The 228530-nt window shown below is 72.2% G+C and carries 186 protein-coding genes and 6 pseudogenes (1 of these 192 running past the window's edge); 88 read left to right on the forward strand and 104 right to left on the reverse strand.

What is annotated here, in order from left to right:
- From treS to ACFY1J_RS22195, 6 genes are all read left to right on the forward strand, one after another.
- On the forward strand, nucleotides 1–1494 hold a 1494-nt coding region (treS, locus tag ACFY1J_RS22170), incomplete at its 5' end, for a maltose alpha-D-glucosyltransferase (RefSeq protein WP_390731733.1).
- 31 nt (nucleotides 1495–1525) lie between these two features.
- The gene (locus tag ACFY1J_RS22175) at nucleotides 1526–2890 is read left to right on the forward strand and encodes a maltokinase (protein WP_390731734.1); all 1365 of its coding nucleotides are present in this window, start codon (nucleotides 1526–1528) and stop codon (nucleotides 2888–2890) included.
- Nucleotides 2891–2894: 4 nt separating this feature from the next.
- Nucleotides 2895–5105, forward strand: a complete 2211-nt coding sequence (gene glgB / locus ACFY1J_RS22180) for a 1,4-alpha-glucan branching enzyme (RefSeq protein WP_390731735.1) — start codon at nucleotides 2895–2897, stop codon at nucleotides 5103–5105.
- Between the two features lie 81 nt (nucleotides 5106–5186).
- Nucleotides 5187–5393, forward strand: a complete 207-nt coding sequence (locus tag ACFY1J_RS22185; RefSeq protein ID WP_390731736.1) for a hypothetical protein — start codon at nucleotides 5187–5189, stop codon at nucleotides 5391–5393.
- A gap of 171 nt (nucleotides 5394–5564) precedes the next feature.
- Entirely contained in the window at nucleotides 5565–7469 is a 1905-nt protein-coding gene (locus ACFY1J_RS22190; RefSeq protein ID WP_390731737.1) for an AMP-dependent synthetase/ligase, read from the forward strand.
- 84 nt (nucleotides 7470–7553) lie between these two features.
- Nucleotides 7554–7988: an ATP-binding protein gene (locus tag ACFY1J_RS22195; protein ID WP_390731738.1), complete on the forward strand. Its 435-nt coding sequence runs from the start codon at nucleotides 7554–7556 to the stop codon at nucleotides 7986–7988.
- A gap of 49 nt (nucleotides 7989–8037) precedes the next feature.
- On the opposite strand, the gene ACFY1J_RS22200 is transcribed toward ACFY1J_RS22195, so the two are convergent.
- A complete protein-coding gene (locus tag ACFY1J_RS22200; protein WP_390731739.1) occupies nucleotides 8038–8859 on the reverse strand; it encodes a methyltransferase domain-containing protein in 822 nt (273 codons plus the stop codon).
- A 315-nt stretch (nucleotides 8860–9174) separates the two neighbouring features.
- Between ACFY1J_RS22200 and ACFY1J_RS22205 the strand changes: the two genes are divergently transcribed.
- The 4 genes from ACFY1J_RS22205 (at nucleotide 9175) to ACFY1J_RS22220 (ending at nucleotide 14007) form a co-directional block, all read left to right on the forward strand.
- Nucleotides 9175–10554: an NAD(P)/FAD-dependent oxidoreductase gene (locus ACFY1J_RS22205; protein ID WP_390731740.1), complete on the forward strand. Its 1380-nt coding sequence runs from the start codon at nucleotides 9175–9177 to the stop codon at nucleotides 10552–10554.
- Nucleotides 10555–10679: 125 nt separating this feature from the next.
- Nucleotides 10680–12932, forward strand: coding sequence for an FUSC family protein (locus ACFY1J_RS22210; protein ID WP_390710810.1), 2253 nt, complete (start codon nucleotides 10680–10682; stop codon nucleotides 12930–12932).
- A 122-nt stretch (nucleotides 12933–13054) separates the two neighbouring features.
- Nucleotides 13055–13279 (forward strand): hypothetical protein, encoded by a 225-nt coding sequence (locus ACFY1J_RS22215; protein ID WP_390710809.1) that lies wholly within the window; start codon nucleotides 13055–13057, stop codon nucleotides 13277–13279.
- 272 nt (nucleotides 13280–13551) lie between these two features.
- Complete coding sequence (locus ACFY1J_RS22220) at nucleotides 13552–14007, forward strand: cyclic nucleotide-binding domain-containing protein (RefSeq protein WP_390710808.1); 456 nt, start codon at nucleotides 13552–13554, stop codon at nucleotides 14005–14007.
- Between the two features lie 4 nt (nucleotides 14008–14011).
- Here the strand turns inward: ACFY1J_RS22220 and ACFY1J_RS22225 are convergent, their stop codons facing one another.
- Nucleotides 14012–15319, reverse strand: coding sequence for an MFS transporter (locus ACFY1J_RS22225; RefSeq protein WP_390710807.1), 1308 nt, complete (start codon nucleotides 15317–15319; stop codon nucleotides 14012–14014).
- 123 nt (nucleotides 15320–15442) lie between these two features.
- Nucleotides 15443–16057, reverse strand: a complete 615-nt coding sequence (locus tag ACFY1J_RS22230) for a LysE/ArgO family amino acid transporter (RefSeq protein ID WP_390710806.1) — start codon at nucleotides 16055–16057, stop codon at nucleotides 15443–15445.
- A 90-nt stretch (nucleotides 16058–16147) separates the two neighbouring features.
- Between ACFY1J_RS22230 and ACFY1J_RS22235 the strand changes: the two genes are divergently transcribed.
- Nucleotides 16148–17047: a LysR family transcriptional regulator ArgP gene (locus ACFY1J_RS22235; protein WP_390710805.1), complete on the forward strand. Its 900-nt coding sequence runs from the start codon at nucleotides 16148–16150 to the stop codon at nucleotides 17045–17047.
- Between the two features lie 28 nt (nucleotides 17048–17075).
- Here the strand turns inward: ACFY1J_RS22235 and ACFY1J_RS22240 are convergent, their stop codons facing one another.
- Complete coding sequence (locus ACFY1J_RS22240) at nucleotides 17076–17810, reverse strand: TetR/AcrR family transcriptional regulator (protein ID WP_390710804.1); 735 nt, start codon at nucleotides 17808–17810, stop codon at nucleotides 17076–17078.
- A 136-nt stretch (nucleotides 17811–17946) separates the two neighbouring features.
- On the opposite strand from ACFY1J_RS22240, the gene ACFY1J_RS22245 reads away from it, so the two are divergent.
- Together ACFY1J_RS22245 and ACFY1J_RS22250 are read left to right on the forward strand one after the other, a co-directional pair.
- Nucleotides 17947–19167, forward strand: coding sequence for a saccharopine dehydrogenase family protein (locus ACFY1J_RS22245; protein ID WP_390731741.1), 1221 nt, complete (start codon nucleotides 17947–17949; stop codon nucleotides 19165–19167).
- A 117-nt stretch (nucleotides 19168–19284) separates the two neighbouring features.
- Nucleotides 19285–19533, forward strand: coding sequence for a WhiB family transcriptional regulator (locus tag ACFY1J_RS22250; protein ID WP_390710802.1), 249 nt, complete (start codon nucleotides 19285–19287; stop codon nucleotides 19531–19533).
- A 17-nt stretch (nucleotides 19534–19550) separates the two neighbouring features.
- Here the strand turns inward: ACFY1J_RS22250 and ACFY1J_RS22255 are convergent, their stop codons facing one another.
- The 4 genes from ACFY1J_RS22255 to ACFY1J_RS22270 all read right to left on the reverse strand — a co-directional run bounded on the left by ACFY1J_RS22255 (nucleotide 19551) and on the right by ACFY1J_RS22270 (nucleotide 24376).
- Nucleotides 19551–21380: a sensor histidine kinase gene (locus ACFY1J_RS22255; RefSeq protein WP_390710801.1), complete on the reverse strand. Its 1830-nt coding sequence runs from the start codon at nucleotides 21378–21380 to the stop codon at nucleotides 19551–19553.
- Nucleotides 21377–22081: a response regulator transcription factor gene (locus tag ACFY1J_RS22260; protein WP_390710800.1), complete on the reverse strand. Its 705-nt coding sequence runs from the start codon at nucleotides 22079–22081 to the stop codon at nucleotides 21377–21379. Before ACFY1J_RS22260 ends, ACFY1J_RS22255 begins: the two co-directional genes overlap by 4 nt.
- 18 nt (nucleotides 22082–22099) lie before the next feature.
- Nucleotides 22100–22849, reverse strand: coding sequence for a L,D-transpeptidase family protein (locus ACFY1J_RS22265; RefSeq protein WP_390710799.1), 750 nt, complete (start codon nucleotides 22847–22849; stop codon nucleotides 22100–22102).
- Nucleotides 22850–22948: 99 nt separating this feature from the next.
- A complete protein-coding gene (locus ACFY1J_RS22270) occupies nucleotides 22949–24376 on the reverse strand; it encodes a M1 family metallopeptidase (protein WP_390710798.1) in 1428 nt (475 codons plus the stop codon).
- A gap of 177 nt (nucleotides 24377–24553) precedes the next feature.
- Here ACFY1J_RS22270 and ACFY1J_RS22275 point away from each other — a divergent pair, with 177 nt between their 5' ends.
- Nucleotides 24554–24904, forward strand: a complete 351-nt coding sequence (locus ACFY1J_RS22275) for a DUF488 domain-containing protein (RefSeq protein WP_390710797.1) — start codon at nucleotides 24554–24556, stop codon at nucleotides 24902–24904.
- A 1-nt stretch (nucleotide 24905) separates the two neighbouring features.
- Here ACFY1J_RS22275 and ACFY1J_RS22280 read toward each other — a convergent pair whose 3' ends face one another.
- Nucleotides 24906–26579: an FAD-binding dehydrogenase gene (locus ACFY1J_RS22280; RefSeq protein ID WP_390710796.1), complete on the reverse strand. Its 1674-nt coding sequence runs from the start codon at nucleotides 26577–26579 to the stop codon at nucleotides 24906–24908.
- An 18-nt stretch (nucleotides 26580–26597) separates the two neighbouring features.
- Nucleotides 26598–27233 carry a TetR/AcrR family transcriptional regulator gene (locus ACFY1J_RS22285; RefSeq protein ID WP_390710795.1) on the reverse strand — a complete coding sequence of 212 codons (636 nt, stop codon included), beginning with the start codon at nucleotides 27231–27233 and terminating at the stop codon, nucleotides 26598–26600.
- A gap of 123 nt (nucleotides 27234–27356) precedes the next feature.
- On the opposite strand from ACFY1J_RS22285, the gene ACFY1J_RS22290 reads away from it, so the two are divergent.
- From ACFY1J_RS22290 to ACFY1J_RS22300, 3 genes are all read left to right on the forward strand, one after another.
- On the forward strand, nucleotides 27357–27983 hold the full coding sequence (locus ACFY1J_RS22290; RefSeq protein WP_390710794.1) for an alpha-ketoglutarate-dependent dioxygenase AlkB: 627 nt from the start codon (nucleotides 27357–27359) through the stop codon (nucleotides 27981–27983).
- 86 nt (nucleotides 27984–28069) lie between these two features.
- Nucleotides 28070–28828: an MBL fold metallo-hydrolase gene (locus ACFY1J_RS22295; protein WP_390710793.1), complete on the forward strand. Its 759-nt coding sequence runs from the start codon at nucleotides 28070–28072 to the stop codon at nucleotides 28826–28828.
- Nucleotides 28829–28858: 30 nt separating this feature from the next.
- The gene (locus tag ACFY1J_RS22300) at nucleotides 28859–30094 is read left to right on the forward strand and encodes a DUF4032 domain-containing protein (RefSeq protein WP_390710792.1); all 1236 of its coding nucleotides are present in this window, start codon (nucleotides 28859–28861) and stop codon (nucleotides 30092–30094) included.
- A 1-nt stretch (nucleotide 30095) separates the two neighbouring features.
- Here the strand turns inward: ACFY1J_RS22300 and ACFY1J_RS22305 are convergent, their stop codons facing one another.
- Nucleotides 30096–30968: a universal stress protein gene (locus ACFY1J_RS22305; RefSeq protein ID WP_390731742.1), complete on the reverse strand. Its 873-nt coding sequence runs from the start codon at nucleotides 30966–30968 to the stop codon at nucleotides 30096–30098.
- A gap of 238 nt (nucleotides 30969–31206) precedes the next feature.
- On the opposite strand from ACFY1J_RS22305, the gene ACFY1J_RS22310 reads away from it, so the two are divergent.
- Genes ACFY1J_RS22310 through ACFY1J_RS22325 form a run of 4 tightly spaced genes read left to right on the forward strand, consistent with a single transcriptional unit; the run spans nucleotide 31207 to nucleotide 37687 of the window.
- Entirely contained in the window at nucleotides 31207–32883 is a 1677-nt protein-coding gene (locus ACFY1J_RS22310) for an FAD-dependent oxidoreductase (protein ID WP_390710790.1), read from the forward strand.
- Nucleotides 32880–34328 carry an ATP-binding protein gene (locus tag ACFY1J_RS22315; RefSeq protein ID WP_390710789.1) on the forward strand — a complete coding sequence of 483 codons (1449 nt, stop codon included), beginning with the start codon at nucleotides 32880–32882 and terminating at the stop codon, nucleotides 34326–34328. Before ACFY1J_RS22310 ends, ACFY1J_RS22315 begins: the two co-directional genes overlap by 4 nt.
- On the forward strand, nucleotides 34325–34675 hold the full coding sequence (locus tag ACFY1J_RS22320; RefSeq protein ID WP_390710788.1) for a UBP-type zinc finger domain-containing protein: 351 nt from the start codon (nucleotides 34325–34327) through the stop codon (nucleotides 34673–34675). The genes ACFY1J_RS22315 and ACFY1J_RS22320 overlap by 4 nt, the downstream gene beginning before the upstream one ends.
- Nucleotides 34676–34732: 57 nt before the next feature.
- Nucleotides 34733–37687, forward strand: coding sequence for an AAA family ATPase (locus ACFY1J_RS22325; protein ID WP_390731743.1), 2955 nt, complete (start codon nucleotides 34733–34735; stop codon nucleotides 37685–37687).
- Here ACFY1J_RS22325 and ACFY1J_RS22330 read toward each other — a convergent pair.
- Both ACFY1J_RS22330 and ACFY1J_RS22335 read right to left on the reverse strand, forming a co-directional pair.
- Nucleotides 37642–38236: pseudogene (locus tag ACFY1J_RS22330) on the reverse strand (SGNH/GDSL hydrolase family protein); the annotation flags it as partial. The gene ACFY1J_RS22325 and the pseudogene ACFY1J_RS22330 overlap by 46 nt on opposite strands.
- Nucleotides 38237–38429: 193 nt before the next feature.
- Complete coding sequence (locus tag ACFY1J_RS22335) at nucleotides 38430–40235, reverse strand: M4 family metallopeptidase (RefSeq protein ID WP_390710786.1); 1806 nt, start codon at nucleotides 40233–40235, stop codon at nucleotides 38430–38432.
- Between the two features lie 307 nt (nucleotides 40236–40542).
- Between ACFY1J_RS22335 and ACFY1J_RS22340 the strand changes: the two genes are divergently transcribed.
- From ACFY1J_RS22340 to ACFY1J_RS22385, 10 genes are all read left to right on the forward strand, one after another.
- The gene (locus tag ACFY1J_RS22340; RefSeq protein ID WP_390731744.1) at nucleotides 40543–41790 is read left to right on the forward strand and encodes a serine hydrolase domain-containing protein; all 1248 of its coding nucleotides are present in this window, start codon (nucleotides 40543–40545) and stop codon (nucleotides 41788–41790) included.
- 88 nt (nucleotides 41791–41878) lie between these two features.
- Nucleotides 41879–43342, forward strand: coding sequence for a CAP domain-containing protein (locus ACFY1J_RS22345; RefSeq protein ID WP_390731745.1), 1464 nt, complete (start codon nucleotides 41879–41881; stop codon nucleotides 43340–43342).
- A gap of 55 nt (nucleotides 43343–43397) precedes the next feature.
- Nucleotides 43398–44075, forward strand: coding sequence for an AIM24 family protein (locus ACFY1J_RS22350; RefSeq protein ID WP_390710783.1), 678 nt, complete (start codon nucleotides 43398–43400; stop codon nucleotides 44073–44075).
- 180 nt (nucleotides 44076–44255) lie between these two features.
- Entirely contained in the window at nucleotides 44256–45299 is a 1044-nt protein-coding gene (locus ACFY1J_RS22355) for a tetratricopeptide repeat protein (protein ID WP_390710782.1), read from the forward strand.
- The gene (locus ACFY1J_RS22360) at nucleotides 45296–46324 is read left to right on the forward strand and encodes a polyprenyl synthetase family protein (RefSeq protein WP_390710781.1); all 1029 of its coding nucleotides are present in this window, start codon (nucleotides 45296–45298) and stop codon (nucleotides 46322–46324) included. The genes ACFY1J_RS22355 and ACFY1J_RS22360 overlap by 4 nt, the downstream gene beginning before the upstream one ends.
- Before the next feature lie 82 nt (nucleotides 46325–46406).
- Nucleotides 46407–47366, forward strand: coding sequence for a threonine/serine dehydratase (locus tag ACFY1J_RS22365; RefSeq protein ID WP_390710780.1), 960 nt, complete (start codon nucleotides 46407–46409; stop codon nucleotides 47364–47366).
- Between the two features lie 198 nt (nucleotides 47367–47564).
- Complete coding sequence (locus tag ACFY1J_RS22370; RefSeq protein WP_390731746.1) at nucleotides 47565–49184, forward strand: serine/threonine protein kinase; 1620 nt, start codon at nucleotides 47565–47567, stop codon at nucleotides 49182–49184.
- A 70-nt stretch (nucleotides 49185–49254) separates the two neighbouring features.
- Complete coding sequence (locus tag ACFY1J_RS22375) at nucleotides 49255–50295, forward strand: hypothetical protein (RefSeq protein WP_390731747.1); 1041 nt, start codon at nucleotides 49255–49257, stop codon at nucleotides 50293–50295.
- A 62-nt stretch (nucleotides 50296–50357) separates the two neighbouring features.
- Nucleotides 50358–50783, forward strand: coding sequence for an SsgA family sporulation/cell division regulator (locus ACFY1J_RS22380; RefSeq protein WP_390710777.1), 426 nt, complete (start codon nucleotides 50358–50360; stop codon nucleotides 50781–50783).
- 68 nt (nucleotides 50784–50851) lie between these two features.
- Nucleotides 50852–51511 (forward strand): DUF2238 domain-containing protein, encoded by a 660-nt coding sequence (locus ACFY1J_RS22385; RefSeq protein WP_390710776.1) that lies wholly within the window; start codon nucleotides 50852–50854, stop codon nucleotides 51509–51511.
- Here ACFY1J_RS22385 and ACFY1J_RS22390 read toward each other — a convergent pair.
- The 4 genes from ACFY1J_RS22390 to ACFY1J_RS22405 form a co-directional block, all read right to left on the reverse strand.
- A complete protein-coding gene (locus tag ACFY1J_RS22390; RefSeq protein ID WP_390710775.1) occupies nucleotides 51496–51981 on the reverse strand; it encodes a DUF6328 family protein in 486 nt (161 codons plus the stop codon). The two genes, ACFY1J_RS22385 and ACFY1J_RS22390, sit on opposite strands and share 16 nt — an antisense overlap.
- 85 nt (nucleotides 51982–52066) lie before the next feature.
- Nucleotides 52067–53050, reverse strand: coding sequence for an aldo/keto reductase (locus tag ACFY1J_RS22395; RefSeq protein WP_390710774.1), 984 nt, complete (start codon nucleotides 53048–53050; stop codon nucleotides 52067–52069).
- Between the two features lie 98 nt (nucleotides 53051–53148).
- Nucleotides 53149–53730, reverse strand: a complete 582-nt coding sequence (locus ACFY1J_RS22400; protein WP_390710773.1) for a TetR family transcriptional regulator — start codon at nucleotides 53728–53730, stop codon at nucleotides 53149–53151.
- A 4-nt stretch (nucleotides 53731–53734) separates the two neighbouring features.
- Nucleotides 53735–55228 carry an MDR family MFS transporter gene (locus ACFY1J_RS22405; protein WP_390710772.1) on the reverse strand — a complete coding sequence of 498 codons (1494 nt, stop codon included), beginning with the start codon at nucleotides 55226–55228 and terminating at the stop codon, nucleotides 53735–53737.
- Between the two features lie 446 nt (nucleotides 55229–55674).
- Here ACFY1J_RS22405 and ACFY1J_RS22410 point away from each other — a divergent pair, with 446 nt between their 5' ends.
- Together ACFY1J_RS22410 and ACFY1J_RS22415 are read left to right on the forward strand one after the other, a co-directional pair.
- Complete coding sequence (locus tag ACFY1J_RS22410) at nucleotides 55675–56049, forward strand: tyrosinase cofactor (RefSeq protein WP_390710771.1); 375 nt, start codon at nucleotides 55675–55677, stop codon at nucleotides 56047–56049.
- A 34-nt stretch (nucleotides 56050–56083) separates the two neighbouring features.
- Nucleotides 56084–56905 (forward strand): tyrosinase family protein, encoded by an 822-nt coding sequence (locus ACFY1J_RS22415; RefSeq protein ID WP_390710770.1) that lies wholly within the window; start codon nucleotides 56084–56086, stop codon nucleotides 56903–56905.
- Between the two features lie 40 nt (nucleotides 56906–56945).
- On the opposite strand, the gene ACFY1J_RS22420 is transcribed toward ACFY1J_RS22415, so the two are convergent.
- Together ACFY1J_RS22420 and ACFY1J_RS22425 are read right to left on the reverse strand one after the other, a co-directional pair.
- Nucleotides 56946–57641, reverse strand: coding sequence for a ribonuclease H (locus tag ACFY1J_RS22420; RefSeq protein ID WP_390710769.1), 696 nt, complete (start codon nucleotides 57639–57641; stop codon nucleotides 56946–56948).
- 34 nt (nucleotides 57642–57675) lie between these two features.
- Nucleotides 57676–58470 carry a VOC family protein gene (locus ACFY1J_RS22425; RefSeq protein WP_390710768.1) on the reverse strand — a complete coding sequence of 265 codons (795 nt, stop codon included), beginning with the start codon at nucleotides 58468–58470 and terminating at the stop codon, nucleotides 57676–57678.
- 174 nt (nucleotides 58471–58644) lie between these two features.
- Here ACFY1J_RS22425 and ACFY1J_RS22430 point away from each other — a divergent pair, with 174 nt between their 5' ends.
- Nucleotides 58645–59652 carry a zinc-binding alcohol dehydrogenase family protein gene (locus ACFY1J_RS22430; protein ID WP_390710826.1) on the forward strand — a complete coding sequence of 336 codons (1008 nt, stop codon included), beginning with the start codon at nucleotides 58645–58647 and terminating at the stop codon, nucleotides 59650–59652.
- A 145-nt stretch (nucleotides 59653–59797) separates the two neighbouring features.
- On the opposite strand, the gene ACFY1J_RS22435 is transcribed toward ACFY1J_RS22430, so the two are convergent.
- The gene (locus ACFY1J_RS22435; RefSeq protein WP_390731748.1) at nucleotides 59798–61018 is read right to left on the reverse strand and encodes an RNA-guided endonuclease InsQ/TnpB family protein; all 1221 of its coding nucleotides are present in this window, start codon (nucleotides 61016–61018) and stop codon (nucleotides 59798–59800) included.
- 161 nt (nucleotides 61019–61179) lie between these two features.
- Between ACFY1J_RS22435 and ACFY1J_RS22440 the strand changes: the two genes are divergently transcribed.
- The 3 genes from ACFY1J_RS22440 (at nucleotide 61180) to ACFY1J_RS22450 (ending at nucleotide 64194) form a co-directional block, all read left to right on the forward strand.
- The gene (locus ACFY1J_RS22440; RefSeq protein ID WP_390710766.1) at nucleotides 61180–62232 is read left to right on the forward strand and encodes a family 2 encapsulin nanocompartment cargo protein terpene cyclase; all 1053 of its coding nucleotides are present in this window, start codon (nucleotides 61180–61182) and stop codon (nucleotides 62230–62232) included.
- A 66-nt stretch (nucleotides 62233–62298) separates the two neighbouring features.
- On the forward strand, nucleotides 62299–63177 hold the full coding sequence (locus ACFY1J_RS22445; protein WP_390710765.1) for a geranyl diphosphate 2-C-methyltransferase: 879 nt from the start codon (nucleotides 62299–62301) through the stop codon (nucleotides 63175–63177).
- A 141-nt stretch (nucleotides 63178–63318) separates the two neighbouring features.
- Nucleotides 63319–64194: an aminoglycoside phosphotransferase family protein gene (locus tag ACFY1J_RS22450; protein ID WP_390710825.1), complete on the forward strand. Its 876-nt coding sequence runs from the start codon at nucleotides 63319–63321 to the stop codon at nucleotides 64192–64194.
- Nucleotides 64195–64258: 64 nt separating this feature from the next.
- Here ACFY1J_RS22450 and ACFY1J_RS22455 read toward each other — a convergent pair whose 3' ends face one another.
- Complete coding sequence (locus tag ACFY1J_RS22455) at nucleotides 64259–64741, reverse strand: VOC family protein (RefSeq protein ID WP_390710764.1); 483 nt, start codon at nucleotides 64739–64741, stop codon at nucleotides 64259–64261.
- A gap of 130 nt (nucleotides 64742–64871) precedes the next feature.
- Between ACFY1J_RS22455 and ACFY1J_RS22460 the strand changes: the two genes are divergently transcribed.
- Entirely contained in the window at nucleotides 64872–66074 is a 1203-nt protein-coding gene (locus tag ACFY1J_RS22460) for an epoxide hydrolase family protein (RefSeq protein WP_390710763.1), read from the forward strand.
- Nucleotides 66075–66081: 7 nt separating this feature from the next.
- Here the strand turns inward: ACFY1J_RS22460 and ACFY1J_RS22465 are convergent, their stop codons facing one another.
- The gene (locus ACFY1J_RS22465; protein ID WP_390710762.1) at nucleotides 66082–66444 is read right to left on the reverse strand and encodes a helix-turn-helix domain-containing protein; all 363 of its coding nucleotides are present in this window, start codon (nucleotides 66442–66444) and stop codon (nucleotides 66082–66084) included.
- 47 nt (nucleotides 66445–66491) lie between these two features.
- Here ACFY1J_RS22465 and ACFY1J_RS22470 point away from each other — a divergent pair, with 47 nt between their 5' ends.
- Nucleotides 66492–67313, forward strand: a complete 822-nt coding sequence (locus ACFY1J_RS22470; RefSeq protein WP_390731870.1) for a class I SAM-dependent methyltransferase — start codon at nucleotides 66492–66494, stop codon at nucleotides 67311–67313.
- A 1-nt stretch (nucleotide 67314) separates the two neighbouring features.
- Here ACFY1J_RS22470 and ACFY1J_RS22475 read toward each other — a convergent pair whose 3' ends face one another.
- Nucleotides 67315–67887, reverse strand: coding sequence for a DinB family protein (locus ACFY1J_RS22475; RefSeq protein WP_390731749.1), 573 nt, complete (start codon nucleotides 67885–67887; stop codon nucleotides 67315–67317).
- A 219-nt stretch (nucleotides 67888–68106) separates the two neighbouring features.
- On the opposite strand from ACFY1J_RS22475, the gene ACFY1J_RS22480 reads away from it, so the two are divergent.
- Nucleotides 68107–68994 (forward strand): RNA polymerase sigma factor SigF, encoded by an 888-nt coding sequence (locus ACFY1J_RS22480; RefSeq protein WP_390710760.1) that lies wholly within the window; start codon nucleotides 68107–68109, stop codon nucleotides 68992–68994.
- Between the two features lie 11 nt (nucleotides 68995–69005).
- Here the strand turns inward: ACFY1J_RS22480 and ACFY1J_RS22485 are convergent, their stop codons facing one another.
- Both ACFY1J_RS22485 and ACFY1J_RS22490 read right to left on the reverse strand, forming a co-directional pair.
- Nucleotides 69006–69458: an ATP-binding protein gene (locus ACFY1J_RS22485; protein WP_390710759.1), complete on the reverse strand. Its 453-nt coding sequence runs from the start codon at nucleotides 69456–69458 to the stop codon at nucleotides 69006–69008.
- 118 nt (nucleotides 69459–69576) lie between these two features.
- Nucleotides 69577–70935 (reverse strand): DUF6777 domain-containing protein, encoded by a 1359-nt coding sequence (locus tag ACFY1J_RS22490; RefSeq protein ID WP_390710758.1) that lies wholly within the window; start codon nucleotides 70933–70935, stop codon nucleotides 69577–69579.
- A gap of 168 nt (nucleotides 70936–71103) precedes the next feature.
- On the opposite strand from ACFY1J_RS22490, the gene ACFY1J_RS22495 reads away from it, so the two are divergent.
- The gene (locus ACFY1J_RS22495) at nucleotides 71104–72378 is read left to right on the forward strand and encodes a streptophobe family protein (RefSeq protein WP_390710757.1); all 1275 of its coding nucleotides are present in this window, start codon (nucleotides 71104–71106) and stop codon (nucleotides 72376–72378) included.
- A gap of 399 nt (nucleotides 72379–72777) precedes the next feature.
- Here ACFY1J_RS22495 and ACFY1J_RS22500 read toward each other — a convergent pair.
- The 4 genes and pseudogenes from ACFY1J_RS22500 to ACFY1J_RS22515 all read right to left on the reverse strand — a co-directional run.
- Nucleotides 72778–73678: pseudogene (locus tag ACFY1J_RS22500) on the reverse strand (serine/threonine-protein kinase); the annotation flags it as partial.
- On the reverse strand, nucleotides 73675–74217 hold the full coding sequence (locus ACFY1J_RS22505) for a hypothetical protein (protein ID WP_390710756.1): 543 nt from the start codon (nucleotides 74215–74217) through the stop codon (nucleotides 73675–73677). The pseudogene ACFY1J_RS22500 and the gene ACFY1J_RS22505, both read right to left, overlap by 4 nt.
- A gap of 8 nt (nucleotides 74218–74225) precedes the next feature.
- Nucleotides 74226–76565, reverse strand: coding sequence for an FHA domain-containing protein (locus tag ACFY1J_RS22510; protein ID WP_390710755.1), 2340 nt, complete (start codon nucleotides 76563–76565; stop codon nucleotides 74226–74228).
- Between the two features lie 118 nt (nucleotides 76566–76683).
- The gene (locus ACFY1J_RS22515) at nucleotides 76684–77094 is read right to left on the reverse strand and encodes a hypothetical protein (RefSeq protein WP_390710754.1); all 411 of its coding nucleotides are present in this window, start codon (nucleotides 77092–77094) and stop codon (nucleotides 76684–76686) included.
- Between the two features lie 312 nt (nucleotides 77095–77406).
- On the opposite strand from ACFY1J_RS22515, the gene ACFY1J_RS22520 reads away from it, so the two are divergent.
- Complete coding sequence (locus tag ACFY1J_RS22520; RefSeq protein ID WP_390710753.1) at nucleotides 77407–77790, forward strand: nuclear transport factor 2 family protein; 384 nt, start codon at nucleotides 77407–77409, stop codon at nucleotides 77788–77790.
- Between the two features lie 86 nt (nucleotides 77791–77876).
- Nucleotides 77877–78161 (forward strand): annotated as a pseudogene (locus ACFY1J_RS22525) (DUF1905 domain-containing protein); the annotation flags it as partial.
- Between the two features lie 172 nt (nucleotides 78162–78333).
- Here the strand turns inward: ACFY1J_RS22525 and mgrA are convergent.
- Nucleotides 78334–79326 (reverse strand): L-glyceraldehyde 3-phosphate reductase, encoded by a 993-nt coding sequence (mgrA, locus tag ACFY1J_RS22530; protein WP_390710752.1) that lies wholly within the window; start codon nucleotides 79324–79326, stop codon nucleotides 78334–78336.
- Between the two features lie 111 nt (nucleotides 79327–79437).
- Here mgrA and ACFY1J_RS22535 point away from each other — a divergent pair, with 111 nt between their 5' ends.
- The 3 genes from ACFY1J_RS22535 to ACFY1J_RS22545 all read left to right on the forward strand — a co-directional run bounded on the left by ACFY1J_RS22535 (nucleotide 79438) and on the right by ACFY1J_RS22545 (nucleotide 82456).
- Nucleotides 79438–80352, forward strand: coding sequence for a LysR family transcriptional regulator (locus ACFY1J_RS22535; protein ID WP_390731750.1), 915 nt, complete (start codon nucleotides 79438–79440; stop codon nucleotides 80350–80352).
- Nucleotides 80353–80419: 67 nt separating this feature from the next.
- Nucleotides 80420–81913, forward strand: a complete 1494-nt coding sequence (locus tag ACFY1J_RS22540) for a carotenoid oxygenase family protein (RefSeq protein ID WP_390731751.1) — start codon at nucleotides 80420–80422, stop codon at nucleotides 81911–81913.
- 27 nt (nucleotides 81914–81940) lie between these two features.
- Nucleotides 81941–82456, forward strand: coding sequence for a DUF664 domain-containing protein (locus tag ACFY1J_RS22545; RefSeq protein ID WP_390710749.1), 516 nt, complete (start codon nucleotides 81941–81943; stop codon nucleotides 82454–82456).
- On the opposite strand, the gene ACFY1J_RS22550 is transcribed toward ACFY1J_RS22545, so the two are convergent.
- The 9 genes and pseudogenes from ACFY1J_RS22550 to ACFY1J_RS22590 form a co-directional block, all read right to left on the reverse strand.
- Nucleotides 82438–83508, reverse strand: a complete 1071-nt coding sequence (locus ACFY1J_RS22550; protein WP_390731752.1) for an adenosine deaminase — start codon at nucleotides 83506–83508, stop codon at nucleotides 82438–82440. The genes ACFY1J_RS22545 and ACFY1J_RS22550 overlap by 19 nt on opposite strands.
- Before the next feature lie 78 nt (nucleotides 83509–83586).
- Nucleotides 83587–83979 (reverse strand): VOC family protein, encoded by a 393-nt coding sequence (locus ACFY1J_RS22555; protein WP_390731753.1) that lies wholly within the window; start codon nucleotides 83977–83979, stop codon nucleotides 83587–83589.
- A 128-nt stretch (nucleotides 83980–84107) separates the two neighbouring features.
- Nucleotides 84108–85037 carry a M48 family metalloprotease gene (locus ACFY1J_RS22560; RefSeq protein ID WP_390710746.1) on the reverse strand — a complete coding sequence of 310 codons (930 nt, stop codon included), beginning with the start codon at nucleotides 85035–85037 and terminating at the stop codon, nucleotides 84108–84110.
- Nucleotides 85034–85426, reverse strand: a complete 393-nt coding sequence (locus tag ACFY1J_RS22565; protein ID WP_390710745.1) for a BlaI/MecI/CopY family transcriptional regulator — start codon at nucleotides 85424–85426, stop codon at nucleotides 85034–85036. Before ACFY1J_RS22565 ends, ACFY1J_RS22560 begins: the two co-directional genes overlap by 4 nt.
- Before the next feature lie 103 nt (nucleotides 85427–85529).
- A pseudogene (locus tag ACFY1J_RS22570) lies at nucleotides 85530–85825 on the reverse strand (hypothetical protein); the annotation flags it as partial.
- Nucleotides 85818–87182 carry a phospholipase gene (locus ACFY1J_RS22575; RefSeq protein WP_390731754.1) on the reverse strand — a complete coding sequence of 455 codons (1365 nt, stop codon included), beginning with the start codon at nucleotides 87180–87182 and terminating at the stop codon, nucleotides 85818–85820. The gene ACFY1J_RS22575 and the pseudogene ACFY1J_RS22570, both read right to left, overlap by 8 nt.
- Before the next feature lie 120 nt (nucleotides 87183–87302).
- Nucleotides 87303–88625, reverse strand: coding sequence for an aldehyde dehydrogenase family protein (locus ACFY1J_RS22580; RefSeq protein ID WP_390710743.1), 1323 nt, complete (start codon nucleotides 88623–88625; stop codon nucleotides 87303–87305).
- 138 nt (nucleotides 88626–88763) lie between these two features.
- A complete protein-coding gene (locus ACFY1J_RS22585) occupies nucleotides 88764–89957 on the reverse strand; it encodes an RNA polymerase sigma factor (RefSeq protein ID WP_390710742.1) in 1194 nt (397 codons plus the stop codon).
- Nucleotides 89957–90307: a YciI family protein gene (locus ACFY1J_RS22590; protein ID WP_390710741.1), complete on the reverse strand. Its 351-nt coding sequence runs from the start codon at nucleotides 90305–90307 to the stop codon at nucleotides 89957–89959. Before ACFY1J_RS22590 ends, ACFY1J_RS22585 begins: the two co-directional genes overlap by 1 nt.
- A 99-nt stretch (nucleotides 90308–90406) precedes the next feature.
- Between ACFY1J_RS22590 and ACFY1J_RS22595 the strand changes: the two genes are divergently transcribed.
- A complete protein-coding gene (locus tag ACFY1J_RS22595; RefSeq protein ID WP_390710740.1) occupies nucleotides 90407–91462 on the forward strand; it encodes an acyl-CoA dehydrogenase family protein in 1056 nt (351 codons plus the stop codon).
- A 55-nt stretch (nucleotides 91463–91517) separates the two neighbouring features.
- On the opposite strand, the gene ACFY1J_RS22600 is transcribed toward ACFY1J_RS22595, so the two are convergent.
- A complete protein-coding gene (locus tag ACFY1J_RS22600) occupies nucleotides 91518–91691 on the reverse strand; it encodes a hypothetical protein (protein ID WP_390710739.1) in 174 nt (57 codons plus the stop codon).
- Nucleotides 91692–91892: 201 nt separating this feature from the next.
- Between ACFY1J_RS22600 and ACFY1J_RS22605 the strand changes: the two genes are divergently transcribed.
- Together ACFY1J_RS22605 and ACFY1J_RS22610 are read left to right on the forward strand one after the other, a co-directional pair.
- Nucleotides 91893–93422 carry an SDR family oxidoreductase gene (locus ACFY1J_RS22605; RefSeq protein WP_390731755.1) on the forward strand — a complete coding sequence of 510 codons (1530 nt, stop codon included), beginning with the start codon at nucleotides 91893–91895 and terminating at the stop codon, nucleotides 93420–93422.
- Nucleotides 93423–93493: 71 nt separating this feature from the next.
- Nucleotides 93494–94867 carry a cryptochrome/photolyase family protein gene (locus ACFY1J_RS22610; RefSeq protein WP_390731756.1) on the forward strand — a complete coding sequence of 458 codons (1374 nt, stop codon included), beginning with the start codon at nucleotides 93494–93496 and terminating at the stop codon, nucleotides 94865–94867.
- Nucleotides 94868–94938: 71 nt separating this feature from the next.
- On the opposite strand, the gene ACFY1J_RS22615 is transcribed toward ACFY1J_RS22610, so the two are convergent.
- The gene (locus tag ACFY1J_RS22615; protein ID WP_390731757.1) at nucleotides 94939–95967 is read right to left on the reverse strand and encodes a MerR family transcriptional regulator; all 1029 of its coding nucleotides are present in this window, start codon (nucleotides 95965–95967) and stop codon (nucleotides 94939–94941) included.
- Between the two features lie 92 nt (nucleotides 95968–96059).
- Here ACFY1J_RS22615 and ACFY1J_RS22620 point away from each other — a divergent pair, with 92 nt between their 5' ends.
- Together ACFY1J_RS22620 and ACFY1J_RS22625 are read left to right on the forward strand one after the other, a co-directional pair.
- On the forward strand, nucleotides 96060–96710 hold the full coding sequence (locus ACFY1J_RS22620; RefSeq protein WP_390710735.1) for a sigma-70 family RNA polymerase sigma factor: 651 nt from the start codon (nucleotides 96060–96062) through the stop codon (nucleotides 96708–96710).
- A gap of 525 nt (nucleotides 96711–97235) precedes the next feature.
- The gene (locus ACFY1J_RS22625) at nucleotides 97236–97673 is read left to right on the forward strand and encodes an SPW repeat protein (RefSeq protein WP_390710734.1); all 438 of its coding nucleotides are present in this window, start codon (nucleotides 97236–97238) and stop codon (nucleotides 97671–97673) included.
- A 97-nt stretch (nucleotides 97674–97770) separates the two neighbouring features.
- Here ACFY1J_RS22625 and ACFY1J_RS22630 read toward each other — a convergent pair whose 3' ends face one another.
- Nucleotides 97771–99225 (reverse strand): APC family permease, encoded by a 1455-nt coding sequence (locus ACFY1J_RS22630; protein WP_390710733.1) that lies wholly within the window; start codon nucleotides 99223–99225, stop codon nucleotides 97771–97773.
- A gap of 136 nt (nucleotides 99226–99361) precedes the next feature.
- Here ACFY1J_RS22630 and ACFY1J_RS22635 point away from each other — a divergent pair, with 136 nt between their 5' ends.
- Nucleotides 99362–100543, forward strand: a complete 1182-nt coding sequence (locus ACFY1J_RS22635) for an ROK family protein (protein WP_390710732.1) — start codon at nucleotides 99362–99364, stop codon at nucleotides 100541–100543.
- A 104-nt stretch (nucleotides 100544–100647) separates the two neighbouring features.
- On the forward strand, nucleotides 100648–103371 hold the full coding sequence (locus ACFY1J_RS22640; RefSeq protein WP_390731758.1) for an exo-beta-D-glucosaminidase: 2724 nt from the start codon (nucleotides 100648–100650) through the stop codon (nucleotides 103369–103371).
- A gap of 43 nt (nucleotides 103372–103414) precedes the next feature.
- Here ACFY1J_RS22640 and ACFY1J_RS22645 read toward each other — a convergent pair whose 3' ends face one another.
- From ACFY1J_RS22645 to ACFY1J_RS22655, 3 genes are all read right to left on the reverse strand, one after another.
- Entirely contained in the window at nucleotides 103415–104866 is a 1452-nt protein-coding gene (locus tag ACFY1J_RS22645) for a hydrolase (protein WP_390731759.1), read from the reverse strand.
- A gap of 440 nt (nucleotides 104867–105306) precedes the next feature.
- A complete protein-coding gene (locus ACFY1J_RS22650; protein ID WP_390731760.1) occupies nucleotides 105307–106083 on the reverse strand; it encodes a GNAT family N-acetyltransferase in 777 nt (258 codons plus the stop codon).
- Between the two features lie 40 nt (nucleotides 106084–106123).
- Nucleotides 106124–106510 carry a MerR family transcriptional regulator gene (locus tag ACFY1J_RS22655; RefSeq protein ID WP_390710728.1) on the reverse strand — a complete coding sequence of 129 codons (387 nt, stop codon included), beginning with the start codon at nucleotides 106508–106510 and terminating at the stop codon, nucleotides 106124–106126.
- Between the two features lie 61 nt (nucleotides 106511–106571).
- Here ACFY1J_RS22655 and ACFY1J_RS22660 point away from each other — a divergent pair, with 61 nt between their 5' ends.
- Entirely contained in the window at nucleotides 106572–107837 is a 1266-nt protein-coding gene (locus ACFY1J_RS22660) for an MFS transporter (protein ID WP_390731761.1), read from the forward strand.
- A 15-nt stretch (nucleotides 107838–107852) separates the two neighbouring features.
- Nucleotides 107853–108335 (forward strand): nucleoside deaminase, encoded by a 483-nt coding sequence (locus tag ACFY1J_RS22665; protein WP_390731762.1) that lies wholly within the window; start codon nucleotides 107853–107855, stop codon nucleotides 108333–108335.
- A gap of 58 nt (nucleotides 108336–108393) precedes the next feature.
- On the opposite strand, the gene ACFY1J_RS22670 is transcribed toward ACFY1J_RS22665, so the two are convergent.
- Together ACFY1J_RS22670 and ACFY1J_RS22675 are read right to left on the reverse strand one after the other, a co-directional pair.
- On the reverse strand, nucleotides 108394–109248 hold the full coding sequence (locus ACFY1J_RS22670; protein WP_390710726.1) for a GNAT family N-acetyltransferase: 855 nt from the start codon (nucleotides 109246–109248) through the stop codon (nucleotides 108394–108396).
- 225 nt (nucleotides 109249–109473) lie between these two features.
- Entirely contained in the window at nucleotides 109474–110112 is a 639-nt protein-coding gene (locus tag ACFY1J_RS22675) for a chaplin (RefSeq protein ID WP_390731763.1), read from the reverse strand.
- 273 nt (nucleotides 110113–110385) lie between these two features.
- Between ACFY1J_RS22675 and ACFY1J_RS22680 the strand changes: the two genes are divergently transcribed.
- The gene (locus tag ACFY1J_RS22680; protein WP_390710724.1) at nucleotides 110386–111957 is read left to right on the forward strand and encodes an alpha/beta hydrolase; all 1572 of its coding nucleotides are present in this window, start codon (nucleotides 110386–110388) and stop codon (nucleotides 111955–111957) included.
- A gap of 19 nt (nucleotides 111958–111976) precedes the next feature.
- Complete coding sequence (locus ACFY1J_RS22685) at nucleotides 111977–112549, forward strand: DUF4232 domain-containing protein (protein ID WP_390710723.1); 573 nt, start codon at nucleotides 111977–111979, stop codon at nucleotides 112547–112549.
- On the opposite strand, the gene asnB is transcribed toward ACFY1J_RS22685, so the two are convergent.
- The 7 genes from asnB to ACFY1J_RS22720 form a co-directional block, all read right to left on the reverse strand.
- The gene (asnB, locus tag ACFY1J_RS22690; protein ID WP_390710722.1) at nucleotides 112522–114363 is read right to left on the reverse strand and encodes an asparagine synthase (glutamine-hydrolyzing); all 1842 of its coding nucleotides are present in this window, start codon (nucleotides 114361–114363) and stop codon (nucleotides 112522–112524) included. The two genes, ACFY1J_RS22685 and asnB, sit on opposite strands and share 28 nt — an antisense overlap.
- Before the next feature lie 278 nt (nucleotides 114364–114641).
- Nucleotides 114642–115421, reverse strand: a complete 780-nt coding sequence (locus ACFY1J_RS22695) for an alpha/beta fold hydrolase (protein ID WP_390710721.1) — start codon at nucleotides 115419–115421, stop codon at nucleotides 114642–114644.
- Nucleotides 115422–115486: 65 nt separating this feature from the next.
- Nucleotides 115487–116623, reverse strand: coding sequence for an alpha/beta hydrolase (locus ACFY1J_RS22700; protein ID WP_390710720.1), 1137 nt, complete (start codon nucleotides 116621–116623; stop codon nucleotides 115487–115489).
- Nucleotides 116620–119034, reverse strand: a complete 2415-nt coding sequence (locus ACFY1J_RS22705; protein WP_390710719.1) for a thioester reductase domain-containing protein — start codon at nucleotides 119032–119034, stop codon at nucleotides 116620–116622. The genes ACFY1J_RS22700 and ACFY1J_RS22705 overlap by 4 nt, the downstream gene beginning before the upstream one ends.
- Before the next feature lie 63 nt (nucleotides 119035–119097).
- On the reverse strand, nucleotides 119098–133329 hold the full coding sequence (locus ACFY1J_RS22710) for an SDR family NAD(P)-dependent oxidoreductase (RefSeq protein WP_390731764.1): 14232 nt from the start codon (nucleotides 133327–133329) through the stop codon (nucleotides 119098–119100).
- 188 nt (nucleotides 133330–133517) lie between these two features.
- On the reverse strand, nucleotides 133518–135254 hold the full coding sequence (locus tag ACFY1J_RS22715; RefSeq protein ID WP_390731765.1) for a fatty acyl-AMP ligase: 1737 nt from the start codon (nucleotides 135252–135254) through the stop codon (nucleotides 133518–133520).
- A 311-nt stretch (nucleotides 135255–135565) separates the two neighbouring features.
- Nucleotides 135566–135916, reverse strand: a complete 351-nt coding sequence (locus ACFY1J_RS22720; RefSeq protein WP_390731766.1) for a hypothetical protein — start codon at nucleotides 135914–135916, stop codon at nucleotides 135566–135568.
- 109 nt (nucleotides 135917–136025) lie between these two features.
- Between ACFY1J_RS22720 and ACFY1J_RS22725 the strand changes: the two genes are divergently transcribed.
- Both ACFY1J_RS22725 and ACFY1J_RS22730 read left to right on the forward strand, forming a co-directional pair.
- Nucleotides 136026–137120: a chemotaxis protein gene (locus ACFY1J_RS22725; protein WP_390731767.1), complete on the forward strand. Its 1095-nt coding sequence runs from the start codon at nucleotides 136026–136028 to the stop codon at nucleotides 137118–137120.
- Nucleotides 137121–137179: 59 nt separating this feature from the next.
- On the forward strand, nucleotides 137180–138193 hold the full coding sequence (locus tag ACFY1J_RS22730) for a Gfo/Idh/MocA family protein (RefSeq protein ID WP_390731768.1): 1014 nt from the start codon (nucleotides 137180–137182) through the stop codon (nucleotides 138191–138193).
- A 1-nt stretch (nucleotide 138194) separates the two neighbouring features.
- On the opposite strand, the gene ACFY1J_RS22735 is transcribed toward ACFY1J_RS22730, so the two are convergent.
- Complete coding sequence (locus ACFY1J_RS22735) at nucleotides 138195–140219, reverse strand: phosphocholine-specific phospholipase C (RefSeq protein WP_390731769.1); 2025 nt, start codon at nucleotides 140217–140219, stop codon at nucleotides 138195–138197.
- A gap of 140 nt (nucleotides 140220–140359) precedes the next feature.
- Entirely contained in the window at nucleotides 140360–140773 is a 414-nt protein-coding gene (locus ACFY1J_RS22740) for an SsgA family sporulation/cell division regulator (protein ID WP_390710712.1), read from the reverse strand.
- Between the two features lie 362 nt (nucleotides 140774–141135).
- Between ACFY1J_RS22740 and ACFY1J_RS22745 the strand changes: the two genes are divergently transcribed.
- Complete coding sequence (locus ACFY1J_RS22745) at nucleotides 141136–142611, forward strand: PP2C family protein-serine/threonine phosphatase (RefSeq protein WP_390731770.1); 1476 nt, start codon at nucleotides 141136–141138, stop codon at nucleotides 142609–142611.
- Between the two features lie 51 nt (nucleotides 142612–142662).
- Here the strand turns inward: ACFY1J_RS22745 and ACFY1J_RS22750 are convergent, their stop codons facing one another.
- Nucleotides 142663–144159, reverse strand: a complete 1497-nt coding sequence (locus tag ACFY1J_RS22750) for a hypothetical protein (RefSeq protein WP_390710710.1) — start codon at nucleotides 144157–144159, stop codon at nucleotides 142663–142665.
- A gap of 257 nt (nucleotides 144160–144416) precedes the next feature.
- On the opposite strand from ACFY1J_RS22750, the gene ACFY1J_RS22755 reads away from it, so the two are divergent.
- Together ACFY1J_RS22755 and ACFY1J_RS22760 are read left to right on the forward strand one after the other, a co-directional pair.
- Entirely contained in the window at nucleotides 144417–145556 is a 1140-nt protein-coding gene (locus ACFY1J_RS22755; RefSeq protein WP_363299137.1) for an aminoglycoside phosphotransferase family protein, read from the forward strand.
- A 264-nt stretch (nucleotides 145557–145820) separates the two neighbouring features.
- A complete protein-coding gene (locus ACFY1J_RS22760) occupies nucleotides 145821–147797 on the forward strand; it encodes an N-acetylmuramoyl-L-alanine amidase (protein WP_390731771.1) in 1977 nt (658 codons plus the stop codon).
- 9 nt (nucleotides 147798–147806) lie between these two features.
- On the opposite strand, the gene ACFY1J_RS22765 is transcribed toward ACFY1J_RS22760, so the two are convergent.
- The 8 genes from ACFY1J_RS22765 to ACFY1J_RS22800 form a co-directional block, all read right to left on the reverse strand.
- Nucleotides 147807–148304, reverse strand: coding sequence for a hypothetical protein (locus tag ACFY1J_RS22765; RefSeq protein WP_363299135.1), 498 nt, complete (start codon nucleotides 148302–148304; stop codon nucleotides 147807–147809).
- A gap of 49 nt (nucleotides 148305–148353) precedes the next feature.
- The gene (locus ACFY1J_RS22770; protein WP_390731772.1) at nucleotides 148354–151266 is read right to left on the reverse strand and encodes an ATP-binding protein; all 2913 of its coding nucleotides are present in this window, start codon (nucleotides 151264–151266) and stop codon (nucleotides 148354–148356) included.
- A gap of 165 nt (nucleotides 151267–151431) precedes the next feature.
- Nucleotides 151432–152334, reverse strand: coding sequence for a universal stress protein (locus ACFY1J_RS22775; RefSeq protein ID WP_390731773.1), 903 nt, complete (start codon nucleotides 152332–152334; stop codon nucleotides 151432–151434).
- A 151-nt stretch (nucleotides 152335–152485) separates the two neighbouring features.
- Complete coding sequence (locus tag ACFY1J_RS22780) at nucleotides 152486–152728, reverse strand: DUF397 domain-containing protein (RefSeq protein WP_363299132.1); 243 nt, start codon at nucleotides 152726–152728, stop codon at nucleotides 152486–152488.
- Between the two features lie 82 nt (nucleotides 152729–152810).
- Nucleotides 152811–153977, reverse strand: coding sequence for a thiolase domain-containing protein (locus ACFY1J_RS22785; RefSeq protein WP_390710705.1), 1167 nt, complete (start codon nucleotides 153975–153977; stop codon nucleotides 152811–152813).
- Nucleotides 153974–155023 (reverse strand): thiolase domain-containing protein, encoded by a 1050-nt coding sequence (locus ACFY1J_RS22790; RefSeq protein WP_390731871.1) that lies wholly within the window; start codon nucleotides 155021–155023, stop codon nucleotides 153974–153976. Before ACFY1J_RS22790 ends, ACFY1J_RS22785 begins: the two co-directional genes overlap by 4 nt.
- Before the next feature lie 14 nt (nucleotides 155024–155037).
- Nucleotides 155038–156006, reverse strand: a complete 969-nt coding sequence (locus ACFY1J_RS22795; protein WP_390710704.1) for a Zn-ribbon domain-containing OB-fold protein — start codon at nucleotides 156004–156006, stop codon at nucleotides 155038–155040.
- 22 nt (nucleotides 156007–156028) lie between these two features.
- Nucleotides 156029–156829, reverse strand: coding sequence for a crotonase/enoyl-CoA hydratase family protein (locus tag ACFY1J_RS22800; RefSeq protein WP_390731774.1), 801 nt, complete (start codon nucleotides 156827–156829; stop codon nucleotides 156029–156031).
- A 188-nt stretch (nucleotides 156830–157017) separates the two neighbouring features.
- On the opposite strand from ACFY1J_RS22800, the gene ACFY1J_RS22805 reads away from it, so the two are divergent.
- Entirely contained in the window at nucleotides 157018–158637 is a 1620-nt protein-coding gene (locus tag ACFY1J_RS22805; protein WP_390731775.1) for an acyl-CoA synthetase, read from the forward strand.
- A gap of 156 nt (nucleotides 158638–158793) precedes the next feature.
- A complete protein-coding gene (locus tag ACFY1J_RS22810) occupies nucleotides 158794–160665 on the forward strand; it encodes a sulfatase (RefSeq protein ID WP_390731776.1) in 1872 nt (623 codons plus the stop codon).
- 74 nt (nucleotides 160666–160739) lie between these two features.
- Here the strand turns inward: ACFY1J_RS22810 and ACFY1J_RS22815 are convergent, their stop codons facing one another.
- A complete protein-coding gene (locus ACFY1J_RS22815) occupies nucleotides 160740–161576 on the reverse strand; it encodes an alpha/beta fold hydrolase (RefSeq protein WP_390731777.1) in 837 nt (278 codons plus the stop codon).
- 181 nt (nucleotides 161577–161757) lie between these two features.
- On the opposite strand from ACFY1J_RS22815, the gene paaK reads away from it, so the two are divergent.
- Nucleotides 161758–163056 carry a phenylacetate--CoA ligase PaaK gene (paaK, locus tag ACFY1J_RS22820; RefSeq protein ID WP_390731778.1) on the forward strand — a complete coding sequence of 433 codons (1299 nt, stop codon included), beginning with the start codon at nucleotides 161758–161760 and terminating at the stop codon, nucleotides 163054–163056.
- A 20-nt stretch (nucleotides 163057–163076) separates the two neighbouring features.
- On the opposite strand, the gene ACFY1J_RS22825 is transcribed toward paaK, so the two are convergent.
- On the reverse strand, nucleotides 163077–164573 hold the full coding sequence (locus tag ACFY1J_RS22825) for an acyl-CoA synthetase (RefSeq protein WP_390710698.1): 1497 nt from the start codon (nucleotides 164571–164573) through the stop codon (nucleotides 163077–163079).
- A gap of 110 nt (nucleotides 164574–164683) precedes the next feature.
- Here ACFY1J_RS22825 and ACFY1J_RS22830 point away from each other — a divergent pair, with 110 nt between their 5' ends.
- Nucleotides 164684–167095, forward strand: a complete 2412-nt coding sequence (locus ACFY1J_RS22830) for a penicillin acylase family protein (RefSeq protein WP_390731779.1) — start codon at nucleotides 164684–164686, stop codon at nucleotides 167093–167095.
- 70 nt (nucleotides 167096–167165) lie between these two features.
- Here ACFY1J_RS22830 and ACFY1J_RS22835 read toward each other — a convergent pair whose 3' ends face one another.
- Both ACFY1J_RS22835 and ACFY1J_RS22840 read right to left on the reverse strand, forming a co-directional pair.
- Nucleotides 167166–168716, reverse strand: a complete 1551-nt coding sequence (locus ACFY1J_RS22835) for an acyl-CoA synthetase (protein ID WP_390710696.1) — start codon at nucleotides 168714–168716, stop codon at nucleotides 167166–167168.
- The gene (locus ACFY1J_RS22840; protein WP_390731780.1) at nucleotides 168713–169825 is read right to left on the reverse strand and encodes an NAD(P)H-dependent flavin oxidoreductase; all 1113 of its coding nucleotides are present in this window, start codon (nucleotides 169823–169825) and stop codon (nucleotides 168713–168715) included. The genes ACFY1J_RS22835 and ACFY1J_RS22840 overlap by 4 nt, the downstream gene beginning before the upstream one ends.
- A 139-nt stretch (nucleotides 169826–169964) precedes the next feature.
- Here ACFY1J_RS22840 and ACFY1J_RS22845 point away from each other — a divergent pair, with 139 nt between their 5' ends.
- On the forward strand, nucleotides 169965–171737 hold the full coding sequence (locus ACFY1J_RS22845; protein WP_390731872.1) for a serine hydrolase: 1773 nt from the start codon (nucleotides 169965–169967) through the stop codon (nucleotides 171735–171737).
- On the opposite strand, the gene ACFY1J_RS22850 is transcribed toward ACFY1J_RS22845, so the two are convergent.
- The 5 genes from ACFY1J_RS22850 to ACFY1J_RS22870 form a co-directional block, all read right to left on the reverse strand.
- Nucleotides 171734–173296 (reverse strand): phytoene desaturase family protein, encoded by a 1563-nt coding sequence (locus ACFY1J_RS22850; RefSeq protein WP_390731781.1) that lies wholly within the window; start codon nucleotides 173294–173296, stop codon nucleotides 171734–171736. The genes ACFY1J_RS22845 and ACFY1J_RS22850 overlap by 4 nt on opposite strands.
- A gap of 58 nt (nucleotides 173297–173354) precedes the next feature.
- On the reverse strand, nucleotides 173355–175583 hold the full coding sequence (locus tag ACFY1J_RS22855; protein ID WP_390731782.1) for a tetratricopeptide repeat protein: 2229 nt from the start codon (nucleotides 175581–175583) through the stop codon (nucleotides 173355–173357).
- A gap of 115 nt (nucleotides 175584–175698) precedes the next feature.
- Nucleotides 175699–176568, reverse strand: a complete 870-nt coding sequence (locus ACFY1J_RS22860; RefSeq protein ID WP_390710691.1) for an oxygenase MpaB family protein — start codon at nucleotides 176566–176568, stop codon at nucleotides 175699–175701.
- 9 nt (nucleotides 176569–176577) lie between these two features.
- Entirely contained in the window at nucleotides 176578–177792 is a 1215-nt protein-coding gene (locus ACFY1J_RS22865; RefSeq protein WP_390710690.1) for an acyl-CoA dehydrogenase family protein, read from the reverse strand.
- 117 nt (nucleotides 177793–177909) lie between these two features.
- Nucleotides 177910–178278 carry a ferredoxin gene (locus ACFY1J_RS22870; RefSeq protein WP_390710689.1) on the reverse strand — a complete coding sequence of 123 codons (369 nt, stop codon included), beginning with the start codon at nucleotides 178276–178278 and terminating at the stop codon, nucleotides 177910–177912.
- 117 nt (nucleotides 178279–178395) lie between these two features.
- On the opposite strand from ACFY1J_RS22870, the gene ACFY1J_RS22875 reads away from it, so the two are divergent.
- Nucleotides 178396–178761 (forward strand): DUF6479 family protein, encoded by a 366-nt coding sequence (locus tag ACFY1J_RS22875; RefSeq protein WP_390710688.1) that lies wholly within the window; start codon nucleotides 178396–178398, stop codon nucleotides 178759–178761.
- Nucleotides 178762–178792: 31 nt separating this feature from the next.
- On the opposite strand, the gene ACFY1J_RS22880 is transcribed toward ACFY1J_RS22875, so the two are convergent.
- Nucleotides 178793–179275 carry an RpiB/LacA/LacB family sugar-phosphate isomerase gene (locus ACFY1J_RS22880; protein WP_390710687.1) on the reverse strand — a complete coding sequence of 161 codons (483 nt, stop codon included), beginning with the start codon at nucleotides 179273–179275 and terminating at the stop codon, nucleotides 178793–178795.
- Between the two features lie 254 nt (nucleotides 179276–179529).
- Here ACFY1J_RS22880 and ACFY1J_RS22885 point away from each other — a divergent pair.
- Nucleotides 179530–179889: pseudogene (locus ACFY1J_RS22885) on the forward strand (VOC family protein); the annotation flags it as partial.
- Between the two features lie 45 nt (nucleotides 179890–179934).
- On the opposite strand, the gene ACFY1J_RS22890 reads toward ACFY1J_RS22885, so the two are convergent.
- The 3 genes from ACFY1J_RS22890 to ACFY1J_RS22900 all read right to left on the reverse strand — a co-directional run bounded on the left by ACFY1J_RS22890 (nucleotide 179935) and on the right by ACFY1J_RS22900 (nucleotide 182609).
- Nucleotides 179935–180549 (reverse strand): hypothetical protein, encoded by a 615-nt coding sequence (locus ACFY1J_RS22890; protein ID WP_390731783.1) that lies wholly within the window; start codon nucleotides 180547–180549, stop codon nucleotides 179935–179937.
- A 42-nt stretch (nucleotides 180550–180591) separates the two neighbouring features.
- The gene (locus ACFY1J_RS22895) at nucleotides 180592–180747 is read right to left on the reverse strand and encodes a hypothetical protein (RefSeq protein ID WP_390731784.1); all 156 of its coding nucleotides are present in this window, start codon (nucleotides 180745–180747) and stop codon (nucleotides 180592–180594) included.
- A gap of 113 nt (nucleotides 180748–180860) precedes the next feature.
- Complete coding sequence (locus tag ACFY1J_RS22900; protein ID WP_390710683.1) at nucleotides 180861–182609, reverse strand: GAF domain-containing protein; 1749 nt, start codon at nucleotides 182607–182609, stop codon at nucleotides 180861–180863.
- 394 nt (nucleotides 182610–183003) lie between these two features.
- On the opposite strand from ACFY1J_RS22900, the gene ACFY1J_RS22905 reads away from it, so the two are divergent.
- A complete protein-coding gene (locus tag ACFY1J_RS22905; protein ID WP_390710682.1) occupies nucleotides 183004–183498 on the forward strand; it encodes a pyridoxamine 5'-phosphate oxidase family protein in 495 nt (164 codons plus the stop codon).
- Between the two features lie 7 nt (nucleotides 183499–183505).
- Here the strand turns inward: ACFY1J_RS22905 and ACFY1J_RS22910 are convergent, their stop codons facing one another.
- Entirely contained in the window at nucleotides 183506–183952 is a 447-nt protein-coding gene (locus ACFY1J_RS22910; RefSeq protein WP_390710681.1) for a pyridoxamine 5'-phosphate oxidase family protein, read from the reverse strand.
- A gap of 293 nt (nucleotides 183953–184245) precedes the next feature.
- On the opposite strand from ACFY1J_RS22910, the gene ACFY1J_RS22915 reads away from it, so the two are divergent.
- The 4 genes from ACFY1J_RS22915 (at nucleotide 184246) to ACFY1J_RS22930 (ending at nucleotide 188729) form a co-directional block, all read left to right on the forward strand.
- Nucleotides 184246–186579 carry a PAS domain S-box protein gene (locus ACFY1J_RS22915; RefSeq protein ID WP_390731785.1) on the forward strand — a complete coding sequence of 778 codons (2334 nt, stop codon included), beginning with the start codon at nucleotides 184246–184248 and terminating at the stop codon, nucleotides 186577–186579.
- A 108-nt stretch (nucleotides 186580–186687) separates the two neighbouring features.
- Nucleotides 186688–187680, forward strand: coding sequence for a dihydroxyacetone kinase subunit DhaK (gene dhaK, locus ACFY1J_RS22920; protein ID WP_390710679.1), 993 nt, complete (start codon nucleotides 186688–186690; stop codon nucleotides 187678–187680).
- Nucleotides 187681–187726: 46 nt separating this feature from the next.
- Nucleotides 187727–188326: a dihydroxyacetone kinase subunit DhaL gene (dhaL, locus tag ACFY1J_RS22925; RefSeq protein WP_390710678.1), complete on the forward strand. Its 600-nt coding sequence runs from the start codon at nucleotides 187727–187729 to the stop codon at nucleotides 188324–188326.
- Nucleotides 188319–188729, forward strand: a complete 411-nt coding sequence (locus ACFY1J_RS22930) for a PTS fructose transporter subunit IIA (protein WP_390710677.1) — start codon at nucleotides 188319–188321, stop codon at nucleotides 188727–188729. Before dhaL ends, ACFY1J_RS22930 begins: the two co-directional genes overlap by 8 nt.
- Before the next feature lie 99 nt (nucleotides 188730–188828).
- Here ACFY1J_RS22930 and ACFY1J_RS22935 read toward each other — a convergent pair whose 3' ends face one another.
- Nucleotides 188829–189521, reverse strand: coding sequence for a glycoside hydrolase family 75 protein (locus tag ACFY1J_RS22935; RefSeq protein WP_390710676.1), 693 nt, complete (start codon nucleotides 189519–189521; stop codon nucleotides 188829–188831).
- A gap of 349 nt (nucleotides 189522–189870) precedes the next feature.
- Between ACFY1J_RS22935 and ACFY1J_RS22940 the strand changes: the two genes are divergently transcribed.
- Together ACFY1J_RS22940 and ACFY1J_RS22945 are read left to right on the forward strand one after the other, a co-directional pair.
- Nucleotides 189871–190860: a fibronectin type III domain-containing protein gene (locus ACFY1J_RS22940; RefSeq protein WP_390710675.1), complete on the forward strand. Its 990-nt coding sequence runs from the start codon at nucleotides 189871–189873 to the stop codon at nucleotides 190858–190860.
- Between the two features lie 196 nt (nucleotides 190861–191056).
- Nucleotides 191057–191608: a hypothetical protein gene (locus tag ACFY1J_RS22945; protein WP_390710674.1), complete on the forward strand. Its 552-nt coding sequence runs from the start codon at nucleotides 191057–191059 to the stop codon at nucleotides 191606–191608.
- Nucleotides 191609–191657: 49 nt separating this feature from the next.
- Here ACFY1J_RS22945 and ACFY1J_RS22950 read toward each other — a convergent pair whose 3' ends face one another.
- From ACFY1J_RS22950 to ACFY1J_RS22965, 4 genes are all read right to left on the reverse strand, one after another.
- Nucleotides 191658–192233 carry a PadR family transcriptional regulator gene (locus ACFY1J_RS22950; RefSeq protein ID WP_390710673.1) on the reverse strand — a complete coding sequence of 192 codons (576 nt, stop codon included), beginning with the start codon at nucleotides 192231–192233 and terminating at the stop codon, nucleotides 191658–191660.
- 40 nt (nucleotides 192234–192273) lie between these two features.
- Complete coding sequence (locus ACFY1J_RS22955; RefSeq protein WP_390710672.1) at nucleotides 192274–194289, reverse strand: FAD-dependent oxidoreductase; 2016 nt, start codon at nucleotides 194287–194289, stop codon at nucleotides 192274–192276.
- A 134-nt stretch (nucleotides 194290–194423) separates the two neighbouring features.
- On the reverse strand, nucleotides 194424–194792 hold the full coding sequence (locus ACFY1J_RS22960; RefSeq protein ID WP_390710671.1) for a hypothetical protein: 369 nt from the start codon (nucleotides 194790–194792) through the stop codon (nucleotides 194424–194426).
- 135 nt (nucleotides 194793–194927) lie between these two features.
- Complete coding sequence (locus ACFY1J_RS22965) at nucleotides 194928–195815, reverse strand: hypothetical protein (RefSeq protein ID WP_390731786.1); 888 nt, start codon at nucleotides 195813–195815, stop codon at nucleotides 194928–194930.
- 308 nt (nucleotides 195816–196123) lie between these two features.
- On the opposite strand from ACFY1J_RS22965, the gene ACFY1J_RS22970 reads away from it, so the two are divergent.
- Complete coding sequence (locus ACFY1J_RS22970; RefSeq protein ID WP_390710669.1) at nucleotides 196124–198190, forward strand: SpoIIE family protein phosphatase; 2067 nt, start codon at nucleotides 196124–196126, stop codon at nucleotides 198188–198190.
- Nucleotides 198191–198319: 129 nt separating this feature from the next.
- Entirely contained in the window at nucleotides 198320–199099 is a 780-nt protein-coding gene (locus tag ACFY1J_RS22975; RefSeq protein WP_390710668.1) for a hypothetical protein, read from the forward strand.
- A gap of 28 nt (nucleotides 199100–199127) precedes the next feature.
- On the opposite strand, the gene ACFY1J_RS22980 is transcribed toward ACFY1J_RS22975, so the two are convergent.
- Together ACFY1J_RS22980 and ACFY1J_RS22985 are read right to left on the reverse strand one after the other, a co-directional pair.
- Nucleotides 199128–199904, reverse strand: coding sequence for a putative protein N(5)-glutamine methyltransferase (locus ACFY1J_RS22980; RefSeq protein ID WP_390710667.1), 777 nt, complete (start codon nucleotides 199902–199904; stop codon nucleotides 199128–199130).
- 291 nt (nucleotides 199905–200195) lie between these two features.
- Nucleotides 200196–200480, reverse strand: a complete 285-nt coding sequence (locus tag ACFY1J_RS22985; RefSeq protein ID WP_390710666.1) for a hypothetical protein — start codon at nucleotides 200478–200480, stop codon at nucleotides 200196–200198.
- A 61-nt stretch (nucleotides 200481–200541) separates the two neighbouring features.
- Here ACFY1J_RS22985 and ACFY1J_RS22990 point away from each other — a divergent pair, with 61 nt between their 5' ends.
- Nucleotides 200542–200985 (forward strand): MarR family winged helix-turn-helix transcriptional regulator, encoded by a 444-nt coding sequence (locus ACFY1J_RS22990; protein ID WP_390710665.1) that lies wholly within the window; start codon nucleotides 200542–200544, stop codon nucleotides 200983–200985.
- A 13-nt stretch (nucleotides 200986–200998) separates the two neighbouring features.
- On the opposite strand, the gene ACFY1J_RS22995 is transcribed toward ACFY1J_RS22990, so the two are convergent.
- The gene (locus ACFY1J_RS22995; protein WP_390710664.1) at nucleotides 200999–201739 is read right to left on the reverse strand and encodes a GNAT family N-acetyltransferase; all 741 of its coding nucleotides are present in this window, start codon (nucleotides 201737–201739) and stop codon (nucleotides 200999–201001) included.
- A 259-nt stretch (nucleotides 201740–201998) separates the two neighbouring features.
- Between ACFY1J_RS22995 and ACFY1J_RS23000 the strand changes: the two genes are divergently transcribed.
- From ACFY1J_RS23000 to ACFY1J_RS23025, 6 genes are all read left to right on the forward strand, one after another.
- The gene (locus ACFY1J_RS23000; protein ID WP_390710663.1) at nucleotides 201999–202604 is read left to right on the forward strand and encodes a sulfite oxidase-like oxidoreductase; all 606 of its coding nucleotides are present in this window, start codon (nucleotides 201999–202001) and stop codon (nucleotides 202602–202604) included.
- Nucleotides 202597–203352, forward strand: coding sequence for a ferredoxin reductase (locus ACFY1J_RS23005; protein WP_390710662.1), 756 nt, complete (start codon nucleotides 202597–202599; stop codon nucleotides 203350–203352). Before ACFY1J_RS23000 ends, ACFY1J_RS23005 begins: the two co-directional genes overlap by 8 nt.
- Before the next feature lie 223 nt (nucleotides 203353–203575).
- Entirely contained in the window at nucleotides 203576–204163 is a 588-nt protein-coding gene (locus ACFY1J_RS23010; protein WP_390710661.1) for a hypothetical protein, read from the forward strand.
- A gap of 131 nt (nucleotides 204164–204294) precedes the next feature.
- Nucleotides 204295–205263, forward strand: coding sequence for an acetylxylan esterase (locus ACFY1J_RS23015; protein WP_390710660.1), 969 nt, complete (start codon nucleotides 204295–204297; stop codon nucleotides 205261–205263).
- 138 nt (nucleotides 205264–205401) lie between these two features.
- The gene (locus ACFY1J_RS23020) at nucleotides 205402–206568 is read left to right on the forward strand and encodes a serine hydrolase domain-containing protein (protein WP_390731787.1); all 1167 of its coding nucleotides are present in this window, start codon (nucleotides 205402–205404) and stop codon (nucleotides 206566–206568) included.
- 130 nt (nucleotides 206569–206698) lie between these two features.
- Nucleotides 206699–207442, forward strand: coding sequence for a GntR family transcriptional regulator (locus ACFY1J_RS23025; protein WP_390710658.1), 744 nt, complete (start codon nucleotides 206699–206701; stop codon nucleotides 207440–207442).
- 27 nt (nucleotides 207443–207469) lie between these two features.
- Here ACFY1J_RS23025 and ACFY1J_RS23030 read toward each other — a convergent pair whose 3' ends face one another.
- Entirely contained in the window at nucleotides 207470–208195 is a 726-nt protein-coding gene (locus ACFY1J_RS23030; RefSeq protein ID WP_390710657.1) for a class I SAM-dependent methyltransferase, read from the reverse strand.
- A gap of 101 nt (nucleotides 208196–208296) precedes the next feature.
- Between ACFY1J_RS23030 and ACFY1J_RS23035 the strand changes: the two genes are divergently transcribed.
- A complete protein-coding gene (locus ACFY1J_RS23035; RefSeq protein WP_390710656.1) occupies nucleotides 208297–208695 on the forward strand; it encodes a nuclear transport factor 2 family protein in 399 nt (132 codons plus the stop codon).
- On the opposite strand, the gene ACFY1J_RS23040 is transcribed toward ACFY1J_RS23035, so the two are convergent.
- Entirely contained in the window at nucleotides 208664–209914 is a 1251-nt protein-coding gene (locus tag ACFY1J_RS23040) for a cytochrome P450 (RefSeq protein WP_390710655.1), read from the reverse strand. The genes ACFY1J_RS23035 and ACFY1J_RS23040 overlap by 32 nt on opposite strands.
- Nucleotides 209915–210475: 561 nt before the next feature.
- Here ACFY1J_RS23040 and rho point away from each other — a divergent pair.
- Together rho and ACFY1J_RS23050 are read left to right on the forward strand one after the other, a co-directional pair.
- The gene (rho, locus tag ACFY1J_RS23045; RefSeq protein WP_390710654.1) at nucleotides 210476–211624 is read left to right on the forward strand and encodes a transcription termination factor Rho; all 1149 of its coding nucleotides are present in this window, start codon (nucleotides 210476–210478) and stop codon (nucleotides 211622–211624) included.
- Between the two features lie 102 nt (nucleotides 211625–211726).
- Nucleotides 211727–212530: pseudogene (locus tag ACFY1J_RS23050) on the forward strand (D-alanyl-D-alanine carboxypeptidase family protein); the annotation flags it as partial.
- 59 nt (nucleotides 212531–212589) lie between these two features.
- Here ACFY1J_RS23050 and ACFY1J_RS23055 read toward each other — a convergent pair.
- The 15 genes from ACFY1J_RS23055 to ACFY1J_RS23125 all read right to left on the reverse strand — a co-directional run.
- Nucleotides 212590–213966 (reverse strand): glycosyltransferase 87 family protein, encoded by a 1377-nt coding sequence (locus tag ACFY1J_RS23055; RefSeq protein WP_390710653.1) that lies wholly within the window; start codon nucleotides 213964–213966, stop codon nucleotides 212590–212592.
- On the reverse strand, nucleotides 213963–215360 hold the full coding sequence (gene mptB, locus ACFY1J_RS23060) for a polyprenol phosphomannose-dependent alpha 1,6 mannosyltransferase MptB (protein WP_390710652.1): 1398 nt from the start codon (nucleotides 215358–215360) through the stop codon (nucleotides 213963–213965). Before mptB ends, ACFY1J_RS23055 begins: the two co-directional genes overlap by 4 nt.
- Nucleotides 215361–215497: 137 nt before the next feature.
- On the reverse strand, nucleotides 215498–216427 hold the full coding sequence (locus ACFY1J_RS23065) for a glutaminase (protein ID WP_390710651.1): 930 nt from the start codon (nucleotides 216425–216427) through the stop codon (nucleotides 215498–215500).
- A gap of 59 nt (nucleotides 216428–216486) precedes the next feature.
- A complete protein-coding gene (aspA, locus tag ACFY1J_RS23070) occupies nucleotides 216487–217899 on the reverse strand; it encodes an aspartate ammonia-lyase (RefSeq protein ID WP_390731788.1) in 1413 nt (470 codons plus the stop codon).
- A 132-nt stretch (nucleotides 217900–218031) separates the two neighbouring features.
- The gene (locus tag ACFY1J_RS23075) at nucleotides 218032–219048 is read right to left on the reverse strand and encodes an asparaginase (protein WP_390710649.1); all 1017 of its coding nucleotides are present in this window, start codon (nucleotides 219046–219048) and stop codon (nucleotides 218032–218034) included.
- A 44-nt stretch (nucleotides 219049–219092) separates the two neighbouring features.
- Nucleotides 219093–220532: an amino acid permease gene (locus ACFY1J_RS23080; RefSeq protein ID WP_390710648.1), complete on the reverse strand. Its 1440-nt coding sequence runs from the start codon at nucleotides 220530–220532 to the stop codon at nucleotides 219093–219095.
- Nucleotides 220529–221206: a FadR/GntR family transcriptional regulator gene (locus tag ACFY1J_RS23085; protein ID WP_390710822.1), complete on the reverse strand. Its 678-nt coding sequence runs from the start codon at nucleotides 221204–221206 to the stop codon at nucleotides 220529–220531. Before ACFY1J_RS23085 ends, ACFY1J_RS23080 begins: the two co-directional genes overlap by 4 nt.
- Nucleotides 221207–221388: 182 nt before the next feature.
- Nucleotides 221389–222225, reverse strand: coding sequence for an undecaprenyl-diphosphate phosphatase (locus ACFY1J_RS23090; RefSeq protein ID WP_390710647.1), 837 nt, complete (start codon nucleotides 222223–222225; stop codon nucleotides 221389–221391).
- Between the two features lie 72 nt (nucleotides 222226–222297).
- Nucleotides 222298–222672, reverse strand: a complete 375-nt coding sequence (gene crcB / locus ACFY1J_RS23095; RefSeq protein WP_390710646.1) for a fluoride efflux transporter CrcB — start codon at nucleotides 222670–222672, stop codon at nucleotides 222298–222300.
- The gene (locus ACFY1J_RS23100) at nucleotides 222669–223049 is read right to left on the reverse strand and encodes a DUF190 domain-containing protein (RefSeq protein ID WP_390710645.1); all 381 of its coding nucleotides are present in this window, start codon (nucleotides 223047–223049) and stop codon (nucleotides 222669–222671) included. The genes crcB (ACFY1J_RS23095) and ACFY1J_RS23100 overlap by 4 nt, the downstream gene beginning before the upstream one ends.
- Entirely contained in the window at nucleotides 223046–223507 is a 462-nt protein-coding gene (gene crcB, locus ACFY1J_RS23105; RefSeq protein WP_390710644.1) for a fluoride efflux transporter CrcB, read from the reverse strand. Before crcB (ACFY1J_RS23105) ends, ACFY1J_RS23100 begins: the two co-directional genes overlap by 4 nt.
- Before the next feature lie 77 nt (nucleotides 223508–223584).
- Nucleotides 223585–224553 carry an SMP-30/gluconolactonase/LRE family protein gene (locus ACFY1J_RS23110; RefSeq protein ID WP_390731789.1) on the reverse strand — a complete coding sequence of 323 codons (969 nt, stop codon included), beginning with the start codon at nucleotides 224551–224553 and terminating at the stop codon, nucleotides 223585–223587.
- A 64-nt stretch (nucleotides 224554–224617) separates the two neighbouring features.
- Entirely contained in the window at nucleotides 224618–224905 is a 288-nt protein-coding gene (locus ACFY1J_RS23115; RefSeq protein WP_390710642.1) for an ArsR family transcriptional regulator, read from the reverse strand.
- A gap of 212 nt (nucleotides 224906–225117) precedes the next feature.
- Nucleotides 225118–226680, reverse strand: a complete 1563-nt coding sequence (locus ACFY1J_RS23120; RefSeq protein ID WP_390731790.1) for a glycosyl hydrolase 53 family protein — start codon at nucleotides 226678–226680, stop codon at nucleotides 225118–225120.
- A 112-nt stretch (nucleotides 226681–226792) separates the two neighbouring features.
- Nucleotides 226793–228530, reverse strand: the 3' portion of a protein-coding gene (locus ACFY1J_RS23125) for a beta-galactosidase (protein WP_390710640.1). It continues 284 nt past the right edge of the window; the window shows 1738 of its 2022 coding nt (coding positions 285–2022); its start codon lies beyond the right edge, outside the window; it ends in the stop codon at nucleotides 226793–226795.

Consider the following 228530-nt stretch of genomic DNA (forward strand, 5'->3'; position numbering starts at 1 on the left):
CTCCGCGACGGCGGTTACGACGTCTCGGACTACACGGCGGTGCTGCCGGAGTTCGGTGACCTCGCCGACTTCGTGGAGTTCGTGGACGCCGCCCATCAGCGGGGCATGCGCGTCATCATCGACTTCGTCGTGAACCACACCAGCGACCAGCACCCGTGGTTCCAGGAGTCCCGCAAGAATCCCGACGGCCCCTACGGCGACTACTACATGTGGGCCGACGACGACAAGCAGTACCCCGACGCGCGGATCATCTTCGTCGACACGGAGGCCTCCAACTGGACCTTCGATCCCGTCCGCGGCCAGTACTACTTCCACCGCTTCTTCTCCCACCAGCCGGACCTCAACTACGAGAACCCGGCGGTCCAGGAGGAGATCCTGGCGGCCCTCCGCTTCTGGCTGGACCTCGGCATCGACGGCTACCGGCTGGACGCGGTGCCCTATCTCTACGCGGCCGAGGGCACCAACTGCGAGAACCTGCCGGCCACCCATGAGTTCCTCAGGCGCGTCCGGCGCGAGATCGACGCGATGTACCCGGACACCGTCCTGCTGGCGGAGGCGAACCAGTGGCCGGAGGACGTGGTCGACTACTTCGGCGACTTCCCGAGCGGCGGCGACGAGTGCCACATGGCCTTCCACTTCCCGGTCATGCCCCGCATCTTCATGGCCGTGCGCCGCGAGTCCCGCTACCCCGTCTCCGAGATCCTCGCCAAGACCCCCGCCATCCCCGCCGGCTGCCAATGGGGCATCTTCCTGCGCAACCACGACGAACTCACCCTGGAGATGGTCACCGACGAGGAGCGCGACTACATGTGGGCCGAATACGCCAAGGACCCCCGCATGCGCGCCAACATCGGCATCCGCCGCCGCCTCGCCCCCCTCCTCGACAACGACCGCAACCAGATCGAACTCTTCACCGCCCTGCTGCTCTCCCTGCCCGGCTCCCCGATCCTCTACTACGGCGACGAGATCGGCATGGGCGACAACATCTGGCTCGGCGACCGCGACGCCGTCCGCACCCCCATGCAATGGACCCCCGACCGCAACGCCGGCTTCTCCTCCAGCGACCCCGGCCGCCTCTACCTCCCCACCATCATGGACCCGGTCTACGGCTACCAGGTCACCAACGTCGAGGCCTCCATGTCCTCCCCGTCCAGCCTCCTGCACTGGACCCGCCGCATGATCGAGATCCGCAAACAGAACCCCGCCTTCGGACTCGGCTCCTACACCGAACTCCAGTCCTCCAACCCCGCGGTCCTGGCGTTCCTGCGCGAGCACGAGGACGACCTGGTCCTGTGCGTGCACAACTTCTCCCGCTTCGCACAGCCGACCGAACTCGATCTGCGGGTCTACGACGGACGACATCCCGTCGAGCTCATCGGCGGGGTCCGCTTCCCCGCCATCGGTGAACTGCCCTATCTGCTCACCCTCGCGGGCCACGGCTTCTACTGGTTCCGGCTCTCCCGAGTCGCATCCCGCATCGGCCGACGACGCTGAGCGCGCGGCACCGAGGAAAGGAGGCTTCACCATGACGAAGACCGTTTCCGTCCGGCCGAGGCACCGGACCGGTTCCGACCGGCCCAGGGCCTCGCTGACCGGACTGCTGCGCGAATGGCTGCCCGGGCAGCGCTGGTTCGCGGGCAAGGACCGGCCCGTCACGGAGCTCTCCCTGCTGTCCATGACCGAGCTGTTCCCGGGCTGTCTGCACCTGCTGGTGCAGGCCGGACAGGGCGGGGTCCCCGCCCCCGTGGGCACGCCCTGGGCCGGCGACTGCTACCAGCTGCTGCTCGGCGTGCAGCAGCATCCAACGCCGCGCCTGGGCCGGGCCTACATCGGCCGGCCCGACGAGGGTCCGCTGGCGGGTCTGGCGGTGTACGACGCCCTGCACGACCCGCGCTCGGCAAAGCTGCTCCTGGAGCGGCTGCGGCAGCCCGGCACGGCGGGCCCGCTGCGCTTCGAGGCGGACCCGGCCGTACGGGTGCCCGGCGCACTCGTGCCGCGTCTGCTGGACGCCGAGCAGTCCAACTCCTCGCTGGTGTACGGCGACGCGTACATCCTGAAGGTCTTCCGGCGCATCCAGCCGGGCGTCAACCCCGACCTGGAGGTGTCGGGGGCGCTGGCCGCACAGGGCTGCACGCGCGTGCCCGCGCCGGTGGCCTGGTTCCGGACCACCCAGCCGTGGCCCGCGACACTCGGCGTGCTCCAGCCCTTCCTGCCCGGCGCCGACGACGGCTGGACACTCGCCCTGCGCGCACTCGCCACGGGCGACGACTTCACCACGGCGGCGCACGAGCTGGGGCGGGCCACGGCCGAGGTGCACCTGGCGCTGGCCACGGCCTTCCCGTCGGTCGTCCCGGGCGAGAACGAGCGTACGGCGGAGGCGATGACGGCCCGGCTGGAGGCCGCCGTGCACTGCGTGCCCGCGCTGCGGCCGTTCGTCCCGGGGCTGCGCACCGCGTTCGGCGCGCTCGCCACCTGCGACACCGGGCCGCCCGCGCAGCGAATACACGGCGACCTGCACCTCGGGCAGGTGCTGCGGACCGGCCCCGAGTGGTTCGTCATCGACTTCGAGGGCGAACCGTCCCGCCCGCTCACCGAGCGGCGCAGCGCCCAGTCCCCGCTGCGGGACATAGCCGGCATGCTGCGCTCCTTCGACTACGCGGCCCGGCAGCGCCGCCCCTGGCGCCCGGAGTGGGCCCGCCGCTGCCGGGAGGCGTTCTGCGCGGGCTATGCCGCCCGGGCCGGGTGGGATCCACGCAAGAAGCACGCCCTGCTGCGTGCCCACGAGACGGACAGGGCGGTGTACGAGGTGCTGTACGAGGCCCGGCACCGCCCGGACTGGCTTCCGGTTCCCATGGCCGCGATCGAGCGGCTCGCCGTACGGGGAGGCTGACCTCATGGCACTGCGCGACACTTCGCTCCCCGAGCACTCGGGCCCGCTCCCGCCCACGGCCGTACCGCTGGACCCCACGGACCGTGAGCGGCTGCTGTCGGGCTCCCACCACGATCCGCACGCCCTGCTGGGCGCCCACCCGGTCCCGGGTGGGACCGTGTTCCGGGCGCTGCGCCCGTTCGCCCGCGCGGTGAGCGTCGTGATCGACGGGACGCGCAGCGGCCTCGTCTCCGAGGGGGACGGCCTCTTCGCCGCCGTACTGCCGTACGGCACGGTTCCGTCGTACACCCTGCTGGTGGAGTACGAGGACGGCGAGCAGGAGGTGGACGACCCCTATCGTTTCCTCCCCGCTCTCGGCGAGCTCGATCTGCATCTGATCGGCGAGGGCCGGCACGAGCAGCTGTGGCAGGCGCTGGGCGCCGAGCCGATGACGCACCAGGGCGTGACCGGCACCCGCTTCACCGTGTGGGCGCCGAACGCCCAAGGGGTGCGGGTCGCCGGGGACTTCACCTGGTGGGACGGCACCCAGTACCCGATGCGTTCGCTCGGCTCGTCCGGCGTCTGGGAGCTGTTCCTGCCGGGCATCGGCGAGGGCACCCGGTACAAGTTCGAGATCACGTCGCGCTACGGCGACCGGTTCCTCAAGGCCGACCCGATGGCGCGGCGCACGGAGGTACCGCCCGACACCGCTTCCGTCGTCACGGCCTCGCACTACGAGTGGGGCGACGCGGTGTGGATGGCACACCGTGCGGACACTCCGGTGCACGAGGCACCGTTCTCGGTGTACGAGATCCACCTCCCTTCCTGGCGCCCCGGCCTGACGTACCGTCAGCTCGCCGTTCAACTCCCCGCGTACGTCAAGGACCTCGGCTTCACCCACGTCGAGCTGATGCCGGTCGCCGAGCACCCCTTCGGCCCCTCCTGGGGCTACCAGGTCACGTCCTACTACGCGCCCACGTCCCGGCTGGGCACCCCGGACGACTTCAAGTACCTGGTCGACGCCCTCCACCGGGCCGGCATCGGCGTGATCATGGACTGGGTGCCCGCGCACTTCCCCAAGGACGACTGGGCACTGGCACGCTTCGACGGGGATCCGCTGTACGAGCCCGGGGACGCGCGGCGGGCCGAGCATCCGGACTGGGGGACGTACGAGTTCGACTTCGGGCGCATCGAGGTGCGCAACTTCCTGGTCGCCAACGCCGTGTACTGGTGCGAGGAGTTCCACATCGACGGGCTGCGCGTCGACGCGGTCGCCTCCATGCTCTACCTCGACTACTCGCGCGACTCCGGCCAGTGGACGCCCAATGTGTTCGGCGGGCGGGAGGACCTGGACGCGGTGGCGTTCCTGCAGGAGATGAACGCGACCGTGTACCGCCGGGCGCCGGGCGTGCTGACCATCGCCGAGGAGTCGACCGCGTGGGAGGGGGTGACGCGGCCGACGGACAGCGGGGGTCTGGGCTTCGGGCTGAAGTGGAACATGGGCTGGATGCACGACTCGCTGGAGTACATCCAGCACGAGCCGGTGCACCGCAAGTACCACCACAACGAGATGACCTTCTCGATGGTGTACGCCTACAGCGAGAACTACGTCCTGCCCATCTCCCACGACGAGGTCGTCCACGGCAAGCAGGCCCTGGTCTCCAAGATGCCGGGCGACTGGTGGCAGCGGCGCGCCAACCACCGTGCGTACCTGGGCTTCATGTGGGCCCACCCCGGCAAGCAACTGCTCTTCATGGGGCAGGAGTTCGCCCAGGGTGCCGAATGGTCCGAGGCCCACGGCCCCGAGTGGTGGCTGCTGGACCCGGCGTACGAGGCGGAGGCGGACCACCGCGGGGTACAGGACCTGGTTCGCGACCTCAACGCCGGCTACCGCGCCCACCCCGCCCTGTGGCAGCGGGACACCGACCCGGCGGGCTTCCGCTGGGTCGTCGGCGACGCAGCGGACGACAACGTCTTCGCCTTCCTCAGGTTCGACGGGCGGGGAACGCCGTTGCTGGCCGTGTCCAACTTCTCCCCGGTCGTCCGCCACGACTACTGCCTCGGCGTGCCCGGGGACGTCCCCGCCTGGCAGGAGATCCTCAACACCGACAGCGCGCGCTACGGCGGCGGCGACATCACCCACCGCGGACCGCTCGTGCCGGACGAGGGCGCGCTCCGAGTGACCCTGCCGCCCCTCGCCACGGTGTGGCTGGCCCCGCACCCGGTTCAGGAATGACCGAACGGATCGATCGTGGACGCGCGCATGGAGACGGCGGCACGCGACTGACGGGCCGGCGCAAAGCCGGCGGAGCAGAGCGTGAGCCCGGTGCTGCGCGACCTGGTGGAGCACATTGCGGACCCGCTCGCCGACAGCGGTGACAACGAGCGTGTGCGGGCGGCGTCCGAGGCGCCGGGGCAACGGCGCATCGGTGCATCGGTGCAGCGCAAGGCGCTGGAGTGGACCGGGAGTTTGCGGGACGTCGTCACCGAGTGCGTGTGGCGCACACTGCCGGGAGGGTCGTGAGTGGCGTCGTGAGTGGCGTCGTGCGGGACGCCCTCGGACACGTCTGGATCATCAGTCGGCGACGACTTGACCGTTCCAGGCGCCAAACGGCGTCGCCTCGGATACATTCGAGCACCGCCGACCACGGTACTGATCGGCAATGTCACCCTCCGTACATCCCGGGAGCAGCGCATGCGCGACTTCGCCCTCGCTCCGGCGGCGGTTCCGGCCCTGACCGGCGGGCTCGCCGACAGCGTCTTCGACAAGGCGGTCCGCACCCCCACTTTGCCGGTGCTCGCGCGCCGCCCGGACAGTGCCTCCGCCACCTGGGAGGAGGTGACGGCGGTCGAGCTGCGGGACGAAGTGGTCGATCTGGCCAAGGGGTTGGTGGCCTGCGGGATATCGCCGGGCCACCGGGTGGCCGTCATGTCCCGGACGCGGTACGAGTGGACGGTGCTCGCGCACGCCCTGTGGGCGGTCGGCGCGGAGGTCGTGCCGATCAATCCGGCGTCGTCCCGGGAGCAGGTCGAGTGGATCCTCCGGGACGCCGAGTGCGTGGCCGTCGTGGTGGAGGACGAGCAGGGCGTCATGACGATCGGCACCGTGTGCGCGGGCCTGCCCCAGCTGCGGCACGTCTGGCAGTTGGACTCGGGGGCGCTGGCCCATCTGACGGAGCGGGGCCAGTTCATCCCGCTGACCACGGTGGAGTCGCTGCGCCGGATCGTGCTGCCGGACTCGACCGCGGCCATCGCCTACACCTCGGGCACATCGGGCCGTCCGATGGGCTGCGCGCTGACCCATCGCAGCCTGGCGCATCCGTGCGACATCCTGTTCGCGGGCTGGGGGCACACGGGGGCGCCCCCGGGACAGCAGCCGTCCGTCCTGGCCTTCCTGCCCTTCTCGCACGTGTACGGGCTGATGATCCAGGTGATGTGCATACGCGGCGGGGTGCTGATGGGCCACGAGCCGGAGCTGACCGAGGCGGCACTGGCCTCGGCCCTGCGCACCTTCCGGCCGACGTACTTCTACGCCGTGCCGTCGCTGTTCGAGAAGCTCTACAAGACGTTCCTGCGCACCGCCCAGCAGTCCGGCCGCGGTGCCCTGTTCGAGCGGGCCGCGGAGACGGCGCGGGACTTCGCCGAGGCCGAGGAGCGCCGGCGCCTGGGCACGGGGTCGGGCCCCGGGTTCGACCTGCGGCTGCAACACGCCCTGTTCGAGCGGACGGTGTACCGAAGACTGCGTGGCGTGCTGGGCGGCCGGGTGGTCCGGGCCACCTCCGGCGGCTGCTCGCTCAACCGTGAACTGTCCCTGTTCTACGAGGGCATCGGCATCTATGTGAACGACGGCTACGGGCTCACCGAGGCCAGCGGCGGCATCACCATGCAGCCGCTGGGCAGAGAGAAGTCAGGGACCGTGGGGCAGGCACTGCCGGGCACGGAGATCCGGATCGCCGACGACGGCGAGCTCCTGGTGCGCGGCCCGTCGGTGTTCCAGGGCTACGTCAACGACGAGCCGGCCACGCGGGCCGCGCTGCGCGGCGGCTGGCTGGCGACCGGGGACATCGGGCGGCTCGACTCCGAGGGTTATCTGACGATCACGGGCCGCAAGAAGGACGTCATCGTCACCAGCAGCGGCAAGAGCGTGGCCCCGGCGCCGCTGGAGCAGCGGCTGCGGATGCATCCGCTCGTCCACCAGGCGGTGGTGGTCGGCGACGCCCGGCCCTGTGTGGGGGCCCTGATCACCCTGGACCCGGAGTATCTGGCGCACTGGCGCACGGCCCTGGCGCTGCAGCCCGACACGCCCGGCCGGCAGACACGGGAGGACAACGCGCTGCGGGAGGAGATCGCGCGGGCCATCGCGGCGGCCAACAGCGCGGTGTCACGCTCCGAGTCCATCCGGGTGTACCGGGTGCTGCCCACGCCGTTCGACCCGGCCAACGGACTGCTGACGCCCTCGCTGAAGCTGCGCCGGGACGCCATCGTGCGGCACTACGCGGCCGAGATCGACGCGATGTACCAGGTCCGGACCCGCGCCGCGCACCGGCCCGCGCTGGAGGAGCCGGCCGACTGGGACGACTCGGACGACGTGTTCCGGTGAGGAGCCGCCGTCCCTGGGAACTCGCATCGTGGGACGGATGAGCACCGACAGTAGTCCTGCTCCCCCGGGACTGAGGAAGACGAGATGCCGATCGGGCCGCGCCGGGACGACACACCGCCCTCCGAGGAGACGTTCGAGCGTACGTTCTCCTTCCCGGGCGATCTGCGGAACGTGACGGGTACACGACTCGCCGCGGAGGAGTTCCTCGGCGTCCTCGCACGCAGTTCGCCGCCGGCGACTCCGGAGTACTGGGACGACATCCTGCTGGTCGTCACGGAACTGGCCGCCAACGTCGTCCAGTACGCCCCGGGCCCCTTCGAGCTGCGGATGCGCCGCACGTTCGACGGCGTGCACATCACGATGCACGACACCAGCACCACCCGGCCGGAGCCGCGTCCGTTCCGGCCCAGCAGGGGCGGGGGCGGTATCGGCTGGCACCTCATTCACACGCTGTGCGAGCAGGTCAGCGTGGTCGTCACGGAGACCGGCAAGGACGTGCACGCCTTTCTTCCCTGGTGACGGATCTTTTCTTCTCCGGTGGCGGAACGTTCCCGCACGGTCGTCGCGGTCAGCCCGGGCGATGGGCGACCACGCCGAACATCGTCACGGACATGTGCAGCGCGCCCCGCTCGGCGGCCTCGGCAAGACCGGTGTACGCGGTGTCGCACTGGGCCTCGGTCAGCAGTCCGCGGTGCACCGCCGACTTGCCCAGCATGCGGATGAGCGGCCAGGCGACGGACCGGTGGTCCTGGAGAAGCGCCTGGGAGCCGCGGTCGTCGACCACGAGTCCGGCCGCGGTCAGCTGACCGACGAGGCGGCGCCCCGAGTAGGGGTTGGCCGCGCTGGTGAGGGCGCCCGAGGTCAGTGCCCGCAGGATCTCCGGGTCGCCGGGGTGCAGGACGGTGGTCGCCCAGTCGGTGTCGAGCAGCGCGACACGGCCGCCCGGGCGCAGCACCCGGGCCATCTCGGCGACGGCCCGGTCCGGTTCGGCGAGATGCTGGAGCACGCGTTCGCACCACACGATGTCCACCGAGGCGTCGGGCAGGGGCAGCGCGAGGGCGTCGCCGTCCGTGAAGCGCGCCCCGCTGCCGACCGCGCGTTCCTCGGCGACCGCGCGCAGCGCGGGGTTCGGTTCGACGCCGAGGGCCGAGCCCTGGGGGCCGACGGCGGCCGCCAGCTCCCGTGTCCATGAGCCGGTCCCGCAACCCACGTCCAGCGTCCGCTCGCCGTCCTTGGGCGCGAGCGCCTCATGGGCCCAGGCGCGCAGTCGTCGTACTCCGGGGTTGGCGTCCTGGACGTCCAGGGCGCCGATCAGATGGGCCGCCGCTTCGGGGTTCCGTGCGTCGATGTTCCGCGTCTGGAAGCCCGAACCGGGCCGTGTCTGCGCCATGCCGCGCACTCTACGGCGCGCGGGTCGCGGTCCAGGAGCCTTTTCCGGACGCCGGGTTCGAGCCCGCCGCGACCGGCGCGCGCCCCGGCCCGGGAACCCTCGGACTGCCGCAGGCACAGCAGTACAGCGCATCTCCGTGCGTCACACGGGTTGCCCGGGGCCGCGGGAGGCGCATGCTGGTGCCCACGCTTTCGTCTGCCTGCCGCACCCGAGTGGCACTACGGCTCGGGGCGCGGTGGGATCGATGTGGTGCGAACCGGCGATCCGGGGCAGGCGAACGGCGTCGAGTCGGACCGCCTGGAGCCGCAGAAAGGGATGAACGACGTGACACGACCCAGGATCCTGGTGGTTGGCGCAGGCTTCGCCGGTGTGGAGTGTGTGCGCCGCCTGGAACGGAAACTCGCCCCGGACGAGGCCGACGTCACCCTGGTGACGCCGTCCGCCTTCCAGCTCTATCTGCCCCTGCTGCCCCAGGTCGCCTCCGGCGTGCTCACGCCCCAGTCGATCGCCGTGTCGCTGCGCCGGAGCAAGAAGTACCGCACCCGGATCATCCCGGGCGGTGCCATCGGCGTGGACCTGAAGTCCAAGGTCTGCGTCGTCCGCACGATAACGGACGAGACCGTGAACGTGTCGTACGACTACATCGTGCTGGCGCCGGGCAGTGTCACCCGCACCTTCGACATCCCCGGCCTGACCGAGCACGCCTTCGGCATGAAGACCCTCGCGGAGGCCGCCTACATCCGCGACCACGTCATCTCCCAGCTGGACCTCGCCGACGCCAGTCACGACCCGGCCGAGCGCGCCTCGCGGCTGCAGTTCGTGGTGGTCGGCGGCGGTTATGCCGGCACCGAGACCGCCGCCTGTCTGCAGCGGCTGACGCACGCGGCCGTCAAGCGCTACCCGCGGCTGGACCCCGGCCTGTTCAAGTGGCATCTGATCGACATCGCGCCGAAGCTGATGCCCGAGCTGGGCGACAAGCTCGGCCGCAGCGCCCAGGAGATCCTGCGCCGCCGCGGCATCGACGTCTCGCTGGGCGTCTCCATCGCGAAGGCGGGCCCCGAGGAGGTCACCTTCACCGACGGCCGGGTGGTGCCCACCCGCACCCTGATCTGGACGGCCGGTGTGGTCGCCAGCCCGCTGATCGCCACGCTCGGCGCGGAGACCGTGCGGGGGCGGCTCGCGGTCGACACCCATATGGCGCTCCCGGGCCACGACGGCGTGTTCGCGCTCGGCGACGCCGCCGCCGTGCCGGACAGGGCCAAGGAGGAGGGCGCGATCTGCCCGCCCACCGCGCAGCACGCCATGCGGCAGGGCAAGAGGGTCGCCGACAACGTCATCGCGACGCTGCGCAACCAGCCGCTGCGCCCGTACGAGCACCGGGACCTCGGGCTCGTCGTCGACCTCGGCGGCACGGACGCGGTGTCCAAGCCGCTGGGCATCGAACTGCGCGGCCTGCCCGCCCAGGTCGTCGCCCGCGGCTACCACTGGTCGGCGCTGCGCACCAACGTCGCCAAGACCCGCGTCATGACCAACTGGCTGCTCAACGCGGTCGCGGGCGACGATTTCGTGCGCACTGGGTTCCAGGCCCGCAAGGCCATGAGGCTCAAGGACTTCGAGCACACCGACGCCTATATGACGCCCGCACAGGTACGGGCGTATGTGGAGGGCCGCGGCGGCAACGGCCCGTCGAGCTGACCCGCGCACCCCGTCAGCCGCCGGCCGGTCGCGCTCCCGGCCGGTGGCCGTCCCCGGTGGCCAGGGCCGGACCGTGCCATGCTGGGTGCGGGATCACGACGTGACACGGGAGAGAGCGCGGCGGCGTGAGGACTGCGGGACGGTCGGTGCGGGCGGAGCTGCGGGACCGGCTCGCGGCGTCCGATCCCGGTCTGCTGCGGCTCGCGGCGGGTCTGCGGACCGTCCTCGCCATCACCCTGTCGCTGGCCGTTCTGGCCGTGACGGGGGCCGACGTGACCCATCTGGTGGCCGCCGCCATGGCCGCGATGGTCGCCACCTTCGCCATCCGGGAGAAGCAGCGGGGCCGGCAGGCCGTCACCCTCGCCCTGGGGCTGCCGGTGGCCCTGGTATCGGTGTCGCTGGGCGCGCTGCTCAGCGCGCACGTCGTGGCCGGCGACCTGTTCTTCGTCGCGCTCATCTTCTGCGCCGTCTACGGCCGCCGGTACGGGGACCGCGGTACGGCGCTCGGGCTGATCGGCTTCCAGATCTACTTCCTCTCGCTGTTCGTGCACGCGACCGTGCCGACGCTGCCGGGTCTGTACGGCGCGATCGTCGTGGCGTTCGTGTGCAGCGCCCTCGCCCGGTTCGTCCTCGTACGGCAGACGCCCGCGGGCACCCTCGACCGGCTGCGGCGGGCCTTCCGCGCCCGGCTCGCCCAACTCGTCGAGGCCCAGATCGAGTTGCTCGACGCCGGCCCGGAGGACGTGGACAAGGCCCTGGAGGTGGTCCGGGTCAGGACGGCCCGGCTGCACGAGACGGCCCTGTTGATCCAGGGCCGGCTGGAGGACGGGACCTCCGACGAGGCGGTGGCGCGGCTGCTCCAGCGCCGGATCGCGGACGCCGAGATCGCCGCCGAGCGGCTCGGGCTGATGCTGCTGACCGCGCGCAGCGCCGAGCGTGCGGACACGCTCACGCTGCATCTGCCGGGCGCGCCCCTCCCCTTCGGAGGTGAGCTGCCGGTGCGCGACGAGTGGGCCGCCGAGCTGCGCCGCGCGCTGGAGGCGCTGCGGCTGCTGGTGCTGCGGCCCGTCGGTAAGGACACGGGGACCGGGCTCTCGCGGCTGCGGAACCGGCTGCTCGGCTACCGGGAGGAGGAGAACCTGCCCGCTGCCCCGTCCGCCGTGCAGGACGTCTTCCGGGGCATCGGCGAGGCCGCGCGGGCGGTGCTGGGACTGCGGATCGCCCTCGACGGACCGCAGGACGAGTCCGCCGACACCCCCGCGACGGCCCGCTCGCGCGAGGAACTGGACGCGGAGGACGCGGCGATCGGCGGCGAGGAGGAGGAGGACGAGCGGGAGGAGGAACAGCCCATCGGCCGGCTGCGGCCGACCACACGGGCGGCCGTGCAGGTGGCGGTCGGATCGGCGCTCGCCATGGTGGGCGGCGAGCTGCTGTCCGGCAATCGCTGGTACTGGGCGGTGCTGACCTGCTGGATCGTGTTCATCAACACCGCGTCCACCGGGGAGATCCTGGTCAAGGGCTATCGCCGGGTGCTCGGCACCGTGTTCGGCGTCGTCGCCGGCATCGGACTGGCGGGACTGGTCGGGCACCACACATGGACGGCGTTCGGGCTGGTGCTGCTGCTCATCTTCGCGATGTTCTACACGGCACCGCTCTCCTACACGCTGATGTCGTTCTTCGTGACGGCGATGCTGGGGCTGCTGTACACGCTGCTCAACACCTACAGCACGTCGGTCCTGGTGCTGCGCGTGGAGGAGACGGTGCTGGGCGCGGCGTGCGGGGTCTTCGCGGCTGCGGTGGTCCTGCCGGTGCACACCGACCGCCGTACGAACGAACTCCTGGCCGGCGTGCTGAACCGGCTGGCCGACGTCACCCGGGCCGCGGTCGACCAGTTGAGCGGCGGGCCACCGGCCGATCTGCTCGACCGGGCGCGCGAGCTGGACCAGGTGCTGGCCGATCTGCGCGCCTCCACCCAGCCGCTGACCCACCCCATCGCACCGCAGCGGTCGCGCCGGAACACGGCCCGCTATGTCGTGGCCCTCCTGGAGACCTGTGCGTATCACGCGCGTTCCCTGGCGGCCACCGCCGAACTGCTGCCCGCATACCCCTCGATCGCCGCGGATCCCCGGCTGCGCGGGGTGGGGCAGCGGATCGTGCACAACATCGAGGCGATCGCCGAGCACGTCGCCGACCCGCACGCCGAGTCCAGGGTCGAGACCGGCCCCAGCATCGCCTCCCTGCTCAAGCCCGGCACCCTCGCGACCCCGCACTACGACCGCGTGACCGACCGGGTACTGCGCCATCTGCAACGCCTGGACGAGGCGGTGATGGGCCTGGCCCGCCCCCTGCGAGCCCCACTCGAACCTCGCACGCCATGACGGGCGAGCGGGAACTCGTTCGCGGCGGCGCGTCGGTGCCGGCTCCTCCGACTGACCTCTCCGGGCGCCGCCAAACCCGTGAACGGTCCGATCGGGGCGTCGTTTCGGGGTATGGGGACGGTATGACCGACGTCGTGGATTCGAGCGAGCTGTTGCGGCGCATCCAGCGCGGACGGGACTGCGCGGCGGACGAGGAGCGGGTCTGGCGGGCCCGGGCGGAGAAGCTGAGCGCGACCGATCCGGAAGGAGCCCGGGAGGCGTCCGCGCGGGCCTGGGCGTACGAGGCCGTGTTCCGTGTGCTGGACGAGATCGCCGTGCCGGGGCGGCACGGCGACGGCAAGAAGTGAAACCGGTCACGTGACCCGCTCTCAACTACGCGGAGCCACCCTAGATGGTTTACCTTTCATACATACGTGGCCTCGGAGTCGACCGCGACCGTCCTCCCTGTGTCACCGCTTACGGCCCTGGCTGGCTTCCCCCGTCCAGCCAGGGCTTTTTAATGCCCCGAGGACCGAATCCAGAGGTTCTCCACTCCGCCGAGGTGCTCAGCGCGGCGGCAGCGGCTGAAATGGGTGCAGGGATAACACCGGAAACCCCCGCCGGCGAGGAGCCCTGCGCGATGACCAAAGCGATAAAACTGCTGACCGCCCTTCCGCAAGTGCAGCGCGAGCGTCTGATGGAGCTGGCACAGGAGGTCTCCTTCCCGGAGGACACCCGGATCTTCGAGGCGGGTGGCACCGCCGACCGCTTCTGGGTGATCCGCTCGGGCGCGGTCAACCTCGATCAGGAGGTGACCTCCCACCAACGCGTGACCGTGGCCACCCTCGGCGCCGGCGACCTCCTCGGCTGGTCGTGGCTGTTCCCGCCGTACCAGTGGGACTTCGGCGCGGTGGCCTTCAGTCCGGTGCGCGCCTACGAGTTCGACGCGGCGGCGGTACTGGGCCTGTCCGTGGAGGACCCGCTGCTCGGGCTGTCGCTGGTGCGGACCGTCGCCGAGATCCTCGCCCACCGGCTGGAGATGACCCGCGGCAAGCTGATGGACCAGTACACGCTGCGCCGGCGCGGGCCGCTGTAGGGCCTCAGACGCGGTAGCGGCGCAGTGCCGGCACGGCGGCGGCCAGGCCCAGCATGACGACGACGACCAGCAGGCCGCCGCCCGCGACGGCGGCCCGCGGGCCGAAGGCCGAGCCCGCCGTGCCGTGCAGCACGTCGGCCAGGCGCGGGCCGCCCGCCACGACGACCGTGAACACGCCCTGCATACGGCCGCGCATCTCGTCGGTGGCCGCGGACAGCAGGATCGCCCCACGGAAGACCATGGAGACCATGTCGGCGACCCCGGCGGCGGCCAGGAACGCCAGGGCGACCCACAGGTTCCGGCTCAGCCCGAACCCGGCGACGGCCACGCCCCAGCCCACCACCGATCCGATCACCATCCGGCCGTGCCGCCTCGCCCGGGAGAACGTGCCGGAGAACAGTCCGCCGATCACCGCCCCGACGGGGATCCCGGCGAACAGCACACCGAGCGCGAGCCCCTCGCCGTACGACGCGTACGTCTCGGCGGCCAGCTGCGGGAAGAGGGCACGAGGCATGCCGAGGACCATGGCGACGATGTCGGCGAGGAAGGACAGCAGCAGCACCTTGTGCAGCGAGATGTAGCGAAAGCCCGCCGCGATCTCCCGCCACCCGGCGCGCCGGGCCACCGCCCGCCCCGGCGGCGGCAGCGCGGGGAGCCGTGCGACGGCCCAGACCGTGACGCACAGGGCCAGGGCGTCGATCAGATACAGCTCGGGCAGGCCGATGACCGGGATCAGCGCACCGGCCAGCAGGGGCCCGGCCACCAGCCCGGTCTGCATGACGGTCGAGCCGAGAGCGCCCGCGGCGGGCAGTTCGTGCGCGGGCACCAGCCGGGCGATGGAGGCGTTGCGGGCCGGTGAGTTGAGGCCGAAGAACGCCTGCTGCATGGCGAGCAGGACCATCAGCGCGAGGACCGAGTCCAGCCCGGTCGCGGCCTGTGCCCAGAACAGCAGCGAGGTCACGGCTATCCCGCTGTTGGTGACCAGCAGCAGCTTGCGGCGGTCCACGGTGTCGGCGACCGCCCCGCCCCACAGCGCGAACACCACCATCGGCACGAGACCGGCGAGGGACGCGTAGCCGACCCAGGCCGAGGAGTGCGTGATGTCGTAGATCTGCTTGGGTACGGCGACGGCGGTGAGCTGGCTGCCGACGGCGGTGACGATGGTCGAGGACCACAGCCGGCGGTAGGCGGGGCGGCGCAGGGGGCGGGTGTCCATCGCCCAGCGGCGCCAGCCGTGCCGGGGCGGGGCCGGCGCCGCGGGCGTGTCGGACCGCGCTTCGGCGCCGCTGCCTGTGCTCTCGCTCGTGTCCACGGGCTTCCCGTTGCTCGCTGTGGTTGCTCACTACATCTTTCGATTGCGAGCCTCACTATCGCAGCAACTCCCGCGCCTGCCGAACCGCCTTGTCTCACGATCCGGCGGCGCACGACCCCTGTCTCACGATCCGGCGACGAGCACCGCACCGAGACCGATCATCGTCGCGGCGACCAGTCCGTCCAGGACGCGCCAGGCCGTCGGGCCGGCGAGGAAGCGGCCGAGCAGCCGGGCGCCGAAGCCCAGGGCGGCGAACCAGCACAGGCTGGCGAGCGCCGCGCCGAGGCCGAAGGTCCAGCGCAGGGCGCCCCGGTCGGCGGCGAGGGAGCCGAGCAGGAACACGGTGTCCAGGTAGACGTGCGGATTGAGCCAGGTCATCGCCAGACAGGTGAGCACCGCCCGCCTGCGGGAGCCCGCCGCCTCGCCCTGCGTGCTCAGTCCGGTCCCGGGCCTGAGGACGCGGCGGGCGGCGAGGGCGCCGTAGCAGAGCAGGAAGGCGCCGCCGATCAGCCCGACCGCGGTCAGCGCTCCCGGCCACGCCACCACGATGGCGCCGACGCCGCCGACGCCCAGCGCGATGAGCAGGGCGTCGGACAGGGCGCAGATCCCGACGACGGCGAGGACCGCGTCACGGCGTACCCCCTGGCGCAGGACGAACGCGTTCTGGGCGCCGATGGCGACGATGAGGGAGAGGCCGGTGCCGAATCCGGCGGCCGCGGCGGTCAGTGCGTTGGACATGCCCTTGACGCTAGGCAAGGGGATCACCGCGCGTACAGCTAAAGATTTTTACGTACCATTAGCGCTCGTCATGACGAAGTGAGGGCGCACATGATGTCGGAGCTCCCCCTCGACCAGGTGCGGACGCTGCTGGCGGTGGTGGACGAGGGCACGTTCGACGCGGCGGCCGCGGCGCTGCATGTGACGCCGTCGGCGGTCAGTCAGCGGGTGAAGGCGCTGGAACAGCGCACGGGCCGGGTGCTGCTCCGGCGCACGAAGCCGGTGCGGCCGACGGAGTCCGGGGAGGTGCTGGTGCGGTTCGCCCGGCAGCTGGCCCGGCTGGAGCGGGACGCGCGCGGCGAACTCGGTATGAGCGGTGCCGGGGAGCCGACGCGGGTGTCGGTCGCGGTGAACGCGGACTCACTGGCGACCTGGTTCCTCGGGGCCCTGACACTCCTGCCGCAGGAGCCGCGGCTCTGTTTCGAGCTGCGCCGCGAGGACGAGGACCACACGGCGGCGCTGCTGCGCGAGGGGCTGGTGATGGCGGCGGTCACCTCGTCGCCCGACCCCGTTCCGGGCTGCTCGGTGCGTGCCCTGGGCCGGATGCGCTACCTCCCGGTGGCGAGCCCGGCCTTCGCCGCGGCGCAGCTGGGCGGGCCGCTGCGGGACGCGCTCACCGGGGCGCCTGTGGTGGTCTTCGACCGGCGCGACGACTTCCAGGACGGCTTCGTGCGCACGCTGTCGCAGGGCCGGGCAGCGGCGAGCGCGCTGCGGCACTACGTTCCGACGTCGGAGGGCTTCGCCCAGGCCGTGGCCGCGGGCCTCGGCTGGGGCATGGTGCCCGAGGCCCAGGCCGATCCGCTGCTGCGCACCGGCCGCCTCGTCCGTCTCGCGCCGCGGCGGTGGGTCGACGTCCCGCTGTTCTGGCAGCAGTGGAAGCTCGACTCCCCCGCGCTGGCGGCGCTGGCCGAGGCGGTGGTGGCCACGGCGGCGCAGACACTGCACGGGTAGCCACCGCACGACGAACCGGGCTTCGCGGCTATCGGCTCCCCGTCTCGGCCGGCTCCGGCCCCGTACCGGCCGTCAGGGTGTCGGCCGCGCTGTCCAGGAGCATGTCCAGGGCGGTCGGATAGGCGCTGGTGGGCATGCGGGCGGCGAGGAGCGGGGCCGCCTCGGCGATGCGGGGGTGGGTGGCGCGCGGCAGACGCGCGTAGGTCGAGTTCCACTTGTCGTCGTCGGCGCGCTGGGAGGCGCTCGGCAGGGCCAGGGACGCGGCGTCGAGGGCGGCGAAGGCCAGCGTCTGGTCGATGAAGGCGTGGTAGACGCGCACCGTCTCCGGCAGCGGGAAGCCGGCCGTGCGCAGCACGTCCAGGACGGCCTCGTCGGCGGCCAGTTCATGCGCGCGGCCGGTGACCCGGTTCGTGGTGAGCAGGGCCGCCTGCGGGTGCGCGACATACGCCGCGTGGATGCGCAGCCCGATCGCCCGCAGGTCCGCCCGCCACTGCCCCGTGGGCTCCCAGCCGCGCAGCGCCTGCCCGATGAGCGCGTCGCCGATGGCCAGGGTCAGGTCGTCCATACCGCGGAAGTAGCGGTACAGCGTGCTCGGGTCGCAGTCGAGGGCCAGGCCCAGGCGGCGCGCGGTGAGCCCTGCGCTGCCGTGTTCGCGCAGCATGCGCAGCGCGGTCTCGACGATCAGCCGCTCGGAGAGCACGGTGCCGCTCCTGGTCGGCCGGCGCCGACGCCGCTTCTCCTCGGGCACCACCGGTTTCGGCATGCTCCACCCTCCCGTGCGCGCTCTTATGCCAACGCCATTGACCTTACGTGAGCCCGGGGCGTTGTATCTCGGCCCAGGGCGCGCCTGTCTTCGGCTTCGGCTTCGACTTCGACTTTCGATCGTGAGGGATTTCGCCATGCGTGTGCTGCTCGTGGGAGCAGGCGGTGTCGGCACCGCCATCACCCGGATCGCCGCCCGGCGTCCGTTCTTCGACCTGATGGTCGTCGCCGACTACGACCTCGCGCGGGCCGAGGCGGCGGTCGCGGCGCTCGGCGCCGACGCTTCCCGGTTCCGCGCCGAGCGGGTGGACGCGGGCGACGAGTCCGCCGTGGCCGAGCTGCTGGCCCGCCACGGCTGCGACGCGCTTCTCAACGCCACCGACCCGCGCTTCGTCATGCCCCTGTTCCGCGCGGCGCGGTCGGCCGGCGCCACCTACCTCGACATGGCGATGTCCCTGTCGCGGCCGCACGCCGAGCGCCCGTACGAAGAGTGCGGGGTCAAGCTGGGCGACGAGCAGTTCGAGCTGGCCGCCGACTGGGAGAAGGCGGGCGCGCTGGCGCTCGTCGGCATGGGCGTGGAGCCCGGCCTGTCGGACGTGTTCGCCCGGTACGCCGCCGACGAACTCTTCGACGAGATCGACGAGATCGGCATCCGTGACGGCGCGAACCTCACCGTCGACGGCCATGACTTCGCTCCGTCGTTCAGCATCTGGACCACCATCGAGGAGTGTCTGAACCCGCCGGTGGTGTACGAGGCGGAGCGCGGCTGGTTCACCACCGCGCCGTTCAGCGAGCCGGAGGTGTTCGACTTCCCCGAGGGGATCGGTCCGGTGGAGTGCGTGAACGTCGAGCACGAGGAGGTGCTGCTGGTGCCGCGCTGGGTCGACGCCCGGCGGGTCACCTTCAAGTACGGGCTGGGCCGGGAGTTCATCGAGACCCTCAAGACGCTGCACCTGCTGGGCCTGGACCGCACCGGCCCGGTGACCGTGCCGGGCGCCGACGGACCGGTCGCGGTGTCGCCGCGTGACGTGGTCGCCGCCTGTCTGCCCGACCCGGCGACGCTGGGCGAGCGCATGCACGGCAAGACCTGTGCGGGTACCTGGGTGCGCGGCACCAAGGACGGCGCGCCGCGCGAGGTGTATCTGTACCACGTGGTCGACAACCAGTGGTCCATGGCGGAGTACGGCTGCCAGGCCGTGGTGTGGCAGACGGCGGTCAACCCGGTCGTCGCCCTCGAACTCCTCGCCACCGGTGCCTGGTCGGGCTCGGGCGTCCTCGGCCCGGAGGCGTTCCCGGGCCGCCCGTTCCTGGATCTGCTGACCGCCTACGGCTCGCCCTGGGGCATGCGGGAGCAGTGATCCCGTCCCGGTCGCCCTCCCGGGAACTCATGTGTTTCACAACCGGGTCGACGGTGACCCGAACTCGCGTTAAACATGTGCAAGGGCGCGGACGACATCGATCGCAGGTGACTTCCCATGGGCGACTGGCGAGAACAGGCCTCATGCCGCCACAAGGACCCCGACCTCTTCTTCCCGATCGGCACCACAGGACCGGCGATGCTGCAGACACAGCGGGCCAAGGCGGTCTGCGGACGGTGCCGGGTCCGGGAGCGGTGCCTGCAGTGGGCGCTGGAGACGGGTCAGTGCGTCGGCATCTGGGGCGGTACGACGGAGATGGAACGGCGCGCGCTGAACCGGCGCGTCGGCGTACGGCGGCGCCCCTGAGGGGCGCGGGCCGTTCCTCACCCGTCCTGCGGCGCCGCCGTGCCCGGTAGCCGCAGGGTGAACTCGGCGCCCTTCCCGGGCTCGCCCGCCGCCTCGGCCGTACCGCCGTGGGCGGCGACCAGGTGGCGGACGATGGGCAGGCCCAGACCGCTGCCGCCGGTGCGGCGGGAGCGGGACTTCTCGGCGCGCCAGAACCGGTCGAAGACATGCGGCAGTTCCTCCGGCGCGATGCCGGTGCCGGTGTCGGTGACGGTGAACACGACCCGGTCGCCGTCGCGGCGGGCGGCGAGGGTGACCGTGCCCTCGGCGGGCGTGTGGCGCAGGGCGTTGGAGACCAGGTTGCCGAGGGCCTGCCGCATCCGTACCGGGTCGGCGTCCAGCCAGGGGTCGCCGTCGGTCCCGGTGCGCAGGGTGACCCCGGCGGCGTCGGCCGCGACGCGGTGGGCGGCGGCCACCTGGTCGAGCAGTTCTGCGGCGCGGACCGGCTCGCGGTGCAGGCGCAGGGTGCCCGCGTCGACGGCCGCCAGGTCCTGGAGGTCGTCGATGATGCGCTGGAGGACGAGGGCTTCCTCGTGCAGGGCGCCGAGCAGCGCCGGATCGGGGTCCACGAGTCCGTCCCGGGTGACCTCCAGCCAGCCGCGGATGTTGGTGAGCGGACTGCGCAGTTCATGGGCGATGTCGCTGACCATCGCCCTGCGCTGGGCCTCAAGACGTTCCCTGCGCTCGGTGAGGTCGTTGAACGCGGCGGCCAGCAGCCCGGTCTCGTCCCGTGTGCGCACCCGCGCCCGCACGTGCAGCTCGGGCGGCTGTTGCGCGGCCACCGTCAGTGCGCGCAGCGGTCGTACGAGACGGGTGGCGACCACCGCGGTGACGGCGACCGTGACGGCGAGGACCAGGCCGGCCGCGCCGACGATCTTGGCCTTGTTGGCCGGGGACATGTCGAAGCGGGGCACGCTCTGGTCCCCGATGCCGAGGAACAGCTCGGCCACCGGAGCGACGTAGGGGTCGAGTTGGGCGCGGCGGGCACTGTCGACGCAACCCTGGACGCTGCGGGTCGTCCTCGCGTCGTCCATCCTGGCGAACTTGGTCGGGAAGAGCCGCGTCGCGGAGGTGTTGCCCCCGGGGTCGAAGGCGACGAACAGCGGGGAGCCGAGGTCGATGCCCTGGTCCGCCAGGCAGGTCCGGGCGCCCTGTTCCAGGGACACGCGGGCCTTGTCCTCGGTGCGGGTCGGCTCGTTCAGTCCGTAGCCGCAGGTGACGGTCCCGCCGTAGTCGCCCGCGGCCGTGCCGTTCTCGTCGGTCAGGTAGGGCCGGCCGCTGGGGGTGTGCCCGACGGTGACGCGGATGCCGTAGCGGTCGTAGCAGATCCGCTGCTTCCCGGCCACGGCGTCCAGTTGCGAGCGTTCCTCGGCCGGCAGCCGGTACGGGCCGACCGCGCGCGGGTCGATGCCGCTGAGCTGGGCGCCGGACTCGCTGTAGGTGTCGGTGTGCAGGGGGTCGACGGAGGCGGCGGGCCGGGGCGGCAGCGGGGTGCCGTGCGGCGCGGAGTCCGCGATCAGGGTGCGGTCGGCGGTGGTGAGCGCGATCCGGCGGCCGGTCTTCGCGGCCAGCGCCCTGACCGTGTGCCGTACGCCGGTCCAGTCGGGGTGGGTCGCGGCGTATCCGCTGAGCCGGGCGAGGATGTTGTTGTCGGCGGCGAGGTCCTGGCCCTGTTCCTCCTCCAGGGCGCTGGTGGTGGTCGTGACCGCGAGCCAGGCGGTGGCGGCCACGGAGCAGACGGCGATCAGCACCGAGGCGAACAGCAGCCGGACGAGCAGCCGTTTGCGCCACGGTATCCGGGGCCTCACGGGCGGCCGCCGCTCAGCTTGTAGCCGACCCCGAACACGGTCACCAGCCGTACCGGCCGGCGCGGATCGGCCTCTATCTTCCGGCGCAGGTTCATGATGTGGACGTCGACGGCCCGTTCGGTGGAGGACCGGTCGAAGCCGCGGGTGCACTGGAGCAGTTGCCGTCGCGAGAACACCCGGTCCGGTTCCGCCGCCATGGCCAGCAGGATCTGGAACTCGGCCGGGGTGCACTCCACCGGCTCGCCGTCGCAGCGCACTTCGTGCCGTACCGGGTCGATGCGGACGCCGCCCGCGCGGACGCCGGGATCCTCCCGCACCCCGACGCCGTGCCCGCTGCGCCGCAGGACCGTGCGGATGCGGGCCATCAGTTCGCGCGGGCTGTACGGCTTGGTCATGTAGTCGTCGGCACCCAGTTCCAGGCCGAGCAGGACGTCGTCCTCCGCCGAGCGGGCGGTGAGCATCAGTACGGGGATCTCGGCGTTCTCCCGCGCGCCGCGCAGCACCCGGCACACGCCGAAGCCGTCGATCACCGGGAGCATCAGGTCGAGGACCACGAGGTCGGGCCGCAACCTGTGGGCCGCGTCCAGGGCGGCCGAGCCGTCGTGGACCACGGTGGCGGTGTGGCCCTCCGCCAGCAGCGAGCGGCGTATGAGTTCGGCCTGCATCTCGTCGTCCTCGGCGACCAGCACATGTGCGCACACGGGGCGGATCCTAGGGGTTCAGAGGGCGAGCCAGTCGGCGTACCCCATCACGACGACGGGATGCCGGCCGGGGTCGAGGGCGCGGAGCAGTTCCTTCATGTGCGCCTTTGCGATGCCGATGCAGCCGTGGGTGGGTCCGCCGTGGTCGACGTGGAACCAGATGCCGCCGCCCCGGCCCGCGCCGAGAGGGCGGGTCCGGTCGAGGGGTGAGGTGCCGGGCCTGCGGTTGTAGTCGATGGCGAGCACATGGTCGAACGAGCCGGCCAGCGGCTCGCCCGTGAAACCGGTGCCGGGCGAGACGAATCCGGTCGAGCGGTGGTACGGCAGCCGGGTGCCGGGGTCGCGGAGCAGGCCCCCGGCGTCGGTGAGGGTGTAGACGCCGAGCGGCGAGCGCAGGTCCCCGGCCGTGTGGTGGTCGCTCCAGCCGCGCAGCGCGTTGTGTGCGGGTCGGCCGGCTCCCGCCTGCCAGCCCGCTTCGGTGCGCTCGTGCAGGACGACGGTCGACTCGGGCGAGTCCTTGGCGTGGCCGGTCACGACGACCACCTGCCGCGCACGGCCGGGTATCGTGTTGCGGATCTTGGGGCCGAGACCGGGGATCCGCCGCGGGGCCGCCTCGACGGACGGCTCCGGTGCCGGTGCCCGCCTCGCCGCCGGCCTCCGGCTGGGGCTCGGGGGCGTCTCCGGGCGCGGAGCCGCCTCGGCGCCGCCGCATCCCGTGAGCAGGAGAGGGGACGCGAGGAGCGCGACGGCGGTTCTGCGATCGATCATGCTCCGACCCTGGCCGAGACGTGTGAGGAACTCGTCAGGTTCCACGGCCTGTTCCTCCGGTGCGCCGCGGTGGGCGCACCGGAGGAACCGGTGCTCGCTCTACGCCCTGCCCGGCTTGCCCTGGGTGTACAGCCAGGTCCGGAACAGTCCGTCCAACTGCTTGCCGGACTCCCGCTCGGACAGCTTCACGAACTGCGCCGTCGTCCCGTGCCCGCCCCGGTGCTCGGCGGCCCACGCGCGCAGGATGCGGAAGAACGCCTGGTCGCCGACGGCCCCACGCAGTTCGTGCAGGGCCATGGCGCCGCGGGCGTAGACCGGGGTGCCGAAGATGTTCGCGCCGCTGCCGGGGTTGCCGGGCGGATACGCCCACAGGTCGTCGCTCGCGCGGGTGGCGTACAGCTTGTCGAAGGTCTTCTGGGCGCTGTCGCCGCCGTGCTGCTCCTGGTAGAGCCACTCGGCATACGTGGCGAAGCCCTCGTTGAGCCAGATGTCCTTCCACGTGGTGAGGGAGACGGAGTCGCCGAACCACTGGTGGGCGTTCTCGTGGACGAGGGTGCTCAGATCGGGCGCCGAGTCGTACACGGGCCGGGTCTGGGTCTCCAGGGCGAAGCCGACGTCCGGCGCCCGGTCGACGATCGAGCCGGCGGCCCGGTACGGGTAGGGGCCGAAGAGCCTGCTCTCCCACTCCAGGACGGACGGCAGCTTCTTCAGGACGGGCGCCGCTGCGTTCGCCTCGCGCGGGTCGACGGCGTTGTACACCTGGATGCCGTCGCGGGTGGTGTACCGCTCGACCTTGAACCTGCCGATGGTCGCCGTGGCGAGATAGGCGGCCATGGGTGCGGTCTGGCGCCAGCGGTAGGTGGTCTGCCCGTGCGCGGTGCGCTGTCCCAGGAAGACGCCGCCCGCAACCGCGGTGCGTCCCTGGGGGACGGTGATCCTGAAGTCGTACGAGGACTTGTCCTTGGGGTGGCTGTTCGCCGGGAACCAGGTCATCGCGCCCTGGGGTTCACCGGCGACGAAGGCTCCGTCGTCGGTGGGGATCCATCCGTCCGGGGAGCCGTCCGGGTCGGTGACCGGCTTGGGGGTGCCGTGGTAGGTGACCTCGACGCAGAAGTCCTGGCCGTTGTGCAGTGCCCGGTGCGGGGTGACCACGAGTTCCTGTCCGTCGCGGCGGAAGTCCGCCGTGGTGCCGTCGACGGTCAGGCGCGTGACCTTGAGGCCCTTGAGGTCGAGGTCGAAGCGGGTCAGCTTCTGGGTGGCGCGGGCGCTGAGGACCGCCGTGCCGTCGAGGTGGCGGGAGGCGGTGTCGTAGCGCAGGGTCAGGCCGTAGTGCCGGACGTGGTAGCCGCCGTTGCCCTGGAGCGGGAAGTACGGGTCGCCGACGCCGGAGGAGCCGGTGGTCCGGGCCGCGGCCGGTCCGGCGGCGGCGAGCAGTGCCGCCACGGCGACGGGGACGGTGGCGAGGACCGCCTCGCGGCGGAGGACTGCGGTGCGTCGTCTGTCGGCCTGCCTGCGAAGTGGCGTCACGTGCGCTCCCTGGGGGGTGGCGAATGATCAAACGCACCACAGACTAGGCGGCCAGGCTCACCAAAATCCCCCTCGTTCAGGTCAAGTTACGCCGCGTCGCCGATCAGAATCGGTCGCCGACGCGAGGGGAAACAGTACGCTTCGGGCTCCCCCCTTCCTTGCGACGGAGGCCCGTGCATGAGCGTCCGCGTGCGCCGGATCTATGAACCGCCCGAGCCCGAGGACGGCTTGCGCGTCCTGGCCGACCGCCTCTGGCCGCGCGGTGTGTCCAAGGACGCGGCCGAGGTGGACGAGTGGCCCAAGGCGCTCACCCCGTCCACCGAGCTGCGCCACTGGTATCACGCGGGCGAGGGCTCCTTCGAGGAGTTCCGCAGGCGTTACGAGGCGGAGCTCGCCGCGCCGGAGGCCGCCGAACTCCTAGACGGCCTCCGGGAGGCGGCCCGCAGGGGCCCGGTGACGCTGCTGACCTCCTCCAGGACCCCGGACGAGAGCCACGCCTCGGTGCTGGCGCGGCTCCTGACGGACTGACTCAGGCCGTCTGCTTCGCCGCGGCCCGCCCGGCCGCGCGCCCGGAGAACAGACAGCCGCCGAGGAAGGTGCCCTCCAGGGCGTTGTAGCCGTGGACGCCGCCGCCGCCGAAGCCGGCGACCTCGCCCGCCGCGTACAGCCCGCCGATGGGCTGCCCGTCGGCGCCCAGGGCACGGGAGTCCAGATCGGTCTGGATGCCGCCGAGGGTCTTGCGGGTGAGCACGTGCAGCTTGACGCCGATCAGCGGGCCGGCCGCCGGGTCGAGGATGCGGTGCGGGGTCGCGACCCGCCCGAGGCGGTCACCGATGTAGCGGCGGGCGTTGCGGATGCCCTGGACCTGGGAGTCCTTGCTGTAGGGATTGGCCATCTGCAGGTCGCGCGCCTCGATCTGGCGGCGCACCTCGGCCGCGTCGAGCAACGCCTTGTCCGCGAGGCCGTTCATCTTCTCGACGAGCTTTTCGAGGGTGTCCGCGGTCACGAAGTCCGCGCCGTTGCGCAGGAAGGCCTGCACCGGTCCGGGCGCGCCCTTGCCGAGCAGCCGGTCGCGCAGCACCGCCTTGCGGTCCTTGGCGGTGATGTCGGGGTTCTGCTCGGAGCCCGACAGCGCGAACTCCTTCTCGATGATCTTCCGGGTGAGGATGAACCAGGAGTGGTCGTGGCCCGCGATGTCCTCGGTGGTGCGCAGATGCCTGAGCGTGCCGAGGGTGTCGTAGCCGGGCAGGCAGGGGTCGGGCAGGCGGCGGCCGAGGGCGTCGAGCCAGATGGAGGACGGGCCGGGCAGGATGCGGATGCCGTGGCCGGGCCAGATGGGGTTCCAGTTCTGCAGGCCCTCGGTGTAGTGCCACATGCGGTCCCGGTTGACCAGCCGTACGCCCGCGTCCGCGCTGATGTCGAGCATCCGGCCGTCGACGTAGGCGGGGACGCCGGTGACCATCTCGGTGGGGGGCGTGCCGAGCCGCTCGGGCCAGTGGCGGCGGACGATGTCGTGGTTGGCGCCGATGCCGCCGGTGGTGACGACCACGGCCTGGGCGGTGAGTTCGAACTCGCCGGTCCGGTCGCGGTTGGAGGCCACGCCCCGCGGCGAGTCGTCGTCGGCGAGGACCGTGCCGCGCACCCCGCGCGCCGCCCCCTCCTCGATGATCAGCTCGTCCACCTGGTGGCGGTGGTGGAAGGTGAGCAGCCCGTCGCGCGCGGCCTGCCGGGCGTACCGCGCGAACGGCTCGACCACACCCGTACCGGTGCCCCAGGAGATGTGGAAGCGCGGTACGGAGTTGCCGTGGCCGTCCGCGCGCAGGTCGCCGCGCTCGGCCCAGCCGACCGTGGGCAGCAGCGAGATGCCGTGGCCCGCCAGCCAGGACCGCTTCTCCCCCGCCGCGAACTCGACATAGGCGCGGGCCCAGCGCACCGCCCAGGAGTCCTCGTCCTCGACGCGGTCGAACTGGGCACTGCCCTGCCAGTCGTTCCAGGCGAGGTCGAAGGAGTCCTTGATGCCCAGGCGGCGCTGCTCCGGGGAGTCGACGAGGAAGAGCCCGCCGAAGGACCAGAACGCCTGACCGCCGAGGTTGGCGGCGTTCTCCTGGTCGACCAGGGCGACGCGCCTGCCCCGGCTGGTGAGTTCGTGCGCCGCGACCAGGCCCGCGAGGCCCGCTCCGACGACGATGACGTCCGCGTCCATGGCGACCGTTTCCCTTCCCTATACGACTCGTTCGGGGGCGCCGCCGGCATCGGTCAGCAGCGCGGTGAGCAGTTGCCTGAGCCAGGCGCGGGCGGTCTCGACGTCCCGGTCCAGCAGCAGTTGGGTGGTGACGCCGTCGTACGCGGCGACCACGGCGTGCGCCGCCCCGTCGACATCGCCGAGCACGGCGGGCAGTTCGGTGTGGCCCTTGGCCCGTGAGAGCCGGTCGGCGATGGCACTCCTGAGGCGGGCCCGGTGGTCGAGGAGGGTCTGGGCGACCTCGGGGGCACGCGCGGCGTGCACCAGGAAGTCGGTCTTGACGAGCAGCCAGTCCACGTCGAGCAGCAGCACCTCGGTGACCCGGTCCACGGAAGCGGGCACGTCCAGGTCGGGACCGTCACCGGCCAGCGCCTGGGTCACCTGCCGCGCGATGAGGTCCGCGCGCTCCTGGTACAGGGCGAAGAACAGCTCGTCGAGGGTCGCGAAGTTCGAGTAGAAGGCTCCCCGGCTGAATCCGGCGGCCTCGCAGACCTCCTCGATGGACACCCGCCCGAAGCCCTTCGCGGCGAACACGCCGAATGCGGCCTCCAGCAGCCGGGCCCGGGTGTGGACCCGGCGCCTGGTCACGCGCTTGGCCGTGCCCTCCACCGCCATGTCCGACCTCCGTTCGATACGTGAATGTATCGAATACATCAATGTATCGAAAGGTCTCCGCCGGGATCCCTCCACCACAATCCGAAGGGGAACATATTTTCGATTAAGGAGTACGCTGCTCCCATGGCCACGCACCTCCAGGGCTCCCTGTTCGACCAGACCGACGAGCTGCGGCTCGGCACCCTCGACGGGACACGCCGGACCCGGCTCGGCTCCGGCGCCTGGATCGACGTACTGCCCGGCTGGCTGAGCGGCGGCGACGCCCTGTTCGAACAGCTGGCCGCGGACGTGCCCTGGCGCGCGGAGCGCCGCACGATGTACGACAACGTCGTGGACGTACCGCGGCTGCTCGCCTTCTACGGCGCGGACGACCCGCTGCCGCACCCGGTGCTGGCCGAGGCCCGCGAGGCGCTCTGCCGGCACTACGCCGACGAACTCGGCGAGCCCTTCACCACCGCCGGGCTGTGCTACTACCGGGACGGCCGGGACAGCGTCGCCTGGCACGGCGACCGGATCGGACGCGGCGCACGCGAGGACACCATGGTCGCCATCCTCTCCGTGGGCGCGCCCAGGGACCTGCTGCTGCGCCCGGTGGGCGGCGGTGACACGCTCCGGCGCCCGCTCGGCCACGGCGATCTCATCGTGATGGGCGGCTCCTGCCAGCGCACCTGGGAGCACTCGGTACCCAAGACGGCACGCGCCACCGGTCCGCGCATCAGCGTCCAGTACCGCCCGCGCGGCGTGCAATGAGAGTCCGCGACCCCGCCCGCCGCGAACCCCCCGCCGTCTGGTTGGCTGTCCCCCGTCGAACGGCGCGCTCACACCTCGGGAAGACCATGCGAGCAGACGTACACCAAGTGGCGGACGGCACCTACCTGGTGCACGGCAGCAACACCAACTGGGTGATCCTGACCGACGGGGACGCCGCGACCCTGGTGGACACCGGCTACCCCGGGGACCGGCAGCAGCTCCTCGACTCGCTCGCCGCCGTGGGCAGTTCACCACAGGCGCTGGCGGCCGTCCTGATCACCCACGCCCACAACGACCACCTCGGCTCGGCCGAGTACCTACGCAGCACCTACGGCACGCCGGTCTACCTCCATGAGGCCGAAGTCCCGCACGCCCGCCGGGACTTCCTCCAGCAGGTGACCCCCGGCCAAGTGGTGCGCAACGCCTGGCGTCCGGGCGTCGTGCCGTGGCTGGTGCACGTGCTGCGCGTCGGCGGAGCGGAGCAGCACCCCGTCAACGCTCCCGAGGCCTTTCCCCGCGAGGGAGCCCTCGACCTGCCGGGCCGGCCCGTCCCGGTGCACACCCCCGGCCACACGGACGGCCACTGCGTCTACCACCTGCCGCAGGCCGGGATCGTGCTGTCCGGCGACGCCCTGGCCACCGGCCATGCCACCGCACGGGCAACGGGCCCGCAGCTGCTGCCCGACATGTTCCACCACGAGCGCGCCCGCGCGCTGGCCTCGCTGGACCTGATCGAGGCACTGGACGGCGACACCCTGCTGCCCGGCCACGGCCCGGTCCACCACGGTTCGGTGAGCAAGGCCGCCCAGGAGGCTCGGGAACGGGCGCACCGACCCGCGCACTGAAGCCCGGTACGCGGCCTTAGGGTTCGTCCCATGGCACTGCAGATCAGCGCGACCAACCCGGAGCACCCCGCGCTCCTGCTCGAACTCCCCTGGGACATGCCCCTGGAGGAGTGGCCCGAAGAGCTTCTCGTGCCACTGCCCCGGGGCATCTCCCGGCACGTCGTGCGCTATGCGCGGGCCGGCGACGAGGTGATCGCCGTCAAGGAGCTCGCCGAGCGGCCCGCGCTGCGCGAGTACGAGCTGCTGCGCGACCTGGACCGGCTGGGCATCCCCGCGGTGGACCCGCTGGCCGTCATCACCGGACGCACCGACGGCGCGGGCGCCCCGCTGGAGTCGGTGCTGGTCACCCGGCACCTGGGCGGCTCGATGCCGTACCGCTCGATGTTCGAGACGACCATGCGTCCGGCGACCATGCACCGGCTGATGGACGCCCTCGCCGTGCTGCTGGTCCGACTGCATCTGGCCGGGTTCGCCTGGGGCGACTGCTCGCTGTCCAACACGCTGTTCCGGCGGGACGCGGGCGCGTATGCGGCCTATCTGGTGGACGCGGAGACCGGCGACCTGCACCCGCGGCTCAGCCCGGGGCAGCGGGACTACGACCTCGATCTGGCACGCGTGAACATCAGCGGCGAACTGCTGGACCTGGAGGCGTCCGGGGCGCTGCACCCGTCCGTCGACCCGATCGAGTTCGGCACGGAGATCTGCGCCCGCTACCAGGGCCTGTGGCAGGAGCTGACCCGCACGTCCGTGTACCCGGTGGGCAAGTACCACTACATAGAGCGGCGGATACGGCGCCTCAACGACCTCGGCTTCGACGTCGCCGAGATGCAGATCGAGCGCTCCGCCGACGGCGACACGGTCACCTTCGTGCCGAAGGTCGTCGACGCCGGCCACCACCAGCGCCAGCTGCTGCGCCTGACCGGTCTGGACACCGAGGAGAACCAGGCCCGCAGGCTGCTGAACGACCTGGAGAGCTGGATGGCCACCCAGGACGACTACGGGCCCGGCGACCCCCTCGCCGCGCGCCCGGAAGTACTGGCCCACCGGTGGGTACGGGACGTGTTCCGCCCCACCGTGCGCGCCGTACCGCTCGATCTGCGCGGCTCCATGGACCCCGCCGAGATCTACCACGAGCTGCTCGAACACCGCTGGTACCTGTCGGAGCGGGCGCAGCAGGACATGGGCCTGGACACGGCGGTCCGGGACTACATCGAGAACGTCCTCCCCAAGGCACGCGAGACGCTGGAGCCGACCACGCCCGAGTAGGTCAGTCGTGCGGGACCACGGCCACCGGGCAGTCGGCGTGGTGCAGCACCCCGTGCGCCACCGAGCCGATCCGGGCGCCCACCGCTGTGTAGTGCGCGCGGCGCCCGACCACCATCAGCTGGGCCTGTCCGGCCACCGACAGCAGCACCTGGCCCGCACTGCCCATCTCCACCTGCTCGGCCACACGGACCGCGGGAAAGCGCTCCCGCCACGGCTTCAGCGCGTCGGCCAGGGCCTTCTTCTCGTACGGCTCCAGGCCGCCGGCCTCGTCGAGGAGCTTCAGCGAAGCCGGGCTGTAGGCGAAGACCGGCGGCAGCGTCCAGGCACGTACCGCCCGGACCGTGGCCCCGCGGGCGGCCGCCGTCTCGAACGCGAACCGCAGGACGGCCGCGCTGTCCTGAGGGCCGCCCTGCTGACCCACGACCACCTCCCGCCCGGCCGCCTCCGCGGCCGGCCGGTCCCCGGCGCGCACCAGCACCACGGGCCGCGCGGCCTCGGCGATCACCTGCTGTCCGACCGAGCCGAGCAGGAACCCCACGACGGCCCCGTGCCCGCGCGAGCCGAGCACCAGCATCTCCGCCTCTGCCGCGGCCCCGACCAGTGCCTCGGCGGCGTGCCCCTCGACCACGTCCATGGTCACCGTCAGTTCCGGGTGGCGCCCGGTGACGGCGCGCACGGCCTCCGTGACGCCGTCCGACACCCATCGGTGCTGTGCGTCCCGGTCCCCGGCGCCCTCCGCCTCGTGCGGGTGGAACCGCCACGCATGCACCACGCGCAGCGGCAGCTCCCGGCGTACGGCCTCCCGCCCCGCCCACGCCAGCGCGGCGAGACTCTCCTCCGTACCGTCGACCCCTGCCGTGATCGGGCGTGTCATGCTCCGGCCTCCTCGTGATCCGCCTTCCGAGGGGCCAGTCTTCACTACGCCGCGACCATGGCGATGCAGTGGGCACAGGTGAACGCCGCCGCGGCCGGCCCGGTGGCGCCGGGGCGCGTGGCCGCCCGGTTCCGCGTACCGGAGCGAATCCGGGCTATCGAACATACGATGGGCGGGAACCGGTGCGGTGACAACGGCGACACCGTCCCGTGAAACGACCTCTCGGGGTGGGAGACGTATGGCACAGGCCGCCGACACAGCGCGGACCGTCATCATGACCGTGGACGACGACCCGGGAGTGTCCCGAGCCGTCGCCCGGGACCTGCGACGGCGCTACGGCGAGTCGCACCGGATCGTGCGCGCGGAGTCCGGCGAGTCCGCGCTGGAGGCGCTGCGCGAGCTGAAGCTGCGCGGCGACCTGGTGGCGGTCATCCTGGCCGACTACCGGATGCCGCAGATGAACGGCATCGAGTTCCTGGAACAGGCCCTGGATGTGTACCCGGGCGCCCGGCGGGTGCTGCTGACCGCGTATGCGGACACGAACGCGGCGATCGACGCGATCAACGTCGTGGACCTGGACCACTATCTGCTCAAGCCGTGGGACCCGCCGGAGGAGAAGCTCTATCCGGTGCTGGACGACCTGCTGGAGGCATGGCGGCACAGCGACTTCCACTGCGTGCCCAGCACCAAGGTCGTCGGGCACCGCTGGTCGGCGCGTTCGTCGGACGTGCGCGAGTTCCTGGCCCGCAACCAGGTGCCGTACCGCTGGTACTCCGTCGAGGAGCCGGAGGGGCAGCGACTGCTCGCCGCGGCCGGACAGGACGGGCAGCGGCTGCCCCTGGTGATCACACCGGACGGCACACCCCTGGTGGAGCCCGAGGCTCCGGAACTGGCCGCCCGGGTGGGGCTGGCGACCACGCCGACGGCCGACTTCTACGACCTCGTCGTCATCGGCGGCGGCCCGGCCGGGCTCGGCGCGGCGGTGTACGGGGCGTCGGAGGGGCTGCGGACCGTGCTGGTGGAGCGGTCGGCCACCGGCGGGCAGGCCGGGCAGAGTTCGCGGATCGAGAACTACCTCGGCTTCCCCGACGGCGTCTCGGGCGGCCAGCTCACCGAGCGTGCCCGGCGGCAGGCAGCCAAGTTCGGTGCCGAGATCCTCACCGCGCGCGAGGTGACGGGACTCGAGGCCAACGGGGCGGCCCGCGTCGTACGGTTCGCGGACGGTTCCGCGATCGCGGCGCACAGCGTGATCCTGGCGACGGGCGTGCAGTACCGGCAGTTGGAGGCCCAGGGCTGTATCGACCTCACCGGCTGCGGCGTGTTCTACGGCTCCGCACTGACCGAGGCAGCCTCCTGCCAGGGGCACGACGTGTACATCGTCGGCGGCGCCAACTCGGCGGGGCAGGCGGCGATGTACCTGTCCAGGTTCGCCAAGTCGGTGACCCTGCTGGTGCGCGGCGCGGATCTGTCGGCGTCGATGTCGTACTACCTGATCCAGCAGATCAACGAAGCACCGAACATCTCGGTGCGCAGTCACACGGTGGTCGACGCCGCACACGGCACCGACCGTCTGGAGCGGCTGACGCTGCGTCATGTGGCGAGCGGTGAGAGCGAACTGGTCGACGCCCAGTGGATGTTCGTGTTCATCGGCGCGGCCCCGCTGACCGACTGGCTGGGCGAGACCGTGCTGCGCGACGAGCGCGGTTTCATCCTCGCCGGACCCGATCTGACCCCCGACGGCCGGCCGCCGGCGGGCTGGGAGCTGGACCGGCCGCCGTACCACCTGGAGACCAGCGTGCCGGGCGTGTTCGTGGCGGGCGACGCCCGCGCCGAGTCCGCCAAGCGGGTCGCCTCCGCCGTCGGAGAAGGAGCCATGGCCGTGATGCTCGTCCACCGGTATCTGGAGCAGTCATGAGCGGGCAGTCGATGCCGTGCAGCCCGCAGGAGATCGGCTCGCTGTTCCTGTTCGAGAAGCTGGCTCCGGAGCAGCTCGGGCGGTTGTGCAGCGCGGGGCGGGTGGAGCTGTTCCAGCCGGGCCCGGTCTACACCGAAGGTGATCCGGCCACCTGCTTCTACGTGATGATCGAGGGCACCGTCGTGCTCTCCCGCCGGGTCGGCGGCGACGACGTGGAGGTCACCCGGACCTCGCAGCGCGGGGTGTACGCGGGCGCCATGCAGGCCTATCTCGGCGACCGGGTGCGCCAGGTGTACAACAACTCGATGCGGGTGACGGAGCCGACCAGGTTCTTCGTCCTGCCCGGGGACACCTTCGCGGACATCATGAGCGAGTGGTTCCCGATGGCCGTGCACCTGCTGGAGGGCCTGTTCTTCGGTTCGAAGAGCATGCAGGCCGCCATCGGGCAGCGGGAGCGGCTGCTGGCGCTCGGCTCGCTGTCGGCCGGGCTCACGCACGAGCTCAACAACCCCGCGGCGGCGGCCGTCCGGGCCACCTCGACGCTGCGGGAGCGGGTCGCGAAGATGCGGCACAAGCTCGCCGTGATCGCCGAAGGGCCCTTCTCCCGGGACGCGTTGGCAAGCCTGATCGAGATCCAGGAGCGCACCGCGGAGCGGGTCTCCAAGGCACCGGCGCTCAGTCCGCTGGAGGCCTCGGACCGGGAGGACACGCTCACCGACTGGCTGGAGGACCACGGCATCGACCAGGGCTGGCAGCTGGCGCCCACCTTCGTCCAGGCCGGACTCGACGTCGACTGGCTGGAGCAGGTCGCGGCGGCCGTCGACGAGGAGATCCTGCCCGGGGCGGTCGGCTGGCTCAACTACACCATCGAGACCGAGCTGCTGATGAACGAGATCGAGGACTCCACGACCCGTATCTCGCATCTGGTCGACGCGGCCAAGCAGTACTCGCAACTGGACCGGGCGCCCTACCGGATGGTGGACCTGCACGAACTCCTCGACAGCACCCTGCTGATGCTGTCCGGCAAGATCGGGCAGCGCATCGAGGTCGTCAAGGAGTACGACCGCACGCTCCCTCCGGTCCCGGGCTACCCGGCCGAACTCAACCAGGTGTGGACCAACCTGATCGACAACGCGGTCTGCGCGATGAACGAGGCGGGTGCAGGAGGCACGTTGACCGTGCGGACGGCGCTGGACCACGAGCGGGTGCTGGTGGAGTTCCGGGACACCGGGCCGGGCATCGCGCCGGAGATCAGAAGCCGGATCTTCGACCCGTTCTTCACCACCAAGCCGGTCGGCCAGGGCACCGGCCTGGGCCTGGACATCTCCTGGCGGATCGTCGTCAACAAGCACCACGGCAGCCTCCAGGTCGAGTCGGCGCCCGGCGACACCCGCTTCCAGGTGCTGCTGCCGCTGACCGCCGAGACGCCCGAGGAGACAGCATGAGCACCGATCCCGCGATCGACCCGAGCGTCGCGCCCAGCGGCACCGGCTGCGTCGAGTGCGACGAGGCCGGCGGCTGGTGGTTCCATCTGCGCCGCTGTACGCAGTGCGGGCACATCGGCTGTTGCGACGACTCCCCCGCCAAGCACGCCACGGCCCACTACCGCACCACCGGGCACCCCGTCATCTGCAGCTTCGAGCCCGGCGAGGACTGGTTCTGGAACTACGACACCAACGAGTTGTACGCCTCCGGTCCCGAGCTCGTTCCCCCGGACGCCCACCCCGCCGACCAGCCCGCGCCGGGCCCGGCCGGACGGGTGCCCGAGAACTGGGCGCAGACCCTGCGCTGAACGCCCGCGGTGACGGCCGCCGGCCGCGCTGTCGGTGCCGCGTGCCAGGATGGGTCCGTGCCGCAGACCGCCTTCACCACACCACCGCTGATCGGCCGGGACGAGGAACTCGACCGTCTCACGGGGGTGCTGGAGCGTGCCCGGCGCGGCGAGGCGCGCGCCGTGCTGATCGCCGGGGACGCGGGGGTCGGCAAGACGCGGGTGCTGGACGAGGCCGCCAAGCGGGCGGCACGGACCGGGACGACGGTGGTCACCGGACACTGTGTCGACCTCGGTGACGTCGGTCTGCCGTATCTGCCGTTCACCGAGATCCTCGGTGCGCTCGCCGCCGACGAGCGGTTCGCCGCCGCTGTCGCCGCGCATCCGGTGGTGGACCGGCTGCTGGGCGGCGGGACGGACACGGCGCGGGACGCGGACGGCCGACTGCGGCTCTTCGAGGGCGTGGCGGGACTGCTGGCCGACCTCGCGGACCTCGCTCCCCTGCTCGTCGTCCTGGAGGACCTCCACTGGGCCGACCAGTCCTCGCGGGACCTGCTCAGATTCCTGCTCAGCCGCGGCATCCTGCAGCGGTCGGCGGGCGGCGCGCCCGCCCACCGGCTCACGGTGTTCGCGTCGTACCGCGCGGACGACCTGCACCGCCGCCACCCCCTGCGCCCCCTGCTGGCCGAACTCGTCCGGCTGCCCTCCGTCGAGCGCCTGGAACTGCGGCCCCTGGCCGACCCCGAGGTGGACCGGCTGGTCCGGGCGCTGCAGGACCGTCCGCTGCCGGAGGCCACCGTCCGCCGGATCGTGCGGCGCGCCGAGGGCAACGCCTTCTACGTGGAGGAGCTGGTCGCGGCGACCGGCGCGGACGCCGACGGGGTGCCCAGCGGACTCGCCGACCTGCTGCTCATCCGGGTCGAGCAACTGTCCGACACAGCCCAGCAGGTGCTGCGCACCGCCGCCGTCGCCGGGCGGCGCGTCGGCCACGACCTGCTGCGCGACGCGGTCGGACTGCCGGAGGACGAACTGGAGTCGGCGCTGCGCGAGGCCGTCGGTCGGCAGCTGCTCGTTCCCGGTGACGCGGACACGTACTCCTTCCGTCACGCCCTCGCGCGCGAGGCGGTGTACGCCGATCTGCTGCCCGGTGAACGGTCCCGGCTGCACGGCGCGTTCGCCCGGCTGCTCGCCGCGAGCGGCCGGACGGCCGAGAGCGCGGCGGAGCGCGCCCATCACTACCGCGAGAGCCACGATCTGCCGGAGGCGCTCGCCGCGTCGCTGGAGGCCGCCGACCACGCCCAGCGGGTGGGCGCGCCCGCCGAGGAGCTGCGGCACCTGGAGACCGCGCTGGAACTGTGGCCCTCGGTGGAGCCGGCCGCGCGGCCGGCGGGCGCCGGTCCCGACCGGGTGACGCTGACGCTGCGCGCCTCGGCGGCCGCCGCCCACGCCGGGGACTCGCACCGGGCGGTGTCCCTCACCCGGGCCGCGCTGGCCGGCGTCGGCCAGGACGCCGACTCCGAGCTCGCCGCCCGGGTCCGTTACATGCTCGCCGGGAATCTGCTGAGCGTCGACAGTCTGACGGCCGCCTTCGAGTACAGCAGCGAGGCGCTCGCCATGATCCCGGCCGAGCCGCCGTCGCGGACGTGGGTGTGGGCGGCCGCGACGCATGTCATGGCGGCGCGTCAGGTCGGCGAGGACAAGGCCGCGCTCCGGGTCGCCCGCCGGGCGCTGCGCGTCGCAGAGGAGCTGGGGGTGACCGATGCCCGGGCCGATCTGCTGATCTCCCTGGCCGGTCTCGAAGAGGGCGGCCGCCGCACCCCGCAGGGCCGTGAGCGGCTGCGGGAAGCGCGGGAACTGGCCAGGGGCGCCGGGCATGCGCCCGTGGAGATGCGGGCGCTGTTCAACCTCGCCGTGGGCTGCTTCGAGTCGGGTGACCTCCAGGAGTGTCTGCCGTGGCTGGACGAGGGGCTGGAGCGGGCCCGTCGTGCCGGGCTGCTGTCCTCGCCGTATCCGCGCGAGATGCGCTATCTGCGGCTGCTGGTGCTGTACACGCTGGGCCGCTGGGACGAGTGCGTGCGCACGGCGCACACGGACGCCACGGAGATGGACGGCTACGCGGCCGGTCCCGTGCTGTACGTGGCGCTGGCGCGCGGCGACCGGGCAGCCGTCGAGGGGGCCCGCGCCCTGCTGGAAGGGCCGTTCGACTGGATGGGGACGCTGGTCGCGGGCATCGCGCTCACGGACGCCGCGGCGCTGGACGGCGATGCCGAGGCGGCCGTGGAGCGGATGCGGGCGACGGTCACGGCGCTCACCGACGACGCGGGCCGTCGCCCCGACGTCACGGTCCGGCTGGCCGCGCTCTGTCTGGCCGCCGTGGCCGACCGGGCCGCCGAGCTGCGCGGCGCCGGTGACGAGGCCGGGCTCCGGCGCTGGACGGACACCGCGGCCGAGCTCGTGGAGCTGGCGCGGACCACGGCCGAGCGGGGCAGTGACGGCGGTACGCAGGGCCCCGAGGGCCTGGCGTGGCTGGCCCGCGCCGAGGCGGAGTGGGCGCGGGCCGGGTCCGGGCCGGACCCGGCGGCCTGGCAGAAGGCGGTCACGGCGTTCGAGGACGTCGAGGTGTACGAGCGGGCGCGGTGTCAGATACGACTGGCCGAGGCCCTGTTGGCGTCCGACCGGCGGGCGGAGGCGGCCGCCCCGGCGCTGGATGCCCGGAAGACGGCCGCCCGGCTGGGCGCCGCGCCGCTGCTCGGGCGGATCGACGCCCTGATCCGCCGCGGCCGCCTCGCGGACACCCCGTCGGGTGAGGAGCGCATCTCACCGCTCACCGCCCGCGAGCAGGACGTGCTGCGGCTCCTCGCGCGGGGCCGCAGCAACCGTCAGATCGGTGAGGAACTGTTCATCACCGGCAAGACGGCGAGCGTCCATGTCTCCAACATCCTCGCCAAGCTGGGCGCCGCGAGCCGCACGGAGGCGGTGGCGATCGCCTACCGCGAGGGCCTGATCACCCCGGAGCCGACCGCCTCCGGGTGACAGTCGAGCCGGTCCGGGTCGACGGCGTCCGCCATGGCCTGCATGCCCTTGTCGTTGGGATGCAGATGATCGCCCCCGTCGAAGAAGGGCAGGATCCGCTCGGGGTCGTAGGGGCTGCGCAGGATCCGGTCGAAGTCGGTGACCGCGTCGAACTCCCCGCCGCTCCTGATGAACCGGTTCACCTCCTGACGTACGGCTTCGGCGGCGGGATCCCATTCGGACCAGCCCCTGAACGGGCCGACGGTCGCGCCGACGACGCACTTCCCGGCCGCGTGTGCCCGGTCGGCGATCTCGCGGTAACCCGGCGATCAAGTCCTGCGCGGTGACACCGGAGTGGGCCTTGAGGTCGTTGACGCCCTCGAAGAGGAAGACGGTACGGACGCCGGGCAGGGACAGGACGTCGCGGTCCAGACGGTGCAGGGCGCTCTGCCCGGCACCGTTCGCCAGGACCTTGTTGCCGGAGATCCCTTCGTCGGCCACGCCCTTGACGGTGCCGTCGGCCGACCGCAGCCGCCGGGCCGGATAGTCGGGCCAGCGGCGGTCGAGGTCGGGTCGGCCCAGCCCCTGCCCGATCCGTTGACGGGGGTCGATGTGATGAACGACTGGATCGCGGCGGGGCCATTATTTTCCGCTGTCAATAAAAGAAACAGCGGTTGCTGGAACGGGAGTTGTACCGGGGGCCGACATGCGGGTGCCCCGCGCATGGCGGGGCACCCTGGTCTGCCGTGCGACCGGCCTGCCGTCAGTGACGGGCGGCCGGCGTGTTCGCGGCGGTGACGTTGACCGCGGCCCAGGCCCGGTCGACCGTCTTGTACTCGACGCTGGACGCGCCGTACAGGTCCTTGGCCGCCTTCAGCGTCGCGACACGCGCGTCGTGGAAGTCGGTCGAGGAGACCATGTAGCGGGTCAGGGCACGGTAGAAGATCGCCGTGGCCTTGGTCCGGCCGATGCCCTTGACGATCCCGCCGTCGTAGGTCGGCGAGTCGTACTTGACGCCGTTGATCGTCTTCTGGCCGCTGCCCTCCGCGAGGAGGTAGTACGCGTGCGACGAGACACCGGAACCGGCGTGCACCTCGGTGTAGTACACCTCGGGCTTCCAGTAGTCGATCGTGCCCTCGAGCCGGTCCAGCGACGGCTTGTCGAGGCGGCGCAGGAACTTCTGCTGGAGGCCCAGCTTCTCGCCGATCAGGTAGTCCGGCGTGTCCTTCGTGTTCTTCGTGAAGAACTCGACGTTCGAGCCGAAGATGTCGGCCAGCGACTCGTTCAGCGAGCCGGGCTCGCCGTACTGGTTGCCCTGTTCGTCGACGAAGGTCGGCTCCAGCTTCGCGGTCGCGTCCACCACGCCGTGGGTCAGCTCGTGACCGGTGACGTCGAGGACGACGAGCGGCTTCTTGAACATGGTGCCGTCACCGTCGCCGTACAGCATGCAGCCGCACGTCGGGTCCCAGAAGGCGTTGGCGACCTTCTTGCCCCAGTGCACCATGCCCTTGGCGGGCTTGCTGTTGTTCGCAATGCCCTTGCGGTTGAAGGTCTTCTTGTAGAAGTCCAGGGTCTTGGTGATGCCGTACTGGGCGTCGACCGCGGCGCTGGCACGGCTGGAGGTCGTGCCGTTGCCGAAGGTCTTGCTGGAGCTGGTGATCTTCTTGCCGGCGCCGAAGCTCTCGGTCTGCGTCCCCTTGGCGTCCCGGGTCTCGGTGCCGTAGCGGTTCGGGTCCTTCAGCAGGAAGGTCGTACGGGCCGTCTGCTGGACGGTCAGCCCGACCGTGCCGACGAACAGCGACTTGCCGGTGCCCGCCACCGTCTTCGGGTAGCCGGTGGCGCCGGCCGCCGACGACAGCGACGACCCGGCGAGGCCGGCGCCCTGCGTACCGAGGCCGGTGGCCGGGTCGATCGTCTCTCCCCGCTTCTGCAGGGTGTCGAGCAGCTTCGGCGACAGGAACTCGTCGCTGACGGGCGCGTTGCTGCGCACCTTGCCGGTGACGGCGTCGACGACGACGGTCCGGGCGCCGTTGCCCTCGGTGGTGCCGCTGTCGGTCACCGTCACCTGGTAGGCGAGGGCCGAGGCGCCCTCACGGGCGTCCACCACGAGCTGGGCGGTGCCCGCGTCGCCCTTGGCGGCCGCGGCGGCCTTGCGCTCCGCCTGCTCGGCGGTCAGCTTGGCCTGTGCGGCGGCGGGCTCGACGGCGTGGTCGGCCGCGCGGGTGACACCCGCGTAGGCCAGTTGCCGGGAGAGGTGGACGACGAGGTCGCCACCGAGCACCGGCATTCCGTTGTGCGTCCGGACGAACCGGACGTGCCGGGCGCCCTCGGGGTCGATCATCACGTCCTGGGCGTGGAGCTGGTCGCCCTGGGAGACGCCGGTCGCCGACGCGTGGGCGAAGGCGGCGGCACGCGCCGCCGACACCACCGATGCAGCCGTCGAGGCCTGCGACGTCACGCCGTGCTCCACCCCCGTGGAGGGACCCGCGAATGCAGTACCGGCGAGGCCCGTGGCGGCCGTCGTCACGGCGACGGCAACCGCCACGCTGCGTATGTGCGGTCTACGCACTGATCAGGGTTCCTTCGTTCGAAGGCGGCCGGGATCACCAACCGCCTTGCGACATGGCGTTGTTGAGCACCATGGGAGCTGGTCGGGCCCCGGACGAAAGCCTTACGGATAAGTCATGTCCACGTAAAGCCGGAATGATCGATTTCGCGGCGTTCTATGGCAATCCTTTGCAAAAGCCTGCCGCAGGGTGATCAACAGCTGACCAACTGTGTGTCAACTGTGGAGATGTGACCCGCTGCGAGTAGGTTCCCTCGGCGGAATGTGACCGATCTCGCACTGAAAACCGCGGAGATGGGAGAGGCAACGGATGGTCTCGGCAACGGTGGGCAAGGGCGCGGTGCTCGGAGCGGTCGTGGTGGCGCTCCTCGCGGTGCCGGCACGGGCGGCGACCGGCCAGGCGCACGCAGGGACGACGGCCGGCCAGGCGCGCACAGGTGCGGCGGCCGGGCTACCGGCACCCGACACCGCGGGTCTGCGGAGCGTGCTGCGGTCGGCGGTCGCGCAGGGCGCGCCCGGCGCGATGGCGCGGATCGACGACAACGGGGCGATGTACCGGGCGACCTACGGCTTCGCCGACCGCAGTACCCGGCGGGCCATCGGCGGCGACGACCGCTTCCGCGTCGGCAGCGTCACCAAGACCTTCTCCGCCGTCGTCCTGCTGCAACTGGCCGACGAGCACCGGCTCACCCTGGACGCCCCGGTGAACCGCTATCTGCCGGGCCTGCTGCCCGACGACCGGATCACGGTGAGGCACGTGCTGAGCCATCGCAGCGGGCTGTACGACTACACGAATGACATGTTCGCCCGCTCCGTCTCCGGCTTCGAGTCGGTGCGCAACAAGGTCTTCACCTACCGCCAGTTGGTGAAGCTGTCCCTCGCGAAGCCGCGCACCAACGCGCCCGGAGCCGCCTACTCGTACTCCAACACCAACTTCGTCGTCGCCGGGATGCTGATCGAGAAGCTCACCGGCCACCCCGTGCGGACCGAGTACGAGAACCGCATCTTCAAGCCGCTGCGTCTCAAGGACACCTTCTACGTCCACCCCGACAAGAAGCTCCCGGGCCGCTACACCCGCGGCTACCTCACCCCCGACACGGCCGGCGCCCCCCTGGTGGACGCGACCGAGCAGACGCTGTCCTGGGCGCAGAGCGCGGGCGCCATCATCTCCAGCACACGGGATCTGAACACGTTCTACTCGGCCCTGGTCCGCGGCCGGCTGACCTCGTCCGCGCGCCTGGCCGAGATGGAACGCTGGACACCGGTCAACAGCACGACGGCGTACGGACTCGGGCTGCGGCGCCGCACCCTGTCGTGCGGGATCTCGGTGTACGGCCACACGGGCGTCGTCCAGGGCTACTACACCTACGCCTTCACCACCAAGGACGGCCGGCGCAGCCTCGCCGCGGTCGCCACCACCTCCAACAACGGCACCGTGCTCGACACGATGGCGGGCACGCTGGAGTCGGCGTTCTGCGGCAAGCCGAAGAAGGCGCCGCGCGACGCGGCGGTCGCCGGGCGGAACAGCGACGCCGCGCCGGCGGTGGCACGCAACTGAGGCAGGACGGGAACCAGCTCGCCGCGCCCGGACGTTGTACGGACGGCTCCCCACCGGGGCCGAGGTCCCACCACTTTTGGGCGGCGCGATGAGCGAGCTGGTTCCCGGGGGCAATCTGCCCCTTCCGGGCGGCTCGCTGATCCTGCGGGTGCCCGGTCCCTTCGACGTGTCGGCGCTCATCACCGGGGGCGAGGGCAGGGTCGGCAGCGACGCCGACTTCGTGTTCTACAACCAGCCGGCCGCCCCCGGTGTCCGGCTGCGCGGCGACACACTGACCGTCGAACCGGCGCTGCTGCGCCCGGGCGCCGTGCGCGTCACCGTGGCCGTCAGCGCCGCCGAGCCGGACACGCCCCTTTGCCGGCTGCCCGCGTCCGAGCTGCGGGTCACCGATCCGCGGGGCCAAACGCTCGCCCGCTTCGCCCCGCCCCGACCGCAGCGCGAGAGCGTGCTGCTGCTCGCCGAGATATACCGCCGGGGCACCGGCTGGAAGTTGCGCGCGATCGGGCAGGGGTACGCCGACGGACTGGCCGGGCTGGCCCGGGACTTCGGGGTGGACGTGGCCGAGGACCGGCCCGGGCCGACGGCACCGGCGCACCGTCCGAGCGTGCCGGAGCAACGATCGGCACCCCCTTCCGCACGGCCTCCTTCCGCACGGCCCGCTCCACCACGGCCCCCTTCACAGCGGCTCCCTTCACCGCGGCTCCCTTCACCGCGGCCCCCTTCACCGCGGCTCCCTTCACCGCGGCCCCCGGCGCCGGCCGCCGTCCCCGCCTCCGATCCCGAGGGCTTCCTGGGCCTCGTCAACTCCGCCCGCGCCCGGTCCGGTTCCCGGCCGGTCACCCTCGACGCGCGTCTCGTCTCGGCCGCCCGGGCCCATGCCGCCGCGATGGCCGCCGACGGACGCCTGGGCGGCGAGAGCCGGGACGGCACCTCGGTCCACCAGCGGATCACGGCCACCGGATACACCTACGTCACCGTCGGCGAACACCTGGTCTCCGGACCGCGCACCCCCGCCGAGTTCATCGCGTACTGCCTGCGCACCGAGGAGGCCCGGCGCACGCTCCAGGACCCCGCCTTCACCCAGGCCGGCCTGGCGTACGCCACCGGCGGCCGCACGGGCGACACGTACTGGACCGCCCTGTGGGCCCGGCCCCTCGCCGCGGGCGACCTGGACCGGACCTGCGCCGAGGTCGTCGAGCTCACCAACGCACAGCGCCGCCGGGCCGACTTGCCACCGCTGGCCGTCGATCCGCTGCTCACGACCGCCGCCCAGGCGCACAGCGCGGACATGGTGGCGCGCGACTTCTACTCCCACACCGCGCCCGAGGGTTCCCAGCCGTGGGACCGGGCCGCCGCCGCGGGCTCGGCCCGGCGCACGATCGGCGAGAACATCGCCTGCGGTCAGCGCTCCCCAGCAGAGGTGGTGGACGGCTGGATGAACAGCCCCCGCCACCGCGCCAACATCCTGAAACCCGGCTTCACCCACATCGGTGTCGGCTTCGCCGGCGGCGGCCGTGCGGGCACGTACTGGACCCAGCTCTTCGGTGCCTGAGCCGGCACTGTCCGCGATCTTGGCGGAACGGTCCCCTCCGGGACACCATGCCCGCATGAAGGGTGATCTCTTTTCCAGTACGCACATGGTGCAGCCGGCCGTCGAGCCGGGCATGACCGTCGAGAACGCCAAGTGCCTCAAGTACGCGGTGAACGGCGAAATGCTCGCCCGCCAGGGCGCGATGGTCGCCTATCGCGGCAGCCTCAAGTTCGAACGCAAGGGGCAGGGCGTGGGCGGCATGCTCAAGCGCGCGGTCACCGGTGAGGGGCTGCCGCTGATGGCGGTGCGCGGCCAGGGCGAGGCGTGGTTCGCGCACGAGGCGCAGAACTGTTTCATCGTCGAGGTCGAGCCCGGCGACGAGTTCACCGTCAACGGCCGCAACGTCCTTTGTTTCGACGCCTCGTTGTCGTACGAGATCAAGACGGTCAAGGGCTCGGGCATCGCCGGGGGCGGCCTGTTCAACAGCGTCTTCACCGGCCAGGGCAGACTCGGCCTGGTCTGCGAGGGCAACCCGCTGGTCATACCGGTCTCGGCGCAGCAGCCGGTGTACGTCGACACGGACGCGGTGGTGGGCTGGACGGCGCACCTGCAGACGTCGTTGCACCGCTCCCAGTCCATCGGGTCGATGCTGCGCGGCGGTTCCGGGGAGGCCGTCCAACTGATGCTGCAGGGCGAGGGATACGTCGTGGTCCGCCCGAGCGAAGCGACACCGCAGAAGGCGCAGCAGCACTGACCCACGGCAAAGTGATCTGCGTCTCGGAGGCAACCCCTCCGTTCTTCCCGGCGTCTTGATCGACAACAAGGTGATGCCCTGGCCCGGGTGGCCAGGGCACATTTCCGGCGGACTATACACGGCGCGTATACATAGAGTGCATACATGCCGTGCATACACCCCGCACAGAGAAAGGCATCCATGTACGGCAAGGCATCCGCCCCGGAGTACCAGGGCGCCCTGACCACCCTGTCCGTGAACTCCTCCCTGGTCGACGTGCTCGCCGCGGGCACCGAGCAGCTGCGGGAGGCCGAGCGGGCCGGACGGCGCGACGAGGCGGCGCGCTGCGGACTCGCCGTCGCCGAGGCGCACCGGCGGCTCGGTCAGGTGGGCGACGCGGACCGGGCGTGGAAGGCGAGTTACCGCGCCGCCCGGGAGGCCGGGGACACGGCGGCGATGGCCTGGGCGCTGTGGAGCGGCGGCACGCTGGCCCGGCAGCGCGGCGCGTTCCCGCTGGCCTGGCGGCTGCTGGGGCTGGCGGCCGAACTCGGCGAGCGCGGCGGCGACATCGTCGTACGGGGCTACTCGCTGGCCGGACTCGCGGAGACCGGGCGTATCCAGGGTGACTACGAGGCCGTGGGCCGGCTGCACGAGCAGCTCCTGGCCGAGGCCCGCAGGCGCGGCGAGGCACGGCACACGGTGTGGGCGCTGGAGGGCATCGCGCAGATGCACCGCAACACCGGCTCCTACGACACGGCGTACGCGATGTTCGAGGAGGCGGCGGAGATAGCCGCGAAGGCCGAGGACCGGCGCGGTCACGCCTGGGCCCTGCGCGGACTCGCCGACATCCTCTCCGTGCGCGACCGGAACACCGGCCGGGCGCTGGAGCTGCTGTCGGAGGCGGAGGCCATGTGCCGCGCGATGAACCTCACCAGCGCACTGGCCTACAACCACAAGATGCGCGGCAACGTCTTCTATCGCGCCGGTCGTTACAGCGAGGCCCGGGACCTGTACGAGCAGGCGCTGAAGGAGTTCCGCGCGATGCGCGAGCCGCGCGGCGAGGCGCTGGCCCGGCTCGGCCTGGCCAAGTCACGCGCCCGCCTCGGCCGCGACCGTGCCGAGACGGTCGCCGAACTGGCGGATCTGGCCCGGACGCTGGAGGGCAGCGGGCTGCGGCACGCACGGGAGATGGTGGCCCGCGCCCAGGAGGAGTTCGGTCTCCTCGCGGCAAAGGCCGTACGGTGACGGCGCTCGACTCGGCGGTGCAGGCACCGCCCTCCGCGTCCCAGGTCCTCGACCGCTGCCGGGAGCTGGTGCGGCCCGCGCTGGCGGACGCCGTGGGGCGCCTGCACCCATGGGTGGGTGAGATGGCGGCCTACTCCTTCGGCTGGTGCGAGATCGGCGGCGCACCCGCCGTGGCGCCGGGCGGCAAGGGCGTGCGGCAGGCCCTGGCCGTGCTCGGTGCCGAGGCGGCGGGCGCGCCCGGGCGGGCCGGGGTCGGCGCGGCGGTCGCCGTGGAACTGGTGCACACCTTCTCGCTGCTGCACGACGACATCATGGACGGCGACACCGCCCGGCGCCGCCGCCCCACCGTCTGGAAGGCCTACGGCACCGGCCCCGCGGTACTGGCCGGGGACGCCCTGTTCGCGCTGGCCGTCGAGACCCTCGCCACCGGCCCCGGCGGTGCGCCGGCGCTGCGGCTGCTGTCCGCGGCCCTGGCCGACCTGGTGCGGGGGCAGGCCGACGACCTGCTGTTCAGCACCCGGCCCTGGACCGGTCCGGAGCGGGTCCGGCCGCGGGAGTACCGGGCGATGGCGGAGCACAAGACCGGTGCCCTGCTGGGCTGCGCGGCCGCGCTGGGTGCCACGCTCGGCGGCGCTCCCGAGACCATGGCCGCCGCGCTGGACCGGGCCGGGCGGCATCTGGGGATCGCCTTCCAGATGATCGACGACGTCCTGGGGATCTGGGGCGACCCGGCCGTCACCGGCAAGCCCGTGCACGGCGATCTGCGCGAGCAAAAGAAGACGTTCCCGGTGCTGGCCGCGCTCTCCTCCCCCGCCGCCGAGCGCCTGGCCGTGCTGCTCGACACCGGGGAGACGGTCGCGGCGGCCGCGCTGATCGAGGAGGCGGGCGGCCGGGTGGCGGCGCTCGCCGAAGCTCGCCGGCACACGGCCGCCGCGGAGTCGGCGCTCGCCGGTGCGCCGCTCGCTCCCGGGGCCGCCGCTCAGCTGCGCCGCCTGCTGGACCACCTGCTGCGCCGCGACCTCTGAAACCGTGTTGACCTGCACCGTGTCGCCGAGTCAGGGTGCAGATGGCGCGATCCCTCACCCCGCGCCGAGAGGGTGAACTTCTTTGATCGACATCGCGGACATCGAAGCCGCCGCCGAGCGGATCGCCCGACACGTCGTCCACACCCCGACCGTGCCGAGCCCCGGCCTGTCCGCACTGCTCGGCGCCCCGGTCACCACAAAGCTCGAACTGCTGCAGCGCACCGGCTCGTTCAAGGCGCGCGGCGCGACCGCGAAGCTGCTGTCGCTGAGCGAGGCCGAGCGGGCCGCGGGCGTGGTGGCGGTCAGCGGCGGCAACCACGGCATCGCCCTCGCGGTGATGGCCGCCGCTCTCGATGTGAAGGCGACGGTCGTCATGCCGCGCACGGCGCCCGCGCGGTCCGTCGCGATCGCGCGGGACGCGGGGGCGTCGGTGCGGCTGACCGACGGGATGGACAGCGCGTTCGAGCTGATGGACCGGCTGCGGGACGAGGGGCTGACCCTGGTCCACCCCTTCGACGACCCGGTCGTGGTCGCCGGACAGGGCACCGTCGGCCTGGAGTTCGCGACGGACGCGGGTGAGCTGACGGACGTGCTGGTCAGCATCGGTGGTGGGGGTCTGATCGCCGGTGTGGCGGCCGCGCTGCGCGCCCTTCGCCCCGGCGTCCGGATCTGGGGCGTGGAGACGGAGGGCGCCCAGGCCATGTCCGAGGCGCTGGCGGCGGGCGGGCCGGTGCCGGTCGCGCTGTCGTCGATCGTGACCACGCTCAGCGCGCCGAGCGTGTCGCAGCTGACGTACGACCATGTCTGCGCCCTGGTCACCGAGGTCCTGGTGGTCCCCGACCGGGAGGCCGTCCGGGGCTGCCTCGACCTCGCCGAGCACGCCAAGGTGTGGGCGGAACCGGCCGCCGGCTGTCTGCTGCCCGCGGCCCGGCAGGTGCTGGACCGGGTGGGCGACGGCGCCCGGCTCGGGCTGGTGGTGTGCGGGGGCAACACGAGCCCCGGGGACGTCAAGAAGTGGAGCGAACAATTCGGCCTGTGTTGAGGCGGCACCGCACCGGAATGTTTACCCTTGGTTACCCGCAGGTCGAGGCGGGGAAATTCGCCGTTTTCCACAAGTCGTGCGCGCCCTGGGCCGGTTGAATAAAAGGCAGGAAGCAGCCCGGAGTTGCAGATCCTTTGAACACTCACCAGCGCGCCCCGCGTACCTCTGGGAAAGACGAGGCAGGGGTTTCAGCGAGGGATGACCATGGTCAAGGCGCACGTCTCCGGACAGGAACTGGTCGCCGGGAGGTATCGGCTTCTTGAGGTGGTCCACCGCGAGACGAACGGGATCTGCTGGTACGCCGAGGACCTGGAGGCGCAGCGGCCCCGTCTGGTGACACAGACCGAGCTGCCGGACCAGCCGGCCGAGGAGACCGCGCGCCGCACCACCGCCCGTGTCCTGCGCACCACCGAGCTCATGGGCATGCTCCGGCCCGGCCGGGTGGCCACGGTGATCGACGCGATCGAGGACTCCGGCACGCTGTGGACGGTCATCGAGTGGATCGACGGCGTGCCGCTGGGCGAACTCCTCTCCCAGCAGGGTGCGTTGAACTATGTGCGGGCGGCCCGGATCGGTCTGGAACTGCTCGATGTGCTGGAGACCGCGCACGGCGAGGGCTTCACGCACGGCGAACTCAGCCCCGGCCAGGTGTTCGTGCGCGACCAGGGCCCGGTCGTGGTCACGGGCTTCGGACTGGCGGGCGCGACCCTGGCCCCACGGGTCACGGCGCCGTCGTACGCCGCTCCCGAGCAGGCCCGTGACGAGCGCCTCGGCCCTGCCGCGGACCTGTGGGCCCTGGGCGCGATCCTCTACACGATGGTCGAGGGACGCCCGCCGTTCCGCGACCGGGGCCGGCCCGACACCACCCTCAGAGCGGTGGACCGGCTGCCCCTGCGCACCCCGCTGCGCGCCGGTCCGCTGGCCCAGGTCGTCCAGGGACTGCTGCGCAAGGACCACCGGGAGCGGCTGACCGTGACCGTGGTGCGCGAGGCCCTCATCCGCATCCTCGCCGAGGACGCCGACGCGGACCGGGAACCCGCCCCCGTCCCCCGGCTGCGCGGCGCCTGTCTGGCCGCCCTGCGCGCCGGTCAGGGATGGAGCAGAAGGACCATGGTCGTCGGCACCGCGCTGGCCGTCGTCACCGTGTCCGCCGCCGTGCTCGCCGCGACCCACAAACTCCCCGGCACCGACACCTCCGACACGGCGGGATCGGCGAGCCGGCCGTCCGCCGCGGCCGTCCCGACCGGCAACCGCACCGACGGCAACGGCTCCCGCACCCCCACGCCGCCACCCACGCCCAGCGCCACCACCCCCAGCGCGACGGCCTCGCCGTCTCCCTCGGCCACCGCCGACGCCCTGCCGGCCGGCTTCCGCCGCTACACCGCCCCCGAGGGCTTCTCGGTCGCCCTCCCCGCCGGCTGGAAACGGCAGACCACCGCACGCGAGGGCGCTCTCGCCTACCGCGTCACGTTCGGACCCGGCGGCGGCGATCCCCGCACCCTGGCGGTCACCTACAGCTCGCAGGTCGGCCCGGACCCGGTCGCCATCTGGCGGGACGAGGTCCAGCCCGCCCTGCGGCGCACGGACGGATTCCAGCGGATCGGGGACATCGAGGCGACGACGTACCAGGGCTACAAGGGCGCCGACATGGAATGGTTCTCGGGATCCGGCGGCGACCGGGTGCGCACCTTCGGCCGCGGTTTCCTGATCGGCGGCGGGCACAGCTACTCACTGCGCTTCACGGCTCCGGCCACCGCCTGGAACACCACCGCCGACCGGCTGGCGCTGAAGACGATCCTGGGCACGTTCCGGTGGTGAAAACGGTCCATATAGGGTGGTCGGTCTGCACAGTGCAGTCCGACCAGCCGCGCTCCCAGGAGAGTCATCCGTGACCGTAGCGACCGTCCCGTCCGAGACGTCCCCCGCATCCCCGGCACCCCTGTCCGACCTCGTGGCGCGGGACGCGCGGGAGTTCGGGGTCTACGCGCGGACCGGAGGGTGGGCCTTCGGGCTGATGGTGGCGCGCAGCGTGCGGCCCGGCGGACAGGGCGCGGACGAGACGCCCAAGGTGTCGGCCAAGGAGTTCGCGGAGCTCGCCGGCTGCTCCGTCGAGCGGGTCATGCGCTACTACAAGGCCTGGGACCGGGCCGCGGACGACGGTCTCGTCCCCCACTTCGAGGCGCTGGCACCGGGCCAGGAGGTCGAACTGCCGGACGCGGACGTGTGGCTGGGCTACTACGTCTCCCGCTCCAGTGCCGCCTCCGAGCGCGGCACCGCCATCGCCGAGGCCGCCGAGGCCGAGGGCATCCGGCCCACCAAGGCCCTGGAGGTCGCGGAGAACCCCACCGCGTTGCGCGCCGCGATCCTCGCCGACCCCTCCACGGCCCGCGCGGCGCGCACGGCCCTGCTGGACCGGGTGCGGCAAGACCCGGATCTCCAGGCCGAGTTGGCCCGTGACGTGGTCCGCACCGACGATCTGAAGAAGGCGGTGGCCAGCGAGAGCCGGTCGGCGGACCGGATCGGATATGTGCGGCAGATCGCCGAGTCGGGGCAGATCAGGACGCCCGCCGGACAGACCGTGAACGCGCCCGCCGACGTGCGCCAGGAGGCCGAGCGGCATCTGTCGCTCATCGACGAGCTGGACGAGGGCGAGGACAGCGGCGAGTGGGCCACCGAGGCCTACGACACCATGAAGTCCCTCGTGGCCGAGGCGGTCGAGGCCGACCCCGAACTGCGCGTCCAGGAACGGCGGACGAAGTTCTACAACAGCCTGCAGAAGGCCACCAGGGCGTTCGAGGAGCTCACCTTCGACGACGCGCAGGACTTCTACGAGGACGACATGGTCCAGCGCCTCGAAGAGCTGCAGCAGGCGATCGGCACCTGCCTCACCGCGCTGCGGGGCGCGGGAGGAAATCAGCCCGGCGAATGAGCAAATGCGCCGCGGGACGGGTACTAGAGGGCCCTACGTCGATTGTTCTCGGAGGCCCCCACGTGAACCCCTTCGTGCGCAAGACCCTGGTGGTGCAGATCCAGGCGGGCGGCACGGACCGTTTCTCCGTGCTCGCCCACCTGACGTACGACGCCGACGACCCGTTCGCCGTCACGGTGGTGTTCGCCCACGACGGCCATGTGCTGGCCCGTTGGCGGCTGGACCGGCAGATGCTCGCCGACGGCCTGCGCGGGCCGGCCGGCATCGGGGACGTGAGACTGCGCCCGGTGGCCACCGGTATGTGGCAGGAGCTGCGCATGGAGTTCCTCGGCGCCGTCCGGCCCGACGGCGGCCGCCATCGCGCGGTGGCGTTCGCCTGGGCGCCCGCGGTCGCGGCCTTCGTGCGGGAGACCCGGGAGGTGGTGCCGCCGGGGCAGGAGGAGGTCCGGGTCGACGACGTCCTGGCGGAGATCCTGGCCGCGGGCTGAGTAGCCGTACTCATGCCCTGGCCGGTCCCCCGGCACCACGATGGGGCCTCCACGACAAGGAGCCCGCCATGACCGCAGTGCACCAGGCCCCGCGCCGCGCCACCCGAGTCACCCTGCCCGTCGTTCTGGCCGCGTCGGTCGTCGCCGCGACGGCCCTGTCGGCATGGGGTGCGCGCGAGGGCACGACCTGGTTCCTGGAGACGGTGTGGGTGCTGATCGGACTTCCGCTGGTGGTGCTGACCTGGCGGCGGTTCCCGCTCACCGGCCTGCTGTGCGGCCTGCTCGCCGCGCACGCGGTGGTGCTCGCGGTGGGCGGCCACTACACCTACGCGCAGGTGCCGCTGGGCGACTGGGTGCGCGACACCTTCGGCCTGGACCGCAATCCGTACGACCGCTTCGGCCACCTCATGCAGGGCTTCGTCCCGGCCGTCCTGGTGCGGGAGCTGCTCAGCCGCACCTCGCCGCTGCGCGGCAGCCGCTGGCTGGCCCCGCTGACCGTGTGTGCCTGTCTGGCCTTCAGCGCGTGCTTCGAGCTGCTGGAGTGGGCGGCGGCCGAGATCGGCGGACACGGCGCGGACGCCTTCCTCGCCACCCAGGGCGATGTGTGGGACACACAGTGGGACATGTTCTGCGCCCTGATCGGGGCCACGCTCTCCGTGCTGGTGCTCAGCCGGGTGCACGACCGGCAGCTGGCGGCGCTCCGGGACAGGCCTCAGCGGGTCGTGTGACGGCGTCGCACCCACAGCGGCAGCCCGAACCAGCACATCAGGTACCAGGCGACCACGGGGGCGACCAGCCAGGGCACGAGGCCGTCGTGGGTCGCCACCCGCAGGATCAGCAGCAGCGACGCGGTCATGGTGGCCAGCAGCAGGAGCAGGCCGACGAAGGTCAGCCGGGACGCCAGCCGCACCGCCCGGGGCTTCACGCGCCGCCCGGTCACGAGGCGGTGCAGGGACACGGGCCCGATGAGCGCGCCCGTGGCGGACGCGCCGAGGACGACGGTCACGATGTAGATGACCTGGTCGGTGTGGGCCAGGCCGTCGTACTTCGGGGTGAAGACGACGGTGAGCAGGAAGCCGAACAGGATCTGCACGCCCGTCTGGGCGACGCGGACCTCCTGGATGAGGTCGCTCCACATCCGGTCGGCCCGCTCCTCCTCGGTCTCGTCGCGCCCCTTCCGTCTCACTTCCTGCGTCATGCCCTGCGAGTAACCGCGGCGCCGATCGTCCAAACGAACGGGGCCGCCGGGCGCGTCGGGGCGAGCGCTCCCGGCGGCACGCGGACTACCAGCGGTTCTCGACCTGGTCCTTGATCCGGCGGTCGTAGAGCTCCCGGATCGCCGTGAACGTCTCCTGCGGCGGCGCCGGCAGTTTCGCGGCGGCCGCATTGGCACGGGCCTGCTCCGCGGAGCGGGCGCCCGGGATCACGGTGGTGACGCCCGGCTGCTCGATGATCCAGCGCAGCGCCAGCTGGGCCGGGGTGTATCCCTCGGGGGCGAGCGCGGCGAACTCGGCGGCCGCCTCCACACCGGTCCCGAAGTCGACGCCGGAGAACGTCTCGCCCTGGTCGAAGGCCTCGCCGTGCCGGTTGTAGGTGCGGTGGTCGTCGGCGGCGAAGACCGTGTCCTTCGTGTACTTGCCCGACAGCAGACCGGAGGCCAGCGGCACGCGGGCGATGATGCCGACGCCGGCCTCGCGGGCGGCCGGGAGCACCTCGCGCAGGGGCTTCATCCGGAACGGGTTGAGGATGATCTGCACGCTCGCCACACCCGGCCGGGCGATCGCGGTCAGCGCCTCGGCGCAGGTCTCCACGCTGACGCCGTAGGCCGCGACGCGCTCCTCCTCGACCAGGGTGTCCAGGGCGTCGAACACCTCGTCCGAGGAGTAGACGGGCGTGGGCGGGCAGTGCAGCTGCACCAGGTCGATGCGGTCGACGCCGAGGTTGCGGCGGGAGCGGTCGTTCCAGGCGCGGAAGTTGTCGAGGACGTAGTTCTCGGGGATCTGGTCGACCCGGCGGCCCATCTTCGTGGCCACCAGCACATGCAGATCCGGCCTGCCGCCGAGGAAGGCGGCGATGGTCTGCTCGCTGCGCCCGTCGCCGTACACGTCGGCCGTGTCGAAGAAGGTCACCCCCGACTCGGCCGCCGTCTCCAGCACGGCGAGGGCCTGCTTGTCGTCCACCTCGCCCCAGTCGGCGCCCAGCTGCCATGTGCCGAGGCCGACGACCGATGCCCGCTGACCCGACCTGCCGATTACGCGTTCGTCCATGCCGCCAGTCTGTCATCCGCCGGTGGCCGGATCGTCCCTTGACCACCTACCGCTTCCCGGGTCGTACGGGACGCCAGTGCGCCTCGCCCGGCGGTGGGTCAGGGTGTCAACTGTGCCTGGACGACGGGCCCGTAACGGTCGGCGATGGTGTCGATCGCGGACGCGCGCAGCCGCTCCCCGCGCGCGATGCCGTACATCACGCCCAGGCCGATGAGGGTGGCGACGGCCAGCTCGGCGCGCAGGCCCGCGTCGGGGCCGCTCAGCCGGTCGGCGAGGCGTTCGGTCACCTGGGCGCGGAAGTTGGCGCGCAGGATGTCGCCGTGGTCGCCGTGCAGGGGCGCGAAGGCGATGCGCAGCAGGGGGTCGGCGCCCCGTTCGCGCTGGCTGCGCAGGACGTGCTCGGTCATGTGCCGGCCGAGGTCCGCCAGGGGCGCGTCCAGCAGGGCGTCCGCGTCGGCCTCGAAGGACATGACGCGGGCGAAGAGGGCGTCCTTGTTGCCGAAGTACTTGAGGATCAACGGCGGGCTGACACCGGCGCGTTCGGCGACGGCCTTGAGGGTGATGTCGGCGTGGGCGTGCCGGGCGAGGAGGTACCGGGCCGCCTTGAGGATGGCCGCCTTGGTCGTCTCGGCGTCCCGGCGGGCGGGGGTGACGGCGGGCGCGCCGGATCGGGTGCTCACAAACTCATGCTCCCTCCATCGCCTCGTCGCGGGCGCCCCGGGTGCCGCCTCGGGCCCGTCGTGTGCCGTCGGGGCGGCTGTCGCCCGGGATGGTCAGCGCGGCCGCGCTCGCGGCGAGGGCGATCGCGCCGGCCATGGCGAAGGCCAGCAGATAGCCGTGCAGCGTGGGTACGGGGGCCCCGCCGACGAGGCTGGTGTGGTGCACGAGGACGGCGGCGACGGCGGCGCTGGACGTGGCCTGGCCGATGGTGCGCATCAGGACGTTGACGCCGTTGGCGGACGCGGTCTGCACGGCCGGGACGGCGCGCAGGATCAGGGTGGGCAGCGCCGAGTAGGCGAGCGTGGTGCCGGTGGCCACCACGGTGGCCCCCAGGATGATCATCCACAGGTCGCGGCTGTCGGCGATGCGGACCGCGTAGCCGCAGGCGATGACGGCGGCGCCGAGGGCGAGGGTGATGCGGGGGCCGCGTTTCTGCGAGATACGGGCGGAGACGGGCGAGAAGAGCAGCATCGTGACACCGCCGGGCAGCAGGCACAGGCCTGTGGCGACGATCGAGAGTCCGAGCCCGTAGCCGGTGGCCTCGGGCGCCTGCACCAGCTGGGCGGTGACCAGTGAGTTGGCGTAGAAGGCGAATCCCGTCAGCAGGGCCGCCACATGGGACAGGCCCACCCGGGGCCGGGTCACCAGCCGCAGATCGACCAGGGGCTGCGCGGTGTGCAGCTGCTGCCACCACCACAGGGCGAGGACGACGGCCGCGCCGAGGAAGAGGCCCAGCACACGGGGGCTGCCCCAGCCCCACTGTCCGCCCTGGGACACCCCGAGCAGCAGACAGGTCAGCCCGACGGCCAGCATGAGGGCGCCGAGCACGTCGAACCGGCCCGGCTCACGCACGGGCGACTCCTTGACCGCCCACCACACGGCCGTCACGCCCAGCGCACCGAGCAGGCTGGTCAGCCAGAACATGGTGTGCCAGTCGGCGTACTGCACGACCACCGCGGCCAGTGGCAGGCCGAGGGCGGCACCGATGCCGACGGTGGAGCTCATCAGCGCGACGGCCGAACCACGTCGCTCGGGCGGCAGTTCGTCGCGCAGGATGCTGATCGACAGCGGGACGACGGAGGCGGCGGCGCCCTGCAGGGCACGGGCGGCGATGAGCACGCCGATGTCGCAGGACAGGGCGCACATCACCGAGCCCACGGTCATCAGGGACAGGGCCGCCGTCAGCACCCGCCGCTTGCCGTACATGTCGCCGGCGCGGCCGAGGACCGGGGTGAGGACCGCTCCGGAGAGCAGGGTCGCGGTGACCATCCAGGAGACCGTGCCCGCCGAGGCCCCGGTCAGTCGCGGCAGGTCCGGCAGCAGCGGGACGACCACGGTCTGCATGACGGCCATGAGGATGCCGCCCGATGCCAGTACGGGAATGGTGAGCCGGTCCCGGACTCGGGTGGCCCCGGCGCTCGCTCCGGGCGGGGAGGATATCGGAGCGGGCTGGTCCATCGGCACTCCAGCTGACGTCAGGAATATGAGGTGAATATAAATTCACCTTACTCGGTGAATGGTCATTCACCAACGCCTGCCCCTCCCGCCCGCATAGCGCCGCACGTCGGCCGGCGTCACGCAACGCGACCGAGCGACGCCACAGGGCAGCACGAGGGGCGCATGGGACCGGGCTTTCGAATCGCGTCAGTCTGCCGGGGTGAGCCGCGCCACTCGGGATGCCGTCGATCGCGAAAGATCTCCGCGAACACCCCCGCGACGGCAAGGAATTGCCCCTTCCGGGGGCCGGGAAAGGCGGTCCACAGCAAGATCACCTTCGTTCAATCCCGTACGGCATGTGGCCAATTGTCCTGATCGCAGCCAACCGACTCCGGACGATTTCTCCCGCTCTCGACGGGACCGATAGGCATGCGGGGACATCACCCGAACGCACCAGGAGGTCCCGCATGCCGGAACTCACCCGTCGCCGCGCGCTCACCGCCGCGGCCGCCCTCGCCGTTGCCGCCGGAGCCCAGACGCTCGTCGCGCCCACCGCCTCGGCCGCCGGGCATCGGCACGGTTCCCCCGATTCCTTCGACGAGGTCTACAAGGGCCGCCGGATACAGGGCCGTCCTATGGGCGGTGGCGGTCACCACCACGAGCACGGCGCCGGTTACGGGGTGTTCGTGGACGGGGTGGAGCTGCATGTGATGCAGAACGCGGACGGCAGCTGGATCAGCGTCGTCAGCCACTACGACCCGGTGCCCACGCCGCGTGCCGCCGCCCGCGCCGCGGTCGACGAGCTCCAGGGCGCCAAGCTCCTCCCCTTCCCCGCCAACTGACCGCCCCCGCAAGGAAATCCGGAGTCACCCGCACATGACCGTACGCAAGAACCAGGCCAGCCTGACCGCCGACGAGAAGCGGCGGTTCGTCGCCGCCGTCCTCGAACTCAAGCGCAGCGGACGCTACGACGCGTTCGTCACGACGCACAACGGCTTCATCATGTCCGACATGGACAACTCGGAGCGGACCGGCCACCGTTCACCGTCCTTCTTGCCCTGGCACCGCAGATTCCTGCTCGACTTCGAACGGGCGCTGCAGTCGGTGGACGCGTCGGTGGCGCTGCCGTACTGGGACTGGACCGCCGACCGCACGGTGCGCGCCTCGCTGTGGGCGCCGGACTTCCTCGGCGGCACGGGACGCAGCTCGGACGGCCGCGTGATGGACGGGCCGTTCGCCGCAGGCGCCGGGAACTGGCCGCTCAACGTGCGGGTGGACGGCCGTACTTATCTGCGCAGGTCGCTCGGGGCCGGTGTCCGCGAGCTGCCGACCCGCGCCGAGGTCGACTCCGTGCTGGCGCTGACGACGTACGACATGGCGCCCTGGAACAGCGCCTCGGACGGCTTCCGCAACCATCTGGAGGGCTGGCGCGGGGTCAACCTGCACAACCGGGTCCACGTCTGGGTCGGCGGGCAGATGGGCACCGGTGTCTCCCCCAACGACCCGGTGTTCTGGCTGCACCACGCCTTCATCGACAAGCTGTGGGCCGACTGGCAGCGCCGGCACCCGGGGGCGGGTTACGCGCCGACCGGCGAAACTCCGGACGTGGTCGACCTGAACGACACGATGAAGCCGTGGAACGACGTGCGGCCGGCGGATCTGCTGGACCACACGAAGTTCTACACGTTCGACGTCTGATCGGGAGCAAGGAGTCCGGATCAGGGGCCAAACGTTCGGATCAGGCCTCCGCCGTCCGGCACTTCGGATGACCCCAGCCCTGCGTGTTCTTGGCGATGGACTCGCCGGCCGCGTAGGAGCCGCCGCACACACAGCGGCCGGGGAACTTCGCCTTGATCGTGCGGGAGGACGAACCGCCGCCCTGCTTGCGGGGTGCCGCCTTGCGGCGCGGGGCGGCGGACGCCCCGGTGACGGACGAGGGCGGCGGCTCGGGCGAGCCGAGCGCGCTGCCCGCGGACTCCTGGGCCGAGGCCGCCTGGCTGGCGGCGCGGTCGGCGAAGTCGTTCAGTGCGTCGCCGTCCACTTGGTGCGCGGCGACATAGCGGAACTCGACGGAGCGTCCGTCGAGCAGCTCGTCGATGCGCACCACCAGGTCCTGGTTGGCGACCGGCTTTCCGGCGGACGTCTTCCAGCCGTTGCGCTTCCAGCCCGGCAGCCAGGTGGTGACGGCGTTCATCGCGTACTGCGAGTCCATCCGGACCTCAAGCGGCAGGCCGGGGTCGGTCGCCGCCAGCAGCCGCTCCAGCGCCGTCAGTTCGGCGACGTTGTTGGTCGCCCTGCCGAGCGGCCCCGCCTCCCAGCGGGCCGGGGTCCCGGAGTCGTCGGACACCACCCAGGCCCAGCCCGCCGGTCCGGGGTTTCCCTTCGAAGCCCCGTCGCACGCGGCCACAACACGTTCACGCATGGGCACGATCATGCCACGGCCGCGCGGACCCCCCCGAACGGGCCGGTCAGACGTCCATGGTCTTGGGCATCTCGCCCTCGGTGGTCGTGATGTCGATCACCGAGAAGTTCGCGCCCTGCGGGTCGCTGAGGGCCGCGAACCGGCCGAACGGGCTGCTCATGGGCCCGAACCGGAGGATGGCACCGAGCTTGACGGCCTTGGCCACGGCCTCGTCGCAGTCGCCGACGGTGAAGTAGACATTGATGTACGACGGCACCTCGGGCGGGAAGTCGTCGGTCATCCTCATCCGGCCCAGGACCGTGTTCTCCCCCAGGTTGAACATCCGGAAGTCGACGGAGGCGTCGTCGATCTGCTTGGCCGTGTACGGGAACACCGCGGAGAAGAACGTGTCGGCCTGCTCGGGCTCGCGGGTGAAGACCTCGGCCCAGCAGTAGGCGCCTGGCACGGCGGTCGCCTCGAAGCCCTCGTGGGTGCCCCCCTGCCAGACGCCGAACACGGCGCCGCTGGGCTCACGGGCCAGGCACATCGTGCCGAAGTCGCCGACCTGCATCGGCTCCGTCAGCACCTCGCCGCCGTTCTCCCGGATCTTCTCGGCGGTGGCCGCGGCGTCCGGCGAGGCGAAGTAGAGGCACCACTGCGACTGGCCCTCCTGACCGGGCATGGGCGGTACGACGGCCGCCACCGCCTTGCCGTCCGCATAGGCCTGTGTGTAGTTGCCGTACTCCGACGACGCCTCGCCGAAGGTCCAGCCGAGGACCTCACCGTAGAAGCTCTTGGCTCCCTCGACGTCACTGAACATCGCGTCGGCCCAGCAGGGGGTTCCTTCAGGTTGTACGGCCATGATGCGGGACCTCTCCGGATAGACGGGCTGCCTGGATCGTCACGCTCCACACGCTAGCCATCACCCGGTCGGCCCGCGCGCCGAACCGACCGGTCTGCCGGACACTGGAATGCGGAGACGGCGGGTGTCGGCAGGACGGGGCGCGGCATGACGGACTCGGTGGTCGCAGGCACGATGCGGGCGTGGTCGGTGACCCGGCCCGGACCGGTCGAGGAGGACCCGCTCCGGCTCGTCGAGCGGCCGGTGCCCGTGCCCAAGGACGACGAGCTCCTGGTCCAGGTGCGCGCCTGCGGGGTCTGCCGCACCGACCTGCATGTCACCGAGGGGGACCTGCCCGTACGCCGGCCGGGGGTGACGCCCGGGCACGAGGTCGTCGGCGTGGTGGCCGGGAAAGGGGCGGCCGTGGCGGACTTCGCCGTGGGCGACCGGGTGGGCGTGGCCTGGCTACGGTGGACCGACGGCGAATGCCGATACTGCCTGCGAGGCTCGGAGAACCTGTGTCCCCGGTCGCGGTACACCGGCTGGGACGCGGACGGCGGCTACGCGGAGTACACGACCGTCCCGGCCGGTTTCGCCCACCGGCTGCCGGGCGAACTGGACGACGTGGCTCTGGCCCCCCTGCTCTGCGCGGGGATCATCGGCTACCGCGCGCTGCGCCGCACCTCGCTGCCGCACCGCGGCCGGCTCGGGCTGTACGGGTTCGGGGGCAGCGCCCATCTGTGCGCGCAGGTGGCACTCACCGAGGAGGCCACCGTGCACGTCCTGACACGGGGCGCGGACGCCCGGCGGCTGGCCCTCGAACTGGGCGCCGCCTCGGCACGCGACGCGTACGAGCTGCCCCCGGAGCCCCTGGACGCCGCGATCCTGTTCGCCCCGGTCGGCGACCTGGTCCCGGTCGCCCTGCGGGCCCTGGACCGGGGCGGGGTCCTGGCCGTCGCCGGCATCCATCTGAGCGACGTACCGCCGCTGCACTACGAGACCGACCTGTTCTACGAGAAGGAACTGCGCAGCGTCACCTCCAACACCCGTACGGACGCCCGCGAGTTCCTCGCCAAGGCCGCACGGCACGGGATCCACGCCACGACCCACACCTATCCGCTGTCGCAGGCGCCGCAGGCCCTCCGGGACCTCAAGGCCGGCCGCTTCGACGGGGCGGCGGTCCTGGTGAACGATCTCTCCTGATCCCAAACCCCCGATGATCCACAAGCCCCCGGGGCGCGGGGGCTGAACCTGCGCGCGCGATCACGCTCCCCTGTGCCGTACACCCCGAACGGCAGGTTTGCACCACCAAGGAATGAAACCGCCCCTTTCGCGCCGTACCGGAAGATCACCACGGCTGTTTGGCTTGTCCGAGCGCACCACCAACTCGCACCCCACCGACCGATCCGGTCACCCCGTTCACCTTCCGGGAGGACTCCCGTTGAGGTCTTACACCGTCTCCACAGGCAGACGCCGCCGGCCCGGCAGCCAGGATGTTGCGTGCCGCGTTCACGTCGCGGTCGTGTACGGTGCCGCAGTCACACGTCCACGCGCGGACGTTGAGCGGCAGCTTCTCTCGGACAGTGCCGCAGGCTCCACACAGCTTCGAGCCGGGGAACCAGCGGTCGATCACCACGAGTTCGCGCCCGTACCAGGCGCACTTGTACTCCGGCATGGAGCGCAGTTCCGTCCACGACGCGTCGGAGATGGCGCGCGCGAGCATGCCGTTCTTCAGCAGGTTGCGGACGGTGAGGTCCTCGATCACGACCGTTTGGTTCTCACGGACGAGACGAGTCGACAGCTTGTGCAGGACGTCCCGGCGCCGGTCGGTGATCCGTGCGTGGATCTTGGCGACGCGGCGCCGGGCTTTCTCCCGGTTCGCCGAACGCTCGGCCTTGCGGGACAGGTCCCGCTGCGCGCGTGCCAGGCGGGCGCGGTCACGCCGTTCATGCTTCGGGTTGGCGACCTTTTCCCCGGTGGACAGCGTCACCAGGGACGTGATCGCGGCGTCCAGACCGACAGCCGCGCTGGTGGCGGGGGCCGGGGCGATGGTGTCCTCGCACAGCAGGGACACGAACCAGCGGCCTGCGCTGTCGCGGGACACCGTCGCCGTGGTCGGCTCCGTGCCCTGCGGGAGCGGACGCGACCAGCGGATGTCCAGCGGCTCGACCATCTTCGCCAGCGCCAGTCGCCCGTCGCGCCGCTTGAAGGCGCTGCGGGTGTACTCGGCCGACGCGCGGGACTTCTTCCGCGACTTGAAGCGCGGATACTTGGCGCGCCTGGCGAAGAAGTTCCCGAACGCCGTCCGAAGGTGGCGCAGCGCCTGGAGCGGGACAGAGGACACCTCCGTCAGGAAGGCGAGTCCCTCGGTCTTCTGCCACTTCGTCAGCGCGGCCGACGACTGCACGGAGGAGATACGGCGCTGCTCGCCGTACCAGGCCCGCGTGCGCTCCCCCAGCGCCTTGTTGTACACGAGGCGGACACAGCCGAACGTGCGCGACAGCTCAGCCGCCTGCTCGCCCGTGGGGTAGAAGCGGTACTTGAACGCCCGCTTCACCTGCTGCGGCACGCCTCACGCTCTATCAGCTTCCGTGTGAGCGTCGACTGTCGGCCGGTGACCGGTGGACGCCGGTCCGCCCTGGCGGCGAACCGGCCCTCTCTGCCCTGCTCCGCAGGGGCTTCGTTCCCTCCCCGGCCTGAAGGCCGAGGTATCCACGAAGGAGAGACGCGATGAGCACACCCACTCACTCCTACACGCTCCCCGGGCCGCCGAACATCGCCCAGAGCCTGCGCACCACCCGGCGCACCGGGGTGATCCCCGGACTGCACCACCGGCCGGCCGCTCCCGCCGATCCGGACAAGGCCGCCGAGATCGACCGCAGGCTGGAGGCCTGGGCCCATGACCTCGAACTGTTCCCGCAGGCCTGGAAGGGGGACTTCGCGGGTTTCCAGTTCGGCCGGGCCGTCACGCTCCAGCATCCGGGCGCCCTCGACCTGGACCGCCTCACCACGGCCGGCAAGCTGCTGCTCGCCGAGAACATCGTGGACTCCTGCTACTGCGAGGAGGACGAGGGCCGCGGCGGTTCGCGGCGCGGCCTGGGCGGCCCGCTGATCATCGCCCAGTCGGCGCTCGACCCCTTCCACGGCACCCCGGAACTGGAGGAGGAGTGGCGCCAGGGCCTGTCGGCCGACGGACCGCTGCGCTCGTACCGGTCCGCCCTCGCGGACTACGCCGCCTTCGCCACGCCCAGCCAGACCGGCAGGTTCGTGCACGACATGGCCCGGCTGCACCTGGGCTATCTGGGCGAGGCCGCCTGGATGGAGACCCGGTACAAGCCGCGGGTGTGGGAGTACCTGGTGATGCGGCAGTTCAACAACTTCCGCCCCTGTCTGTCGCTCGTCGACGCGGTGGACGGCTACGAACTGCCCGAGCAGGTCTACGCCCGCCCCGAGATCCAGCGGATCACCGCCCTCGCGTGCAACGCCACCACCGTCATGAACGACCTCTACTCCTTCACCAAGGAGCTGGAGAGCGATCCGGATCACCTCAACCTGCCGCAGGTCGTCGCGGCCGACGAACGGTGCGGACTGAAGGCCGCCTATCTGAAGTCCGTCGAGATCCACAACCGGATCATGGAGGCCTTCGAGGAGGAGTCCGCCCTCCTGTCCGCCACCTCGCCCCTCGTGGAGCGCTATGCCCAGGGGCTTGCCGCCTGGGTGTCCGGCAACCACGAGTGGCATGCCACCAACACCCATCGATACCACCTGCCCGACTACTGGTAGCAGCGCCGATTCCGCACCACCGAGCAGTATCTGAAACAGCGTCAGACGCGTCACGAGGAGTCACTGTTGACCACCGCCCCCGTCGCCCGGACCACGACCGCAGCTGTGCCGACCCAGTCCACGTACCAAAGCCGCGTCGCGGACTACTGGAACGCCGAGGAAAATCCGGTCAACCTCGAACTCGGCAAGATCGACGACCTGTACCACCATCACTACGGCATCGGTAACGTCGACTGGACCGTGCTCGACGAGCCCGACCCCGACCTGCGCCGGGAGCGGATCACCGCCGAACTGCACCGCCTGGAGCACGCCCAGGCCGAGTTCCTCGCCTCCCGGCTCGGCCCGCTCACCCCGGCCGACCGCGTCTTCGACGCCGGCTGCGGACGGGGCGGCGGCAGTGTGGTGGCCAATCTGCGGTACGGCTGCCACGCCGACGGCGTCACCATCTCCGCCAAGCAGGCCGACTTCGCCAATGAGACGGCCCGCCGGCGGGACATCGACGACAAGGTGCGCTACCACCACCGCAACATGCTCGACACCGGCTTCGAGTCCGGCGCGTACGCGGCCTCGTGGAACAACGAGTCCACCATGTACGTGGAGCTGGACCAACTGTTCGCCGAGCACGCCCGGTTGCTGCGGCGCGGCGGACGCTATGTGGTGATCACCGGCTGCTACAACGACACCTACGGGCGGGCCTCGCGCGAGGTGTCCCTCATCAACGCGCACTACATCTGCGACATCCACCCGAGGTCGGAGTACTTCCGGGCCATGGCCCGCAACCGGCTGGTGCCGGTCCATGTGGAGGACCTGACCGAGGCCACGATCCCCTACTGGGAACTGCGCAAGGACGCCGACCATCTGGTGACGGGCATCGAGGACACCTTCCTGTCCGCCTACCGCAACGGCAGCTTCCAGTACCTGCTGATCGTGGCAGACCGGATCTGAGGCCGTCGCTCCGAGGCCTTCGCTGTGCCGGGGGCGGTGTCGCGGGACACCGCCCCCGGCCCGTGCGGGACCGTCGCCCTCGAATATCGGTCGACAGCAGCCCCGTCGGCGGCTGGAATGGCCCGCGTGTGTGCCGTGAGAATGCATGAGGACGAGGTGGATCTCGATGCTTCGGTCGTCCGTCGGCTGATCGCCGGGCAGTTCCCCGACTGGGCCTCCCTGCCCGCACGGCGTCTGAAGTCCTCCGGGACCGACAACGCCATGTTCCGGCTGGGCACGGACCTGGTGGTACGGCTGCCCCGGCATCCCGGTGCCGTGGCGGACGTGACGCGCGAGCAGCACTGGCTGCCCCGGCTCGGGCCGCTGCTGCCGCTTGCCACGCCCGAGCCGCTGGGGCGGGGCGGGCCCGGCGCGGGCTTCGCCTGGCCCTGGACCGTGTACCGCTGGCTGGACGGACTCAATCCCGTCGCCGGGGCCGTCGAGGAGCCCGGACCGCTCGCCGAGGACCTCGCCTCGTTCGTCGGCGCCCTGCGCCGGATCGACGCGCACGGCGGGCCGGCCGGCCGCCGGGGCGTCCCGCTGGCCACCCGGGACGCGGCCACCCGCGACGCCATCGACCGACTGGCGGGCAGGGTCGACACCGCGGCGGTCACCGCCCGGTGGGAGGAGGCCCTGCGCGCGCCGGAGCACACCGGCCCGCCCGTCTGGGCGCATGGCGATCTGTCGCCGGGGAACGTGCTGGTCGCCGACGGCCGGCTCAGCGCCGTGATCGACTTCGGCACCGTGGGGGTGGGCGATCCGGCGGTCGATCTGATCGTGGCCTGGAACCTGCTGCCCGCGACCGCCCGGGACACCTTCCGCCGGGCCGTCGGCGCCGACGACGCCGAGTGGGCGCGGGGCCGGGGCTGGGCGCTGTCGATCTCGCTCATCCAGTTGCCGTACTACTGGGACACCAACCCGGCGCTGGCGGAGAACTCACGGCATGTGATCCGCGAGATCCTCGCCGAATCCGCCTAGGGGAGCGGGCCGCCGTACCCAGGGGCGCTGGCCGCCGCAGGCCCGCACCCCCGCCTACGGATCCTCACTCGCCCGCGTATGCCTTCTCCAGGGCGGCGATGTCGAGCTTGTGCATCGACAGCATGGCCTGGGTGGCGCGGGCCGCCTTCGCCAGGTCCGGGTCACTGACCATGTCGTCGAGCCGGGCCGGGATGACCTGCCAGGACATCCCGTACTTGTCCTTGAGCCAGCCGCAGGGGCCGGGTTCGCCGCCGTTTTCGGTGAGCTTGTTCCAGTAGTGGTCGATCTCCTCCTGGTTCTCGCAGAAGATCTGGAACGAGATCGCCTCGTTGAACTTGAACTCCGGTCCCCCGTTCAGCGCGACGAACTTGTGGCCGTTGGCCGTGAACTCGACGGTCAGGACGGTGCCGGCGGGACGGGGGGCTCCCTCGGGGTAGCGGGCGACCCTGCCGACGGTGGAGTTCTTGAAGATCGAGACGTAGTAGTGGGCGGCTTCCTCGGCCTGGTCGTCGAACCAGAGGCACGTGGTGAATCCGTCGGTGGCCATGAGCTACCTCCTGGGGCGTGGAACGCGGTCACCGGTGTCGACCGATCGTCACCGCGAAACTCATCGGCCGGCAGGCCGACTCCTCCGGATGGACGCGGGTCCCTCTCGGACAGGGCCTAGCATCCGGATCATGACGTCTTCGTCCGCAGAGACCATCCGGCCCTACCGCCTCGCGATCCCCGATAGCGACCTGGCCGACCTGCACGAACGACTCGACCGCACCCGATGGCCCGACGAACTGCCCGGGGTGGGGTGGGCGTACGGCGTGCCGGCCGGCTATCTGCGCGAGCTCGTACGGTACTGGCGGCACACCTACGACTGGCGTGCCGCCGAGGCACGGCTGAACACCTGGCCGCAGTTCACCACCACCATCGACGGGGCGAGCGTCCACTTCGCGCACGTCCGCTCCCCGGTGCCCGGCGCCACCCCGCTGATCATCACCCATGGCTGGCCGGGCTCGATCGTCGAGTTCCTCGACGTCGTCGGACCGCTCACCGATCCGGCCGCGCACGGCGGCGATCCGGCCGACGCCTTCCACGTCGTCGCACCGAGCATCCCCGGGTTCGGGCTGTCCGGGCCCACGACGGACACCGGCTGGGAGGCGGGCCGGGTCGCCGACGCATGGGCCGAACTGATGGGGCGCCTCGGCTACGAGCGGTTCGGCGCGCAGGGCGGCGACTGGGGCGCGATGATCTCCCGCGAGCTGGGCCGCGCCCATCCCGACCGGGTGATCGGCGTCCATCTCAATCTGCTGCCGGGCGCGCAGGCGACCAGCGAACCCACCACGGACGAACTGGCCGCGCTCGGCCCCGAGGAGCGGGAGCGCACGCTCGCCTCGTGGCGCCGCTGGTCCGCCTGGTCGGCCGACGGATCGGCGTACGCCCTGCTGCACTCCACCCGCCCGCAGACCCTGGCCTACGCGCTCACGGACTCGCCCGTCGGTCAACTCGCCTGGATCGTCGAGAAGTTCCGGGAGTGGACGGACTCCGAGGAACTGCCCGAGGAGGCGGTCGACCGGGACCTGCTGCTGACCAACGTGATGCTGTACTGGCTGACCGGGACCGCCGGTTCGTCCGCCCGGATCTACTACGAGCGTGCACACGCCACGGGACGCGCTGCCGCGCCCACCGAGCCGTCCACCGCACCGACCGCTCTGGCGGTGTTCCCCGCCGAGATCCAGCTTCCGCTGCGGCACAGGGCCGAGCGCACCGAGAACCTCGTCCGCTGGACGGAGTTCGACAGGGGCGGCCACTTCGCGGCCATGGAAGAGCCGGACCTGCTGGTAGGCGATGTCCGGGCCTTCTTCCGGCAACTACGGGAGACCTCCGACTGACGCCCCGTCAAGCGGCCAGGCACAGCCCCTGGTACGACGAACCGGACGCACGACGCCCGGCGTCGGCCTGGCGGCCCAGCTCGCCCTGCGCCCGTGACAGCAGATCGCCCAGCCCCAGTCCAAGGGCGTGGGCGGCGGCCGCGAGAACCTCCGAGGAGGCCTCCTTGCGGCCACGCTCGACCTCCGAGAGGTACGGCATCGAGATCCGGGCCGCATCGGCCACATCCTTGAGCGTGCGCTCCTGCGCCTGACGCTCACGACGCAGAACATCACCGACGAGGTCGCGCCACAGGGGTTCCCTGGGCCCGGCGGGCGGCTCCTGCGGGCGCAAGGGGATGACGCGGGCGTGGTTCGGCGGTTGGCTGCTCATCCCCTCAGCCTAAAAGCAGTGGCCCGCAGAAGAGCAGGATCGGCATTCTGCCCTGCGTGGAAGCATACGAGTTCACCGGAAAACGCCCGGAGCTGCGCGTCACCTTCGACCAGGACGCCGAGTTGTACGAGCGCGCGCGACCCCGCTATCCCCCTCCTCTCGTCGAGGAGTTGGGCCGGGTCACCGGCGCCGCCCCCGGTGCCCGCGTGCTGGAGATCGCTCCGGGCACCGGCAAACTCACCGTCGATCTGGCCCGGTCCGGCTGTGCGATCACCGCGGTGGAACTCGGCCCGTCCATGGCCGCCGTGGTCCGACGGCAACTGGCCGCTTTCCCCGACGTGGACGTCGTAACCGCGGACTTCGAGGAGTGGGAGCTGCCGCCGCAACCGTTCGACGCGGTGGTGTGCGCGACCGCGTTCCACTGGATCGACCCGGCGCTCCGGGTGGCGAAACCGGCCCGCGCCCTGCGCCCTGGCGGACTGCTCGCGGTCGTCACCACCCACCATGCGGCGGGCGGCACCGAGGACTTCTTCGCCGAGGCCCAGGAGTGCTACGAACGCTGGGACCCGGCGACTCCGCCCGGGCTGCGACAGACCCCCGAGTCCGACATCGTCGCCGACACCGCCGAGTTCACCGGCTCCCCGCACTTCGCAGACGTCTCCGTGCACGGCCACGCCCAGGAGATCACGTACACCACCGACGCGTACCTGGACGTACTCCGCACGTACTCGAACCACCGCGCACTCCCCGAGCCCGCCCGGAACGGGCTGCTGGCGGACATCCGGGAACTCATCGAGTCGCGGTACGACGGTGTCGTCACCAAGCGCTACTGGCACGAGCTGATCACCGCGGTACGCATCGGGGAGTGAGCTACTGACCGACCCGCCCGTCGATCCGCTCCCGCAAGAAGTCGGCGTGGCCGTTGTGGCGGGCGTACTCCTCGATCATGTGGACCAGCACCTCGCGCAGCGCGACCGGTTCGTCGGCGTCGAAGCCGGTGATGTCGAGGCTGGGCGCCTCGGCGACGAGGTGTTCCGCGAAGGCGACCTCGGCGCGCCAGGTCCGCCAGGCCTCGGCCACCAGGCCGGGGTCGGGCGCCGCGCCGTCGAAGTCCGCGTGGGGATCGTCGGCGGTGCGGTAGAGCCGGGGTGCGTCCTGCCCCGCCATGACCTGCCGGAACCAGTGCCGTTCCACCTCGGCCAGATGGCGGAGAAGTCCGAGGAGCGACAGGTCGGACGGCGGCACCGAGCGGCGGGCCATGGCCTCGGCGTCCAGCCCCGCGCACTTCATCTCCAGCGTCAGCCGCTGGTCCCGCAGAAATCCGACGAGCGTGTCGAGCTCCCCGACGAAACCGCCGTCGCTGCGCGGATCGTCCTCGGGGCTGACGAACCAGCCGAAGCTCCGGCCGGGCTGCGCCTGCTGCGGCTCTGTGATGTCGGCCATACGACCGAGGATCGGTCGTGGCCGACCGCCGCCGCCACCCAATTTGCGCCAGGCCCGTCCACACCACGCATGCGCCGGGTGACTGCGGGTACCCGCACCACGAAGCACGCATGGGACGCCCGGTTCCGGGTACGCAGCCCGTCGCACAACGCGAGCAAGGTGCCCGGAACAGCAGACCGAAGAGGCAGACGTCGGACCGTGACTTTCGTGGGAGAGGCAATGAACACCGCCGGGATCCGGTCGGAAGCAGTGGTCGTCGAGCAGACCGCCGAGAGCGCGAAGGACGAGGGATCGCTGCCGGGAATAGCGGACCCGAGGAGCATCGCCCCGCGTGACGCGCGGGAGTTGTCGCGTCAGTTCTTCCGGCGCCTGACCGAGCTGGACGAGGGCACGCACGAGTACCAGTACGCACGCAACACGCTCATCGAGATGAACATGTCGCTGGTGCGGTTCGCGGCCGGACGGTTCCGCAACCGCGGCGACGACATGGAGGACATCGTCCAGACCGGAATGATCGGCCTGATCAAGGCGATCGACCGGTTCGAGCTCTCGCGCGAGGTGGAGTTCACGTCGTTCGCGCTCCCGTACATCGTGGGCGAGATCAAGCGGTTCTTCCGCGACACCACCTGGGCCGTGCACGTCCCGCGGCGGCTGCAGGAGCTGCGCGTGGAGCTCGCCAAGGCGCGCGAGGAGCTCTCCTGCCTGCTGGACCGCGAGCCGACGGTCGCCGAGCTGGCCACCCTGATGAACATCACCGAGAACGAGGTGGTCGAGGCGCAGCTCGCCTCCAACGGGTACAACTCCGCTTCGCTGGACGCCGCGCTGACCGGTGACGGGCCCGAGGACGGCGAGGCCGTGCTGGCCGACTTCATCGGCATCGAGGAGGAGGGGCTGCGGCTCGTCGAGGACTTCCAGTCGCTCGCCCCGCTCATGGCCGAACTCAGCGACCGCGACCGCGAGATCATCCATCTGCGGTTCGTGGAGGAGGCCACCCAGGCGGAGATAGGCGAACGGCTCGGGTGCTCGCAGATGCATGTCTCCCGGCTGATCAAGCGCATCATCATGCGGCTGCGCGAGGGCATGCTGGGCGAGCTGGGCTGCGCCTGACCGCACGGCCCTCAGTGGGCGAGGTTCACCAGCGCGCGCACCCGCTTCCCGACCGGGACGCGTTCGGCGGTCACCTCCGCGGCCAGGGCGTGCACGATCTCCAGACCGTGCCGTCCGACGCGTTCGGGGTCCCGCGGGAATCGCCGGGGCAGCGCGGCGTTGCTGTCGTAGACGCACACCGTGACCGCGTTGTCCGTGCCCTCCAGTTCCAGGATGTACGGGCCGTTGCTGTGCCGGTCCGCATTGGTCACCAACTCGCTGACCACCAGGAGCAGTTCACCGTCGGTGCGGTCGTCGATGCCGGCGCACCACTCGGTCCTGAGCTGGTCGAGGAAGAGCGCGGCGAAGGTGCGTGCCGCGGCGATGCATCCCGGTTCGCCGGTGTAGTGCGCCGCCCGTCGGAGCGGTTCCACGGGCACGTCGAAACCAGTTGGTATCACTGCCCCGTCCAGATGCTCGGTCATGCGTTTCTCTCTCGGAAGCCGGTCCGGCCGGTCTCTGCTGCACCAGTGCTCGTACCCCGAGCGGGGCGCCACAGTCCCAGACGGTGTTCGCCGACCGCGCACATCGGCCGGACAGGTCCTAGCTGGGCTGGCCGCCGGTGTCCTGCGGTGCCGGACCGTTCCCCGTTTCCTGCTGCGGCGCGTTCGAGGTCACCTCGGGCTGCTGCGTTTCGGGGACGGCCGGGGACTCGGGGGCCAGGGACTCGGTGACCGTCCCCGGCTCGGAGGCGGGAGACCCGTAGGTCGAGGTCGACTCGGAGGACGGAGCCTCCGAGGAGGGCGCCTGCGAGGACGGGGACTCGGACGGCGGGGATTGCGAGGACGGGGCCTGCGAGGACGGGGCCTGCGAGGACGGCGACTCCGACTTCGGGGACTCCGACGACGGGGCCTGCGAGGACGGGGAGGACGGCGACTCGGACGACGGCGATTCCGAGGTCGGGGAGGACGTGGACGGCGACGACGGGCCGGTCGAGGTCGGCGACGTCGGGGCGGTCGGCGGTGTGTACGGCGTGGCCCAGGGGTTCACCTGATGCTCCGGCGGACTGGTCCTGTGGTCCTGGTCGCCCGAGTGGTCACCGCGGTGACGCTGGATCCACTCGTCGTTGTGGCCGTCGAAGATGATGAAGATGTTGATGATCTGCGGCGCGGGCCGGACCACCACGACCGCCGAGGGCCGGTACGACGCCCAGTGATCCCCCACCGGCTTCGGCGGGGTCCGCTGGGCGACCGGCGGGGTCAGCGGGTTGCCGCTGGCGCAGCGCACCCGGGGCACCCCGTGCCCGTCGACCAGCACGGCGGTGCCCGTCTGCAGGACGGCCTGGTAGTTGGTGGCCGCGCCGTTGCGGTACCCGTGGTCGGTGACCCGGGTGTCCACGCGGAGTTGCACCGGGGTGAGCGAGCGCAGATACGCGGGAACGGCCGACGGCCGGACGCCGACGACCGAGGCGAACGCGTTGTTCTTGGCCGGGCTGGCCTGCAGCTCCCTGATCTGCTTCGCCACGTCGCAGCTGGGGGTGTTGCGGGTACCGGCGTACAGGCCGGGGTCCCCGCCGCGCACGCTGTGCAGTTCGTTGCCCGTGGCCGACGTCATGGTCGCGGAGGGGGTGATCGGCGTGACGGAGCCGCTCTTCGCCGTCGACTGGGTGAAGGGGTCCTGCCCCGTCGAGTTCGCGGCCTGCAGAAAGACCTCGCTCGCCTTGGCCGTACCGCCGCCGCCCGCGTTGGACAGGACGACGGCGACGATCACGGCGACCACGACGGCCGTGGTGAGCAACGCGATGCGCGGTGCGGACCTCCACCACGGCTGGTGCGGTTCCGGCGCCCCGCCACCGCCGCCCGCGGGTGGCTGCGGCGGTGGCTCGGAGGGCGGCTGGGCCCCCGACAGGGGGCCGGAGGGCGGTCCCGTCGGACGGCCGGATGACGGAGGTTCGACGCTCACGAGGTCTCCTCCCGCACGCGAATCGGTTGCGCCGAGCGTCTGGTTTCACCCAATTGCCGCTCGTGTCACAACTAACCCATTGTGTGCTCCCGTCCCACGCGGCCCGCAAGCCGACGCGGACGGCCCACCCGGCGGGCGCCCCCGCCGGGGGCTGCTTAGCGTGGCAGCGTGAGCCCCCGGACCGCCCCCGACCGGCCCGTCGCGCGCCACGGCTGGGTGCAGGCCCTGGCCGTGGTGCTGGCCGGACTGGCCGCCATGGTCGTGGTCGCCGCCCTGGGGCTGTGGGCGGCGGGCGCCGGCGAGCTGCCGGACGGCGCCTTTCCGCGTGTGGTCGCGGCGACCGTCGTGGCGGCCGTCGGAGGCGCGGTCGAGTTCTCGGGGAACGCCGGATCGCTCGCCAGGACACGGGCGGAGCTGACCGTGATGCCGCTGTCGGTCACACTGACCGGCGCCCTGGTGATCGCCGCCGGATTCCTGCGGCCGCTGCGGCACCGGGCGGTCGCCGGGGCCGGGGAACTGGCCGGGTGGGCCGCCCGTGTCGCGGTACTGTGGCTGTTCGCGCTGATCGGCCTGGCCCTGGCGGCCCGTCAGACCTTCAGAGTCGACCTCGGCAACGGAGTGCTCAGTGACATCGGCGAACTCTTCGACGCCACCCCGACGGTCGGGTTCACCACGAACTCCCTGCTGACGGTGGTGTACGGGCTGCTGTGGCTGGCCGGTGTGCTCGCACTGGCGCTCCTGGTGTCACGCGGGGCGCCCCTGCCGGCGCGGCTGCTGCGGTTCCAGGAGTCGGTGCGTCCGGCGGCGTACGCCGTGGTCGCGCTGCTGCTGGCGTACGTGGCGCTGGCCGTCGTCGTCGCACTGGTCGCGGCGGCCACGCGCGGGCACCCCGCGGACACGTTCGCGGTCGTCCTGCTGGGACTGCCGAACCTGGCCTGGCCGGCCCTCACCATCGGCCTGGGCGCCACCTGGCACGGCCGGGTGGAAGGCCCCTTCGGGCTGCCCATGCCCCACGTCCTCGACGAGGTGCTGCGCACCCCGGACGTCTCCACGCTGAACCTGCGCACGCTCACCGAGCAGGACGGCAGGATGTGGTGGCTCCTGGCGGTGGACGTCGTGCTCGTCCTGGCCGCCGGGTTCCTGATGGCGGTGCGTTCACCGGCCCGGATACGACTGTGGCAGCACGCCCTGCGCCTGGCCGTCGCGCTCGCCCTCGCGGTGCTCATGATCTGCCTGCTCGGCCGGATCTCCGCGCACTACGGCCTCTCCCTGCTCGGCATCGGCGACCTGAGCGGCGATCTCTCCGGCGAGCTGTATCTGAACCCCGACGTGTGGTCGGCGGTGGGCCTCGCGGTCCTGTGGGGGCTGGTGGCCGGCTTCCTGGGCGGTCTGCTGGCCCGCCCGGTGCACCGCCGGGGCGAGGTGCCGGCGCGCCCCGGCTGACCGGTCCGGATCAGGGCCGCCGGCCCCGGAAGACCGGCTCGGCCCACGGCGGGAGCTCCGCCGCCGGCTCCGGACCTTCGGCCGCGGGGAACTCTGCCGCCGGCTTGCGACCATCGGTCGCCGGGAACTCTGCCGCCGAGTCCGCACCTCCAGTCGCGGAGACCTCGGCGGCCGGCTCCGGACCTTCGGTCGCGGAGACCTCAGCCGCCGGCCCCGGGCCTCTCGGCGCGGTGAGCTCGGCCGCCGGCCCCGGACCTCCCGGCGCGGAGACCTCAGCCGCCGGCCCCGGACCTCCCGGCGCGGAGACCTCAGCCGCCGGCCCCGGACCTCCCGGCGCGGAGACCTCAGCCGCCGGCTCCGGGCCTCCGGTCGCGGGGAGGTCCGCCTCGGTCACCGGGTGGGCGGCCTCCGGCTGCGGTCCGCCCGTCATGACCGCGCGCAGGGCCGCGACGAAGGCGAGGCAGGAGTCGTACCGGTCGTCGGGGCTCTTGGCCATGGCCTTGGCGAAGACCTGGTCGACGGCCGGGGGCAGGTCGGGGCGGGCCTCGGACAGCGGTGGCGGCTCGTCGTACTGGTGGGCCCACAGCAGGGCCATGTCGTCGTCGCGCTGGAAGGGCGGATGGCCGGCCAGGGTCTCGTGGACGACGCAGGCGAGGCCGTAGACGTCGCAGCGGCCGTCCACGGGGCGGCCGGATATCTGCTCCGGGGCCACGTAGTCCAGTGTGCCGACGAACTGGCCGACCGTCGTGAAGCCGGTCAGGGACAGCGACTTCTTCGTCAGCCCGAAGTCGGTGAGGTACACATGCTCGGGGTGATCGCTGTCGGTACCCCGGCCGACGAGGATGTTGCCGGGCTTGACGTCCCGGTGGACCAGCCCGTTCTCGTGGGCCGCGTCGAGCGCGGATGCCACCTGCGCGGCGATCCGCACCGCGGCCGGGAAGGGCAACGGGCCCTCCCGGTCCAGCAGATGGCGCAGATCGCTGCCGGAGACGAACCGCATGGCGATGTACAGGACACCGGCCGTCTCCCCGGCCTCGAAGACCGGCACGATGTTGGGGTGGTCGATCGCGGCGGCCACCCGGGACTCATGGGTGAAGCGCCGGCGGAAGGTGTCGTTGCGGGCGAGCTCCGGGGCGAGCAGTTTGAGCGCGACCGTGCGGTCCAGCCGCACGTCATGGGCCCGGAAGACGACGGCCATGCCGCCCCGGCCGATCTCGTCCTCGATGCGGTAGCCCGCGATCTGCTTCCCGACCAGCTCGGAGGGCCGCCCGGAGAACACACTCGCCTCGCGCGCCGTCACGGCTCGCCCTCATGGGTCACGACGCGGGTCGGGGGATGGCCCGGGACGCTGGTGCCGGGTGTGTCCGTGTCCGTGGCGTAGGTGCTCAGCCTCCTCCCGTCGCCGTACATCCACCGCCCCTCGTCGGGGTCGTACAGCCACATGGCCTCCCCGTCGACCACGACGCCGATCCGCAGTCCGCGGGTGCGGCCGCGGAAGGACTCTCCGTCGAGGCGGCCGTCCCCCAGTTCCTTCACCGCGGCCCGGTAGTCGGCCAGCGCCTCCTCGGCGCGAGCCAGCAGCGGGCGCGGATCGGCACTGTCGCCGGGTGTGCCGGCGGCGGGCGGGTCCTCGGGCACGGCGACCAGATAGCGGCCGTCGACCCAGGCGGACCAGCCGTTGGCGCACCGGATGTGTCCCCAGTCACCGCGCCGCTCCACGAGCTGCACGGGCAGCAGCGGGTCGAGGGGCAGGGTGGGCCGGGCAGGGTCCGGCGCCTCCCAGGCGGGCATCCCGTCCGGGGGGACGACGTGGGTGGGCCGGAAGCCGGGGGCCGTCATCGTGCCGCCTACTTCCGCATCACCACGGGTTCGTACCGGCGCAGCAGCCAGGAGACCAGGACGCCGAAGACCACCGACAGCACCACCAGCATCGCCATGTTGACCAGCCACACATCCGTCGCATGCCGGAACAGCGGGTCGGCGGTCAGCCGGCCGGGGACGATCCGGGACACCTCGATGGTGCCGGCCATCGCGCCCAGGGCCCACCGGGCGGGTACCAGCCAGGCGATCTGTTCCAGGCCGGGCACGCCGTCCAGCTTCAGCAGGGCGCCGCAGAAGACCAGCTGGACGATGGAGATCAGCACCAGCAGCGGCATCGTCACGTCCTCCTTGCGCACCGCCGCCGAGACCACCAGGCCGAGCATCATCGCGGTGAAGGAGAGCAGGGCGACCGTGACGGTGATTTCGAGCAGCGGCGCCGTCAGTACGCCCCTGCCACCGGGCGCGTTGAGATCGACCCCGAGCAGCCCGACGAGGGTGAGCACCACGGCCTGGAGTACGGTGATCGTGCCCAGCACGACGATCTTGGAGACCAGGTACGCCGATCTGGACAGGCCGACAGCACGCTCACGCCGGTAGATCACGCGTTCCTTGACGAGTTCGCGCACGGCGTTGGCCGCGCCCATGAACACGCCGCCGACGCACAGGATGAGCAGCGCGTTCATCGCGGTGTCCAGGGTCAGTTTCGGTCCCGACAGGGCACGGGCCATCACGCCCATCACGAAGGGCAGCGCGATCATCGTGACCACGAAGATGCGGTCGGCGGCGAGCGCGGCCGCGTAGCGGCGCACCAGCGTGCCGAGCTGGGCGCCCCAGCTGCGCGGCCGGGCCGGCGGGGCCGGCGCGACCGGGCCCGCACCGGGGCGGCGGGGCTGTGCGGTCGCCTCGGCGATGTAGTGCCGGTGGAAGGGCGATTCGCGGTACTCCCGCGCCCAGTCGCGCTCCCGGTCGCGTTCGAAGGCCTCGAAGGCCTCCGGCCAGTGCTCGAAGCCGAAGAAGGCGAGGGCGTCGTCGGGCTGCCCGTAGTACGCCACCTTGCCGCCCGGCGCGAGCACCAGGAGGCGGTCGCAGACGTCGAGGCTGAGGACGCTGTGGGTGACGACGATGACGGTACGGCCGTCGTCGGCGAGCCCGCGCAGCATGTGCATCACCGACCGGTCCATACCGGGGTCGAGTCCGGAGGTCGGCTCGTCGAGGAAGAGCAGCGACGGCTTGGTCAGCAGCTCCAGGGCCACGCTGACCCGTTTGCGCTGGCCGCCCGAGAGGCTGTGCACGGGCTGGCCGGTGCGCTGTTCCAGGCCCAGTTCCCGGATCACCTCGTCGACCCGGGTCCGGCGCTCCTCGGGGGCCGTGTCCTGCGGGAAGCGCAGCTCGGCGGAGTAGGACAGGGCGGCGTGCACGGTCAGCTGGGCGTGCAGGATGTCGTCCTGCGGGACCAGACCGATGCGCTGGCGCAGCTCGGCGTAGTCGCGGTAGAGGTCGCGGCCGTCGTACAGGACGGTGCCGTGGTCGGCGGGGCGCTGTCCGGTGAGGGCGTTGAGCAGCGTGGACTTGCCCGCGCCGCTGGGTCCGACGACCGCCAGCAGGCACTTCTCCCCGACCGGGAAGGAGACGCGGTCGAGGAGGATCTTGCGGCCGCGGTCGACGGCGACCGTGAGGTCCTGCACGTCGAGGGAGACCTCGCCGGTGTCGACGTACTCCTGCAGGGTGTCGCCGACGAGGCTGAACGTGGAGTGGCCGATGCCGACGATGTCGCCGGGGCGGATCCGGGCGCGGGTGACGGGCTGGCCGTTGAGGTAGGTGCCGTTGTGGCTGCCGACGTCGGCGATCTCGTACGTGCCGTCGGCGAGGGCGCGCAGTTCGGCGTGCCGGCGGGAGACGACCAGGTCGTCGACGACGAGGTCGTTGTCGGCGGCGCGGCCGATGCGGACGGTGCGCGTGGGCAGCGGCCTTACGGTGGTGGGCTGCCGGAAGGTGCCCGTCAGGGCGGGCATCGACACGGCGGAGGGACGGTCCGGGGCGGGCTCGGGGCGGCCGACCAGGACCGCGCGGGGTCCGTCGGAGGCGCTGCCGAAGCGGATGACGCTGCCCGGCCCGACGCCCGACTCATGGATGCGGCGGCCGTCGGCGTAGGTGCCGTTGGTGCTGTGTTCGTCCTCCAGCGTCCAGTGGCCGTCCTCGGGCCGCAGCACGGCGTGGTGCCACGAGACCCGGGCGTCGTCGATGAAGACGTCGCACAACGGATCCCGTCCCACGTGGTAGTCGCGCTCCGGACTCATCACCGTGGAGCCCGCGTCGGTCTCCAGCACGAGCTCGGGCGCAGTCGGGGCGACCTGCCGCTCCGCCATGGCCTGAATTCTACCGATTCGCTCACATGTGCGCCTGGCCACGGGCCGGCCCCGGACGTCCGGCGGCCGCGGTCGTCCGCCGGGCCGCCACCACCCCGCCCCGGGCCGCTGTCACGTGTCAGGCGACGGGAACGACGAGCGCCGGGATGGTGCGCTGCATACGCAGGGCGTCGACCGACTCGGCGAGCAGTTCGTACTCGGTGGTGTCGTCGCTGGCCGCGATCCGCACCAGCCGGCCGCCCGCCAACTCGTCGGCCACCAGCTCCTGTTGGGCACTGTCGGCACACCAGGCGCGCAGCACGCCGGGCACGTCGGCCACGCTCTGCGCGACCGGGACGAGGGCGCCGGTGGGGAAGCGGGGGTTCTCGGGTAAGGGGTCGAGCCGCTCGGCGATCCAGGAGGCGCGGTCCCGCAGCCACCACAGCGCCAGGGCCAGCGTGGGCGCGCGATAGGTGCCGAGGGGTACGCCGATGCGCCGCCCCTCGCACGTGCCGTACGCCGTGACATGGCACAGGAATTCGTCGTGCACGATCACTCCCCCGTCGCGTTTCCTCGTGTGCCGGCCGGTCCTCGCTTTCCGTGCGGCTCCTGTGCGGTGAAGTGCCCCTGGCGTTTGAGTATCTTCACTCCCGAAACACTGTCACCATGACTTTCCGGCCAGTCTCTTGGCATATTCACCGCACCTTTTGGCCGAAATGCGGTTCCCGCTCCGTCCCGCGGTGATTACCCGAGGGGTAATCGACCCGTCCCGTGGACCCGGGCATGGTGGTCGTACCGGCTCGACAAACCGAGGCTCCGGTTCCTGACCAGCAAGAACGACCTCGATGGAGGCTGATTCGCCATGTCCGTGAACACCGACCGTTACGAGAGTGCCGTCACCCGCTACTTCGAGGCCTGGAACGCCACCGAGCCCGAGGCCCTGGCGAAGGCGGTCGCCGAGGCCTGGAGTGTGGACGGCGGCTACACCGACCCGCTCGCCGACGTCCGCGGGCACGAGCAGATCACGGCCGTGATCGCGGCGGCGCACCAGCAGTTCCCCGGTTTCTCCTTCCGTCCCCTCGGCGCCGTGGACGGGCACCACGACACGGCGCGCTTCTCCTGGGAGCTGGTGAACGAGGCGGACGGGTCGGCGCCGGTGGCCGGCTTCGACGTGATCACACTGGACGCCGAGGGCCGGATCAGGCAGGTGCTCGGCTTCCTGGACCGGGTGCCCGCCGGGATGTGACCCGCGAGGTCCGCGATGAGTTTTCCCGCTCGCGGTGGTCTCTTGAGGTGAAAGGCCCGAGAAGAGCACCGCGAGCGGAGGACGACATGACCAAGGCGGGAGACCTGGACGCGCGCTTCACCGCGGTCCCGCGCAAGAGTCCCGAGCAGGGCGGGTGGACGTATGTGGTGTGGCCCGACTCCGTGGAGATCTTCGGCACCCGCGGACTCGTCAAGGTGCGCGGCACGATCGACGGGGAGCCGTTTTGAAGCTCCTTCATGGCCCTGGGCGACGGCACGCACAAGCTGCCGGTGAAGGCCGAGGTCCGAAAGATCATCGGCAAGGAGGAGGGCGACACGGTGAGCGTGCACCTCTTGGAGCGGCTCAGCTCCTGGGCGCCGGCTCGACGGGCTGGGCGGGGTCTCCCGCAAGGACCGCGGCATCAGCCCGCCGGTGAGCGCCGGCGACGAGGCCGAGTGGTGTTCCGGCGCGGGCCTGCCCGGCGTGCCGCCCTACGCGGTCCGCCCGGAGGCGGGGTCCGCCTCCGGGGCGTGGGCGTGCGTCCTACGGCTTGACGATCGCCTCGATCCGCGTCAGTTCCTCGGCGTCGAAGTCCAGGTTGCGGATGGTGCCGACGCTGTCCTCGATCTGCTGCGGGCTGCTCGCGCCGACCAGGGCGGAGGTCACCCGTCCGCCGCGCAGCACCCAGGCGAGGGCCAGCTGGGCCAGGGTCTGACCGCGGGACTTGGCGATCTCGTCGAGTGCGCGCAGCCGGCCGACCATGTCCTCGGTGACCGCGTCCGAGTTCAGGAAGGGGCTGTCGCTCGCGGCGCGGGAGTCCTCCGGGATGCCGTCGAGGTAGCGCCCGGTGAGCAGGCCCTGCTCCAGCGGGGAGTAGACGATGGAGCCGACCTGGAGTTCGTCCAGGGCGTCCAGCAGGCCCTCGTCCTCGGGGCGGCGGTCGAGCATCGAGTAGCGCGGCTGGTGGATGAGGAGCGGGGTGCCCAGCTCGCCGAGGATGCGCGCGGCCTCGCGGGTCTGCTCCGCAGAGTAGTTGGAGACGCCGACGTAGAGTGCCTTGCCCTGCTGGACCGCCGAGTGCAGTGCGCCCATCGTCTCCTCCAGCGGAGTCTGAGGGTCGGGGCGGTGCGAGTAGAAGATGTCGACGTGGTCCAGGCCCATCCGGGTGAGGCTCTGGTCGAGCGAGGACAGCACGTACTTGCGCGAGCCCCATTCGCCGTACGGGCCGGGCCACATCAGGTACCCGGCCTTGGTGGAGATGACCAGCTCGTCACGGTACGAAGCGAAGTCCGCCTTCAGCGCCTCGCCGAGGGCGGACTCGGCGGCACCCGGCGGCGGGCCGTAGTTGTTGGCCAGGTCGAAGTGGGTGACGCCGAGGTCGAAGGCGCGGCGCAGGATGGCGCGCTGGGTCTGCACCGGGCGGTCGGGGCCGAAGTTGTGCCACAGGCCGAGCGACAGCGCGGGAAGCTTCAGACCACTGCGTCCGGTGCGCCGGTAGGGCATGTCGGCGTAGCGGTCGGGGTGTGCGGTGTACAACGCGACTCCAGAGGGGTGGGCACAGGTTCTACCTCTTCCACTCTTCCCCGGGCCGGGTACAGCGGTCCAACAGAAGAATCCGATGGAATTGTGCGGCTAGGCTTCTCAATCATGGAATTGCGCCACCTCCAGCACTTCGTCGCGGTCGCCGAGGACCAGCACTTCACCCGGGCCGCCGAGCGGCTGATGGTGTCCCAGTCGGGTCTGTCGGCCTCGATCCGGGCGCTGGAGCGGGAGCTCAGGGCTCCGCTGTTCGTGCGCACCACCCGCCGGGTGACGCTGACCGAGGCCGGGCGGGCGCTCCTGGCCGAGGCCGAGCGGATCCTGGCACAGGTCCGGGCGGCGCACGAGGCGGTGGCCGCGGTGCAGGGCGTGCTGCGCGGGACGCTGGCGCTCGGCACCGAGCAGTGCATCGCCGGGGTGCATGTGGCGGGGCTGCTGGCCGCGTTCCGGCGCCGGCACCCGGACGTGGAGATCAGGCTGCGGCAGGCGGGCTCGGGCGCGCTGGCCGAGGAGGTCGCGGCCGGGCGGCTCGACCTGGCCTTCGCCTACCGCACGCAGGACGACACGGACCAGCTGCGCTCGGTGCCGCTGACGAGCGAGCCGATGACCGTGCTCTGCCACCCGCACCACCGCCTCGCCAGGGGCGGAGCGGCCCTCACGGCGGACGACCTCGGCGGCGAGGTCTTCGTCGACTTCCACCCGGACTGGGGCCCGCGCCGCACCACCGACGCCGCCTTCACCGCGGCCGGCGTCGGCCGTACGGTGGCGCTGGAGGTCAACGACGTGCACAGCCTCCTGGACCTGGTCGACGAGAACCTCGGGATCGCCGTCGTACCCCGGCACTTCCGGCACAAGCGGACCTCTCTGCTGGCGCTCCCCCTCAAGGGCACGGGCGAGGCGGAGTACGAGACGGTCGCCCTGCTGCCGCCCGAGACGGCCACCAGCCCGGCGGCCCGCGCCCTGGTCGCTTTGCTCGAAACAGGGGGTCCGGCGACACCCCATGACGGGGCCCACCCCTCCTGACCTCGGCGTCCCGCCACCGCAGACTCATGACCGTTCCTCACGGCAACTACGGTCAGGAGAACCGGACATGGCGGAACACACACGGCGGGGCGTGCTGCGCGGCGCTGCTGGAATGGCGGCGGCGGGCGCACTCGTCGGAGTGGCCGGACCTCGGGCCGCGGCCCGTCCAGGAAGGGCGACGGACTGCCACCACCCCTTCCTGGAGGGCGCGTTCACTCCCGTCACCGAGGAGCTGACGGCCTTCGACCTGCCGGTCACCGGCCGCATCCCCCGCGAACTGAACGGCCGCTTCCTGCGCAACGGCCCCAACGTCCTGGGCCTGGAAGATCCGCGCGCCCACCACTGGATGCTCGGCGAGGGCATGGTGCACGGCGTCCGGCTGCGCGACGGCCGGGCGGAGTGGTACCGCAACCGCTGGGTACGCTCCTCCCAGGTGACGAGCAAGCTGGGCGAGCCCTACCCAAATCCAATCCCACCGGACGACTTCGCGTGCAACACGCATGTGATCCCGTACCGGGGGCGGATCCTCGCGCTCCAGGAGAGCGGGCCGCTGCCGTACGAACTCGACGGCGAGCTCAACACCGTCGGCACCCACGACTTCCGGGGCACTTTGGAGGGCGCGTTCACCGCGCACACCAAGTACGACGCGGGCGCGGGCGAGTTGCACGCCGTCGCCTACCACCCGACCTGGGACCATGTCCGGCACCTGGTCGTGGACCCGGCCGGCCGGGTCGCGCGCACCACGCGGATCCCGGTGCCGGAGGCGCCGATGATGCACGACTTCGCGCTCACCGAGAAGCATGTGGTCGTCTTCGACATCCCGGTCACCTTCGACCCGGCGGCGGCCGAGCGCGGCGCTCCGGTGCCGTACCGCTGGAACCGGAAGCACCCCACGCGCGTGGGTGTCATGCCGCGGACGGGCGGCGCCATGCGCTGGTTCGGCATCGAGCCGGTCTTCTTCTCGCACACCCTCAACGCCTACGACGAGGGGTCGTCCGTGGTCGTCGACCTGACGACGTATCCGGCACCGTTCTACGTCGCCGGGCGCGGCTCGGACGGACCGTACGCGGCGGGGACCGCGAGGCTCGAACGCTGGACGATCGATCTGCGCCACGGACGCGTGCGGCAGCGGACGCTCGACGACCGGCCGCAGGAATTCCCGCGCGTGAACGAGGCGTTGGTGTCCCGCCGCCATCGCTACGGCTACTCGGCGGCCGCCGACCTTACGCTGGCCTACCTCGCCCCCGACGGGAACCCGCCCGACCGCGCCTTCTCCAACGCGCTCATCAAGCACGACCTGTTGCGCGGCACGGCCCAGGTGCACCGGCTGCCGAAGGGCGCGGCGGCCGGCGAGGCCGTGTTCGTGCCGCGGGACCCCACGGACCCGAAGGCCGCCGAGGACGAGGGATACGCGATCGCGTACGTCCACAACCCGGACCGGGGTGCGGCGGACCTGTTGATTCTCGCGGCCCAGGACTTCACGGGCGAGCCGGTGGCCCGGATCCGGCTGCCGGGGCGGGTACCGCTGGGCTTCCACGGGAGCTGGATTCCGGACGCATGAGGGCGCGCGATGCGCGATGGTGGACCTATGCATGCAAGGGACATCCTCATCGACGGCTACGGCCGCATCCAGGAAGAAGTCCATGCCACCCTCGACGGCCTCGGACCGGACGAGCTGCACGCCCGCCCGGCGCCCGACGCCAACTCCGTCGCCTGGCTCGTCTGGCATCTCACCCGGGTCCAGGACGACCATGTCGCCGACGCCTTCGACCTCGAACAGGTGTGGCTGTCACAGGGCTGGGAGAAGCGCTTCGGACTCGACCTACCGCGCCGGGACACGGGATACGGCCACGGCGCGGCGAGGGTCGCCAAGGTGCGCGTCGAGTCCGCCGGGCTGCTGACCGGGTACTACGACGCCGTGCACGAGCAGACCCTGGGAGTGCTGCGCGAGCTGCCCGCCAAGGATCTGGAGCGCATCGTGGACGAGCGCTGGGATCCGCCGGTCAGCCTCGGCGTACGGCTGGTCAGCGTCCTGTCCGACGATCTGCAGCACATCGGACAGGCCGCCTACCTGCGGGGGCTGCTTCAGAGCGCGGCGGCGTAACCCGGCAGGACCACGTCCTCGATGAGGGCGTTGCGCTCGTCGAACGGGATGAACGCGCTCTTGAGGGCGTTCACGGTGACCGTGCGCAGGTCCTCGACCGTCCAGCCCGCCTCCTCGACCAGCAGCGACATCTCCCGGGTCATCGTCGTGCCGGAGACCAGACGGTTGTCGGTGTTGAGGGTGACCCGGAAGCCGAGGTCCTTCAGGGCCGTGATGGGGTGCTCGGCGATGGAGGTGGCGCAGCCCGTCTGGAGGTTGGAGGTCGGGCACATCTCCAGGGCGATGCGGCGGTCGCGCACCCAGCCGGCGAGGCGGCCGAGCTTGCCGTCGACGATGTCCTCGGTCAGCCGCACGCCGTGGCCGATGCGCTGGGCACCGCACACCTGGAGGGCCTGGTGGATGCTGGGCAGGCCGTGCGCCTCACCGGCGTGGATGGTGAAGGGCACGCTCTCGCGGCGCAGGTGCTCGAAGACGTCCAGGTGGTCGGCGGGCGGGAAGCCGTCCTCGGCGCCGGCGATGTCGAAGCCGACGACGCCGGCGTCACGGTAGGCGACGGCCAGGTCGGCGGCCTCGCGGACGCGGTCGAACATCCGCATGCCGCAGAGCAGGGTGCCGACCCGGACGGGGGTGCCGGCGGCGGCCGCCTTGGCCATACCGGCGGCGAGGCCCTCCTGGACGGTCTCCACGACCTCGCTCGGCGACAGCCCGCCCCGGGTGTTCAGCTCGGGGGCGTAGCGCACCTCGGCGTAGACGACACCGTCGGCGGCGAGGTCGAGGACGTACTCCTCGGCGACGCGCAGCAGGCCCTCGCGGTTCTGCATGACGGCGAGGGTGTGCTCGAAGGTGGCTATGTAGCGCACCAGGTCGCCGGAGTTGGCGGCCTCGAAGTACCAGGCGGCGAGCTCGTCCGGGTCGGTGGTGGGCAGCGTGTGGCCGACCGCGGCCGCGAGCTCGACGACGGTGGCGGGGCGCAGGCCACCGTCGAGGTGGTCGTGCAGGACGGCCTTGGGGAGGCGGCGGATCACTTCTGCATCTACGCGCGTAGCAGTCATGGCGGGTCTTTCCTTGAGCGGGAGGTTCGAAGCGGCGGTGGGAGAGTGCGGGGGAAGGTGCGTGCGGCGGGAGGAAACTCAGCCGGCGGGCTGGAGCAGGTCCCAGCGGTTGCCGTACAGGTCCTGGAAGACGGCGACGCTGCCGTACGGCTCGTGGCGCGGCTCCTCCAGGAAGGTCACGCCGGCGGCGGTCATCCTGGCGTGGTCGCGGGCGAAGTCGTCGGTGTGCAGGAAGAACCCGACGCGTCCGCCGGTCTGGTCGCCGACGCGGGCCCGCTGGCCCTCCCCCTTGGCGCGGGCGAGCAGCAGTCCGGTGCCGGCCGCCCCAGTCCCCGGTTCGACGACGACCCAGCGGGAGCCGTCCGGGCGTGGCGTGTCCTCGGCGAGCCGGAATCCGAGGGCCTCGGTGTAGAAGCGGATCGCCTCGTCGTAGTCGTCGACGACGAGGGTGACCAGGGCGACGCGTCTCATCGGGACCTCTCGGTGGGGGTGGTTAGCGGGTGAGGTTATACGTAAAACGTCGCGGACGCCAGTCGCCTCGGAAGGTAGGCAAAACGGTGCCTGCTTCTCCCCCGGACAGCCGCCCGGCGCAGGTTCGCTCAGCGGCTCGCGTCGCCCTGCGCGACCTCCACCCGGTGATGGAAGTCGATCATGCCGGTGGCCGAGGCGACGCAGGAGACGGCCGTGCAGGCGGCCAGGAGGACGGCGATCGAGCGGGCGGCGCGGCGCGGGGCGGGCGGGGCGGCCAGCAGGGCCTGGACGCGCCGCGGGACGGGGCCGGTGGTCGCGGCGGGGGCGAAGTCCGGACGTTCCAGGGCGGCGTCGTGGCCGGCCAGGGCCGCACGGGCGATGGCACGGGCGGTCAGGCGCCGGTCGCCCACGGCGGTCGCCGCGGCCTCGTCGGCGGCGCGTTCGACGGCGAGCCGGATGGTGTCGCGGACCGGCCGCAGCGCGGGATGGCAGTGGGCGGCGAGCTCCGCCGCCGCGAGGAAGTAGTGGTGGCCGCCCTCGTTGTGCGCCCGCTCGTGCGCGAACAGTGCCTCCCGCTCGGCGGCGTCCAGGCTGCGCAGCATCGCGGTGGTGACGACGATGCGGTGCGGGCGCCCGGGCAGGGCGTAGGCGTCTGGGCGCGGCGAGTCGACCACGCACAGATCACCCGCCGCCGGTCCGTGACCGGCCGCCGAGCGCGCCGCGCGGAAGGCACGGGTCTGCTGGAGCACCGAGCGGACGAGGGTCCAGGCGCACACGGCCAGGGCTCCCACGGAGGTCGCCGCCGCCGGGACGACGAAGACGTCGGAGGCGGTGCTCAGCGGATGCACGAGCTCACCGAGCGCGGCGAACAGCGGCAGCTTGAGCAGCCCGATGAGCACGAACGCGCCCAGCGCGGCCACCGAGCAGCCCGCGAGGACCACGGCCGAGACCGTGATCAGCCACAGTGCGGCGGCGGGCACGAGCCGGTCGAGGGCCCGCCGGGCCAGGACCGGCAGGGCGCACGGCAGCAGCAGCGGCACCAGCAGCAGGACGGTCATCGCTCTCCGGGTTCGAGCAGGTCGCGCAGGACGCGCTCGTCGTCGGCGCTGAGCTGGGCGACGAAGCGGGCGAGCACCGTCTCGCGGTCGCTGTCGCGGTCGAGTTCGGTGTGCATTCGGCGGGCGGTGAGGCCCTGGGCGTCCTGGACCGGGAAGTAGGCATAGCCACGGCCCTGACGCCGCCGGTCGACGACGCCCTTGTCGTGCAGGCGGGAGAGGATCGTCGTCACCGTGGTGCGCGCCAGGCCGGAGCCGAGGCTGAGCTGCACCTGGCCGGGCGTCTGGGGCGCGGCGGCGGCCCAGAGGGCGGCCATGACGCTCGCCTCGAGCTCGCCGGACGGCCGACGCTCGTCCTTCACGTCGGTCCGTTCATCCTTCGAGTCGGCCATGGGAACGTTCCTCACTCCGTCCTCGTCCACGATGCGGTAGATCGTCTACGTGATTGTAGTCGGTTCGTAGGGGGTGGCAGCACTGTGCGCCCTGGTGAGCGGTCCGGTGGAAGTTGACGACATCCAGGTGGGCGCGCCCCAGCCGGCGCAAGTTCTCCTCGACGTGTCCGCGCAGTCGGTCGGGCCGGGGAGCACGGCGATGGACCGTTCACGGTCGCTGGGCGTGCCCAGGTGGAAGGCCGCGCTGCCCGTCAGCCGCATGGCGCCGAAGCCGATGCGGCTGACGGGCAGGTCACCGAGGGTCCAGGTGCCCGCGGCGTCCACGGTGATCGTTCGTGAGGTCGTCGGCGGAGTCTCGCACGGGCCCCGGGAGCCCCCGCCGCGAGCGGTTTTACGGATATGTGTAGGTGTTCAGGGCCGCGACGGCCGACGCCGGGTCGCCGAGGTCATAGCGGTCCACGGCAAGGAAGTTGGGCTTCTTGCGGGCCGCGGGCTCGCAGAAGCGCCGGGCGCGGTCGGCGAGTTTGGTGTTGTCCGTGCCGGCGGTGGAGGCGATGGTGGCGTCACGGAAGTGGTTCATGACGAACAGCGGCCTGAAGCCCGTCTCGGTGCGGGTGAGCGGGATGTTGGTGCCCGGGTCGTACCAGCGGCTGTAGCAGGACCAGTCCGAGGAGCCCAGGCCCGATCCCATGGACCAGTAGTTCTCGACGGTCCACTCCCGCTGGTACATCACACCGAAGCTGTCCCGGGTCAGTCCCGCGGACTCGTCGGCGGAGCGGCTGTGGTCGGTGAAGATCAGCAGCCGCTGGTTCGCGGCGATCAGGTCGGCGAGCCGGGGCCAGCCGCTTTGCCGCACACCCGTCCGGTCGGGGCGGTAGAGCACGTCCGACAGGCCGCTGACGCGGGCGAGTTCGGAGCGCAGGACGCCGGGATCGACGTAGTCCTCCAGGAAAACGGTGACGAACTGGTCGGGGTTGGCCTTGAGGAAGTTCACCATCCGCTGCACGTCCACCCACAGCGCGACCGGCCTGCTGACCAGCGTGCAGCTGTTGTGGCACAGGATCGCGCCGTCCGGGGTCTGGTGGATGTCCAGCATGAATCCGCGGACGCCGTCGGTGAGTTGCCGGTCGATGCCACGGGCCTGGTTGGGGAAGAAGTTCACGAACGGCGGGGCGAAGCCGCCGTCGACTCCGTTGGCGTAGGCGTTGTGCGCGGTGAGGAACGTGACCTGGTCGAGGGTGCGCCGGTCCTGCGGCGGCATGGGGCCGGTGGCAGGGGCGACCGGGGTGAGGTACCAGGCGGCGAGGGTGCCCGAGGTGCCGATGGCCAGCTGGGCGGGGTAGTTGGCGCCGGAGGGCTGGGGCGCCACGGTCAGATAGCGGTCGGTGTCCGGCGCCTTGAGCGTGTGGCGGTCGGTGCCGGCCGTGCCGATCTCCCAGGCCGCGTCGGCGCTCGCACAGGACACGGTCCGGGCCTGGTCGCCAAAGCGGCCGAGGCAGCTGCCGGCCGTGTCGGTGCTCTCCAGGACGTACGAGGATCCACTCGTCCGGAGATTCCACTGCTGGTGGTCCTCGTTGCCCTTGGGTCTGTGCTGTTCCACCGCTCCGCCGTTGTCCGCCGCGTCGAGGCCGGTCACGGCGCTCTGGACGTAGTAGGCGCCGGGGGCAGGGACTGCGGTGGCGGCATGGGAAGGAGGTGCCACGACGGCGGCGGCCAGCGCGGCGGTCGTGGCGAGCAGGGCGTGGGGGGTGCGCATGCGGGTGCCTTTCCTCGGAGGAGGCAGTCAGGTGCATGACACCATGCCCTGTGAAGGGGCGTCAGGAGTAGGGGTCGGGCCCGGCCGCTCGAACGGCCGGGCCCCGAAGGGCTGACGGGCTCAGCTCAGCGGCTTCTCCAGCACCGCCTTGCGGTGGCTGAACGTCTCGATCGAGTAGCGGCCGTGGTAACTGCCCATCCCGCTCTCGCCGACACCGCCGAACGGCAGGTCGGAGACGGTGAGATGGGCGAGCGGCAGGCCGTAGCCGAGGCCGCCGGAGGAGGTCTCGGCGGCGATCCGCGCCCGCGTGCCGTCGGACTCGGTGAAGACGTACAGCGCGAGGGGCTTGTCGCGGTCGTTGATGAAGCCGATGGCCTCGTCGAGGTCGGCCACCGTGACGATCGGCAGGATCGGACCGAAGATCTCCTCCTGCATGACCGGCGACTTCGGGTCGACGTCGGCCAGCACGGTCGGCGCGAGGTACTTGGTCCCGCGGTCGCTGCCGCCGCCGAGCACCACGCGGCCGGAGTCGAGCAGTTGGCCGAGACGGTCGAAGTGGCGCTCGTTGACGATCCGGCCGTATTCGGCCGAGGCCGCGGGGTCCGCGCCGTACACCGCCTCGACGGCGCGCACGAGCGCGGGTTCCAGGGCGGCGGCGGTCTCCGGGTCGGTCAGGACGTAGTCCGGGGCCACACAGGTCTGGCCGGCGTTGAGGAACTTGCCGCGCGCCAGCCGGTCCGCGACCACCTCGATGTCGGCGTCGCGGTCGACGAACACCGGGGACTTGCCGCCGAGTTCGAGTGTGACCGGGGTGAGGTGCTCGGCGGCGGCGCGCATCACGATGCGGCCGACCGTGCCGTTGCCGGTGTAGAAGATGTGGTCGAAGCGCTCGGCCAGCAGGGCGGTGGTCTCGGGCACGCCGCCCTCGACCACCGCGACCGCCTCGGTGTCGAGGTACGCGGGGATCAGCTCGGCCAGCGCGGCCGAGGTGGCCGGGGCCAGTTCGCTCGGCTTGGCCACCACCGCGTTTCCGGCCGCCAGCGCGCCGACCATCGGGGCGAGCAGGAGCTGGGCCGGGTAGTTCCAGGGGGCGATGACGAGGACGACACCGAGGGGGTCGTACTGCGTCCATGCCCGCGCGTCGTCGCCGAGGTGCGCCGGGACGGGTGCGGACTCGGGACGCAGCCACTGCGTGAGGTGCACCAGGGTGTGGTCGATCTCGCGGACGGTGAAGTCGATCTCGGTGCGATAGGCCTCGGTGGAGCTCTTGCCCAGGTCCGCGTGGAGCGCGGCGGCCAGTTCGGGGCCCTTCTCCGTGAGCATCTCGCGCAGGCGGTGCAGCTGACCCGTGCGCCACTCGACGGGCTTGGTACGGCCGGTACGGAAGGTGGCGCGCAGCCGGGCCACGATGTCGGCGGACTGCTCGGGGGTGGAGTGGTTCACGATGCCTCGCTGGTGTGCTCGGGTCTTGCGGCCCGAGAGTACGGTCTCGATCGGTCAGATGTAAATACCAACCTTTCAGTCACCGAAATACATTCCCGAGCCGTGGGCGTCAGGCGGAACCCGTGCAGCGAGAAGCGCTCAGCGCATGAGCTCCCGTCGGCGGCGTTCGAGGTGGGCGCGTTCTGCGGGGCTCTCGGTGAGCTCGACGGCGGCCTCGTACTCCCGTACCGCCTCGGTGTGGCGGCCGAGGCGGCGCAGCAGGTCGGCGCGGACGGCGTGGAGCACGTGGTACGTGTCGAGGTCCAGCGCGTCCACCAGGTCGAGGGCGGTGTGCGGGCCCTCGACCTCGGCCACCGCGACCGCCCGGTTCAGGGCGACCACCGGGCTCGGGGCGAGGGCCATCAGCTGGTCGTACAGGCGCAGGACCTGCCCCCAGTCGGTGGCCGCGGCCGTCGGCGCGTCGCTGTGCACGGCGTTGATGGCGGCCTGGATCTGGTACGGGCCCGGCCGGTTGCGGCGCAGGCAGCGGCGGACGAGGTCCTGGCCCTCCGCGATCAGGTCGCGGTCCCACAGGGTGCGGTCCTGCTCGGGCAGCGGCACCAGCTCGCCGTGCTCGTCCTGCCGGGCGGGCCGGCGTGCCTCGATCAGCAGCATCAGCGCGAGGAGCCCGATGACCTCGGGCTCGTCCGGCATGAGCTCGGCGAGCAGCCGGCCGAGGCGTACGGCTTCGGCGCACAGGCCGGGATCGCCGGTGTAGCCCTCGTTGAAGATCAGGTACACGACGGCCAGCACACCGTTCAGCCGGTCGGGGAGGTCGGCGTCGCGGGGCACCCGGTACGGGATGCCCGCGTCACGGATCTTGGCCTTGGCCCGCACGATGCGCTGGGCCAGGGTGGGCTCGGGCACCAGGAAGGCACGGGCGATCTGCGCTGTGCCGAGTCCGCCGAGCAGCCGCAGGGTGAGCGCGACGCGGGCCTGGAGGGCGAGCGCGGGATGACAGCAGGTGAAGATCAGCCGGAGCCGGTCGTCGCGCACGGGGCCCTCCTCGGCCGGTACGTCGGGAGCGTACAGCCGGGCGGCCTCGGCCTGCCGGGCGTCCCGGGAGGACTCGCGGCGCAGACGGTCGATCGCGCTGTTGCGCGCGGTGGTGATGATCCAGCCGGCCGGGCTGGGCGGCACCCCGGTGTGCGGCCACTTCCGGACGGCCGTGGTGAAGGCGTCCTGGACCGCTTCCTCGGCGAGGTCGATGTCGCCGAGGAAGCGGACGAGGACGGAGACCGCGCGCCCGTACTCGGCGCGGAAGACGGCCTCGACGTCGGTGGCGTCGGGCATCAGTGCTGGTCGACGAAGGGCCGTACCTCGATGGGGAGGGTGGTGGCCAGCGCGGCCTTCCTGCCCCACGCCAGGGCCTCGTCCAGGTCGGCGGCCCTGATCAGGCACAGGCCGCCCAGATACTCCTTGCCCTCGGCGTACGGCCCGTCGGTGATCAGCACGTCGCCGTCCTTGGGGCGCAGTACGGTGGCCGTCTCCGGGGCGTGCAGCCCGCCCGCGAAGACCCAGGCTCCGGCGTCGCGCAGCTCCTGGTTGAAGGCCTCGACATCACGCATGATCGCGGCGAGCTCGTCGGGGGCGGGAGGCGTGCCGCCGGCCGGCTGGACCACGCTGAGCAGGTAGTGCTTCATGACGTCCTCCTTGGCGTCGTGGGGTGTCCGTCACCTCCTACACGAAAGACGGTCACCCGGATCGACACCTCGCCTCACCCCTTCGGGAGAATCTTTTCCATGACCACGGCAGCACATCCACTCGTCGCCGGTGCCCGTCGGCTCGCGGACGATCTGCTCGCCCCACGGGCCGAGCACGTCGACCGGGAGGGCGTACCCGCGAGCCACATCGAGGCGGTCAGGCGCTCCGGGCTGCTCGGGGTGAGCGCGCCGCGCAAGTACGGCGGAGCGGGCGCCCCCGACGCGGTGGCCCGGGAGATCGCGGAGATCCTGGCCGGGGCATGCTGCTCCACCTGGTTCGTGCAGACGCAGCACCACACGCCGGTGAAGCTGCTCGCGAGGTCCGAACTCCCCGTGCGGGAGCGGCTGTTGCGTCCACTGGCGACGGGCGCGCGGCTGGCCGGGATCGCCTACGCCCACGTCCGCGCCTTTCCCCGGGTTCCCGTGCGCGCCACGGCCGAGCGGGGCGGCTGGCGCTTCGACGGCACCGTGCCGTGGTACACGGGCTGGGGTCTGAACGATGTGATGCTCCTCGCCGGCGTCTCCGCACAGAACGATCTGGTGTTCGCGTTCGCCGACGCGCGCGAGCAGCCGGGGCTGCGCCCCTCGCCACCGATGCGGCTCGCGGCGCTGACCGCCGCGCGGACGGTGTCGCTCGAGCTGGACGGCCTGTGGCTGCCCGAGGAGTCCGTGGTGCTGCGCACCCCCAGGGAGAAGTTCGCCCTGATCGACATCCCGCGCAGCACCAACGCCTCCCCCGCCGTCTTCGGCGTGGCGTATGCCGCGCTGCGCGTGCTGGAGAGCGCCGCCGACGGCGCCGAGACGGCCGGGGCGCTGCGGGCCCGCCTCGACGAGGTGCGGCGACAGGCGTACGCGCTGGCCGACCACCCCGTGCCGCACGAGCACCTCGAGGAACGCCTGGCGCTCAAGACCCGGGCGTACGACCTCATGCGCACGGCCACCACCGCGGCGGTCGTGGCCGGCGGCGGACGCACCATGGACCTGTCCAGCCCCGCCCAACGGCTGGCCCGCGAGGGCATGTTCCTGCTGGTGCAGGGGCAGACGGCAAAGGTGCGCAGGGCTCATCTCGGCGCGCTGGCCTCCCAGGACGCATGAGCCGGACGGGATGGTGTCCGTCCCGTGGGGCCGGGTGGGACGGAGCGCTGCCGCACTAGGCGGCCTCCTCCTCGCAGGTCGGCACCACCACGAGGAACGCGTCCGACTTCAGGTCCATGACGACGGTCGCGGGCTCGCCCTCGGCGCGGCACGCGGCCGCGTACTCCTCCGCCGGCCACGATCCACGCGGAGCCCCGGCGGGAAACTGCTTCAACACCTTCGCGCCCATAGCGGCGGTTCACCTCCGGCCTCGAGCAGTGACGGACACCTGTGCCGTCCCTTCCCTCCACCTGCCCCGAATCGCTGCGGACATGTCATAACGCCGGTCAGGTCGCCGCCGGGGCGCCCTCCAGGCCGATGTCCGCATCCGCAGGGACCGTCCGGCCGGAAGTGATCGCAGGGGGACGTCGACGCGAAGGGCCGAGGACCCATGAACCATGACGACACCGCAGCGCGACCTCGCTGCCTGGTGACGGGTGCCACCGGGTACATCGGGGGCCGGCTCGTGCCCGAGCTGCTGTCGGCCGGGTACCGCGTGCGCTGTCTGGCCCGCTCCCCCGGCAAGCTGCGCGACCAGTTGTGGGCGGGCGACGCGGAGGTGGTACGGGGAGACGTCACCGACGCCGCGTCGGTCGCCGGGGCGATGCGGGACGTCGACGTCGCCTACTACCTGGTGCACGCCCTCGGCACGGGCAGGCGCTTCGAGGAGACGGACCGCCGCGCGGCACGGATCTTCGGGGAGCGGGCTCGGGCCGCCGGGGTGCGCCGCATCGTCTACCTCGGCGGGCTCACCCCGGTCGGAGTGCCCGAGCGTGAGCTCTCGCCGCATTTGCGGTCGCGCGCGGAAGTGGGCCGCATCCTGCTGGACTCGGGCGTGCCCAGCACCGTGCTGCGCGCGGCGGTGATCATCGGGTCGGGCTCCGCCTCCTTCGAGATGCTGCGGTACCTCACCGAGCGGCTGCCCGTGATGGTCACCCCGAGCTGGGTGCACACCCGTATCCAGCCCATCGCCGTGAGAGACGTCCTGCGCCTCCTCGTCGGCAGCGCCGCCATGCCCGACGACGTGGGCCGGGCCTTCGACATCGGGGGGCCGGACGTCCTGACGTACCGCGACATGATGCTCCGGTACGCCAACGTGGCCGGGCTGCCCCGCCGGGTGATCGTGCCCGTGCCGGTCCTCACACCCCGGCTGTCCAGCCACTGGGTCGGCCTGGTCACACCCGTCCCCGCCGCCATCGCCAGGCCGCTGACCGAGTCACTGCGGCACGAGGTCGTCTGCCGCGAGCGCGACATCGTCCGCTACGTGCCCGACCCCGAAGGGCATCCGATCGGCTTCGACGACGCGGTACGGCTGGCCCTGCGGCGCATCCGCGAGGCCGGGGTCACCACCCGCTGGTCGTCCGCCGCGGTGCCAGGCGCGCCCAGCGATCCCCTGCCCACCGACCCGGCCTGGGCGGGCGGCAGCCTCTACAGCGACCGGCGCGAGGCGAGCGTGGACGCGCCGGCCGACGACCTTTGGCGAGTGATCGAGGGCGTCGGCGGCAACAACGGCTGGTACTCCTTCCCGCTCGCCTGGGCCCTGCGCGGGTGGCTCGACCGGCTGGCCGGCGGGGTGGGGCTGCGCCGCGGCCGCCGGGACGCGCAGCGGCTGCGGGTCGGCGACTCGCTGGACTTCTGGCGGGTCGAGGAGATCGAGCCGGGGCATCTGCTGCGGCTGCGGGCCGAGATGCGGCTGCCGGGCCTGGCCTGGCTGGAGATGTACGCCGAGCGGGACGGCAACGGCCGCAGCCGCTACCGCCAACGTGCCCTGTTCCATCCGCACGGGCTGCTCGGGCACGCCTACTGGTGGAGCGTGTCGCCCTTCCACACCGTGGTGTTCGGCGGGATGGCCCGCAACATCGCCCGGGCCGCGGCCAGGGCTCCTCTCACCCCCGCCGGTGAACGCGGACCCGTCCGTTGACGCCCGCATCCGCCGGGCCCGCCCGGCCGGAAAAAACTCACCGTCCGCATCCGTCCCACCGGAGCCGCACCATGAACGTCTCGGTCGTCCTGTTCACCTCCGACCTTCGTCTCCACGACCAGCCGCCGCTGCGGGCCGCCGTGGAAGGCCCCCGCCACGTCGTTCCCCTCTTCGTCCGCGACAGGGGGGTGGAGGACGCCGGGTTCGCGGCGCCCAACCGGCTGGCGTTTCTCGCCGACTGCCTGCGCGACCTGGACGCGGGCCTGCGCGAGCGCGGGGGGCGGCTCGTCGTCCGGTCCGGTGACGTCGTGGACCAGGTGTGCAAGGTGGCCGCGGAGGCGGACGCCGACGAGGTGCACTTGGCGGCCGACGTCAGCGCCTACGCACAGCGCCGGGAGGAACGGCTGCGGCGCGCCCTGGAGGCCGAGGGGCGCCGGCTGCACGTCCACGACACGGTGACCACCGCGGTCGCGCCCGGCGCGGTGACCCCGGCCTCCTCCGACCACTTCGCGGTGTTCACGCCGTACTTCCGGCACTGGTCGCAGCAGCGGCTGCGCGAGCCCCTCGGCGCGCCCCGGGCGCTGCGGGTCCCCGACGGCGTCGGATCGGAGGAACTTCCCGTACGCGGCGGGCGGTCGCAGGTGTCCGAGGGGCTGGCCTCCGGCGGCGAGACGGCCGGCAGGAAGCGGCTCACCGCCTGGCTGCGCGGGGGCCTCGCCGCCTACGAGGACCGCCACGACAACCTGGCCGGCGACGCGACCTCCCGGCTCTCGCCGCATCTGCACTTCGGCACGCTCTCCCCGGTCGAACTCGTCCACCGGGCGCGCAGGGCGGACGGTCCGGGCGCCGCGGCCTTCGTACGGCAGCTCGCCTGGCGCGACTTCCACCGACAGGTCCTGGCCGCACGGCCGGACGCGGCCACCGCCGACTACCGTACGAAGCACGACCGCTGGCGCTCGGAGCGCACGGCACGGGACGACGTCGACGCCTGGCGCGAGGGCCGTACCGGCTACCCGGTCGTCGACGCGGCCATGCGCCAGCTCCGGCACGAGGGCTGGATGCACAACCGCGGCCGTCTGCTCGCCGCGAGCTTCCTGGTCAAGACGCTCTATGTCGACTGGCGGGTGGGCGCCCGGCACTTCATGGACCTCCTGGTGGACGGGGACGTCGCCAACAACCAGCTCAACTGGCAGTGGATGGCCGGCACCGGCACGGACACCCGCCCCAACCGCGTCCTCAACCCCGTCACCCAGGGCAGGCGGCATGACCCCGACGGCGCGTACGTCAGGCGCTGGGTGCCCGAACTGGCCGGCATCGAGGGCCCCGCGGTGCACGAGCCGTGGAAACTCCGGGGCCTGGACCCGGCCGCGCTCACCTACCCGGCCCCGATCGTCGCCCTGTCCGACGGACTGGCCCGCTTCAGACGGGCCCGCGAACGCGATTGAGAGCCCGCTCCGGTCACCAGGACGTCGGCGGTGGCCCCGGTCGCGGCCGCGGGTGACCGACCGGTACGGCGTCAGCGCGGTCCGTCCGCCGGCACGTGATGAGTTCCGGCCAAGGTGTCGAGCGCGTCGCGCAGATCCGTCGGGCGCAGCGTGCCGCGGGCGGACCGGCCGGCCCAGCCCGGGCCGCCCAGCACCACCATCGGCTGCCGGCGCGCGCCCTTGACACCCCACTGCGTGGCGGCGACGTGCTGGGCCAGCGGCAGACTCGCCGTGGAGCGTGCCTGTGCCCACAGCACCACGGCGACCGGACCCAGGCGCCGCACCGCCGCCGTGAGCGCCTCGGCCGGCACGGCGGCGCCGAACATCCGCGTGGGCAGCCTGAGTTCACTGAGCCCGGCGTTGAGTGCCTCCAGCGGCAAGGTGTGCTGTTCGCCGGGTACACAGGCCAGGATCACCGGCCCGGCGGCCGTGGCGTCACCGGCCCGCACCGGCCGCCGGGTGCCGCGGCGCAGCACGGTGGATACGTGCCACGACAGAAGGTGCTCCACCTCGACGTAGCGGTCCCCGGACGAGGCCCACTTGCGTCCGACGGCGTGCAGGGTCGGCACCATCACCTCCTGCCAGGCGACGGTGAGACCGTGTTCGGCCACGGCGGAGGACAGCTGCTCCTCGACCGCGGCGGCGTCGAGGCGCACGGCGGCGCGGGCCAGGCCGCGGCACTCCTGGCGCACATCGCCGAGGGGCAGTGTGCCGGCCGCCCGCGAACGCCCGGCCGTGTCTTCGGCCGCCGGGGCCGGGCGGGAAGTGGGCGCCGCCTCGTCCTTCGCGGCGCGGGCCGCCTCGGCCGGCGGTACTCCCACCGACGTCAGCCGGCACATCGTCTCCAGCATCGCCACGTCCCCGGGCGTCCAGCGCCGGTGCCGGCCGTCGGATCGCCGGGCGGGGCCAAGGCCGTACCGGCGGTCCCAGGACCTGAGGGTGGTCGGTGAGACACCGAGCCTGCGGGCCACGGCGCCAGTGGTCAGCCCGGCCCCCTCGGGGCCGGAGGCCTGGCCTCCGGTGGCCTCGTCCGGCGTGTTCTCCGCCGTGTACTCACCCATGGAGCGACTATACGACGCAGAATCGACGCAAGTTGAGTGATTTGTCCAAGGACTCACACGATGGCGGCACCGTCGCACGTGAGGAGCCGGTCATGACCCCGTATCCGGCCGCCACCGCGGATCCGCCCCGGAACCCGGCCGCCGGGACACCTCTGTGGGCCCCGGTCGAGGAGTCCTTCGCCGACGAGGAGCTCGCCCGGGGGCTGGCCGCCGGGGCGGACGCCTGCCTGGCCGCGGCGTACCGCCGCTGGTCCGCGCTGGTGTACACGCTGGCCCGGCGCTCGCTGGGCGACCGCGGCGAGGCGGAGGACGTCACCCAGCAGGTGTTCCTCGGCGTGTGGCGCGGGCGGCACGGCTACCGGCCGGAGCGCGGCCCGCTCGCTGCCTGGATCGTCGGCATCACCCGGCGCAAGATCGCCGACGCGCTGGCCGCCCGGAGCCGCCGCGGCGAGCTGGTCACCGCCGCCGGGACGGCCCTGGCCCCGGACCGCACCACGGCCGGACAGCCCGAGGCCGTCCTCGACCGCGTACTGGTCCGGGACGAACTGGCCAGGCTCCCTGTGCCCCAGCGGCGGGTTCTGCACCTGGCGTTCTACGAGGACCTGACCCAGACCCAGATCGCCGCGCGCACGGGTTGGCCTCTGGGCACGGTCAAGAGCCATGCCCGGCGCGGGCTGCACCAGCTGCGGCGCCGTATCGAGCTGCGGACGCCGACCGAAGAGGACCCTCGACCGAACGAGTGAGTTTCGGCCGGGCAGGTATTCGATGCGGAAACGGTGCGTTTGCGACCACGCATCCACGGCGGGGTTCACGGAGGAAGAAGGACGACGAGGTGCGAACCGCTGGAGGTGGAGCATGCCCGACCCGCGCGACCGCGGCCATGTTCCGCCCGACGACCTGACGTCGATCGCCCTCGACGAGGGGCGTGCGGCGCGGAATGAAGCAGTCACCGTGGCCCCGGCCCACCTGGCGCGGCGCCCTCGGTGCGACGGCACGCTGGCCGAGCTGCGGCGGGCCGTCGCCGCCGCCGGGACCACCTCGCCCGCCGGCCGTCTGTTTCCGGCCACCGGCGCGGGTGTGCCAGGCGATCCTCGACGCGGGGCGGGACGAGCGGACGGCTCCCGACCGGGCGTCCGGCGCCCCAGAGGCCGCCGCCGGAACCGTCACACCCCTACATATAAAGGCGGAATAAGCGCAGAATGTACCTACGCGGCGCTCACCGCACCGCACCAGACGCGGTCAGGCCTGCAAGTCAAAGGAGACGAGTCATGGCCAACGTCTCGCACAGAGGTGACATAACCAGCCACCCCGATGTCCACGAAATGCGGGCACGCTACGCCCGTATGCTCGGTGGCCGGGATGTGGCGCTGGTCGACGGACCGGTGTTCCTGCTCGGTCTGTACTGCGCGGCATCCCCGTGGATCCTCCACTACTCGGCGAGTCAGCCCGCACTCGCCACCCACAACCTGATCGTGGGCATCGCGATAGGCCTGCTGGCCCTCGGATTCACCTCGGCCCCGGAGCGCATGTACGGCCTGAGCTGGGCCATGTGCGCCCTGGGCATTTGGATGATCATCGCGCCCTGGATCGTCGGCAGCAGCCCGGACACCGGCGTCGTGCTCAGCAACATCATCATCGGCGCCCTGGCCATCATCCTCGGGCTGATGTGCGCCGGTACGGCAGCGAAGAGCGCACCCATGCCGTAGCGCACCCGAGCCACGAAGAGAACACAGAGGAAAGGAACAAAGAGATCGAGGCCGGTCCGCGCATGCGGACCGGCCTCCGGCTGGCGAGGGCCGGCCGTCAGGTACCGGCGGGCTCCGTGTCCTGCGCCTGCGGGGCGGCGTACTCCTCGGAGACCTCCTTCTCCCCGAACGGCCACACCTTCTCCAGCCGCGCCCAGATCAGGAACGCCACGCAGCCGAGGGCGACCCAGGCCAGGGACCACTCGATGGGGTGGCGCCCCGGGGAGTTCTTGTCGGCGTAGCCGTAGATCACGCACCAGCCGACGAAGGCGACGACGCTGGGCAGGGGGTAGAGCCACATGCGGTAGGGGCGTGGCATCGTCGGACGGCGCCTGCGCAGCACCGTCAGGGCGACGATCTGGGCCAGTGCCTGGACGAGGACCATCACCGTGGTGAGGAGCTGGATCAGGGTGGCCAGATCCGTGTGCCGGCCGATCAGGAAGCCGATCGCGGTGATCACGCCCATCGTCGCCAGGCCGAGCATCGGGAAGCGGTGCTTGGGGTGCAGCTTCGCGTACGGGCGGAAGAAGACGCGGTCGCGGGCGGCGTCGTAGGGCACCCGCGAGCCGCCGAGCAGGCCGGTGAAGACCGAGGCGAACGCCGTGATCAGGATCAGGACGGTCACCGTGTCGGCGGCCCCCTTGCCCCAGGTCTTCTCCAGTACGGCCGAGGCCACCGAGGTGGAGGCGATGTCGGCGGGGTCGGTCATCCGGTGCCAGTCGATGACACCGAGCGTGCCGATCTGCAGGAGCAGATAGATCGCCATGATGCCGAGGATCGAGAAGAGGATGGAGCGCGGCAGGGTACGGCCCGGGTCCTTGATCTCGGCGCCCATGTAGGCGGTCGTGTTGTAGCCGAGGTAGTCGTAGATGCCGATGGTCAGGCCCGCGGCGAAGCCGAGCCAGAAATGGTTCGAGGTGAGGTCGAGGGCGTGCGCCGGGTAGGTGAAGGCCAGGTGGGGGCTGAAGTCGGTGGCCGCGGCGACGATCACCAGGAGCACCGAGGCGATCATCACGGTCCACATCACGGCGGTGATGCGGGCGATGTGCTCGATGCCGCGCCAGAGCAGGAGCACGACCAGGGCGATGATGCCGAGACCGATCAGATCGCCCGAGGTCCTGCCGAGGTCGGGGGCGAGATAGCCGAGGTACTGGACGAAGCCGACCACGCCCGTGGACATGATCAGCGGGATGAAGAGCATCGCCGTCCAGACGAACAGGAAAGGCACCAGGCGGCCCGTGCGGTACTGGAAGGCCTGGCGGAGATAGACGTAACTGCCGCCGGAGCCGGGCATCGCCGCGCCCAGCTCGGCCCAGACCAGCCCGTCGCAGAGCGCCAGCACCGCACCCGCCACAAAACCGATCACCGCCTGGGGGCCGCCGAACGCGGCGACCATCAGCGGGATCGTCACGAAGGGACCGATCCCGCACATCTGGCTCATGTTGATGGCGGTGGCCTGGAACAGGCCTACGCGACGGACGAATCCACCCGTGGGTGGCGGACTACCGGACATGGGGACTCCTGACGCGGCGGACGGAGAGGCTCGCCCGGCGGGGCTGGAGCCGATCCGGCGGGGCTGATGGCCGATAAAGTTAAGGAGCCTTACTAGATGCGTCAAGTATGCGTGAGGAATGCGTGAGAATGGTGCGATGCCCGCCAGCGACGTCATAGAGCAGCACGAACAGCCCTGGAGCCGCCGGCGGCTGCGCAGCACCAACGAGCGGCTGCTCCTCGACCGGCTGCGCGCCCTCGGTTCCGCCACGCGCGCCCAGCTGGCGCGCGAGACCGGGCTGTCCAAGCCGACCGTGTCCAGCGCCCTCGCCTCGCTGGAGTCCGCCGGACTCGTCCACGAGGTCGGCACCCACGCCCCCGAGCGCGGCCGGATCGCGGTCCTGTACGCCCCCGACCCGGCCGCCGGTCACGCGCTCGGCGTGGACATCGGCCGCAGCTGGCTGCGGATCGCGGTCGCCGACCTGGACGGCACGGTGGTGGCCCGGTCCGACGTGCGCAACCGCGCCCGCGGCTCGGGCGCCCTGGCCGACCTGGTCGTCTCCACCGCCCGCCAGGTCGTGGCCAACTCCGGCGTGGACCCGGCCGAGGTGGTGCACGGCGTGGTGGGCACGCCCGGTGTGTACGACGAGAAGACGCGGCGGGTGCGGTACGCGATGCATCTGCCGGGGTGGGGCCGCGCCGGACTGCTCGACCGGCTGCGCGAGGAACTGGGCGTACCGCTGGAGGTGCACAACGACGCCAACCTGGCGGCGCTGGGCGAGTACACGTACGGGGTCGGCGCGGGCAGCCGGCTGTTCGCGTACATCCTGATCGGCACCGGCCTCGGCATGGGGGTCGTCAGCGAGGGCCGGCTGTTCACCGGGGCGCACGGGCTGGCCGGGGAGATCGGGTTCCTGCCCTGGCCGGGGCAGCAGAAGCCGGAGCGGCTGGAGGACGCGGTGTCGGGGGTGGCCGTCGTCGAGGCGGCGCGCCGGTTCGGGATGAGCGGGCAGCTGACCGCCAAGGCCGTGTTCGACGCGGCCCGGCACGGAAACACCGCCGCGGTCAGGGCGGTTCACCTGGAGGGCGAGCGGATAGCGCACACGGTGGCCGCCGCGGCGGCCGTGCTCGATCCGGATCTGGTGGTGCTCGGGGGCGGGGTGGGCCACAGCGTGGACCTGCTGCTGCGGCCGGTCCGGGACCATCTGCGCACACTCACCCCGCTGCGCCCGAAGATCGCGCCGAGCCGACTGGGTGAGGACGCGGTGCTCCTCGGCGCGGTGGCGACGGCTCTGGGGACGGCACGGGAGATGGTGTTCGAGCGCAGGTCGGCCGGGTGACGACCAATTCCCGCAGGGGCCACGGTGATTGACACCGCCCCCTCGGAGCCCTAGCTTGAGGCGGGTTAGTAAAGTTTCCTAACTTTACGAGGCTGGAGACCGCCGTGTTCCCTCGCCCCGCCCCCCGACACCGCATCGCCTCAGCCGCCGTGGCCCTGGGCCTGATCGGCTCGCTGTCCACCAGTGCCTGGGCCGGATCCCGGCATCCGGCCCCGGCGCACGGGCACACCCCGGTCACCCATGTGCCCTCCGCCGCGGGCACCGACACCCCGCTCTCCGGCTACACGATCCAGTCGACGGCCAAGGTGAGCGACTCCGCGTCGGACGTCTCCTCCCCCGGCTACCCGGCTGCAGGCTGGTATCGGGCGGGCCCCCGCTCCACCGTCCTCGCGGCACTGCTCGCCGACGGCGTCTACGCGGACCCGTTCTACTCCACCAACCAGCAGAAGATCCCCAAGGCCGACTTCCAGGTCCCGTGGTGGTACCGCAGCGACTTCCGGGTCGCCGACACCGCCGAGCGCACCTACCTCGACTTCAGCGGGGTGATCTCGGCGGCCGACGTCTATGTCAACGGCCACCGGGTCGCCGGGGCCGCGGACGTCGCCGGCGCCTACACCCGCCACGAGCTGGACGTCACCTCGCTGGTCCGCCCCGGCACGAACACGGTGGCCTTCCGGATCCAGCCGAACGTGCCCAACAAGAAGCTCACCATGGGCTGGATCGACTGGCTCCAGCCGCCGCCGGACGAGAACATGGGCATCGTCCGGGACGTCCTGGTCCGCCGGGGCGGCCCGGTGGCGCTGCGGGACGCGCATGTGACGACCCGGCTGGACGTGCCCTCGCTCGCCACGGCCGACCTGACGGTCAAGGCCCAGGCCCGCAACGACTCCGACGCGGCCGTCACGGCCGAGGTCTCCGGGAGCGTCGGCGGGACGTCGTTCACGAGGACCGTGCCGCTCGCCGCCCACGAGACGAAGACGGTCACCTTCACCCCGGCCGACTTCCCCGGCCTGCACCTCACCGAGCCGAGGGTGTGGTGGCCGGCGGCCATGGGCGGACAGCCCTTGTACGACCTCGACCTCACCGCCACCGTCTCCGGCACCCGGTCCGACACCGCGCACGAGACCTTCGGCATCCGCGACGTCCAGGCACCGCTGAACTCCGACGGCGCCCGCCAGTACCGGATCAACGGCCGGAGGCTGCTGATCAAGGGCGGCGGCTGGTCACCGGACGAGTTCCTGCGCTGGGACCGGACCTATGTCGAGGACCGGCTGAAGTACGCCCTCGACCTGGGCCTGAACACCATCCGCCTGGAAGGCCACATCGAGCCCGACGAGTTCTTCGACCTCGCCGACCGCTACGGCGTCCTCACGCTGCCCGGCTGGGAGTGCTGCGACAAGTGGGAGGGCCAGGTCAACGGGAGCGGCGAGTCCGGCGACCCGTGGACGGCCGCCGACTACCCCGTCGCCAAGGCCTCGATGGCCGCCGAGGCGGCCCGGCTGCGCGACCACCCCAGTGTCGTCTCCTTCCTGATCGGCAGTGACTTCGCGCCCGACAGGACGATCGAGAAGAACTATCTGGACGCCCTGAAGGCGGCCGACTGGCCGACCCCGGTGGTCTCCGCCGCGTCCGCCAAGTCCTCGCCCCAGCTGGGCAGTTCGGGCATGAAGATGACCGGCCCCTACGACTGGATCCCGCCGAACTACTGGTACGCCAAGCGCGAGGGCGGCGCCACCGGCTTCAACTCCGAGACCAGCGCGGGACCCGACATCCCCACCCTCGACACCCTGCGCCGGATGATGACGCCCGCCGAGCTGGACACGCTCTGGAAGAACCCGGGCATGAAGCAGTACCACCGCTCCCCGTCGCCGGTCTTCGGCACGCTGAAGATCTACGACGCCGCGCTCGCCGGCCGCTACGGCTCGCCCAAGGGCCTCACCGACTACGTCCGCAAGGCGCAGCTCGCGCAGTACGAGAACGTGCGCGCCCAGTACGAGGCGTACGGGCGCAATGCGACGGACTCCTCGAAGCCGTCCACCGGGGTGATCTACTGGATGTTCAACAGCGGCTGGACGTCCCTGCACTGGCAGCTGCTGGACCGTTACCTCGACCAGGGCGGCGCCTACTTCGGGGCGAAGAAGGCCAACGAGCCGCTGCACATCCAGTACTCCTACGACAACCGTTCCGTCGTCGTGGTCAACAACCGGCACGCCTCGGCCACCGGACTCACCGCGCGGGCCACGCTGTTCAACCCCGACGGCACGCAGAAGTACGACAAGACAGCCACCGGGATGACGGTGAAGGGCGACGGCGCGCACGCCGACGCGCTCACGCTGCCCGCGTCGGTGAGCGGACTGTCGACGACGTATCTGGTGCGGCTCACCCTGACCGACTCCTCCGGCAAGGAGGTGAGCCGGAACGTGTACTGGCTCTCCAGCAAGGCGGACACACTCGACTGGGCCGACACCGACTGGTACTACACGCCGACGACGAGCTACGCCGACCTCAAGGGGCTGGCTTCGATGGCCCAGGTGCCGGTGTCGGCGACGGCCTCGACCGAGTCGGCGGACGGCACCTCGACCACCACGGTGACCGTGCGCAACACGGGGAAGGGCAGGACCCCGTCGCTGCTGACGGACATCCATCTGGTCGACGCGAAGGGGAAGCCGGTGCTGCCGGTGCGGTGGTCGGACAACCAGGTCAGCCTGTGGCCGGGTGAGTCGACGACGCTGACCGCCACCTACCGGACCGCGGATCTGCACGGATCCGAGCCACGGGTGCGGGTCTCCGGCTGGAACACGGCGGAGCGGACGGTTCCGGCGGGCTGACCCGGTGGGGCCCGGCGGGGGTGTCCCGCCGGGCCCCGGCACGTCAGCTGACGTCGAGCGCCGTGTCGTCGAGGACGAAGGACGTCTGCAGGGTGTTGCCCTCGGTGCCGGTGAACTTGAGCGTGACGGTCTGGCCGGCGTAGCTCGCCAGACTGAAGCTGCGCTTGGTGTAGCCGCTCGCCGCGTTCAGGTTCGAGTAGGTCGCAAGCGTGCTCAGGACGGTCCCGGAGCTGTTGAGTACCTGGACCTTGAGCGTGTCGTACGCCGTGCTGGTGGTGGTCTCCGCCGTGTCGATGTGCAGATAGAAGCTCAGGGCGGCGGCGGTGCAGCCGGACGGGATGGTCACCGACTGGGAGAGGGTGTCGGTGGTGGCGCTGCCGTAGCCGTCCAGCCAGGCGTAGTACGAGCCCGTGCGCGCCGACTCGCCGGTGGAGTTGGTGATGACACCGCTGCTGGCGCTCCAGGTGCTGTTGCCCGACTCGAAGCCGTTGTTGCCGAGCAGCTGGGCGGCAGTGCAGGTGCCGCCCCCGCCACCGCCCCCGCCGCTGGTGCCCGAACCGGCGAGCCAGGCGGTGGCGTTGAGGGCGAGCGCCGCGTTGGTGGCGCCGGAGTCGTTCCAGCCGTCGTACAGGGTGTTGCCGGACTGGCCGGTGCCGTCGTCGATGGGTGAGCTGTCGCCCCAGAAGGCGACGCGTCCGCTGCCGAAGGTGCTGGTCAGGAAGAAGGCGCCGGTGTTGCCGGAGTAACCGCTGCGGTAGACCAGGCCCTTGACGGCGGAGTTGTCGGCGGGCTTGAGCGTGGCGGTGGTGCCGTTGGCGATGAGGCTCTTGGTGACGGTGCCGAAGGAGCCGTGCAGGACCGGGTCGCTGCTGTCGCTGATGGCGGCCGGGTAGTCGGAGCTGATGTTCAGCGAGTCGATGGAGAAGCCGAACGGGTCGGTCGAGTCGACGCTGTTGTTGGTCATCAGATCGTTGAGGATCTCGACCGCGTCCTGGCCGTCGTTGTTGCGGTCGGCGCCGGTGTGGTCGGAGATCATGAACAGACCGCCGCCGTTCTTCACGAAGTTCATGATTGCCGTCTTCTCGGCGGTCGTGAACAGCGTGTTCGGCTCGGGCAGGACCAGCGTGTCGAAGTTCGACAGATCGGTGGCCGAGGAGCCGCCGTAGCTGAGGCTGGAGCCCGAAGGCAGTGTCTTCAGGCTGTAGCTGCCGGTCTTCTGAAGGGCGACGCCCCAGGAGGACAGGGCGCCGGTCCAGTCCGTCTCGACGGACGGGGAGGAGTTCTGGCCGAGCGGATCGGGCTGGCTGGTGGAGATGATCCAGTCCGCGTTGCCCGCCGTCTCGGCGTGGGCGTTGTCGAACAGGACGCGGTGCGTGGTGGCCGCGTGGGCGGGGGTGGCGGGGGTGGCGACCTGGAGGGCGGCTCCCGTGACGAGCAGCCCGAAGCCGGCCAGGGCTGTGGTGAGTCTGCGGCGGGATCTTCTGGATCCGAGCATCCGGCGAACCTCCGTGAGCGGTGGGGTAGAGGCGGTGCGGGCGCCAAGTCTGCGCGCGTAGAACCAGGTTGAGGGTTCTACACGCGTCGATCGGTTGAAAGGTACATGGCATGACTGTGAGGTGAACAGAAAGTCCCGGCAATAACCGTGGCGGACTGCCCCGGATTCCGGGGGCAGAGGGGACATTCACGAACGATCGTCGGCATCGTGGGGGGCGCACGCGCACAGGCCCGCCGACGCAGCTCCCCTCGGCGTCCGGCGGGCCTGCCGCCTCGACCGGGCGCCCTGGATCGTCGACGTCGGGCGCTGAGGGAGGCGGACCCCCATGCCAGAAGGATCGCGGTGCGGCCGAGCGGACGCATGGGGCCGATCGGCTCTGCGCACCGGCCCGTTCGGCCCGGCCGGTGCGCAGTCGCACCACTCCGGGGGAACGGCGTGGCTCAGTTCGTGTACACGTACGGCGTCGTCGTGCTCAGTGGTGCGAAGCCGAGGCGTTCGAGGATGGGGCGGCTCCGCGCCACCGCGTCGACCTGGAGATAGCGGTAGCCGAGGGCCGCTGCGGCATGGGCGCGATGGGCCACCAGGGCACGGTAGATGCCTCGGCCGCGCCAGGCCTCGACCGTGCCACCGCCCCACAGCCCGGCGAACCGCGTGCCGGGCACCGGCTCCAGGCGGGCCGCGCTGACCGGCTCCTCCCCCGCGAGTGCCACCACGGCGACGACCGTGTGCGGGTCGGCGGCCAGCCGGTAGAGCAGTTGGTGCCGCAGCCGTGTCCCGTCCGTGCCGAAGGCCTGCTCGTGCACGTCCACCACGAGGTCGACGCCGGCCGGGTCGGTGACGGGCAGGATGCGGATCCCGTCGGGTGGCCGCGTGCCGGCGGTCAGGGCGGCGACCTCGGCGACCATCAGGGTCTCCTCGGGCTCCGGGGTGAACCCGGCCGCGACGAGCCGTGACCCGAGGTCGAGCGGGCGGTCGTGGCCGTACAGCTTCCATTCGAAGTCGCGGCCGAGGCCGGTGAAGTAGGCGATCTGGTCGGCGATCGCGCGGTCCGCGCTCGTTGCGTCCAGGCCGGACCAGACGACGCCGTTCCAGCCGTGGGCGTCCGCGACCTGGCGCACCACGTTCCCGGTGCGTTCGATCCGGGCGCCGGGGCCGTCGGGCCGTGCGCCCTCGCGCATGTCCCGGTCGTACAGGGCGAGCACCGAGGCGTGATCCATGGGTTCACTCCAGCATCCGGGGCGGGCCCGGGCAACGGGATTACCGGTCGGAGGTTCCCGCGGCGTCCGGACGCACCGCGGCCAGATATGCCCTGAGCCGGTCGCGGTTGCGGGCCAGGCAGTCGATGCGGGCCTGAATACGGTCGATGTGACCGGTGAGGAGGGCCGCGGTCTGCGGGGTCACGCACTCGGCGGGCGGATGAATCTGCTCCGGACCGGAGAGGTAGGGCAGGATCGCCCGGATCATCTCCGTGGTGAGGCCCGAGTCCAGCAGGCCACGGATCTGCTGGACGTCCTGGACCGCGGACTCGCCGTAGGAGCGGTAGCCGTTGTCGGCGCGTTCGGGGTGGAGCAGGTCCTGTTCCTCGTAGTAGCGCAGCAGGCGGGTGGGGACGCCGGTGCGGCGGGACAGCTCGCCGATCCTCATGGCTCCCTCCCTCCGGGCGGCGCTTGCCTTCACACTGATGTGAAGGTCCGACCATGGTCGCATGTCCACCGTTTCCCCGGTCAAGGGCACTCCCCTGCCCGGACCGCTGCCCTGGCCCGGTCTCCTGGCCCTGTCCGCGGCGGCCTTCACCGCCGTCATGACCGAACTGCTCCCGGCCGGCCTGCTGTCGGTGATGGCACCGGCGCTCGGTGTCTCCGAGGCCCGTGTCGGCTTCCTGGTCACCGGGTACGCGGCGGCTTCCTTCCTGGCCGCGATCCCGCTCACGGCGGTGCTGCGCGGGCTGCCCCGGCGGCCGGTGCTCATCGGCACGCTGCTGGGCCTCGCCTGCGCCGACGCCCTGGTCGCCGTCTCGTCCTCGTACGCCCTCACCTTCATGGCCCGCCTGCTGGCCGGTGCCATGGGCGGCACGCTGTGGGCGATGCTCGTCGGATACGCGGCCCGGATGGTGCCCGCCGGGCGGCGCGGCCGGGCGATCGCGATCGTGCTGGCCGGGATCACCCTCGCGCTGGCGCTGGGCGTGCCCGCCGGAACCGTGCTGGCCGGGGCGCTGGGCTGGCGTACGGCGTTCGGAGCGCTGGCCGGACTCGCCGTACTGCTGGCCGTCTTCGCGCGCTTGCGGGTGCCCGGTTTCCCCGGCGAACCCCCGCACGCGCGCGTGCCGTTGATCCGGGTCGCCGCCCGGCCGGGGATCCGCCCGGTGCTCTCCGTGACCCTGTTCCTGCTGCTGGGCCACCAGGTGATGTACACCTATGTCGCGCCGTTTGCGGCGCACATGGGTTTCGCGCACACAGGGCTGCTGCTCGCGGTGTTTGGAAGCGCCACCGTCGTCGGCATCTGGATCACCGGCGTGCTGATCGACCGTCATCTGCGCACCACCCTGCTGACCGCTCTGTCGTCGCTCGCGGCCGTGCTGGTCGTGCTCGGCCTGTCGGCCGGTGCGCCCACCGTGCTCGTGGGGGCCGTCGCCGTGTGGGGGGTGGCCTTCGGCGGGGCACCGACACTGATCCAGACCGCGCTCGTCGACGCCTCGGGCCCCGCCGACGCCGACGTGGCCACCTCCCTGCAGACGACGGTGTACAACGCGGGCATCGCGGCCGGTTCCCTGGCCGGGGGCCTGGCGCTGGACGGCATGGGTCCCGGTGCCCTGCCGTGGACGGCGCTCCCGCTGGTGGCGGTGTCGCTCGCCGTGGTCACCGTGGGCCGGCGGTACGCTTTCCCGGCCGTACGCCCCTCGGGTCCGGCCGTGGAAAGCCATGGCCGGAGCGGCCCTGCTGCCCGTACCGTGCGCCCCGGAGTCATGCGGTAAGAGGGGTTGTGCGTCATGGTGATGGACAGCGAACTGCCGTTTGCGCGTCGCTGCGTGGAACTGGCGGCCGAGGCGCTCGCGGCGGGCGACGAGCCGTTCGGGTCGGTGCTGGTGTCCGCCGACGGCGACGTGCTCGCCGAGGACCACAACCGGGTGGCCTCCGGGGACCGTACGCGGCATCCGGAGTTCGAGCTGGCCCGCTGGGCGGCGGAGCACTTGACCCCCGCGGAGCGGGCCTCGGCGACCGTCTACACCTCCGGCGAGCACTGCCCGATGTGCGCCGCGGCGCACGCCTGGGTGGGGCTCGGGCGGATCGTGTATGTGGCTTCCTCGGAGCAACTCACCTTCTGGCTGGCGGAGTTGGCGGTTCCCGCACCGCCGGTCCGGGCGCTGCCCATCCGTGAGGTCGCGCCCGGGGTGCTCGTCGAGGGACCGGTGCCGGAACTCGTCGAGGACGTACGCACCCTGCATCGCCGCTTCCACGGGGCGCAGACCTGACCGGCCGACGGGCCGCCCGCCCGGGAAGCGCGGCGAGGGTTGCGCATGACCGGGCCGGTCAGCCGAGTTCGAGTGTGGTGACGCCGAACACGCGGTCCTGGGCGTAGTCGCGCACAGGGCCCGTGTACATGCGGGCGGTCTCGAAGGACGGGGTGAATCCGGCCGACTCGGCCAGGGCGATGCCCGCCGCGTTCGTCTCGGGAACGTCGATGGCGACGTCGCGGCCGACGGCGTCGGCGGTGAGGGCGGCGAACAGGGCCCGGGCGTCGTCGGGGCCGTCCGCGAACAGCGGGCCGATGCGCAGGATGTCGCGGCCGGGCCGGAGGACGCCGTAGCCGGTGAGACGTCCGCCGTCGTGGCGGACGAAGGTCCGGTGCTCGGTGCCGGTCAGCCACTCGGCCAGGAAGCGTGGCCGCTCGGCCGGGTAGCAGGCGCTGTCGTACGCGGTGACGGCCGGAAGGTCGGCCGGGCGGGCGGGACGGACGTCGGCGGGCGCCTCCGCCTCTGCCACGGTTCCGGCGAACCGGACGGTGCGGTAGGCGAGTTCGAAGCCGGACTGGCGGTAGTTGTCCTGCTGGGCCACGACGCCGTCCAGGCCGACGGTGCGGTTTCCGGCGTGCGCGAGCGCGGTCTTCCAGGTGGTGATGCCGTGGCCGCGTCCCCGCAGGTCCGGGCGGACCAGATAGCAGCCCAGGAAGGCGTAGTCGGTGCCGTAGTTGACGACGGAGATGGCCGAGACCGGCTCACCGTCGATCCGGCCGAGGAAGAACCCCTCGGGGTCCTGGGCGAAGAAGGCGGGGCCGTCGGACAGCCCGGGATTCCACCCTTCGTCCGCCGCCCACCCGCTGATCACCGGCCAGTCCCGGAGGGTGGCCCGGGTGACGACGAGGTCCTGGGGGGCCGGAGAGGTCATGGGTGCGCTCCATTCCGTAGCGGCTTGCGCGGTGGTCGGCCGCGCCCGCAGCATCCTTCCCGATCACCCGGGGACGCGCCACGCCGGGTTCGAGCCGTTGGAGATTCAACAGCACGCACTGACAAGGCCGTTGAGGTCCGTCACTCGACCCACGGCGGTGGCGTGGCGTCGGCCGCCGGAGGTCCCACGGATCGCGTCCGGTGGGACCTCCGGCGGCCGCCCGCGTCAGCGCTGCGGCCGCGGGCGGAACCGTCGGTACAGAGCGACGCCCGTGATGAGGAAGGCGGCGCTGCCGGCGAGAGCGGGCGCGGTCAGATCCGTACCCGTGTGGGCGAGGGCGACGGGAGCCTGCGGCCGGGCCCGGTGGGGCGGCGGCGTGCGCGGGTGGGCCCGCGGCGGGACCGGGGCCGCCGGCTGATCGGGCTGCTCGCCCGGGGTGTTCACGGACTCGTTGCCCGTCCCCGGGTTGCCCACGCCGACCACGTTCACACTGTTGCCGCTGACGTTCACCGGTACATGGACCGGGAGTTGGACGGTGTTGCCGGAGACCACGCCCGGCGCATCCTTGCCGCTGCCGTGCGCGGTCGCACCGCCCGAGGACGTGGTCCCGGCGCCGCCCCCGCCGCCCGCGTTGGCGCAGGTGTTGCCCGCGGCGGGGTCGAGGAGTCCCCCCACGTTCACGGTGTTCCCGCACACGTTCACCGGGACGTGCAAGGGGAGCTGGATGGTGTTGCCGGAGATCAGCCCGGGCGAGTCGGCCGCGGAGCCGTCCGCGCCGGAATCGGCGAAAGCCGGCATGGTCACAGCCATCGCGCCGGACGCGACGGCGACGGCGATCACACCGTTTCGGGCAACCCTTCTCATAGGTTCCCTGCCTTCCAGACATGGTTGCGGGCACTCACCCGCCCCCGGTTGAACGCAGACGAACCATCCGAGTTATGGCTTATCGGCCTTTCGGCCCGATCGAGTGACACGGCCTTCGAACCAGTCGTAAAACCGTCGAATGCTCACCGTGCGTGCGGATGGTACGACACTCCGTCTCCGTCCGCTGGCCCGGAGGCGGGCGTTCCGGGGCCCGCATATCGTGAGCGAGGGCGCTGTCCCCCGGTCCGCAGCATGACGTCCCTGGAGGCATCGATGCCGGCCACACTGTCCCCGCGGCCCGTTCTCCGGCGCTGCGCGGGCGCCGGAGCGGTCGCCCTGGCCCTGATCGGGGCCGGGCTGCCCGCGGCGGCGTCCGACACCCCGCCCCGCCCCGACCTGTCCCGTTTCTACCGCCAGAAGATCACCTGGACGGCCTGCAGCGGCGGCGACAGGGCCAAGGACCTGGAGTGCGGAAAGGTCACGGTCCCGCTCGACTACGAGAAGCCTGCCACGGGCACGCTCGACCTGGCGCTGGCCCGCTATGCGGCGACCGGGAAGTCCCGCGGCTCCGTCCTCCTCAACTTCGGCGGTCCCGGCGTCCCCGCCGTCGACCAACTCGCCACCGACGGCAAGGACTTCATGGAGCTGACCAACGGCTACGACGTGGTCGGCTTCGATCCGCGCGGCGTCGGCCGGTCCTCGCCCGTCAGCTGCGGCGACGCCGGCGGCACGGGCTCGGGGACGGCGGAGCGGCACGCGGATCTCACGGACCCGCAGGCGACGCTGACCTGGCTGCGCGAGGTGGCCCTGCGGTGCACCGCCCACTCCGGCCCCGTCCTGCCCCACATAGGCACCGTGAACGCCGCCCGGGACCTCGACGTCATACGCCAGGCCCTCGGCGACACGAGGCTCAACTACCTCGGCTTCTCCTACGGCACCAAGCTCGGCGCGGTGTACGCGGCCCAGTTCCCCTACAAGGTGGGCCGGATGGCGCTGGACGGCGTGGACACGCTGACGGATTCCCTGGCCGAGCAGGGGGTGACGACCGCCCAGGGGCAGCAGACGGCCCTGGACGACTTCCTGGACTGGTGCGTGGCGGACATCGCCTGCCCGTTCGGGCGGGACCGGCGGCTGGCCGGGAGCGGGGTCGTCAAGCTGGTGCGCTCGCTCGACGAGAACCCGGTGCCCTCGGACTTCGGCGGGCAGTTCACCGGTCAGGACCTGGTGAGCGCCATCGGGCAGGCCCTGTACAGCAAGGACCTGTGGCCCTCGCTGGAGCGGGCCGTGGCCTCGCTGGTCGACGACGGGGACACCCGGGGGGTGGAGAACTTCGCCTACGGCGGCATGACGGTCCCCCGCGGGCGCGGCGGCGGGCTGGTCGACGCCGCGGACGTCCCGGCCGACAACACGATGGCCGCCCTGCTGGCGATCAACTGCGCCGACGACCCGGACCGCCCCACGCCCGGACGGATCACCAAGGATCTGGAGCGGCTGCGCGCCGAGTACGAGCAGGCCTCGCCGGTGTTCGGCCGGCACCGGCTCACCGAGGTGCTGATGTGCTTCGGCCGTGCCAAGGGCACCGACTTCATCCGGCACGAGGTGAAGAACGTCGACACGGCGAAGATGCTCCTGGTGGGCACGCGCGGTGACCCCGCCACGCCGTACCGCTGGACCGAGCAGACGGCCCGGCGGCTCGGCCCGGCGGCCGTGGTGCTGGACAACAGGGGCGAGGGGCACACCGGGTACTCCTCCTCGAAGTGTGTGCACCGCAGGATCGACGACTTCCTGCTGTACGGCTCCCTGCCGCCCAGCGGGAGCTCCTGCGGGCCGGACACCCGAACCTGACCGAACAGGGGAACTCTTCATGCGTCTTCGCACCACCGTCGCCGTCCCGGCCGTCGCGGCCACCGCCGCTGCCCTGCTGCTGGCCGCACCGCAGGTCGGGGCCGCCGCGCAGGCCAGAGCCGGGACCTGTCCGGAGAAGTACCTGACGGTCCGGGCGCGCACCTCGGCCGCCGATCCGGCCGTGGTGCGGATCAGTGTCACCAACCGGGGCGGCCGCACCTGCACGCTCGACCCCGTCCCCACGGTCACCTTCGGTGACCTCGACGGCGCGGCCCTGCCGGTGCCCGCGCGCGCCGGCGGAACGTACCGGCTCGGCGTCGGCAGGACCGCCTGTGCGGCCGTACGGACGATCGCCGACCCGGCCGATCCCGAGGCCCGCCGGGTGGGCGCGCTGACCGTGGCCGGGGACCCGTCCCACTGGGGGCGCTCCTTCACCGCGGCCGAACTGGGCGCCGGGGACACGATCCGGGTGTGGGAACCGGTGACGACGTGGTGGCAGCCGTCGGCGGCGGACGCGGACCGCGCGCTGGAGCGGGGCCGAACGGAGTCTCCCTGGTCGGGCGGTCAGCCGAAGGACAGCTCGGGCGAGTAGAGGTCCAGCCACATGGCCAGGTCGAGGGCGCCTTCCAGGCCGTGCCGGGCCGACTGGGTGCTCACGGGGGCGTCGCGGTGGGCGGCCCGGTGGAGCTTCTCGCGGTCCACCAGGTCGAAGACGGGGTGGCCGGGACGGGCGAGGAGGTCCTTGACCTGCTGCTGGAGAGCGAGGCCGTAACGGGGGTCCTGGGTGGACGGGTAGGGGCTCTTGACCCGGTCGTACACGGAGCGCGGGACGACGTCCGCCGCGGCCTCCCTCAGCAGGCTCTTCTCACGTCCGTCGAAGGACTTGAGGGACCAGGGCGTGTTGTAGACGTACTCGACGAGCCGGTGGTCGCAGTACGGCACACGGACCTCCAGCCCGACGGCCATGCTCATCCGGTCCTTGCGGTCGAGCAGGAGACGGACGAAGCGGGTCAGGTGGAGGTGGCAGATCTTCCGCATCCGGTACTCGAAGTCGCTCTCGCCGTCGAGGCGGCGGACGGCGGACACGGCGGTGCGGTAGCCGTCGGCGATGTACGACTCCAGGTCCAGGGTCTTGGCGAGATCGGGCCGCAGGACGTTGCTGTCGTCCCCGAAGTGCCGGGCGGCCATCGCCAGCCAGGGGAAGGTGTCGGCGGCCCGCGCCTCCTCGTCGAAGAACTGGAGGTAGCCGCCGAAGACCTCGTCGGCGGACTCCCCGGACAGGGCGACCGTGGACTGGTCGCGGACGGCCCGGAACAGCAGCAGGAGCGAGGCGTCCATGTCGCCGAAGCCCATGGGCAGGTCCCGGGCCCTGATGACCTTGGCGCGTACGCCGGGATCGGCCAGGGTCTGTGCGTCGAGGACGATGTCCTGGTGGTCGGTCCGGGAAAGGCGTGCCACGTCGTGCACGAACGGGGTGTCCGGGGTGGCGCGCAGTTCGTCGGCGACGAAGTGGTCGCTCTGCCCGACGAAGTCCACGGAGAAGCTGCGGACCTTTTCGCCCTGCTCGGCGAGTTGCAGGGCGGCGATCGCGGTGAGGGCCGAGGAGTCGAGGCCTCCGGAGAGCAGGGTGCAGCGCGGGACGTCGGCCACCAGTTGGCGGCGCACGATGTCGTCGAGGAGCGAACGGACGGTGGCGATGGTGGTGTCGCGGTCGTCGAGGTGCGCCCGGGTCTCCAGGCTCCAGTAGGTCCGGGTGCGCAGTCCTGTGCGGTCGACGGTGACCACGGTGCCGGGTCCGACCTCGCGCATGCCCTCCCACACCGCGTGGCCGGGGGTCTTGACCAGGGTGAACAGCTCGCGCAGGCCGTCGAGGCCGACGCGGGCCCGGGCCAGCGGGTTGGCGAGGACGGCCTTGGGTTCGGAGCCGAACAGGACGCCGTCGGAGGTGGGGAAGCAGTAGAAGGGCTTGATGCCCATACGGTCGCGGATCATGACGAGTTTGTCGTGCCGGCCGTCCCAGACCGCGAAGGCGTACATGCCGTTGAGGCGCTCGGCGACGGCGTCGCCCCATTCGAGGTAGCCGCGCAGGACGGCCTCGGTGTCGGAGTCGGTGGTGAAACGGTGGCCGTGGCCGGTGAGTTCGCGGCGGAGTTCGGTGAAGTTGTACGTCTCTCCCGAGTAGACCAGCGCGACGGTTCCGTCCGGTGTGCCGGCGGTCATGGGCTGGCGGCCGCCGGGCAGGTCGATGATCGCGAGTCTGCGGTGACCGAGGGCGGCCGGCCCTTCGATCCAGGTGCCGCGGTCGTCCGGGCCGCGGCAGGCCATGGTCTCGGTCATCGCGTCCACGGTGGCGGCCTCACCGCGCAGGTCGCGGTCGAAGGAGACCCAGCCGGTGATGCCGCACATGCCCTACCTCCAGCCTCCGGTCCGGCGGCGCACGCCGAACCAGATGCATCCAGCACCTATATGTCGAGCGTGTGCCAGACGCGAGGGCCGGTCAACGCGGCCGTCACCTGAACGGCCGAGCTCCATGACCCTTTCGGCCGCGTTTTGCCCGTGCGAGGGGGACGGATCGCCGCCGCACGGGGCCGGTCCCGCCGGGAACCGGCCATGGGCAAAGACTTCCCCAAACAGCGGGACGGGGTCGGGCGCGGCGGGACCGGGTCAGGTGCGGCGGGGCCGGGTCAGGCGCGGGCGGTCACGAACGAGTCCACCGCCGCCGTCAGCTCCGCCGGCTTCTCCACCGGCAGTTCGTGGCCCGCGTCGATGATCCGGACGACGGCGTCCGGGTAGGCCTTCGCCATCCGGAGCATCTGCTTCACCGGCAGCTGGATGTCGTGGTAGCCGTGGATCAGCAGGGTGGGCGTGCGGATCTCGCCGACCCGGTCGAGGACGTCGAAGGCCCGCATGGCGCCGTACAGCGTCATGACGACCTCGCGCGGGGTGTCGGCGGAGGCGCGGACGTACTCCTGGATCTTCTCGCGCGGGTAGCCCGGGGCGAAGGCCCGCTGGATGTTGGCGGCGACGAACAGCTTGAAGGGCACGAGGGTGGACACGCCCATCAGCAGGCCCCGGCCCCGGCTGTAGGTCATCCGGCTGATGGAGTCGACCAGGACCATGCGCTCGACGCGCTCGGGGTGGGACAGGGCGATGGTCTGGGAGATCATCCCGCCCATGGAGTGCCCGATCAGCACGAAGCGCTCGACCTTCAGGTGGTCGAGGAGGGCGAGGACGTCCTTCGCCAGTTCCCCGATCGTGCGCACTCCCGCCCCGCTGCTGTCACCGTGCCCGCGCAGGTCCAGCCGGATCACCCGCCGCTTCTCTGCGAAGTGCGCCACCTGGTGGTCCCAGCGGTGCCGGTTGGCCGTCCAGCCGTGGACGAACACCAGGGGCACCCCGTCGCCGTCGCGGGGGCCCTCGTCGTCGTACGTCAACGCGGCGCCGTCGACTTCGAGCTGCGGCATGTGAGGGCCCTCCTGGGTGCGGTCCAGTTACTGCCCGGTACGGTAACCGGCCGCCCCCACCCCCGTCACCGTCGTTCGCCGAGGAATTCCAGGATGTGCCCGAACACGTCGAGGGCGGCGCCCCGGCCGATGAACGGGTCGAGATGGCCGTATCCGGGGATCTCGGTGTAGGCCACGTCGAGCTGCGGCTGCCGGTGTGCCAGCACCTCGTGACAGAGTCGCTGCGAGTCCAGCCAGAGCCCGTTGTCACTGCCCGCGAGGAGCAGCACCGGGGTGTCGATGCGGCCGGCCGCGTCCAGCGCGTTGGGCGGCAGCGCCCGGTAGCGGTGGTCGGTGTCGTGCCAGCGCACGACGCTGCGGGCCAGCTCGATCCGGCGCAGATGCGGAAGGATCCACAGCGGCGCGGGGCCGAGGAGCTCGGCGAGCCGGTCGTGGGTGGCCTCGGCGAGGTTCTCGTGCACGAAGAGCGAGGCGCCCGTGCCCCAGGCCGAGTTGTGCAGGATCTGGCAGGTCGGGTCGGGGCAGTTGGCCCTGCGGGAGGCCAGGGCGAACAGGGGCGTGTACTTGGACCACAGGCCCACCTTGCGGAAGTCGACCGGGATGTGGTCGATCCGGGTCTTGAGCAGCTCCCCCGCGACCGACATGCGCAGCGAGGTGCGGCCCGCGAGCTTCGGAGTCAGGAACACGCCCTGGGAGACGACTCCGGCAAGGCCCGGCACCAGACCCGCTGCCATGCTCATGGACAGGCAGAGGGAGCCGATGCAGTGGGCGACCACGAACAGCGGCCGGTCGCCGATGCGTTCGCGGATGTGGGAGACGGCCTCGGGGATGTCGTACAACGCCACGTCGTCGTAGGTGTACCTGCGGCCGGTCTCGTTGTACGGCAGCCGGCAGCTGCCGCGCCAGTCGAGCAGCCAGGGCTCGTAGCCGTCGTCGAGCAGGACGTCGACCATGTTGCGGGTCTCCGGCAGCAGGAACATGTCCGCGGAGGCGGTGTGCCCGTGCAGGAGCAGGACCGCGGGGCGGCCGGTGTCCACGGGGCCGACCCGGGTCAGGCCGAGCCGGACGCCGTCGCTCGTGCGGAAGGGGATCTCCTCGACCCGGGTGGGGTCGAGACGGTGGCGCAGCGGGCGCGGGGCCGCGGTGGTCCGGACCTTGCGGAGCGCCGGCCGGGTGCGGGAGGTCGTGGCCTTGAACATCATCGGTTGGGCTCCGTGAAAGTCGGGGTGCGGCGCAGGTCGAGCAGGTCCGCGGCGGCCCGGGTGAACGGGCCGAGCAGTCCGCGGCCCATCTCCAGGCCGAACCAGGCGAGCCAGGTCAGCTTGGCGGCCCGCTTCTCCTGACCGGTCAGGCGCGGGTCGACCTTGATGCCGTCGATCTGGTCGCGGACGTAGGAGTCGGCGGGTACGACGACCTCGCCGAGCAGGCTCGCGGCCTCGCCCTCGCGGCCGATCTCGACGGTCAGGGCGCGGGTCTGGCGCCACAGGTCGCGGCGGGCGCGGGCGTACTTGCGGCCCTCCAGCCACCACTGTCCGCCGTCGGCGTCGCGCAATCGCAGCCGGTAGCGCAGGAGTTGGTGCCTGAGGCCGTGCTGCTGCGGGATGCCCTCCTCGGGGCGGATCCAGACGTCGCCGCGCTCGACGGTCAGCGGGCGGGGGTGGATCGCGGAGCAGGTCAGTTCGCCGGTGACGTCGATCCGGCGCTCCTTCACCAGCTGGTACATGCTCGCGATGGACAGGGTGAGCGCCATCGAGCAGGACGTCCCGGCGGTCGCGCCGACCGGGCCGACGGTGCCCTCGGTCGTCTCGGTGAACCACAGGTAGGGCTGGTCGTCCTTGTGCGGCAGCCGGGCCAGACCGTCGCCCGCGAGCTTCTCGAAGGTCTTCATCTGGGCCCGTGCGTCGTAGCGGGCCGCGGGCGGCAGGCCGAGGGCCGCGACGAGGAAGTCGGTGCGCTCGCTGCCGGCCGCGGGGCCCTTCAGGGTGGCCTCGACCAGCTTGAGGGCGGTGGCGCTCTGCAGCACCCGGCCCAGGAAGGCCAGTTCGGGTATCGGTTCGGCTTCGAGCCGGGCCAGGGCGTCGGTGCGCCACTCGTCCCAGTCCTGGACGCGGACGTGCATCCCGCCGAGCGCCATGTCCTGTACGACGTCGTCGAGGGTGTTGGGGACGCCGGTCAGGTTGTAGTCGAAACCCCAGGCGTCCGGCTCGCAGATCGCGGCGACGGCGACCCGGCTCACCCAGTCGACCGGCGCGGCGTTGAGGTAGCGGAACGCCGGTACGGTGCGGAAGCGGCCGAAGGCCGAGATCAGACCGCTGCTGAGGTCGAGCGGGTTGTAGGCGCCGGTCCTGGTGTGGCCGCCGATGCCGCCGGGGCGCAGCGCCGTGACCACCAGGCCGTGGTCGCGGGCCCGGCGCAGCGCGACCTCGGCGGCCCACTTGGACTGGTCGTAGCCGGAGATGAGCCGGTCGATGTGGGCGAGGGGGTCGTCCTCGCCCATCGCGGTGATGCCGACCTCGTTGAACACCGCGATCGAGGAGATGTGGTGCAGCGGCTTGGGGCGGCCGGTCGCCGCGAGTTCGGCCAGGGTCAGCGTGCCGAGGACGTTGCTGCCGCGCAGGGACTGGTAGCCGCGCAGGAAGTCCACGGCCGCGGCGACGCCGACGACGCTGTCGAGTTCCTGGGCGAGGCTGTGCCACAGCTCGTCGGACAGACCGAGACGCGGGCGGCGGATGTCGCCGGGCAGCACGGTCACCCGGCGCCGTACCTCCGGCGACCAGGGCAGCCGGTAGCTGCGCAGTTGCTCCGCCAGCCGGGCCTCGGCCGCCTTCTCGTCGGCGGCGCGGACCAGGCAGTACACATGGGCGTCGCTGTGCCTCAGCAGATCGAGCAGCATATGGCCGCCGAGGAAGCCGGTGGCGCCGGTGAGCAGGATCCGGCGGGGCGGCAGCGGCTCGGGCACGTCGGTGAAGGGGAGCCGGTCGGCGAGGGCGAGGTCGGCCAGGATCTGGTCGAGGTCCTCCTGGCGGGCCCTGGAGTGGCGGTCGCCGGTGGACCGGGGGGTGCTGGGTACGGCGGGCGGGGTGCGGGGCGCCGGGACGGGGAGGGTGCCCGGAGCGGGGGCGGGGAGGGTGCCGGCGGCGGAGAGCGGGAGGGTGGCCGGTGTGACGTGAGCCGCCGCAGCCGCGGTGCCGCTCACCGGGACCGGTGCGGAGCCGGAACCATCCTCGGCCGACGCCGTGCCCGCGATCACCGGCAGCCAGCGCCGGGCCAGGCTGATCGGCCGGGCGTCGGCGAAGACGTCGTCCAGGTCGGCCTCGATGCCCAGCTCGTCCTCCAGTTCCGCGATGAGCTCCACCGCGTGGACGGACGTACCGCCCGCGTCGAAGAAGTCGGCGTCCGGGGCCAGCCGGCCGGAGGGCAGGTAGCGGCCCGCCGCGGTGGCGATGGTGGCCGCGAGGCCGTCCACGTCCCGGACCGGCGGGGCGGGCGCCGGTCCGGCCGCCGCCGTCTGCAGCCGGGCCAGCAGGTCGGTCACGCCGAGCCCGCCGCCACCCCGCTCGATGGACTCGGCGGTCGCCTGCCTGCCGCCGTCGTCGTCGTTCAGATCACGCATGAGAGCCCTTCACGTTGTGCACTGTCCTGTCGCTCACTGCTGTTGCTTGCTCCATGGGGTCCGTCACTGGTGCTCCCAGGACCGGAACGCCCTCAGGTGGTCCGGCGTGACGACGACGTCCAGCCGCTCGTCGTCCTGGTGGCCACCGCCGAGCGCGGCCAGCAGCCGCCGCGCGGGTACGTTGCGGGGGGTGCGCTCCGCCGACAGCCGGACCTTGGCGCAGCCCAGCGCGTCGGCCCGGTCGGCCAGCCACGCCAGCAGGCGTTCCTCGACGCCCCGGCCGAGTGCGCGGCAGCTCATCATCCAGGCCAGGACGTCGAGTTGGCCGCCCTCGGCGTGGACGGCGAGCAGGGCGATCTGGCCGTAGTCGCCGAACCGGTCCCGGGCCGCCGCCGTCCACACCTCGCCGCGCTCCCGCCACCGGGCGAGATCGCCGCCTTCGGACGAGCGGGCCCGCAGGGTGAACTGGTTGGTGCGACGGACGAGTTGCTCGGCGCGCTGCACGTCGTCCTCGGCCAGGGCCCGGATGTCGACCGCCAGTTCCAGCTGGGCCAGGAACTCCTCGAACCCGCCCTGTTCGCGCACCGCGTCGCGCTCCCGCTCCTGCTCGTAGAACCGGGCCCGCAGCGTGTCCTCGGCGGTCGCCGCGGCCGGGACCAGCGGCCACAAGCGGCCCAGGAAGCCGTCGAGTTCGCCGGCCGGCGGGCAGGTCACGGACAGCACCTGCGGCAGTGCCGCCCGCATCTTGGCGATCTCGGCCGGGTTGTCGTCCAGGAACAGGAAGCTGTCCACACCGAGGTTGAGCGTGCGCGCCGCGTCCGCGACCCGGGCCGGCTTCGGTCCCCAGGCGGCGGAGAGCACGCTGAAGTGCTCGGCCTTCAGCAGGCTGTCGGGGCGGTCCAGGACGGCCCGGACGGTGGCCTCGTCGTTGTTGCTGACCAGCGCCAGCAGGGCGCCCGCCGCCCGCCACTGGAGCAGCCTGCGCGCCAGCAGGGCACGCGGTCCGGTGAGGTCCACCGCCTCCGGGCCGATCTCCCCGGCGACGCCGCCCCACAGGGTCTCGTCGCCGTCGACGGCGATGACCTTCGGCGCCGGGCGTAGCACGGCCCGTACGACCTCGGCGAGGCGCAGCGCGACGGCCGCCTGGAACTGTGGGGTGAAGGGCAGGTGGGCCAGCCGTTCGGTACGCGCGTCGAAGCGTTCGTCGACCCGGTGGTGGCGGGTCCACTCGTCGGGGCCGAGGACCGCGATGCCGGGCAGGTCGGCCAGGTCGGCGGCGATCCCGCGCTCCCATTCGACGAAGCGTTCCTCTTCGCGGGCGGCGGGCAGGAAGCCGACGACGAGCGGCCTGCGGGTCCGTTCGGACAGGGCCTTCAGCGCGGCCGGGTAGGCGGTGCGCAGCTCGGCGAGGAGCGTGTCGTCCACCGGGCCGAACCGTTCCAGGTCCGCGGCCCGCAGCAGCACCACGCCCACCGCGGTGGCCGGGTCGGCGAGGACACCGGACGGGTCCTGGAGGCTCGCCAGGACCTGGTGGTACGGGGCCTCCGCGACGGTGACGCCGTCCTCCTCCAGCGCGGACTCACACATCAGCGGGAGGTTGCCGAGGGCGAAGGTGGCGGCGAGGGCGAGGGACGGCCGCCGTACTGCGACGGGCCCTTGCTCACGGGCCACGACCGCGGTCGCATCGCCCTCACGGGGCACGGTCGCGGTCGCACCGCCCTCCCGCACGACCGCCGTCGCGTCCCGCGCCGTCTCCTCCAGCAGCCGCACGAACTCCTCCCCCAGCGCGGTGGCGGTCGCCGCGTCCAGGATGTCCAGGTTGTGGTCGAGCCGGACCGTGCCCGCGTCCGGGGTCATGGTGATCATCAGGTCGAGGTCGGTGTATCCGATCCCGGCGGGCAGCACCTCCAGCCGGTTCAGCCGGCCGGAGAAGCGGACGAAGTTGAAGTACACCTCCACGAGCGGCGCGTTCGCCCGGTACAGCCCCTGCTTGGCCAGCGTGGCCAGGACGTCCGAGAACATGGCGCCCTTCGCCAGGACCTTCTCCAGCCGGCCGTCGGTGCGGCGCAGCACCTCCTCGACCCTCTCGCCCGCGGCGGCCTGCGCCGGGAACGGCACGGGCACGCCGTAGAAGCCCACGGCGCCGAACGCGTCGGCGTGGATGCGGGTGTCGACGGGCACGGCGAGCACGAACCGCTCGCGCTCCCGCTTCCTGGCGAGCAGCACGGTCAGCGTGCCGAGGCAGAAGGCGGCCGGGGTGACGGCCAGACCGCTCGCGGCCGCCGAGACGCGCTCCATGAGTGAGTCGGGGAGGGAGACGGTCACGCTTCCGGCCCGGTACGAACGGGCCTCGGGCCGGTCATGGGTGAGCGTCAGGTCCAGCCGCTCGCTGCCGTGGAAGGCCTCGCGCCACTCGGCGGTGGCCCCCTCGCCGCCTTCCTGGGCCTCGATCAGCAGGTCGATGTCCCGGTTGGTGACGGTGCCGCCGAGCGAGGTGCCGGACAGTTCGGCGTCGATCTCCCCGGCCACGAGCAGCAGGGACTGCAGATCGCTGACCGCGTGGTGCGCGCCGAAGACCAGAATCTGGCCGCCGGTGCCGCCGTCGAGCAGTTCGAAGCGCCACAGCGACGGGCTCGCCAGGTCGAACGGCGGCTCCAGCAGCCGGCGCAGCCGGTCGGCCGGGTCGGCGTCCGGGTCGGCGGTCCAGCGCAGCAGCGGCTGCGTCGACTCGCGGTCGACGCGCAGCTGTCGCCCGCCCTCGGGCCCGGTGACGATCGCGGTGCGCAGGGCGGCGTGCCGTGCGGCGAGCCGGTCGACGATGTCCGTGAGGGTCTCGCGGGTGGCCGGCACGGTGAGGCGTACGGCGAGGCCGACGCCGTGGGCGGCGTCGGGCATGCCCGGCCGGGCGCTGCGCAGGAGCCGTACGACGTCCCGGGTGACGGGCCGCAGTTCGGTCTCGGGCACTTCCACCGCCCGCTCCGCCTTCTCCTCGCGCGCTGCCGTCTCCCGCTCGGGCAGGGCCGCGCCGAGGGCGCGGGCGAGGCCGCGGATGTCGGCGGCGGAGAACACGTCGGCGGCCGGGAGTTCGACCCCGAGTTCACGGGCGAAGGCGTTGCGCAGCCGGACCAGCATCAGGGAGTCCAGGCCCAGTTCCTTCAGGGCCGTGGTCGCGAACACGTCCACGGCACCGCCGGAGACCTCGCCGACCCGGGCCCGTACGTACGCCTCCAGCCACTCGGCTCGGTCGTGCTCCGTGGGGGCGGCGAACACCTTCCTGACGAGGTCGTCGGTGTCGGCGCCGCCCGTCGGAAGGGTGATCAGGTCGCCCAGGATCGGGCGGCTGCGCACCGCGTCGGGGTCGAGTCCGAGCAGTTCCCAGTCGAGGGCGATGGGCGCGAGCTGACGGCGGCCGGTGTTCAGCACCCGCTCGAACAGTTCGCCGCCGTCCTGCGGGGAGAAGGCGATCAGTCCGGAGCGGCTGGTCTCGGCGGCCCGGGTGCCGGACTCGGCGACCATGCCGACGCCGGCCCAGGCGCCCCAGTCCAGGCTCAGCGCCCGCCGGTCGGCGTGGGAGAGGTGATGCGCCCAGGCGTCGAGGAAGGCGTTGGCCGCGGAGTACGGGCTCTGACCGGCCGAGCCGAGGAGACCGGCCGCCGAGGCGAACAGCACGAGGCTTCGGGCTTCCGGGATCAGCTCGGTGAGCAGGGCGGTGCCGAGCACCTTGGGGGCGAGGACGCGCAGGACGCGCTCGTCGGTCAGGTTGGCCACGGTGGCGTCGTCGAGGACACCGGCCGCGTGCACGACCGTGGTGATCGGGCCCGCTTCGTGGCGTACGACGTCCAGGGCGGCCGCGAGGCCAGCACGGTCGGCGACGTCGGCGCGGGGCAGGTGCACGGTGACACCGCGCTCCTGAAGGCCCCGGATCCAGGCGGCGGTGCCGGCGTCGGGCGTTCCCCGGCTCATCAGGGCGAGCCGTCGGGCGCCGCGCCGGACCAGCCGCTCGGCGACGACCCGGCCGAGGCCGCCCAGACCGCCGGTGATCAGGTGTACGCCGTCGGTGCCGGCGTCACCGGCGTCGTCCGGGCGGGTGCGGGCCAGGCGCGGCACCAGGCGGCCCGACTCGCGCAGCGCGACGAGTCGTTCGTCGTCCGCGTGCCACAGCTGCGTCCACAGTTCCCCGGCGCCGCCCGTGGGCGGCAGGTCGACGAGCGTGGTCGCCAGCTCGGGGTACTCCTGCGCCACGGCGAGTCCGAAGCCCCAGGCCAGCGCCTGCTGGGGGTGCGTGACCCGGCCGCTGTCACCGGCGGCCTGGCTGCCGCGTACGACGACGAACAGGCGGGGCGTGCGGCCCCTCGGCCGGTCGGCGAGGGTCCGCACCAGATGCAGGGTGCTCAGGCAGCACAGGCGGGCCGCCTCCTCGGCGGTGCGTGCGTCGCCGATCGCCGGGGCGTCGAGCGCGGAGAGCTGGACCACCCGTCCGGGCGGCCCGTCCGGGTAGGCCTCGTCCAGCAGACGGGCCAGCTGGGCCGGATCGGCCGGGTCGAGCACATAACGTCCGGGCCCTTCGACGCCGAACGCCTCTCCCCTGCGGGCGATGACGTGCGGCACCAGGTCGCCGAGCCGGTCGGTGAGTTCCTCGGCCACTCCGGTCCCGTCGGCGAGGATCAGCCAACTGCCGCCGTCGGGCGCCTCCTGTGCCTCGGGGCGGGGCTGCCAGCGGGTCTGGAAGAGTGCACCGTCCAGCGGCGAGAGCGCCGCGAGCCGGAACTCCGAGGCCTCCAGCACGAGTTGGTCGTCCTCGTCCCACAGCCGCAGGTCGAGCGTCGCGGTGTCGCCGTCCACCCCGCGCAGGGCACAGGTCACCCAGACCGGTGTGGTGCGCAGCCCGGTGAACCGCAGCCGTCCGACCCCGGCGGGCACGAACGCCCGTCCCTGCGGGGCGTTCTTGGGGAGCGCGGCCGAGTGGAAGGCGGCGTCGAGGACGGCGGGGTGCAGCAGATGACCGGCGGCGGGCCTGGCGGCGAGCCGGCCGACCGCGGCGGCATCGCTGCGGTGGCCCTCCTCCAGGCCGCGGAAGAAGGGGCCGTACTCGATGCCGAGGGCGGCGAGTCCGGCGTACACGGCCGGTACGTCGACGCGCTCCGCACACCGCTCGCGCAGCGCGGCCAGGTCCTCGCTCCGGTCCGGCTCCGGCCCGGCGTCGGCGACGGCGATCCGGCCGGTGACATGCCGTTCCCAGCGCTCACCGGCCGCGGCGGAGGCGACGGTGAAGTCACGGAGGCCGTTCTCGGCGGGCCGCAGCACGAGCTGGAGCCGTACGGGCCGTTCCTCGTCCAGGCGCAGCGGCTGGACGAACGCGACGTCGACCAGCCGCACTTCGCCGCCCTCCGTCACCGCGGTCGCGGCTTCGAGCGCCATGTCGAGGAAGGCCGCACCGGGCAGCCACACCTCACCGGTGACCCGATGGTCGGTCAGATAGGTGAAGCGGGAATCGCGCAGGTCGATCTCGCTCTGGAAGATGTCCTTGTCCGGCTCGTCGCTGGCCTCGACGTGGGTGCCGAGCAGCGGCGAACCCCCGGCCGCGCCGCCGGTCCGGACCGGGGCGAGCCAGTGCCGTTCGCGGGCGAAGGCGTAGGTGGGCAGGTCCGCTCTGCGGCCCTCGGGGAACAGCGCGGCCCAGTCGGGCGTGTGCCCGGCCGTGTACAACTCGCCCACCCTGCCGAGCAGTACGTCCCGGCCGTCACGCTGCCTGCGCAGCGAACCGACGCCGACCGCGTCGATCCCGGCCTCGGCCGCGACCGCCTCGACGGACGAGATGAGCGACGGGTGCGGGCTGAGCTCGACGAAGTAGCGGTAGCCGTCGTCGAGCATCCGCCGGACGGTGTCCGCGAAGCGGACGGGCTGCCGGAGGTTGGCGAACCAGTAGGCGGCGTCCAGCCGGTCCCCGGGCACGGCTTCGGCCAGCACCGACGAGTAGAACGGGGTGGGCGTGCCCGTGCCGCGGACGGCACGGAAGCGGTCGAGCAGCTCGTCGCGGAGCGGCTCCATCAGCGGGGTGTGCGAGGCGAACGGCGTCGACAGGACGCGCGCGGGGATCTCCCGCTCCTCCAGGCTCCGGCGCAGCTCGGCCAGTGCGTCGGCGTCGCCCGAAACGGCCGTGCCCCGGGCGCTGTTGAGGGCCGCGACGAACAGCCGGTCCGCATACGGTTCGAGCAGCTTCTCAACGTCCGCGCAGGGCAGTTCCACGGCCAGCATGCCGCCCTGTCCGACCAGGGGGACGACCGCCTGGGCGCGCCCCGTCACCACGGCCACGGCCTCGTCCAGTGTCAGGGCGCCCGCGGTGTGGGCGGCGGCGATCTCGCCCAGGCTGTGTCCGACGACCGCGTCCGGTGTGACGCCGAGCTCGCGCCAGGCGGCGGCCAGGGCCGCGTTGACCGCGAACAGAACCGGCTGGAGGTACTCCGTGCGGTCGAGCGGGGAGAACTCCTCGGGTGCGCGCAGCACATTGAGCACGGACCAGCCGACCTGCCGGTGGACGGCCTCGTCGATACGGGTCAGCTCCTCGCGAAACGCGTCCGAATGGGCCAGCAGCTCCATGCCCATGCCGGTCCACTGGCCGCCGTGCCCGGCGAACACGAAGGCCACCTTGCCGGACTGCTCCTCGCGGGGCGGTGTCAGGGGCCTGCGCCCGCTGCTCAACGCCTTGAGGGAGGAGAGCAGTTCCTCCCGGTCGCCCGCGACGACGGTCGTGCGCCATTCGAAGTGGCTGCGGTGACGGGCCAGGGTATGGGCGACGTCCGGCAGCGAGGTGTCCTCGGTGACGTACTGGGCCAGCCGCGCGGCCTGTCCGCGCAGCGCCGTCTCGCCTCGTCCGGACAGCACGAACAGCCGCTTCTGCGGCGGTGTCTCACCGGGGGCCGCGGTCTCGACGCGCGGGGCCTCCTCGACGATCACATGGGCGTTGGTGCCGCTGATGCCGAAGGCGCTGATCCCGGCGCGCCTGACCCGCTGCCCCGTCGACGGCCAGTCCACGGGCTCCTGGAGCAGCCGCAGCCCGCTGCCGTCCCACTCGACGTGCCGGCTGGGCGTGCCGGCGTGCAGGGTGCGCGGCAGGGTCCGGTGACGCAGCGACTGGACCACCTTGATCAGCCCGGCCACGCCCGAAGCCGCCTGCACATGACCGATGTTGGACTTGAGGGAGCCCAGGTACAGCGGGCGGTCCTGGGGGCGGGAGTCGGCGAAGACCTCGGCCAGCGCGTTGGCCTCGATCGGGTCGCCGAGCGTCGTTCCGGTTCCGTGGGCCTCCACGTAGTCGATGTCGGCGGGTTCCAGTCCGGACACTTCCAGCGCCCGCCGGATGACCTGCTCCTGCGCGGGGCCGTTGGGCGCGGACAGGCCCTGGCTGCGGCCGTCCTGGTTGACGGCCGTGCCGCGCAGCACGGCCAGTACCTCGTCCCCGTCGCGCCGGGCGTCGCTCAGCCGCTTCAGTACGAGCATGCCGACGCCCTCGGCCCAGATCGCGCCGTCCGCGTCGTCGGAGAAGGAGCGGCAGCGGCCGGTCGGGGAGAGTCCGCGCAGCCGGCTGAACTCCACGAAGGTCTGGGGTGTGACCATCAGGGTCACGCCGCCGGCCAGCGCGAGATCGCACTCTCCGGTCCGCAGCGCCTGCGTCGCGAGGTGGGTGGCCACGAGGGAGGAGGAGCAGGCGGTGTCGACGGTCATCGCCGGGCCGTGCAGACCGAGGGCGTAGGCGAGCCGGCCCGAGGCCACGCTCAGCGCGGACCCGGTGCCGACGTAGCCGTCCAGCTGGTCCAGCCGGGAGCCGGACAGATAGTCGCTGCCGAACATGCCGACGTACACACCGGTGGTGCTGCCCGCCAGTTCGGCGGGCACGATCCCGGCGCGCTCCAGCGCCTCCCAGGACGTCTCCAGGAGCAGCCGCTGCTGCGGGTCCATGGCGGCGGCCTCCTTCGGGGTGATGCCGAAGAAGCCCGGGTCGAAGGACTCGATGTCGTCCAGGAAGCCGCCCTCGCGGGCGTATGTCTTGCCGAGGGCGTCCGGATCGGGGTCGTACAGCGACTCCACGTCCCAGCGCCCCGCCGGGAACGGGCCGACCGCGTCGCGGCCGTCCGCGACCAGGCGCCACAGTCCCTCCGGATCGCTCACCCCGCCCGGCAGGCGGCAGGCCATGGAGACCACGGCGATCGGCTCGTCCGTCGTCGCGGCGCCGAGGCGTGCCGGGGCGGACGCGGTGCGCCGGGCGGCCCGGTCGCCGTCCGTGACCAGGACGTGGGACAGCAGATGGGCGGCGAGCCGGTCCGCGGTGGGGTGGTCGAACAGCAGGGTCGCGGGGAGCCGGACGCCGATGCGGGTGCCGATGCGGTTGCGGAGTTCGACCGCGGTCACCGAGTCCATGCCGAGGTCGCGCAGCGGCTGGTCGGGGCGGACGGACTTTGCCGAGCGCAGGCCGAGGGCGCGGGAGACCTCGTCGCGGACCAGGGCCAGGACGCGTTCGGCGCGTTCCGGCTCCGGCAGCCGGGCCAGGCGGTCGGCCAGGGCGTCACCGGTGTGCTGCGCGGTGCGGGGCGCGGGCAGCAGCGAGCGCCACAGCGCGGACCCGTCGGCGTGCTCGCGCAGCCGGGGCAGGTCCAGGATCCAGGCGACCAGGTGCGGCGCGTTCCGCCGCAGGGACAGCTCGACCAGGTCGCGGCCCTGGTCGGGGGTGAGGGCACGGTGGCCGAGACGCGCCATCCGGTCCAGGTCGGCGTGTGCGGCGGCGAGGCCCTCGCCCGCCCACGCGCCGAACGAGACGGAAACGCCGGGCAGGCCCAAGGCACGCCGGTGGTGGGCGAGTTGGTCCAGGAAGACGTTGGCCGCCGCGTAGTTGCCCTGGCCCGGGTTGCCGACGACACCGGCGGCCGAGGAGACCAGGAGGAACAGGTCGAGGGGCGCGTCCGCGGTGAGCCGGTGCAGATGGGCGGCGCCGTCGGCCTTCGGGCCGAGCACCCGTGCGAGCCGCTCGGGCGTCAGCTCGGCGACCACCCCGTCGTCCAGGACACCCGCGCAGTGCACGACGCCCCGCAGCGGCGACTCCTCACCGATCCCGGCGAGTACGTCCGCCACGGCCGCCGCGTCCGCCACGTCGCACGCCGCCACCTCGACCTCGGTGCCCAGTGCGGCCAGTTCGGCGGTGACCTCGGCGGCGCGGGGATCGTCAGGGCCCTGACGGGAAGTCAGGAGCAGTCGGGAAACGCCGTGTTCGGCGAGAAGGCGGGCGATGTGCCGGCCGACGGCTCCCAGACCGCCGGTGATCAGGACGGTGCCGTCGGTGGGGACCGGGGTGGGGGTGCCGGCCAGGTCCAGGACCACGGGGCGGTCGGACACGGCCCGGTGGCGGATCGCCTCGCGGGCGTCGCTGACGTGGAGGACACGCGGGTGTTCGACTGCCGCCACCGCGGCGGTGAACGGTACTTCGTCCGCGACCACCGTGATCCGCGAGGCGTCGGTGACCGCCTCGGAGCCCGGCGCGGTGTCGGCCGGGGCGACCACCCGCAGGCCGGGAAGGAGTCCCTCGACATCGGCCGCGACCTCGGTGAGCACACCGGCGCACACGAAGGATGCCGCTGCGGGGGCCGGGAGCGCGAGGGCGTGCACCTGGATCCGCACCTGGCCGGGCCCCAGCGGCAGGGGCTCGGCGGTGCGCAGGGCCGGATCGTCGGCGAGGACCAGTTCGTAGTGGTCCCCGGGCGGCACGCGCAAGGTGTCCGCGGGGCGGGCGCGCACCAGCCTCGGAACGAGCAACGTGCCTGCGCGGAGGGCGAGTTCGGGCTCGTCGGGACGAGCCCCGGCGGCGAGCAGAGCGGCTGCCATGTCCGCGTGGCCGAGATCGCCGAGATCTTCGCGGTCTTCGAGGTCTTCGAGGTCTTCGAGGTCTTCGAGGTCGAGCAGGGTCAGCCCGAGGTCCGGGTGCTCGGCGCGGGCACTGCGCGCCAGGCCCCACAGCACCGACTGGGCGAAGCCGGTCACCCGGTCGCCGTCGGCGGCGGCGACCGCGCCGCGGGTCACCCAGACGGTCCGGGACGGGGCCTCCTCCCCGGGCAGCGCGATCCGAGCGTGCAGCTCCTCCAGCGCCGCGGCGGCCAACTCCTGTGCCACGGCCGCCGGTTCGGCGTCCCTCGCCGGACGCGGCCAGAGGCGTACGACGACGTCGGCGCCCGTGTCGCGCACCTCGGCCCCCGCCGCCCCGAGACCCTGCCGGGCGGCCGCGACCTGTGGATCGGACCGGTCGCCGACGACCGCCCACGCGGTGACCGGTGCGGCGGAGGGCTCCTCGGGCAGGGCCGTCCACGCGACCTCGTACAGGTGCCGTCCGTTCTCCGAGCCGCCGCCCAGGTCGGCCGGGTCGGCGGCGCGCAGCCGTACGGTCTCCAGCCGGCCTGCCGGAAGTCCGTCGGCGTCCCACAGCGTCACGTCCAGCGTGAGGTCCGTGGCCGAGCCGCCCGTGCGCCGTACGGACGCGGTCAGGTCTCCGGCGCCGCCGGGCGGCAGCACACAGCGGCCCACGGCGACCGGGAGGAACACCCGCCCGCCGTTCATGTCGAAGGCCGCGGCGACCTGCAGTGCGGCGTCCAGCAGCGCCGGGTGGACCGGGTAGGGATCGGCCACGTCACGGGCGGCGGACGGCAGCGACAGGCGCGCCAGCAGTGCGTCGTCGTCGGTCGCGACCACCGACCGCACGCCCTGGAAGGCGGGACCGTAGCCGAGGCCGAGTGCACCCAGCCGCTCGTAGGTCTTCGGGGTCCAGACCTCCTCGGCCCTCTCCGGCCACACCGGCGGCTGCCCGGCCGCCACGGGTGCGGACTCGGCCGCGGACGCGGTGGCGTGCAGGGTCCAGCCGGTGGCGTCCCGGCCGCGCGGGCGGCTGTGCACGGTGATCTCCGGTACGGGACCGGCGGTGACCACCTCGACGGACACCTCGACCGTGTGGGAGTCCGGCAGCACCAGAGGGCTGAGCAGGAGCAGTCCGGTGACGTCGGCCGGGGTGTCCGGGCGGGCCACGGCGAGGGCCGCGCGGCACAGCTCGGCCAGGGTCGTGCCGGAGACCACGGTCCGGCCGAACACGGCGTGGTCGGGCAGCCAGTCGGCGGTGGCCGGGGACCACTCGTTGCGGAAGGTCCAGCGGGTCTCGTCGGCCGACTGGAGCTGTATGCCCAGCAACGGGTGCGCGGCGCGGTCGAACAGACCGGGCCCGCCCGTGCCGGACTCGGGCTCGGTCCAGTGGCGCTGCGGATCCCAGGCGTACGTCGGCAGGTCCACGGGCGCCGTGCCGGCGACCAGGCGGCGCCAGTCGATCCGCCGTCCGTGGACGTGGAGTTCGGCGGCGGCCCGGTCCAGGCACGCGCGGGCGTCCTCGTCGCGGCGCAGCGAGCCGACGGCGAGCAGGTCGTGGCCGCAGTCCTCGCCGACGGTGCGCAGGGCCGTGAGCAGGGAGGGGTGCGGGCTGAGCTCGACGAAGTGGCGGTAGCCGTCGGCGGCCATGCGCTCCACGGTGGGGGCGAAGCGCACGGTCTCCCGGAGGTTGGTGTACCAGTAGTCGGCTTCCAGCTCCTCGGTGACCGGCTCGCCGGTGACGGTGGAGTACCAGGCGACGGACGTCGGGCTGCTGATGACGCCGTCGAGTTCGTCGAGGATCGTCGCGCGGACCGGTTCGACCTGGGCGCTGTGGGAGGCGTAGTCGACCTCCAGACGGCGGACGAAGACCTGCTCCGCCTCGAGGTCGGCGAGGAAGGCTTCCAGGGGGGCCACGTCGCCGGCGATCACCGTGGACCGGCCGCTGTTGACGGCCGCGACGCTCACTCCGTCGGGGAGCCGCGTCTCCACCTCGGTGTGGGGCAGGGCCACGACGGCCATGGTGCCGGTGCCGGACAGCTCGGTCAGGGCCTGGCTGCGCAGGGCGACCACGGCGGCCGCGTCGTTGAGGCTGAGCGCCCCCGCGACACAGGCCGCGGCGACCTCGCCCTGGCTGTGCCCGATCACGGCGTCGGGCCGGATGCCCCGGGCCCGCCACACGGCGGCCAGCGACACCATCACGGCGAACAGCACCGGCTGGACCACGTCCACCCGGTCCAGGGACGGGGCGCCCGCCTCACCGCGCAGCACCGAGGTCACCGACCACTCGGTGAACGGGCGCAGGGCGGCGTCGCAGCGGTCGAGTTCGTCGGCGAACACCGGGTCCCCGTCGAGCAGGTCGCGGGCCATGCCGGTCCACTGGGCGCCCTGGCCGGGGAAGACGAAGGCCACCTTGCCCACGGGCCGGGTCTGCTCGGGGCCGACGGTCAGGTCGGGGTCGGGCTGTCCTTCGGCGAGTGAGCGCAGGGCGGTGAGCAACTCGTCGCGGTGGCCCGCCCGGACGACGGCTCGGTGGTCGAAGTGGGTGCGGTGGTGGGTGAGCGTCGCCGCCACGGAGGGCAGGGGCAGCTGCGGCCGGGCTTCCAGTGCTTCGAGGAGCCGGGCGGCCTGTCCTCGCAGGGCGGTAAGACCGCGGGCGGAGAGCGGGAAGAGTCCGGGGCCGTGCGGTTCGCCGACGAGGGGGCTCGCGCCGGACCCGTTGCCGTGCGGTTCGCCGGCCAGGGGGCCCGTGCCGGACCCGGCGCTGTCCCGGGCCGGCTCCTCGGGCGCCTCCTCCAGCACCACGTGGGCGTTGGTGCCGCTGATGCCGAAGGCGCTCACCCCGGCCCGGCGTGCCCGGCCCGCCTCGCGCGGCCATGCCTCGGCGTCGCCGAGCACGCGCAGGCCGCTGTCCGTCCAGTCGATGTGCTCGGTGAGGTTCTCGGCGTGCAGCGAGGCCGGAATGTGTTCGTGGCCGAGGGCCAGCACCGTCTTGATGACGCCGCCGATGCCCGCCGCGGCCTGGGTGTGACCGATGTTGGACTTGAGGGAGCCGACGCCGAGCGGCCGGTCGGCAGGGCGGCCCGGCCCGAACACATTGGCCAGCGCCCGGCCCTCGATCGGGTCGCCCAGACGGGTGCCCGTGCCGTGCGCCTCCACGTAGTCCAGGTCGTGCGGGGTCAGCCCGGCGGCGTCCAGCGAGGCGTGCAGCACCCGCTCCTGGGCGGGGCCGTTGGGCGCGCTCAGGCCCTGGCTGCGGCCGTCCTGGTTGATCGCCGAGCCCTTGACGACGGCCAGCACGCGGTCGCCGTCCCGGCGTGCGTCCGCGAGCCGCTTGAGCAGGACCAGCCCGCAGCCCTCGCCCCACACCACCCCGTCGGCTTCGGCCGAGAACGGGCTGCATCGTCCGGACGGCGACAGCCCGCGCAGCCTGCTGAACTCGACGTGCCCGCGCGGCGTGACCAGGAGCGTCGCGCCACCGGCGAGCGCCAGGTCGCACTCGCCGCTCGCCAGCGCCCGCGCCGCCAGATGCAGTGCGACGAGGGAGGACGAGCACGCGGTGTCCACGGTCACCGCGGGGCCCTGGAGGCCGAGGGTGTAGGCGATGCGCCCGGAGGCCACGCTGGCCGCCGAGCCGGTGCCGACGTGCCCGTCGAGCTGGCCGAGCGAGGCGGCGGCCAGATAGCCGCTGTCGTACAGGCCGACGTAGACCCCGGTGGAGCTGCCGTTCAGCGTGTCCGGGACGATGCCGGCGCGCTCCAGTGTCTCCCAGGCGGTCTGCAGCAGCAGGCGCTGCTGCGGGTCCATGGCCGCGGCCTCGCGCGGGGAGATCCCGAAGAACGGCGCGTCGAAGCGGTCGATGCCGTCCAGGAATCCGCCGCGCAGGGTGTAGGCCTTTCCGCCGGCCTCCGGGTCGGGGTCGTAGAGCCCGCGGGTGTCCCAACGGCCTGCGGGGACTTCGGAGATGGCGTCCTCGCCCGCGGTCAGCAGCCGCCACAGCGCCTCGGGGTCCTCGGCGCCGCCGGGGAAGCGGCAGGCCATGGAGATGATGGCCACGTCGTCGTCCGGACGCGTGGTGGCCCGGGCCGGCTCGGGGTGCGTCGACGCCTGTGCGCCGAAGGGCGGTTCCTGTGGTTCGAGGACGGCCTCGGCGATCGCGGAGATCGTGGGGTGGTTGAAGACCAGGGACGGTTCCAGGGGCCGGCCGATCCGCTCGGAGAGCTCGGCGGCAAGGGTCACCAACTGGCGTGAACCGATGCCGAATTCGGCGAGGGGCCGGTCCGGGTCGACGGCCGGCGGGTCGATCCCGGCCGCCTCGGCGACGGCCGACGCCAGCCAGGCCCGTACGCCCTCGGAGGTCGTCGGGGACGGCTCGGGGGACTGCTTCGGGGACTCGTTCGCAGGCATCTGGGCAGGTGTCCTCGTGAACTCGGGCTCAGGCGGATGCCGTACGGCCGCGCGCTACGGCGCAGGCGACGGCATGGGGGCAGGGCTGACCGTCGTACGAGGGACGTACGACGGTCAGCGGATTGGCGGCGGGCATCGGCAACCGGCCGTGCCGCCGGCGCCAACGGGCGCGCCGGCGGCGGGCGGTGTCACACCGCGGAGGGCTCGCCGATCACGGCGAGGGTGCCCTCGAGATGGGCCGCGCGGGTGGCGCGGCGCTGGATCTTCCCGCTGGACGTCTTGGGGATGGTGCCGGGCTGGACCAGCACGACGTCACGCACCGACAGGCCGTGGGCCTCGCCGATCGCGCTGCGGATCAGGTCGATGACCTTCTCGGCCTCGCCGACCGCGTCCGGGGACAACTCGGCGACGACGACGGCCTGTTCGCCCTCCGTCCCACAGTCCACGGAGAACGCGGCGGTGCAGCCGGGCCGCAGCGCCGGGTGGGACAGCTCGGCGGACAGCTCCAGGTCCTGCGGGTAGTGGTTGCGGCCGTCGATGACGATCAGGTCCTTGAGGCGGCCGGTGACGAACAGCTCGCCGTCGCGCAGGAATCCGAGGTCACCGGTGCGCAGGAAGCGGCGTTCCTCGCCGGTGAGGGCGTCGGGGAGTGTGGCGCGGAACGTCTCACGGGTGGCGAGGGCGTTGCGCCAGTAGCCCTTGGCGACGCTCGCGCCGCCGACCCAGATCTCGCCGACCTCTCCCTCGGGCAGTTCCTCCCGCCGTTCGGGGTCGGCGATCACCACGGTCACACCGGGGCCGGGACGTCCGCAGCCCACGGCCGCGGCGTCCGCCTCACCTGCGTGCGGCCCGTTCCCGGCGGGTTCCAGCAGCGTGGGCGGGGTGTCCACGGAGCCGCCGGTGACCATGAGGGTGGCCTCGGCCAGGCCGTAGCAGGGGTAGAAGGCCTCGCGGCGGAAGCCGGCCTCGCCGAAGGTCTCGGCGAAGCGCCGCAGGGTGGCCGCGCGGACCGGTTCGGCGCCGTTGAAGGCGACCTTCCAGGAGCTGAGGTCGAGACCGTCGAGCAGGTCCGGGCCGGCGTGCTTGAGGCACATCTCGTAGGCGAAGTTGGGGCCGCCGCTGGTGTGCGGGCGGAAGCGGCTGACGGCCTTCAGCCAGCGCGCGGGCTGCTGCAGGAAGTGCAGCGGCGAGAAGAGGGTGGCGGTGGCGCCGAGGTACATCGTGTTCAGGACCGGGCCCATCAGGCCCATGTCGTGGTAGACGGGCAGCCAGCTGACGATCAGTTCGTGGTCGTACTCCGCGAGCGTGTCGGGGGTGTGGCCCATCCGCTCGGTGATGACCCGTTCGTTGTCCAGCAGGTTCCCGTGGGTCACGACCACTCCGCGCGGGGCGGAGGTCGAGCCGGAGGTGTACTGGAGGAACGCGACGGAGTCCGCGGTGAGTTCGGGTTCGCGCCAGGCGGCGGCGGCCTCGTCGGGGATGTCCTCGGTGGCGACGCGGGCGATGCCGTCCAGTTCGGGGAGGTGTTCCGCCATGGAGTCCAGGGCGGCGATCACCTCGCGGCCGCCGAGGATGACCTTGGCGTCCGCGTCGGCTATCAGGCGCTTCATACGGGTCAGGGCACGGTGGTTCTGCGCCCGGCCCTGCGGGGGCACGCCCGGTACGGCGGCCACACCGGCCGCGAGGCAGCCCAGGTAGGCGCAGATGAACTCCAGGCCGGGCGGGTGGAGCAGCATGGCGCGGGACCCGGCGAGTCCGCGCTCCTGCAGCCAGGCGGCGATCGCTCGCGACCGGTCGGCGAGGCGCCCGTAGGTGAGCTCCTGCGTCTGTCCGTCGCTGTCGCCCGTGACGAGGTAGCGGTAAGCGGTCCGTTCAGGGTGGGTCGAGGCGTGCGTGGTCAGTAAATCGACCAGGGAACGTGCCATTTTGACGAGTCTCACCTGTCTGAATTGGTGAGCAGGGAACTGACGCTCGAGGGACGCGTCTCGCGTAACCGCACAAGCCCTGCCCGACCAGGCCCCCTTGCCAGGTCGTCGGGCTCGGCACCCCCGTCGACGGAGTCGCGGGTCGAGCGACTCCAGGTGATCCCCGCTTCGGTTTGCTACCGACGAGTAGCACCCTAGCAACTCTCAGCTGATCGAAATGCCGAACGCGGGTAAATTACTTGCGTACTCGGGGCCTCGGCGGGCCGACGGTACATGACTGCCAGGTGAACGCGCCCGGCGTAGCAACGGGATTAAGCCACCTGACGGATGGCCCGTACGACTCCTTCGGGATCGGGGGTGGACACGGCCAGGCGGCCGAAGGGCGCGGACGGCCGCAGATCGACGAGCACGACGGGACCGTGCGCGCGCACGGCGACGAAGTCCCGGCCCTCGGCGTGCCGCCACTCGCCCAGACAGAACCGGTCGGGCAGCCACCGGGCGGAGCGCGGCAGCCCGCGCAGCCCGCGCCACCAGTCCGGCTCGACGCTCACCGCACGGACCGCCGTGAGCGGCAGGCGGACCTCGCGGCGCCGGGCCAGCAGGCGCTCGGGCAGGGCGAGACGGAGGACCACGTCCTCCCCGTCGACGACGAGCCGGGCCACCGCGACCACCTCCTCGGCACATCTGTGCCCATGGCCGACCGGAGATCCGCCCGGAAACGCCGCCGATACCCCAAATGCCCGATCGGTGAATCGGCCCTATCGTGCTGTTATGGAGCACGCACTCAGTCCCGTGGCCCTCGCAGAGCTGCGGCGTCCGCGCCCGTATCCCGCGGTGTCCGTGCTGACGCCGACGCATCGCCGAGAGCCTTACAACGCCCAGGATCCGGTCCGGCTGCGCAATGTCGTGGCCGAGGCCAAGAAGCAGCTGGAGTCCGATCCCTCGGTCACCCGGGAGCGGCGCGTCGACGTCGTCGAACAGCTCGACCGGGCCCTGTCCGAGGTGGACCTGGCGCACGCCGAGGACGGCCTGGTGATCTTCGCCGCACCCGGTGAGCACCAGGTGTGGTCCCTCGGCCGCACCGTGCCCGAACGGGTCGTCCTCTCGGACACCTTCCTCACCCGCAACCTCGTCTCCGCGCAGGCCGCCGAGCGGCCGTTCTGGGTGCTCTCGGTCTCCGCGGACCGCGTCACGCTGTGGAACGGCGGACCCGAACGCGTCACCGAGGACCACTCCGGCGGCTTCCCGCTGACCAGGACGCACGAGAACTTCGACGCGGAGCGCCGGGAACAGATCGGGGACACACCGAGCACGTTCCGCGACGAGGGCACCCGTCACTTCCTGCGCGACGCGGACACGGCACTGACGGCCGTGCTGCGCAACGACCCGCGGCCGCTCTACGTCACCGGCGAGCAGGCGGCCCTGTCCGCGTTGGACGAGGTCGGCACGGTGATCAGGGAAGCCGTGCACGTCCCGCACGGCGGACTGGCGAACGGCACCCCCGACGCGGTGTGGCAGGCCATCGGGCCGATCGTCGCCGCGGAGGTCCGCAGGAACACCGACGCCGTGGCCCGGGAGCTGTCCACCGCCCGGGGACGCAAGGAGTTCGCCGCCGGGGTCGACGAGGTCTGGCAGAGCGCCCGCGAGGGCCGCGTCCGGCTGCTCGCCGTCGAGGAGAACTACCGCATCACCGTGCGTGACGACGGCGACCATCTGATCCCGGCGAGGAGCGGCGACCTCGACGCCCGCGAGGACATCGTGGACGAGATCGTCGAGCAGTGCCTGGAGACCGGCGCCGACGTCCGCTTCGTACCGGACGGCACCCTGGGCGACGAGGCCGGGATCGCCGGAGTACTGCGCTACTGAGGACGCCTTCCGGGCGGCGTACGCTACGGCGTGATCGTCGGCTGAGAGGGAGTGCGCACGTGGGTGACCTGCTGGGCGTGGCCGTACTGGGTGCCGGCCACATGGGGGCCGATCACATACGACGCCTCCAGCACGTGGTGAGCGGAGCCAGGGTCGCCGCGGTCGCCGACCCTGACGCCGCACGCGCCGAGGAGGAGGCCGCCGGACTGGACGGGGCCTCGGTGCACACGGACGCGGTGGCCGCGCTGGACGCGCCCGGTGTGCAGGCGGTCCTGATCGCCTCGCCCGGCCCCGCGCACGAGGAGGCACTGCTCGCGGCATTCGCACGCGGACTGCCGGTGCTGTGCGAGAAGCCCATGGCGCCGGACTCCACAGGAGCGCTCCGGGTCATGGAGGCGGAGGCAAGGCTCGGGCGGCGGCTGGCGCAGATCGGGTTCATGCGCCGCTACGACAGCGAGTACCGGCGTCTCAAGGCCCTGCTGGACGGCGGCACCCTGGGGCGCCCGCTGATGCTGCACTGCACCCATCGCAATGTCTCCTCCCCGCCCGACTTCACCAGCGCCATGCTGGTCAACAGCTCGGTCTCGCACGAGATCGACGCGGCCCGCTGGCTGCTGGGCCAGGAGCTGACCGCCGTGACCGTGCTGCGTCCGGCGTCCTCGCCGAGCGCCCCCAAGGGCCTGGTCGACCCGCAGTTCGTGCTGTTCGAGACGGAGCAGGGGGCCCTGGTGGACGTCGAGGTCTTCGTCAACTGCGGCTTCGGCTACCAGGTGCGCTGCGAGGCCGTGTGCGAGGCGGGCAGCGCCCGGATCGGCGACGAACACACCATGGTCGTGACCGCGCACGGCAGCGCGCGGGAGGAGGTGGCACAGGACTATCTCGTCCGGTTCGCCGACGCCTACGACCGCGAGGTGCAGGCGTGGGTCGACGCCACCCGACGGGGAACGGTCACCGGCCCCGGCGTCTGGGACGGGTACGCGGCCTCCGTGATCGCCGAGGCGGGGGTCCGGGCGCTGGAGAGCGGCCGCCGGGCGGTCGTCGAGCTCGCGCCGCGCCCGGACCTTTACGCGTGACTCAGCCGCTGACGCTCGGCGCGCCGGTCTCCAGGTGCCCGGTGAACCGGCGTGACCAGGTCGTGTCGGAGTCGACGGTGACCGTGAAGTCGTACCAGCCCTGCTGGAAGGCGACCGCGTTGAACCAGTCCTCCGTCGACGCGCCCGCGGCGACCGTGTACGTCCAGGGACCGTCACCGCGGTAGTGGTTCGAGGTGATGGTGAACCTCACCGACGAGGAACCCGAGTTGGTCATCCTGAAGTGGACCGCGAGCTTGCCGGTGCCGGGCTCCACGGCGTAACGCGTCCTCACCTCCGCCGACTTGCCCGCCTTCGTCGCGTCGCCCTGGAAGCGGCGCAGGAAGCGGTTGGGGCCGGCCATGGTGAGGTCGTACTTGCCACCGCCGTACCCGAGCCCGATGTTGAAGTAGTCGGAGGCGGCGCGGCCGGCGTCGACCGTGTACTGCCAGGGCGTGGTGTCGCGGTAGGCGTTGGGATGGATGGAGAAGTGGGCCGCCCGCGCCGCCGGGGCGCCCTGGTTGGCCATGGTGAACCAGGCGAGGATCTGGCCCATGGACCCGAACTCCAGACGGTCCAGGTATCCGTTGGGCTGGTAGGGCAGCGCGCGGGCCGGGCGGGTTCCGGGCTCCTGGGCGGGCAGGGCGTTGTTCGTCGGCACCGGGTTGGGCAGCGGGCCGCAGGTGTTGATGCCGATGACGCCGGTCGCGGGCAGGGACACCGGGCCGTAGACCGGGTTGGCGAAGTCGAAGACGCCGGTCAGGTCGCCGCTGACCGAGCGCCGCCAGGCGCTGATGTTGGGGCAGTTCGCGGGCCTGCCGATGGCCGCGGTCCAGGTCTCCAGGAAGCGCAGCACCGAGGTGTGCTCGAAGACCTCCGAGGAGACCCAGCCGCCGCGCGTCCAGGGCGAGACGACGAGCATCGGGACGCGGAAGCCGAAGCCGTACGGCACGCCGTTCAGGAACTCGCCGGCCGTTCCGGCGGGCGGGGCGGGCGGCGGGACATGGTCGAAGAAGCCGTCGTTCTCGTCGTAGTTGAGGAACAGGACGGTCGAGTCGAAGACGTCGCGGTCCGCCGCCAGGGCCTGGTAGACGAGGTTCACGAAGTGGGCGCCGTCACCGGGCGGGGCGTACGGGTGCTCGGAGAAGGCCTGGTTGGGGACCACCCAGGAGACCTGCGGGAGCGTGCCCGCGAGGACGTCCGCCTTGATCGCGGCGGCGATGTCGTCCGGGGTCGAACCGGTCACGTTCGGCACGGAGGACATGCCCCGGTCGTGGAGCGGGTCGCCGGCCTTGGCGTTGGCGAAGTTCTTGAAGTAGGCGCAGCCGTTGTCCCCGTAGTTGTCCGCCGCGTTCTGGTAGACCTTCCAGGTCACCCCGGCGGCCTGCAGTGCCTCGGCGTAGTTCTGCCAGGTCAGGCCCGACTCGTCGGCGCCGTCGTAGCTGGCGGGGTCGACCTTGCCGCTCCACAGGTAGGTGCGGTTGGGGCCGGTGGCGCTGAGGGTGGAGCAGAAGTAGGCGTCGCAGATGGTGTAGTTGTCGGCGAGCGCGTAGTGGAACGGGATGTCGGAGCGGTCCAGATAGCCCAGCGAGCGGACGTTGCCCACGCCCAGGACCCAGTTGTCGAGGCGGCCCTTGTTCCAGGCGGAGTGCTGCGAGGACCAGGAGTGCGGGAGGTCGCCGTTGCACTGGGCGAGGGTCTCGCCGTCCTTGCCGCCGGCGGCCGGGGTCGCGCTGAGCTTCCAGGGGTACTGCCGGCCCAGCCCGTTCGGCTGGTTGAAGACCGAGCGGCCGCCGCTCAGCACGATGCCGCTGCGGTCGTCGAACCCGCGGACGCCCTTGAGGCGCCCGAAGTAGTGGTCGAAGCTGCGGTTCTCCTGCATGAGGATCACCACGTGCTTCACATCCTTGATCGTGCCGGTCGCCGCGCTCTGGGCCGCGGCCGCCGTACTGGTACCGGCGCCCACCGCCATGCCCGCCGCCACGGAAGCGCCGAGCCCAACGAAGCCTCTTCGGCTGATCGGTGTCATTCGCCCCGTCCTCGTCACAGGGGTGCCCCGGTGGCACACCGCGCGCAAGGGTGCATGGGGTGTTCGTCGAGGTCCATACCCGCGCGGTGAGACGGAGGTGAAGAGAAGTCAAAGCCCCCGCCGGGGGTGGCGGGGTGGCGTCAGACGCCGCCGAACAAGGCGCTCAGCCCGCGCTCGACCACCGCCCCGACGTCCTCCTGCCCGGCCGGCACCAGGGCATAGGTGCGCAGCAGGAAGCGGCGCAGCACCGCGGTGTCGAACTGGAGCAGGGCGATGCCGTACGGCGAGTGGAACTCGAGGACCGTACGCGTGCGCCCGCACGGCCAGATGTGCACGTCCCCACATCCGGCCGGGGCGTTCAGCCCCTCGTCCAGGAGGGAGCGCGCGAAGGTCCAGGTGACGCAGGCGCCGTCGAGGGTGGACTCGGGCGGGAAGTCGAAGAACACGGCCAGCGGATCCTCGGAGGTGTACCGCAGCATGGCGGGCACGGGGACCTCGCGGTCCTCGGGAGTGACGAGCCGGGCACGGGCGGGCTGCTCGAACATGGTGTCCATGCCTTTACGAGTCCGCAGCGGCCGTTCGCATGGCGCGAAATTCGGACATAGTTGGTGCGGACCGCGCCATGCCCCGCCGAGGTGGCAGGCGGCATAGAACACGGGCACGTCGAACAGACGCCTGAACGCTACATCCGTGCCCCTCCCGATCGGTCAACGCACGTATGCCGTCTACGACTTGTCCACCACGCCAGGTACGCCATTCGCACCGGCCGACCACGCATTGAAGACTCTGACATATGCCAGAAGCACCACCGGATCGTGTGTTGCCAAATCCCTTACAGGGCGTCGCGGGCTGTGCAACAGTCGTAACCGGTCCCTCCGTCCCCCTTGGCCGTCCCGTCCCCGCATCGGAGTGCGTCATGCCGTCCCATCTCTCCGCGGACCGACCAGCCGCCCAGCCACCCGGGCGCGGCTCGGTCGAGGCGCTGATAACGCAGACGCGGCGGCTCAAGGGCGATGTGGACGCCGTACGGCGGGACGCGCAGAGCGACGGTTCGGACCCCGAGGAGCGATGGCAGCGCGCGCTGTACGATCTCGCGCTGCACCAACTCGACGATCTGGACCAGCACTTGGCGCAACTGCGGGACGGACCGCTGCCGGTGGCGCCGGCCACGGGCGAGGCGTTACCGGCGGCCGCCGTGCCCGTGGCGTCCGGTGAAGCGGACCGCGGTTCCCTGCTGAGCCGCGTCGGCAGCGCCGAGTGGAACCTGCTGACGGACGAGGCCAGTTGGTCCGGGGAGCTCTACCAGATCCTCGGCCTCGTCCCGGACACACCCGCGCTCACCCTCGACGAACTGCCGTCCCTGGTGCTCGACGACGACCGGGCGAGGCTGACCGCGATGGTGACGGACTGTCTGGTCGACGCCAAGCCGATCGACGGGGAGTTCCGCGTGGTACGGCCCGACGGACTTCTGCGGACCGTGCACATGATGGGCGAGCCCGTGCTCGACGCCGACGGCAGCACCGCCTCGATGTGGGCCGTGCTGCGTGACGTCAGTGAACTGCGCCGCAGCCAGCGGACGGTGCGCGAGACCCGTGACTCGTTGCAGCGCCACCGGCACCAGGCCCAGACCGAGCACAGGCTTGCGGTCGAGCTGCAGGAAGCCGTGCTGCCGCCGTGGCGCGGCTCCCTGCGGCTCCCGCGACGGGGGCCGCAGACCCTCGACCTCGCGGCCCGTCATCTGCCGTCCGAGACGGGCGCGCTGATCGGCGGCGACTGGTACGACGCGATCGAACTGTCCGACGGCGACACACTGCTCAGCGTCGGCGATCTGACGGGGCACGGCGTGACCGTCACCTCGGGCATGGCGATGCTGCTGGGCGCCCTGCGCGGCATGGCGATGGCGGGCACCCAGCCCGGTCAGCTGATGGTCTGGCTCAACCAGTTACTGGACGCCACCGTGCAGCCGGCCCTGGGCAGCGCCGTCTGCTGCCGCTACCGGCCCGCGACCCGCACCCTGGTATGGGCGCAAGCAGGACACCCCGCCCCGCTGCTGTTCCGCGACGGGACGGGGTGCGTGCTCAGCGCGCCGGACGGCGTGCTGCTCGGCGCCACCTCGGCAGCCGGTTACGGGCAGGCCGAAGTGACTCTGGAACCGGGCGACCTGCTTCTGCTGCACACCGACGGACTGGTGCCCGGGCGGTGGGGGTCCCCCCGCTCGAGCGAAGCCGAGAGTGGGGGAGGAGCGGACTCCCTGGACCGTCTCCTCGGCCTGGCCCCGCGGTTCGGGACGGCGGGCACCGCTCAGGACTGCGTACGGGCGGTGGTCGAGGAGTTCGGCGAGAGCGGGCGCGAGGACGAGGCCTGCGTGCTCATCGCCAAGGTGAGTGAATAAGGACAGCCGAGACGGACGGCTGGTCCAGAGCGGGTCGAGCGCGCGGGCCCCCTATGCCGGTGCGCTGTTGCCGCCCCTGCTCTTGGGCTTGGGCAGGGCGAGCCTGATCTCCTCCCGCAGTTGCTGGATCTTCGGGTAGTTGGAGTACTCGGCGGTCAGCCGGTACATCTGGCGCAGCCGGTCCCAGGTGCGGTGGGAGGAGTTCGATCCCATCGACACCAGGGCCAGCCGCGCGTAGTGGCCCGCCTGTTCGGGGTCGTCCGCGATGAAGCAGGCGGAGGCCATGGACAGGAAGTCGAAGATCTGAGACCGCTCCTGCCGGCTGCCGGCCCTGAGCGTCAGGGCCTTCTCCGCGTAGTGCTGGGCGTGCGCGGCCGCGCTCGGGTCGTGCTCGGCCAGTGTGCGGTAGGCCAGGGCCTGCATGCCGTACAGATCCGCTTCGTTGAACATCTGCATCCAGCTCGGCGGCGGCACGTCGCCCCGGTCGGAGACGAAGAGGTCCTCCGCCCGGCCGAGGGTGCGGCGCATCGCCTGGCCCTTGCCCGTCGACGCCTGTGCCCAGGCCTCGATGGTGTGGAACATCGCGCGGGTGCGCGGCAGCACCTCGTGGCCCGAGCCGGACTGGGCGAGCTTCATCAGGTCGAGTGCTTCGTCCGGCCGGCCCAGATGCACCATCTGGCGAGCCGCTCTGGAGAGCGCCTCCCCGGCGCGGGGCCGGTCACCGCCCTCACGGGCCGCATGGGCGGCGATGACGAAGTACTTCTGGGCCGTGGGTTCCAGGCCGACGTCGTGCGACATCCAGCCCGCGAGGACGGCGAGGTTGGCCGCGACGCCCCACAGGCGCCGCTGGAGATGGTCGGGGTGACGGTAGGCGAGCATGCCGCCCACCTCATTGAGCTGACCCACCACAGCCTTGCGCTGCAGCCCGCCGCCGCGGGCCGCGTCCCAGGCCCGGAACACCTCGACCGAGCGCTCCAGTTCCTCGATCTCCTGCGAGCCGATGGGGGCGGCCTCGTAGCGGTCGAACCCGGCCGGGTCGGCGTGCAGGGGGTCGTCGAGGGCAGGGGCGTCGGCCTTGAGTGTCGGGTCGTTGTGCAGCCAGTCGTACATGGCGCTGCTGAGTGCGGATCCTGCGGCGAGCGCGGCACCCGCGCCCACCAAGCCGCGTCGGTTGAGCATGAGGTCCATTCCCGTGAATTCGGTGAGGACCGCGGCGGTACGTTCGGGCGCCCACGGCACGCCGTCGGGATGTTCCGCAATCCCGCCGCCCGGCCGTTTCCCCGTACGCCCGTGCCGCACCAGACCGAGGTCCTCGATGGTCACGACACGGCCGAGACGCTCGGTGAACAGAGCCGCCAGCACCCGCGGCACCGGATCGCGCGGGATCTCTCCCATGTCGATCCACCGCCGCACCCGGGAGGTGTCGGTCGCCAGCTGGGGGTGGCCCATGGCCGCCGCCTGCTTGTTGACCAGCCTCGCGAGTTCGCCCTTGGACCAGCCGGCCAGGCCGAACAGATCCGCGAGCCGGGTGTTGGGTTGTCCGCTCACGTCAAGCCCCCAGGTTCTCGGCTGAGTTGACAGTAGCCCGGTGAGACTTGCCGGGCGACTATTCGCCACGGTTCGCCAGGGTGCGCCAGATGGTGTGCCACTGGGCATCGGGTGTCAGGTAGGAACGCGCCACCCCGACCCGGTCGCCACTCGTCACAACGGGCACATTCCCCAGGATGCGCCCGGGCGGCCGGGCCGGGTGGGCGCAAGGACTCACCAGGCAGGCATGCAGGCACACGAAGGGATGGGTATCGCCCATGTACGCAGCATCGTCCTCCGTGTCCGCCCCGCCCCGGTCGCTGCGCACCCGTCCGGCGGGCAGCGGCCCCTACCTCGACCCCGCGCGTCCGGGGGCGCCCGTGCCGGTCGTGGGCCGGCCCCGGCGTGCCGCGGGTATCGGTACCCAACCGCTCAGCGGGAGACTCGACTTGTCCGGCCCCCAGGGCGCCCAGCTGCGCACCGCGATCGCCTCGGTGCACCGCATCTGTCCGGAGTTCGCTCCGGTGCAGGTGCTGCGCCGCAGCGGGCGGTCCGTGCTCCTCGTCGGGACGACGGGGCGCAGCACGGCCGTCGCCAAGTGTCTGCTCGACCACTCCCCCGCGTGGGCCGAGCGGTACCGGCACGAAATAGCCGCTTACCGCTCGTTCGTCCGGCACCGGCCGCCGGTCCGGGCGCCGAGGCTGATCGCGGCGGACCCGGACAACTGCACTCTGGTGGTGGAACGCATGCCCGGCCGGGTGGCGGCGTTCCAGCGGCACCCGGCCGAGGCCCCGCCGCGCGCGGACATCCGGGCGGCGCTCGGGGCGATCTGCCGGCTGAACGCCTGGCGGCCGCCGGCGGGCACCTTCGACGCCCCGCTGGACTACGCGGCCCGCATCTCCCGCTACCACGAGCTGGGGCTGCTCACCGACCGGGACATGGGCGACCTGCAGAAGCTGCTGCACGGCATCGCGCATGCGGCGGGCCGGCAGGGGATGGGCCAGTTCTGCCACGGCGACGCGCTGCTCTCGAACATCCTGCTCTCACCGGCCGGTCCGGTGCTGGTGGACTGGGAGCACGCGGGCTGGTACCTGCCGGGCTACGACCTGGCCACGCTGTGGTCGGTCCTCGGCGACGCGCCGGTGGCGCGGCGGCAGATCAGCCAGATCGCCCAGTCGGCGGGCCCCGCCGCGCGTGACGCCTTCCTGGTGAACCTGATGCTCGTCCTCACCCGGGAGATCCGTACCTACGAGACGGCCGTGCAGCGCTCGATGCACGACCCGGCCCCGGCGGCACCGGGCGCGGCCCATCCGGCCGCGGTGTCGACCGGCGAGGAACAGCGGCTGCTGCTGAGGCGGCTGCACGACGACTGCCAGCTGGCCCGCAGGGCGGTACGCGCGGCGGTCGGCACTCGCTGACGGGGATGCCGGTCCGCGGTGCGCCCAGGCCGGGCGCACCGCGGATCTTCGTATGTGCGCGGGCCGGTCGGTGGGCGGCCATTGGTGTACGCCACTGACGCCCCGCAGGCCCGCGAGCCTCCGCCACGAAACTCGCCGAACACCTTCTTGACATGGGAAGTCTCCCTCATCCGGGCATCATTGACGGATCGTCGGCAAGCCGGTACCACTGACCCAGCTCGGCGCCGCACGCCCCGCCACGCCCGCCCGTCACAGGAGGCCGCATTGCGAGGATCCGCCACCGACCCCACCTCGACTCCCGGCAGCAGACGCACCCGGAGGACGGCCGGCGCAGTGGCCTCCGCGGCCCTGCTGCTCCCCCTGCTCGGTGCGGCCCCCGCCCCGGGCTCCGATGCCGAGTCCTCCACCGGTGTGCTGCAGCGTGCCTTCGCCGGCGCGGCCGCCGAGTACCACGTGCCGCAGAGCGTTCTGCTGGCCGTCTCCTACCTCCAGTCCCGCTGGGACACCCACGCCGGGGCGCCGAGTGTGACCGGCGGCTACGGCCCGATGCACCTCACCGACGCGCGCACCGCACTGACCGCGGCCGAGCACTTCGCCGACGGCACCGAGGACGCCCGCGGCGACGACGCGCGCGCGGCCCTGCACCCGCACACCGCGGTGCCGGACAGCTCCGCGCTCCCGGCCCGCCTCAGGACCCTGCCGAGAGCGGCCGGGCTGACCGGACTGCCGGCCGCGGAGCTGCGTACCGACCCCACGGCCAATGTGGCCGGCGGTGCCGCCCTGCTCGCCGCCGCCCAGAAGGCCCTGGGCGAACCGCTCAGCTCCGACCCGGCCGACTGGTACGGCGCGGTGGCCCGTTTCTCCGGCGCGGACGACACGGCGACCGCCGCGGCGTACGCGAACGACGTGTACGACGTGCTGCGCACCGGCGAGGCGCGCACCACGGACGAGGGGCAGCAGGTCGCGTTGGCCGCGCAGCCGCGGCTGCGGGCGAACACCGCGCAGCTGCGGCGCACGGGTCTGCGCACGGTGTCCGCCGACGGGACGGAGTGCCCGGCGTCGGTGTCCTGCGAGTGGATCCCGGCGCCGTACGCGGAGTTCGGCGACAACGACTACGGCAACCACGATCTCGGTGACCGGCCGGCGTCGCAGAGCATCAAGTACATCGTCGTCCATGACACCGAGGGCACCTGGGACGGCGTCCTGAACCTGGTGCAGGACCCCACCTATGTGTCGTGGAACTACACCATCCGCTCCACGGACGGTCTGATCGCCCAGCACGTCAAGGCCAAGGACGTGGCCTGGCACGCGGGCAACTGGTACATCAACGCGAAGTCGGTCGGCATCGAGCACGAGGGCTTCCTGGCGGCACCGGACGCCTGGTACACGGAGGCGATGTACCGGTCGTCGGCCCGGCTGGTGAGGTACCTAGCCAAGAAGTACGGCATCCCCATGGACCGGCAGCACATCCTCGGCCACGACAACGTGCCGGGCCCGACCACGTCGACGATCCCCGGCATGCACACGGACCCGGGCCCGTACTGGGACTGGCGGCACTACTTCGACCTGCTGGGCCACCCCTTCAAGCGCACCGCGGGCAAGAAGGGCGGCCTGGTGACGATCCGGCCCGACTACGCGTCGAACCGGCCGGAGTACACGGACTGCACCACCAAGGGCGAGCCGTGCGCGGCCCACGGTTCCAGTGAAGTGCGGCTGTACTCCGACCACGACGAGAACTCGGCCCTGATCAAGGACATCGGCCTGGGCAGGACCCCGACCACCGGGGTGAACGATCTGTCCTCGCGGGTCTCCACCGGCCAGCAGTACGCGGTCGCCGATCGCTGGGGCGACTGGACGGCCATCTGGTACCTGGGCCAGAAGGCGTGGTTCAGGAACCCGCAGAAGGCGCCGACGGCGGTGAACGCCTCCGGCTTGGTGATCACGCCGAAGGACGGACTGACGAGCATCCCCGTGTACGGCCGCGCGTACCCGGAGAAGGAGGCCTATCCGACGGGAGTGCCCGCCCAGACGGTGGCACCGCTGCCGTACACCGTGCCGGCGAACCAGAAGTACGTGGTCGGTGACGAGGTGCCGGGCGAGTACTACTACGCGGTCACCTTCACCACCGACTCGCACAGGGTCGTGGTCGGCAAGGACCTGTACTACGAGATCCAGTACGGCCACCGGGTGGCGTTCGTCCGCGCGGCGGACGTCCGCGTCGAGTCCTCCTCGACCCCCTAGCCGCCCGCGTCAGCCCTGCTGGAAAAGCTCCGCCGGGAGCGGCTTCAGCAGGGCGTACAGGTCGTCGGTGATGGGGCGGTCCCAGGCGGCGATGGTGACCAGGACGCCGTCGCTGCGGTCGAACTGGACACAGGAGATCCGGCCCTCGGAGAGCTTCAGGCGCCGCACGATCAGGAGGTTGTCGCCCTGCAGCACCGGCATGTCCTCCGCGTCGGTGACGGTCACCTCCTCGTCGTTCTCCAGCGCGAGCAACAGCTGGGCCACCTCGAAGGGGATCTCGCCCTCGGCCACCTCACGCGCAGGGGAGCCCTCCGGCAGATTGCCGATGATCATGGCGGGTCCGCGGCCGCCGAACAGGTCGTAGCGCAGGAAGACGCCCTGGCAGCTGCCGTCGGGGGCGGGCAGCAGACCCGCGCCCAGATTGCCGGGCCAGTCGCCCGGATCCATGGCCAGTACGTCGAAGTCGGGCCCGGCGGGAGTGGCGCTGCGGCGGCGGAGGAACGACATGCGGCCATGGTACGTGCATGGACGCGATCGGTGACGTGCGGGAGCCGTCTCAACGGGTGCCGGATCCCCTCCCCTGCCCCAGGGCCGACGCCAGCCCCGAGGGGTCGGTGCCCAGCTTCCGGTAGACCGCCGACAGCAGGCATATGACGGTCTGCTCGTCCGTGTGGAGTTCCGCTGCGATCTCCGGCTCGGTGCGGCCGGCGACGGTGAGCGTGGCGGCCGTGCGTTCGCGTGTGGTGAGGGTGTCGGTCTCGGCGCTGTGCAGACGGCGGGGGCGCAGTCCGGCGGCGGCGAGCTCGTCGCGGGCCGTCTCTGCGAGGCCGTCGGCGCCGCACTGGGCCGCCGTGTCGAGGCCGCGGTAGAGATGGTCGGCGGCTTCCCTGGTGCGGCCGTTGCGGCGCAGTTCGGTGCCCAGGGCGACCAGTGCGCAGGCGAGCTCGTAGGCGGCCGGGGAGCGGTCCAGATGGGTGACGGCTTCCTCCAGGTACTTGACCCGGGCGGAGCCCGAGGACACCTCGGCGGCCGTCCGCAGGGCCTGTCCGATGGCGGACGGGGCGCCGAACTGGCGGGCGCGGCCGACCGCTTCCAGGGCGGTGTCCAGGGCCCGTTCGGGGTCGTCGTGGCTCTGTGCGCGGGCGAGGTGCACCTGCCAGGGGCACCAGGCCGGATTGCGGATGCCCCTGGGGTCGAGGCGGCGTCCGGCGGCCGTGAGCGCGGCGGCCGCTTCCTTGGGCAGGCCGCGGGCCAGGAGCAGTTCGCCGTGCACGGTCTGGGCGTCGGGGAAGACGACGGCGGCCGGGAAGGGTTCCCCGAAGCAGAAGGCGTCGGCGGTCCGGGCGGCCTCCGCGACCCGGCCGCGGGCCAGCAGGACCTCGATCAGGATGCCCATGGCGTACCAGTGGGCGGGGGTGCCGGGCCCGACGCGTTCGGCGAGCCTGAGGCCCGCGCGGACGAAGTCCTCGGCCTCGGCGAGCCGCCCGCGGCGATAGCGGACGTAGGCCAGCAGGGTGTAGGCGAAGGAGAGGTGGGCGCCGCGCCAGCCCTGGTGTTCGTAGTCGGCGATCCCGGCGGCGAAGAGCTCCTCCGTGCGGCCCGGCTGGTCGGCGTACATGAAGGCCAGGGCCACCAGGACCGGTACCTCGAATCCGCGGTCGGGCTCGGCCCAGCGCAGGCCGCCCGAGAGGGCGCGTTCGGCGTGGCGGAGGGCGACGGGGGCGGGTTCGCCGCGCAGGATCGCGTCCCAGGTGCGCAGTCCGATGACGTAGCGCTCGGTGAGGTCGCGGCCCCTCAGCCGGTCGGCGAGCCGGGCGAGGCGGCGGGAGCGGGCCGGATGGTCGGGCTCGTCGGCGCGGAAGGCGTCCCACATGAACTGCTCGGCCGCCATGCGCAGCCTGACCCGGGCGTCGCCGGTCAGCCGTATCTCTCGGGCGAGGGTGTCGGAGGCCTCGGCGAGGTGGTCGCTGTGGGCGAGGACCTGGGAGAGGCGGTAGACGATGTTGTGCCGCAGCTCGGGGTCGGCGATGGGCTCGTCGAGGGCGGCGCGCAGATGGTTGACGGTGGTCGCCGGTTCGGTGAGCAGGGAGGCGGAGCCCAGCTCGTACAGGACGGCGGCCCGGTCGGCCGGGAGCGGGGGTTCGCGCAGCGCACGGGCGAGGTAGCCGCGGGCGGCGTCGGGGGCGCCGGCCCTGAGGGTCTCGCCGGCGGCGGCGCGCAGTTGCTGCACGACCCAGGTGTCGCCGTCGGGGTGGGTCTCCAGGAGGTGACGGCCGGCGGCGGAGGGCCCCTGTCCGTCGTTGATCACGCACCAGGCGGCCTGTCCGTGCAGGGCGACCCGGACGCCGGTCGGGATGGCCCGGTAGACGGCGGTGGCGATCAGCGGGTGGACGAACTCCAGGGTGCCTTCGGCGGTCACGTCGCCGGTGAGGATGCGGGCGCCGCGCAGCGCGTCCGCGGCGTCGGCGGCCTCCTCGGGGCCGAGTCCGGCGACGGCGGCGGCGAGCGCGGGATGGATCTCGGTGCCCAGGACGGCGCAGGCCCAGGCGAAGCGGACGGTGGAGGTGCCGAGGCGTTCGAGCCGGGTGATCAGACCGCTGCCCTTGACGGCGGCGGCGAGGTCACGCAGCAGGGGTGCCCCGGCCTCGGTCGGGGTGAGGCCGCGGTCGCTCACCTTGGCGGTCAGCTCGACGGTCTCGAACGGGTTGCCCGCGGTGACGGCCCAGCACTCGCGGCAGAACGCGTCGTCGGCGTGCGCGCCGAGGGTCTCCCGCACCAGTCGGGCCACGGCGGCCACGCTGAGCGGCTCCAGGCCGAGCGGGCGTCCGCCTGCGCGTCCGGGCAGTCCGCGGAACGACTCGGCGTGGTCGGGCAGTTCGTCGGGCCGGTAGGCGACGACGATCAGCATCGGGAGTTCCTCGGCCCGGGGTGCGAACGCGGCCAGCCAGCGCAGGGATTCGGGGTCGGCCCAGTGCGCGTCGTCGAGGACCAGGACCATCGGGGCGCGGCGCACGGCGAGGTGGGTGAGCACCCAGTCGAGGCCGTCGCCCAGGCCCTGCGGATCGGGCGGGGCGCCCTCGGTGGGGGCGCACAGGCCGAGGGCGGGGCCGACGATGTCGTACCAACTGCCCAGCGAGGAGCGCAGTTCGGCCTCCGGCACGCCCGCGAGCTGCGGTTGCAGGAGCTGGCGGGCCACATGGAAGGCGACGCGCTGTTCCTGGTCGCCGCCGCGGGCGGACAGCACCGTGCAGCCCTGTGCGGTGGCGCGGCGGCGGACCTCGGCGAGCAGGGTGGTCTTGCCGATTCCGGCGCGGCCCGCGAAGGCCAGCAATGCGCCGCGCGGCGGCGCGGGCTGTTCGGCGCCGTCCGCGCGCAGACCGGTGAGCTCGCCCAACGCCTCGTCGATCGCGGCGAGTTCGCTTTCCCGTTCGAGGAGCGTCCGCCTGTTCCGAACGATCCGTTGTTCCATCACTACCCCCCGCCACAGTCGCACCCGCGCGGGGAGCGGGCACGCAGCGTGGCTGTCAGGCACCCCAGCGTACGCCTCGCTGGGACCGGGTGAGCATGATCGGCGGGTACTGCTCGAAACAGGTCCGCGCGGGCTTTTGGTCCCCCCGTACGGAGCGGGCGCGGCTCACTCCTCGGGGGGTGCGGGAGGTACCACCGCGATCGGGCTCGCCGCGTGCAGCAGGACCGCCTGGGTGACGGAGCCCATCATGCGGGCCGGCGCGAGGAGGCGGCGGCGGTGGCGCCCGACGACGACCAGCGCGGCGTCCCGGGAGGCGGCCACGAGGTGGCCGGCCGCGTCGCCGGGCAGCGCGTGGACGTCGCAGCGGACGTCCGGGCGCGCCTTGCGGTGCGGGGCGAGGAAGCCCTCGGCCAGGATCCGTGTCTCGTGCTCGACGGCGCTCCGGTCGACGGCGGGCGGGAGCAGTTCGCCGGGGGCCGCCAGGCTCGTCACCGGCCACGGGTAGGCGGCGATCGCCTGGAGGCGGGCGCCGAGCAGGGCGGCCTCGGTGAAGGCGAAGGCCAGGGCGGCCTCGTCGGGGCTGTCCACGTGCAGGCCGACGACCACCCGGGGCCCGGGCTCGGCCGGCGGTCCCTCGTGAACCTCGCGGCCGGGCCGCGGCACCACGACGACGGGGCACTCGGCGTCCCGGGCGGCGGCAAGGCTGTTGGAGCCGAGCAGCAGGCTGGCGAAGCCGCCGCGCCCCCGGGAGCCCAGCACCAACAGCTGTGCGGTGGCGCTGAGTTCGGGCAGGACGACGGCGGGCGCCCCCACCGGGGCGGTGTACTCCACGTCGAGGCCCTCGCCGCGGCCCGCCAGATGGTCGCGCGCCTGGTCGAGGACGGAGTCGTCGTCCGGTCCGGGCGGCCCCACGACCAGGACGTCGGGCTGGGCCCAGGCGGCGTACTGCCACGCGTGCGCCACCCGCAGCGGGGCGGAGCGTCTGCGGGCGGCCGCGAGGGCCCAGTCCAGGGCACGCAGGCTGTCGTCCGAACCGTCGACCGCGGCGACGACCGGCGCAGTGTTCATCGTTCCTCACCTCCGGAAGGCGACCTCCCCCTGTCCGGGGCCAGCCTCGCCGAGGCGGCCGCCCCGGAGGGGCTCTACAGGTCGCGTGTCCGGAAAACGGGACGGAACACCCACCGGTCGGCTCGTCGGCGCCGCTCGCGGCGCCCCGGGCTCAGGTCAGGTCGAACTCCCCTTCCCTCGCCCCGGACACGAAAGCGCCCCACTCCGCGGGTGTGAAGATCAGGGAAGGGCTCTGGGGCCGGCCGCTGTTGCGCATCGCGATGAATCCCTCGACGAAGGCGATCTGGACATCCCCAAGGCCTCGGCTGCTGGACTGCCACTCGGCCCCGCTCAGGTCCAGCTCCGGCTTGTCCCAGCCCACGAGCGGCTGCTGCTGGATGGTGCTCTCGGCCACGTCCGTGCTCCTCCCGATTCGTCGTCCGCGGTCAGCCTAGCGATCGACCCCGACCGCCGACAGGCCACATGAGGAGGACCTTTCAGGTGTCGGGCGCGTCGGATCCCACGAGCCACATCGAGAAGAACTGGGAGCCGCCGCCGTAGGCGTGCCCGAGCACCCTGCGGACCCCGTCCACCTGGTGCTCTCCCGCCTGTCCACGGACCTGGAGCGCCGCCTCGGCGAAGCGGATCATGCCCGAGGCGCCGATCGGGTTGGTGGACAGCACACCGCCGGACATGTTGACGGGCAGGTCCCCGTCGAGCTCCGTCACCCCGGACTCGGTGAGCTTCCAGCCCTCGCCCTCCTCGGCGAAGCCGAGGTTCTCCAGCCACATGGGCTCGTACCAGGAGAACGGCACGTACATCTCGACGGCGTCGATGTCCCGGCGCGGGTCGGCGATCCCGGCCTGCCGGTAGACGTCGGCGGCGCAGTCCTTGCCGGCCCGCGGCGAGACGAAGTCCTTCCCGGCGAACAGCGTGGGCTCGCTGCGCATCGCGCCGCCCAGCATCCAGGCGGGCGGCCGGGGCGCGCGGGCGGCCCCGGCCCGGTCGGTCAGGACCATGGCGCAGGCGCCGTCCGAGGACGGGCAGGTCTCCGAGTAGCGGATGGGGTCCCACAACATGGGGGACGCCTGGACCTTCTCCAGGGTGATGTCGTGCTCGTGGAGATGGGCGTAGGGGTTCTTCAGGGCGTTGCGCCGGTCCTTGTAGGCGACCAGCGAGCCGATCGTGTCGGGGGCGCCGCTGCGCCGCATGTACGCGCGCACATGGGGCGCGAAGAAGCCGCCCGCGCCCGCGAGCAGCGGCTGCTGGAAGGGGACCGGCAGGGACAGGCCCCACATGGCGTTGGATTCGGATTGCTTTTCGAAGGCGAGGGTGAGGACCGTGCCGTGGACGCGTGCCGCCACGAGTCCCGCGGCGACCAGCGCGGTGGACCCGCCGACCGAGCCGGCCGTGTGCACCCGCAGCATGGGCTTGCCGACCGCACCGAGCGCGTCGGCCAGGTACAGCTCCGGCATCATGACGCCCTCGAAGAAGTCGGGCGCCTTGCCGATGACGACGGCGTCGATGTCGGACCAGGTCAGCTCGGCGTCGTCCAGGGCCCGCCGGGCGGCCTCGCGGACGAGTCCGGCGATCGACACGTCCCGGCGGGCCGCCACGTGCTTGGTCTGGCCGATCCCTGTGACGGCCACGGGCTCCTTGCTCATCGTGGATCCCCTTCGAGTACGGCGACCAGGTTCTGCTGCAGACAGGGGCCCGACGTGGCGTGGGCGAGCGCACGGTCGGACTCGCCACGGTGGATCCGGGCGGCCGCCTCGCCGATCCGGACGAGACCGGTGGCCATGACCGGGTTCGCGGCCAGGGCGCCGCCGGACGGGTTGACGCGCACGCCGTCGTCGAGCCGCAGCGCCTTGCGCAGGACGACCTCCTGGGAGGCGAACGGCGCGTGCAGCTCGGCGGTGTCGACGGGCCGTTCGAAGGCACCCGCGCGCTGAGCGGCAAGACGCGTGGAGGGTGAGTCGGTCAGATCGCGCACGCCCAGTGCGTGCGCCTCGATGCGGTGGTCGAGGCCCCGGATCCAGGCGGGCCGCGCGCACAGGTCCCGGGCCCGCTCGCCGGCCGCGAGGATCACGGCGGCGGCGCCGTCACCGATGGGCGGACAGTCGCCGCTGCGCAGGGGCCGTACCAGGTAGTCGCCCCGGGGCACCGGACCACGCAGCTGCGCATGGGGGTTGTCCGCGGCGGCCGCCCGGCTGCGCGTCCCGACGGCGGCGAGCGCGGGCTCGTCGGTGTCCCCCGCGTCGATGAGCGCCTGCGCCTGGAGCGCGGCCAGCGCCACGGAGTCCGGCCACAGCGGGGCGACGTAGTACGGGTCGAGCTGCCGCGAGAGCACGTCACGGACCGAGCCGGGCGAGGACTTGCCGTACGCGTACACGAGAGCGGTGTCCGCGTCCCCGGTGAGCAGCTTGGTCCACGCCTCGTACAGCGCCCACGCGCCGTCCATCTCCACGTGCGACTCGGAGATGGGCGGCCAGGCCCCCACACCGTCGAGGGCGAGGGTGAAGGAGAAGGCCCGGCCGGCCAGATAGTCGCTGGAGCCGGAGCAGGTGAAGCCGATGTCGGCGGTCTTCAGGCCGGTTTCGCCGAGGACCTCGTGCAGCACCGGCATGAGCATCTCCACCTCGGAGAGCTCCTCGCTGGTGCGCCGGTGCCCGGTCTGCGCGAAGGCCACGACGGCGATGTCCCGCGTCAGGGCGGCTCCTTGCGTCACAGCAGCTCCTTGTAGGCGTCGTAGTCCGCGTCGGGTTCGCCGGTGGGCCGGTAGTGGTCGGGGTGGCGGGCCCCGTCCGTCCACACCGGCTCGACGCGCAGACCCATCCGCACCTGGTCGTACGGGATGCCGCCGATACGGCCGTGCAGCGCGAGGCCGGCGCCGTCGAGGGCGATGTGCGCGTAGACGTAGGGCACCTCGATGTCGAGGTTCCGCGCCTTGATGTTGACGATGCAGAAGGTGGTGACCGTGCCGCGGGGACCCACTTCCACCTGTTCGGCTGTGGCGACACCACATGTGGGGCACGCACCCCTGGGCGGGACGTACACCTTGTGGCAGGACGGACAGCGCTCGCCCACGGTCCGCCGTCCGGAGAGGGCGGCGAGGTAGGCGGACTGTGCGCGGCCGGGCGAGTAGGTGTAGTCGAGGCGGGCGGGGGCGACGATCCCGGTGACCGGGTCCTCGAACTCGCCGCTGTGCGCCTCGGCTTCGGCGCTGTCGCCCACCTCGGTCGCCTGTCCCGCATCACCCTCGTACGGCTCGAAGCAGGCGATGTCCGTGATGGCGCCGGAGCGTTCCTCGGCCCAGCGCACGCGCACCCGCATGCCGGTGCGCACGGCGTCGGGGCCGGGCGCGTCCAGGGCGTGCAGGAGGGCGGTGTCGGCGCCGTCGAGCCGTACCAGGACCCAGGCGAAGGGGGTGCCGAGGGGCTGGCCGCGGCGCGGTTCGTGGTTCCAGGCCCAGGTGGTGACGGTGCCGGTCGGGGCGACCTCGACGAGGTCGCGTATCTCCTCCGCGGTGACGGGGTCGTACTCCACGGGCGGCACGAGGACGCGGCCGTCGCCGGTCCTCACGCCGAGGACGACGCGCTCGCGCAGGCCGGTGAGGAAGGCGCTCAGGACCGGGCCGAGGGAACGGGTGAAGGGGAACTCCACGACCAGGGGGGCGCTCAGGACTTCGGGCATCGAAGGCTCTCTCCTTCGCGGGTCAGGCACGCTTGTAGACGGGGGGTCGCTTCTCCGCGAAGGCACGGGCGCCCTCCTTGGCGTCCGCGGTGTCGAAGACCGGCCAGCCACGCCCCAGTTCGGCGGCGAGCCCCTCGGTCTCGGTCAACTCCGCGGTCTCGTACACCGAGGCCTTGATGGCCTCGACGGCCAGCGGGCCACAGGCGTTGACCTGCTCGGCGATCTCCAGGGCCCGGTCGAGCGCGGTGCCGTCGGGGACGACATGGCCGATCAGCCCGATGTCCGCGGCCTCGCGGGCGCTGTAGGGCCGTCCGGTGAGCAGCATCTCCAGTGCGTGGGTGCGCGGGATCTGCCGTTGCAGCCGGACGGTCGAGCCGCCGATCGGAAAGAGCCCGCGCCTGACCTCGAACAGGCCGAAGGTCGCGGACTCGCCCGCGACCCGGATGTCGGTGCCCTGCAGGATCTCCGTCCCGCCCGCGACGCAGTACCCCTCGACGGCGGCGATCACGGGTTTGCGCGGGCGGTGGTGGCGCAGCATCGCCTTCCAGTGCAGGTCGGGATCGGCCTTGAGCCGGTCGCGGTAGTGCTCCCCCGCCATGCCCCCGCCGGCCAGCGCCTTGAGGTCCATTCCGGCGCAGAAGGCGCCCTGCGCCCCGGTGAGCACGATCGAGCGGACCGTGTCGTCCTCGTCGGCCTCCAGCCAGCCGTCGTACAGGCCGACGAGCATGGGCAACGAGAGCGCGTTCTTGGCGTCGGGCCTGTTGAGCGTGAGCACCAGTGTGGCGCCCTCGCGCCGCACGGTGAGGTGTTCCGTCCCACCCATTGACCGTCTCCCCTCTGAAAGAACGAGAACAGGTTGCAGTAGGCGCGTGGGCACTTCAAGGGTTTTCTGACAGACAGTCAGATTTCTTGGCGCGGACCCTTCCCAGTTGCCGCGCCCTTTGCTCTGATGACCGGCGAACCGTCGGATGCCAGGCACGCCCGCGCGCTGCAACAGGGTCAGGAGGAGCGGTGGAGTACAACCTTGCCGACCTGTTCGAGTCGGTCGTCGACGTGGTCCCGGACCGCGAGGCGCTCGTGTACATCGACCACCCCGGCACGGGCGCGGAGCGCCGGCTCACCTACGCGGAGCTGGACACCGCCGCCAACCGCATCGGCCACCATCTGATCGACAGCGGGATACGCCCCGGCGAGCACCTCGGCCTCCACCTCTACAACGGGATCGAGTACCTGCAGACGGTGCTCGCCTGTCTGAAGGCGCGGATCGTCCCGGTCAACGTCAACTACCGCTATGTGGAAGAGGAGCTGGTGTACCTCTACCGCGACGCGGACCTGGCGGCCCTGGTCTTCGACGCCGAGTTCACCGACCGGGTGGCGGCGGCGCTGCCGCGGGCGGAGAAGCTGCGGCACGTGGTGCGGGTGGGGAGCCCGGCGCCGGGGGCGCGCGAGGTGCCGGCCGTGGCGTTCACGCAGGCCGAGGCGGCGGGGTCGCCCGAGCGCGGCTTCCCCGCGCGCTCGGCGGACGACCAGTTCATCATCTACACGGGCGGCACGACCGGGATGCCCAAGGGCGTGATGTGGCGCCAGGAGGACCTGTTCTTCGCGGGGCTGGGCGGCGGGGCACCGACCGGTGAGCCGGTGAAGAAGCCGGAAGAGCTGGCCGAGCGGGTCGCGGCCGGCGGTTCGGGGATCACCTTCTTCCCCACTCCCCCGCTGATGCACGGCACCTCCACCCTCACCGCGTTCATCGGCTTCCACTTCGGGCAACGGATCGTGCTCCACCGCAAGTTCGTGCCCGAGGAGGTGCTGCGGACCGTCGAGCGGGAGAAGGTCACCAGCATGTCGCTGGTGGGCGACGCGATGCTGCGGCCGCTGATCGACGCCCTGAGCGGCCCCATGAAGGGCACCGACTGCTCCTCCATGTTCAGCGTGTCCTCGTCGGGCGCGATCATGTCGGAGACGGTGCGCAGGCAGTTCCGGGAGCTGGTCCCCAACGCCCTGCTGCTGAACAACTTCGGCTCCTCCGAGTCCGGCTTCAACGGCACGGCCACGGACGACTCCGGTCCCGAGCGCGGCTTCCGCATCCGCGTCAACTCCCGTACGCAGGTGGTGGACCCGGCCACGTACGAGCCGGTCGCGGTGGGCGAGGTCGGCCGGGTCGCCCAGTGCGGTCACGTACCGCTCGGCTACTACAACGACCCCCGGAAAACCGCGGAGACGTTCTTCGAGAAGGACGGCCGGCGCTGGGTGCTGCTGGGCGACATGGCGACCGTCGACGCAGACGGCGTCGTCACCGTGCTGGGCCGTGGCTCCCAGTGCATCAACACCGGCGGCGAGAAGGTGTACCCGGAGGAGGTCGAGCAGGCGCTCAAGTCCCATCCGGACGTGTACGACGCACTCGTGGCCGGGGTGCCGGACACCAAGTGGGGCAATCATGTGGCGGCGGTGGTGCAACTGCGCAAGGGCGCCGACCGGTTGTCCCTGACCGACCTCCAGAATCACTGCCGCGCGCAGCTGGCCGGTTACAAGATCCCGCGCCAGCTCGTGATCACCGAGTCCATCCAGCGGTCGCCGAGCGGCAAGGCGGACTACCGGTGGGCGCGGGAGGTGGCGGTGGCCGCGGACCGGTAGGGCGGCGGACGGCGGGCCCGAGCAGCGTACTCTGTGCGGGCGGTCGACCCGGTGTTGAACAAACGGTGACGATCGGCCGTACGGGTGATGACGGGCCCGGCATCCCGAGCCTGGTCCACCGCACGAGCACCGGGCCACGCACGGAAGGACCTTCGGGTGTCGCACCTCACGCCTCCTCGTCAACTGCCGGACGCCGAGACGGACTCGGACCCGGACGCGAACACGGACGCGGACACGGACACGGACGCTGACGCGGACACGGACGCCAAGGGGATCGACACACCGGACACCAGGGGCACTCCGGAGGCCGAGCCCGCCCCGCAGGACTCAGCAGGCCCGGAGGACTCAGCGGCCCCGCAGAGCGACCCCGTCTCCCCCGGCTGGTTCGGCTGGCGCCGCAAGTACCCGCGGGTCGCGCGCGGCGTGTACATCGGGACCACGGTGCTCGCCGCCGCCCTCGTGCTCGGCGCGCTGCTGCTGCCGAACCAGCTCGACCGGCTCACGGTCTCCGCGTTCCTGCGCATCCCCGCGGAAGGAATCCTCCTCGCGGGCCTGCTGCTCGCGCTGCCGCCGCGGCCGAGGCGGGTCACGGCGGTGGTCGCGGGCGTGCTGCTGGGCCTGCTCACCATCCTGAAGTGCATCGACATGGGCTTCTACGAGGTGCTGGTCCGCCCGTTCGACCTGGTCCTCGACTGGATCCTGCTCGACGCCGCCGCGGAGTGGATGAGGGAGTCCTTCGGCCGCACCGGCGAACTGTTCGCCATCGCCGCGGTGCTCGTCCTCGTCGTCGCCGTCCTCGTCCTCACGACGCTCGCGATGGTGCGCCTGTCGAACCTGATGGTCCGCCACCGCCCGGTGGCCGCCCGCACCACACTGATCCTCGGCACCGCATGGATCACCTGCGTCACCGTCGGCCTGCAGTTCGGCGACACCCCCATCGCCGCCAAGATCGACGCCGAGCTGATCGACAACCGCGTCCAGCAGGTGCAGGCGGGTCTCCAGGATGCCCGTGTCTTCCAGCGGCAGGCCGCCGTCGACGCCTTCGCGAAGACACCGCCCGACCAGTTGCTCACCGGACTGCGCGGCAACGACGTGCTGTTCACCTTCATCGAGAGCTACGGCCGTACGGCGATCGACGACCCGGCGATGGCCCCGCGCATCGACGAGGTCCTCAAGGAGGGCACCGCGGGCCTGAAGGCGGCCGGGTTCGAGTCGCGCAGCGGCTGGCTCAGGTCGCCGGTGACGGGAGCCGGCAGCTGGCTCGCCCACTCCACGTTCCTGTCCGGCCTGTGGATCAAGAACCAGCAGCGCTACCGGAACCTGACGTCCAGCGACCGCATGACCCTCACCCGCTACTTCCGCAGGACCGGCGCCTGGAACACGGTCGGCATCGTGCCCGGAGTGCGCCGGGCCTGGCCCGAGGGGAAGTTCTTCGGCCTCGACCACATCTACGACTCCGAGCACCTCGGCTACCACGGCCCGTACTTCAGCTGGACCCCGGTGCCCGATCAGTTCAGCCTGGAGGCGTTCCAGCGGCTGGAGTTCGGCAAGAAGGACCGGGGCCCGCTGATGGCGGAGATCATCCTCGCCTCCAGCCACAACCCCTGGGCGCCCGTCGCCCACATGATCGACTGGAACGACCTCGGCGACGGCTCGGTCTTCGAGCAGATCAAGAAGGAGGGCAAGGACCCCAAGGAGGTCTGGAAGAACGCGGAGAGCGTACGCGCCGAGTACCGGGGCGCCATCGAGTACTCGCTGCGCAGCCTGACCGAGTTCATGGAGCGGTACGGCAACAAGAACACGGTCCTGGTCTTCCTCGGCGACCACCAGCCCGTGCCGACCGTCACCGCCGGCAGCACCAGCCGCGAGGTGCCGGTCACGATCGTCGCCCATGACCCGAAGGTCCTGGACCGGATCTCCGACTGGGGCTGGACCGAGGGGCTCAAGCCGGCGAAGGACGCGCCCATCTGGGCGATGAACAAGTTCCGCGACCGCTTCATGACGGCGTACGGCCAAAGCGCCGGCTGATCCCCCTCACCGGCTCAGGAAGACGACGACTTACCGCTCCAGGAACGACGGCTCACCGGTCCAGGAACGACGGCTCACCGGTCCAGGAAGGTGACGACCCGGCGTACGAACCACTCCGGGTCGTCCAGCCACGGGTGGTGACCGGCGCCGGGCTGGACGGTGAGCTCGGCGCTCGGAAAGGCCTCGGCGGTGCGGCGGGCGAGGTCGGGGCGGGGGCCGCCGTCGAGTTCGCCCGCGTGCACGAGGACCGGGGCGGTCAGGGCGGTGAGTGCGGCGCGGGTCGCGTCCGGGTCGAAGGCGCCGTCGGCGAAGTAGCGGTCCTCCGCCTCCTCGTTGGTCTGTTCCTCGGTCGCCTCGTCGAGTGCACGGGCGGCGTCGTCCCAGCGGCCGAAGTAGAAGGGGGCGAGCGCCGGGTCGAAGTCGGCCTGCCCCGTCAGCCAGGCCTCCAGCGCCGGGAACCCCTTCTCGAACCACGGCTCGTGCGCGCGCAGCCGGGCCGCGGCCAGCCGGTCGTCGACAGTGGCCCGCATACCAAGAGCCGACGGATTGGGAGTGATCAGCGCGAGCCGCCGCACCCGTGCCGGATACCGTGCCGCGTACAGGATCGCCAGGCTCCCGGCCGCCGAGTGCGCCAGCAGATCCATCTGCTCCAGCCCCATGTGGGCGCGCAATGCCTCCACGTCGTCGACCATGTGGTCGCAGCGGTACGTCGCCGGATCCGCCGGGACCGCGGAGTCGCCGGTCCCCCGCAGGTCGAGCAGGATCAGTCGGCGGTGGGCGGTGAGTCCCCCCAGGTCGCCGAGGTAGACGGAGGCGCGCATCGGTCCCCCGGGCAGGACGACGAGGGGTTCGCCCTCGCCGCGCAGGTGGTAGGCGAGCTCGGTCCCGTCGGGTGCGGTGAAGGTCGGCATGCCGCCGATCATCGGGGTGGACCGGGACCGGTCGCAACGGAGTTCCCTCGGCGCCCGACCGGGCGGAAAATCCTGGTGGAGCCCTTGCCCGGGCATCGGCGGCCTGGATTACTGATCCCGGGTGGGGCGACCGAATGATCGGTCGCCCGGATCGATGTGCTCGACGAGGGAGAGGTGCCCCATGGCTGATGGTGCGACGGAGCTGCTCGACGCGGGGGAACGGCTCGACGCGGAGGCACTCGCGGCACTGCAGCTGGAGCGGATGCGCGCCTCCCTGCGGCACGCCTACGAGCACGTGCCCTTCTACCGGGAGTCCTTCGACAAGGCCGGAGTCCGGCCGGAGGACTGCCTCTCCCTTGCCGACCTGGCCCGCTTCCCCTTCACCACCAAGGCCGACCTGCGGGAGAACTATCCGTACGGGATGTTCGCCGTGCCCCGCGACCGTATTCGCCGGATCCACGCGTCGAGCGGCACCACGGGACGCCCCACGGTGGTCGGCTATACGGACAACGACCTTTCCATGTGGGCGGACATGGTGGCGCGCTCGATCCGGGCGGCGGGCGGACGCCCCGGCGACACGGTGCATGTGGCCTACGGCTATGGGCTGTTCACCGGCGGTCTGGGCGCCCACTACGGTGCCGAGCGGCTGGGCTGTACGGTCGTCCCCGCGTCCGGCGGTATGACGGCCCGCCAGGTCCAGCTGATCCAGGACCTCGGGCCCGGAATCATCATGGTCACCCCGTCGTACATGCTCACCCTGCTCGACGAGTTCGAACGGCAGGGCGTCGACCCGCGCGGGACCTCGCTGCGGGTCGGCGTGTTCGGTGCCGAGCCGTGGACGGAGGAGATGCGGCGCGAGATCGAGGAGCGGTTCGCGATCGACGCCGTCGACCTCTACGGGCTCTCCGAGGTGATCGGGCCGGGTGTCTCCCAGGAGTGCGTGGAGACCAAGGACGGACTGCACATCTGGGAGGACCACTTCTTCCCGGAGGTCGTGGACCCGATCACGGGCGAGGTGCTCCCGGACGGCGAGGAGGGCGAGCTGGTCTTCACCTCGCTCACCAAGGAGGCGATGCCGGTGGTCCGTTACCGGACCCGTGACCTGACCCGGCTGCTGCCGGGCACGGCGCGGGTGTTCCGGCGCATGCAGAAGGTGACCGGGCGCAGTGACGACATGGTGATCGTGCGCGGGGTCAACCTGTTCCCGACCCAGATCGAGGAGATCGTGCTGCGCACGCCGGGCGTCGCGCCGCACTTCCAGCTGCGCCTCACCCGGGAGGGCCGCCTCGACGCGCTCACGGTGCGGGCCGAGGCGCGCCCCGGCGCCACACCCGAGGCGCGGGAGGAGGCCGCGCGGGCCGTCGCCGCGGCCGTGAAGGACGGGATCGGCGTGTCCGTGGGCGTCGAGATCGTCGAACCGGAGTCGCTGGAGCGCTCGGTGGGCAAGATCCGCCGGATCGTGGACCTGCGTCCGCGGTAGGTGCCGTCGCGGGTCGAAGGTCAGCCGCCGAAGCGGTCGCGCAGCTCGCGCTTCAGGATCTTCCCGCTCGCGTTGCGCGGCAACGCGTCCACGAACAGCACCCGTTTGGGTGCCTTGAAGGACGCGAGCCGCTCGCGTGCGTGGGCGATCAGCTCGGTCTCGGTGACCTCGCCGCGCGGCACGACGACCGCCGTGACGGCCTCGATCCACCGCTCGTCGGGGAGGCCGATCACGGCGGCCTCGGCGACTGCCTCGTGGGTGTACAGGGCGTCCTCGACCTGCCGTGAAGCGATCAGCACACCACCGGAGTTGATGACGTCCTTCACCCGGTCGACGATCGTGAAGTAGCCGTGCGCGTCGCGCACCGCGAGGTCGCCGGAGTGGAACCAGCCGTCGCGGAAGGCGGCCGCGGTCTCCTCGGGCTTGTCCCAGTAGCCCTCGCACAACTGCGGTGAGCGGTAGACGATTTCACCGGGTGTGCCGTCGGGCACCTCCTCGCCGTCCTCGTCCACCACCCGCGCGTCCACGAACAGCACGGTGCGGCCGCAGGAGTCCAGCCTGCCCTTGTGCTCGTCGGGTGCCAGCACCGTGGCCAGGGGGCCGATCTCGCTCTGGCCGAAGCAGTTGTAGAACGCGAGCGCGGGCAGCCGTTCGCGCAGCCGCTCCAGCACGGGCACCGGCATGATCGACGCCCCGTAGTACGCCTTGCGCAGACCGCTCAGGTCCCGGGTCGCGAAGTCGGGCCGGTTCGACAGCGCGATCCACACGGTGGGCGGCGCGAACAGGCTGTCCACACGCCCGTCCTCGATCAGGTCGAAGAGCGTGTCCCCGTCCGGTGCGTCGAGGATGATGTTGGTCGCGCCGATCGCCAAGCAGGGCAGCAGGAACACATGCATCTGGGCCGAGTGGTACAGCGGCAGCGCGTGCACGGGACGGTCGCCGGCGCTCAGGTCGAGGGCGGTGATGGCGCTCAGGTACTCGTGCACCAGGGACCGGTGGGTCATCATCGCGCCCTTGGGGAGGGCGGTGGTGCCCGAGGTGTACAGGAGCTGCACGAGGTCCTCGGTGCGCGGTTCGGGACCGTCGTACGGCTGTGCCGTCGCGAGGCCGGCGAGGAGGGAGTCGTCGGCGTCCCGCAGCGGCAACACCCGTACGTCCTCGGGCAGTCGGCCGGCGAGGTCGGGGTCGGCCAGCACGAGCGTGCTGCCCGACTGGCCGACGATGTACGCGAGGTCGTCACCGGTCAGGTTCTGGTTCACCGGCACGTGCACGAGGCCCGCCCGCGCGCAGGCGAGGAAGGCGATGAGGTAGGCGTCGGAGTTGTGGCCGTAGGCGCCGACCCGGTCGCCGGGGGCGAGGCCCTGGGCGAGGAGCACACCCGCCGCGCGGGAGACGGCGTCGTCGAGTTCCTCGTACGTCCATCTGCGCTCGCGGTACTCCACCGCGACGCGCGCGGGGGTGCGCCGGGCGCTGCGCCGCAGCACCCCGTCAACCGTGCTGCCCTGTCCCTGCGTCATGGCACATGATCCTCTGTCCCCCGCTCGAGGAGGTCAAGAACCCGGGAGCCCGGACACATACCCGTTGGTACGCTCAACCGCTCCTTCCCTCAATGACGTTGGGAGGCACGATGCGCATCCACTTGAAGCGGCTCGCCGTCACGGCCGCCGCCCTGCTCACCGCCACCGCCGCTCTGCCGGCGGCGGCCGCGCAGCCGGCGCAGCGACAGGAACACCCGTCGCACGGCGGCCTGTCCGCCGTCATCCGCTACACCGAGTACGGCATCCCGCACATCCTCGCGAAGAACTACGCCGGCCTGGGCTTCGGCACCGGCTGGGCGCAGGCCGCCGACCAGGTGTGCACGCTGGCGGACGGTTTCGTGACCCTGCGCGGGGAACGCTCCCGGTACTTCGGACCGGAAGCGGCCACCGATCTGTCCCTCTCCTCGGCCACGACGAACCTCGCCAGTGACCTCTACTTCCGCGGGGTGCGGGAGGACGGGACGGTACGCAGGCTGTTCGCCGAGCCGGCGCCGCTCGGCCCGACCGGCGAGGTGAAGGACCTGATGCGCGGCTTCGCGGCGGGCTACAACGCCTGGCTGAGGAAGCACCGGATCAGCGATCCGGCGTGCAAGGGCGCCGCATGGGTCAGACCGGTCACCACGCTCGACGTGGCCACCCGCAGCTACGCCCTCGCCGTCCTCGGCGGCCAGGGACGCGCCGTGGACGGGATCACCGCCGCACAGCCACCGGCCGGCACGACGCCCACGACCGGCGCCCCGGACGCGGCCGCCACCGCCCGGGCCGCCCGTGCGCTGCTGTCCGCCGACAACGCCGACATGGGCTCGAACGCGGTCGTCTTCGACGGAGCCACCACGGCGAACGGCCGTGGGCTGCTCCTGGGCAATCCGCACTACCCGTGGCAGGGCGGACGCCGCTTCTGGCAGTCGCAGCAGACGATACCCGGAAAGCTGAACGTCATGGGCGGCTCGCTGCTCGGCTCGGCCACGATCTCCATCGGGCACAACTCCCATGTGGCCTGGAGCCATACCGTCTCCACGGGCGTCCCGCTCGATCTGGAGCAGCTCACCCTGGATCCGTCCGACCCGACGGTCTATCTCGTCGACGGCACCCGGGAGCACATGACCCGGCGGACCGTCACGGTTCCGGTCGCGGGCAAAGCGCCGGTGACCCGGACCCAGTGGTGGACACGGTACGGCCCGGTGGTCACCTCGCTCGGCGCCACGGTGCCGCTGCCCTGGACCGCCACGACGGCGTACGCGCTGAACGACCCGAACGCGGCGAATCTGCGTTTCCCCGACACGGGGCTCGGCCTCAGCAAGGCTCGCAGCACGGCCGACGTCCTCGCGGCGGTCGAGCGGACGCAGGGCCTGCCCTGGGTGAACACGTTCGCCGCCGACTCCGCGGGGCACACGCTGTTCACCCAGGCGCAGGTGCTCCCGCGCATCACCGACGAGCTGGCGCGGCGCTGTTCCACGGCGCTCGGCAAGGTCACCTACCCCTCGTCCGGGCTCGCGGTCCTCGACGGCTCGCGCGGCGACTGCGCGCTCGGCAGCGACGCCGACGCCGTGCAGCCGGGGATCTTCGGGCCCGCGCGCATGCCCGCGCTCCGGGACGCCCCGTACGCGGAGAACTCGAACAACAGCGCCTGGCTGACCAATCCGGACCGGCCGCTGACCGGGTACGAGCGGATCTTCGGCGACATCGGCACGCCCCGCTCGCTGCGCACGCGCGGCGCGCTGGACGACGTCGCCGCGCTGGCCCGGCGGGGTCGTCTGACCGTGGCCGATCTGCAGCGGCAGGAGTTCGCGAACCGGGTGACCGCGGGGAATCTGATCGCGAACGACACGGCGAAGGCGTGCGCCGCTCTGCCCGGTGGCACGGCGACGGGCAGCTCCGGCAAGGCCGTCGACGTGAGCGAGGCGTGCGGGGTGCTGGCTGCCTGGGACCGCACGGCACACAGCGGGAGCCGGGGCGCGCTGCTGTTCGACCGGTTCTGGAGGAACCTGACGGCGGACGTGCCGCCGGCACAGCTGTGGAAGGTGCCGTTCTCCGCGGCGGACCCGGTGCACACCCCGAACACCCTCAACACGGCCGCGCCGGGCTTCACCACGGCCCTCGCCGACACGGTCGCCGAGCTGCGCGCGGCCGGTGTCGCCCTCGACTCCCCGCTGGGCGAGCGTCAGTACGTCGTGCGCGACGGGCGGCACATACCGGTGCCGGGCGGCACCGAGTCGCTCGGCGTGTGGAACAAGGTCGAGCCCGTGTGGGACGCGGCCCGAGGTGCCTATACCGAGGTGAGCTTCGGCTCCAGCTACATCCAGGCGGTGGGCTGGGACGGCGGTCCCTGCCCGGTGGCCCGCACGCTGCTGACGTACTCCCAGTCCTCGAACCCGAACTCGTCCCACTACAGCGACCAGACCCGGCTGTACTCCCAGGAGCGGTGGGTGACGTCGCGGTTCTGCGAGAAGGACATCCTGTCGTCGCCCTCGCTGAGCGTGGTGAGGGTTTCCGACCACTGACGGCCCCGAGGGTGTGGTCCCGGCCCCCATGGGGCGGGGCCACACCCTTTCTTCTGACAGCCGGTGTCGCTCACACGGGTCGTGTGCGGCCCTCCCAGTACGGGTCCCGCAGCCGTCGCTTGTACAGCTTGCCGTTGGGGTCGCGCGGCATCTCGATGATGAAGTCGATGCTCCTGGGCCGTTTGTAGCCCGCGAGCCGTTCCTCGCAATGGCGGAGGAGGGCGGCGGCGAGGTCCGGCCCGGGCTCGTGCCCCGGGGCGGGCTCCACGACGGCCTTGACCTCCTCGCCCCAGTCGTCGTGCGGGATGCCGAAGGCGGCGGCGTCTGCGACGGCGGGATGGGCGAGCAGCGCGGACTCGATCTCGGCGGGATAGATGTTGACCCCACCCGAGATGATCATGTCGATCTTGCGGTCGCGCAGGAAGAGATAGCCGTCCTCGTCGAGACAGCCGAGGTCGCCGACGGTGAAGAAGTCACCGATGCGGTTCTTCCTCGTCTTGGCCTCGTCCTTGTGGTACGAGAAGCCGCCGGTGTTCATCTTCAGGTAGACGGTGCCGAGTTCACCGGGCGGGAGCCGGTTGCCGTCGTCGTCGAAGATCGCGAGCTCGCTGATCGGCCAGGCCTTGCCGACGGTGCCGGGCTTCTTCAGCCAGTCCTCGGCGGTCGCGAAGGCACCGCCGCCCTCGCTGGCCGCGTAGTACTCCTCCACACAGTGCCCCCACCAGTCGATCATGGCCCGTTTCACATGGTCGGGGCAGGGGGCGGCACCGTGGATGGCGTGCCGCATGGACGAGACGTCGTACGCCTGCCTGGTGCGCTCCGGGAGTGCGAGGAGCCGGTGGAACTGTGTCGGGACCATATGTGTGTGCGTGCACCGGTGGGCGTCGATGAGACGGAGCATCTCCTCGGGCGTCCACTTGTCCATCAGCACCAGCCGGTGGCCGATGTGCAGGGACGCGCCCGCGAACTGGAGCACGGCCGTGTGGTAGAGCGGTGAGCAGACGAGGTGCACGTTGTCGTCGAACGGCTTGATGCCGAAGATGCCGAGGAAGCCGCCGAGGTAGGCCTCCTCGGGGGTCTTGCCGGGCAGGGGGCGGCGGATGCCGCGCGGGCGGCCGGTGGTGCCCGAGGTGTAGTTCATGACCCAGCCGAGGGTGCGGTCCGCGGGCGCCGACCCGGGCTGCCCGTCGAGGAGTTCGGCGTACGGCCGGAAACCCTCCACGTCGCCGACCGCGTACCGGTGGGTGGCCGGCAGGCCGGCCTCGTCGGCGGCGTGCCGGGCGGGTCCGGCGAACCGTTCGTGGGCGATCAGCACCTTCGCGCCGGAGTCGGAGACGATCCAGGCGATCTCCGGGCCGACGAGGTGGTGGTTGACGGGGACGAGGTAGAACCCGGCCTGACTGGCGGCGAGGTGGGCGATGAAGAACTCGACGCCGTTGGGCAGCACGACCGCGAAGGCGTCGCCGCGGTCCAGGCCCGCGGCACGCAGGCCGTGCACCAGCCGGTTGGCGGCGGCGTGCAGCCGGCCGGCGGTCCACTGCTCGCCGTCGGGGGCGACCAGGATCATGCGGTCGGGGTCCTGGGCGGCCTGGGCCCAGAAGCCGACGGGGGGTGTGCTCACGACCGCCCGCTCCTTCCGGCGATGCGGTTGATGCGGTCGACGGCCTGCTCGAAGCCCCGGGTGAGGTCGTCGAAGACGGCCTGGACGCTGCGCTGACTCGTCATCCGGCCGACGATCTGGCCGACGGGTGTGCCGAGCAGTGGCTCGACCTCGTGCTTCTGGATGCGGGAGACCGCCTCGGCGACCAGCAGGCCCTGCAGGGGCATGGGCAGGGTGCCGGGCCCGCCCGGGTCGTCCCAGGCGTCGGTCCATTCGGTGCGGAGCTGACGTGCGGGCTTCCCGGTCAGGGCGCGCGAGCGGACGGTGTCGCCGGACCCGGCGGCGAGGAGCTTGCGGGTCAGCGCGGGCGAGTGGAGGTCGGCTTCTGTGGTGGTCAGCCATAGGGAGCCCAGCCACACACCCTGAGCGCCGAGGCTCAGGGCGGCCGCCACCTGTTGTCCGCTGCCGATCCCGCCCGCGGCCAGCACCGGCAGCGGGTCGACGGCGTCGACGACCTCGGGAGTCAGCACCATGGAGGCGATCTCGCCGGTGTGGCCGCCCGCCTCGTAGCCCTGGGCCACGACGATGTCGATGCCCGCCTCCTGGTGCTTGCGGGCGTGCCGGGCGCTGCCCGCGAGCGCGGCGACGAGCACACCCCGGTCGTGGGCACGGGCCACCACGTCGGCGGGCGGGGAACCGAGGGCGTTGGCGAGCAGTCCGATCGGGTAGTCGAAGGCGACGTCGAGCTGGGTGCGGGCGACCTGCTCCATCCAGCCGGTGATGCGCCACCCGGAGGCCTCGCCCTCGGCGAGCTCGGGCACGCCGTACTTGGTGAGGGTGTCCCGGACGAACTGCCGGTGTCCCTCGGGGATCATCGCCTCGACGTCCGCCTCGGTGACGCCCTCGACCTTCTTCGCGGGCATGACGACGTCCAGGCCGTAGGGCCGGCCGTCGACATGCGCCTCGATCCAGTCGAGATCGCGTTTGAGGTCGTCGGGGGCCGTGTAGCGGACCGCGCCGAGCACTCCGAAGCCGCCGGCCCGGCTGATGGCCGCGGCGACGGCGGGGAACGGCGTGAAGCCGAAGACGGCGTGCTCGACTCCCAGTTGCTTGCTCAGCTCCGTCTGCATGGGCGCAGGATGCCGCAGTCCTCCGGCCGACGGAAGAGTTTTTCTGATGCTCCGTCAGATTTCTGTTTCCGGCTTCCGCGCCACCGCGGTACACGCACGCCTCATTGACACATCCCGCCCCCGACAGGAAGGTTTCATGATGACCGATGAGGTGGCCCACAGACTCACCCGCCGTCGACTCGGCGCCCTGACCCTCGGCGGCGCCCTCGCCCTCGCATCCTTACCCGCCGGTCCGGCCGAAGCCGTCCCCGCGTCCGGCGGCCACCGTCCCACCCTGCGCCATGGATCGCCGGAGCGCGCCGGACTGCTCCCGGAGCATCTGCGTCAACTGGTCGCGGACGCCGAGGCGTTCCTCGGCCCTTCCCCCAAGCACCCCTGGTACGCGGGCGCCGTCCTGCTCGCCGGGCGCGGCGGCACGGTGGCCCTGCACCGGCCCCTCGGCATGGCGGTGCGCTACGCGGCGTACGACGAGAAGACCGACACGGGCGTCGAGTTCCCGCCCGGACAGCAGATCCCCATGACCGAGGACACGGTCTTCGACCTGGCCTCCGTCTCCAAGCTGTTCACCTCGCTCCTCGCCGTGCAGCAGATGGAGCGGGGCACGCTGGAGCTGGAGGCGACGGTCGCCTCGTACGTCCCCGAGTTCGGGGCGGTCGGCAAGCAGGACATCACGATCCGTCAACTCCTCACCCACACCTCCGGTTTCCGCGCCTGGATCCCGCTCTACAACGCGCCGACGCACGAGGAGCAGCTCCGGCTCATCTGGAACGAGGCGCCGCTCAACCCTCCCGGCACCAAGTACCTCTACTCGGACCTGAACCTGATCTCCCTCCAGCTGGTGCTGGAACGCGTCACAGGCCGCGCCCTCGACGTCCTCCTGCACGAAGAGATCACCGCACCGCTGGGCCTGAGCCGCACCCGCTACAACCCGCCCGCCTCCTGGAGGCCCCAGATCGCGGCGACGGAGGACGCCCGCAGGCCCTGGTCCGGCCTCGACCGGGGGCTGGTGTGGGGCGAGGTGCACGACGAGAACGCGTACAGCCTCGGCGGTGTCGCGGGCCACGCGGGCGTGTTCTCCTGCGCCTGGGACCTCGCGGTGCTCGGCCGGACGCTGCTGAACCGCGGCGTGTACGGGCGCACGCGCATCCTCGCCCCCGAGTCGGTGGACCTGATGTTCACCGACTTCAACACGGCCTTCCCGGGCGACGAGCACGGGCTCGGCTTCGAGCTCTACCAGCACTGGTACATGGGCGCGCTGGCCACCCCGCGCACGGCCGGCCACACCGGCTTCACCGGCACCTCGCTGGTCCTCGACCCCACGACCGACTCCTTCCTGGTCGTGCTCGGCAACTCGGTGCACCCCGTACGCGGTTGGCGCTCCGGCTCGGCTCCCCGGGTGGCCGCCGGCAACAACCTGGCGCGTGCCGTCCCGGTACGCCCGGCGCAGGGCGGTACGGCATGGTTCTCCGGCATGGCGAGCAACACGAGCGCGACGCTCGCCCTCCCCGCGCTCGACACCTCCTGCGGCACGGCCCGCCTGCGCTGTGCCGTGTGGTGGGACACCGAGCCCGGTTCGGACGTGCTCGTGCTGGAGTCCACCACGGACGGCGGCGCCGCCTGGCAGCCGGTCCCGTTCACCACCACCCGCCAGGGCGAGGACCCCGAGGAGCATCCGGCCGGTACGGCCACGGGCTGGTCCGGCCGTGTCTGGCACCGGCTGACCGCGCCCCTCCCCGCGGCTGGGCAGCTCGTCCTGCGCTGGCGTTACGCCACCGACCGGCGCTACGTCGGCCGCGGCGCGTACGTCGACGCCCTGCGCGTGGAGGCCGCCACAACCGTGCTGTTCGACGAGGCACGGCCCGCGGACGCGGCACGCGTCACGGCGGCCGGGTGGGCACCGTCAACCGACTAGGTCCGCTCCAGCACCGCCATCGCCGCGTTGTGCCCCGGCACCCCGCTCACCCCTCCGCCGCGCACCGCGCCCGCCCCGCACAGCAGGACGTTGCCGTGCCGGGTCTCCACGCCCCAGCGTCCGGTCTCCTCCTGGGTGTAGGGCCAGGACAGGTCGCGGTGGAAGATGTTGCCGCCGGGCAGCCGCAGGTCGCGCTCCAGGTCGAGCGGGGTCTTCGCCTCGATGCAGGGCCGGCCCTCGGCATCGGTCGCGAGGCAGTCGGTGATCGGTTCGGCGAGATGGGCGTCGAGCTGCGCGAGCGTGGACTTGAGGAGTTCGTCGCGTACCCCGTCGTTGTCCCGGTCGAAGAGCCGTGCGGGCGTGTGGAGGCCGAAGAGGGTGAGGGTCTGGTAGCCCGCGTCGACCAGGTTCCGGCCGAGGATCGTGGGGTCGGTGAGGGAGTGGCAGTAGATCTCGGACGGCGGTGCCGTCGGGAGCTCACCGGACGCGGCCTGGGCGTGGGCGGCGGCCAGCTGCTCGTAGCCCTCGGCGACGTGGAAGGTGCCGGCGAAGGCCTCGCGCGGGTCGACGGAGCCGTCGCGCAGCCTCGGCAGCCGCTTGAGCAGCATGTTCACCTTCAGCTGGGCGCCTTCGGCGGGCGTCGGCGCCGGGTCGCCGGTCAGCGCGGCGAGTTCCTGCGGCGAGGCGCCCACGAGGACGTACCGGGCGGTGGCGATGGCCTCGCCGTCGGCCGTGCGGTGGGTGACCTCGGCGCTGTGCCCGTCCGTCGCGATCCGCACCGCCTCGTGTCCGGTCGCGATGACCGCGCCCGCGGCGCGCGCGGCGGCGGCCAGCGCGTCGGTCAGGGCGCCCATGCCGCCGACGGGCACGTCCCAGGCGCCGGTGCCGCCGCCGATGACGTGGTACAGGAAGCAGCGGTTCTGCCGCAGGGAGGGGTCGTGCGCGTCGGCGAAGGTGCCGATCAGGCCGTCGGTGAGGACCACGCCCCGCACCAGGTCGTCGGTGAAGTTCCGCTCGATCGCGGCACCGATCGGCTCCTCGAACAGGGCCCGCCAGGCGTCCTCGTCGTCGATGCGGCGGCGCAGTTCGTCACGGGTGGGCAGCGGTTCGGTCAGGGTGGGGAAGACCCGCTGGGCGACCTGGCCGGTCATGCCGTAGAAGCGCTGCCAGGCCTCGTACTCGCGGCTGCCGCCCGTCAGCCGGGCGAAGGCCTCGCGGGTGCGCCGTTCGCCGCCGCCGACGAGCAGCCCGGTCGGCCGTCCGTCCCGTTCGACCGGGGTGTACGACGAGATGGTGCGCCCACGGACCCGGAAGGCGAGGCCCAGGTCCCGCACGATCTTCTTGGGCAGCAGGCTGACCAGGTAGGAGTAGCGCGACAGACGGGCGTCGACACCGGCGAAGGGGCGGGTCGACACGGCGGCGCCGCCGGTGTGGTCCAGGCGCTCCAGTACGAGCACGGACTTGCCGGCCCGGGCCAGATAGGCGGCCGCGACCAGGCCGTTGTGGCCGCCGCCGACGATGACGGCGTCGTACGTCCGGGATCCCTCGTGTGCAGGCATGGTTCTTCGTAACACGTGATGATCTACGGCTGCCAGAGGCATGCCGTGCCTGCCCCGCTCAGCGTCCGCCGGACGCGCGCTGCTGACGCAGCACCGCCACCCGGCGGTACAGCTCGACGGCCTCGGCGCCGCGGCCGAGCTGCTCCAGGCAGTGGGCCTCGTCGTTGCGGCTGGCCAGGGTGTCGGGGTGGTCGGGGCCCAGCACGCGTTCGCGGGCGCCGGCGACCCGGCGGTACTCGCTCAGCGCGTCCGGCCAGCGGCCTAGCCAGCCGAGGCTCACGGCGACCTCGCGGCGGCTGACGAGGGTGTCGGGGTGGTCGGGGCCAAGGACGCGCTCACGGATGGCGCAGACGTCGCGGGACTCGGCGAGCGCCTCCTCCCAGCGGCCGAGGCGGCCCAGGTTGACCCCGAGGCCGTGGCGGGCGCGCAGGGTCTCGGGGTGGGCGGCGCCGTGGACACGGGTGCGGTCGTCGATCAGCTCGCGGTACAGCTCGAGGGCGTCCGCGCTGCGGCCGAGGCGGCCGAGGCTGATGCCGACCTCGTAGCGGGCGGCGAGGGTGTCGGCGTGGTCGGGGCCGAGGGCCTGGGCGCGGGCCTCGGCGACCTCGCGATAGGTGCGCAGGGCCTCCTCCCAGCGGCCCAGCTGGCCGAGCGCATAGGCGACTTCGTAGCGGGTCACCAGGGTGTCGGGGTGGTCCGGGCCGAGCACCCGGGCGCGTGCGGCGGCCACCTCGTGGGCCATGCGGTACGAGTCGTCGAGACGGCCGAGTCTGCTGAGGTTGAAGGCGAGGTTGTGGCGGCAGCGCAGGGTGTCGGGGTGGTCCGGCCCCATGGTGCGCTCCCGGGCGGCCAGCACCGACGTGTATGTCTGGTGGGCGTCGAAGTGGCGGCCCAACTGGCCGAGCACATAGGCCATTTCCTGGCGGGCGGCGAGCGTGTCGGGGTGGTCGGCGCCCAGCACCCGCTCTCTGGCGCGGGCGACCTCGGTGTACTCGCGCAGGGAGTCGGCGGCGCGGCCGGTGCGGCTGAGGGTGAAGGCGATCTCGTAGCGGCTGGCGAGCGTGTCGGGGTGGTCCGGGCCGAGCAGGCGGGTGCGCTCGGCGGCGACCGCGCGGTGCACGTCGCCCGCCTCGGCCCAGCGGCCGAGCCGCCCCAGGCTGAGGCCCGCGTTGTGCCGTCCGGCCAGGGCGGTGACGGCGTCGTGGGGCGGGGTGGACGGCACCGGCAGGGGTGCCGGGCCGGTGGCGGGCCGGGCGATCCACTCGCCGGTGAGACCGGCCGCGGCGTCCGGGGGTGTGGTGCGCAGCCCGGCGCCGGTCGCCTTGTGGCCGGTGGTCATGCCCCGGGTCCAGGAGGGCAGGCGGGCCTCGCGGGACAGGGGCTCGACGGGCAGCAGTCGGGGCTGGGGGCTCACCACGGTCGGCACATACGCGGGTGTCGTACGGCCGGCGGTGATACGGCGTGCCAACTCACGTGCGTCGTACGGGCGTTGCTCCGGCCTTTTGGCCAGGAGGTCGAGGATGACCTTCTCCAGGTACTCGGGGAGCTCGGCGCGTTGGCCGCGTGGCGGGCGGGGCGGGGTGTCGCGGTGGCCGATGAGGATGGCCCAGGCGTCGTCCAGGTCGAACGGCGGTGCGCCGGTGGCGATTTCGTAGAGCACGCAGCCGAGCGAGTACAGGTCGCTGCGGTGGTCGACCTCGGAACCGCTGATCTGCTCGGGCGACATGTAGTGCGGGGTGCCCATCGCGATGCCGGTGCCGGTCAGCCGGGAGGTGAAGCCGATGTCGTGGCCGAGGCGGGCGATGCCGAAGTCGCAGATCTTCACGGTGCCGTCGGTGAGCCGCATGATGTTCGCGGGTTTCAGGTCGCGGTGCACGATGCCCTGTTGGTGGGTGTAGGCGAGGGCGGCGGCGACCTGGTCGGCGATGTCCACGATGTCGGGGACGGTCAGCGGGTGGTGTTCGTTGTCCTCCAGGAGCTGACTGAGGTTGCGGCCTTCCAGGAGCTCCATGACGAGGTAGAGGATGCCGTCGTACTCGCCGAAGTCGTGGACGACGGTCACCCCGCGGTGCGAGAGCGCGGCGGCCACCCGGGCCTCACGGCGGAACCGTTCCCGCAGGACGCGGGTGAAGGAGTGGTCGTGGTGCGGGCCGAGCGGCTTGAGGCACTTCACCGCGACATGCCGCCCCAGGGACTCGTCCCGGGCACGCCACACCTCGCCCATCCCACCCCGCCCGATCAGGTCGAGCAGCCGGTACCGGCCCTGGACCAGTCTGGTGTCCGCCATCGTCCGCCGTCGCCCCCGTCGCCGTCCGCCCCTCCCCTGGGGTTGCCGTCAAGGTGCGGCCGCGCCAAGTCGGTCCGATCCGTGACACACCCCCCTGCTCGTCCAGTATGGCGGCTTATCGTCCGACTTTGTACGGTGCCGGGCGTGAGTCGGGGCCGAGCCGGGCCATGGCGCGCAGGATGTGTTTGGGCGGCAGCTGCCAGCGCAGACGTGCGGGTATGCAGCGCAGCAGGCGGCCCGTGGCGCGCAGTCGGCGGGTGACCGTGGCGGGTGCGGGGGCCGGTCTGCCGTACAGCTCGTGGGCGTACGGCGGCAGGGAGGCGTACGCCAGATGGGCCACGCGCCGCCAGAGCACCTCGCGCGCCGGGACCAGGAGGGGATGCGTCGGCGGACGGAGCAGGAAGTCGTCCACCTCGCGTGCCTCGGGTCCCGCGGCGAGTTTGGGCCGCACCTTCTCGAAGTACGCGGCCATCTCGGCCCGGTCGGCCGGTACGGCGTCCGGGTCGAGGCCCACCAGCCGGGCGCTGATGCGGTGTTCGGCGATGTAGCGGTCGGCCTGCGCGTCGGTGAGCGGGTAGCCGGAGCGGCGCATCACGTGCAGGTAGGAGTCGATCTCGGCGCAGTGCACCCACAGCAGCAGTTCGGGTTCGTCGACGCCGTACCGCTCCCCGGTGTCCGGATCCGTCGCCCCCAGTCTGCTGTGGATCTTCCGCACCCGGGCGCCCGCCCGCTCGGCGGCCTCCGTCGTGCCGTACGTCGTCGTGCCGACGAAGTTGGCGGTGCGCATCAGCCGGCCCCAGGCGTCCTTCCGGAAGTCGGAGTTCTGCAGGACACCGCGCACCGCGCGCGGGTGCAGCGCCTGCAGATAGAGCGCGCGTATCCCGGCGACCCACATCATCGGGTCACCATGCATCTGCCAGGTCACCGACCGCGGGGAGAACAGCCCCGGGTCACCCGGCCGGAGGTCTCCCCCTGCCGCGGACATACCCGCAGGCTAGCGCCGTACCCGTGGCATCCCCAGACCGATCCAGGAGATGATTTCACGTTGGATCTCGTTGTTGCCGCCGCCGAAGGTGAAGATCACCGCCGAGCGGTAGCCGCGTTCCAGGTCACCGTGGAGGACGGCGCCCGCGGAGCCCTCCTTCAGCGGTCCGGCGGCGGCGACGATCTCCATGAGCCAGGCATACGCGTCCCGGCGGGTCTCGGAGCCGTACACCTTGACCGCGGAGGCGTCCTGCGGGGTGAGTGTGCCCTCCTGGACGGCGGTGACCATCCGCCAGTTGAGGAGCTTCATGGCGTCGAGCCGGGTGTGGGTGCGGGCGAGCCGCCCGCGCACCCAGGGCAGGTCGATCACCCGGCGGCCGTCGGCGAGTTTGGTCTCCATCGCCCAGCGCTGGACGTCCTGCAGCGCGCGGATCGCCATGGTGCCGTGGGCGGCGAGGGTGACGCGTTCGTGGTTGAGCTGGTTGGTGATCAGCCGCCAGCCCTGGTTCTCCTCGCCGACCCGGCGGGAGACGGGGACGCGGATGTTCTCGTAGTAGCTGGCCGTGGTGTCGTGCGAGGCGAGGGTGTTGATGACGGTGCAGGAGTAGCCGGGGTCGGAGGTCGGCACGAGGAGCATGGTGATGCCCTTGTGCGCGGGGGCGTCCGGGTCGGTGCGGACCGCAAGCCACACCCAGTCGGCGGTGTCGCCGTTGGTCGTCCATATCTTCTGGCCGTTGACGACGTACTCTCCGCCACTCTCGGCTTCGCTCGAGCGGGAGGTGCCCCCATCGTCCCGTACGGCGCGGGTCTTCAGGGAGGCCAGGTCCGTGCCCGCGTCGGGCTCGCTGTAGCCGATGGCGAAGTCGATCTCGCCGGAGAGGATCCTCGGCAGGAAGTAGGCCTTCTGCTCGTCGGTGCCGAACTGCATGATCGTCGGGCCGACGGTGTTCAGGGCCATCAGCGGCAGCGGTACGCCGGCCTGCGCGGCCTCGTCGAAGAAGATGAACTGCTCCATGGGGGTCAGGCCGCGCCCGCCGTACTCCTCGGGCCAGCCCACACCGAGCCAGCGGTCCGTGCCCAGCCGCCGGATGGTGTCGCGGTAGAACCGCTTCTGCGCGGCCGGGTCGGCGTAGCGGGCGTAGGCGTTGTCCGGCACCAGGTCGGCGAAGTAGGCGCGCAGTTCGGTGCGCAGTCGCTGCTGCTCGGGCGTGTGGTCGAGATGCACGGCGCCTCCAGGCTCGCGATGGCCGGTCCTGACGGCGCACACCGTAGAACGTGTTCCAGAAATTGGGAATGCCGAGCCGGAAACCCGGCAGCGCCCGGCGCGCGCCGGTTCGGTGGCTCAGGCGAGCGTCTCGATGAAGTCCGCGCAGGCCCGCGCGCAGGCCAGGCACGCCTCGGCGGTCCCGGCGGCATCGAGCCGCCCCTCGAAGGCACGCGCGCATTCGAGGCAGACCGAGCGGCACCACTCCAGCTGGATGCGGATGGCCTTCTCCTCCTGGCTCTCGGCGAGCACCCGGCAGGTCGCGTCGCACACCTCGGCGCACATGACGGCCTGCCGCCGTATCCGCTCCTCCGCGTCGGCCCCGACGGGGACCGTGGCGCTCGCGCCCAGGGCGCACACCCTCGCGCACTCCGTGCACGCCTGCGCGCACGCGAAACAGTCCTCCAGGAACCGGTAGGGCTCCTGGCGGAAATTCGCCGGTGTCACACCCGGCGGGTAACCGGGACCGGTCGGATCAAACCCCGGACCCGATGTCGCCATAGGCGACCGACGGTCACGGAAGGTGTCTGGTTCACCCCGTTCTGGGCGGGGTACTCCTGTGCTATGAGTACCGCATCCATGCAGCTGGCCGCGGCGAGCGGCCTCATGAGTCTTGTGCTCTTCCTGGTGGCCCTGGCCGTCCTGGCGCTGCTCGCCGGCGGTTTCTGGCTGAACTCCCGGGTCAAGTACCAGGAGTCGCCCCGACCCCGTCCCGAAGAACAGCCGCATCTGCCGCCCGAGGGCGCGGTGCACGAAGTCCGGGAGAACCGGGAGTCCCAGGAGGTACCCAAGATGCCCGAGGGCGGTCGCCCACTGACCCCGTACGAGCTGAGCAACATGGACACCCGGCCGAGCGCGTCGAAGGACCGCCCGCGCTGGAGCAAGGGTTCGAGCGGCTCGTTCGGCGGCGGCGGGCTGGGCGCCCACTGACCCGGTGACGACTCGGGTGACCTGACCCCCGTCACGACCCCGGTGGGCGGCCGGCCCGGGGCGAACCCGTCCGGTCGGCATCGAGCCGTCCGACGTGGGCCACGTTGCCGCGGTCCTCGGGATCCTCGCTGGGCGAGGCCGTGAACCAGGCGTCCAGGATCTCCTTCAGGACCGGCTCCGAGGTCAGACGCAGACCGAGGGCGAGGACGTTGGCGTCGTTCCAGCGACGCGCGCCGTCCGCCGTGTAGGCGTCCGTGCACAGCGCTGCCCGGACGCCCGGCACCTTATTGGCGGCGATGGACGCGCCCGTGCCGGTCCAGCAGCACACGACGGCCTGATCCGCCCTCCCCGCCGCCACGTCACGGGCCGCCGCCTCGGAACAGACCGCCCACTGCGGATCCGCCCCCGGCTCCAGCGCGCCGTACGTACGCACCTCGTGGCCGCGCCGACGCAATTCCCCGACCAGCTGCCGGGCGACGGGTTCGTCCATGTCGGAGGAGACGGAGATCCGCATACTCCCGGAGCCTACGGCCTGTGCGGCGGAGCCTGCCACGAAGAGGGGCGAGCACCTCGTCCGGCTGTCCGCAGGCGTGGCCGCGTGTCGCCGACGCCGCGCATCGACTCCCCCGCCGCCGCGCGGCCGGAGGTTACCGGCTCCGCGCCTCTGTGCCGCTTCGGCGCCGCTGCCTCCGCCCGCTCGATCCACGGCACCGTCGCCAGGTCCACAGCCTCGCGCCTCCTCGCCCGCGCACGGCAGACCCGGGCGCCATGGCCCGCCTTCACGACATCGTCCTCGGCCCCGCCCGTCTCACCGCCACGGCCCGCTTCCGGGCGGCCGCCCTCGACGGCTGCGCCGTGGCCCCGTGCGACGAGGCCGAACCGAACCGGCCGCGCTCCCTCGGCATCGGTGGCTCCGAGGACGACCCGACCGTGCTCGTGGAGCCGTCGGGGCCGGGCCCGCGCCTGTGGGTCCGGCTCGTGACCGGGGCGCAGCGGGTGAGGAACCGGGTGCATCCGGACGTGCGCACCACGGACGTCGCGGCCGAGACCGACCGGCTGACCGGGCTCGGCGCGTCGGTTCTTCGTGCGCCCTGTCGACACACCGTCCTGGCCGACCCCGAGGGCAACGGGTTGTGCCTGTCCGGGGTCGGTCAGGACGGCGTGTCGACAGGGTCAGCCCCGCCCCCCGCTGAGGTTCCGCCACTGCGGACCGATCCGCTTCCACTCCTCGTCCCACTCCGCGAGGCGTCGCCGCAGGAGATGTCCGCACACCAGCCGGCCGCCGCCCCACACCGCGAACCCGACGGCCGGTGCCACGAGCGCACCGGTGACGGCCGCCTGGAGCCACGACTCCGTGGCGTCGAGGGGCTTGGAGACGAGCCGGCCCGTACCGTCCGTCCACATGGTGACCCGGGAGCCGGCGGCGACGCCCGGGGCGACCTTCGCCCGGTCGGTGTGCACGGAGCCGTCCGCCGCCTTCCAGCGCACCGTCGCCCACACCCTGCTGTCGTCGTATCCGCCGGCCGCGGGTGCGGCGTTGGCCGAGTTCTCGGTCAGCTCGGCCGAGACGGCGTGGACCTGCGCGCGGCGTGCGCTGAGGTTGCCGTCCACCACCATCGCGGCCGCCACGCCCGCGAACACCGCGCCCAGGAGGGCGAGGATCCAGGTGGCGAGCACGACCCAGGCCTCGACGGTGTCGCTGCGGCGGTGGAGCGGATTGCTCCGCCACCTCCAGCGCCAGCGCCGGAACCACACCCCGGTCGCTTTCCTGCGACGTGTCCTCGCCATCGGCCGTCGCCTCCTTCCCGCGCTCCGGCCGTCCTCGGTGTGTCAGACGGGCCGGGCTCCTTCGGTGTCCGGAAGGTCGGGGTCGAGGTCCCGGCGGCGGTTCGGTCCGATGTCTGGGGTCTCACGGAAGGGACCGGCCGCCGTCACGACGCCGCCGGGCACGGCAGGCGCGCCGACGACGTACCAAGTGTCGTGCATGGCGACCTCCAGGGTGCTCAGGTGCCCGCGTACGACATCTTCATCTTCAGCTTGGAGCAGAAGTCCGCCGAGCGCATAGTCCGAACGGTCCCGACCGGTCGGCCGCCCGGCGGCTACGCCTCCTGGTCGGGGGTGTCGTGGCCCTCCTGCCCGGCCACCGGCACCTGCCACACCAGCGTGGTACCTCCGTCCTCGGGGCTGCGCAACTCCAGACGGCCGCCGAGCTGCTGCGCCCGCTCCTGCATGTTGCGCAGCCCGCTGCGCCTGCCCTCGGGCGGGATGCCCACGCCGTTGTCGGTGACCGTCAGGCACAGCTCGCGTCCGTCGGTCTTCAGGATCACATCGGCGCGGTCGGCACGGGCGTGCCGGGCGATGTTGGTCAGGGCCTCGGAGAGGACGGCGACCGCGTGGTCGGCGGTCTCCCGCGGCACGTCGGTGTCCACCAGGCCCTCCATCCGCACGCTGGGGGCGAATCCCAGCACGGGCGTCGCCTCGCCCACCACCCCTACGACACGGGCCCGCAGACCGGTCCCCGCGGTGCCCTCGCGTGCCTGGAGGCCGAAGATCGTCGACCTGATGATCTTGATGGTCTCGTCCAGGTCGTCCACGGCCCGCAGCACCCGCTCGTTGGCTCCCGCGTGCTCGATGAAACGGCCCGCGCTCTGCAGCGTCATGCCGGTCGCGAACAGCCGCTGGATGGCCAGGTCGTGCAGGTCCCGGGCGATCCGGTCCCGGTCCTTGAGCACCGCGATCGTCTCCGCGTCCCGGCGGCGCTCCGCCAGCTCCATGGCGATCGCCGCCTGCGCGGCGAAGACCTGCAGAGGCTCGGTCTCCTTGCCCGTGAACAGGGTCCGCCCGGTCTCCCTGACCAGCATGACCACGCCGCGGACGCCGCCCTCGCCGGTGCCGATGGGGACCGCCACGGCCGGGCCGAGCCCGGTGAACCGCAGCGGGCCGGCCGAGACGCGTGCGTCGTGGGTGACGTCCTCGCTGGTGACGGCGGCGGCGCCGGTGACCGCCTCGCCCATCAGGGTGCCGTCCTGCGGCAGCACCAGCCCCCGCAGGGCCTCCGCCTGCCGGCCGAGGGCCAGTTCCACGCCGAGCGAGTCGGTGTCCGCCATGGGCGTCGCGACCACGGCCAGGGCCGCGCCGGTGATCTCCCTGGCGCGTTCGGCGATCAGGGCGAGCGCCTCGGCCTGACCGGCCCCGGACATCAGGCTGTTGGTGATCTCCGCGTTGGCCCGCAGCCAGCGCTCGCGCAACCGGGACTCCGCGTACAGCCGCGCGTTGTCGATCGCGACACCGGCCGCCACGGCCAGGGTCTGGGTGACCGAGACGTCCTCCTCGTCGAACTGGCCGCCGCCCCGCTTCTCGGTCAGATACAGATTGCCGAAGACCTCGTCGCGCACGCGGATCGGGACGCCGAGGAAGGTGTTCATCGCCGGGTGGTGGGGCGGGAAGCCGTACGACGCCGGGTGCTCCGAGAGCTTCGCCAGGCACAGCGGCTCCGGGTGGCGGATCAGCTCACCCAGGATGCCGTGGCCCTCCGGATACGGGCCGATGCTCGCGATCTGCTCCTCGGTGACCCCGACGGTGTAGAAGGCCGACAGCCGCCTGCCGTCGGGCCCGATCACCCCGAGCGCCGCGTACTCGGCGTCGACCAGGGCCGCGGCGGCCTCGACGATGCTCTTCAGTGCCTGTTCCAGGTCCAGTTCCCGGCCGACCGAGAGGACCGCCTCCAGCAGGCTGTGCACCCGGTCGCGCGTGCCGCGGGCCGCGTCCAGACGCGCCTGCAGCTCCTCCAGCAACTCGTCCAGCCTCAGCTGCGGCAGCCGTATCCGCGCCTCCTCGGGGCTTCCCACCTGCACTCCTCCCGGTCCCCTCTGCTCATGAACATGGTCCGGTCCGGTCAGGTGCCACGGTAATGGCCGACGACCGCGGCCTGCACCGGTTCCGGCAGGTCCCCGGTAGTGCGGTTCCCGATCTTGCGTGGGCCGTTCGGCCCTTCCCGCGGACCGATCGGCTCTCCCGTTCGAGCGCGGACCGAGGCACAGTGGGATCAGGAGCGGCACCGATCCCCCGCGGTGTCGCTCCGCCCGTATGCGCCCGGTCGGCCGGCGGGCGCGGGTGCCGTACGGCGCACCCAGGGGGTGTCGTTCGGATCATCCCGAGGCCGAACGGCCCTAGCGCGACGGCCGCCCGTCCGGCTGCAATGACCTGGCAGGGCCCGCCCGTGGCTTCCGGAGACGCAGAGACGTGAGTGACACATCCCGACCCAGCCCCGTACTTCCCGCCGACCACGCCCCGTCGGCGGCCGGAAGGCCGCACCGGAGCGTCGAGATCGGCCGTGCCGAGGCACTGCGCCTGCTGGGCAGTGTCTCGCTGGGGAGGGTCGTGTTCACCCGGCACGCGCTGCCGACCGTCCGCCCGGTCAACCACGTTCTGACCGACGGCGACATCGTCATCCGCACCCATGAGGGAGCGGCCCTGACCTCGCACGCCCGGCAGGGCGAGGGCACGGGGGTCGTCGTCGCCTACGAGGCCGACGCCATCGACCTGGACACCCACCTCGGCTGGAGCGTCGTGGTCACGGGCTACGCGCAGCTGGTGACCGACCCGGAGGAGCTGATCCGCTACCGGGCGCTGCTGCGCCCCTGGGTGGAACAGGCCATGGACTACGCGGTCCGCATCCGCCCCGACCTGGTCACGGGCATCCGGCTCGTCCCCGACGAGGGGCCGGAGGATGCATGAGGGCGAGTTAGCCGGTACGGGGCAGGTCCACTCCGTAGAGGGTGCGGCCGCCGACCAGCTCCCGGCCGGTGACCAGCTCCGGCTCGATACGGACGAAGACCTCCCGCGGCGCGGGCACCCAGGAGCGCGGCCCGCCGCGCATCAGCCGCTCGTGCTCCGCCGCGTCGGTGACCACCGTGGCCGGGCCGGTGACGACCACGCTCCAGCCGGACTGCGCCACCGCGTCGACCTCGTCGGCCTCGAACGCGACCACGGTCCCCTCGATCGCCCGCACCAGCTCCGACGCCGCGGAGGTCCGCAGCACGACCGCGCCGTCCGCGTCCAGGGCGAAGTTCACCGGAAGCACGGCGGGCAGGGCCCGTCGGGTGTGCACGATGCGGCCTACGGGCGCCTTCGCCAGCAGCCGCAGGCACTCCTCCCGGCCCAGCTCGCGGAATCCGTCGTTGGGGTACATCAGCCGTCCCGTCCCTCGCCTGGTGCAGCGGTACTGACTCACTCCATCCTCGCCACGGCCGGTAGCGGATACGAGGGCCATCCGTCCCCACCAGGCCGGAGAAGGACCCGGGCCGGTCCTCCGCCCGCCCGGTCCCGTAGACGGCGCCCCATTGGCGGCGGAGCTGTCATGGACGGCATCGCAGGTGGGCAGGTTCGGGCGTGCTGCGGCCACTTGACGACATGTCGGTGCGGATGCGCCCGAGTTGCGCTGAGATGGCCCCTCTCATCGTGAGCCGCGGATCGAGGATGGACATGAGCGACTTGGCCGAAGTGGCGCCGCCCGGTTGCACCGACGTGGTCGAGGAGGGGTGCCGGTGCGGCACGGGCGAGGCGGCGAGCGGCCCGCGCGCGGCGGAGGAGCGCTTCCGCGGGTTACTGGAGGCGGCTCCGGACGCGATGGTGATCGTCGACGACACCGGGACGATCAAACTCGTCAACGCACAGACCGAAGCGCTCTTCGGCTACCGGCGCGAAGAACTCCTCGACCGCCCCGTCGAACTCCTCGTCCCCGGCCGCTTCCACGCCCACCACACCGAACACCGCAACAACTACGCCCACAACCAGCAGGTACGCCCCATGGGCGCCGGGCTCGACCTCTACGGCCTGCGCAAGGACGGCACCGAGTTCCCCGTCGAGATCAGCCTCAGCCCCCTCGAAACCACCGACGGCCTCCTCGTCTCCGCCGCCGTCCGCGACGTCAGCGAACGCAAGGCCGCCGAGGAACGTTTCCGCGGACTGCTGGAGGCGGCTCCGGACGCGATGGTGATCGTCGACGACACCGGGACGATCAAACTCGTCAACGCACAGACCGAAGCGCTCTTCGGCTACCGGCGCGAAGAACTCCTCGACCGCCCCGTCGAACTCCTCGTCCCCGGCCGCTTCCACGCCCACCACACCGAACACCGCAACAACTACGCCCACAACCAGCAGGTACGCCCCATGGGCGCCGGGCTCGACCTCTACGGCCTGCGCAAGGACGGCACCGAGTTCCCCGTCGAGATCAGCCTCAGCCCCCTCGAAACCGCCGACGGCCTCCTCGTCTCCGCCGCCGTCCGCGACGTCAGCGAACGCAAGGCCGCCGAGGAACGCATCAACGAACTCGCCGCGCTGGTCGAGTCCTCCCAGGACGCGATCCTCGCCAAGACCCTGGACGGCCGGATCACGTACTGGAACGCCGCCGCCCAGCGGCTGTACGGCTATACCGCGGCGGAGGCGGTCGGGCGGCATGTGTCGATGCTCGCCCCGCCCGACCGGGGGGACGAGATCAGTCAGCTCCTGGAGGGGCTGCGCCGGGGCGAGAAGGTCGAGCACTTCGAGACCCTGCGCCTCACCCGTTCGAACGCGATGCTGGACGTCGACGTGACCCTGTGGCCCACCCGGGCCCCGGACGGCACGGTGATCGGGGCGTGCGCCATCGTCCGGGACATCAGCGACCGCAAGCGCGCCGAGGCGGAACTGACGGAGCTGTACGAGCAGCAGCGGCACATCGCCCTGACCCTGCAGCGCAGCCTCATGGGCACCCCGCCCGCCATACCCGGCCTTGCCACCGCGAGCCGCTATCTGCCCGCCACCCAGGGCGCCGGCGTGGGCGGGGACTGGTTCGACCTGATCCCGCTGGGGGCCGGCCGGGTCGGCGTGCTGATCGGCGATGTGATGGGCCGCGGCCTGGAGGCCGCCGCGGTCATGGGTCAGCTCCGGTCCGCCGCGCACGCGCTGGCCAAGACCGGGATGCAGCCCCGTCAGCTCATGCAGGCCCTCGACACCGTCGTCGCCGACCTGGGCGTCCCCGACCAGCTGGTCACCTGCTGCTATCTGGTCATCGCCGCCGACACCGGGGAGGTGACCGTCTGCTCCGCGGGCCATCTGCCCGTCCTGGTCACCGTCCCGGTCGAGGGCGTACAGACGCTCCCCGCGCCGGTGAACGCGCCCCTCGGCGTGGGCGGCGTCGTCTACGAGCAGTGCTGTACGACGCTCGCGCGCGGTGCCACCCTCGTGCTCTACACGGACGGTCTGATCGAGACTCCCGGTGGTGACATCGAGGACCAGCTCACCGAGCTGATCAACACGCTGGACAAGCTCGCGACCGGCTCCCCCGACCTCGAGGTCGTCGCCGACCACGTACTGGCGACCCTGCTGCCCGACGCCGACGGCCACGACGACGTCACCCTGCTGTTGACACAGCTGCCGGCGGCCCCGCTGGCCACGGCCACCACCGACCTGCCCGCCCTGCCGCAGTCCGTGTCGGCGGGCCGGGACTTCCTCGGCCGCGTGCTCGTCGAGTGGGACCTCACGGACCGGGCGGACGACGCGTGCCTCCTGCTGTCCGAGGTGCTCACCAATGCCGTACAGCACGCCCAGGGGCCGATCGGACTGCACATCTGCCGGACCGACATCGAACTGACGGTCGAGATCGGTGATCGCAGTCCTCAGCTGCCCCAGCCCCGCACGGCGGCCGAGGACGCGGAGTCGGGCCGGGGACTCCTCCTCGTACGGGCCCTCGCCGACGACTGGGGCGTGCGCCCGACGGACGAGGGCAAGACGACGTGGTTCAGCCTCAAGAGCGTCCTGGCGCGCCAGGGCGGGTGACGATCACCCGCACAAGGTCGATACTTCCGAGAGTAGGCAACAGGTCGGCATCGGTCCTGGGAGAACACGGGCCGGAGTCCGACCTGCCGGGCCCACCAGGAGGTACCGATGAAGATGCTCATCAACGTTCCGGAAACCGTGGTGGCGGACGCGCTGCGGGGAATCGCGGCCGCACATCCCGATCTGACCGTCGACGTCGAGAACCGGGTGATCGTACGACGGGACGCCCCCGTGGCCGGGCAGGTGGGACTCGTCTCGGGCGGCGGCTCCGGGCACGAGCCGCTGCACGGCGGGTTCGTGGGCCACGGCATGCTGTCGGCCGCATGTCCGGGCGAGGTGTTCACATCCCCCGTGCCGGACCAGATGGCGCGTGCGGCGGCGGCCGTGGACAGCGGGGCCGGCGTGGTGTTCGTCGTGAAGAACTACACCGGCGACGTGCTCAACTTCGACATGGCGGCCGAGCTTGCCGAGGACGAGGGGATCCAGGTCGCCAAGGTGCTCGTCAACGACGACGTGGCGGTCACCGACAGCCTCTACACGGCCGGACGCCGCGGCACCGGTGCGACGCTGTTCGTCGAGAAGATCGCGGGCGCCGCCGCGGCCGAGGGACAGCCGCTGGAGCGGGTGGAGGCCATCGGGCGCCAGGTCAACGAGAACTCCCGCAGCTTCGGTGTCGCCCTCAGCGCCTGCACCACCCCGGCGAAGGGCACCCCCACCTTCGATCTGCCGCCCGGCGAGCTGGAGTTGGGCATCGGCATCCACGGCGAGCCGGGCCGGGAACGGCGGGCGATGATGACCTCCGGAGAGATCGCCGACTTCGCGCTGAACGCGATCCTGGAGGACATGCCCCCGCGCAACCCCGTCCTCGTCCTGGTCAACGGCATGGGCGCGACCCCGCTGCTGGAGCTGTACGGCTTCAACGCCGAGGTGCAGCGGGTGCTCGGCGAGCGCGGCGTCACCGTCGCCCGCACGCTCGTCGGCAACTACGTGACCTCCCTGGACATGGCGGGCGCCTCGGTCACCCTGTGCCAGGTCGACGAGGAACTGCTGCGGCTGTGGGACGCGCCGGTGAAGACCCCGGCCCTGCGCTGGGGCATGTGACACGGCGGCAGCAGCGACCAACGTTCCTACCACGCAAGGAGATCCAGTGCTCGACGCCGACTTCTTCCGCCGTTGGATGGTCGCGACCGCCGCGTCCGTCGACCGCGAGGCGGAACGGCTCACCGCTCTCGACTCGCCCATCGGGGACGCCGACCACGGCAGCAATCTTCAGCGCGGGTTCACCGCCGTGAAGGCGTCGCTGGAGAAGGAGGCGCCGGACACACCGGGTGCCGTGCTGACCCTCGCCGGACGCGTGCTGATCTCGACGGTGGGCGGCGCGTCCGGGCCCCTGTACGGCACGCTGCTGCGGCGTACGGGCAAGGCGCTCGGGGATGATTCCGAGGTCAGTGCCGGGCAGCTGGCCGAGGCGCTGCGGGCGGGCGTGGACGGGGTCATGGCCCTCGGGGGCGCCGCACCGGGCGACAAGACCATGATCGACGCCCTGGTGCCGGCCGTCGACGCGCTCGGCGACGGTTTCACCGCGGCGCGGGCCGCGGCCGAGGAGGGGGCCGTGGCGACGATCCCGCTGCAGGCCCGCAAGGGCCGGGCGAGCTATCTCGGCGAGCGCAGCATCGGACACCAGGACCCGGGAGCCACCAGCTCGGCGCTGCTCATCGCCGCGCTCGCGGAGGCCGCAGGTGAGTGACGAGAAGCTGGTCGGGATCGTGCTGGTGTCGCACAGCGCCGAAGTGGCCTCGTCCGTCGCCGAACTGGCGAAGGGCCTGGCGGGCGGCGCCGCGGCGGTGCCCGTCGCGACGGCGGGCGGCACCGAGGGCGGCGGCCTGGGTACCAGCGCCGAGCTGATCTCCGCCGCGGCCGCCGCGGTCGACCGGGGCGCCGGCATCGCCGTGCTCACCGATCTGGGCAGCGCGGTGCTCACCGTGAAGGCACTGATCGCGGAGGGCGGCGAACTGCCCGACGGCACACGTCTGGTGGACGCCCCGTTCGTGGAGGGCGCGGTGGCCGCGGTCGTCACGGCGGCCACCGGGGCCGGCCTCGACGCGGTTCAGGCGGCGGCCACGGAGGCGTACAGCTACCGGAAGGTGTGATGCCGGCGGGCACCGTCGACGGCGTGCTCCTGCCCGTGGACAACGGCCGGGCGGCCGTCCGACGACACAGGTCCGCCGGGCCGGGGCGACCGGGGTGGTTCAGCCGCCCCGCACGAACCGGCCGGCCAGCCGTTGACCGGTCGCCACGGCCGCCGCATGACTTTCGATGGGCCTGACCCGGGAGCCCTTGAACACGATGTAGGTGACGCCCGAGGCAACCCCGCCCCGGCGCGGGTCGGGGCTGATGCCGAGGCCCCGGGCCGTGGCGTAGGAGGCCTCGCCGATGATGCCGCGCGGGCCGGTGTCCCCGACGACGGCGTACTGGACCCGGCCCCGGTAGACGACGGCGACGACGGCACCGCCGCGGACGCCGTGCGCACGGAAGTCCCAGACACCGCTCGGGGCCGGGACCACGATGTACGGCAGGCGTTCGGCGTTCAGATGGCGGCCGTCGGACTGCTGGAAGGCGGTGGCCGCGAAGAACATCGGATCGGTGCGGCGGTTGCAGCGGGCGGTGGTCCGCCCGTCGCAGTCGATGTCCATGTCGGCCTTCCAGAACACGGCACCGCGGGTGCCGCAGACCCGGACGGTGGCGGACGCCCCCTCGTCGGTGCGGTAGCGGCCGCGCGAGACGGGAGTGCAGTGCCGGACCCGGGCCAGCAGGTCGACGGCGCGGACCCGGCCCTCGCCGCGCACCGCCGGCTCCCGGCGTGGGCCGGCGGAGGCGGGAAGCGTCGCCGGGACGAGCAGGAGGGCGCCGGCCGCGGCCAGCGTCAGCGACTGGACACGCACGATGCGGGAACCTCTCCTGGGGACGTTGACGGCCACCCGGCCCGATCCGGCTCCAAAGGATCTGACGTCCCGTCAATGAACGGCAGGGGCCGGGGAGCTGAGCCGATGTCGGCCCAGGCCACCCCGGCCACCCGCGTCGGCGCGGGATCAGCGACGACAGCGTTCCGCGCCACAGGCATGAACTCCCCTGTCCTCTGGGGGAGTTCAGCCGAGAGGAACCTCAGCATACGTAACTTTCCCGGGTCGTCACCAATGCGGCCGCCCTCTTGCTGCGATCGCATCGACGGGGTCATATTGGTCCGGACCTTTGCTGTCACAGTCATCATGCCGTCCTTTGGGAGGCAGAGCGGTGCGACGCGTTGACGTTCCGCCATTCGTGGCCGCCGGCGTCCTGCTGCTGGTCGCGTCCTGTGGATGGGGCGGCGCGGCCGACGGTGAGAGCGGGCGGATGCCCGGCGCGCCGACGGGCGTCACCGCCACGGCCGGAAGTGCGACCAGCGTCCACGTCATGTGGAACGCGGTGACCGACGGCCCCGGCATCCGTGCGTACGAGGTATATCGCGGCACCACAAAGGTCCGGGAAGTGCCCGGTTCGGAACACATGGTGGACGTCATCAGGCTCAGGCCGTCCACCGTGTATGTCTTCACCGTGCGGGCCCGGGACAAGGACGGGCGCCTCGGGCCGAGCAGCCGGGAGGTCCGGGCGAGGACCCCGGCCGTCGTCACGGCGGACCACTCACCGCCGACCCGCCCGCGCAATGCGGCGGGCCGCACGGTCGCCGCCCGGGCGGTCCAGCTGTCCTGGGCGGCGTCGGCGGACGACCGGGCGGTGGTCTCGTACGACGTCTACCAGGGCACGACGAGGATCCACAGCGTCGGCGGCGGCCAGACCGCGACGGTCGTCACCGGGCTGCGCCCCGCGACCCGCTACACCTTCACCGTCCGCGCCCGCGACGCCGCCGACAACCTCTCCCCGGCGAGCGCCCCGGTCCGGCTCACCACACCGGGCACCGACGACGGCCGGAACACGGCACCCACCGGATTCGGTGCGACGACCCACCGCGCCGACGGCGCGTACTACATCGACCTGTCCTGGCTCCCGCCCCGCACGGACGGGGTGATCACGGAGTACCAGATCCAACTCGACGGCAGCCCGGCGACGTCCCTGGTCTGGGGCGGTACACCACCACGTGGCCGGGCGACGTACAGCTTCTACGCGGGGCAGGACGCCGGAGCCGTCCACCGGGTGCGGATCCGTGCGCGGCTGCCGGACGGCACATGGGGCGGGTTCTCCGCGGAGCGGACGGTGACGACGGGGGCGCGCGGCGGCGGGTCCTGACGGCGGGAGGCTCTCCCCCGGCGTCCACGGCCACTGTGCCCGCCCCCGGACGGAGGCATCCGTCACCCGGTCGGGGGCGGTCCGCATGCGGGACAGGCCGGGGGCGCATTGGCTACTGACGAGGCAGCACGGGCGTTTCCCGACCCTCGGCGGCGCATGGGACGTTCCGCCAACCGTGCCGCCGGAGGGCAGCCCAATGCGCACTACTCGACTTCTCCTCCGCTCCGGCCTGACCCTGGCGGCCGCCGCCGCCCTTTCGACCACGCTCGCCGGGCCGACCGCCGCGGCCTCGGGGATCTCCGTGAGCACCATCGGGTCGACCGTGTCGGTCGTCACCAGCGCCTGCACCCAGATCAACGGCAGCTGGGGCAACGCGTCCCTGCTGGGCAGCAATCAGGCGAACTTCGCGCAGGGCCGCCAGGCGGCGCTCGCGGGCACGACCGTCAGCCAGTCGGCCGCCTGGTCGGGCATCACCCCCGGGACGTACACCGTCGTGGTCGTCTGCTCGAACGGCGGCACCGCGGGCACGCAGTCCATCGTCGTCTCCCCCGCCAATGCCCCGACCACCTCGTCGACCGCCAAGACGTCCTCGACCTCCGCCCCGACCCGCGGTGTCGCGGGCGGACTCGGCGGCGCGGCCCGCGACTACGGCCCGGTCGCCATCGGTGTGGGCGCGGCGCTCGTGGGAGGCGGCGTCATCGCCACCGGCTGGTACCTGCGCCGCCGCTCGAAGCCGTACCGGCTCTGACCGCACGGGGTCCGCGGGCGGCTCGAGCAGTGCTGCGAACCCTGTTCGCCTACTCGGCGGCCCCGCCGCCCGGCCGTTCCCCGGCCGTGTCCGGGAGTTCGTCGAACTCCTTCAGCGCGTGCGTGAGCCACTGCGTCCAGAAGGTCTCCAGGTCGATGCCCGCCCGCAGGACGAGATGGCGCAGCCGGTCCTGCGGGGTGTCGCGGTCGGGCGGGAAGTCGCGTCGCTCGATCTCCTCGTACTCGGCCAACTGGCGCCGGTGCAGGTCGAGATGGCGGCGCAGATCGGTCACGAGGCCCGCCGTGCCGACGACCGCCGCCGCGCGCAGCCGCAGCAGCAGGACGTCGCGCTGCGGCTTGGGCTCCTGGGACGCTGCGGTCCAGCGGGCCAGTTCGGCGCGGCCCGCGGGCAGGACCTCGTAGCTCTTCTTCTGCCCACGGGCCGGCTGCTCGGCCGGCAGGGTGCGGATGTACCCCTCGGCCTCCAGCTTCCCCAGCTCGCGATAGATCTGCTGATGCGTCGCCGACCAGAAGTAGCCGATCGACCGGTCGAACCGGCGGGTCAGCTCCAGCCCCGACGACGGCTTCTCAAGCAGGGCGGTGAGGATCGCGTGCGGGAGTGACATGGCCTCATCCTAGGGACGCGCGGATGTGCCGCACGGACCGCTACAGCGCCGCCGCCAGCTCTGTGCCCTGCTTGATGGCGCGCTTGGCGTCCAGCTCGGCCGCCACATCGGCGCCGCCGATCAGATGCGCGCTGCGTCCGGCGGCGACCAGTTCCTCGTACAGGCCGCGGCGCGGCTCCTGACCGGTGCACAGGACGATGGTGTCGACCTCCAGGACCGTGCTCTCCTCGCCCACGGTGACATGCAGACCCGCGTCGTCGATCCGGTCGTAGCGGACGCCCGGCACCATGCTGACACCGCGGTGCTTGAGCTCGGTGCGGTGGATCCAGCCGGTGGTCTTGCCGAGGCCGGCGCCGACCTTGGTGGGCTTGCGCTGGAGCAGGTGGACGGTGCGCGGCGGGGCGGGCCGCCGCGGCGCCGCGAGGCCGCCGGGTGCCTGGTAGTCCATGTCGACGCCCCAGTTGCGGAAGTACGTCGCCGGGTCCTCGCTCGCCTTGTCGCCGCCGTCGGTGAGGTACTCGGCGACGTCGAAGCCGATGCCGCCGGCACCGAGGATCGCGACCCGGTCGCCGACGGGGGCGCCGTCGCGCAGCACGTCGAGGTAGCCGAGGACGCGCGGGTGGTCGATGCCGGGGATGTCGGGGGTGCGCGGGGTGACGCCGGTGGCGACGACGACCTCGTCGTAGTCGGTCAGCTCCGCGGAGGTGACCCAGGTGTCGAGGCGTACGTCCACCGCGTGCGCGTCGAGCTGGTGGCGGAAGTAGCGCAGCGTCTCGTCGAACTCCTGCTTGCCGGGGACCTTGCGGGCCACGTTGAGCTGCCCGCCGATCTCGCTCGCGGCGTCGAACAGCGTCACCTCGTGGCCGCGTTCGGCGGCGCTCACCGCGCAGGCCAGGCCGGCCGGTCCCGCGCCGACGACGGCGACGCGCTTGCGCAGCCGGGTCGGGGAGAGGACGAGTTCGGTCTCGTGGCAGGCGCGCGGGTTGACCAGGCAGGAGGTGATCTTGCCGCTGAAGGTGTGGTCGAGGCAGGCCTGGTTGCAGCCGATGCAGGTGTTGATGGCCTCGGGCCGGCCCTCGGCCGCCTTGTTGACGAAGTCGGGGTCGGCAAGCATCGGGCGCGCCATGGACACCATGTCCGCGGCCCCGCCGGCGAGCAACTCCTCGGCGACTTCAGGGGTGTTGATGCGGTTGGTGGTCACCAGCGGCACGGACACCTCGCCCATGAGCTTCTTGGTGACCCAGGTGTACGCGCCCCGCGGGACGGAGGTGGCGATGGTGGGGATGCGGGCCTCGTGCCAGCCGATGCCGGTGTTGATGATCGTCGCCCCGGCCGTCTCGACGGCCTTGGCGAGCGTGATCACCTCGTCGAAGGAGGAGCCGCCGGGCACCAGGTCGAGCATGGACAGCCGGTAGATGATGATGAAGTCCTCGCCGACCGCCTCGCGCACACGCTTGACGATCTCGACGGGGAACCGCATCCGGTTCTCGTACGACCCGCCCCAGCGGTCGGTGCGGTGGTTGGTCTGCGCGGCGATGAACTCGTTGATCAGATAGCCCTCGGAGCCCATGATCTCGACGCCGTCGTAGCCGGCCTGCCGGGCGAGGCGGGCGGCACGGGCGTAGTCCTCGATCGTCCGCTCGATGTCGGCGTCGGTGAGCTCGCGCGGCGGGAAGGGGCTGATCGGCGCCTGGACGGGGCTCGGTGCGACCAGGTCCTGGTGGTAGGCGTACCGACCGAAGTGCAGGATCTGCATCGCGATCTTCCCGCCCTCGCGGTGCACCGCCTCGGTGATCGCGGCGTGCTGCTCAGCCTCCGCCTCGGTGGTGAGCTTGGCTCCGCCCTCGTAGGGCCGCCCCTCGTCGTTGGGTGCGATGCCGCCGGTGACGATCAGTCCCACTCCCCCGCGCGCGCGGGCGGCGTAGAACTCCGCCATGCGCTCGAACCCGCGCTCGGCCTCTTCCAGGCCCACGTGCATGGAGCCCATGAGCACACGGTTGGGCAGGGTGGTGAATCCCAGGTCGAGGGGGTTCAGCAGGTGCGGGTAGCGGCTCATCGGGCCCTCCGTGCGCGCGGTGTCGTCGCCTCTGTTGTAGAGGACGGCTGCCGCCTTTTGCAACTAGTTGCATAAACGGAGGGAGGTGAGCCCGGCCACTCCGCGACTGCGCGCACGGTGTGGCCGGGCCCAGGTCACCTGCTTTCGAGCTGGACGTGCAGTTCCTTCTCCTGGTCGCCCGAGGCGGAGGACAGGTTGCTCACCGTGAAGAGGGAGTCCAGGGTCGTGCGGAGCCGGTCGATCGCCCAGTAGCCGCCATGCGCGTCGGCCTCGACGGTGGACGAGAGCCGTGCGGGAATCGTGCACTCGTGCGCGTCCGTGACCTCGAACGTGCCGAGCCACACCATCGGACGCGTCTCGTGGAGCTGCTGCGGCACGTCCTCGGCACACCGGTCGGACTCGAAGCACGTGCACAGCGCGTCGAACACGATCCGGGCGTCTTCCTTGCTGCATCCGCTGATCTCGACGGAGACGGACTCGTCGTGCGTTCGCTCAGGGGCCATCGTGATCGCTCCTCTCATGGCGACGGCGCGGTACCGCGGCTTCCCCGCAAACCGCGCCACACCCCAAGAAAACCACCATTTTCCGGGCGCGCACCACCCGTCGCGGCACTCCGCCGGCGGACTCAGCCGGCGGACTCAGCCGCGGGTGAACCGGTACGTCCTGCTGTCCGTGAGCACGCAGAAGCCCGGCGACATCACGATCACCCGCAGGGTGCCGGTGCGGCGGTCGTAGTCGATGCCCTCGGACTCGAAGGTGCCCGAGCAGGAACTGCGCAGCGGGAGCTGCCGCAGCGCCGTGACATGGCCGGACACGTCCGCCGTGCCGTTCGGCCGGCCGGACAGGTCGATCTGCAGGAGGGGCTTGGTGATGCCGAACAGGGTGCCGGCGGGGTCGTCGGAGGAGCACAGCAGGGTCGTCGGGCCCGAGAAGTCGCAGCCCTGGACGTCGCGCACGGCATGGTCCAGGTTGACCGTGGACACCTGCGGCAGGTTCGCCGAGGGCGAGGTGGCGGGGTTCGCCCCGGGGGTGGGGAAGACCAGGAACCGGCTCATCGTGCCGTACTCGCCCGCCAGCATCCACTGGCCGTCGGGCGAAATGGCGACCCAGGAGTTGTTCAGGGCCTCCCCGGCGCCGAGCGTGTGGACGTACTCCGACCAGGCACCGCCCGGCGCCTGCACCCGGAACATCTTGGTGCTGCCGGAGTCCCGCTGGTACGGCTCGACGTAGTAGCCGTCGTAGGAGGCGTCGGGGTCGCCGACGTGGTTCCAGCCGCGGCCGCTCACGCCGGACGGGATGGTGCCGATGCCGGTGTACCGGTTGGGGCTGCCGGCCGGGACCTCGACCGAGGTCAGGCCCTGGCTCTCGGTGAGCGGGTCGGCGCGGTCGGAGCCGGCCTCGGTCCAGGTGTCGGCCGCGGAGGCGGGCGCGGCGGGTGCGGTGAGGGACACGACGAGGGCGGTGGCGAGGGTGACGAGTCCGGTCAGGACCCTGTGACAACGTTGCCGAGCGGCGGACGCGGGCATGGGGGACTGCTCCTCGGTTCCGGGGGTGGGGGCGCGTTCGGCCGACAGTCTGACGGCGCTTACTAGTCATGTACAGACCAACAGCGGAACGGCGGGTGAACAGGCCGGACCTGCCCGCCAGCGGCGTGGCACAGGTCATACGCCCGCGTGGCCGCGTCCTCGCGGCTTCTCCGGACGCCCGCCGTCGTGTTGAGGGATGGTGGAGACACTCGTCGGCGGCGTCGGAGATTCGGTGTGAGCGCGGTAGAACAAGAGGAGTCGGCACACGGGGCGGCGTGCCGTGCGGTCCGTCGAAGGCGGTGCGTGGAATGAATGCAGCCGAGGCTCCGGTGGCCCAGGGCGGCGGGCCGGTGCGGCCGAGCGGCCTGCTCGACGTGCTGGGCGTGGCCTCGGTGGTGCTGGACGCCGAAGGGCGCATCGTGCTGTGGAGCCCCCAGGCGGAGGAGCTGTTCGGCTACTCCGCCCAGGAGGCGCTCGGCGAGTACGCCGCCCGTTTGATGGTGCACGAGCAGCACATCCAGCTGGTCGGCAAGCTGTTCGCCGACGTGATGCGCACCGGGCAGAGCTGGGCCGGTGCCTTCCCCGTCCGGATCAAGGACGGCGGCACCCGGCTGGTGGAGTTCCGCAACATGCGCCTGCTGGACGACCAGGGCGATGTGTACGCGCTGGGTCTCGCGGCCGACCGGACGACGGTGCGCCGTCTCGAGCAGGACGTGGCGCTGTCCGAGCGGATCGTGAACCAGTCGCCGATCGGGCTGGCCGTACTGGACACCGAGCTGCGGTACGTCTCGGTCAACCCGGCACTGGCGAAGATCAACGGAGTTCCCGCCGGGGACCACGTAGGACGGACGGTCCCCGAGGTGCTGCCGCTGGTGGACGCCGACACCCTGGAAGGGGCGGCCCGCCGGGTCCTGGAGACGGGAGAGCCGTTCGTCGACAAGACCACCGTCGGCCGGACCCCGGCGGATCCGGACGAGGACCACACCTGGTCGGTGTCGCTGTACCGGCTGGAGGACGCCATGGGCACGGTCCTCGGCGTCGCGGCCTCCATAGTGGACATCACCGAGCAGCACCGGGCCGGGGTCGAGGCCGAGACCGCGCGTCGACGCCTCGCCGTCATCGCCGACGCCTCCACCCGGATCGGCACCACCCTGGAGCTGGACCGCACGGCCCGCGAGCTGGCCGACGTCGCCGTGCCCGAACTCGCCGACGTAGCAGCCGTCGACCTGCTCGACGCGGTGGTCGAGGGCCGCCGCAGCACACTCGGCCCCTCCGAGCCCGCGGTGATCCGCGCCCTCGCCGTACGGGCGGAGGACGGCGAGGACGCCCTCCAGGCCGCCGACCCGCCCGGGCAGCTCGTCCGGTACGCCCCCGACCGCCTGATCACCGAGTGCGTACGGACCGGCCGCCCGGTGGTGGTACCCCAGGTGAAGGACGAGCACCTGCCCCGCATCGCCCGCTCCCCCGAGTCGGCCGTGCTGCTGGGCCGGGCGGGCGTCCACTCCTATCTGGCCGTCCCGCTGATCGCGCGCGGCGAGGTGCTCGGCGCCCTCGACCTCAAACGCACCCGCAATCCGGCGCCCTTCGGCGAGGACGACCTGGTGCTCGCCCGTGAGCTGGCCGCCCGCGCGGCCGTGCAGATCGACAACGCGCGCTGGTACCAGAACGCCCGCAACACCGCGCTCACCCTGCAGCGCAGCCTGCTGCCCGGCCATCCGCCGGTGACGACCGGTCTGGAGGTCGCCTCGCGCTACCAGCCCGCGGGAGCCACCACCGAGGTCGGCGGTGACTGGTTCGACGTCATCCCGCTGGAGGGCGGCAGGACGGCGCTGGTCGTGGGCGACGTGATGGGCAGCGGTATCAACGCGGCCGCCACCATGGGCCGGCTGCGCACGGCGACCACCACCCTGGCCTCGCTCGGCCTCGATCCCGCGGTGCTCCTGGAGCATCTCGACAAGATCGCCTCGGGCCTGGACCACTCCATCGCGACCTGTGTGTACGCCGTCCACGACCCCCGGCTGCGCCAGTGCCGCATCGCCAACGCGGGGCATCTGCCCCCGGCCCGCGTCCGCGTCGGCCACCCGCCCGAGCTGCTCGACCTGCCCACGGGCGTGCCGCTCGGGGTGGGCGGGGTCCCGTTCTCCACCACCACGGTCGACTTCGCCCCCGGCGACGAGCTGGTGTTCTACACGGACGGGCTGGTCGAGACGCGCAGCCACTCGCTGGACGAACGCCTCGACTTCCTCCTCTCCCTCCTCGACGACCCGGCCCGGCCCCTGGAGGAGGCCTGCGACCTGCTGCTGCGCACCCTGCACCACCCCGACAACCACGACGACGTGGCACTCCTGATGGCGCGGGCGCAGGAACTGCCCTGAGCTGCGCGGGAACCGGCCCGACCGCCCGATTCACAGCAACTCGTTACCAGGTCCTTATCGGCGTCATCGGACAATCGCGGGGAGGCATGCGCACGGGATGCCGCGTGTCATGGCCGATGGGAGCGAGCAGTGACGCACGAACCGGATCACGGGCACGGCTCCGACGACGGGCCCGCGGAGTCGATCCCGCCGATGCCCCCGCATCCGCCGCGGGCGGCCGGGGAATGGGAAGTGATCGCCGGACCGGGACAGGACCGTGAGCCGGGTCTGCCGCTGCGCGCACGGTGGCGGAGGCAGTCGGCCCGGGTCCGGGCGGTGACCGTGGCGGCCACGGTCGTGGCTCTGGCCCTCGGCGGCACCGTCGCCTACGCCGCCTCCTCGGGCGGGCCGGGCGCCGGCGTCGTACCCGCTGCCGCAGGCTCCCCTTCCGGGTCAGCGGCGCCGGACGGCCATGGACACGGCCCCGGCTTCGGCTGGTTCGGCCTCGGCGGGGGCGGTGTGCACGGCGAGGCGACGGTCAAGGACCGGGACACCGGGAAGTGGGTCGTACGGATCTGGCAGCGGGGCACGGTCGAGAAGGTGGACGGCGACCAGGTCACCGTGAAGAGCGACGACGGCGCCGAGTGGACCTGGACGGTGGGCTCGGACGCCAAGGTGCACCGCGAGGGCTCGTCCGGCAAGGGCGCCGGCGCGCTGGAGAAGGGCGACCAGGCGTTCCTGGCCGGCACGCGCTCCGACAACGGCACGAGGACCGCCGCGGTCGCCATCGCGGGCACCTTCGACCGCGGGGGCATGGGCGAGGGCCGGCACGACGGCCGCTGGGGCTTCCCCGGCCACGGCGGTCCGCGGTGGGGCCACCCGGACCGCACCGCGTCACCGAGTCCGACGGGCAGCGGGGCAACGACCTGAGCCGACACGGCTCGATCCGGGGTGGCGCCTACGGCCGGACGGCGATCACCACGTTGGCGTACAGCTCCTCGGACACTGCAAGGCGGGCGCTCAGGCCGGCCTGGGTGAACGCCTCGACGGCGCTCGGCGCCTGGCGTTCGCTCGTCTCCACCAGGACGCAGCCGCCGGGGGCGAGCCACTGCGGTGCCCCGGTGGCGACCCGGCGCAGGACGCCAAGGCCGTCGGCGCCGCCGTCGAGGGCGACGAGGGGTTCGTGGTCGCGGGCCTCCGCCGGCAGGAGGTCCACCTCGTCCGTGGGGACGTACGGCACGTTCGCCGCGAGGATGCCGACCCGGCCACGCAGGTCGCCGGGCAGCGCGTCGAACAGATCGCCCGTATGGGCAAGACCGCCGAAGGCGGCGATATTGCGCCGGGCGCAGCGCACCGCGGCCGGATCCACGTCGGCGGCGTGCAGCTCCACCCGGCCGAGCGCGGCGGCCAGGGCCGCGCCGACCGCTCCGGAACCGCAGCACAGGTCCACGACGACGGACGCGTGCGGGGCCTGGGCGAGGGCCTGGTCGACCAGGAACTCGGTGCGGCGGCGGGGGACGAAGACGCCCGGTCCCACCGAGATGCGCAGTCCGTGGAACTCGGCCCAGCCGAGGACGTGTTCGAGGGGCAGTCCGGCGACGCGCCGGTCCACCATCGCGGCGAGCTCGTCCGGCGTGCGGGCGGTGGCGAGGATCAGTTCCGCCTCGTCCTCGGCGAAGACACACCCGGCGGCGCGCAGCGCGGAGACGACGGTGACAGGGGAATACGGGGGCATGAGAGCCGAGAGCCTTTCGGAGACCTGGGGCCGAAGGATGCTCTCGTGGTCACCTACTGCCGGTGACCCGCGATACGTCGAGGAGAGAGCACCCGAGCTGACACAGCGGTAATGGGTCCCACCTCCTCGCGGCGCACGGCCGGGACGGTCCGCGGCCGACCGCAACCCTACCCCAACGATCAGACGCCGACGGTCTCTTCGGCCTCCACCTCGGCCTCGTCCGGGACGACCGCCCGCCGCGCGGCCGCCGGCCCCGGCACGGCGAGCGCCGGCGCGGACGCCCCGGCCTGCTCATACGCGGCCGCGATCGCGGTCAGGGCGAGGCCGGCCGGCAGCCATGCCGACGCCGATGAAGATGAAGAGGATGCCCGCGGAGTAGAGCCAGGCCATCCCCCACAGACCGGCGAGGTCGTGGTGGGCGAGGCGGACCAGGAGCTGGGGCGCCTTGCCGCCCGGCACATAAGCACCCGTGATGTCACGGGACTTGAGCCGGTCGACGACCCCGGTCCGGGTGGCGACGGTGCGGACGGCGAACACCATCACCTCGGGCCCGGAGCCGACCACGGCGACGGGCAAGTGGTGGGGCTCCGAGGATTTAAGTTGTACTATACAACTAGGACTGGAGGAGGTAATTCCCGTGACAGCAGCGGAGACGGCCGTCGAGACCATCCAGCGCGAGATGACGATCTTCGCCCGCCGGGCCCGCGCCTCGGCGGGACGCATGCACCCGGAGCTGTCGCTGGTGTCGTACACCCTGCTCGGGCACCTGGAGGAGAGCGGCGGCTGCCGGGCCACCGACCTGGCCGCGCACTACGCCCTGGACAAGTCCACGGTCAGCCGCCAGGTGGCCGCACTGGAGCGGGCCGGGCTGATCGAGCGCCGTACGGACCCGGAGGACCATCGCGTCCAGGTGCTGCATCTGACGGAGGCAGGCGAGGAGATCCTCGCCCAGGTCACCCAGAGCCGCCGGGCCGCCTTCCGGGAGCGGCTCGCACACTGGCCCGAGGAGGACCTGATCCGGTTCGCCGGGTATCTGGAGCGGTACAACGCGGGGCCGGCGCCGGCCGCCGACCCCGACTGAGCTGACGCCCGCCCTACGACACCGGTACGGCTTCCTGGCCGTCCGCAAGCCGCTCCGGCGCCCGGGCCGCGAGGAACGCCGTGCGGCGGCGCAGCCGGAAGCCCAGGGACTCGTAGAGCCGGATGGCGTGGGTGTTGCGCGCGCCGGTGTGCAGGAACGGCGTCTCCCCGCGCTCCCGGATGCCGTGCGCGACGGCGAGGATCAGCCGGGTCGCCAGGCCCTCGCCGCGGAAGGCGGGGTCGGTGCAGACCCCGCTGATCTCGGTCCAGCCGGGCGGACGGAGCCGCTCCCCCGCCATGGCGACCAGCGCGCCGCTACGGCGTATGCCCAGGTAGGTGCCGAGTTCGATGGTGCGGGGCAGGAACGGTCCGGGCCGGGTGCGCTCGACCAGATCGAGCATCTCGGGCACGTCGGCGGCACCGAGGCGGACCGCCTCCGCGTGTGGCGCGCCGACCACTGCGTCGTCCACGAGCTGTACGCCCTCCACCCGGAAGGTGATCTCCCAGTCGGCGGGGACACGCCCCCGGAAGCCTGGCAGCGGTACCTCGGCGCCCGGCCCGGCCAGCGCGGCGAGGTCGGCCCAGTCGTCCGCGTCGGGCTCGGCGGGCAGCGCGAGCCACGGGGACACGTCGACCGGGTAGCGCAGCACACGCCCGCGCCGCTCGGCGAAGTGCGCGTGCGGGCCGGTCAGGGAGGCGAGGGCGGGGTTGTCGAGGACGTGCGGGGCGCCGCCGACGAGACGGGGGTCGCTCATGCGGCGACTGCCTCGGCCGCACCAAAGCCCCCGCCGGCCGCCTCGGTCTCCGGTCCGCCGTACCGCGTGCACACATACGCCTCGGGCATCTGCTTCCTCACTCTCCCCACGCTGCCGCCGGGGCGGTCGATCCCGGCACTCAGCGCCAAGGGCGAACGCGCGAGGGCTATTCCCGGACCCGTGCAGACTTCGTACAGCCGCCGTGAACGGGCCGCTGACCAGGGACGGAGCACCGGCGGCGACAGCGTACGGTTGAAGCATGAACGTCACCCGAGGCTTCACCGGGCGCCCCCGTGTCGCCAACGCCGGGCTGCCACCCGGCCAGTACGACGCGGGCGACGACTGGCCCGTCCTGTCCGCCGAGGTCACCCCCGACCTCGCGCCCGCCGACTGGTCCTTCCGCGTGGACGGACTGGTCGCAAAGCCGCGGACCTGGGACTGGGACGAGGCGCACGCCCTGCCCGAGTCGGTGTACGAGGGCGACATCCACTGCGTGACGAGCTGGTCGAAGTTCGGGGTGCGGTTCGGAGGTGTCTCGCTGGACGCATTCCTCAGTGTGGTGCGGCCCCATGGGTCCGCCACACATGCCGTGGCCTATTCGCACACCGGCTATACGTCCGGGCTTCCGCTCGCGGACCTCACCGACGGACGCGCCTGGATCGCCTGGGAGTACGACGGCAGGCCGCTCGCGGCCGAGCACGGCGGACCGGCACGGCTGCTGGTGCCGCACCTGTACTTCTGGAAGAGCGCCAAGTGGATCGCGGGCCTCACCCTGCTCGACCACGACGCGCCGGGCTTCTGGGAGCAGAACGGATACCACGCGCGCGGCAACCCCTGGGAGGAGCAGCGGTACTCCGGTGACTGAGAGCTTCACTCCCCCCACCCGTTTCGCGGTGCCGGGGCGCATCGCGGTCAGCAGCCAGGCCGCGACGGTGTGGCAGCCGGCCACCCTCACGGAGATCCGGCGCGAGACCCCGCACGCCGCCACCTTCCGGTTCGCGGTGCCGCACTGGGCGGGGCATCTGCCCGGGCAGCATCTGATGCTGCGGCTCACCGCCGAGGACGGCTATGTGGCGCAGCGCCACTATTCGATCGCGTCGGCACCCGACGACTCCGGGCACATCGAGCTGACCCTGGATCATGTCGAGGGCGGCGAGGTCTCCGGCTGGTTCCACACGGTGGCCAGGCCGGGCGACACCGTCGAGGTGCGCGGCCCGCTGAGCGGTTTCTTCGCCTGGCCCGGCGACCGGCCCGCGCTGCTGATCGGCGCCGGTTCCGGAGTCGTACCGCTGATGTCGATGGTGCGGCACCACCGCGCGAGCGGCCTCACCGTGCCGCTGCGGCTGCTGGTGTCCGCGCGCGGCCCCGAGGAGCTGATCTACGCACGCGAGCTCGGCGCGGAGACGACACCGGTGTTCACCCGTAGCGCGCCGGACGGTGCGCCGGTGGGACGTATGGCCGCCGCACATGTGGCGCCGCTCCTGGCCGAGCAGCCTCCCGGTGGGTGGGAGGCCTATGTGTGCGGCTCCAACGGGTTCGCCGAGCATGCCTCACGGCTGCTCGTGGCGGCGGGCCAGCCCGTGGACCGTATCCGCATCGAACGCTTCGGCTGACCTCGCACCGTTTCCGGCAGACCCGCAGACCCGCAGACCCGCAGACCCGCAGACCCGCAGACCCGCAGACCCGCAGACCGGCACGCCGGGATGCCAGCGGGTGTCGAGCGTCGCTGTGGACGGCCTTGTCACGCTCGGTCCCTCCGGCGAGGTGAGCCGACTGCGCCGTACGGGGTACCACTTGGGTGTGGACGCTCGCATGGGTGACTGCGAGGAGGTCGACATGCGAACCCGGGTTCGCGGCTGGCGCTGGCGGTACAACCCGCTGCGGCGCCGGTCGGACGTCGTGGAGGCGTGGACCGCGCTGACCGTCGCCGTGCTGCTGCTGGTCGGTGCGCCCCTGGCCGGTGCGCTGGTGGGCCTGTGGGCCCACGAGGGGGCCCGGACGGTGGCCGCGGCGCAGCGGGCCGAGCGGCATCGCGTCCATGCCGAGGTGATCGGCGGCACGCCCCGGCAGCTCCCCTCGGTGCAGACCGGCCGGCACCACCCCTACCGGGCGACGGTGCGCTGGAGGGAACAGCCGGGCGCGGCGGCCCGCACGGCCGTGGCGCGGGTCCCGGCGGGCACGCGCCAGGGTGATGTGGTGGACGTGTGGTTCGACTCACGGGGACGCGGTGTCGCCCCACCGCCGAACGACGTGGCGGTCTGGCAGCACACCGTCTCCGTCGGCGTGTGCGCGGCCGGCGGCGCGGCGGCCGTCACCCTCGTCGGCCACGGCGTCATACGCCGGATCTCGCTCCGCCACCGGATGTCCGAGTGGGAACGCGAGTGGGCGCGCACGGGCCCGGAGTGGACCCGCTGGACGGCATGAGCCGGGGCGTATGAGCCAAGGCGGAGGAACCGGGGTGTACGCCGGCGCGGGAGACGCGGGCCTTTCGGCTCCTCCGACCACCCACGTACGGTGTGATCATCCGCAGGATCACTCCTCAAAGGCGGTTGCCGATGGCCCTGTTCGACCTTCCTCTCGACGAGCTCCGTGAGTACCGCAGCGAGTCCACGGAGCCCGAGGACTTCGACGCCTTCTGGTCCAAGACGCTCCAGGAGGCACGCGAGCACGACCTGGACGCCCGCTTCGAACCGGTCGACGCCGGTCTGGCCACGGTGCGGGTGTACGACGTGACGTTCGCGGGGTTCGGCGGCCACCCGGTCAAGGGCTGGCTGCTCCTGCCCGCCGGGGCCGAGGAGCCGCTGCCCGTGGTGGTGGAGTTCGTGGGCTACGGCGGAGGGCGCGGACTGCCGCACGAGCACCTGCTGTGGGCGTCGACGGGCCGGGCGCACTTCGTGATGGACACCCGCGGCCAGGGCAGCGCCTGGGGCGGCGGGGGCGGCACCGCCGACCCGGTGGGCGGCGCTCCGGCGTACCCCGGATTCATGACGCGGGGCATCGACGCGCCCGAGAACTACTACTACCGGCGGGTGTTCACGGACGCGGTGCGCGCGGTCGAGGCGGCCCGCTCGCACCCCCTGACGGACGCGGCGCGCACGGTGGCGCTCGGTTCGAGCCAGGGGGGCGGGATCACCCTCGCGGTGGGCGGTCTGGTCCCCGACCTGGTGGCGGTCGCCCCGAACGTGCCGTTCCTGTGCGACTACCCGCGCGCGACGACGCTGACGGACCGTCACCCGTACCGGGAGATAGCCCTCTACCTCAAGACGCACCGCGGCCGGTTCGACGACGTGCTGCGTACGCTCTCCTACTTCGACGGCGTCCACTTCGCGTCCCGCGGCCGTAGCCCCGCGCTGTTCTCGACGGCGCTGGAGGACCAGACGTGCCCCCCGTCGACGGTCTTCGCCGCCTTCAATGCCTGGGCGCACGACGACAAGGCGATCGAGGTGTACGACTTCAACGACCACGAGGGCGGCGGCCCCTTCCACCAGGCCGAGCAGATGCGCTGGCTGCGGTCGCACGCCTGAGCGGCGCCCGACGGGCAGGGGAAGCCGGTGTTCCTCTGACCGGCCGACGCCTTCCCTCCAGTCCGACCAGTCGGTACGTTCAGGGGGCCCGGACCGCAGCAGCGCGGCCCGGGCTTCCCCTGCGACGACGGAGGGCCCATGTCCGAGCACGAGCCAGACGTTCACGGTCACTGCGACGCGCGCTTCGCGGCGGTGCGGCTGGCGTTCGAGGAGAACTTCCGGGACCGGGACGAACTGGGTGCCGCGGTGGCGGTGACGGTCGACGGCGAGACGGTGGTCGACCTGTGGGGCGGCTGGGCGGACGCGGCACGCACGCGCGCGTGGGAGCGGGACACCGTGGTCAACATCTGGTCGACGACGAAGGGACCGACGGCGCTGTGCGCGCACATCCTCGCCGACCGGGGACTCGTCGACCTGGACGCGCCGGTGGCCGCGTACTGGCCCGAGTTCGCCGCCGCAGGAAAGGAGAAGGTCCTCGTACGGCATCTGCTGTCGCACCGGGCCGGGTTGTCCGGCCTGCGGGAACCGCACTCGCTGGAGCAGCTCTACGACTGGGAGCTGACGACCGCGCGGCTCGCGGCGACGGAGCCCTGGTGGGAGCCGGGGACCGTGTCCGGGTACCACGCCCTGACCTACGGCCACCTCGTCGGCGAGGTCGTACGGCGGGTCTCGGGGCTGCGTCCCGGGGCCTTCCTGGAGCGGGAGGTGACCGGGCCGCTCGGGATCGACTTCACCATCGGCCTGCCGCCGGGGGAGTCCGGGCGGGCGGCCGAGCTGGTGCATCCGCGGGCCGTGAGCTCCAGCGAACAGGCCGCGATCTTCAGCCAGTTGACGCCGGCCGCGATCGCGGCGCTGACCAATCCGCTCGCCGGCGCCGCCGAGGCCAACACGCCCGCGTGGCGGGCGGCCGAGATCCCGGCCGCCAATGGCCACGGCACGGCGCGGGCCGTGGCCGCGCTGTACGGCGTCTTCGCCGGACGGGGCACCTACGGCGGCCGGCGCATCCTGTCCGCCGAGGCGACCGAGCGGGTGCGCGAGGGGCAGGGCAGCTGTCGCGACCTCGTACTCGGGGCCGGTTTCGAGCACGAGACGGAGGTCGGGCTCGGCCTGTGGCTCAGCGGACCGAACGGTTCGTACGGACCCGATCCGCGGGCTTTCGGACATGACGGCTTCGGCGGCTCCTGCGGTCTTGCCGACCCGGACGCCGGGGTGTCGATGGGCTACACGATGAACCGGATGGGGCCTCATATCGCCGACGACCCACGGAAGATGGCGCTGGTCGACGCCCTGTACCGAGCGCTCTGACCCGGACCGCGGGCGGTTCGGTTTCGGCCGAACCGCCGGGCTGCTCTTCCCTGATGGTTTAGACCAATGCTAGATGTGGTCGCGCAATGAGCCCGCACGGCTACGTCTTGTGACCAACAGGAGGCGCGGCATGGCCCGCACCACCCCTCACGACCACCCGCAGACCGACGACCAGCCCCTGTACTGGCGGATCGCGACGAAGCTCCTGGCGGAGCTGCGCGACGGAACCGTACCGCCGGGTGAACGGCTGCCGGGCGAGCGGCAGTTGGCCGAGCACTTCGGGGTCAGCAGGGAGACCGTCAGGCAGGCGCTGGAGGTGCTGCGGCGGGACGGTCTGGTCGCCACCGACCGCCGGGGCAGCCACGCCACACTGGCCGGGCGGCCGGTGGAGGACCCGGTGTCCCTCGCCTTCCCGGTGGGCGTCCGGAGCGCGGACCCGAGTGCGGTCGACCGGGCCACCGTGACCTGGGAGGCACCGCCGCCGGAGCATGCCGCGGCCCTGGGGCTCGCCCCGCACCGGCCGACCCTGGTGCACCGCTACGAGTCCGCCGCGCCCGACGGCCGCACCCTGCGTGCCGCGGTGACGTCCTTCTCGGCGGTGGCGCTGTCCGAGGTGGAGGAGCTGGGCCGGTACCGCGACCGTGCCGACGGGTCGGCCGCCGCGCAGTTGCGGCGGGCCTACGACTGGATGCGCAGGGCGGGCCTGGCCCTGCACCACCGGGACTCCATCACCCACGCCACCGACGCCGCCTCGGTCCGGGTGACCCGGCGCGTGCACGACCAGTACGCCCGTCCGCTGGAGATCACCGACCTGGTGGTGGACGCCCAACAGGACGCGCTGATCTACGAGTTCACGCTGCCGGCGGCGGGCTGACCACGCCCGCGCCAGGCACGCCGCAGGCTACGGCAGCCGTCGCGCCACCACGAGCCGGGCGCGGGGGCTGCCGTCGTCGCGCCGTCCGAACTCGGGCAGGGGGTACAGGTCCACCGCGAATCCGGCGCGTTCCAGCTCCCCGAGCACACTCCCGAACCGCAGCGCCCGGTAGTACATGACGAAGGGCGGCCGCCACACCGCGTTGCGCACCCGCATGACCGTGTCGAAGCCGAGCAGGATCCAGAATCCCGGACGGGACGGACGGGGCGGGGCGAGCACGGGGAACGCGAAACGCCCGCCCGGCCGCAGTACCGAGCGGACCTGGGCGAACAGCCCCGGCAGCTCGCGCGGCAGGAAGTGCCCGAAGGCCCCGAAGCTCACCACCAGGTCGAAGGCGGACGCGAACGGCAGGGCACGGGCGTCCGCGCGCACCCAGGCGGTCCGCGGCTCCTCGGGACGGGGCTGCCGCCGGGCGACGTCGAGCATCCCGGCACTGAAGTCGACGCCTGTGACGCTCTCCCGGCACACCCGCGCCAGCACGTCCGTCCCGGCGCCGGTGCCGCAGCACAGGTCGAGCCCGTCCGCGAAGGGGCCGAGCCCGGTGAGCGCCTCGGCGACGGATTCCAGCACCGAGTCCGGCGTACGGAAGGGGGTGTGGTCGAACTTGGGCGCCAGCAGGTCGTAGCCGCGCTCGACGGACGACAGGGCCTGGACGGCGAGCTCGCGGAGGCTGGGTCCTTCGGGGCTGAACATTCGGCCAGCCTAGGGGGGCGGTGCTGTTCCTGTGGACACGGTAACGGGTGCAGCCTATTCTCATCGGCATCTAATCAACTAATTGACTATGAGGTGAGCCGATGCGAGCGTTCCGTGAAGCGGTCGAGGCCCGCGATCTCGATGCCGTCGAGGCGCTGCTGGCGCAGGACGTCGTCTTCACCAGCCCGGTCGTGTTCAAGCCGTACTCCGGCAAGGCCATCACGGCGGCGATCCTGCGCGGGGTCCTGCGGGTCTTCGAGGACTTCCGGTACGACCGTGAGCTCGCCGGCGCCGACGGCCGCGACCACGCGCTGGTGTTCACCACCCGGGTCGGCGACCGGGAGATCAACGGCTGCGACTTCATCCATGTGAACGAGGAAGGCCTGATCGACGAGTTCATGGTCATGGTGCGCCCGCTGTCGGGCGCCCAGGCCCTGGCGGAGGCCATGGGCGCGCAGTTCCACCTGATCACCGAGGAGGCGGAGGCGCGATCGGCCTGAGCGCAGCGCCCCGCAGACGCACAGGAAGGGTCCGCACACTGTTGCCGACGAAACTGGCGTGACGGGTCAGCTCGCCCTCGGGCACGGCGAGGTCCAGGCCGGGGAAGCGGGTGAACAACCGCTCCAGTGCGACGGTGGCCTCCAGCCGGGCCAGCGGCGCGCCCAGACAGTAGTGGGCGCCGTGCCCGAGCGAGAGGTTCCGTACGGCGTCCGGGCGGGCGGCGCGGGTGACGTCGAACCGGTCGGCGTCCGGCCCGTGCGCGGCGCGGTCGCGCCCTGCGGCGGAGTACCCTGCGAGCACGGGCGTGCCACGGGGGATGAGGGTGCCTTCCAGGGTCAGGTCCCGTACGGGATACCGGAACGGGAAGTAGCTGACGGGAGCGTCCCAGCGCAGCGTCTCCTCGACGACGTCCAGCCAGCTCGCCTCCCCCTTCCGGACGAGGGCGAGCTGACCGGGGTGGCCGCACAGGGCCCGTACGGCGTTGGTGATCAGGTTCAGCGTGGTCTCGTGCCCGGCGATGATCATCAGCACCAGGGTGCCGATCAGCTCCTCCTGGCCCAGCCGGTCGCCCTCCTCATCGCGGGCGGCGATCAGGGCGCTGGTGAGGTCGTCCCCGGGCCGCTCGGCCTTGGCCGCGGCGATGGCGGCCAGGATGCCGACGAGTTCACGGTTGGCGGCGACGGCCTCGCGAGGGCCGATGTCGGTGGCCACGACCTGGCTGCACAGATGGTGCAGCCGGTCCCGGAACTCCGCTTCGACGCCGAGGAGTTCACTGATGACGCCCATCGGCAGCGGCAGCGCGAAGTGCCGCCTGAGATCGGCGACCCCGTCACCCGCCTGCGCGGCCCGCGCAAGGTCGTCGAGCAGCGAGGCCGTCAACTCCTCGATCCGGGGCCGCAGTTCCTCGACCCGGCGGGGCGTGAAGGCCCGGCTCACCAGCGACCGCAGCCTGCGGTGGTCGTCGCCGTCGGCGGTGGTCATGCCCCGCACGGTCGCGAAGGTCGCGAGCGGCCAGCCCTCGGCGATCCGTCCCTCGCGCAGTGCGGTGAAGTGCCGTGCGTCCTTGGCGACATCGGGGTGCTGAAGGAACTCCTTGAGCGCCTCGTGCCCGAGTACGGCCATCCCCTCGATGTCTCCCGGCAGCACGACCGGCGCCACGGCACCGCGCGCCAGCAACCGCGCGTTGTCGGCGTGCGGGCAGCCGCCGCCGGGGTTCATACGGTGCGGCGGTGATGGGGGTACCTCCCATGCCTTTCGGGCTATGGGGGGGAGGGCGAGGTCTCCACCGGGTGCTCTCCTGAGGGCCGTACGACCGGACGCGACGTGCCCGATCGTAAACGCACCCGACCTGTTTCCGAACCGGGATTCACGTCAACTCACGCTCAGGACGGCCACGCCGTCACCTGCCTGTTCGCAAGTGCTTCGGCTGCGTCCGCGATCTTGCGCCTGTCTCATCCGGCCGACGCGGAATAGCTCGCGCCGACAGCGCGTTGAGACAACTGATCGGCGCGCCGCCGCATCGAGTGGTACTCTGCGGTCAGCACCTGTGTACGCCCCCTTGTGGGCGCCGGTGCCAGTTCTTCTTCATCACTCCGATCCGTCCGTCGATTCCGGTCGGCGCGCATCGGTTTCCCAGCACCACCTCGCGTCTCTCGTGGCCAGGCGTGTCCGAGCGCGTCCGAGGTGCTGTTCCCGCCGCCCGGAGGCACGGACGTACGCCTCCCTCTCGCGGCCCTCTCCCCCCTTTCCTCAAGTCTTCCGTCCGTGAAAGGACCATCGATGACCACCACACTCGAACAGCCCCCTGTACAGCAGCAGCCCGCGACGCCCCGGACCGTCACCGGTGTCCTCGACATCGACGCCGGCGGAAAGGGGTACCTGCGCGCCGAGAGCTGCCTGCCCTCACCCTCCGACCCCCAGGTCGGTGCCGCACTGATCCGCCGTCACGGACTGCGCAAGGGCGACCTCGTCGAGGGCGTCCGCGCAGCGCAACGCTCGCTCACCGAGGTCGGGCGCGTGAACGGCCGTACGCCCGAGGAACTGCGCGGCCGCCGGCACTTTGGGGACCTCACTCCCCTGCACCCTCGCGAGCGGATCCGCCTCGAACACCCGGCCTCCGGCCTGGCCGGACGCGTCACCGACCTGTTCGCGCCCGTCGGCAAGGGCCAGCGCGGGCTCGTCGTGGCCCCGCCGAAGACCGGCAAGACCGTGCTGCTCCAGCAGATCGCGGCCGCCGTCGCCGGCAATCACCCCGAGTGCCACCTGATGGTGGTGCTGCTCGACGAGCGTCCCGAGGAGGTCACCGAGATGCGGCGCTCCGTGCGCGGCCAGGTGTACGCCTCGACCTTCGACCGGGCGCCCAAGCAGCACATCGCGCTCGCGGAACTCGTGATCGAACGGGCCAAGCGGCTCGTCGAGGACGGCGAGGACGTCGTCGTCCTCCTCGACTCCCTCACCCGGCTGTGCCGGGCCCACAACAACGCGGCGGCCTCCGGTGGCCGCACCCTCAGCGGCGGCGTCGACGCGGCGGCGCTGCTCGGCCCCAAGCGGTTCTTCGGCGCCGCGCGCCGGGCCGAGGAGGGCGGCTCGCTCACCATCCTCGCCACCGCCCTGGTGGACACGGGCTCGCGTGCCGACGGCTTCTACTTCGAGGAGCTCAAGAGCACCGGCAACATGGAGCTCCGCCTGGACCGGGAACTCGCCTCCCGCCGGGTGTTCCCGGCCGTCGAACTCGGCACGTCCGGCACCCGCCGTGAGGAACTCCTGCTCTCCCCGGCCGAGTTGACGGCCGTACGGGGCCTGCGCCGGGCCCTGCAGTCCCGGGACGGCGGCCCGGCGAACCTGGAGACCCTGCTGGAGCGGATGCGCGGGACCCCGGACAACGCGACCTTCCTGCGCCGCGTCCAGCCGACGCTGCCGGCGGGCTAGCGCACGGGCTCGCCGTACGGCCCGTGCGGCATCCGGGTTGTCGCTGACACCGTCCGGCCCTGGCAGCGCGCTGAACAGCAGCACCGTTTCTACGTTGACCATATGACTATCGGATTCTCATCCCGGGTGGCCGTGTCAGCCTGTGCCCTGTGCGTGGCGGGCGTCCTCGCACTCACGCCCGCTGCGGCCGCCTCCCGCACCGGAACGGCGGTACCGCAGCCGGCGGTCCTGTACCGGTCCGGCACACAGGTCAGAGCGCACCCCGGGGTGCCCGAGGTCCCGGCGGTCTCCGCGCTGTCGTGGCTGGTGGCCGACGTCGGCACCGGCGAGGTGCTGGCCGCGAGCGACGCGCACCGCAAGCTGCCGCCCGCCAGCACCCTGAAGACGCTGTTCGCCCTCACCGTGCTGCCCGTCCTGCCCGGCGGCATCCAGCACACGGTGCGGCAGCAGGAACTGGCGGACGTCGGCGAGGGCAGCAGCCTGGTCGGGGTCGTCGAGGGACAGACGTACCGGGTTTCCGACCTGTGGCGCGGGGTCTTCCTCAGTTCGGGCAACGACGCCGTGCACGTGCTGGCCTCGCTCAACGGCGGCGTGCGCGGCACCGTCGCCGGCATGCAGGCCAAGGCCCGCGCCCTGGGAGCCCTGGACACCCATGTCGTCTCGCCCGACGGGTACGACGCGCCCGGCCAGGTGTCCTCGGCCTACGACCTGGCGGTCTTCGGCCGGGCCGGACTGCACAACGCCGACTTCGCCCGGTACTGCGCCACCGTCGACGCCCGGTTCCCGGACGGCGCGGGGTCCTTCGACATCGAGAACACCAACCGGCTGCTCACCGGCGAGGACGGCGTGGCGCGCTACCCCGGTCTGATCGGCGTCAAGAACGGCTACACCAGCAACGCCGGCAACACTCTGGTCGCCGCCGCCCACCATGGCGGCCGCACGCTCGTGGTGACGGTGATGAACCCTCAGGAGGGCGGCGGGTTCGCCGTGTACGAGGAGGCGCGCGCACTGCTGGACTGGGGTTTCGCGGCCGCCGGGCGGGTCGATCCGGTGGGCTCGCTGGACGGGCTGCGGGCGAAGTCCTCGTCGGCCACGGGCGCGGTGGCGGCGGCCGCGTCCTCGGCTCCCGACGACGATTCCGACTGGCCCGGCACCGGCGTCATCGCCGGCGCCGCCGGTCTCGGCGCCGGGGCCTTGGCGCTGGCGCTGCGGGTCAAGGGCGGCCGGTCCGCGCGCGGCTGACCGGCCGGCAGCCCGAGGAGCAGGCCCAGCGTGATCCACGTATAGGTGTTGCTGCCGAGGAATCCGTCGATGCCGGAGGCGTCCTCGAACCACAGCCACACCACGCTGGTGCACAGCACCGCGTACAGGGCGCCCGCCACCCTCGGGTGCCCGGCCCGGACCAGCACGGCGAAGGACGGCAGCAGCCACACCAGGTGGTGCACCCAGGTGATCGGGCTGACCAGACAGGCGGCGAGACCGGTGAGGGCGAAGGCGGCCGTCCAGTCCCCCGCGGCGACGGCCCGGCGCGTCCGCCACGCCCACAGGCACAGCACGAGCAGGACCGCCGTCGCCCACAACGGGCGGTCCGCAGCGCCCAGCCGGGCCAGTACGCCCTGCAGCGACTGGTTGGACACATAGTCGAGGCGGCCCACCCGGCCGGTGTCCCACAGCGCCTCGGTCCAGTAGAAGCGCGAGGCCCCGGGATCGGCCAGGGCCGCGAGCACGGTCGCGGCCACGGCGACCCCGGTGGCCAGACCCGCGGCCCGCCACCGGCGGGCGAGCAGCAGCAGCCCGATGAAGAGGGCGGGCGTGAGCTTGATCGCGGCGGCGAGGCCGATCCCGACACCTGCCCAGCGGCTGCGGCCGGTCGCCAGCAGCAGTCCGTCGCCCAGCACGAGTGCCAGCAGCAGGAGGTTCACCTGGCCGAAACTGAAGGTGTCGCGGAGCGGTTCGTACAGCGCGAGCCCGCAGGCGGCCAGCGCCCAGCCGTACCACCCGTACCGTCGCCACTCGGTTCCGGCCAGGATGCGCAGCACGAAGGCCAGCGCGGCCAGGTTGAGCAGCACGGAGGCGACGATCGCCGTGCGCAGTCCCACGAAGGCCATCGGCAGCATGACGAGGGCGGCGAACGGTGGATAGGTGAAGCCGTAGGCCGTCCCGGGCACCAGGTAGTCGTAGATCCGGCCGCCGTGGTGGACCCAGGTGTTCACCGTTCCGTAGTAGACCCGCAGGTCGAACCAGTCGCGCGGCAGCGGCACGGTCGCCGTGAACACGGTGACGACGGCAGCGAGGACGACGATCAGGACCAGTCGGCCGCGTTCGGTCTGGGGCGCTCTCATGCCGTACGTCCCAGCGCCGGGGCCTGCGCCGCCTGGTGGGCCTGCCACAGGACGACCACCGCGAGCACGCCGCCGGAGACGGCGAGCACCAGTTGGCCGATGTCCGCGGGCCCGCCGCTGGGCAGGACGGCAAGCGCGAGCACCCCTGCCAGGGCGGCCACCCGGTGCCGTACCGACGTAGTACTCGGCGCGGCGGCCGCGATCAGGAACAGGCCCCACAGGGCGTACCAGGGGCGGATCGCCGGACCGAAGGCGGCCACCGCCAGCAGGCTCAGCCCGAGCGCGTACACCGGTCGCGGGCGCAGCCGCAGCCAGATGAACAGGACGGCGACGGCGGTGACCACGAGGCCGAGTGTGTGCCAGACGGGAATGGCCAGCGGCGCCAGATCGCTGCCGAGGTGGTCGAGCAGGGCGCCGGTGGCCCGGCCGAGCAGGCTGGTGAGCGCCCAGTTGTGCGCGGACACGGGGGTGTCCAGGGCGCCTATCCAGCCGTAGCCCGTGCCGGCGACGGCTGTGGCGGCAACCGTGGTGGCAGCGGCGGCGGCGCTCGTCGTCAGGATCGCCCGCGCCGGACTTCGGCCCGCCCGCACCTGGACGACCACGATCGCCAGCAGGCCGAGCGCGGCGGGTGCCTTGACCAGCGCGGCAAGGGTGACGAGCACGGCACCCAGGACGGGCCACCGGCCGAGCGCGGCGACCAGGCCGACCCCGAGCAGGCCCAGCATGATGGCGTCGTTGTGGGCGCCCGCGACCAGGTGGAGCAGGACCAGCGGGTTGAGGGCGCCCAGCCACAGGGCCGCGGCCGGGTCGGCACCGCTGTGCCGGGCCAGACGGGGCAGCGCGGCCGCCATCAGGGCCACCCCGAGCAGGGCGACGAGCCTCATCCCGACGAGTCCGGCGGGGAGTTCGCCGCGGGTCAGTCCGGACAGGGCCGAGGCCATGGCCAGGAACGCGGGGCCGTACGGGGCTCCGGTGTTGCGCCACACGGGGGCGACCTCGTCGGCCAGCGGACCGCCGAGCACGGCGGGCCCGTGCGCATACACGTCCATGTGCGCGTCGACCATGGCACCCTGCGCGAGATAGCTGTACACGTCCCGGCTGAACAGCGGCGGTGCGAGCAGCAGCGGGGCCGCCCAGACGGCCAGGACGAGCAGCAGCGCACGCGGGGCCGGCGGCTCGGGGCTGCGGACGAGACGGCCGAGCAGCAACCAGGCCGCGATCAGCAGGACGACGCCGAAGTACACCCCGACCAGGCCCAGGGCCGCCTGCGCCGAGGCGGGGGCCAGCAGTTCCCGGACGGGCAGGGCGCCGGCGCTCTCACCCCCCAGCGCGAGGAAGGCGGTGCCGGCCAGACCGAGTATCTGGCAGCGGCGGAGATCGACGGGAAAAGCCATGGCCAACACTGGGGAAGCGTGTCAACGCCGAATGGCCGGAAGGCGACGCCCCACCCTCCGGCGGGCAGCCTGCACGTGACCGGAGCGTGATCGGCGACGGAAAACGGCTGGAACGCCGCAACGGAAACGCTCGTGGATCAGAACACCGACAGTCCGGTGAGTGTCGTGAAGCGGTCGAGGGCCGCCACTCCCGCGACCGAGTTGCCGCGCTCGTCGAGCCCCGGGCTCCATACGCACAGCGTGCACCGGCCCGGTACGACCGCGATGATTCCGCCGCCGACACCGCTCTTGCCGGGCAGGCCGACCCGGTAGGCGAATTCGCCCGCGGCGTCGTAGGTCCCGCAGGTGAGCATGACGGCGTTGACCTGCTTGGCCTGGCTGCGGGTGAGCAGCCGGGTGCCGTCGGCACGGATGCCGTGGCGGGCCAAAAAGCCGGTGGCCAGGGCGAGGTCGGCGCAGGAAGCGGCGATGGAGCACTGCCGGAAGTACTGGTCGAGGAGGACCGGCACCGGGTTGTCGATGTTGCGGTACGACACCATGAAGTGCGCGAGGGCGGCGTTGCGGTCGCCGTGTGCCGTCTCGGAGGCGGCGATCTCCTTGTCGAAGTCCAGGGCGGGGTTGCCGCTCTCCGCGCGCAGGAAGGCCAGGAGCTCACCGGCCGCGTCTCCGGTACGGGTCTGGAGGCGGTCGGTGACCACCAGGGCGCCCGCGTTGATGAAGGGATTGCGCGGGATGCCGTTCTCGTACTCCAGTTGGACCAGGGAGTTGAACGGGTTGCCGGAGGGCTCGCGGCCCACGTGCTCCCAGAGTTCGTCACCTTCTCGGGCCAGGTCCAGGGCGAGGGTGAAGACCTTGGTGATGGACTGCGCCGAGAACGGCTGCCGCCAGTCCCCCACCCCGTAGACCGTGCCGTCCAGCTCGGCCACGGCCATGCCGAAACGGCTTGGGTCGCAGGCCGCGAGCACCGGGATGTAGTCGGCGGGGCGCCCGCGGCCGGGCGTCCGCTCCATCTCCTCGGCGATGCGCTCCAGGACCGGCAGGAAGGTGTGGGACGACGTCGTTGTCATGATCGCTATTGTGCCTCCGTGCCGGTCCCGGCGCGTAGTCGCCGGTGCGAATCAGCAGGTCAGACGCGGGGTGCGCCGCTGCCCGCGACGATCTCGGGACGCAGCAGGTCCGCAAGAATCTCGGCGGGCAACAGCCCCTTCTCCAGGACGAGTTCGGCCACGCCCCGGCCGGTGACGAGGGCCTCCTTGGCGATGTCGGTGGCCGCCGAGTACCCGATGTGCGGGTTGAGGGCGGTGACCAGGCCGATGGAGTTCTCGACGCTCGCGCGCAGCGCCTTGGTGTTGGCGGTGATCCCGTCCACACAGCGCTCGGCGAGCGTGACGCACGCGCTCTGCAGGTGGGTGATGCTCTCCGACAGGGAGTGCAGGATGATCGGCTCGAAGGCGTTCAGCTGGAGCTGGCCGGCCTCGGCGGCCATGGTGATGGCGACGTCGTTGCCGATCACCTCGAAGGCGACCTGGTTGACGACCTCGGGAACGACCGGGTTGACCTTGCCGGGCATGATGCTCGAACCGGCCTGCACCGGGGGCAGGTTGATCTCGCCGAGGCCCGCGCGCGGGCCGGAGGACAGCAGACGCAGGTCGTTGCAGCTCTTGGAGAGCTTGACGGCGATCCGCTTGAGCACGCCGGACATCTGGACGAAGGCGCCGCAGTCCTGGGTGGCCTCGACCAGGTTGGCGGCGGTCACCAGGGGCAGCCCGGTGATGGCGGCGAGGTGCCGGCGGGCGGACTCGGCGTATCCGGCGGGGGCGTTGAGCCCGGTGCCGATCGCGGTGGCGCCCAGGTTGATCTCATGGATCAGCTCGACCGCTTCCGCGAGCCGGCTGCGGTCCTCGTCGAGCATGACGGCGTACGCCGAGAACTCCTGCCCGAGCGTCATGGGCACCGCGTCCTGGAGCTGGGTGCGCCCCATCTTCAGGACGTCCCGGAACTCGACGGCCTTGCGGGCGAAGGAGTCCTGCAGCAGGGCCATGGCCTTGAGCAGTCCGCGGACCGCGAAGACGGTCGCGATCTTGACGGCGGTCGGGTAGACGTCGTTCGTCGACTGGCCGAGGTTGACGTCCTCGTTGGGGTGCAGGTGCCGGTACTGGCCCTTCTCGTGCCCGAGCAGTTCCAGCGCCCGGTTGGCGACGACCTCGTTGGCGTTCATGTTGGTCGAGGTGCCGGCGCCGCCCTGGATGACGTCCACGACGAACTGGTCGTGCAGCTCGCCGCCGCGGATCTCGCGGCAGGCGGCGACGATCGCGGCCGCCTTCTTCGGCTCCAGCAGCCCGAGTTCCTCGTTGGCGAGGGCGGCGGCCTCCTTGACCGCGGCCAGGGCGTCGATCAGATGCGGATAGACGGAGATCGGCGTGCCGGTGATGGGGAAGTTCTCCCTCGCGCGCAGGGTGTGGACGCCCCAGTACGCGTCGGCGGGGACGTCACGGTCGCCGAGCAGGTCGTGTTCGCTTCGGGTGGCGACGGTCGTCATGGTGGTGCGGCCTCTTTCTGAGGGGTGGGAACGAGCGCCCCGGAAGGGGCGCGGCGTACTGCACGACCGGCCATGGACACCGGCCCTGGACGGCCCGCAGTCGAGAAGGTGGCTGCCGTTTCCGGCGGAGCGCTACGCGCAGGCCGGCAGCCGGACCGGATCCAGCGCTCGGACCGGTCGTACGCAGCCGACCGGATCGCCTCCGCCGAGCAGCGGTTCGCCCGCGAACTCGGTGAGGAGCGCGGGGTCGACCCCGGCGCGGGCGAGGGCGGCCGCGGCGACGGGGACGCGGGCGCGATTGGCACCGTCGGCGATCTTGACGGCGACGGCCCGGCCGTCCGGCAGTGCCGCGACCTGGACGCCCTCGAAGCCGTCCTTGGCGAGCAGCCCGGGCACGGCTCGCATCAGCGCGGCCACGTCCCGGCCGGAACCGGAGGCCATCTCGGCGTGCTCGCGCATCGCGTCGGCCACCCGAGCCTCGGGGGTGCCGGGCGGCGCGGTGGTGATACGGGCGAGCGCGCGAGCCAGGCCGTGCAGGGAGACGGAGAACAGCGGGGCGCCGCAGCCGTCGACGGTCACGCGGGCGATGCGCTGGCCGGTGAGGTCCTCGACGATCTCGGCGATGGCCTGCTGGAGGGGGTGGGCCGGGTCGAGGTAGTCGTCCAGGGACCAGCCGTTGAGCTTGGCGGTCCAGAGCATCGCCGCGTGCTTGCCGGAGCAGTTCTGGGCGAGCCGGGAGGGCAGCCGGCACTCGCGCACCCAGGCGTCCCGGACGACGGGGTCGTACGGCATGTCGGGCACGTTGCGCAGGTCGTCCTCGGCGAGGCCGGCCAGTTCGAGCATCCGCCGGGTACCGGCGAGGTGGAACTCCTCGCCGGAGTGGCTCGCGGCCGCCAGCGAGAGCAGGTCGCCGTCGAGCGGCAGCCCCGCCCGCAGCATGGCCACGGCCTGGACGGGCTTGAGGGCCGAGCGCGGGTAGAAGGCGGCCTCGATGTCGCCGAGCTGGAACTGCACCTCGCCGTCGGCGCCGAGGACGACGACGGAACCGTAGTGGATGCCCTCCACGACCCCGCCGCGTATCAGGTGGGCGACGGGAGCGTGGAGGGGCTCACGGACGAGGGGTGCGTCCGCGGGTGAACTGCTGTACATGACTGCCCGGATCACTGGTGGGTTGGAGTGGACCGGCGCGGGGTTCACGCGCCGGTTCCGGCGGACTTGCGCGCTGTGCGGCCGCGGATGGCGTACCAGCCCGCGACCAGCGCCCCGACGATCAGCGGCAGGCACAGCACGGTGGTGCGTCCGGCGCCGCCGTCGGCGTACATGAGGACCAGGACGGAGGCGAGGAAGGCCAGCGTCACGAGTTCGGTCCAGGGGGAACCCGGCAGTCGGTAGCCGGGCCGGGTCAGCTCGCCGTTCTGGGTCTTCCGCCAGAACAGCAGGTGACAGAGCATGATCATGCCCCAGGTGGAGAGGATGCCGATCGCCGCGAAGTTCAGCACGATCTCGAACGCGTCGGCGGGGACCACGAAGTTGAGGCCGACACCGAGGACACAGATGCCGCTGGTGAGCAGGATGCCGCCGTACGGGACCTGGCTGCGGCTCATCCTCGCCGTGAACCGCGGGGCGGAGCCGTTGACGGCCATCGACCGCAGGATGCGACCGGTTGAGTAGAGGCCGGAGTTGAGGGACGACATCGCCGCGGTCAGGACGACCAGGTTCATCACTCCGCCGGCCGCCGGGACACCGATGTGGGAGAGGACCGTCACGAAGGGGCTCTCGCCGGCCGTGTACTTGTTCCAGGGCAGCAGCATCGAGAGGAGGACGACCGAGCCGACGTAGAAGAGGCCGACTCGCCACATGATCGAGTTGATCGCCTTCGGCATGATCTTCTCGGGGTTCTCGGTCTCACCGGCCGCGACGCCGACCAGCTCGACGGAGGCGTAGGCGAAGACGACGCCCTGGATGATCAGCAGCATGGGCAGCAGGCCGCCCGGGAAGACGCCGCCGTTGTCGCTGATCAGGGACGGGCCGGGGGTGGCGCCGTCGACGGGGTGCCGGGTGACCAGCAGGAAGATGCCGATGGCCATGAAGACGACGAGCGCGCCGACCTTGACGATGGCGAACCAGAACTCCAGTTCGCCGAAGATCTTCACCGAGATCAGATTCACGGTGAGCACCACGGCCAGGGCCATCAGCGCGATCACCCACTGCGGGATGTCGGAGAACATGCCCCAGTAGTGGGTGTAGGTGGCCACCGCGGTGATGTCGGCGATGCCGGTGGTGGCCCAGTTGAGGAAGTACATCCAGCCCGCCGTGTACGCGCCCTTCTCCCCCAGGAACTCCCGGGCGTACGACACGAAGGCGCCGGAGGAGGGCCGGTACAGGACGAGTTCGCCGAGGGCCCGCACGACCAGGAAGGCGAAGATGCCGCAGACCGCGTACGCGATGAAGAGGGAGGGTCCCGCGTCGGCGAGCCGGCCGCCCGCGCCGAGGAAGAGGCCGGTGCCGATGGCCCCGCCGATGGCGATCATGTTGACGTGACGGGACTTCAGGGACTTGCTGTAGCCGGTGTCTCCGGCGTCGACATGACCGGACGACGGGCGCGTCTCGTCTTTGAGGTGCTGCTCGCTCACGCCTCGGCTCCGCCTTTCGTGGGGGTGTCCGTGCGCCCGGAGCGCACGATGTCGGTCAGGGTGGTCTCGACGCGGTCGAGGTGGTGGGACATGGCCTCCACCGCGTCGAGCTCCGAACCGTCGGTCAGCGCCTCGACGATGGCCCGGTGCTCCCGGTTGGACTGCTCGCGGCGGCCGCCCAGCTGGTTGAGGAAGGTGGACTGACGCGCCAGTGCGTCCCGGATCTCCTCGATGACCCGGCGGAACACCGGGTTCTGGGCGGCCTCGGCCACGGCCAGGTGGAAGAGGGTGTCCATCGCGACCCACGCGGTGGTGTCCGTCTCCCGCTCCATGCGGTCCAGCAGGTGGGCCAGGTGGTCCAGGTTCTCGGGGGTGCGGCGCAGGGCCGCGTACCCGGCGACCGGGACCTCGATGTGGCGGCGCACCTCCAGCAGGTCGCTGGCCGCGTAATCGCCGAAGGTGGGGTCTTCGACGGCGCTCGCCACCACGAAGGTGCCCTTCCCGGTCCTGGAGACCGTCAGGCCCATCGTCTGCAGGGCCCGCAGGGCCTCGCGGAGCACGGGGCGGGAGACCTCGAGGGTGCGGCAGAGCTCCGCCTCGGAGGGGAGCTTGTCGCCGATGGCGTAGTCGCCGCGCTCGATGGCACCGCGGAGGTGGGCGAGGACCGCTTCCATGGCGCTGACGCGCCGCGGTCCCGCTCCACCTGTCTGGCTGTCTGACAGGTTCACGGGAGAGATGTTCCGGGTGAGCGACGGCTGATGTCAAGGGAGCCGAAAGGAAAAATACAACGGGCGTGAAGCCTGTAAGCAGACTTCACGCCCGGGGCGCGGGGCCGACCGGATCCGGCGGCCGCGGATCAGCTGTCGATGACACCGCCCGCGAGCAGGCCGAACAGCGCCACGCCGACGACGATGCGGTAGAGCACGAAGGCGTTGAAGGAGTGCTTGGCGACGAACTTCAGCAGCCAGGCGATGGAGGCGTAGGCGACGACGAAGGAGACGACCGTGCCGACGACCAGCGGAGCGGCGCCCACGCCCGCGCCCAGGGCGTCCTTCAGCTCGTAGATGCCGGCGCCGGTCAGGGCCGGGATGCCGAGGAAGAAGGACAGCCGGGTGGCGGCCACCCGGTCCAGGTCCAGGATGAGCGCGGTGGACATGGTGGCGCCGGAGCGGGAGAAGCCGGGGAAGAGCAGGGCGAGGATCTGCGAGCAGCCGACCAGCATCGCGTCCTTGAACGAGGTGTCGTCCTCACCGCGCTTGTGGCGGCCCATCTGGTCTGCCGCCCACATCACACCACTGCCGACGATCAGGGAGCCCGCGACCACCCAGAGCGAGGCGAGCGGACCCTCGATGAGAGGCTTGGCCGCCAGGCCGACCAGGACGATCGGAATGGTCGCGTAGATCACCCACCAGGCGAACTTGTAGTCGTGGTGGTAGCGCTCCTGAGGATTGCGCAGACCGCGGCCCCAGGCGGAGACGATCCGCACGATGTCCTTGAAGAAGTACACGAGCACGGCGGCGATGGCGCCGACCTGGATGACCGCCGAGAAACCGACGACGGACTTGTCGTCGACGGGGATGTTCATGAGCCCCTCGGTGATCTTGAGATGACCGGTGGAGGACACGGGAAGGAATTCGGTCACCCCCTCGACGACTCCGAGGACGACGGCCTGACCGACAGAGATGGCGCTCATGGGATCCAGTTCTGAGGAGTTGGTCGACAGTGCTGTAGACAGTCTCACTGCGCGCGGGCGAATGACAAATGCCTACGCCCACAGCACTCCGGCGATCGACACTCCGGCGAAGGCCGCTCCGAGACCCGCCACCACGCTCGCGACGACGTTGGCGGCAGCGTAGAGCCCCGCACCCGCCTCGGAAAGCCTGAGGGTCTCGTAGGAGAAGGTCGAATAGGTCGTCAGGGCCCCGCACAGCCCCGTCCCCAGCAGCAGCTGCAGGTGCGGACCCGCGGCGCCCGCCGAGACCGCGCCGGTCAGCAGACCCAGAATCAGACAGCCCGTGACATTCACCACGAAGGTGCCCCAGGGGAAGACCGAGTCGTGCCGGGACTGCACGGCCCGGTCGGTGAGATAGCGGAGCGGAGCGCCGACCACGGCCCCGAGGACGACCAGCAGCCAGTTCACAACTGCTTCTTACCCTTCGAGTCCGTTTTGCCCGGACTGTCCGCACGGCCGACGTACCGGATGACCTCGCAGTCATCGAGGGTGACCAGCCCCTCGCCGACGAGTTCGTCGAGCTGCGGCAGAAACGCCCGCACCCGCTCCTCGGTGTCCACGATCACGACCGCGACCGGCAGGTCCTCGCTCAGCGACAGCAGCCGCGACGTGTGGATCATGGACGAGGCGCCGAAGCCCTCGACGCCGCGGAAGACGCTGGCGCCCGCAAGACCGGCCGCGCGGGCGCGGTGCACGATCTCGGCGTAGAGCGGCCGGTGGTGCCAGGTGTCGTTCTCGCCGATGTAGACGGTCACGCGCAGGGCGCGGCCCGTGAGCCTGGTCATCGCTGCCTCCCGGTCAGGACACGGCGGGCCGCGGCGGACGCGAGCCACACCGCCGCGAGGGCCGCGACCAGGGTCGCGGCGAGATAGGCCAGCCCCGTGGCGGGGTGGCCGCTGTCGGCAAGCCTCTGGACGTCGACGGCGTACGTCGAGAAGGTGGTGAAGCCGCCGAGCACTCCGGTGCCGAAGAAGGGCCGCACCAGTCGATGGGCGGCCCAGACGTCCGTGATGATCACCATGAACACGCCTATCACGGCGCATCCCACGACATTGGTCACGAACGTCGCCCAGGGGAAGCCCCCGGGCTGCGTGGGCCACCACAGAGTCAGGGCGTAACGGGCCGTCGCGCCGAGCGCGCCGCCGAGCGCGACCACCGCGACGACGGGGACCTGGGCGCGCCGGGCCGAGCGCCTCGCGGGGCTCGGCCGGACACGGAGGCTCTCGGCTTCCGGGGCGGTCATGGTCGTTCGTCTCCTGTTCGGCCCCACTGCCGGGTGATCACGGTGGGTGAACAGGGTACCGCCCGGCCCGCGCCGGGTCACTTCGCGATGGGACCCTCGCACACCGCCACACCGCGTTCCCAGATGCTCCCCAGGATCAGCTGTCCGTCGGTCTCGCAGACGCTGGTGACCATGCGGTAGCCGGAGTGGCGGCGGGCGAGGTGGTGGACGACCCGGCCCTCGTCGTCGAGCGCCAGGACGCCGATCGTGCCGGTCGGGCGGTACGGGGCGCGTACGGCGACCCGGGCCGCGGCTCGGCGCACGGCGGGCGGGGTCCGGTGCAGCAGGTCCAGCGGGGGTACCCGCGGTCCGGCGAGGGCCACCCAGATCGGGCCGCCCCGCCGGTCGCGCCAGAGGTTGTCGGGCATGCCCGGCAGAGCGTCGGCGAAGGGTTCGCCGCGTCCGGCGTGGGGTCCGGTGAGCCAGTAGCGGGTCAGACGGTACGCGCTGGTCTCGGCGACGACCAGGAAGGACTCGTCGGCGGCGGGCGCGAGGCCGTTGGCGAACTGAAGCCCCTCCAACACCACTTCGGGGCTCTCGCCACCGGGCGGGAGCCGCAGCAGGCGTCCGGTGCCGCTGTGCTCGACGACGTCGCCGATCCAGTGCTCCAGGGGGTGGCGGCGGCTGGAGACGGTGAAGTACACGCTGCCGTCGGAGAGGGCGACGGCGTTGCTGCAGAACCGCAGCCGCTCCCCCGCGACCGAGTCGGCGAGGACGCGGACGACGCCGTCGCCGAGGCCGACGCGGAGCAGGCCGCGTTTCGCGTCGCAGACCAACAGGTCTCCGTCCGGGAGGAGTTCGAGGCCGAGCGGACGGCCACCGGTCTCGGCGAGCACCTCGACGCGGGCCGTGGCCGGGTCGGTGAGTCCGTCGAGGCGCAGGATGCGGCCGTCCTCGACACCGGTGAGGACACGGCCGCGGGCATCGGCCACCACGTCCTCGGGGCCGTGGCCGCCGATCGCGACATAGTGGCGGGGGACGAGTGCGGTGGGACGGTCCTGGCCCATGTGCGCCTGCCCTTCACAGTAGGAAGTCCGCCCATCCTGGCAGCCCGCCCGTGCGGCCGACGGGCTACCAGCCCTTCTCAAAGATGCGGGCCACCTCGGCGACGCGGACGTCGTCGCGGCGGTAGTACGTGCGGTACCGCACCCTCTTGGTACGCAGAAGGCCCAGGCGGGTGAGGAGCCCGAGGTGCGTGACGGCGACGCGGCGGGGCACGCCGAGCTTGACGGCGACGGCCCGTGCGGTGACTCCGTCCTCGACCGGGTCACCGTGGCGCTGCGGCGGGAAGTGGGCGGCCGGGTCCTTCAGCCACTCAAGGATGTCCAGGCGCCTTGCGCCGACGGGATTCCTCAGCAACTCGTCGCCTCCGTCCTGGCCTCGTACGCGCCCGTCCCACTGTCCCGCAGTACGGTCCGCCGCGTCCGGGACTGCGCGACCCTTGTCCGGTACCGAACCGTCGTACGACAGAAAGCTGTTCTGTCCTGGTACCCAGGACAGGCGCCGGTACCCGGGAGGGCACCGAAGGGCCCGGCCGTCCCCTATTACGGCCGGGCCCGGTCGGCGATGGCTCAGCGGTGGCCGAACCACGTCATGGAGGAGAGCGCCTTGTCGTCGTAGCCGAACAGCGCCTGGTTCTCCCAGCCGTTGCCGGAGGTGGCGTCGGTCGGGTCCCAGCCGTTGCCGGTGACGGCGGTCCAGGTGGCCTCCCAGTAGAAGACGCCGAGGCCGCGGCCGTTCGGGACGGCTTCCACGATGCTCGCCACGTCGTTCATCCACTTGGTCTGGCCGGCCACGGTCGCCGGGTAGCCGGAGACCAGCTCACCGGTGGTGTCGATCTGGTTGGTGAGCGAGTCGTCGCTGTCGAGGCGGAAGGGGTAGGCCGTCTCGGCGACGAAGACCGGCTTGCCGTAGCGGGCGGCGGCGTCGTCCAGGGTGGTCTGGAAGTCGGAGAGCGGGCCGTGCCAGTAGCCGTAGTAGGACAGGCCGATCGCGTCGAACTTCACACCCTCGGCGACCGCGTTGTCGAACCACCACTCGGTGCCGGCCTTGTCACCGCCCTTGGCCAGGTGCAGCGCGACGACCGTGGACGAGTTGACGGCCTTGACGGCGTCGTAGCCGGAGTCGAGCAGACCGGCGAGCTGCGTCCAGTTGCCGGTCGACCCCTCGGACCACAGCATGCCGCCATTGATCTCATTGCCCACCTGGACCATGTCGGCAGTGGTGCCTTGAGCCTTCAAGGCGTTCAACACGTCGTACGTGTGGTTGTACACGTCTGTCTTGAGTTGACTGTACGAGTGGCTCGCCCAGGCGGCCGGCTTGGTCTGTGCGCCCGGGTCGGCCCAGGTGTCGGAGTAGTGGAAGTCGACCAGGAGCTTCATGCCCTGGGCCTTGATGCGCTTGGCCATGGCCAGCACGCGCGTCTTGTTGTTGTAACCGTCGGCCGGGTTCACCCAGACCTTCAGCCGGGCGTAGTTCATGCCGTACGACTTCAGGATGGCGAGGGCGTCCCCGGTGCTGCCGGAACCGGTCCGGTAGACGCCGCCCTTGGCCTCGCTCTTGGCGAGGGAGGAGATGTCGGCACCGTGGATCGACGTACTCGTCGTACCGGACGTGAAGGTCAGATCGTCAACATTGATCCAGTTGCCCGCGTTCGCGTCACTGTTGACGCTGATGGTGCACTGGTTGTTGGTCACCTTGATCGGCGTGACGATACGGATCCAACCACTGGACGAGATCGGCAGATCGGTGCGCTGTTCCGAACTGCCGCAATTCTTGAGGGCTATGTAGGCCGAGTTCTGCCCGCCGCCGGAGCGGACCCAGGCGGTGAGGGTGTAGGTGCCGTTGGTCAGACCCGACAGGTACTGGTAGGTCTCCACCTTGTAGGCGGAGGACGCGTAGTGGGTCAGCCGGTAACTCCCGCCGTGGCCACCGGACTCGGTGTACGAGGCTGCGGTGTCGCCGTACTCCGACCAGCCGCTGGGCACGGCCGCGCCGGTGCCGTCGGACTCGAAACCGCCGTTGGCGAGGGTGCTGGCCGCCTGGGCGGTCTGGGCGGGCAGGGCGGTGAGGGCGAGCCCGGCCGCGAGCGGCAGCAGCAGGGCTCTGATGGTGCGTCTGGGATGGAACTTCATCGTCCGTCGTCCCTTCGACGTAACTGGGGTGGGGGTGTTCTGCGATGGGGGCCGCAGGACAAGCCCCTCCGCCCGCGGCTCGACCGACTCGCGCGGGCGGAGGGAAGCCGGCTCAGCCGTCGAGGCGTACGACCCGGACGGCTCCCGCGGGAACGGCGAGGCGGCCCGCGGCGCGTTCACCCGTCAGCAGTTCGGTGCCGTGCGCGTCCAGCGGCACCTTGGCGTCGGTGGCGGTGTGGTTGATCGCGAACAGGAAGCTGCCGGACTCGCCGGTGCGGCCCACCACTTCGACGTCGCGGGGCAGATCGGCGCACGGGGCGATGCGCGCGTCCTCGGCGGCCCAGCCGATCAGGGCGTCCAGGCCGTGCGCGTCGAGGCGGGTCGACACGTACCAGGCGGTGCCCTCGCCGAGCCGGTGCCGGGTGACGGCCGGGTGACCGGCGGCGTGCCCGTCGGCGTACGTCCACACCGTCTCGGCGCCGCGCGGCACCACGAACTCCGTCCACACGTCCCCCGTGAGCTCGGAGCCGTCGGGTCCGGTGACCCGCACCCGCTCGTCCTGGAGCAGCGGCGAGAACTCCTCCACGGTCAGGCCCAGGACCTCGCGCAGCGCGCCCGGGTAGGCGCCCGCGTGCACGGCGTCGTGCTCGTCGACGATGCCGGAGAAGTAGGAGACGACGAGCGTGCCGCCGTTCTCGACGTACTCCCGGAGGCTGTTCCCGGCTGCCTCCGTCATCAGGTACAGCGCGGGAACGACGACAAGGGGATAGGCCGACAAGTCGGCTTCCGGGTGGGCGAAGTCGACCGTGAGGTGGCGGTCGTAGAGGGCCTCGTAGAAGGCGTCGGCGCGCTCGCGCGGGTCGTGGTCCTCGCTGGGGCGCCACTGGAGGTTCTGCGCCCACCAGGACTGCCAGTCCCACAGGACGGCGACGTCGGCCCGCGTGCGGGTGCCGCGGACCGGCGCCAATGAGTCCAGGGCGGCGCCGAGTTCGACCACTTCGCGCCACACCCGCGTCTCGGTGCCGCCGTGCGGCAGCATCGCGGAGTGGAACTTCTCGGCGCCGCGCCGCGACTGCCGCCACTGGAAGAACATGGCGCCGTCGGAGCCGCGCGCCACATGGGCGAGGGAGTTGCGGGCCATCTGGCCGGGGGCCTTGGCGGGGTTGCGGGGCTGCCAGTTGACGCCCGAGGTGGAGTGTTCGAGCAGCAGCCAGGGGGCGCCGCCGGCGACGGAGCGAGTGAGGTCGGCGGCCATCGCCAGGTTGACGTGGGTGCGACGGCCGTCGGTGATCAGGTAGTGGTCGTTGGTGACGAGGTCGACCTCGCGGCCCCAGGCCCAGTAGTCCATGGAGTCGCACTGGCTGAGCGCGGTCATGAAGTTGGTGGTGACCGGGATGCCGCGCGAGAGGCGGTGCAGGATGTCCCGCTCCCGGCGGAAGTTCTCGCGGACGGTGGCGTCGGCGAACCGCCGGTAGTCCAGCGCCTGGGCGGGGTTGCCGACGGTCGGGGTCGCGCGCGGCGGGTTGATCTGCGCCAGGTCCGTGTAGTGCTGTCCCCAGAAGGCGGTGCCCCAGGCCTCGTTGACGCCTTCGACGCTCCCGTAGGTGTCCGCCAGCCAGCGGCGGAAGTGGGCGGCGCAGGAGTCGCAGTAGCAGGCCGAGACGGGGACGCCGTACTCGTTGTGCACGTGCCACAGCGCGAGCGCGGGGTGGTCGCCGTAGCGCTCGGCGAGCTTCGTGGTGATGCTCGCGGCGGCCGCGCGGTAGTCGGCGTTGCTGTGGCAGATGGCACCGCGGGAGCCGAACTCGTAGCGCACGCCCTCGGCGGTCACCGGCAGTGCCTCGGGGTGG

The organism is Streptomyces sp. NPDC001406 (assembly GCF_042895285.1).
Classification (GTDB): Bacteria; Actinomycetota; Actinomycetes; order Streptomycetales; family Streptomycetaceae; genus Streptomyces.

Excerpts from the sequence above, each read along its gene's own strand:
- ACFY1J_RS22175 (WP_390731734.1), top strand. The coding sequence starts at position 1,526 with ATGACGAAGACCGTTTCCGTCCGGCCGAGGCACCGGACCGGTTCCGAC.
- glgB (WP_390731735.1), top strand. The coding sequence starts at position 2,895 with ATGGCACTGCGCGACACTTCGCTCCCCGAGCACTCGGGCCCGCTCCCG.
- ACFY1J_RS22190 (WP_390731737.1), top strand. The coding sequence starts at position 5,565 with ATGCGCGACTTCGCCCTCGCTCCGGCGGCGGTTCCGGCCCTGACCGGC.
- ACFY1J_RS22195 (WP_390731738.1), top strand. The coding sequence starts at position 7,554 with ATGCCGATCGGGCCGCGCCGGGACGACACACCGCCCTCCGAGGAGACG.
- ACFY1J_RS22200 (WP_390731739.1), bottom strand. The coding sequence starts at position 8,859 with ATGGCGCAGACACGGCCCGGTTCGGGCTTCCAGACGCGGAACATCGAC.
- ACFY1J_RS22205 (WP_390731740.1), top strand. The coding sequence starts at position 9,175 with ATGAACGACGTGACACGACCCAGGATCCTGGTGGTTGGCGCAGGCTTC.
- ACFY1J_RS22215 (WP_390710809.1), top strand. The coding sequence starts at position 13,055 with ATGACCGACGTCGTGGATTCGAGCGAGCTGTTGCGGCGCATCCAGCGC.
- ACFY1J_RS22220 (WP_390710808.1), top strand. The coding sequence starts at position 13,552 with ATGACCAAAGCGATAAAACTGCTGACCGCCCTTCCGCAAGTGCAGCGC.
- ACFY1J_RS22230 (WP_390710806.1), bottom strand. The coding sequence starts at position 16,057 with ATGTCCAACGCACTGACCGCCGCGGCCGCCGGATTCGGCACCGGCCTC.
- ACFY1J_RS22235 (WP_390710805.1), top strand. The coding sequence starts at position 16,148 with ATGATGTCGGAGCTCCCCCTCGACCAGGTGCGGACGCTGCTGGCGGTG.
- ACFY1J_RS22240 (WP_390710804.1), bottom strand. The coding sequence starts at position 17,810 with ATGCCGAAACCGGTGGTGCCCGAGGAGAAGCGGCGTCGGCGCCGGCCG.
- ACFY1J_RS22245 (WP_390731741.1), top strand. The coding sequence starts at position 17,947 with ATGCGTGTGCTGCTCGTGGGAGCAGGCGGTGTCGGCACCGCCATCACC.
- ACFY1J_RS22250 (WP_390710802.1), top strand. The coding sequence starts at position 19,285 with ATGGGCGACTGGCGAGAACAGGCCTCATGCCGCCACAAGGACCCCGAC.
- ACFY1J_RS22265 (WP_390710799.1), bottom strand. The coding sequence starts at position 22,849 with ATGATCGATCGCAGAACCGCCGTCGCGCTCCTCGCGTCCCCTCTCCTG.
- ACFY1J_RS22275 (WP_390710797.1), top strand. The coding sequence starts at position 24,554 with ATGAGCGTCCGCGTGCGCCGGATCTATGAACCGCCCGAGCCCGAGGAC.
- ACFY1J_RS22280 (WP_390710796.1), bottom strand. The coding sequence starts at position 26,579 with ATGGACGCGGACGTCATCGTCGTCGGAGCGGGCCTCGCGGGCCTGGTC.
- ACFY1J_RS22285 (WP_390710795.1), bottom strand. The coding sequence starts at position 27,233 with ATGGCGGTGGAGGGCACGGCCAAGCGCGTGACCAGGCGCCGGGTCCAC.
- ACFY1J_RS22290 (WP_390710794.1), top strand. The coding sequence starts at position 27,357 with ATGGCCACGCACCTCCAGGGCTCCCTGTTCGACCAGACCGACGAGCTG.
- ACFY1J_RS22295 (WP_390710793.1), top strand. The coding sequence starts at position 28,070 with ATGCGAGCAGACGTACACCAAGTGGCGGACGGCACCTACCTGGTGCAC.
- ACFY1J_RS22300 (WP_390710792.1), top strand. The coding sequence starts at position 28,859 with ATGGCACTGCAGATCAGCGCGACCAACCCGGAGCACCCCGCGCTCCTG.
- ACFY1J_RS22305 (WP_390731742.1), bottom strand. The coding sequence starts at position 30,968 with ATGACACGCCCGATCACGGCAGGGGTCGACGGTACGGAGGAGAGTCTC.
- ACFY1J_RS22310 (WP_390710790.1), top strand. The coding sequence starts at position 31,207 with ATGGCACAGGCCGCCGACACAGCGCGGACCGTCATCATGACCGTGGAC.
- ACFY1J_RS22315 (WP_390710789.1), top strand. The coding sequence starts at position 32,880 with ATGAGCGGGCAGTCGATGCCGTGCAGCCCGCAGGAGATCGGCTCGCTG.
- ACFY1J_RS22320 (WP_390710788.1), top strand. The coding sequence starts at position 34,325 with ATGAGCACCGATCCCGCGATCGACCCGAGCGTCGCGCCCAGCGGCACC.
- ACFY1J_RS22340 (WP_390731744.1), top strand. The coding sequence starts at position 40,543 with ATGGTCTCGGCAACGGTGGGCAAGGGCGCGGTGCTCGGAGCGGTCGTG.
- ACFY1J_RS22345 (WP_390731745.1), top strand. The coding sequence starts at position 41,879 with ATGAGCGAGCTGGTTCCCGGGGGCAATCTGCCCCTTCCGGGCGGCTCG.
- ACFY1J_RS22350 (WP_390710783.1), top strand. The coding sequence starts at position 43,398 with ATGAAGGGTGATCTCTTTTCCAGTACGCACATGGTGCAGCCGGCCGTC.
- ACFY1J_RS22355 (WP_390710782.1), top strand. The coding sequence starts at position 44,256 with ATGTACGGCAAGGCATCCGCCCCGGAGTACCAGGGCGCCCTGACCACC.
- ACFY1J_RS22370 (WP_390731746.1), top strand. The coding sequence starts at position 47,565 with ATGACCATGGTCAAGGCGCACGTCTCCGGACAGGAACTGGTCGCCGGG.
- ACFY1J_RS22385 (WP_390710776.1), top strand. The coding sequence starts at position 50,852 with ATGACCGCAGTGCACCAGGCCCCGCGCCGCGCCACCCGAGTCACCCTG.
- ACFY1J_RS22390 (WP_390710775.1), bottom strand. The coding sequence starts at position 51,981 with ATGACGCAGGAAGTGAGACGGAAGGGGCGCGACGAGACCGAGGAGGAG.
- ACFY1J_RS22395 (WP_390710774.1), bottom strand. The coding sequence starts at position 53,050 with ATGGACGAACGCGTAATCGGCAGGTCGGGTCAGCGGGCATCGGTCGTC.
- ACFY1J_RS22405 (WP_390710772.1), bottom strand. The coding sequence starts at position 55,228 with ATGGACCAGCCCGCTCCGATATCCTCCCCGCCCGGAGCGAGCGCCGGG.
- ACFY1J_RS22410 (WP_390710771.1), top strand. The coding sequence starts at position 55,675 with ATGCCGGAACTCACCCGTCGCCGCGCGCTCACCGCCGCGGCCGCCCTC.
- ACFY1J_RS22415 (WP_390710770.1), top strand. The coding sequence starts at position 56,084 with ATGACCGTACGCAAGAACCAGGCCAGCCTGACCGCCGACGAGAAGCGG.
- ACFY1J_RS22420 (WP_390710769.1), bottom strand. The coding sequence starts at position 57,641 with ATGATCGTGCCCATGCGTGAACGTGTTGTGGCCGCGTGCGACGGGGCT.
- ACFY1J_RS22425 (WP_390710768.1), bottom strand. The coding sequence starts at position 58,470 with ATGGCCGTACAACCTGAAGGAACCCCCTGCTGGGCCGACGCGATGTTC.
- ACFY1J_RS22430 (WP_390710826.1), top strand. The coding sequence starts at position 58,645 with ATGCGGGCGTGGTCGGTGACCCGGCCCGGACCGGTCGAGGAGGACCCG.
- ACFY1J_RS22440 (WP_390710766.1), top strand. The coding sequence starts at position 61,180 with ATGAGCACACCCACTCACTCCTACACGCTCCCCGGGCCGCCGAACATC.
- ACFY1J_RS22450 (WP_390710825.1), top strand. The coding sequence starts at position 63,319 with ATGCATGAGGACGAGGTGGATCTCGATGCTTCGGTCGTCCGTCGGCTG.
- ACFY1J_RS22455 (WP_390710764.1), bottom strand. The coding sequence starts at position 64,741 with ATGGCCACCGACGGATTCACCACGTGCCTCTGGTTCGACGACCAGGCC.
- ACFY1J_RS22460 (WP_390710763.1), top strand. The coding sequence starts at position 64,872 with ATGACGTCTTCGTCCGCAGAGACCATCCGGCCCTACCGCCTCGCGATC.
- ACFY1J_RS22465 (WP_390710762.1), bottom strand. The coding sequence starts at position 66,444 with ATGAGCAGCCAACCGCCGAACCACGCCCGCGTCATCCCCTTGCGCCCG.
- ACFY1J_RS22475 (WP_390731749.1), bottom strand. The coding sequence starts at position 67,887 with ATGGCCGACATCACAGAGCCGCAGCAGGCGCAGCCCGGCCGGAGCTTC.
- ACFY1J_RS22480 (WP_390710760.1), top strand. The coding sequence starts at position 68,107 with ATGAACACCGCCGGGATCCGGTCGGAAGCAGTGGTCGTCGAGCAGACC.
- ACFY1J_RS22485 (WP_390710759.1), bottom strand. The coding sequence starts at position 69,458 with ATGACCGAGCATCTGGACGGGGCAGTGATACCAACTGGTTTCGACGTG.
- ACFY1J_RS22505 (WP_390710756.1), bottom strand. The coding sequence starts at position 74,217 with ATGACGGCCCCCGGCTTCCGGCCCACCCACGTCGTCCCCCCGGACGGG.
- ACFY1J_RS22510 (WP_390710755.1), bottom strand. The coding sequence starts at position 76,565 with ATGGCGGAGCGGCAGGTCGCCCCGACTGCGCCCGAGCTCGTGCTGGAG.
- ACFY1J_RS22520 (WP_390710753.1), top strand. The coding sequence starts at position 77,407 with ATGTCCGTGAACACCGACCGTTACGAGAGTGCCGTCACCCGCTACTTC.
- ACFY1J_RS22535 (WP_390731750.1), top strand. The coding sequence starts at position 79,438 with ATGGAATTGCGCCACCTCCAGCACTTCGTCGCGGTCGCCGAGGACCAG.
- ACFY1J_RS22540 (WP_390731751.1), top strand. The coding sequence starts at position 80,420 with ATGGCGGAACACACACGGCGGGGCGTGCTGCGCGGCGCTGCTGGAATG.
- ACFY1J_RS22545 (WP_390710749.1), top strand. The coding sequence starts at position 81,941 with ATGCATGCAAGGGACATCCTCATCGACGGCTACGGCCGCATCCAGGAA.
- ACFY1J_RS22550 (WP_390731752.1), bottom strand. The coding sequence starts at position 83,508 with ATGACTGCTACGCGCGTAGATGCAGAAGTGATCCGCCGCCTCCCCAAG.
- ACFY1J_RS22555 (WP_390731753.1), bottom strand. The coding sequence starts at position 83,979 with ATGAGACGCGTCGCCCTGGTCACCCTCGTCGTCGACGACTACGACGAG.
- ACFY1J_RS22560 (WP_390710746.1), bottom strand. The coding sequence starts at position 85,037 with ATGACCGTCCTGCTGCTGGTGCCGCTGCTGCTGCCGTGCGCCCTGCCG.
- ACFY1J_RS22565 (WP_390710745.1), bottom strand. The coding sequence starts at position 85,426 with ATGGCCGACTCGAAGGATGAACGGACCGACGTGAAGGACGAGCGTCGG.
- ACFY1J_RS22575 (WP_390731754.1), bottom strand. The coding sequence starts at position 87,182 with ATGCGCACCCCCCACGCCCTGCTCGCCACGACCGCCGCGCTGGCCGCC.
- ACFY1J_RS22585 (WP_390710742.1), bottom strand. The coding sequence starts at position 89,957 with ATGCCCGACGCCACCGACGTCGAGGCCGTCTTCCGCGCCGAGTACGGG.
- ACFY1J_RS22590 (WP_390710741.1), bottom strand. The coding sequence starts at position 90,307 with ATGAAGCACTACCTGCTCAGCGTGGTCCAGCCGGCCGGCGGCACGCCT.
- ACFY1J_RS22595 (WP_390710740.1), top strand. The coding sequence starts at position 90,407 with ATGACCACGGCAGCACATCCACTCGTCGCCGGTGCCCGTCGGCTCGCG.
- ACFY1J_RS22600 (WP_390710739.1), bottom strand. The coding sequence starts at position 91,691 with ATGGGCGCGAAGGTGTTGAAGCAGTTTCCCGCCGGGGCTCCGCGTGGA.
- ACFY1J_RS22605 (WP_390731755.1), top strand. The coding sequence starts at position 91,893 with ATGAACCATGACGACACCGCAGCGCGACCTCGCTGCCTGGTGACGGGT.
- ACFY1J_RS22610 (WP_390731756.1), top strand. The coding sequence starts at position 93,494 with ATGAACGTCTCGGTCGTCCTGTTCACCTCCGACCTTCGTCTCCACGAC.
- ACFY1J_RS22615 (WP_390731757.1), bottom strand. The coding sequence starts at position 95,967 with ATGGGTGAGTACACGGCGGAGAACACGCCGGACGAGGCCACCGGAGGC.
- ACFY1J_RS22620 (WP_390710735.1), top strand. The coding sequence starts at position 96,060 with ATGACCCCGTATCCGGCCGCCACCGCGGATCCGCCCCGGAACCCGGCC.
- ACFY1J_RS22625 (WP_390710734.1), top strand. The coding sequence starts at position 97,236 with ATGGCCAACGTCTCGCACAGAGGTGACATAACCAGCCACCCCGATGTC.
- ACFY1J_RS22630 (WP_390710733.1), bottom strand. The coding sequence starts at position 99,225 with ATGTCCGGTAGTCCGCCACCCACGGGTGGATTCGTCCGTCGCGTAGGC.
- ACFY1J_RS22635 (WP_390710732.1), top strand. The coding sequence starts at position 99,362 with ATGCCCGCCAGCGACGTCATAGAGCAGCACGAACAGCCCTGGAGCCGC.
- ACFY1J_RS22645 (WP_390731759.1), bottom strand. The coding sequence starts at position 104,866 with ATGCTCGGATCCAGAAGATCCCGCCGCAGACTCACCACAGCCCTGGCC.
- ACFY1J_RS22650 (WP_390731760.1), bottom strand. The coding sequence starts at position 106,083 with ATGGATCACGCCTCGGTGCTCGCCCTGTACGACCGGGACATGCGCGAG.
- ACFY1J_RS22655 (WP_390710728.1), bottom strand. The coding sequence starts at position 106,510 with ATGAGGATCGGCGAGCTGTCCCGCCGCACCGGCGTCCCCACCCGCCTG.
- ACFY1J_RS22660 (WP_390731761.1), top strand. The coding sequence starts at position 106,572 with ATGTCCACCGTTTCCCCGGTCAAGGGCACTCCCCTGCCCGGACCGCTG.
- ACFY1J_RS22665 (WP_390731762.1), top strand. The coding sequence starts at position 107,853 with ATGGTGATGGACAGCGAACTGCCGTTTGCGCGTCGCTGCGTGGAACTG.
- ACFY1J_RS22670 (WP_390710726.1), bottom strand. The coding sequence starts at position 109,248 with ATGACCTCTCCGGCCCCCCAGGACCTCGTCGTCACCCGGGCCACCCTC.
- ACFY1J_RS22675 (WP_390731763.1), bottom strand. The coding sequence starts at position 110,112 with ATGAGAAGGGTTGCCCGAAACGGTGTGATCGCCGTCGCCGTCGCGTCC.
- ACFY1J_RS22680 (WP_390710724.1), top strand. The coding sequence starts at position 110,386 with ATGCCGGCCACACTGTCCCCGCGGCCCGTTCTCCGGCGCTGCGCGGGC.
- ACFY1J_RS22685 (WP_390710723.1), top strand. The coding sequence starts at position 111,977 with ATGCGTCTTCGCACCACCGTCGCCGTCCCGGCCGTCGCGGCCACCGCC.
- asnB (WP_390710722.1), bottom strand. The coding sequence starts at position 114,363 with ATGTGCGGCATCACCGGCTGGGTCTCCTTCGACCGCGACCTGCGCGGT.
- ACFY1J_RS22695 (WP_390710721.1), bottom strand. The coding sequence starts at position 115,421 with ATGCCGCAGCTCGAAGTCGACGGCGCCGCGTTGACGTACGACGACGAG.
- ACFY1J_RS22700 (WP_390710720.1), bottom strand. The coding sequence starts at position 116,623 with ATGATGTTCAAGGCCACGACCTCCCGCACCCGGCCGGCGCTCCGCAAG.
- ACFY1J_RS22705 (WP_390710719.1), bottom strand. The coding sequence starts at position 119,034 with ATGCGTGATCTGAACGACGACGACGGCGGCAGGCAGGCGACCGCCGAG.
- ACFY1J_RS22710 (WP_390731764.1), bottom strand. The coding sequence starts at position 133,329 with ATGCCTGCGAACGAGTCCCCGAAGCAGTCCCCCGAGCCGTCCCCGACG.
- ACFY1J_RS22715 (WP_390731765.1), bottom strand. The coding sequence starts at position 135,254 with ATGGCACGTTCCCTGGTCGATTTACTGACCACGCACGCCTCGACCCAC.
- ACFY1J_RS22725 (WP_390731767.1), top strand. The coding sequence starts at position 136,026 with ATGGAGCACGCACTCAGTCCCGTGGCCCTCGCAGAGCTGCGGCGTCCG.
- ACFY1J_RS22735 (WP_390731769.1), bottom strand. The coding sequence starts at position 140,219 with ATGACACCGATCAGCCGAAGAGGCTTCGTTGGGCTCGGCGCTTCCGTG.
- ACFY1J_RS22740 (WP_390710712.1), bottom strand. The coding sequence starts at position 140,773 with ATGGACACCATGTTCGAGCAGCCCGCCCGTGCCCGGCTCGTCACTCCC.
- ACFY1J_RS22745 (WP_390731770.1), top strand. The coding sequence starts at position 141,136 with ATGCCGTCCCATCTCTCCGCGGACCGACCAGCCGCCCAGCCACCCGGG.
- ACFY1J_RS22755 (WP_363299137.1), top strand. The coding sequence starts at position 144,417 with ATGTACGCAGCATCGTCCTCCGTGTCCGCCCCGCCCCGGTCGCTGCGC.
- ACFY1J_RS22765 (WP_363299135.1), bottom strand. The coding sequence starts at position 148,304 with ATGTCGTTCCTCCGCCGCCGCAGCGCCACTCCCGCCGGGCCCGACTTC.
- ACFY1J_RS22770 (WP_390731772.1), bottom strand. The coding sequence starts at position 151,266 with ATGGAACAACGGATCGTTCGGAACAGGCGGACGCTCCTCGAACGGGAA.
- ACFY1J_RS22775 (WP_390731773.1), bottom strand. The coding sequence starts at position 152,334 with ATGAACACTGCGCCGGTCGTCGCCGCGGTCGACGGTTCGGACGACAGC.
- ACFY1J_RS22785 (WP_390710705.1), bottom strand. The coding sequence starts at position 153,977 with ATGAGCAAGGAGCCCGTGGCCGTCACAGGGATCGGCCAGACCAAGCAC.
- ACFY1J_RS22795 (WP_390710704.1), bottom strand. The coding sequence starts at position 156,006 with ATGCCCGAAGTCCTGAGCGCCCCCCTGGTCGTGGAGTTCCCCTTCACC.
- ACFY1J_RS22800 (WP_390731774.1), bottom strand. The coding sequence starts at position 156,829 with ATGGGTGGGACGGAACACCTCACCGTGCGGCGCGAGGGCGCCACACTG.
- ACFY1J_RS22815 (WP_390731777.1), bottom strand. The coding sequence starts at position 161,576 with ATGCCGACCTTCACCGCACCCGACGGGACCGAGCTCGCCTACCACCTG.
- paaK (WP_390731778.1), top strand. The coding sequence starts at position 161,758 with ATGGCTGATGGTGCGACGGAGCTGCTCGACGCGGGGGAACGGCTCGAC.
- ACFY1J_RS22825 (WP_390710698.1), bottom strand. The coding sequence starts at position 164,573 with ATGACGCAGGGACAGGGCAGCACGGTTGACGGGGTGCTGCGGCGCAGC.
- ACFY1J_RS22830 (WP_390731779.1), top strand. The coding sequence starts at position 164,684 with ATGCGCATCCACTTGAAGCGGCTCGCCGTCACGGCCGCCGCCCTGCTC.
- ACFY1J_RS22840 (WP_390731780.1), bottom strand. The coding sequence starts at position 169,825 with ATGCAGACGGAGCTGAGCAAGCAACTGGGAGTCGAGCACGCCGTCTTC.
- ACFY1J_RS22845 (WP_390731872.1), top strand. The coding sequence starts at position 169,965 with ATGACCGATGAGGTGGCCCACAGACTCACCCGCCGTCGACTCGGCGCC.
- ACFY1J_RS22850 (WP_390731781.1), bottom strand. The coding sequence starts at position 173,296 with ATGCCTGCACACGAGGGATCCCGGACGTACGACGCCGTCATCGTCGGC.
- ACFY1J_RS22855 (WP_390731782.1), bottom strand. The coding sequence starts at position 175,583 with ATGGCGGACACCAGACTGGTCCAGGGCCGGTACCGGCTGCTCGACCTG.
- ACFY1J_RS22860 (WP_390710691.1), bottom strand. The coding sequence starts at position 176,568 with ATGTCCGCGGCAGGGGGAGACCTCCGGCCGGGTGACCCGGGGCTGTTC.
- ACFY1J_RS22875 (WP_390710688.1), top strand. The coding sequence starts at position 178,396 with ATGAGTACCGCATCCATGCAGCTGGCCGCGGCGAGCGGCCTCATGAGT.
- ACFY1J_RS22880 (WP_390710687.1), bottom strand. The coding sequence starts at position 179,275 with ATGCGGATCTCCGTCTCCTCCGACATGGACGAACCCGTCGCCCGGCAG.
- ACFY1J_RS22890 (WP_390731783.1), bottom strand. The coding sequence starts at position 180,549 with ATGGCGAGGACACGTCGCAGGAAAGCGACCGGGGTGTGGTTCCGGCGC.
- ACFY1J_RS22895 (WP_390731784.1), bottom strand. The coding sequence starts at position 180,747 with ATGCACGACACTTGGTACGTCGTCGGCGCGCCTGCCGTGCCCGGCGGC.
- ACFY1J_RS22910 (WP_390710681.1), bottom strand. The coding sequence starts at position 183,952 with ATGTACCCCAACGACGGATTCCGCGAGCTGGGCCGGGAGGAGTGCCTG.
- ACFY1J_RS22915 (WP_390731785.1), top strand. The coding sequence starts at position 184,246 with ATGAGCGACTTGGCCGAAGTGGCGCCGCCCGGTTGCACCGACGTGGTC.
- dhaK (WP_390710679.1), top strand. The coding sequence starts at position 186,688 with ATGAAGATGCTCATCAACGTTCCGGAAACCGTGGTGGCGGACGCGCTG.
- ACFY1J_RS22945 (WP_390710674.1), top strand. The coding sequence starts at position 191,057 with ATGCGCACTACTCGACTTCTCCTCCGCTCCGGCCTGACCCTGGCGGCC.
- ACFY1J_RS22950 (WP_390710673.1), bottom strand. The coding sequence starts at position 192,233 with ATGTCACTCCCGCACGCGATCCTCACCGCCCTGCTTGAGAAGCCGTCG.
- ACFY1J_RS22955 (WP_390710672.1), bottom strand. The coding sequence starts at position 194,289 with ATGAGCCGCTACCCGCACCTGCTGAACCCCCTCGACCTGGGATTCACC.
- ACFY1J_RS22960 (WP_390710671.1), bottom strand. The coding sequence starts at position 194,792 with ATGGCCCCTGAGCGAACGCACGACGAGTCCGTCTCCGTCGAGATCAGC.
- ACFY1J_RS22965 (WP_390731786.1), bottom strand. The coding sequence starts at position 195,815 with ATGCCCGCGTCCGCCGCTCGGCAACGTTGTCACAGGGTCCTGACCGGA.
- ACFY1J_RS22970 (WP_390710669.1), top strand. The coding sequence starts at position 196,124 with ATGAATGCAGCCGAGGCTCCGGTGGCCCAGGGCGGCGGGCCGGTGCGG.
- ACFY1J_RS22980 (WP_390710667.1), bottom strand. The coding sequence starts at position 199,904 with ATGCCCCCGTATTCCCCTGTCACCGTCGTCTCCGCGCTGCGCGCCGCC.
- ACFY1J_RS22995 (WP_390710664.1), bottom strand. The coding sequence starts at position 201,739 with ATGAGCGACCCCCGTCTCGTCGGCGGCGCCCCGCACGTCCTCGACAAC.
- ACFY1J_RS23000 (WP_390710663.1), top strand. The coding sequence starts at position 201,999 with ATGAACGTCACCCGAGGCTTCACCGGGCGCCCCCGTGTCGCCAACGCC.
- ACFY1J_RS23010 (WP_390710661.1), top strand. The coding sequence starts at position 203,576 with ATGCGAACCCGGGTTCGCGGCTGGCGCTGGCGGTACAACCCGCTGCGG.
- ACFY1J_RS23015 (WP_390710660.1), top strand. The coding sequence starts at position 204,295 with ATGGCCCTGTTCGACCTTCCTCTCGACGAGCTCCGTGAGTACCGCAGC.
- ACFY1J_RS23020 (WP_390731787.1), top strand. The coding sequence starts at position 205,402 with ATGTCCGAGCACGAGCCAGACGTTCACGGTCACTGCGACGCGCGCTTC.
- ACFY1J_RS23025 (WP_390710658.1), top strand. The coding sequence starts at position 206,699 with ATGGCCCGCACCACCCCTCACGACCACCCGCAGACCGACGACCAGCCC.
- ACFY1J_RS23030 (WP_390710657.1), bottom strand. The coding sequence starts at position 208,195 with ATGTTCAGCCCCGAAGGACCCAGCCTCCGCGAGCTCGCCGTCCAGGCC.
- ACFY1J_RS23035 (WP_390710656.1), top strand. The coding sequence starts at position 208,297 with ATGCGAGCGTTCCGTGAAGCGGTCGAGGCCCGCGATCTCGATGCCGTC.
- ACFY1J_RS23040 (WP_390710655.1), bottom strand. The coding sequence starts at position 209,914 with ATGAACCCCGGCGGCGGCTGCCCGCACGCCGACAACGCGCGGTTGCTG.
- rho (WP_390710654.1), top strand. The coding sequence starts at position 210,476 with ATGACCACCACACTCGAACAGCCCCCTGTACAGCAGCAGCCCGCGACG.
- ACFY1J_RS23055 (WP_390710653.1), bottom strand. The coding sequence starts at position 213,966 with ATGAGAGCGCCCCAGACCGAACGCGGCCGACTGGTCCTGATCGTCGTC.
- mptB (WP_390710652.1), bottom strand. The coding sequence starts at position 215,360 with ATGGCTTTTCCCGTCGATCTCCGCCGCTGCCAGATACTCGGTCTGGCC.
- ACFY1J_RS23065 (WP_390710651.1), bottom strand. The coding sequence starts at position 216,427 with ATGACAACGACGTCGTCCCACACCTTCCTGCCGGTCCTGGAGCGCATC.
- aspA (WP_390731788.1), bottom strand. The coding sequence starts at position 217,899 with ATGACGACCGTCGCCACCCGAAGCGAACACGACCTGCTCGGCGACCGT.
- ACFY1J_RS23075 (WP_390710649.1), bottom strand. The coding sequence starts at position 219,048 with ATGTACAGCAGTTCACCCGCGGACGCACCCCTCGTCCGTGAGCCCCTC.
- ACFY1J_RS23085 (WP_390710822.1), bottom strand. The coding sequence starts at position 221,206 with ATGGAAGCGGTCCTCGCCCACCTCCGCGGTGCCATCGAGCGCGGCGAC.
- ACFY1J_RS23090 (WP_390710647.1), bottom strand. The coding sequence starts at position 222,225 with ATGAGCGCCATCTCTGTCGGTCAGGCCGTCGTCCTCGGAGTCGTCGAG.
- ACFY1J_RS23100 (WP_390710645.1), bottom strand. The coding sequence starts at position 223,049 with ATGACCAGGCTCACGGGCCGCGCCCTGCGCGTGACCGTCTACATCGGC.
- crcB (WP_390710644.1), bottom strand. The coding sequence starts at position 223,507 with ATGACCGCCCCGGAAGCCGAGAGCCTCCGTGTCCGGCCGAGCCCCGCG.
- ACFY1J_RS23110 (WP_390731789.1), bottom strand. The coding sequence starts at position 224,553 with ATGGGCCAGGACCGTCCCACCGCACTCGTCCCCCGCCACTATGTCGCG.
- ACFY1J_RS23120 (WP_390731790.1), bottom strand. The coding sequence starts at position 226,680 with ATGAAGTTCCATCCCAGACGCACCATCAGAGCCCTGCTGCTGCCGCTC.